The organism is Flavobacterium bizetiae (genome assembly GCF_024271895.1).
Lineage (GTDB): Bacteria > Bacteroidota > Bacteroidia > Flavobacteriales > Flavobacteriaceae > Flavobacterium > Flavobacterium bizetiae.
Map to the genome: position 1 here is coordinate 2,961,716 of NZ_CP091861.1, position 230,686 is coordinate 3,192,401.

A 230,686-nucleotide genomic window follows, 5' to 3' on the forward strand; every position below is an offset into this window, starting at 1 on the left:
GTAATCTGGGCTATGGGAGCGGGAAGAACTGTAGAAGTTGGCCGCTACAAAGGCGAGAAATACACAGTCCCGCAGGCAGAAATAGACAAACTAGACAATCACAAAAGATTATTATTTGATGCCACAGATCGTAAAAATATCATGCTCAATACCAAAGTTATTCCGCTTGAGGTGCGTGAAGCCCATGCTGGTAAATCTATCCCTTTTGGTTTATGGGATACTTATAGAACCAGATATAGCTGGCGCCCTACCTATGTAGTGCGTGAAGAAGGTGGACAAGTAGATGAAGTAAGGATAGGATGTTTTAATGGAGAGGCAGAAAATTTATTTGACGAAGAATTGGTTGAAAATAAATATAAAAAAAGAGCTATTCCTAAAGGGTTAGGTTTTGGCTGGAAAGATAAAAATGGACAAAATTATGGAGGTCATGTTAAGTTTGACGAGCAGGAAATTTTCAATGCTTTTAATGAATTCTACAAAGATGATATTAAGGGAGAATCCGAGCTACAATTTAGTATAAATTATGCCAACGATTATGTTACGGTATTACTAAAACAAGGAGACAAAGAAATAAGACTGTCTAAAACCAAAGTAACTACTTATAAATCTAGTTTAAAATAATCATGGGAAAATCATTTGTTTACAACACAGGATCAGCAGACGATGATAAAAAAGACGATGAATTGCGTCTAACTTTTGGGATATTTATTGATGGTACGCTTAACAATAAAGACAATACACAATTACGCCGTTTCTCTCGCAACGAGACTGCAAACAGTACGATAAATGAAAAGAAAAAAGACGCAGATAAAGAGAGAGAAGCTAATGATTTAAAAAAAATAAAATCAGGGAAACCAGTTGATATTCCTGATGGTTTTAAAAAAAATATGAAGCTCTACAAAGAATATCTCGAAGGTGTCGAACGTAGCTCGCTGGACGAGATGGGTACAGACAACAGCTACAGCAACGACGATACCAATGTAGCGCGTATGTGGTATTACTGTGATAAAAAAAATGCCGTTTATATCGAAGGAATGGGTACCAGTGTAAGCGATGGTACCAGTCATAACAGACAGGACAGTCAGGATGGTTTTGCTTTTGGTTCCGGTACTACCGGTATACGTGCCCGGGTAAGACTAGCTTGCGAGAGAGTAGCGAAAAAAATTAAGAAAATAAAGGATACTGAAGAAGATTCTAAGAAAAAAGTAACTCAAATTACGTTTGATGTATTTGGTTTTAGCCGTGGTGCGGCATCGGCACGCAATTTTGTACACGAGGTCAATACAAAAAGAGAATATGCCGTACAGTCTATAGAAATACCTGATGGTTATGATAGTTATACTGTTAAGGGCGAACCACGATTAAAAAAAAGACCCGCTCGGAAAGCCCTGGGAGATGCAGATGGCCTTGAGATAGACCCAAAAGGGTTAGTAGATGGTAAGCTGCCAAGATTTGGGCACTTGGGGTACAGCTTACTTATGAATACAGATATGACTCCAGATGATTTAATAGACATACGCATTATTGTTCGCTTTATAGGTATCTATGATACCGTTTCCTCTTATTACGAAAGAGGAGCACTGGGAGCTTATGATAGTTTTGGAAACCTACAGGATGATGATTTCAAGCTAGTAACTTTCTCTGCAGGAGATTTTGAAAATGACGAGAAAGAACTTGGTTTACAAGAGTTAGAACTTAAAGGAGATGCCTCTAAGTTTCAAAAAATGGTGCATTTTACCGCTCAGGACGAACATCGAAAAAACTTTGCCCTTACCAGAATCAATCAAATCCCCGGTAGAGCAATTGAAAAAAATTTGCCGGGAGTTCATTGTGATATAGGCGGTGCTTACGAGAATGAGGATTTTGAAATTATTAAAGAAATAGGTACTTCACTAAAAGATAGTAGTTATACCCGTAAGGCCTTTAAATGGAAAAAGCCCGTCAGCTTTCCTTATTCTTTATTGCCAGATGCTTCAGAACCTATAGGCTTGGAGGCATTAAGACAGGATTTAATAGATGAATATTGGTATCATGAAGAGGAGTTAAAAATAAAACTTGACTGGATGCTTTATGATAAACTAACAGGCAAACGGACAGTTAGAAAAGAATACAGCTATATTCCACTTCATTTTATGGAGGAATATTGCAGACAAACCACCATGCAAGAATATATTACAGTACCAATAGCTCCAAAATACCCTCTTGACAATTCTTTTCTCGAAGAAGTAAAAGAGCACCTGCATGAGTATGTCTTTGAAACGGCACCTGAATGGAAGTTTAAAAATGATGCACAGCTTGAAAAAGAAAAATACGATGCAGAAGAAAAAGCTAAGCTAGAGGCTAAACTAAAAGAGGCAGAAAAAGAACTGAGTAATCACGACCCAATTAAGGATTTAATGAAAATGCCAACAGATAATCTCAACCCAGAAAAGTATAGACCCAAAATCCAGGATAAAATACTTGTAGAACTCGAACAAAGTAAAGAGGTGCAACCTACAGAACTGGAAGAGGTTGTAGTTTATGGATATAGCAAACAAAAAGCACTTAGAAAATTGCGCCATGAGTACCTGCATTGGTCTTCTAACAGGAAGTGGTTTGGTATGGAACCACCTAGTGATAACAGAAAAAGAGAATTTTTTCCTAAAACATAATTCACTATGGTATCGTCAACATATTTTTTACCTGAATATTATTTAAAACCTGTTTTAAATAAAACGCAACCTTACAGGTTTACAACAAGAACAATCGATTCCTCTAATAAAAACCGAATTATTGAGTATAAGCTTATTCGTGAAGTTGAGCTTACTTATATGGGCAAACGGAAAGAGATATTTGTTTACCACGTACTAACAACCAGAGTTGCGATAAAGTCTGATCAAACTGTAAAAAATGAGAAATTTTTAAAAGAAAACGTTTTTGCATTTGGTATAATTGTTTTAGGAGTAAACGAAAAAGGCGAAATAGTGAAAGTTTATAATCTCAATGAAATGGAAGACCGATGGATTAAAAGAGTGTACGCCTTAAGGGAGCATAGTTCAGGATACGAATTTGATGTTTTTGTTGATGATATTTCCAATGTTTTACGAGACGAAGAAAAAACACTTTTTTTCCTGAACTCCAAAAATATGTTAGGATTGTATTTTCATGGATTATTTGGAAAAAATGATATAAAGGAAACACCAAAGAAACGACCAGCTGCAATTATGGAATTTGATGATGTTATCGTTACTGAGGAAATCTTGACAGACAAAAAAGGTCCCAAATTTATCATTACTGCGCAAAAAAGTAATAACGGGGAAAGAGTTATTTCGAGCAATGATATAGTAAAAAAGTATGAAGGTAAATTGCTCTATGATAAAAACAATCAATTGCTAGATGGATTTCTGGAAATAGAAAATGAAAACAAGAACATAAAACACAGTTTAGTATGGGTTGGATAAAAGATATGTTTGGACCAGGAAGCAGTGATCCTGATCATTGGAATAAAAAGTTCAAAGAACGTATGGCAAAAGAGCAAAAGGAAAAAAACGAAATTTTTGACATGAGCCAGAACGTTGACCAGATAAATGAGCGAAGCGAAAATAACGCAATAGAGTACCGAATAGCACAAAAAAAAGAGCGAGAACAAGAAGTTGAAGCCGAAAGAGAAAAAGAAGAAAAAGCTGCTGACGACTTAAAACTTGTTATTGATACGGCAAAACTACAATGCGATTTATGTACTAATCCTATAGGGGATCTTAAAGTAAATTTTCGTACTCCAACTATACAGGGCAAGAAAACCGCTACTGTAAAAGAGAAAGACATGAAAAGTCTCATCTTTAAAGGTAATTGCAAAAAAAGCCCCCAGAGTTCCAGTCCTTGCGCCTCTGTAATGCAATTAGGAGACTGGAAAGATATAGGAAATATGAAAGTTCAGGGACAATTCCCGCTCCTGCTTAAAAGTACAATTAAGTGTAATTATGGAGGTACTGATATAAAAATAATAGATTGCGCACAGCGAAATGAACCATCGGATATTTATGCAATGCCAATGAAAGCAGAAAAAGAAAAACAAATTCTGAATGTTACTTGGATGTGTGCGAAGATGGAAGAAAATATAAATGCTGCTCGAGTCAAGCAAGAAGTTAATCTTTTAGTAAAAACAAGAAATTTTGAAGAAGGAGAAGTTATAACAATAAAAGTAAAAGAAGCAACCGGACGAGAAATTAGTGAAGGATTGAAAGAAGTATCACTTTCCGGAAATGTACAAGCTGATGGTTATGCTGAATTGAAAGAACAATTAACCCTTGAAGAGGTTACTGATAAACCAAGAGACAAAACCTTAAAGCAAATAGAAAGAGAAGAAGAACTAAAAACAGAAATTTATATTACAAGAAATGCTATAGATTACACTCGTGCTGAATGGAAAGCTTATCAGGACAAGTGGCATGATGAAATGGAAAAAGCGGAAGCTTTGAAAAATAGAAGTTTTTGGGGATAGTTAAAAGTAATAATTATGAGCAACAATAGAATACTTTATATAGCCGAAGTTAATGGAGACACAAGGTTTCAGAATGTTACTTTAGAAATATTTCCTGAATTAAAGTATGTAGACGGATATTTTTATACAAAAGAGGGGAAATATCTTGGTAAAATTGGAAAAGATAATAACGTATATATCACTGATCAAGTTTCATTTTTAGAATTAGAAAAAGGAAAAAAAGTAGCTGATGATAAAATTATTTATTTTACTGAAAAGTATAAATTAAATAACGAGCAATTATTAGACAGAGCGCATTGGATATTTGGAGAAGGAAGAGGAGAATTTGCAACCGAGTATGCACATACAATTGAAAATATGAAGAAATGGGGATATCATGGAGAAGGATTCTCAGAAGAAGGTACATATTGTTCACTGTCCGACAATAAATATAAAGGCAAAAGTGTGTTTTTTTCAGGAAAAACAGGTTACGGAAATTATGATGATTTTGCAAAAACTCGAATTGATTTAGATGATCTTAATAAGTTAAAAAATACAGATATTATTATTAAGGCTATAATTGATCAACAAAGAGGCATCACTATAGACCCAACTCCAAATGCAACACAATGGTTAGGGTATCGTAACTATCTTTTTAAACATGAAATCGCAAAAGGGGGCAAACTTACCCCAGCTGATGAATCATACGAAAGACAGGTTAAAAAATACGGTAAGAATAAGGTATTAAGAAAAGACGGAACATCGAAATATAGTCATCTTTTTATTGACACACGTTTAAAAGCAGATATTGATAAACTGAACAAAAAAAAATCCTGAAATCATGATTAAATACTTATTTGCATCACTATTATTAATTTTCCCGTTTAACGTTCAAGAGAATTGGAGATGCCTAGATGATGGACTTGATGATATAATTTCAAATCCCATTGATTATAAAATTTGTAAATACACTGAAATAGATACTAAAGATAATGTTAAAATAAAAATCAATAACAAAGCGACATTAGTACTAACGCAAAGGGATATTAAAAATGGTACTTATATTTTATTTGAAAAAAAGAAATATATAATCAACGATAAATTAAGCAGAAATCATATAAACTATAACTATTATTTATTGCACATGTATTCGTTTAAGAACAAAGAGGGGACTTTTTATTGGTTAGCGTTAGGTACAGACAATGGGCTAAATTTAAATTCTAAAACCCTTAACTTAATTGTTCTGTTTTCTAATAACAAACTATACATTCCTTTTACTGAATGGGATGCTGGTGTTGCTACAAGTCTTGGTATAAATAAAGGAAAAATGTTTATATTAAGTAATGATATAGATTCAATAAAATATTTTGAATACAAAAATAAAAAATTCATTTACAATGCAAAGAATTCTATAAAATGCAGGATTGATTCAACCAGAAAAATATGTGTTCCTGATAATTATAGATTTTAATTGTCAATTTAGAATGTTTAATGAGTTATTTTATTTTTATAAACTATGGAAAAAGTAAGATCACTAATTAAATCTCAAGCAAAATTAAAAAAGAAGAAAGATTTAGAAAAGATCAAACAATATATGGTTATGTAAATACCCGAAAAGATCATTATTGGGAAACTGTTGGGAAAAAATATAGAAGACATTCATTTTTGAAAATTTGGTATGAAAAAAAATAATCTGCTTATAACCGTTTTAATGCTTCTAAATTTTGTCTCTTTTGCCCAGATAAACAAAATAAAAATTAAATATTCCATTAAAAATGAAAAGACCTTTCAATATAAAGAAAAAATTATTGATGGAGATACTTTGACAGGATATGGACCATCTGGAAAGATTTTCTTTAAGAATAAACAAAATCTTAGATTGTATTTTGTTAATGATCAGGTATTTTTAAATAATCAACTACTTTACTGTTTTAAAAATGTTCAGTATTATGAATCATTATTAGTTATAAGTACCAATAATAAAGAATACTTATATATCTACCCTCATTATTATGGTCGCGTTGGACCATATGTTTGGTACGAATTAGGTGTTTTAATCGAGATAAAATCAATACCTGTTATAAAAGAAAATATAGATTATTTTGAGGATTATGAATTAGACCGTTTACTAAAATTTAAGAAATATAAAATTAGAAATTTAAAAAACAAAACCTGTGATGACGGATCTGATTAAGGTAATGCAATTGTTTATTCAATTGATGGGCCTGTAAATTTTATATAAGAAAGTGGAGTATAATATATTCCGTTTTCTGATTCATTTTCTCTAACAGAAGTAAGCCAGAAAAGGTAATTGGTTTAATAAAATAATTAAAAAAAATAAATCCACAGTCATTTTGTTTTTGGAAATAGACTAAATCAGTAGAAGATAATATGAGGCAAGAGCGAATAAAAGACAGAGTACTAAAAAGAGCTGCAAGATCATGGGGATTTTCAGATGTGGAGATGGAGACCTCATTTGATCCTGTGGTAGCCATGATGCTAAATGCATTATCGTACGAGTTAGAAAAAATTGCACATGAGCTTGAAGATTCTAAAACCCGTGTGGTCGAAAGAGTTTTGGAAATTATGTTTCCGGAAGTTACAGCCGGGGCAAAACCTGCAAGAGCAATCCTGCATGCTATTCCTGTAGATAATAATGTAAAAGTCTCTTTGCAAAACCAAATGACGGTAAACAAGAGGATTCATAATATTTACAATCCGCTGGAACCAATAGTTAAAGAAATAGCACTTTCGCCAACGCTGGAAGTAAAACTATCATCCTGTGAAGTGAAATATATTGCTTACGAACGAAATTTACATGAAGTTTCTAATCTCTTTTACAAAGATACAGTTCGCGATTATAAGAATATACTACCTCCCGGTGTAGTTTTTTTGGGCATAGAATTAAGCGGTAACAGTGTATTTGAACTGGAAGACCTAATGCTGTATATCGACATTAAAAATACACATCAAAAAGAAATGTTTCATTACTACTTAAAGCAAATGAAATGTTTCTATGACGATGCTGAGATTAAAGTAGAGGAAGGCTACAATGTACCACTAAAAAGTATTGATATAGACAATATAATCAATCGCAATTATACACATCTTAGCGAAATAATGCAGGAAGTAAATGAGTTTTACTTTGATAATTTTTATACATTAAAAGGTGGATTAAAATACAAATCCTTAGATAAATACAACTCAGAACATTTACCATTTAAAGAAGTAACGAATAATGGTAAATCTATTATTTGGATAAAAATGGTTTTTCCGGAATCTTTGATACCTCAAATCCTGGATAATGTATCATTTAGCGTTAATTGTTTTCCGGTGATCAATAAAAAAAGGCATATTATAAATAATCCGCTTAAAGGGTTTTTATCTTATGTAGCATTAGATACAGGCAATAATATTTATCTCGATGTAGATACTGTTATAGATTCATCAAATAATCATTATGAGGTAAAAGAGTTTAATGATGGTGTTATAGAAGAAGGAAATGCTGTATTGCGAACAGGAGGGGTCTCAAGATTTGATTCCAGAAGTGCTTCTGAATTACTGCAAAATGTGTTAGGGTTATTAAAAGATGAAAGCTCTTCATTTTCAGGCATAGGTAACGATTTTATAAACGATTCACTAATAAAAATGAACCAGCTTTTAGCATCGGTTGAGCAGCGATCTAAAGAAAGTAGTTTTTCTAAAAACAACGATCCATATTTAATGATCAAACCTCAGGGAGAAGATTTGAAAGGAAAATTATTTACTATAAATTACTGGTCAACTTGCGCAGAAGAAGGAAACGATATAAAAGCAGGTACAGTTATGGAATCTAAAGGTGATTTGTCCTTTGTAAGTAAGGAAGTCGTATTAGTTACAAATACTGTTGGAGGCATGAATAAGCAAAACAATAAAGACAGAATTCTGGCTTATCGTAATGCTTTGCTTACAAGGGGCAGAATTGTAACGATAGCAGATATAAAAGCTTTCGGATTTAGTCACTTTAAAAGTTCTATTACTCACATTAAAGTAGAAAAAGGGACAAGAAAAGAAACCTCTACAAAAGCAGGGTTTAGTCGAACCGTAGATATTTACTTAAAAACCAATGCACTCGAAAAAGATCATTTATCAATAGTTGAGTGGGATTACTTATGTGAGAGTTTTATGAAGCTTTTAAAAAATAAGTCATCAAACGTATTCCCGTATCGACTTTTTATAGAAGATTAATTGCAAACAAGCCTGACTCTCATAAGTCAGGCTTTCTACTTAAACAAACTATTCAAATTAATATGTTTTTTCTCTTTTAGTTTTTTCACAATTTTCAAAAAAGCAATTGCCGTAATATACGCATCACCTAACGCAGTGTGGCGGTCTTTTTTAGAAATATCAAATTTATCTGCCAGATCGTCTAAAGTATAATGATCCTTTCGTTCGAATAAATGAGACTTGATCAGCGTTTTTTTGTATAAAATAGCAGTGTCTAAGCGTTTATTAGTTAAATGAGGTAATCCGTTTCGCTCTAAGGCTTTATTGATCATCGTAACATCAAAAACAGCATGATGCGCAATAATAATCGAATCGCCTAAAAAAGCCAGAAATTGTTGCAGAGCTTCTAATTCGGTAGGGCGCTGGATCACGAAAGCTTTTAAAATGCCGTGAATCTGAGCTGTCGATTTATCATAATGATCCTGCTCGATGTAAACCTCAAAACTATCCTGAATAGCAATTGTTCCGTTTTGTAAAACCAATGCACCAATACATAATATTCGGTCATTGTCATAATCAAAGCCCGTAGTTTCGGTATCTAAAACGACAAATCGGGTTTCTTCAATCGAAATATTCTCATCAAAGAGATCTTCTTCCTTTTTCCAAAAATTAAATAAACTCATAGTTATACCAAATTTGAAACATTAAAACGCACCGAAATCAATTCCTGAAGTTCTTTAATGGTTTTAAAAGTTCTTTTCAGCTTTATTTTTTCCATTTTAGATAACGATTCCAATGCAATAAATTGTCCGGAATCATGATGTAAAAGTCCTTGTTTGGTTCTGAATTTTAATAAAGCCTTAAAGGAATACGAACACGATAAATACAATTCTCTGTTATTAGGTTCTAACTCCGCAAGTTTTTCAAAACGTTCCGCTGTATTACTAATTGACTTCACCGAATGGGATAAAATCAAAACTCGTGCAGCATCAGTTAGAGGCATTAAAGCCCTTCTTTTTATATCAAAATGATCTTTATTCGCGCCATCTTGTTCGACCAGGAATTGTCTGAAAAAACCTGTTGGCGATGGACTTTGCAAAGCACCGCTAACCAAATGAACATAAAAAATAGGGTTTGCTTTTACATTTTCAAAAATAGATTCTGATAATTCATCCACAATTGCGGCATCTCCATAAGTCAAACTATAATCGAAAAAGATAAACGACAATAAAACTTCATTTTTCCCCGGATTCGTGATCCAGTGATGTACCTGATTTTTCCATTCCTTCAGACTCATACACCATTTTGGATTCGAAGCCATCATTTCGGCAGGGCAGTAGTCGTAGCCAATTTCAAAAAGCCCTTTGTTTACAAGAGCGGCAAATTTTAGGAAATATACTTTTGTTTCTTCTCTAAAAACCTCAGAAACATTTTCATAAACAATCGCATTATCCTGATCCGTATGCAGCATTTGTTCGCTTCGTCCCTGACTTCCTAAAGCCAGCCACGCAAATTTTACAGGAGGCGGACTACTCATTTTTTCTAACGAAATTTCTATAACGCGAGTCGTACAAGCCTCATTAAGCTCGGTAATAATCTTAGAAATCAAAGTCATCGGAATGTTCTGATCCAGATAGCCCTGAAGCAATTGCATGATTCTGGCACGAATTGGCTTAATTTCTTTTGCCTTTTTAGTCCTTTTAAGAGCTTTTATTAATACAGCAGGATTATTTCCTAAAGCCACCATGACATCATGTTTCGATAAAATACCAACAGCTTTAGTGTTAATCGTTCCATCTTTGGTTAAACATAAATAACTAATATTACTTTTCATCATCGCCATTTGAGCCTCTGTAACCGTCATTTTTTTAGGATAAGTAATAACAGGTTTGGTCATGATGGTTTCTGCAGTAGTCAGGATAGAATAATCTCCGGTTACGATTTTATTGCGCAAATCTTTATCTGTAATGATTCCTATTGGCAACATTTCGTCAACGATTAATATAGCTCCCACTTTTTTCTTGGTCATTATTTTGGCAATATCCCTCGCAGTAGTTGATGGACCACAGGTAACAATTTTCTTCGAATATTTGATCGGTTGTAAATCAAAAGAATCCCTTTCGGAGTTATTTTCGTGCAATAAATCATCACCATATAATTTATCTTTATGAATATCAGAATACGGGTTTCTGGTATTCGATGCATAACTTTCGATCAGGAAATTACCAACAGTTCTGTTTTCCAGCGCATAAGGTTTAAAAACAGCAATAGGAATGGCGTACAATATAGTCTCTTCATGCGCCACAGCTTCCATAATATAGTTTTCCTGCGCCAAAAGCGGACGTAATCCAAAAATATCACCTTCGTCACACATGTCTAAAACCGCATTTTTCTGGCTTTTTTTAAGCGCCACAGCACCTTTATGCACCACATAAAACGAATCGTGTGTTTCTTCGTTTTCGGCAAAGATTACAGCATCTTTATCTTTATAAACAATAGAAATTTGTTCAGATAGTTTTTCTAAATCCTTTTGATGTAAAAAGCTAAAAGGAGGAAAGCCCTTTAAAAAGTCGGCAACTCTATGCGAAATAGTATTTTTCATGCGTAAGATTTAGGTTCTAATGTAATACTTAAAATAGAAATGTAAAAGAAACACGCTTAAACTTTTTCGGTTTTGCCGCAAAGTCACAAAGACAAGAAGTTTTGTTTATTCTTAGTGTTTTTATGATATCTCGCATGTGAGTTAATGTGTTATAAAAATGCTGATATAAAAAAAAGCTCCACTAATGGAACTTTTTAATTAATAACTTATGATTGTTTTTTCCGAACTTTCATATTGATAAATTCAACAGCCAGTGAAAACGAAATCGCAAAATACAAATACCCTTTAGGAACCGCACCAATGTGTTCGCCGGCAAGCGCAGCATTCGATAAATGCATACTTTCAGTAATTAGCATGAAGCCAATTAATATCAAAAACGAAAGCCCTAATATTTGAATCGATGGATTTTTATTCACGAAATTTCCAACCGGAACAGCAAACAACATCATCACTAAAACCGAAATAATAACGGCAGTAATCATAATGGTCAGAGCACCATGTACGCCATTTGTCATACCAACAGCAGTTAAAATAGAATCTACCGAAAAAATTAAATCGATCAATAAAATCTGTACAATAACATTCGAAAACGACTTTTTTGCCGCCGTACCAATTGTTTTTTCTTCATCGCCTTTATGATCTACTTTTTCGCTAATTTCTTTGGTACTTTTATAGATCAGAAATAAACCTCCCACAAATAAAATTAAAGCCTGACCCGTAAAATCGCCTTCAAACCAACCCCAATGAATACTAAAAATCGTCGCTTTCATAGCAATCAAATACGAGATTCCCATCAACAAAGCAATTCGCATAAACATGGCTAAAAACAAACCAATTCGTGTTGCTTTTTTTCGATCTTCTTCAGGCAATTTACCCGTTACAATCGAGATAAAAATAATGTTATCGATTCCTAAAACAATTTCAAGAAAAGTCAGTGTCAATAAGGCAATCCAGGCATCGGGATTTAAAAATACTTCCATTCTAAAAAAGGTTTATTATATTATCTAGTCTAATTTTACCACAGTTCCGCGTTGTTTCTGATCAGAACCTACCATACCAAATTCAAAAGTATAAGAATCTTTAGAAGTCGTTAAGATCTTCATATTAATGGCTTTCTCTTCGGCCATATTTTTAGGATGTTTCTTCTGTAAAATATATTCGCAATCACTTACCCAGCGCACCGTTGAGGTATCTGTTTTACCTTCAAAAGTTTCGATTTCAATACCATCTTTACGCTCAAAAATTGTTGTTTTTTTTACGCCATTTACATCAAACTCAAATTTGAATTTTCCGTTTTTAAAATCTTTACAATTGTGTTCGGCATCGTAACAAGAAACTAAGGCAAGTAACGGAAGTAAGAATATAATTTTTTTCATTTTAAATAATTTGTTTTTTTAAAATCCCGATAGCTATCGGGACTGCTTTTCATTTCAATCTTTTTATTTTTTAAAGAAAAAAAATAAAAAGGATTTCCATTGCAATCAGGGCTAGGAATATATTGGATAAATTAAAAATAGTGTTACAATTAATGCAAAAATGATATTTATGAAAAACAGAAAAAATAAATTTCGTCTTCTGTTTTTATCAGCTTGTTCATCAGATAATTTTGTTTTACCAAATTTAATTAAAAGCCAATACCAAAATCCTCCTATGTAGGCATGAAACTCGATCATTTCAATCTCTTTAATTCATCATCGGTAAAGTTCTTGATTTCTTTTTCCTTGGCAAACTTTTCGGCATTATAATTTCCGGATTTATTTCTCGGAATCGATAAACTATCCCATTCGCCATTTTTAAGTTGTTTGGCATAAAAAACGATCTGCCCAACGTGATAAGGATAATGTGCCAATTGACGATTAATGGCTTCAATAACCGTGTGACCTTCATTTCTAATATAAATGATATCAGACAATTGTTCCGGTTTCAAACTGTTTAGAGCATCTAGAAAGCAATCCCAGCCTTTATTCCAGACAACAAGAACTTCGTCTTTAGATTGCAAATCATTTTCGAATTCGGCATCACGATTACGCCATTCCTTTTCACCATCAGAAGTCAGGAAATCGGTCCATCGTGAGAGCATATTACCGGAAATATGTTTAATTATGGTCGCAATACTATTCGTGTCTTCGTTTATCGAAACAAAAAGCTGATGAGGTTCTAGCTGATCTATTGCTTTTTCGCCAAGCATTTTATAATACAAAAATTGCTTTTTAACGCTTTCTAAATAAGATGCTGTTGCTTCCATAATTATAATCGTATAATTAAAATCTAGTTCTTTTTTGCCACGAATTCATGAATTATAATTATCACCTTTAGAATAAAAAAAATCGTGAATTGGTGCTTTTTTAAACGGATTGTTAGACAATCTTAATGTCGTATTTATCTAAAAGTCCCACAATGCCATCATTAGAGAATTGCGCTTTTTTCATCGGATTAAATTCCGGATCGATTTTATAGTTGTAAGCTGTTTTAAAATTAACAGCCGCCAATTGCGTATCATTAAAAATAGCACCTTCTAAATTACAATTATCAAAAACCGAACTTGTTAAATTTGTTCCTATAAAAGTAACCTCCCTTACAGAACAATTTATAAACTTGGTTTTTGGCATTTTTTTATTCGAAAAAATGGCATAATCTAAAACGCTTTCTTCAAAATAAACCTGAAATAAAAAATCGTCGCATTCATTAAAAGCGATTCCTAAAAGCTTACAGTTTTTGAAACTCACGTTTTTTAAATTCGTACCAAATAAACTCGTCATCGATAAGTTGCAATCGATAAATTCGCAGTCTAAAAAAGTATTGTGAGCAAAATTGCTGTTAGAAAAATCACAGTTTTTAAAAACACAATCTTCAAACTCCCGATTGTTTATTTTTTTGTCAATATAAATGACTTTCTCGAACGTTTTTTGAATGTGAATTATACCTTCCATGAATATTTTTTTTGTTGCTGAGCGTTGTGACGAACACGAAGAATGTAAATGTTCTCTTCGGTTATTTGGTATGAAAGAGCATAATCATACACGGCATAAACTCTAAAAGAACCGTCGTTATTGGTCTTTTGTTTGTCTAGTTTATATATTTCGGGTTGTGTTTTTAGTATTTCGGTACTGTCAAAAATAGTGTTAACTACTTTGTCAGCTATTGTAATCGATTTACTTTCAAAGAAAATATAAAAATGAATGTCTTCTAATTGATTTAAAGCATCGCTTGACCAAATTATTTTCTTCCCCATTTTTTTGCAATTTCCTTAGCTTGATCTTCAGTATAAGAATTGCCTTTTTTAATATTTTCTAAGGCACTTTCTATATCTAAATTATATGAGGCATCCGATTCTGCTGTCGAATTATTTATTGATTGTAAAAGATGTTTGAGTTTTTCTACAAAAGAAGGATCTTTTACTTTGTCAATTTCTTGATGTATCCAATTTATTTCTGCTTGTATATCCATGATAGCGAATTTTAGTAAAGATACAAATTAGTCATTAAAGATACCTTTCATAATAACTTTCAATCCGTAAAAAATCAGAAACATGGCACTTAAACAAGCCACAATACCAATTCCTAAAACTAGATAATGCCAATTAGTATGCTGATTCATAAAAGCGTTATAAATCAACGAAGGGCCAATAAATAAAAGAGGTAACGAACCTGATAAATATTTAATTCCTTTTCCTAATAATTCTTTATTTGTTGCCATTTTTTTGTTTTTGTTTTGAAAAGTTTCAGGTTTACCGCAATCTTGTCATTTCGATTACTAACGATAAAAGCAAATCTTTTTTTTCAGGAGCTAATCCCGCTATACGTTCCAATCTTTTATTTTTTTAAAGGAAAAAAATAAAAGGATTTCCACTTCTATCGGGGCTAGGACATTCGTTTTCATAACAATGTTTTCGTATAGTTTGTCATCCTGAGGAACGAAGGATCACACCAGAAACTTTGCAAAGAAAATCGTTAATCATTGTCGATTTGCGAGTGTGATTTCTCATTCTTCGAATTGACAAACTTTATGAACTTTGACAAAGATTACTCTTTAAAACCTTGCGCTCTTTGCGGTTCAATCAAACCTCTTTTTGTAAATTATAATTGTCGACAGCATTTCTCACGCTGCCATATTTTTTTAATAATTGAGAACCTTCTTCGTATGAAACTGGAATTTCATCCATGATCATTTTCACGCCGCGGTCTACCAATTTAATATTACTCAATTGCATATCAACCATTTTGTTGCCTTTCACTTTTCCAAGTTGAATCATAGCAGCGGTCGAAATCATGTTTAAAACTAATTTTTGTGCTGTTCCGGCTTTCATTCTGGAGCTTCCGGTAATAAATTCAGGACCTACAACAACTTCTATAGGAAATTGAGCCGTTAATGCCAAAGGACTTCCAGCATTGTTGGTAATACATCCTGTAAGAATATTGTTTTCATTGCAGGTTTCTAAACCACCAATTACATAAGGAGTTGTTCCTGAAGCAGCAATACCAATTACGACGTCGTTTGCACCAATATTATTTGCCTTAAGATCGATCCAGGCTTGTGTGGCATTATCTTCGGCGTTTTCTACAGCTCTGCGAATGGCGGTATCGCCACCGGCAATTATTCCGTTTACTAAATCAAAAGGAACACCAAAAGTAGGAGGACATTCTGAGGCATCAACAACACCCAAACGGCCGGATGTTCCGGCTCCAATATAAAAAAGGCGTCCGCCAAGCTTTAGTTTAGCCACAATTTGTGCAACTAAAGCTTCAATTTGAGGAATGGCTTTTTCGACTGCATTAGGAACAGTCTTGTCTTCCTCATTGATATTGGTAAGCAATTCATGAACTGACATTTTTTCTAAATGCTCGTATTTTGATGCTTGTTCTGTAATTTTTGTAAACGTCATTTGTTAGTATAATTGGTCGTGTCAAAATTAATCTTTTTTATTTCAATCTCGAAATTTAGAACATAAAGTAATAAAACTTTATAAATCTTTTTCCTTATAATTTTATTATTTAACGACTGTTTTTTTTAAACTTTGTTACATGAACTAAAATATTATATTTGTTTACTAATCTGAAAAGAAATAATGGATATAGAAAGCTTCTTAAGTTTTATGAGCGGGATATCAGTTTTTGTTTCATTATTACTGATACTCTTTTTATTAACGGTAAAAACAGAAAATAAATTAGCAAACCGATTATTTGCTGTGTATTTGCTGTTTTTTGCAATTGATAATCTTGGAATTTTCATGAGCGAAGATTTTATTAGAGATCATTTTAACTTAGAATTTTTCAGGTGGACTGTTTGCGCTTTGATAATTCCTGTTTTCTATCTCTATGTTTTATCAGTTTGTTTTGCTGATTTTCGATTACAAACCAAACATTTACTTCATACGATTCCTTTTTTAGCTGCAAATGTGGTTTTCATTTTCAGGTTGCACTTTTTAAGCGATCAGGAAAAAATACATTTTTATGATCATCGTAATCAACTTCCTGAATTGTTTGGCTTTCAGATTATGTTAAGCTTTCAGATTTTGTGCTACAGCATTGCAGTATTTTTGGTTTTAAAAAAATACAAAGAAATCTATCAGGAAAATTATACGAATCCTAAAACTTCGATTTTTAAATGGCTATTTCAAATATCGACTGCACTTTTTATTTTGTATTATTTATCGATAGCAAAGAATGTTTTAAGATATATAGATATTGAAGTATTATGGATTTGGGCCAATGTAGTAATGCAAATTCTTGTTTTAATAGTTACGTGTTGGTTTGTGCTAAAAGCGCTGAATCATCCTGAACTTTTTCGCGGAATCGATTCGAAATTGCAATTGGCAAGAGATATTCTTCCTAAGGAAAATGAAAATGTTGTTGAGATAAAAGACAATCAAAACGAAGCGGTTGTTAGTCAAATTTCAACATTGAAACATTATATGGCAGAGAAAGAACCCTTTCTTAATCCGTCGCTTACCATTCAGGAACTTTCTAACCAGATTGAAATTCCGGTTCGGGATTTATCTGTTTTGATAAATCATCATATGGACCAGCATTTTTTTGATTTTGTAAATGAATATCGCATTCAAAAAGCGATGAGTATTTTAAAAAATCCTTTAAAAAGTGATCTTACGGTTTTAGAAATTTTATATGAAGTAGGTTTTAATTCGAAATCGTCTTTTAATACTTCTTTTAAAAAATATACAAATTTAACGCCTACAGCCTATAGAAACGCTTCATAATAAGCGTTTTGTAAAAAGTCGTACGTCGTGCCTAATAAAGTCGAACCAATTTCCTGAGCAGAAATTGGTTCGACTTTTTTTTGTCGGTCGAATTCTGAAAATTTCTAAGGCAACTTTGCTTCAAATTAACCGAACAAGTTTAAAAATTAGAAATCATGAAAAAAGCAAACCTCCTTATCTTTTTATTAATGCCTTTATTTTGTTTAGCGCAATCAACGGTAAAATTGAAAGGAAAAATATCCGGCAAAACGACTTTATTAGAATGGGCAGGTGTTTCGATATTAAATGCAGAAGGAAAAATAGTAGGCGGAACAACAAGCACAAAAGATGGTACTTTTGATATCGAGATTAAAAAAGGTACTTATAAAATAGAAGTAAGTCTTTTAGGATTTACAGATTACAAAAAAGAAATTACTGTTGAAAAAGACACCGATTTAGGTACAATTATTTTAATAGAAAGTGCTACAAATTTAGGCGAAGTGGTAATTCAGTCGAGAAAGAATACGATTGAACAGAAAATAGATCGTGTGGTGTATAATCCTGAAAATAATATAAACACGGCAGGCGGTGATGCTTTGAGTGCTATAAATACAGCCCCAGGCGTTGTGGTAAAAAATAATGCGATAACTATATTAGGAAAAGGAACTTCTCGAGTTATGATTGATGGAAGGATGATAGAATTAACCGGTGAAGAACTGAATGTTTTTTTGAAATCTATTTCGGCGAGTGATATTAAAAACATCGAAATTATTAGTAACCCTTCGTCGAAATTTGAAGCCGAAGGAGATGGTGGAATGATTAACATTATTATGAAAAAGGGAGCTCGTAATTCCTGGAAAAATACAACGATAGCGTCATACGACCAGAATAAATATGGCATTTATGCTTTAAGGAATAATTTCTTTTATAATAAAAATAAATTTAGATTTTCGGCAAGTGTTAATGGAAAAACAGGTTATAAAAAAATTGAAGAAAATCTTGATATGTATTTTGTTGAAGGCCCTTCGAAAATGAATGTAATTACGAAGCTGAATGAGGAAAACGTATCTGGAAAACTAGGTTTAAATTATGATTTTTCTGAAAAAACTACGATTGGTTTTCAATTTTTAAAAGATAAAAGCAATCCTGATTTTGATTCGGATATCAGGATAGATAAATATAATGCTCAAAATGAATTAGAAAGCTATATCCTTAATGAGAGTTTTTTAGACAGAAAATCGGGTAATCAGACTTATAATTTGCATTTGATTACAAAACTGGATTCTCTAAATAGAAAATTATCATTTGATGTGGATTACTTTAATTATGATTCAAAATTCGACAGAGATTTTATTGCAAACAATTATTCATCAGACGGAACTTTTGTAGATGTGAATCAATCGGGTCGAAATATTTCTAATCAGGAAATTGATAATTTGAGTTTTAAAGCTGATATGGAACATCCGCTTAAAGCAATAAACTTGTCTTATGGTGCGAAAGTAAGTTTTACAACGAGTAATAGCGATGTTGTTTTTTTTAATACAATTACGGGAACTCCGGTTTTAGACGTGAACCAGACTAACCAATTTAAATATACAGAGAATAATCAGGCGATTTATATTAGTGGTAACAAGAAAATCAATGAAAAATGGAATTTTCAATTGGGATTGCGATTAGAGAATACACAGACAAATGGTTTTTCTAAAACTTTAAATCAGGAAACGGTAAACAATTACTTGAAGTTGTTCCCAACGTTTTATAGTTCTTATCAAAAAAATGAAAACAATAGTTTTAGTTTGAATTATGGAAGAAGAATTCGAAGACCAAGTTTTAGTTTGTTGAATCCGTTTAGGGTTTACATTAGCAGTAATAGTTATTCAGAGGGGAATCCTTTTTTAAAGCCTTCTTTTAGCGACAATTTTGAGTTTGCACATACGTATAAAAAGATATTGAAAACGAGTATTTTTTTAAATTCAATCAGTGATGGTTATGGCGTGATTTTTACTGCAAATCCTGAAACATTGACGCAAATTGTATCGAGAGAGAATTATTTTAAAGGTATTAATTACGGAATTGGAGAAACGTACTCGGCCCATTTTGCAGATTGGTGGCAGAGCGAAAATTCATTGTATTTTTTGAGTTCAGATATTAAATTTATAAAAGATATCAATGCAACACCGGTAAATGGGCTTCAGGTTGATTTTTCGACAAATAATACTTTTTCGTTGGGTAAGGCAACTAAACTTCAACTCGATTTTAATTATACGTCGCCTTATAAAAGTGGTTTGTATGATACGGGATATGCATCGAGTTTGAATATTGGTTTTAAACAGGATTTGCTAAACAAAGCAGTGCAGATTTCGGTTTTGATAAATGATATTTTTAATACTTCTTATTTGAAGAATGATGCTTCTATTGTAAATGGGGTGAGACAAGTTTATAGCCAGAATGAAAGCAATAGATTTGTTCGTTTATCTCTGGTTTATAATTTTGGAAACAAAAAAATTGATGTAAATCAGCGTGGTTTTGGAAACGAAGAGGAGAAAAACAGGGCCAGGTAATTAGATAATTTTGTCAATTAGATAATTAGATAATTGAAAATACACACAATTATCCTAACAGGTTTTTGAAACCTGTTAGGTGTTTTTTTTACTATAAGTTCTTGTTTTTTGCGTGAGGGATAGGAGCTAACTACCGAAGTAGTGTGGATAGCCCGACCGGATTTGCGAAAGGCGCGTATAAGCGGTAGGTTAGATGGCGCCTTTTGTAAATGTGGTCACGCCCAGATTATAGAAAGAATGCTAATAAAATTCCGAGAACGATCATAGAAACTTTGGCAACATTGAATTTGTGTCCTTCGCTGCTTTCGAAAATAATGGTCGAGGAAATATGAAATAAAATCCCGATTACAACGGCGGTAATTTCGGTATAATAATCGTTTAAAAAAGGGACAAAATCTGATGCAATTGTACCAAGCGGAGTCATGATGGCAAAGGTAAGCATGAAGGCGAAAATGGCTTTTTTATTGAGGTTTGCATTGATGAAAAAGGTGGTCAGGATTACGGCAATTGGCAGGTGATGAATGGCTATGCCAAGTGCTAAATCATGATGATGGCTTACGGGAAAACCTTCTAAAAAGGCGTGAATACACAAACTTATAAAAAGCAACCACGGAATCTGGCTCATTTGTGCATGTCCGTGAACGTGCCCGTGTTCTGCTCCTTTTGAGAAAAACTCTAATATGATCTGAAACAAAATTCCGACCATAATAAAGATGCCTATATTGTGATTGTGTGTTTCGTAAACGTCCGGCAACAAGTGCATTACGGTTAGGGATAACAAAAATGAACCGCTAAAAGCAAGCAATAGTTTTAGATTGGTTTTGCTTTTTGGTTTTAAAAACAAAGCCACTATATAACCTAAAAGTACAGAAAATAAGGGTAATAGATAATTCATTTCGTTTTGGTGTAATCGTTGATTTGTTTAATCGGTTAATCGGATAATTGTTTTTTTGACGATTAAACAAATTAACAGTTAAACAATTAAACCTATTTAAAAATCATGATTAATCGTTCGCTTTCGGTTTTATGGAATTTTTTGAGTTTATAATCTCCAAAAATATCTAAGAGATAAATGCCGGCTTCGTCCATTAAATCCTGAAAGTCTTTCAAAGTTAATGCTTTTACTTTTTCGGTAAAATGATATTGACGTCCCTGATCTTCAAAATCTATTTCTTTGAAAATATGTCCGTCTTCAACGTATCTTTTTATTTTAAAATCGATGTCATCGACTGTTTTTACTTCTTCGGGAACCAGGGTTTCGATTACATTGGCTACGTTCATGAAGTCGATAACGGCAAAACCATACTCAGACAAGCTTTCTTTGATGGCTTTAAGGGTGGTTAGGTTGTCATCGTCGCTTTCGAAATAGCCAAAACTTGTAAAAAGATTAAAAATAGCATCGAACTTTTCTTCAAAAGGTTCGCGCATATCGTGCACTTTAAAATGCAGGGTTTCGTTGCTGTTTTTGCTGGCTTCGGCAATGCTGTTTTCAGACAGATCGGCGCCTAAAACATTAAAACCTAATTGATTTAAATAGATTGAATGGCGTCCTTTTCCGCAGGCTAAATCAAGAACTTTTGCTTTTTCTGGCAAATTGAGATAATGCGTAAGATTATCCATAAAAATTTGTGCCTCGCGGTAGTTTCTATCTTTATAAAGAATGTGATAATATGGAGTATCAAACCATGACGTAAACCAATTTTCGGTGTTACGTTCCTGATTTGGTGTTGATGAGTTTGGTGCGTCAGACATTTATTCTATTTCAATTAATTCAAAGTCCCGCAAATTTAGTGTATTTTTGCCGAAAAATAACTATTTCGTGACGATACCTGAATAATCAGATGTGTGTTTGCGATCGGAGTTTTTTTTAATTCAAAAATAAAGATGGAAGAAAATTTTAGAATGATAGCCAAATGTTTTTTTGGTTTTGAAGAAATATTAGAGAATGAATTGCGTGCGCTTGGTGCTCAGGATGTCGAAAAAGGCGTGCGAATGGTAAGTTTTAAAGGTGATAAAGGTTTTATGTACAAAGCCAATTTATCTTTGCGTACTGCGCTTAAGGTGTTGAAACCTATTTATTCGTTTAGAGCAAATAATGAGCAGGCATTGTATAAAGGAATTTCGGGTGTGAACTGGTCTAAGTTATTAAATGCCAATCAGACTTTTGTAATTGATGCAACCGTACATTCGACTTATTTTAATCATTCTGAGTTTGTTTCTCAAAAATGTAAAGATGCGATTGTAGATCAGTTTAGAGAAAGAACGGGTCAGCGCCCAAGTATTGATAAAGCTTTTCCTGATTTAAGAATCAATGTTCATATCGATAAAGATCAGGTTTCTGTTGCTTTAGATACTTCAGGAAACTCATTGCATCAGCGTGGTTACAGAACGGCTACGAATATTGCGCCTATCAACGAGGTTTTGGCAGCAGGAATATTGTTGTTGTCTGGTTGGGAAGGACAAAGTCATTTTCTTGACCCGATGTGTGGTTCAGGAACTTTCCTTGCAGAAGCGGCTATGATTGCTTGTAATATTCCGGCAAATATTAACCGTAAAGAATTTGCTTTTGAAAAATGGAAAGACTGGGATAATGATTTGTTTGAGCAGATTATAAACAGTTTGATGAAAAAAACAAAGGAATTTCATTATACCATAAAAGGTTTTGATAAAGCGCCAAGTGCTGTAAACAAAGCCAAAGACAATATCAGAAACGCCAATCTTGAAGATTATGTTACTATAAAGGAAGAAAACTTCTTTGATACTGAAAAAGAGGTTGAAGGAAAACTGCATATGGTTTTTAATCCGCCTTATGATGAGCGTTTGGATATACATATGGAAGAATTCTACAAAAACATTGGAGATACTTTAAAGAAAAGCTATCCGGGAACAAATGCCTGGTTTATTACAGCAAATCTTGAAGCCTTGAAGTTTGTAGGACTAAAACCTTCCCGTAAAATTAAACTCTTTAACGGAAGCCTTGAAGCACGTTTGGTAAAATACGAAATGTACGAAGGTAGTAAGAGAACGAAGTTTCAGGTTTCTGAATAGGTACAAAGGTTCAGAGGCGCAAAGGTACAAAGGGAAAACTATGTTGCTTTGTACCTCAAAAAAGGAAAAATAATTAAGTTTAAAAAATAGTTACAAAGAAATAAGAGTCTAAAGGTACAGAGAGAGAAAACCTTTGTCCCTCTGAGCCTTTGTAACTTTGAACCTTAAAAAGAAAGAAATGTCAAAATTACAAGTAAGAGCTTTTTTATACCAGTTAGGATGTTTTGCGATTTTATTTATTGCAGGACGATTCGTGGTTGCGATGTATACAGGATTAACGGGACTTTGGATTCCGATGACTGCTTTTATCGTAGCTACTTTGATTTCGCCTAAATTTCAGGCGGTAAAAACTAAGGATGGTGAAAAACTTTTCATGAAATGGATTTTTATAAAAGGAATCAGAGAAATAGGATAATCGATTTTATATGAAGATAATTGGACTTATAGGAGGTATTAGCTGGGTTTCGACCGGTGATTATTACAAACTTATAAATCAGGGAATCAATGACAAATTGGGAGGGCTTAACTTCTCTGAATGTCTTATTTATTCTTTTAATTATGCTGATATAAAAAAGAACAATGAAAATAACGATTGGGATTCGACTTTTAATTTGCTTTTAAAGGGATGCCAGTTTCTTAAACAGGGCGGGGCAGAAGCCATAGTTTTGTGTGCTAATACAATGCATTTTATTGCTGACAGACTTGAAGCGGCAATAGATTTGCCTATTATTCATATCGCAAATGCAACAGCCATTGAAATCGAGAAACAGGAACTGAAAAAAGTAGGTTTGTTGGGAACTAAATTCACGATGGAACTTGATTTTTTTAAGGACAAGCTTTTGCAAAAAGGAATCGAAGCGATAATTCCAAAAAGTGAAGAGGATAAAGATTTTATTCATACCACTATTTTTGAAGAACTTGGAAAAGGTATTGTAACCAGCGAAACTAAAAAACGTTATTTAGAAATTGCCAATCAATTAATAAAAGAAGGAGCCGAAGGAATTATTTTAGGTTGTACCGAAATTCCGTTGGTGATAAAACCGGAAGATCTTACGGTACCCATTTTTGATACTGCATTAATACATTCAAATGCAGCTGTTGATTTTCAGTTGTCATAACAATAAACAAAAAAGCCATGAACGATTAATTCATGGCTTTTTTTTATTTCTGATATTGTTTGACTTTTACTGATTTGTTGTTTTTTATTTCGTACTCAGTATAAGTAGTTTTGTCGCTGTCTTCGAAACTTTCCACTTTTTTGATCAGGTAGAAATTGTTGTTAGACCATTTGTAATAGCTATCGGTTTCGTTTCCGCTGCCGTCGGCTTCATATTTGATGAATTCTTTGTTCTTTTGGTCAAAATGCAAATATTCTAATTCTTCGAGTTTTGTGTTTCTAATGAACTGCTTCTTCGTTTTATCGTATATAAAATAAAGAAAGCCACCATCATATTTAATTCGGTCAGGGAAATAAATAGGAATTTTGATATCCAGGAGCCCGTCAAAATTTAAATCTTCTAATTCTACTGCTGCGTCTTTTTCGTAAATGGCTTTGTTGAAACCAGAAAGCGTTTGCACTTTTTCTTTTTTAGCATTAAAAATATCCAGTTTGCTAATCAGGAAATTGTCAGCCAATTCGCCGTTCATATTTTCAGCTTTACCTTTATGCGGGTTTAGTTTGTAAGTATAGTTTTTTGGATTAAAAACAGATAAATCTTCCAGACAAGTAAGCGTCGCATCAAATTTTTTATCCTTTTTTACATTTTGCCATATACCGCTTAATTTGTGCTCATTGTCTAATTGTAGTACAAAAGAGCCTGTTTTGGCAGGAACATTTCCTTTTTTTGTTGCTGTATAGGTTGTTTCGTCCAGTTTTATCTGGCCTGCTTTATAAGTGCCTTTTGTAAAAATAGGCATGTCTTTACTATTTTTTAAGTAGTAATAACTTCCGGAAACAGAATCTTGTCCCTGAATGAATTCGATTGTCATTTCTATAGGATACTTGTCTATTTTTCCTGAGAAATGCAACGAAGTTTTGACAATTGTTTTTTGAGCAAAAGCAATTTGGCTAAAGATAAAAAGAATAAGAATTTTGTTCATCTTAGCTTAAAACTAATTTTTAGGAGTTTCGATAATTGTCGGAATAATAGTTTTTTTCTTGTAAAGCGGAATAAAATAAGAAACGGTGTAGTTAAAACCTACTCCAAAACTTCCGTCGTAAGTTCTGTTAAAACCCGGTATGTATAAATTATCAAAGCCTGATGGTTTTGAATTGGCCACCAGCATTTTTAACTGAACACCAAATCCAACAAATACATTATTAAAAACTTTTGCTTTTAATCCCATCGCAACTTCTAGCCATCCCGCTGTTAAACCAGTATATTTTTGACCAGCAGCAACTGCCGGCTGTTCTCCCCAATACGGATTTGCATTGTAGATTTTATAACTATTTAATTGCTGGCTAAAAGTACTAAAACCTCCACGTAAACCTATTGTAATTAAGTTTTCCATGTCTAGCCAGTTTTGGTATAAATTATAGTCAAAACCTCCTTTTATGTACGTTCCGGTTGCAGTTGAGTTTAATCTGTCATCATCTGTAGTTTTATCTTCGAAACCCAATTCAGCGGCGATGTAGTATTTTTTCGTTAAACGAAAATCTCCCACAATTTCAATTCCTTTATAATCTTTGTCATAAAGGCCGCGAGTCAGTTTGTACAAATCAACACCCACACGAAGGCCGTAGCGATCTGTTTTGATGCTGTCTTTTTTTACTTCTTCAAGAGCAGGTTTTGCAGTCTCGGTTTTAGGCTTTTCTTTTGTTACTGTTTTAGTTGCTGTTTCCTGAGTATGGCCCAAAAACATTGAAAACAATAAGACAGAACTAAAAATATACTTGAATGTGTGTTTCATTTTCAGATTCAATGTTACGGGTTTTTACAAAAATTTCCTGCATCCAGTTACCATCACCGGCCGGATCTGTTCGTACGAAAGGATTTACCGGAGCGAGTGTAAAAGTAGTCTTAAAACCGCAGGCTCTCGATACATATACATTTTGATGCGTATAATCAATTTTTATTACATCAGTATTTATGGCAGCCGCATTAGGACTTAGTGAGTTGTATACAAATTTGTATATGGTAGAAATTGTATCTGTTCGCAGTGGTATAGAAACAGTATTTGCATTTGTTACATATTTAGTTGTATCTGTTACACTTTTGTTGAAAATAATTCCTTCTGTTTTTCCTTGTCCAATTACCATCAAATTGTTTACATTTCTGGGCTTTGTCGAGTTATTGATATCATAAAATGCAATTACCAATCGAGGAGTAGTGGGCGTATTTGCATCACAAATATCATCTTTCTCACAGCTGGATAAACCAAAAGTGAAGACCAATAAAAGAGAGATTATTTTTTTCATTTATATTTTGTTAGCGAAGTTCTAAAAGTACAACATTTTCGACATGATGCGTTTGCGGAAACATATCAACTGGTCTAACGCGCGTAACTTTATATTTCTCATCCATTAAAGCTAAATCACGTGCTTGTGTTGCTGAGTTACAACTTACATAAACTACTTTTTTAGGAGCAATTTTCAGGATTTGATCGATAACTGCTGCGTGCATACCGTCTCTTGGCGGATCTGTAATAATAACATCCGGCTTGCCATGTTCTGCGATGAAACTTTCGTTAAAAACAACTTTCATATCACCTACAAAAAACTCACAATTCGTTATATTATTGCGTTCTGCATTGGCTTTAGCATCTAAAATTGCTTCGGGAACACTTTCTACACCAATTACTTTTTTTGCTTTTTTAGAAACAAATTGTGCAATAGTTCCGGTTCCTGTATATAAATCATAAACGGTTTCGCTGCCTGAAAGTCCGGCGAAATCACGTGTTATTTTGTATAATTCGTAAGCCTGGTCAGAATTGGTCTGATAAAAAGATTTAGCGTTGATGCTAAATTTTAAACCTTCCATTTCTTCAAGGATATAATCTCTACCTTTATATAGTTTGATATCCTGATCGTAAATAGTATCGTTTTGCTTTGAATTTACCACATATTGTAATGAAGTAATTTGAGGGAACTTCTCGTAAAGATGATCTAAAAGCAATTCACGATTTTTTTTGTCGTTTTCGTAAAACTGAATCAACACCATGATTTCTCCTGTCGAAGCCGTACGAATCATAAACGTTCTTAATAAACCAGATTGCTCTCTTGGATTAAAAAACGCTAAATTATTTGCATTGGCAAAATCTCTAATTTCGTTTCTAATCGCGTTTGAAGGATCTTCCTGTAAATAACATTTTTGAATGTCAAGAATTTTATCCCACATTTTCGGGATGTGAAATCCTAGTGCATTTCTGTTTCCAAGATCTTCAGTGCTTTCAATTTCTTTTTCGGTTAACCAACGAGCGTTAGAAAACGAAAATTCCATTTTATTTCTGTAAAAAAACTGTTTTTCAGAACCCAGGATAGTTTCGAACTCAGGAAGTTCAACTTTTCCTATACGCTGTAAATGGTTTTTTACTTCGTTTTGTTTGTAATACAACTGTTGGCTGTATTTCATATTTTGCCATTTGCATCCTCCACAAACTCCAAAATGATCGCAGATAGGTTCGATACGATGCTCTGATAATTCATGAAATTTTACGGCTTTGCCCTCATAATAGGCTTTTCTTTTTTTGAAAGTTTGAACGTCAACAACATCACCCGGAACTACGTTCGGAATAAAGATTACTTTTCCGTCAGGAGCCTTTGCTACTGATACTCCCTTTGCTCCGGCATCAAGAACCTGAATCTGATGAAAGACAACTTTGTCTGTATTTTTTCTTCCCATAGCGCAAAAATAAGGGTTTGTAAACTTTTTCAAATTTAATTTTCGAAATATTTTATCAAATTGTGTAATTTATTCTTTTAATTGAGTTTAAAAGTTAACTTTGTTTTTAGCAATAAACCCAATTCTGCTATTTTTAAACTATAGATTGTTATTATTTTTATGAAGTTATATCATAATCTTTCACAAATTGGCTTTTTGAAAAAAAGTTATGCCTTCAAATTTTTATTTGTTGCTTTTATAGGAATTCATATTCCTTTGATCGGGATTTTATTTTTTGTACTTTATTATAATCATAGTGTTTCGCCTACTTCGATTTTGGTTTTCTCTTTAATCATGACTTTACTGGCTACTTTGATCACACTTTTGGTTTTAAATCAATTAATTAAGCCCATTTCGATTGCTTCTAAGTCGTTAGATGATTACAGAAATAACAGAAAATTATCGATTCTGCCAACGGAATATACAGATGAAGCCGGTTTGTTACTGGCTAATATTCAGGAATCTATTTATGAAGCCGAAAGTTTTATAAACGAAAAACAGGATTTGATTTATATGCTTTCGCATGATTTGAAAAATTTTGCCGGGAATCCGCAAGGTTTGGCTAATTTAATTATCAGCGAAAATCCATCCGATTCTATTCGCCAATTGGCAGAATTAATTCGTGAATCGACGAATTTGCAATTTCGATACATCGAAAATTTTATAAAATTATTAAAAGAACAAGATCGCGTTATAAAAGGAAGTCAGGAAATTAAAACCATTTTATTGCCTGGTATTTTACCTTTTATTAATGAACAGTTAGAACAGCGCCTGATTGATAAAAATATAAAGTTGACTCTTGATTTAGAAATTACCGAGGTTAAATTAAGACTTGATGAAGGTTTGCTTGTGCAGGTTTTGGTGAATTTAATAAGTAATGCGATTAAATTCTCGTATTTCGACAGCGAGGTAAAAGTTAGAATCTACAATGACAACTCAAAAGTTATTATAACAGTTACAGATAAAGGAATTGGTTTTGATAAAAATCAGATCGATGAATTATTTAAGAAGTTTACCAAAATGAGCAGATTAGGAACGGCAAATGAATCTTCGACCGGAATTGGATTGTATCTCTGCAAAAAAATCATCGAAAAAAACAAAGGGACATTAGACGCAACCAGCGAAGGTAAAAATAAAGGAGCTGAATTTAGAATTGAGTTTGAAGCTTAAAAGAGTTATGAATTATAAGTTATGAGTTATAAGTTGAAATTGCGTTTTTTTTATAACTAAAAAAAGCGCTGAGATTCAAGAAAAAAAACTTAGAACCTCAGCACCTTAGATCCTTAGTATCTTATAAAGCTACCATAGCTGGTGTACAGAAGGTTTTATGTATTCTTCGTAAATATTGTTCATGGCTGCGATTTTCTCCGGAGTTAATTCTGGTAAATCATAAACCGATAAATTAGACATCACATGATTGGCTGTCGATGCTCCTGGAATAATACAGCTAATATCTTTAAAACTCAAAATCCATTGCAGGGCAATAGGAGCGAGGTTAGTTGTTTCAGGAAATAATGCTTTTAGTTTTTCAACCGCTTTTAAACCCAACTCGTAATCAATGCCCGAAAAAGTTTCTCCTTTGTCGAAAGCATCTCCGTTACGATTAAAATTACGGTGATCCTGAGCATCAAAAGTAGTTTTAGCATCAAATTTACCCGTTAAAAGTCCGCTTGCCAAAGGAACTCTTGCAATGATCCCGATATCTTTTTTTCTGGCTTCTGAGAAAAATAATTGAGAAGGACGCTGACGAAACAAATTAAAAATAATCTGAACCGTAGTTACATTCGAATATTCGATTGCTTTTAATGCTTCTTCGACTTTTTCTACGCTTACACCCAGATTCAGAATTTTCCCCTGGTCTTTTAAACGATCGAATAATTCGAAAATTTCAGGTCGGTAAAAAACTTCCGTAGGAGGGCAATGCAGCTGAATTAAATCAATGGTTTCTAATCCCATTCTTTTTAAACTGTCCTCAACAAATTTCTGAAGAACTTTTGGCTGATAACCTTCACTTACATGAGGATTAATATGACGGCCGCATTTTGTTGCCACATAAATTCGTTCAGATCGGGAACGAACCACTCTTCCAACAGCAGTTTCGCTTAAACCATTTTCGTAAACATCGGCAGTATCAATAAAGTTTACGCCATTGTCGATTGCAGTATTTATAAGTTCGTCGGCAGTTGTATCATTAAATCCAGATCCCCATTTCCCTCCAACTTGCCAGGTGCCAAGTGAGATTTCGGATATATTAAAGTTTGTTTTTCCTAGTTTTCTGTAGTTCATTTTTTTTAAGGTTCAAAGGTTCAGAGTGGCAAAGGTTCAAAGGTTTTTTGTAGAGGCGCACAGCAGTGCGTCTTTTTTTAGGTGCTAAGTTTTTCTTTTAAGGTTCTGGGGTAATAAGTCTTTTAAGATATTTTCTAAATAAATCTTAGCAACTTAGTAGCTCAGCATCTTAGTGCCTTTTCTTAGTCAAATAAATCCGAAGACAAATAACGGTCACCGCGATCGCAGATAACGGCAACAATTACACCTGATTCCAGCTCTTCGGCAATTTTTAAGGCAACAGCAACAGAACCTCCGCTGCTCATTCCGGCAAAAACACCTTCTTCGAGTGCTAAACGTTTAGTCATTTTTCTTGCTTCTTCTTCGCTTACATCAACAACCGTATCTACTTTTGTTGCATCAAATATTTTAGGTAAATATTCCTGTGGCCATTTGCGAATTCCCGGAATTTGAGATCCGTCACTTGGTTGCGCTCCAATAATCTGAACCGCTTGATTTTTTTCTTTTAAATAAGTCGAAGTTCCAATGATGGTTCCTGTTGTTCCCATTGCCGAAACAAAATGAGTAACTGTACCATCAGTATCGTTCCAGATTTCAGGACCTGTAGTTTTATAATGTGCTTTCCAGTTGTCATCGTTCGTAAACTGATTTAGCATGATATAACCGCCTTCTGCTACTTTTTTGTCGGCATAGTCCCGTGAACCAATAATTCCTTCGCTAGCGGGCGTTAAAATCACTGTAGCGCCATAAGCACGCATTGTTTGTGTTCTTTCTTTTGTAGAATCTTCCGGTAATACCAATTCGATCTCAATTTGAAACAATTGCGCAATCATTGCCAGCGCAATTCCGGTGTTACCGCTAGTGGCCTCAATAAGCTTATCGCCTTTTTTAATTTCACCTCTTTCAAGAGCAGCGGCAATCATGTTATAAGCAGCTCTGTCTTTTACACTTCCGCCAGGATTATTTCCTTCAAGCTTTAGTAAAAGTTTTACATTTTTATTTTTAACCAAATTGACAGTTTCCATCAATGGAGTATTTCCAATTAGGTTTAGCAATTTTTGTGCGTTCATTTTATTTTTTTTCTTTTATTTTAACTTCAGTTGTAGTGGTATTGATTACGATAGAACCTTCAGGAATCGATTTGGTAACCCAGGCATTTCCTCCCACGATGCTATTTTCTCCAATAGTGGTTTCGCCGCCCAAAATAGTAGCATTGGCATAAATGCAAACATTAGCTTCTACAGTTGGATGTCTTTTGGCGTTTTTCATTTCTTTGCTCACGCTCAAAGCTCCAAGAGTAACACCCTGATAAATTTTTACGTGTTTCCTGATCACAGTGGTTTCGCCAATAACGATTCCGGTCGCGTGATCAATAAAAAACGGAGAAGCAATGTCAGCACCGGCATGAATATCGGTTCCTGTAATTCGGTGCGCGTATTCGCTCATTAATCTCGAAAAGAGTAATAAGTCCAAATGATATAATTCGTGGCTTAAACGATAAATTGCAATAGCGTAGAAACCTGGATAACCCAAATAAACTTCGTCGATACTATTTGATGCCGGATCATTTTCAAGAATATATTCAGCATCCTGATTTAGTTTTTCGAGAACACCGGGTAGTTTTTCCAGAAAACGGTCCCAAATGGATTCACATAAATTTTGAGGCTTTTTGCAGGCTAAAACGGCAATTTCTTTAAAGCAAACTTCAAGTTCGTCGATGCTTTTGTCTAAATCTGCATTCGAATCAAAAAGGGTATAGAAAAGCTTCTCGGTAAAATCTTCAGTTTTGGTTTTGATCCCGTAATTTATATTAGAATGGCTTTTTAAAGCTTTGATATTTTGTATGATATTGTCTTTGGTCACAATTGTAAAATTGAGTGGATAATTTAAAACGTTAAAAGTAATGTGTTTTTTGTAAATAAGGGCACGAATAGTATAAAGAAATTTTGTTTTGAGAATTGTATTTGTGATAAATAAAATAAAATGAAACACGATTTTTTTATGCAATTGTTAAGAAGTTAAATGCGTAAATTAGCCTGTAAAATTTATAAAAAATGAAAAACAATTCGACTTTTAAAAGCGCTATTTCTAATCTTTCGTTTCCGGAAAATCAGAGAATATGGGGGAAATCTATTCATGATCCAATTTTGGGGCTGATTATAGAAGATCATCCATCTTTTAGTGAACAGGATTGTATAGCGGTGAAAGAATTAAACGAATACCGCCAAAAATATATTTCGAGATACTTATCTACAGAAATAGGAACGCTTTCTGATCTTGAAAAAAGTGTCATTAATTCTCTAAAAGAAGACAAATCGATTGTGAGTATTGTTGAGGATGAAGAAGAGGAGAGAAGCTTTGGTCAGAAAATAGCAGATAAAGTGGCTGACTTTGGCGGAAGCTGGACTTTTATTATTTCATTTTTACTTTTTATCATCGTCTGGATTGGTGCCAATGTTTATATTTTGGTCAATAAAGGATTTGATCCGTATCCGTTTATTTTGCTGAATCTGATTTTATCCTGTATTGCAGCATTGCAAGCTCCGGTAATTATGATGAGTCAAAACCGACAAGAGGAAAAAGATCGAAATCGTGCCAAAAAAGATTACATGATTAATCTTAAATCGGAATTGGAAATTAGAATGATTCATGATAAAATCGATCACATGATTATGCATCAGCAACAAGAATTAATCGAAATTCAGAAAGTGCAAATTGAGATGATGAACGATATTTTGAATCAGATAAAAAAATAATTTGAGAAGAATTTTGGTCTGAGAAAAATCAAATGAAACTTAGAATTGAAACTTTTTAGAAGTTACAAAAACTATTTTTATTGAATGATTTTTGAGTTTTTTAGAAAGATTAAATAGTATTAAAATTGAAAAATAATGGACAATTGAGATGATGAATTGTCGGAATTTTTCTGGAGTAAAAAGTAAGAATAAATCGGGTTATAAGTTGAGATTTTATTGCGCTAAAATGAAGTCCGTTTTTTGGTTTTTTAATTGATGATATTTACTGGTTTTTAGAGAGGGATTTTAGTTGTTTTTTTAAAGAAAATTTTCGATTCGTTTTAGAGAGTAGTAAAGTGCTATTTTAAAGTTTCATACTTTTGAATTCTTAAATACCTAAAAAATGAAAACGTTTAAAATTTTAATAATGATTCTTGCCATTTCGGTTGCCTTATATGAGCAGGTTTCAGAAGAGAAAAATATTTATATAACGGTAATTGCAATTGTCGTTTTCATGTTTGGAATGATGCAGTTGAGTGCAAAAACACCTAGTAAAAATCAAGATAAAGAGGAGCAAGATGTTGACTAAAGGAGATAAGGTTTCTGTCTTAGATGAAGCCATTAACGGAACAGTAGTTTCGGTAAAAAACAATGAAGTTGTAATCGAAACAGAGGACGGATTTATGATGACATTTTTTGTCAATGAGTTACTTAAAATGCAAGAATCCAGTAATTTAATGAATTCTATTAAAAGAATTGATTTAGATGAGATTTCAAAAGAGAAAACGGAGCCAAAACCGAGAAGTTTTGTTAAAGAAAAGAAGGATAAACGCGAAATTGCAGCTCCGGAATTTGATTTGCACATCGAAAAACTGGTTCCTAATAAACGCGGAATGTCTAATTACGACATCCTGACTCTGCAAACAGAAACGGCCAAAAGACATATCGAATTTGCGATCCGAAATCGTATTCCGAAAATTGTTTTTATTCACGGTGTTGGTGAAGGAATTCTAAAAGCCGAACTTGATTTTTTATTAGGTCGTTACGACGGAATAGATTTTCAGGATGCCAATTATCAAAAATATGGCTTAGGTGCCACCGAAGTTTATTTCAGGCAAAACAATAAATAGGGCACTTTTTTACGCTCCGATTTATTCGTTGTAAAGCATAAAAAAACATCCGTTTTTCAAGGCTAATTTCACTAAAGAATTAGATTGAAAAACGGATGTTTTTTTGTAGGAATAAAAAAAGGTTTTTGTACTGTTTAAAAACTCATTTTAAACTAGGGTACTATAACTTCTAAATTTCCTAAAACATAATTTGTAGCCAGTTTAAAAGAGCTGTGATCTTTTTGCAATGTTACGTTTTTAAGAACAATAGTATGTGTAAAAACTTTGTTGACATTTGTGGTCGTAACTTCTATAATTCCGCTTTCTCCCGCAAGTCCATCACGGGCAATCCATGTTTCGCTTACCGCAGGAGATGATGGTATTGTGGTGTTACAAAAGTAACTTTGTGTCAGGGTACCATTTATATAAGTACGTAATAAAACTTTGTTGGTTGTACCGTTAGCATTGATAAGACCTGTTCTTGGCGTTGTTGTTATTTCATTTACAAGCAGCGCAGGATCTATATTGTCAATCGTTAATGCAGATGATGCGTTGTAGTTGTAAACCTGTTTTGAAGCATTTGTACATTGCTGTACAGGATTGGTGAAAACTGTATTTGGTGCAGTATATGAAGTTGAAAAATTTCCAAATACGTATTCTGCTTCAACCTGATCTCCGGCAGGTTTAGCAAAGGTGATGTTTCTAAAAACAATAGTATGGTTGTAACCTGTAATTGTAGTACTTCCGTCAGTAGATGCTGTGCCTGGTATTGAAGTGGTAGTGATCTCTATTTTTCCGGCTGTTCCAATCCATTCTTCTGTAATATTTGGTGTTTTTGGTGGTATTGTACCGCATATATTGGCAGTGGCAACAGTACCATCATAAGCTCTGTAAACAACACGATAGGTACTATTATTGATGTCATAAGAATAAACAGACGGATCGTTTATAATACTATTATCTGGTAATTGTATCAATAAAGATTCTTGGGGTTTAAGCTTATATATTAGATTATTGGTTAATGGGTCACAGGTTTGAGCTTTAATACTTTCGTTGCTAAAATCAATAGTATCTACTGTTAAATCACCATCATCGCAACCGTTTAGTATTAGGGCGAACAATAGAAGGCTTGCATATTTTTTCATCGTAATTTTATTTGACGTCAAAAATAGTGAAAAATTTGGCAAATGATATTTAAGATTAGACAATTGATATTTCATAACTTTGCAGCAATGAAAAAAGTATACCTCGATAACGCCTCTACAACCGCTATGCGTCCTGAAGTAATTCAGGAAATGACTAAAGTAATGACGGAAGATTTTGGTAATCCGTCTTCTACACACAGTTTTGGAAGAAACGGAAAGACTATTCTGGAACTTTCCAGAAAAAGTATTGCCAAACATTTAAATTGTTCTGCACAGGAAATTCTTTTTACTTCGGGAGGAACTGAGGCAGATAACTGGATATTGCGTTCAGCTGTAGAAGATCTTAAAATCGAGCGTATCATTACCACAAAAATTGAGCATCATGCCGTTTTGCATACTGTTTTAGTATTGGAATCTGAGTATAATGTTCAGGTTGATTATGTTAAGATTAGTCCTGACGGAAGTATAGATCTTACTCATTTGTCTAATTTATTGGCAGAAGAAAAAAAGACTATTGTGAGTTTAATGCATGTTAATAACGAAACAGGAACAATTCTGGACTTAGAGAGAGTTGGGGTAATTTGTAAGCAATACAATGCTTTATTTCATTCAGATACAGTGCAATCTGTGGGTAAAACAGAGATCGATTTGCAAAAAACTCCAGTCGATTTTATAATTGCAAGTGCACATAAATTTCATGGACCTAAAGGAGTTGGGTTTGCTTTTATTCGCAAAAACTCAGGTTTACAGCCTCTTATTTTTGGCGGAGAACAAGAAAAAGGACTTCGCGCAGGAACAGAAGCTGTGCATCAAATTGCAGGTATGGCAAAAGCCTTGTCTCTTTCTTATGAAAATTTAGATCAGGAAAGAACTTATATATCTGAATTGAAGATGTATCTGATTGATCAGTTGGAGATTCATTTTCCAGGCTTTAGAATCAATGGTAAAAAGGATGATTTTTATAATATCATCAATATAATTTTACCTTTTTCTGCAGATAAAACTTCGATGCTTTTGTTTAGTTTAGATATGAAAGGAATTGCGGTTTCAAGAGGAAGCGCCTGCCAGTCCGGAAGTATAAAACCTTCACATGTTTTAAAAGAAATGCTTTCTGAAGAAGATTTAAAATTACCTAATCTCCGAATTTCATTCAGCCATTATAATACTAAAGAAGATATCGATTGGTTGATTGAGAGTTTGGGAGCTATTTGAGGTTCTAAGTTTCTGAGGGGCTAAGTTATTAAGGCAAAGGTCTGGTAAAATATTCTTCGACTTTGCTCAGGATGACATTGAAAGGTTGTCAGGCTGAGCGAAGTCGAAGCCATTTAATAAGGTGCTAAGATTCTAAGGTTCTGAGATATTAAGATTTTTGAACGTCAAAAAAAGCATTCACAATTCACAATTAATAACTCACCATTATTTACGAATAACTTTCACTTGCGAATCTCTCGTAAGTTTTATAATTGTCGAAGGTTTTCCGGCAATTTTATCCTGATTTAGTTTTACGACATAATCAACACCTTTAATGATTTCAGGGCTAATATCCTTGAAAGCAATAGGGGTTGGTTGTCCTGAAATATTAGCAGATGTAGAAACCAAAGGCTTTTTCATTCTTTCCATTAATTTAAAACAAAACGGTTCTTTAACCAGTCTTATTCCAAGCGATTTATCAGCTGCAATAATGTTTGGTGCTACATTTCTGGCATCGTCTAAAATTAATGTAGTTGGTTTTTCAGATACATCCAGAATCTGCCATGCAACTTCTGGAATATCTTTAAAAACATTGTACATCATTTTTTCTCCATTCATCAAAACAATCATACTTTGTGTTTCGGCACGCTGTTTTAATTTGTAAATTTTTGCAACTGCTTCCGGATTAGTTGCGTCACAGCCAATTCCCCACACAGTATCTGTTGGGTAAAGAATAATGCCGCCTTCTTTTATCACTTCGTAAGCATTGTGAACTTCAGTGTTAATATCCTGACTCATAACTTAAAATATTTTTTATGATAACAAATAGCTTTGTTATAAGGTTTGTTTATTTATAATTTGAACTATTTTTTCTAAATCAGTCTCAGCGATTCCTACATATAAAGGCAGGCATAAAATTCGTGAGGCTACTGATTCAGAAATAGGCATTGCATCTCCTTTTGTATATTCTATTGTATTTAATGACGGATAGAAATAACGTCGGGGAAATATATTTTCAGCTGCCAGAGCATCCTGAACTTTTAATAAAACAGCTTCTGAACTAAAAATTACAGGATAATAACTGTAATTCCATTCTGTATTTTCTCTTATTTTTAAAGATTGTACAGTTTCAAAATTTAAATTTTCATTATAAAAATCGACTACGTTTTTTCTTTCGGCAATAATATGGTCCATGTACGGAAATACCGCTAAGCCCATTGCTGATTGCAGTTCAGAGATTTTAGCATTGATTCCTAAACCATGAAATGCCAAAGGTCCGTCATGTCCGAAATTATGGCTGTAATACAACTGATGAAAAGTTTCTTTATCATCGCAGAATATTGCGCCGCCTTCTCCGGTATGAAATAATTTTGTTGCGTGAAAACTGCAGGTGCTTACATCTCCAAAAGTAAACACAGATTGGTTATTATACTTAACTCCAAAAGAATGAGCAGCATCGTAAATTACCTTTAAATTGTGTTTTTTTGCGATTTTTTCAATTTCGATTACGTGACAAGGATTTCCAAAAACATGAGTTGCTAATATTGCAGTGGTTTTTGGCGTAATGGCAGCTTCGATTTTAGTTTCGTCTATGGTTAAATAATCTGGATGTATGTCGACAAAAACAGGCGTACAATTTTCCCATACAATTGCTGCAGAAGTTGCTACATAAGAAAAAGGAGTGGTGATAATTTCGCCTCCTTTGCCAAATAACTTTAATGCAATTTGAATTGGTATTGTACCGTTATTAGTAATAATTAAATTAGAAACTTCAAGATGTTTTTTAAGTTTATCTTCTAATTCTATAGTAAGTTCACCGCGGTTTGTAAGCCAAGCTTTATCCCATGCACGTTTTACAAAAAGGTTGTATTCTTCTTGCGGAGGTAGAAAAGTTTTGGTTACAGGAATCATTAAATTTTTGATTAGTGGTTTTTAATTTATCTTTAAGGGTAAACTATTGTTATATTTGTGGGGTAAAAATAGGAAAAGAAACCTAAATTTTGGGCATAAGTCAGCATTATAACATTATAAGAAAAACGATATGCCGCTGAGTTGTTTGAACAACAATAATTTAAGGGATCATTTTTATAAAATTAATATCAATAACAAATTCAAAATAAATTTAAGAATACTATGGAAATCAACACTTTTTTGCGAAATTTTGCAGATATTTTAGATGACACAGATGCAGCATTAATTAAACAAGAAACTGTTTTTAGAGATTTGGAAGAATGGGATTCTTTAACAGCCTTGTCATTAATTGCTATGGCCGACGAAGAATACTCGGTAAAATTAACGGGAGATGATATTAAATCTTCGACTTCATTAAATGATATCTTCGAAATAATTAAAAATAAAGCATAATCAAATGGCTACTTTTTCAGTAAATGACATTGCGATAAAAGGTATATCTTGTTGCGTTCCAAAAAATACGGAGCGCAACATTGATTTTAATCTATTAACGCAGGAAGAAATTCAAAAATTCGTTGATGCCACCGGAATAGAAGAACGACGTATCGCAACAAAGGAAATTTGTACTTCAGACTTATGTTGCGAAGCTGCTGAAAAATTAATCAAAGATTTAAACTGGCAAAAAGACGAAATAGAAATTCTGGTTTTTGTTTCTCAAACTGCTGATTATATTTTACCTGTTTCTGCCGCAATATTGCAGGACAGATTAGGATTTTCTACCAATTGTATTGCTTTTGATGTGCCTTTGGGATGTTCCGGCTATGTGTACGGAATATCTATAATAGCCAGTATGATGAAAGCAACCGGTATAAAAAAAGGATTGCTTTTGGCAGGAGATACAAGTAGTAAGCTGCTTTCTAAATCAGATAAAAGCACAGTTCCGCTTTTTGGTGACGGAGGAAGTGCAACAGCATTTGAGTTAGATGAAAATGCAGATCGTTTGCTCTTTGATTTAGGAACAGATGGTTCAGGCTATAAAGCCATTATTGTACCAGACGGAGGATCAAGAAACAGAATAAATGAAGAGTCTCTTATCGTAAAAGATGTTGAAGAAGGGATTAGTCGTAATTCTTGTAATTTGGTTCTTGACGGAATGGACGTTTTTGGTTTCGGAATTTCACAGGCTCCTAAAACAGTAAATAAACTTATCGAAAAATTTGAGATCGATAAGGATACGATAGATCATTTTGTGTTTCATCAGGCAAATTTGATGATGAATAAGATGATTGTTAAAAAATTAAAATTACCGGTAGAAAAAGTTCCTTATTCTTTAAAAGGATTCGGAAATACCTCTTCTACAACAATTCCTTTAACCATTGTAACCGAGTTAAAACAAAGTTTAGCAAACGAGAGCAAAGAACTTATAATTTGCGGTTTTGGAGTTGGATTATCCTGGGGAACAGCTAAAATAAAGCTGGATAATGTTGTGATTTCAGATTTGATAGAAATATGACAAAAAATTTAAACTACATAGACGAAACCATTTATCAAAAAGAAAAATCTTTGTTTCTCGATGAATCCTGGATATTAGTTGCTCATAAAAACGAATTAATAAACAACAACGATTTTGTAACCTTTGAATATTTTGGAAATAAAATATTTGTTCAGAATTATAACGGTACGATAAAGTCTTTTCAGAATGTTTGTTTACACAGATTCAATACCATACACGAAGAACCTTACGGAAACAGAGTTTCATCTTGTTTGTATCATAACTGGACTTACGGAAAAAAAGGTAACGTTATTGGCTTAATGTGCCGTAACTCATTCGAGAAAGACAATATCAATGAATTGAGGCTTAAGGAGTATGAAGTTGATTATTGTGGAGATTTTGTTTTTATAAAACTAAACAATGAGTTTGATAAAAGTCTGGAAGAATATCTGGGAACTATATTTGTTCCGTTGCAAGAAATAAGTACACACTTCGGATCAAAAACAATCGATTATACCATCGAACATAAAGTAAACTGGAAACTTTTGATCGAAAATGTTCTGGAATGTTACCATTGCACTTCGGTACACGAAAACTCATTTGCAAAAATGGGATTTGGTTCTGTAGCGCCCGAGAAATTTGATTTTTTTGATGCACACAGTTGGTGTGAATTTCCAAAAGGAGAAGGTGTCAAACAAAATAAAATTATAGAAAAATCATTGGCCAGCAGAACTTTTAAAACACAAGGATATTTACATTTTTATATTTATCCCAATGCTTTTATAAGTTCAGTAGAAGGAAAAGGATTTTACTTTGGTTTTATGTTGCCGGAATCTCCTTCAATAACAAATTTAAGAGTGCGTTATTTCTCTCCTAAATTTGATAAAGAATTAAGCGAATCCGAACAAAATATTATTGATTTTATTAATAATAGTTCAAACGAATCCTTGGATTTGGTTTTAAATGAAGATAAAAAGATAGTAGAAAATATTCAGACGAATCTGGTAAATTTTAAAGATCATTCGCCAATATTTGGAGATGAAGAATTTAGAATTTTAAAGTTTTACGAATATTTTAGTGCTAAAAAAGAATTAAAAGAGATATAATGAACCCATTTGATTTATCAGGAAAAAAAATATTAGTAACCGGAGCATCTTCAGGAATTGGTTATGAAACTTGTTTAGCAATAGCAAGACAAGGAGGAACTTTTATTGCTATTGCAAGACGTCAGGATTTTCTCGAAAAATTAATCGAAGAATGTGGAAATGAAAATAGCTTTATAGCTGCTGATTTATCTAAAATAGAAGATATTAAAACCATTGTTGATTCAATCGAAAATATCGATGGTGTCGTTCATTCGGCAGGAATAGTGTCGTTGGCGCCGGTAAAATTTTATTCAGAAGAATTAATGAATGAAATGAGAAGCATTAATTTTGATTCAATCGCTTATTTGATTAATCTGATCTTTAAAAAGAAAAAAATAAATAAAGGAAGTTCGATTGTTCTTGTTTCTTCAATTGCCGGCTTGTTCGGGATGAAAGGAAACGGAATTTATGCAGCAAGCAAAGGTGCATTAATTGCCATTTCTAAAGTTTGGGCTGCTGAATTTGCCGCTAGTAAAACACGCGTAAACTGTGTTTCGCCAGGAATGGTTAAAACCGAAATAACATCAAAATCGATTGAAGATTTATCTTTAGAAGTGATTCAGCAAGATGAAAAAAAATATCCTTTAGGTTATGGAGATCCGGTTCAGGTAGCCAATCCTATCGTCTTTTTATTGTCTGAAGCAAGCAGCTGGATAACAGGGCAAAATATAGTTTTAGACGGAGGAAGAACATCAACGATATAATGCCGACAATGAAAGCGAATATAAAAGCCATATCCTATTATTTACCCGAAGCCGTTTTATCTAATGATTTAATTCATCAGGAATTTCCTGAATGGGATATCGAAAAAATTAGCTCTAAAACGGGAATCAATTCGCGACATATAAGTGCCAGTGATGAGTTTTCATCAGACATGGCGGTAAAAGCAGCAGAGAAATTATTTGCCGAGCATAATATAGACAAATCAACTATTGATTATTTATTGTTTTGCACGCAGAGCCCTGACTATTTTTTGCCTACTACAGCATGTATTATTCAGGATAAGTTAGGATTAAATACATCAATAGGAGCCTTAGATTTTAATTTAGGATGTTCTGGTTTTGTATATGGTTTAAGTTTAGCAAAAGGCTTGATTGCGGGTGAAATGGCTAAAAATGTTTTGCTGATTACCTCAGAAACATATTCGAAATTTATTCATCCAAATGATAAAAGCAATAAAACCATTTTTGGTGATGCTGCTGCGGCTACATTAATTACTACTGAAAAAGGTTTTTGTTCTATAGGTAATTTTATTTTTGGTACAGACGGAAAAGGAGCAGAGAACCTTATTGTAAAGCAAGGAGGTATGCGTTTTCCTGTTTCGGATGAAAATGAAGATATCAAAGATGAATTTGGGAATGTGAGAAATGATAAGAATCTATTCATGAACGGAACCGAAATTTTCAATTTTACAGGCGAATTTGTTCCAAAGCTTACAGCATCAATTTTAGAGAAGTCAAACCTGACAAAAGAAGATATTGACTTGTTTATTTTTCATCAGGCCAATAGATACATGTTGAATCATTTAAGGAAAAAAATAAAAATCCCCGAAGATAAATTTTGTATTGCCATGGAACATTGTGGCAATACAGTTTCATCAACCATTCCGATTGCTTTATACGAAGCTCAAAAGCAGGCGAAATTAGCCACTAGTAAAAATGTGATTTTAGCAGGTTTTGGAGTAGGATATTCGTGGGGTGCATGTAATTTAATAATAGAATAATGAAGAATTTAATAATAGTAGGAGCAAGAGGTTTTGGTCGTGAGGTTTACGATCTCGCCACACAATGCTCAGGTTTTAATATCGAATATGTTATTAAAGGTTTTCTGGATGATAAAGCAGATGCACTTGATGGTTTCGAAAGTTACCCTTCAATTATTTCTTCTGTAGAAAATTATGTTGTCGAGGAAAATGATGTTTTTGTCTGTGCGTTAGGAACTGTAAAATGGAAGAAACATTATGCAGAGCTAATTTTAGCAAAAGGAGGTTCGTTTATTAATCTTATTCATCCTTCGACAAAACTAAATACAAATGTTATAGTGGGGACTGGTTTACTCGTTTTTATGTATGCCAATATTAGTAATGACTGCATAATTCAGGACTTTGTTACGATACAAGGGTATGTTGGTTTAGGGCATGATACTAAAATTCATAAATGGGCACATTTAAGTTCTTATTCTTTTACAGGCGGTTTTGTTGTACTTGAAGAAGAATCTACACTTAACACCCGCGCTACAGTATTGCCTCATGTAATAGTTCGAAAAGGAGCTACTGTTGGCGCAGCAAGTCTGGTTATTAGAAACGTAAAAGAAAACACTACGGTTTTTGGGGTTCCGGCGAAAAAGCTTGAATTTTAAAACTATTTTTATATAGTAAAATTCTTATATAAAGTTTAAATTCGCATTTAAATTAAATAAGAATAAATTGAATACTAAGAAAAATGTTTTAATGATTTGCTCTTGGCTTGATTATGAGTTAGGATTGGGAAGTTTCTTTATGGAGCAGGCTTTGATATTAAGTGATGATTTTAATTTTGTCCTGATAAATTTTCGCCCCGTTAAGTTTAAAATTGAAAATTATAAGAAAATTTTCAAGATTGAAAAAAACACCTATAAAGAGAAGATTACGATTCTATATTTATATTATCCCTCGTTTAAAATTTTTAAAAACAACTACTTTTTAAAAATAATTGAAAAGAAAGCTTTTAGAATTTTACATCAATATTTAAAAAAGGATAAAATTAATATTGATTTACTTCATGCACAAAGTGTTTTTGATGCAGCATTTTGGGCTTTAAGTTATCATGAAGAGTATAAGACTCCTTATTTGCTAACAGAACATAATCAATTTACATTAAGGAATGTTAGTAAGCAAAAGATTAAAAAGCTTGATGCTGTTTTGAAAAAATCTAAATTTAATTTAGTTGTAAGTAATGATGTGGTCAGACAATTTGCAACAAATTATTTTTTTGGTGATTTTGTTAACGTAGGTAATACTGTAGATGAAAAGCTTTTTAATAATTGTAATAGAACGAAAAGCGAGTATTTTGAAATTATAACAGTAGGAGCATATGCACCAATAAAAAATCAGATTAAAACATTAAAAGCGTTGAAAATTATTGACAGTTTGAATTACGAAAAGATAAAGTTTACCTGGATTGGCATTAATGCCTGGGGAACTGATTGTATGGAAGAAGTAAACAATTTAATTTTAAGCTTTCAATTTAAAAATATACAAATCGAAGTTGTAGAAACGGCTTCAAAAGAAGAAATTGTTTTAGCATTACAAAAGTCAGATGTTTTTGTTTTTACAAGTCTTTGTGAAACTTTTGGAGTTTCTCCTTTAGAGGCATTATTTACAGGAGTTCCTGTAATTACTACTCAATCGGGAGGTGTTAATGAATTTATTACTAAAGAAAATGGTATTATTGTACCTGTAAAAGATTTTAAGGCTATTGCCGAAAATATTCTAAAAATATTAAATAAGGAACTTCAATTCAATCACGATTTGATATCTAAAAATGCCATTTCAAGATTTGGAGTGAAAGCATTTAAGGAGAAAATGATTCCGTTATATAACAAAACTATCACTTTGTGATACTTTAAAAAATAAATAAAATCTAGTATGAGAGATCAGAATACTATTATTTCAAGTTGGATAAATAATGATACAAAACCATTTGTCAGTATTTTATGTGATACTTTTAATCATGAAGGATTTATTCGTGAAACTTTAGAAGGCTTTTTAAAACAGGAAACAACATTTCCTTTTGAAATTATTGTTCATGACGATGCTTCTACAGATAATACTCCTGCTATTGTAAAGGAATTTGCAGAGAACTATCCACTTATCATTAAACCTATTTTACAAAAGGAAAACCAATATTCTAAAAAAGTTAATTTTTGGAGTGATCTTACATTTCCTATGGCGAAAGGAAAGTATATTGCGTTATGCGAAGGAGATGATTATTGGATCGATAAATTGAAATTGCAGAAACAAGTCGACTTTTTAGAAAATAATAAAGAATATGTTATCACCTGGACTGATTATCTTAATCGAAAAGGAACTGAATTAGTGCCAAATAATTTCAAGGAAACTTTACCATCAGTATATACCATCGACTTTGATACCATTTTTCAGCCTTATTGTACTTTAACGCTGACCAGCGTATTCAAAAAAGATGCTGTTGATCCTTTAGATTATAAAAAATTCAAATACGGTAAAGATAATACGCTTTATGCATTGGCGCTTTGCCATGGAAAAGGAGCTTTTTTAAATTTTCAGGCAGCTGTTTACAGATTGCATCCCGGAGGTGTATTTTCGTTAAAATCAACGTTTTTTCAGCGTTATTCTTCTTATCTCAATGTAAAAGAGATTTATGATAATATTCCGCAAGCCAGAACAAAAAATATCGAAAAAGTAATGGCTTCGTTATTAAAAGCGTCTGCGTTTGAAGCTTTGAAACTGCGTAAAACAGAAGAATTTAAAAACATTGAAGAACCTCAAAAAGCAATTAATGAATTTTTAGAGAAAGCCAGTTTATCTTTAAAATTCAAATATTTTTTGAAATATATAAAATCATGATTTTAGAATTCTTAGCGACCAAATAAAGATTTAAAATATAAAATCGTTCGATCAAAAAGGCTTATTTTCTGAAATAAAGCCTTTTCTTTTTTACTTAAATGTTTGTAAAAAGGAAGATTAAATGAATTAGCATTTCGAATAGTACGTACTAAAACCTTATCAATATGTTTTTTGAATAAGTTCTGATTGAAATATTGAATCTTTTCATTCTGCGAAAGCAGGAATTTTGATGCATTTATGGTTTCAATAATTTCGTCAGGCGAAAGTTTTTTTTGCAATGAAACTGTATTTAAATAAAAATCAATTTTGGGATCTGCCGGATCTATTTCAAGTGCAGCTAACTGTTTTATTTTTACTCTTTTTACAGATCGGTTAACATTATCAATTTTTGTTTTACTAATGTTGTTATCGTGTTGCCTGTAATTTAGCAGAGATTCCGGTATATTATAGAAATGCGTTTTAGCCAATAATCGGCTCCATAAATCATAATCTTCAGCAGGAACATAATCATTGTCGAATTTTAGATCGCCTAAAACTTCTTTTTTAAACATAACAGTTGGGTTACCAATGTTACAACTGTGTAAAAAAGATACTTTTATAGCATCGTGATTGTTACTGTGATTTATGGTTTTATTTTTTTTAGATCCAAAAAAAGTAAACCCTGTGCCGCAAACTCCAATTTCCGGATTATTTTTTAATACTGTTATTTGTTTTTCAAAACGAGTTGGTAAAGCAATGTCATCAGCATCCATTAAGGCAATAAAGGTACCTCTTGCAGCGTTAATTCCTTCATTCCTGAGGTTTGCCGGACCAACATTCTGTTCTTTATCAATAATAATTACCCGATTATCTTTAGATTGAATTTTTTTAATTATTTCTAAACTTTCATCAGTAGATTTATCATTTAATATTATAAGTTCAAAGTCTGAGAATGTTTGATTTAGGATACTTTCTATGCTTTCTTGCAAAAATGGAGCAGCGTTAAATACAGGAATTATAACAGAAATTTCAGGAATTTGCATGATTTTGCATGGTTTTTGTTTCAACAAAGCAAAGATAATATATAAGTTAAAATTATCTTAAAGAATAAGTGGTAATTTTATAGATAATTTCGGAATGTTTTTATCTTTGCCCTAACAAATTTAAATAAATGAAAAAAATCCACGTTGGCTTTTTATTTTCTTATGATTACGAAAAACTAAAAATATCAATTCCTCTTGTGTACAATGATGCCGATGCTATCTTTTTAGCAGTTGATGAAAAATTTAGAACCTGGTCAGGTCAAATTTTTGAGGTTGATGATCAGTTTTTCGAATGGATAAAACAATTTGATACCCAAAATAAGATTACCATTTATCGTGACAATTTTTATGTGCCTGAACTTTCGGCCATCGAAAATGACAACAGAGAGCGTCATATGCTGTCTTTAAAAATGGGAATCGGGAACTGGCTTATACAGGTGGATAGTGATGAATATTTCTTAGATTTTAAAAAGTTTGTAAAAGATTTAAGAAAGCATGACAACTTTTTAGATGATCCGGAAAACAACAGAATACAGGTTGCTGCTTTTTTAATTAATATGTTTAAGTACACTGATGGAGGTTTATTGTATGTAGATAAAGCCACCAGAGGACTTATGGCAACTAATTATCCGGATTATAAAGTAGCTAGAAATACACGTCAGAGAATTATATATACGCGTAATTTGTTATGGCATGAAACTTTATCAAGAACAGCAGAAGAAATAGAATATAAGTTTAAGAACTGGGGACATAACGATGAAGTAAACCCGGATTCGTTTATGCAGAAATGGAAATCAGTGAATAAGGATAATTATAAATCGATGCGTGACTTCTTTTATATGGAGCCTGAAAAATGGAAAAAACTGGCTTTTGTAAAAGGTACGACCTATAGTGAGATTAAAAATAATATCGACATTTGTAAAGTAGCGCCTTCAAATCTTTACATCTGGAGCAAAAACATCGGACAATGGTTCAAGCATTTATAAAGAAATACTATTATTTTAGTATTTCTTTATAAACATTCAAATATTCTGAAGCTGCAATTTTCCAATCGAAACTTGCAGCTCTTTTTTTCAGTTGGTTTTCGATTTCGGTTTTATTATTTTCGAAATGATTTAATCCGTCAAAAAGAACTTCTTTCATATATTCAGGATCAAAATTGGTCCAGTAATTTGAAACATCACCTCCAATTTCAGGCAAAGAAGTTTTATCAGATAAAAATATTGGTTTGCCAAAACTCATTGCTTCAATTGGGGGAAGTCCAAAACCTTCGCGAATTGAAGGGAAAAGAAATGCCGTACAATTTTTCATGTAAAACTGTTTTCCTTCATCAGATACTTTTCCGGTTAGGAAAACCTGATTGCTAAGGCCATTGTCATCAATTAACTTCTTGATTTCTTCGCCATACTTTTTATTATTGTTTCCGGAAATGATTAGATTAAAATCCTTTATTCCTTTCATCATAGTAATGATTGAAGCATAATTTTTTCTTTCGATAAAATCTCCAATTGTATAAAAGAAAGGTTTGTCTACCGGAACTGTTGAAACAAAAGAAGAAGTATCTAAAAGCGCCGAAATTGGGTTTCCGTTATAAATAACATATTCAGGAACATTGGGTACATTAAAATGTTCGTGCGTATTTTTTTTTGCAAATTCTGAGATATAAGTAATTGCAGTGGCTCTTTCGAGTTTTTTTCTAAAAAGTTTGTGCAGTTTAGAACTTTTGTCTGAAGAAATTTCTTCGACAAAATGAATATCATGAACCGTAAGTAAATAGTTTGTTTTAAAAAAAGGTTCGACTTTAATATTTTGATTTACAGAATGCCATAAATCGTATCTTTTTCGAATTCTGAACAAAGGATGACGCGAAAGACTATTGTATTTATGATACTTGAATTTATCTTTAAATTCCTCTTTAAGAAGTTCTGGTTTTGCACTGTTTAAAGTTAATTCAAAGTCATTCAGGTTTAATGTAGATAACCCTTTAATTAATTCGTAATTAAAAGTTCCTAAACCTGATGCTCTGTTACTGATATTATGTGTCTCCAGGAAAATACTTTTTTGTGGCATTTAGTTCTTTTTTTTACGAAAATACAATAATAATTTGAAGTGTTAAATCGTATATGTACTTTTGTTCCTTATAAAAAACTACTGATGAATTTTAAAGTAAATCCTTCTTTCGAAAATAGTACTTCGTCAATTCTTGACAAAATCAAAACGTTTAATTCTTCGGGTGAACTTTTTGGAAATGGAGACCGCAATAAAATAAAATTGTTTGATTTAGAGGGAAAAACCATCAATATTAAATCATTTAAAATTCCGAATATAGTGAATAAGATTGCTTATCGATATTTTAGAAAATCGAAAGCAAGACGTTCGTTTGAGTATGCTACAATTTTATTAGAAAAAGGAATTGGAACTCCACAGCCAATTGCATTTCTTGAAAATTTTAATATTGTAGGTTTAAAAGACAGTTATTATGCAAGTGAGCATTTAGTAACCGAATTGACATACAGAGAATTGGTTGAAATTCCGGATTATCCGGATAACGATGCTATTTTAAGACAGTTTACAAAATTTACTTTTGATCTTCATGAAAAAGGAGTAGAGTTTTTAGATCATTCACCCGGAAACACATTAATCAAAAAGAACGATAACAATCAATACGGTTTCTTCCTGGTCGATTTAAACCGAATGAATTTTCATGAAAACATGAGTTTTGAGCAGCGAATGAATAACTTTAGTCGCCTAACTCCTAAAAAGGAAATGATTGCTGTAATGAGCAATGAATATTCTAAATTCTATAAAGAAAAGTCAGAAGCTGAAATTTTTGAAAAAATGTGGCATGCGACTACGCATTTTCAGGATGAGTTTGCCAGAAAAAAAAGATTGAAAAAGAAACTTAAGTTCTGGAAATCGTAGTTTTTGATCTTAATTTCTTAAGTTCCTGAAAACGTACGGCAACACTTAAAGCATTTAGGTAACAAACAATAATTCCCTTTTTTCCGTCTAAAATTCCTAACCGAAGAATATACTGATTTAGAAATTGGTAAACAGGACGTATATAAAAATGAAAAAAATGAGGTTTTGTTTTTTTTACTAATTCTTCCTGCGCTTTCAATTGCCCGTAGTGGATCATCTTTTGCTTGTAATCATCATAAGTAGAGTAGGAATAATGAATTAATCTATTTTTTAATTTTCCGGTTTCTCCCGCTGTAATTAATTTTTCATGTACAATTTTTTCATGATTGTAATAAGCATTTTCTTTTTTGAAAAGGCGAATGATTTTGTCTGTTTGCCAGCCGCTAAAATGCAGCTTTTTATTCTGGAACATAAAAGTTCTGTGCATGAAATAAGCCGAAGCGCTACTTTGCTTATTAATAATACTGCTGATTTCTTTTTCAAGTTCAGTTGTTAACCTTTCATCGGCATCAATAAAAAGAATCCATGAATTTGTAGCTAAACTTAATGCATAATTACGTTGAGAAGCAAAATTATCAAAAACACGCTGAACAATTTTTACATTTTTGAAGGATGAAGCTATTGCAAAAGTAGCGTCTGAACTAAAAGAATCTACCACAATTATTTCATCGGCGAAAGCCAGATTATTAAGAACAGCTTTTATATTCTGTTCTTCGTTATAAGTAATTACTAATGCCGTTAAGGTTTGTTTTTTAGGCAAAGTCATTAGATAGAATTGCTTAGGTTTTGATTTAAAAACGATTCAATTTGCGCTTTAAAATATTCAGGATTAAATTCTTTATACAATGATAAAGACTCTTTTTTGAGCATTTTTTCTGTTTTTTTATCGAATAAATCTTCGCGATAATCTTTTAAATGCACAGATAGATGATGAATTCCGTCTTCAAAAGTGGCCCATATTTTCTTTTCGATCCACGGAGAGAAAATAATAAATGATGGCTTTTTAAGTGCTTTTGCCATATTGATAGCGCCGCCATCGTTTCCTATAATTAAGTCACATTGGTTCATAATAGCTATAAACGAACGGAGATCATCGCCCAGTAAATCAAAATATATTTTTTTCTGGGTAGAAGGTTTGCAAGCATTAAAAACGGTTTTAGCGTCTTCTAATTGCTTTGGAAAATAATTAAAAAGAATATTGACATCTGCAGTATCAGCAACGTAGTCTACTACTTTAGACATAAACTCTAAAGGGTATGTTTTTAATTTTTCGCTTCCTAAAAGACTAATCATAACTGTTTTTCGATCTTTTGAGACATTATGTTTTTCAAAAAGCGCGATAGCTTCCTGATTTTCTTTTTCAGAAACAAATAATTTTGGAATAGGATCGATTGGTGTCTCTAAATCAAGAGGTTCTAATAACGAAAGTCGTCTTTCTATGGCTAAACCTAAATTGGTTTTAGGAAGAGCTTCAAACGGAACATTGTCAGTATATAAAAAGTTTCTTCCGGGTTTTTTATATGAAATTTTTCGCTTAGCATTACTCAATAACATCAAAATCCAGCTTTCTAATTTTGAATAAGCATCAATGATCAAATCATACTTTTGATTCCGAATCTGGATTCCAAGGTTTAATAGTTCTTTTTTGCTTTTGCGGTGTTTTTCTTCAAACAAAATAATATTGTCAATACTTGTATTGCCTTCTAAAACCGGAGTTGTCGAGGCATAAACCAAGTAATCTATCTGAGCATCCGGATAAGCAGTACGCAGGTTATTGCATATTATACTGCTGATCAAAACATCTCCAATCATTTTTTGCTGAATTACAAGTATCTTCATATAGAAAGCTTAATCTTATTAAGAGTCTACAAATTGAAGCAAAAAAAATCCAAATTCCAATTGATAATCATTGGAATTTGGATTTTTTAATTTGCTTTATTTTAAACCTTATACAGCAACGTCGTATTCGCGAAGTGCATTATTTAATGAGGTCTTTAAATCTGTAGATGGTTTACGTGTACCAATAATCAAAGCACATGGAACCTGAAATTCACCAGCAGCGAATTTTTTAGTATAACTTCCAGGAATTACTACTGAACGTGCAGGAACAAAACCTTTCATTTCAACAGGTTCATCACCAGTAACATCGATAATTTTTGTCGAAGCAGTTAAACAAACGTTAGCACCAAGAACAGCTTCTTTACCTACGTGAACTCCTTCTACAACAATACAACGAGAACCAATAAAAGCACCGTCTTCGATGATTACAGGAGCAGCTTGTAATGGCTCTAAAACTCCACCAATACCAACACCACCACTTAAGTGAACGTTTTTACCAATTTGTGCACAACTACCAACAGTTGCCCAGGTATCAACCATAGTTCCTTCATCAACATAAGCACCAATATTTACATAACTTGGCATTAAAATAACACCACTAGAAATATAAGCTCCGTAACGTGCAACAGCATTTGGTACTACACGAATTCCTTTTTCAGCATAACCTCTTTTAAGTAACATTTTGTCGTGATATTCGAAAATACCAGATTCCCATGTTTCCATTTTTTGAATTGGGAAATACATCACAACAGCTTTCTTCACCCATTCGTTTACTTGCCATTTATCACCAACTGGTTCAGCACAACGTAATTTTCCTGCATCAACCAATTCTATAACTTCTCTGATAGCATCAGTTGTAGTAGTTTCTTGTAATAAAGCTCTGTTTTCCCAAGCTTGTTCAATTATAGTCTGTAAAGAATTCATAAGTTTTAATTTTTGGCAAAGATAGGGTATTTGTGCAAATGCAAAAAAGTAAATGCTTTTGAAAATGTTACAGATATAACTTTTTGTTTTTAATTTGATAAATAAAATACAGCTGTTATAGTTGAATTTTTGAAGAGATAATACCACTAAAAGTTTTTTTAATGTCAGAATATGACAAAAATCAGGTTTTGACTTTTTTGTTCTAATTAATTTCGCACCACGAATTTCCCCAGAGAAATAAGGGAAATTGAAAATACCATTCCAAAACAAATTATATAAGCAATAAGACATGAATCAGGAAAATCAACTTCACGGACAAAGACCTATTATAGATAAAGAGGTCTCATGGGACAAAACTCAGGTTATTATGAGTAAAACAAATGCTTTTGGTATTATTGAATATGCCAATGAGACTTTTGTTGATGTGTCAGGGTACGAAGATTATGAATTAATGGGGCAACCGCACAATATTATTCGCCACCCGGATATGCCCCGAGTAATTTTTAAAGTACTTTGGGAAAATCTTAAAAACGGAAAAAACTTTCACGCGATTGTAAAAAACCTGGCAAAATCAGGAAGATTCTATTGGGTAATTACTGATTTTGAAATTTCAAGAGACGAAAATGGTGTGATTGTAAATTATTTTGGAAGACGCCAGGCTGTACCGCAAGAAGTTATCGCATTGCATATTGAACCTCTTTATAAAAAACTTTTGCAGATAGAGGCAGCAAGCGGAATGGAATTTAGTGAAAAGTACCTTATTGGATTTTTAGAAGAAAAGAAGAAAACTTATGTTGAATATATTAAAGACCTCATTTTTGAACACGAAAGAGGTCAGGCAAAATTTGCTCAATATGAAGAAAGAGTAGTTGTAGAAGAGGAGGAAGAAGAAGAGGAAAGAGGTTTCTTCAGGAGATTATTTAATAGATAGTATTTGATTTTTTTAGGTTTGCATATTTGGAAAAAAAGTCCGTTTTGAGTTTTCAAAACGGACTTTTTGTTTAAAGGGCTAACTTGTTATAAATTATTCTTTCGTTGAAAGATTGTATGTAAGCTTTTATGAATTTTTCGTATTCTTTAACTTTAGCTTTGTCCTTGTTAATTAGATTATCTTCTAATAAAACGTCTTTTTTCCAGTTATAAAGACCAATAGTCTGGTTATTTGCAAAAGCCAAATAATAATCGTCCTTAATATAATGATACGTTCCCTGAAGGTAATAAACCACAAAGTTGTCTTTAGATTTATAACTTTTACCAAAACTTACCATATCAGTTTTAATATTTAAGTAATCTAATATACTAGGCATAATATCGATTTGCTGAAAGTTTTTTTCATCAATACCTACTAATTCAGGATTTGAAGGATCAAAAAATAAGATTGGAATTCTAAATTTCCCAATATTGGTTTGATCAGCTTCCTGATCGCCTCCTGCAGAAGTATGATCAGAAGAAATTACAAAAAGAGTGTTGTTGTACCACTTTTGTTTTTTTGCCGTTTCGAAAAACTTTTTCAAAGCATAATCACTGTAAGCAATACTTTCCTGAATGACAGTTGTTCCTTTTGGAAATTTTCCTTTGTACTTTTCTGGTATAATATAAGGATTGTGAGAAGAAATAGTAAATAGAGAGCTGAAAAATGGCTGCTTGAATGAGGTTAATTTTTCGGCATAAAACTGTAAAAATTCTTCATCAAAAATCCCCCATCGTCCGTCAAATGCTTCTTTACCTGTATATTCGTCTTTTCCAAAATATTGATCAAATCCTGCTACTTTTGCATATTGGTCAAAGTTCTGGCTTCCATTAAAAGCACCGTGAAAGAAAGAAGTTTTATAACCTTCATTCTTGAAAATTTTCGGCAGTCCATTTATTTTATTTAAAGAATAACTAGAAGTTATAAACGAATTATTCATTAAACTCGGAATACTTGAAAGTATAGAAGGAACCGCATCAATAGAAACTTTTCCGTTGGCAAACCCGTTTTTAAAATAGTAAGATTTTGTGATAAGCGAATCCAGAAAAGGAGTTTGTCCGCGTCGGATATTTTCATTTCCAAAACTTTCTAAAATCAAAATCACTACATTTTTTTTGATAGCAGGTTTGTTAGGGTGTAATGAAATTACCGGATTGTATATTGATTTTAACTCTTTTGTATTGTAATAAGTAGTGTTTTCAATATCTTCTTTTTTGGCAATAGTTTTTAAGATTGTAAAAGGAGTATTTAATACTAAAGCAGTATTGCTTAATGCTCCGTATTTAATTCCGTCAACGATTTTTATTGGCTTTTTTTGGAATCCGCCACGTCCTAAAATCAATAATACTACAATTGAAAGCGCTAAATAGCTAAATTTTAGAACGTAATCTTTTTTGGTAATATCTTGTCTTGTTATGTTTTTATTTAAATCCGGAAGTAATTTCCAAAATAAAATGCTAATCGCGATAAAAATAAGTGCAATATACCAGAACTCAGCAAGAAATGAAGGGATTAGTCCAATGGCTTCCTGCTCCATACCTTTAGCGGTAATCATGCCAAAAGTACTTCTTCTGGAAGTAAAGCGATAATAGATAATATCGATAAAATTAGTTGCTATAAAGATAAGGTTGACAACGTAAAAAGTAATCTTAAGTATGCGTTGGTATGAACTACTGTATTTAAAATTACCCGGAAGTAAATGAGCCACCAGGAAAATAATATTAAGATAGCTAATGGCAGCAAAATCAAAGAAAAGTCCACCAATAAATGTTTGAAATGTAAAAGTATCAAACAAATCCAAATTCATGAAGTAAAACAATGCTCTGCTTAATTGGTAGATTAGAACAATTAAAAGAAATCTTTTTAAAAATAAAGCAATACATTTTTTGTAGTTATTCATTTGGGGCTTAATGTTTTATTATTCTCGGTTTGCTTTTTAAAAATTTGGCATTCAATGTTTTAAAGAGCGTATTAAATTTGACGCAAAAGAACTTATTTTTTTTGAAATTATGAAATATTAAACCACATTTTTCTGATTAAAAAGGAATTTTGTTAAAATTGTATATAAAAATGCAATATAACATCACATCGTGGGTTTTATTTTAAGAATTTTAAAACATAAAGATTGTTTTTAAGTTCATTATTCCTTTATATCTTTGTTAAAAATTCAAAAATGCCAAGAATTCTCTCTATAGATTACGGACAAAAACGTACAGGAATAGCTGTAACTGATGAAATGCAAATTATTGCTTCAGGATTAACTACGATTCCAACCAATGATCTGATCGATTTTTTGAAAGATTATTTTTCAAAGGAAAAAGTAGAAACGGTTTTAATTGGTGAGCCGAAACAAATGAACGGGCAACCATCAGAAAGTGCTTCTGTAATTAAAGGATTTGTTACTCATTTCTCGAATATTTTTCCGGATATAAAAGTGGTTCGTGTCGATGAGCGTTTTACTTCGAAAATGGCATTTCAAACTATGATCGATAGCGGATTAAGTAAAAAACAGCGCCAAAACAAAGGATTAATTGATGAAATCTCAGCTACGATAATGCTTCAGGATTATCTTTCTTCAAACCGTTTTTAATTTTTGCCGCTTTGCAATTTCTTAACCTTATGTTTTTAGTAAAAACATAACTTTTATCATGTGATTTTAGTTTTTTTTTGCAATTATAAAAAGTACCTTTGCACTTTAAAAACAAATTACTGTTATGCCTGACAATACAATACGTTCCAATAGTGAAGTAGTGCTTATTGGAGCTGGAATTATGAGCGCAACTCTTGGATTAATTTTAAAAGAGCTGCAACCGGATATAAAAATTGAAATTTATGAACGTTTAGATGTCGCTGCTGCAGAAAGTTCTGATGCTTGGAATAATGCAGGAACAGGACATTCGGCCTTTTGTGAATTAAATTACACCCCAGAGAAGGCTGATGGAAGTATTGATCCTAAAAAAGCAATCAGTATAGCAGAGTCTTTTGAGATTTCGCGTCAGTTTTGGTCTTACTTGGTACAACAAAATAAAGTACCGTCTCCAGATAATTTTATTAAAAGTGTTCCTCATATGAGTTTTGTGTGGGGAGATAAAAATGTTGAATATCTTAAAAAGAGATTCGAAGCTTTACAAAGCAATCCTATTTTTTCTCAAATGGAATTTAGTACTGATTTTGAGAAACTGAAAGAATGGATGCCACTTGTTATGGAAGGTAGAGAAGCTAACGATAAATTAGCCGCAACCCACATGGAAATTGGTACCGATGTAAACTTCGGAGCTTTGACCAGAAGTATGTTTAATTATTTAGAAAAACTAGATGGTGTTTCTTTATACTTTAACCATGAAGTAAAGAAGTTAAGACAACGTGAGGATAAATCATGGAGAATTAAAATTACTGATTTAACAACCGGTCAAACAAGAAAAGCATATACTAAATTTGTATTTATTGGTGCAGGTGGAGGTTCATTGCCTTTGTTAGAAAAAGCAAAAGTTCCTGAAGGAAACGGTTACGGAGGTTTTCCGGTAAGCGGACAATGGCTAAAATGCACAAATCCTGAAGTAATTGCTAAGCATCAGGCAAAAGTATATGGTAAAGCAAGTGTAGGAGCACCACCAATGTCGGTTCCACATATCGATACACGTGTGATTGATGGAGAGAAAGCATTGCTTTTTGGTCCTTTCGCAGGATTCTCGACTCGTTTCCTTAAAAACGGATCTTATTTAGATTTACCGTTATCTATAAAAGCAAATAATTTAATCCCAATGTTATCAGCGGGATTCCATAATATTCCATTAACTAAATATTTAATAGAGCAGGTTCGTCAGTCTCCAAAAGACAGGATGGCGGCTTTACGCGAATATTTACCATCAGCACGTTCTAAAGACTGGAAATTAGAAAAAGCAGGGCAACGTGTTCAGGTAATTAAAAAAGATGAAAAAGAAGGTGGAGTTTTAGAATTTGGTACAGAAGTGATCAATACTCATGACGGAACATTAGCGGTGTTATTAGGAGCTTCTCCTGGAGCATCGACTGCAGTTGCTATTATGGTTGATTTGATTGGAAGATGTTTTACCAGTCAAATAAAAACACCGGAATGGGAAGCAAAACTGAAAAGTATGATTCCTTCTTACGGACAAACTTTAAATGACAAACCAGAGCTTTTAGCAGAACTTAGAAAACATACTTCGGAAGTTTTAAAACTAAGTAATTAAGCTTAACTTTTATATTATAAACAACAAATCCAGATGAATTAATCTGGATTTGTTGCTTTAAATTCTTTTGTAATTTTTAAAATCTTTTCTGCCAGATTACTCATCCAGATCAATTGTTCAATGACCATCTGAGCTTCCTGCATTTTGGCTTGACGCGTTTCTTTGTCGAGTTCATCATCTTTAATCAAACGGGTAAAATTAACGCGTTTGAGTTCTTCAAATTGCAAAGTCACATCCTCTTTATCAAAGAAAGTATCCGTTATTATAGTTTCATTTCGTAAAATAGAAATCGAATGATCTAAGTTGGAAAGAATTGTTTTTATAATATAATTAAACGATTCTGAAGCTGATGTCGTCTGGTGCGACTGAATATAAGTCGATAATGACGCTAAAGCAGATAATATCGAATGATTCAAAACCACGAGTTTATTTACTAATGGCAACGTTTTTTGTTTCGATTTTGGTTCCTGCATCATACGCTGAAAAGAGGTCATTAAATTTCCAATTTCAACAAAAGCATTTTTTCTTGCTAATCGATACGAGGTAGGTATTTCGCCTTTTTTATTATAAAAATCAGCAATTTCCTTAAGATAATTTCTATTGGCCCTTATTGAATTTTCGATATGAATAGGCGTATTAATAAACTCCCAGGCCGGCCATAAAAACTGATTGGCTAAAAAGGCAAGAGTTGCTCCGGCTAATGTATCTAAAACACGAAACTGAATAACCTCGACGACATTTGGAGTTAAAATTCCGTAAATAAAAACCACATACATCGTAACAAAAGTGGCGCTTATTTTATAATTGATTTGAGTAAAAGAAATTCCTAAAAGCATACATACAATAGACAGTATACTAAGTGCAACGTGATTTTGAATCACAGATACAATTCCAAAAGCTAATAAACCTCCCAGAATAGTCCCGAAGATTCTGTTGTAAGAACGTTCTTTTGTTAAACCATAACCAGGACGCATGATCACCACAATCGTCAATAATATCCAATAGACGTTTTGGAAAGCTAAAAATTGCCCAATAGTAAAACCAATTAAAATGGTAATCGTTAATCGTACGGAATGCCTGAAAATAGAAGAAGAAAAACTTAAATTTTCGATTAAAGTACGCAACGGATAATATTGCGGCGTTAAGAATTTTTCTAATTCTTTATCTTTATCCTTCAATTTAAAAGACTGCATGGCAAGCGAGAAAGCACGTTGTATAATTTTGATTTTTCCAACCTGATTTTTCGCGTATTTCAGCATATTCGTGAGCATCAAAACTCCTTCTGCCGCTTCTTCCTTACCTAAAGTTTTTTCGTAATCAAAAATGGCAAATTCCAGAGCCTCAAGTTCATTCTTTAAATCGTTTTTATCAACATATACACTAATACTATGTACGTTTTTAGAAAGTTTTTTTAATGTCGAAGCCAGTTTATAAGCTACATTTTGGTACGTTCTTAAAACATCAGGATGTTTGGCGAATTTTTCGTGAAGTTTGCTATGATCAAAAGAGGTGTATAATGCAAGTTCTTGAATTTCAACCAAAGTGATAAAAACCAATAACATTTTTCGGTTTTGGCTCGTAGTTGCAGATGCATTTTGATTGCCAATAAGCATTCTTCGTAAATCCTCATGAATTAAATTCAGATCTACCTGAATCGCCAGTTGTTTCTCGATGATTTTTTCGCGATTGGCTTCGGGGCTCCATAAATCGCCTCTTAGTTTTAAGTATTTTGCCGTTAGTTTTATGCCTTCAGCAATTTGCAATTCGACATATTTATAAGGTTGTACAAAATGAAATACAAGCGAAACAACTAAATATAAAATACCTCCAACAAATATAAAACCTGAATATTCAAAAGCTTCCCATCCTTCATGCAAATGTCCAAATGATAATGAAATAGACAGCAAAGCAGAGAACGATACTAAAGTAGCGCGTTGTCCGTAAACGGAAATCATCGAACATAAAAAAAGTAAAAATCCTAAAAACGGGTAAAATAAATACGGATACGGATAGGCAAGATTTACTAATAAATTAACGCCTGAAACGATAAAAGATGCCACAATAAGACCTTTTATTTTATGTACTAAAGAACTCGGTACATCACTGGGATAGGTATAGAAGGCTCCCAGGGCAATTGTAAAGCCTATTTCGAAATGGCCCAGAAAATTCAAAATTAAAACAGGAACAACAGAAGCAATAGTTACTTTAGAGGCGTTTAGAAAAGAAGTACTGTTAGTAAATTTCGAGATTCGATCAAACATTATGATTAGGTTTACCAACAAAAGTACGAATTGTACGAATTAATTTGGCATAATTATGGATGAGATTTTAAGAAGCAGGCAAAAAATGCGATATAATATATCTTTAGAATTATTCATTGACTATTTTTTACTATTTTTGCCAGCTGAATTATGAGAACGAAATTCAGGAGTTTTCATTAGATAAAATATTAAAAAAACACAAATGATTTTACCAATTGTAGGATATGGCGATCCTGTTTTAAGAAAAGTGGGTGAGGCAATTACGCCAGAATATCCAAACTTAAAAGAAACAATAGCAAACATGTATGAAACCATGTACAACGCTTACGGAGTAGGACTTGCTGCACCGCAGGTAGGTATGCCAATTCGTTTGTTTGTTATTGATACGACTCCTTTTAGTGATGATGATGATTTACCTTCAGAAGAGCAAAAAGATTTAAAAGGTTTCAAAAAAACGTTTATCAATGCTAAGATTGTTAAAGAAGAAGGTGAAGAATGGAGTTTTAATGAAGGTTGCTTGAGTATTCCTGACGTTCGCGAAGATGTTTACAGAAAACCAACCGTGACTATAAAATATTGTGAAGAAGATTTTGTTGTAAAAACAGAAGTTTTTGATGGTTTGATTGCAAGAGTTATTCAGCATGAGTACGACCATATCGAAGGAGTTTTATTTACGGATAAAATATCATCTTTGAAAAAACGTTTGATTCAAAAGAAATTAAAAAATATTACCGAAGGCAAAACGTTTCAGGAATATAGAATGAAATTTGCGGCAGCTAAAAAAGGGAGATAATTGATCTAAGAGAATTAGAATCAATAAAATATAATAAATCAAATTCTTAATACTAATTTTAATAAACATGAATTTAGAGAAAATTTTAGCCATTTCTGGGAAACCAGGTTTATATGTATTGAAAGTGCAAACTCGTACAGGTTTTGTGGCAGAATCATTGACAGACGGAAAAAAAATTACTGTTAACTTAAAAAGTAACGTAAGTTTATTATCAGAGATTTCAATTTATACTTACGACGGAGAAAAACCATTGACTGAAGTAATGCAGCGTATTGCTACTAAAGAAAACAAAGGTCAGGCAATTTCTCATAAAGAAGATAATGCTACATTAGCGGCGTATTTTAAAGAAATTCTTCCTGATTATGATGAAGAAAGAGTTTATCCTTCTGATATTAAAAAAGTATTAAACTGGTACAACACACTTCAGGCAAAAGGTTTAGTTACAGATTTAGCTCCGGCTGCTGTTGAAGCTCCTGAAGAAACTCCGGTTGTTGAAGAAAAACCTAAAAAAGCTCCAGCCGCTAAAAAAGCAAAAGCTAAAAAAGAAGAATAGTAGTTTACTACATTCAAATATATTAATCCTGTTAAGATGTTTTCTTAGCAGGATTTTTTACTTTTACAGCTATTCTTTACAATCCGGAAAAAACTTCATAAAATGAGCAAAGAACTTCAACTTAAAGCCTTCGAAAGACTATTAATTATCATGGATGAACTTCGTGAGCAATGTCCGTGGGATAAAAAGCAAACTTTGCAAACCCTGAGACATCTTACTATCGAGGAAACTTATGAGCTTGGAGATGCTATTTTAGATAATGATCTCAATGAAGTAAAAAAAGAATTAGGAGATTTGTTATTGCATATTGTTTTTTATGCAAAAATTGGCTCTGAAACCAATGATTTTGATATTGCAGATGTTTGTAATGAAATCTGTGATAAACTAATTCATCGCCATCCTCATATTTATAGCGATACTGTTGTAAAAGATGAAGAAGAAGTAAAACAAAATTGGGAAAAGTTAAAACTGAAAGAAGGTAAAAAATCTGTTTTGGAAGGCGTCCCAAGAAGTTTGCCGGCATTGGTCAAAGCAAGCCGAATTCAGGACAAGGTAAAAGGAGTAGGTTTTGATTGGGAAGAACCGCACCAGGTTTGGGATAAAGTACAAGAAGAACTTGAAGAATTACAAGTCGAAGTAAAAGCTGGCGATCAGGATAAAATTGAAGCTGAATTTGGTGATGTACTATTTTCTATGATCAATTATGCCCGATTTTTAAATGTAAATCCTGAAGATGCTTTAGAACGCACGAATAAAAAATTCATAAAACGTTTTCAATATCTCGAAAGTAAAGCCGGAGAGTTAGGAAAGCCTTTAATGGATATGACTTTGGCAGAAATGGATATATTCTGGAACGAAGCTAAAAAGCTATAATTATTCGGCCATTTTTTTTAATGCTTTGATATTTTTAAGCATTATTTTTTTACCCACTAATTCAATCAAATCCAGTTTATTAAAATCAGATAATAATCTAATACAACTCTCTGTAGCTGTACCAATAATACCGCCCAATTCTTCTCTTGTCAGTTGAACTTTCAGCGTTTTATCATCGTTTTCACCAAAAGCATCATGCAGTTGCAATAATGTTTCGGCCAAACGTTGTTTTACTGTTTTTTGAACCAAAGCAATTTTGTCATTCTCAGATTCTTTCAAATCTTCACAAACAGATTGCATCAGGTTCATAGAGAACTGATTGTTGTTATTAAAAAAGTGTAAAATTTCGGTTTTCGGAATAAAACAAACCTCCATATCCGCAACAGCTTTTGCAGACAAGTTTGCTGGTTCATTGCTAATCATAGAGCGTTGACCCAAAAGTTCTCCTGATTGTACCAATTTTACAATCTGATCTTTTCCGTTTGCACTTAATTTAGAAAGTTTTCCAACACCATCTTTGATACAAAAAACGCCGTTAGTTACTTCACCTTCTTCAAAAATAGAATCTCCTTTTTTTATCTTATAGGTAGTCTTACTATTAGCCAATTTTACAACCTCATCTTTATTAAGTGCTTTAAGAGAAGAAAGTTGTCGTACGATGCATTGATCACATTTATTCATGGCAAAAAATATTTACTGCAAAATTAACCAATATTCGCATTCGAAGCCATTATTATTCCTAAAAATAATGCAGAAAAAAGCGAATATTGTTATTTACCTGTTTTATTTGGTTAATTTTAGAATTCATTATCATTATAACATGATAAATATCATTTTTATCATCTCTAGTTTTTTTAACATTTGTTGTATCAAAAAAAACAAGTTTTATGAGTGAGCAGAGTTGTTTTCATTGTGGGTTAACCATAGCTAAAAATGAAGAAATCAATTTTGATGAAAAGAAGTTTTGTTGCAACGGATGCAAGACCGTTTACGAAATTTTTAGTCTTCATGATATGACCTGTTATTACGATTTTGAAAAATCGCCAGGTGCCACTCCGCAAGATATTAAAGGCAAGTATGACTTCTTAGATAATGAAGCTATTTTGTCAAAAGTCTTGGAATTTCAGGAAGGAAATACTTCAATTGTTTCGCTAAATATTCCTCATATTCATTGTAGTTCTTGTATTTGGATTCTTGAAAACCTCAACAGAATTCAACCTGGAATAAGTATATCTCAAGTTAACTTTCCGGAAAAAAGAGTCAGAATTACATTCAATTCAGATCTTGTTTCCTTAAAAGCCATTGTTTATCTTCTAAGTTCTATTGGTTACGAACCTTATATTAGTTTAGAAAACTATGAAACAGGTAAAACAAATGTAGACAGAACGTTAACCTATAAATTAGGTGTTGCCTTTTTCTGTTTTGGAAACATAATGTTATTGTCGTTTCCTGAATACTTTGAGATTAAAGAATTTTGGTTAGATAATTACAAACCATTTTTTAGAATATTAATTTTTCTTTTGGCTTTGCCAAGCTTTTTATATTCGGCGAGCGGTTATTATGTTTCGGCTTACAAAAGTATAAAATCAGGAATGCTCAATATCGATATTCCTATTGCTTTAGGAATTATTGTCATGTTTATTCGAAGCACCTTTGATATTGTAATGAATTATGGATCAGGATTTTTCGACAGCTTAACTGGTTTGGTTTTCTTCATGCTGCTCGGAAAAATGTTTCAGATTAAAACCTATAGCTTCTTAAGTTTTGAGAGGGATTTTAAATCCTATTTTCCAATTGCAGTTACGCGAATAAATACGGATACATCAGAAGAAAGTGTTCCTATCTATGATGTTCAAAAAGGAAACAGACTATTGATTAGAAATCAGGAATTAATTCCGGTAGATGGTATTTTAATTAGTGATAAAGCCGAAATCGATTATAGTTTTGTAACCGGCGAAGCTGTTCCTATTACTAAAAAATCTGGAGATAAGGTTTTTGCAGGCGGTAAACAAATTGGTAAGGTTATCGAGATGGAAGTGTTGCACTCAGTCTCACAAAGTTACCTTACCCAGTTGTGGAGTAATGAAATTTTTCAGAAAAATGTATTCCAGAAACACAAAACGATTACAGATGCGATAAGTCGTTATTTTACTCCAATATTATTATTAATTGCATTTGCAGGTTTTGGATATTGGATATTTATTGATGCCAATACAGCTTTTAATGTTTTTACAGCGGTTTTAATTGTTGCTTGTCCTTGTGCATTGGCACTTACGGCACCGTTTACTTACGGAAATATTCTGAGAATTATGGGGAAACAAAAAATGTATCTAAAAAATGCTCTGGTTATTGAACAATTGGCAAAAGTGGATACAATTGTTTTTGATAAAACCGGAACAATTACCACCAATAAAAAATCGAATATTTCGTATGAAGGAAATATCCTTTCTGAAGAAGATTATATTTTGATAAAAAATGTACTTAGAGCTTCAAATCATCCATTAAGCCGCATGTTGTATGATTTTTTATCAGAAACACAACGAGTTAAAATTGATGATTTTCAGGAAATAACTGGAAAAGGAATTTTAGCTTCCGCTAATAATAAAATAATAAAAATTGGTTCTGCTGAATTTGTTGAAAGTTCAGGATTAGATTCATCTGAAATTGAAAAAACAGCGCTTCATATTAAAATCGATGACATTTATTACGGCAAGTTTACTTTTCAAAATCAGTATCGTGAAGGTTTAGAAAACTTATTTCATAATTTAAGTAAAACGTATCAGATCAAAGTGCTGTCCGGAGATAATGACGGAGAACGAGCAAGTCTTCAGTCGATTTTACCGCTTGAAACTGAATTAATTTTTAATCAGAAGCCAGAACAAAAACTTGAATTTATCAGGAAATTACAAGAAAAAGGTCAAAATGTAATGATGGTAGGTGATGGGCTCAATGATGCAGGTGCGTTAGCACAAAGTAACGTTGGAATTTCTATCTCCGAAAATGTCAATGTTTTTTCTCCTGCTTGCGATGCTATTTTAGATGCTTCAGAATTTTCGAGATTAGATTACTTTTTAAAATTATCACAAAAGTCGATCACGATAATTAAGATGAGTTTTGTTTTATCGCTGCTTTATAATATCGTTGGACTCTCTTTTGCAGTTACCGGTAATTTGCTTCCATTAGTGGCTGCGATTATCATGCCTTTAAGCACAATTACCATCGTTAGTTTTGTGACTTTAATGTCTAACTATTTCAGTAACAGTAATTTAAAATGATTATAAATAATCTAAAGTTATTTTTTTATAAATTTAACATTAGTCTTCAACTATGATAATTATCATATTTTAACAACAAGTAACCTAGTAATTTTGTTAACATAAATTTAAGGATATGAGTGTCATTTATCTATTGATTTCAGTAAGTATTTTCGTCGCAATCTGTTTTTTTATTGCCTTTATTGTTGCTGTAAAATCGGGTCAATATGATGATGATTATACCCCTTCGGTCAGAATGCTTTTTGACGATGAAACGAAAATCACCCCCCACAATAAAAAATCAACAACAGAAGAAAAACAAGTATAATTATGGAAATGGAACAGTTTTATTACGACAACAAAATTGTAAAAAAATTCATTTACGCCACTATCCTCTTTGGGGTAGTAGGTATGTTAGTAGGGCTGACCTTAGCGGTTATGTACCTTTTTCCCAACATGACAGATGGTATTTCGTGGCTTAGCTACGGTCGATTAAGACCTTTGCATACCAATGCTGTTATTTTTGCCTTTGTTGGGAATGCTTTTTTTGCAGGTATGTATTATTCGCTTCAGCGATTGCTAAAAGCCAGGATGTTTAGCGATTTCTTAAGTAATGTCCATTTCTGGGGATGGCAGCTTATTATTGTGGCTGCAGCAATCACATTGCCTTTAGGATATACTTCATCAAAAGAATATGCTGAACTAGAGTGGCCTATTGATATTGCAATTGCTCTTATTTGGGTAGTGATGGGAATCAATATGATAGGTACAATGCTGCGTCGTAGAGAACGTCACTTGTATGTTGCGATTTGGTTTTACCTTGCCACATTTGTTACAGTAGCTGTTTTGCACATTTTTAATAATATCGAAATTCCGGTATCAGCTTTAAAAAGTTATTCAGTTTACGCAGGTGTTCAGGATGCCTTGGTACAATGGTGGTACGGACATAATGCGGTTGCATTTTTCCTTACAACTCCGTTTTTAGGTTTAATGTATTACTTCATTCCAAAAGTTGCAAACCGTCCGGTTTACTCATATAGATTATCAATTATTCACTTTTGGTCTTTAATTTTTATTTATATCTGGGCAGGTCCGCACCACTTATTATATTCAGCTTTACCAAATTGGGCTCAAAATTTAGGTGTTGCATTTTCAGTAATGCTTATTGCTCCGTCTTGGGGAGGTATGATCAACGGACTTTTAACATTAAGAGGTGCGTGGGATAAAGTTCGTGAAGAACCGGTTCTGAAGTTTTTTGTAGTAGCGATTACAGGTTATGGTATGGCTACTTTTGAAGGTCCGATGCTTTCTTTAAAAAATGTCAATGCTATCGCGCACTATACAGACTGGATCGTTGCTCACGTGCACGTAGGAGCATTAGCATGGAACGGATTTATGTCTTTTGGTATTATTTACTGGTTGATTCCGCGAATGACAAAAAGTACATTGTTTTCAAAAAAATTAGCAAATTTCCATTTCTGGATCGGTACGTTAGGAATCATTTTATATACTTTACCAATGTATGTGGCAGGTTTTCAACAAGCCTCAATGTGGAAACAGTTTAACCCTGACGGAACATTAACTTATGGAAATTTCCTTGAAACGGTTACTGCAATTATGCCATTGTACTGGATGAGGGCAATTGGAGGTACTTTGTATCTTGTTGGAATGCTGACATTAGTTTATAATATCATAATGACGGTTAAAGCAGGTGATACTATCGAAGATGAGTTAGCACAAGCTCCGGCTTTACAAAGAATAAGCACAGGAAGATTAAAAGGAGAAAAATTCCACACTTGGTTAGAGAGAAGACCAATTCAGTTAACCATTTTGGCTACAATTGCGATCTTAATTGGAGGAATTATTCAGATTGTACCAACTATTATGGTAAAATCTAATATCCCAACAATAACAAGTGTTAAGCCTTATACACCTTTAGAACTAGAAGGTCGTGATTTATATATAAGAGAAGGTTGTGTAGGATGTCACTCACAATCTGTAAGACCATTTAGAAGTGAGGTGGAGCGTTATGGCCCACAATCAAAAGCGGGTGAGTTTGTTTACGATCATCCATTCTTATGGGGATCAAAACGTACAGGGCCGGATTTATTGAGAGTAGGAGGGAAATATAATGACAATTGGCATTTTAATCACTTCTGGAATCCACAGAGTATTTCTGCCGGATCGATTATGCCAGGTTATAAATGGTTGTTTGATAATGAGCCAATGGATATTTCATTAACTCAAAAGAAAATGCAGGCTATGGTTAAACTTGGTGTTCCTTATACAGAAGCTGATGTTGCTAATGCCCAAAAAACATTAAGAACTCAGGCTATTGCAATCGAGAAAAACTTAGAAAATGATCCTGACTTTGTAAAAAGTTATGAAGAAAGCAAGAAAAAAGCAGCTGCAAAAGGTGAAAAATTCACTCCTATGAATGAAAGAGAAATTGTTGCTTTGATTGCTTACATACAGAGACTTGGAGTTGACATTAAAGTAAAAGAGACATCTAAATAACAGCATTATGTTTGAACAAATAAAACACAATATGGAGACTATTTCGGGTATAGAAATTTACCCGATACTTTCTCTCCTGATATTCTTTTTCTTTTTTGTAGGATTAGGTTTTTGGGTATTCTCATATAAAAAAGAAAAAATACAGGAAATGAGTGAAATACCTTTAGATGAAGGGTGCAGTATAATTTCAAAAGATATTTAAAATGAAAAAGTTTTTCCCAGTATATGTAAGAGTACCGATTATTTTCTTTATCGTATTTGCTTTAATGGAATACTTTATAGATTCAGGCGATAGACCAGCTTTTATTAAGTACCCGATGGTTGCTGTCTTTTTGTTTGTTTTTCTATTTATTCTGATTGCTATCGAAATTACATTAAGTGCGGTCAATCGCATTATGTACCAATTGATGTCACCGGAAGAAAAAGCAAAACTGGAATATGAAAATAGTTTGAGCTTAACAGAAAGCACGTGGTATAAAGATTTAATGCACAAGCTTACTAAAACCCAACCTATAGAAAAAGAAGGTGACTTATTGATGGATCATGATTATGATGGCATTAAAGAGTTAGATAATAATTTACCGCCTTGGTGGGTGTATTTATTTTATATCTGTATAGTTTTTGGAGTAATTTATTTTGCCCGTTATGAAGTTTTTGGTGGAGATGATCAGGAAATGGAGCTTAAAAAAGAAATGGCTCAGGCAAAAATTGATGTAGATGAATACCTGAAAACTGCACCAGATTTAATGGATGAGAAAACAGTTGTTTTACTTACAGATCCGGAAAGTTTAGCAGCAGGTAAAGAAATTTTTACAACCAATTGTGCTGCTTGTCACCGTGCTGATGCAGGAGGACAAATTGGACCAAACCTTACAGATAACCACTGGATTTTAGGTGGAGGAATTAAAAACCTTTTCCATACTATAACCAACGGAGGTCGTGACGGTAAAGGAATGATTGCCTGGAAAGGAACATTAAAACCTAAAGAAATTCAAAAAGTAGCGAGTTACATTTTATCCCTTCAGGGAAGTAATCCAAAAGATCCAAAAGAAGCAGAAGGTGAAATTTGGGTTGATGAAAGTGCTCCAGCAAAAGATACCACAGCAAGTACAACAAAAGATAGTACTGAAGTTAAAAAATAATTACAAAAATCATGTCAAATTTACCAGACGAAGCTTTTAGAGATACCATCGGAACTATTGATGAAGGGGGTAATCGAAAATTTATTTTCCCTAAAAAACCGTCTGGTAAATTCTATGAATATCGAAAAATAGTTAGTTACATATTATTAGCCATTTTAGTTGCAAATCCATTTATAAAAGTAAACGGAAATCAATTCATGATGTTTAATGTTATGGAGCGACGCTTTAATATTTTCGGATTCCCTTTTTGGCCGCAGGATTTTTATCTCTTCGTAATTTCAATGCTGGTAGGTATTGTTTTTATCATCTTATTTACGGTTGTCTTTGGAAGGATTTTTTGTGGATGGATTTGTCCGCAAACCATTTTCTTAGAAATGGTTTTTCGCCGAATTGAATATTGGATAGATGGAGATCGTGGCGCTCAGTCCCGATTAGCAAGACAGGAATGGAATGCTGAAAAAATTAGAAAACGATTAATTAAGTGGACGATCTTTTTTCTTATTTCTTTTGCTATTGCAAATATTTTTCTGGCCTATTTAGTAGGTAGCGACCAATTGTTTTTAATGGTCGAACAAGGGCCAATTGAGCAAGCAAGTAATTTTATCGCATTGCTTATTTTTACCGGTGTTTTTTATTTTGTTTTTGTCTGGTTTCGCGAACAGGTTTGTATTATTGCCTGCCCGTACGGAAGATTGCAAGGTGTACTTTTAGATGACAAATCTATTAATGTTGCCTATGATTTCGTTAGGGGAGAAAAAGAAGCCGGACGTGCTAAATTTAATAAAAAGGAAGATAGAGCTACAACAGGAAAAGGAGATTGTATTGATTGTCATCAATGCGTACATGTTTGCCCAATGGGAATTGACATTAGAAATGGTACGCAGTTAGAATGTACTAATTGTACTGCCTGCATTGATGAATGCGATACAATAATGGAAAGTGTAGGTTTACCAAAAGGTCTTATTCGTTATGCATCTGAAGATGAAATTGTAAAAAAAGCACCTTTTAAGTTTACAGCAAGAATGAAAGGCTACACAGCTGTTTTGTTCATTCTGTTAAGTGTTTTTGTTGGAATGCTATTTTTGAGAACCGATGTTCAGGCTGTTGTTTTGCGTTTGCCAGGTCAGTTGTTTCAGCATAAAGGTGAAATGATCAGCAATGTTTATACCTATAAGATCGTTAATAAAACAATGAAAGATTATCATGACATTCACTTTGAATTGATTGATCAAAAAGGAAATATTAAAAATGTAGGGAAACAGCATTTTAAAGTTTTAAAAGAAGGAATTTCTCAGGGAACATTATTTATAGAGATTGATAAAGTTCTTCTTGAGAGTGATAAAACCAAAGTTAAAATTGGAGTTTATAACGGTACAGAATTACTCGAAACTACCACAACTAATTTTTTAGGACCACGAAGTTTTAATTAAAAATACAACATTATGAAAATAAATTGGGGAACCGGAATCGTCATAGCATTTGCATTGTTTATGAGTTTTATTTTATATTTTGTTTTTGAAGTACAATCGAATAGTAAGTATGACAATGATTTAGTTGTTGAAGAATATTACAAACACGATTCGCATTTTCAGGATGAAATGGCCCGAATTCAAAATGCTCATGATTTGCAGCAAAGACCTTCTATTACGTATACCGAAAAAGGTGTAAAAATAGCTTTTCCTGCCACTTTTGAAAATGATAAAATCAAAGGAAATGTTTTGTTATACCGACCTTCTAATAAGAAATTTGATTTTGATACTCAAATTGCTTTAACCAATTCATCTTTGCTTATTCCGCAAAAAAAGTTGATTAAAGGACGATGGGATGTTAATATGGAATGGGAATATAAAGGAACAAAATACCTTTCAAAAGAAGTAATTTACGTAAATTGATTACGATTTGTTTTTAAATAAATATTCTTTCTGCCACACAGATTATTTGATTGAATAGATTTCTAAATTATTCTGGTCAAAATAATCCGTAGCAAATAGGAAAAGCAATATTAAATGCTATACTCAGCTTTCATATTAGGTTTAATAAGTAGTTTGCACTGCATAGGAATGTGTGGTCCTATTGCTATGATGTTACCGGTAGACCATCAAAATGAAGCCAAAAAAGTTACTCAAATTATAACTTATCATTTAGGAAGATTAACTGCATATGCATCGGTCGGACTTATATTCGGATTATTAGGAAGAGGTTTTTTCCTGGCCGGTCTACAGCAAAAAATGTCTATTTTTATTGGTCTGGCAATGATTCTTGTGGTTTTGATTCCTGAGAAAGTTTTTTCAAAGTATAATTTTTCAAAACCGGTTTATAAAATTATTTCAAGAGTAAAATCAAGTATCGGAAATCAATTTAAAAAGAAAACCTATAAATCACTTTTTACAATAGGATTATTAAACGGCTTTTTACCGTGCGGAATGGTATATGTAGCCTTGTTTGGCGCAATTGCGATGCAAAGTGCCGGACTTGGGGTTTTGTATATGATTTTGTTTGGTTTAGGAACAATTCCTTTAATGACAATTGTGGTTTATGTACATTCATTAATAAAATTACCTTTTAGAAATAAGATCCAAAAGGCAATTCCGTATGTAGCTGTAGTAATTGGTGTTTTATTTATCCTTAGAGGACTAGGTTTAGGAATTCCTTATATTTCCCCATCAAATATGAGTTTGTTTGTACAAGGAACTCCTAATTGTCATTAAACAGTCATCGAAAACAAGTTTGTTTCCGGTGATTTTCTTTTTAGATGTAAATCGAATGCCATACAAATGTTTCGAACAAATGGTCTTCCGGCTTCTGTAATTTTTATTTTACCTTCTTCGATTACAATCAACTGATCTTTTTCTATTTCTTTTAAATCTTCTAAGACGTTAGGTATTTCTTTAAAGTATAAAGATTCATTACTCCAGGAGGTTTCAAACTCGCAGGTTAAGTTTAAGATATGTTTTCTAATAATTAAGTCTTCATCGCTTAAAATATGACCTTTTACAACAGGTAATTTATCTTCTGCTAACAATTGATAATATTCTTCGATGCTTTTTGTGTTTTGGGCAAAACTGTACCAGCTGTCACTAATAGACGAAACGCCTAAACCAATCATAAGCTGCGTTTTTGAGGCACTATAACCCATGAAATTTCGATGAAGTTCTTTGTTCGCTGTTGCTTTATACAAGCTATCAGATACTAGCGCAAAATGATCCATACCAATTTCATGGTAACCATTTTGAGAAAGCATTTGTTTTCCGGTTTCATATAATTTTCTTTTTTCGGCATCCTTAGGAAGGTTTTCTTCATTAAACCCGCGTTGCCCGTTTCCTTTTATCCAGGGTACATGAGCATAACTGTAAAATGCCAGACGATCCGGTTTTAAAGAATTTGTCTTTTCGACAGTGTCAATTACGTTCTCAATCGTTTGAAATGGTAATCCAAAAATAATATCGTGACCTATCGATGTATAACCAATTTCTTTTGCCCAGAAAGTAACTTTTGCGACATTATGAAAAGGCTGAATTCTATGAATCGCTTTTTGTACTTTTTCGGCATAATCCTGCACTCCAAAACTAACTCGGCGAAAGCCTAAATCATAAAGTTTTTTAAGTTGTTCGTAAGTAGTATTATTAGGATGACCTTCAAAACTAAACTCATAGTTATTGGCTTTTTCTGCTTTAGAAAGTATACCATTTATCAGGTATTCTAAATTGCTTGTTGAGAAAAAGGTTGGAGTACCACCGCCTAAGTGAATTTCTTTTATAATAGGCTTTTGAGGCAGTAAATTACAGTATAGATCCCATTCTTTTAGAAGAGCTGCTATGTAAATTTCTTCTACCGAATGATTTTTTGTGATTCGTTTGTTGCAACCACAAAAGGTACACATACTTTCGCAAAATGGTAAGTGAAGGTATAAACTGATTCCGTTTTGAGAATTACTCTCTAAAAATGCTTTCTGAAAAGACTGTATCCATTTTTGATTGGTGAAATCACCTTCATTCCAGTAAGGAACTGTTGGATAACTTGTATATCTTGGACCTGGAACATTGTACTTTTGAGTCAGTGAGATTTTCATAAAGTCGGTATTTTGTATATACCAAAATTAAAATTTATGAAGTAGACATAAAATGACAAATATCATGTATTGAGCAAAAAAAAGAGACTCACTAGGAGCCTCTTTACTGAATTAAATAATTAACGTGAAATAGAATCTTGGATGATTTTAAGCCATTTTTTTGCAAACTGATGATCCTGATAAGCGCTTATTTGTTTGATGCGGTCATCATCAAAATCATAGAATGGTATGGTGATTTTTTTAGGAGTTTCTTTATCCTGAAATTCAAAGTCAATTTTTACAATTGTATCTGAAGGTCCTTCAGTGGTTAAAACTAATTTACATGATGAAACAGTTTTTAGGTCTACATAAGTAGATTCTTGTTGATTTGGATTGAAATTCATCAAAATAAATCGTCTGTTTTTTTGATCTATTGTAAGTGTCTTATTGCTTTGAGATTCAGTTAAATCAAAATCCTCCGGATGAGTTGGACTGAATTTCTTTTTGATGCCTAAAATTTTTGATTTGCTTGCAGCGCTCGTTCGTGCTGAAAAATATACGGGTATGGCTACTATGATCGCGATCACAATACCAATTATGGTTACACTTGTTTCCATTGATTTTAAATTGGGTAAATTATTATGAAATATGACACCGCTTTCTGAATAGAAAACAGCTCAATTGGTTAGGAAAAGATTTCCCTTAATTAAATTTCATAAAAGTCTACCAAAAAAAATGGAAGGGGTAGAGCATTAAAAGAACTTTTTTGCTCTGAGTTGCAAATTGATTCGCAAAGTTTGATGTCGATTGAACGGCTTTGTGCTGAGGAATCACCATCAATAAAGAATCAAACCATTTTGTTAAGATAGAAGGGTTTGATTTTATGTTTGCTGCAAATTGATAACTTGCCTGAGGTTGTATAAATGCTAATGAATCGGCGTGATCTATAGAGAAATTAGTATCCGTTTTTTGACTTTCGATTATTTCAATAGCAGATTCGTTTGCCTGGGTGGCAAAAAAAGCAATTATCAAAAGTGATATAAAAATAACGGTCTTACGAATCCAATTCATGGGGGCGAATTTAACTCATAAAATACAATTAAAGAAATTTTAAAGAATTAATTAACTTTAAATGTAGGGTTATTATTTATCCTCAATACTAAATAGGGCTATTGAGGATAAATGAAGTTATTGTTGCATTTTGAAATAATAATCAGCAGAGTGTTTTCCGCTTCCGTAAAACAGGAAGAAAACACAAACTAGCAGCACCACTATAGCCAGAATTAAACTTTCTGAGTGCATGTGCCCCATAAAATTAATAAGTATTGCACCAAATAATATGGGCAACTGGGCCGCAATTGCCCAACGGGTTAGTAATCCAAAGAAGATCATAATACCACCAATCATATGAGCGGGTGCAATGTAATGTAAAAGAAACATTCCGCCGCCAAATTGATCAATTGGAGAAATTAAATCATGTAAATACTGGACGTTCGTTACAAATGAAATCCCTTTCATAAATAAAAATACCCCCAAAACAATACGTACTAAATCAACCGGTAAATAAGTATGCGCGTTTGCCCACTTATTTAAACTTTTTACATTTTCCATGATACTACGTGATTAAAAATTACATCTAAAGTTACTACTTTTTGATGAGATATTTAATTATAAGTACTTGAAAGTAAGATTTTTGTATTTTTTTAACGTATTTTGAAAGTTTATGGAATCTTAAACCTGAATAACACCTAAATTAAATTGTTTTTGAATAGGAGCGTGGTTGGCAGCTTCAATTCCCATAGAGATCCAGGTACGGGTGTCTAAAGGATCAATGATAGCATCTGTCCATAATCTTGAAGCTGCGTAATAAGGCGAAGTCTGCTCGTCATATCTTGCTTTGATCTTATTAAACAATTCAGCTTCTTTAGCTTCGTCTACGATTTCTCCTTTTGCTTTAAGCGAAGAAGCTTCAATTTGCGCTAAAACTTTTGCAGCCTGAGTTCCACCCATTACGGCAAGTTCTGCACTTGGCCACGCAAAAATTAATCTCGGGTCATACGCTTTTCCACACATAGCATAATTTCCTGCTCCATAAGAATTACCTACTATTACAGTAAATTTTGGAACAACCGAATTACTTACAGCATTGACCATTTTGGCACCGTCTTTTATAATACCGCCATGTTCAGATTTTGATCCTACCATAAAACCGGTAACATCCTGTACGAATACCAATGGAATTTTTTTCTGATTACAATTCGCAATAAATCGGGTTGCTTTATCAGCACTATCAGAATAAATTACACCGCCAAATTGCATTTCACCTTTTTTGGTTTTAACCACTTTTCTTTGGTTAGCTACAATTCCTACGGCCCAGCCATCGATTCTGGCGTAACCCGTAATAATCGTTTGGCCGTAACCATCTTTATAGGTTTCAAACTCTGAATTATCGACCAAACGATTGATGATTTCCATCATATCATATTGTTCGTTTCTCGCTTTTGGTAAGATTCCGTAAATGGCTGCGGGATCTAAGGCAGGTTTTTCAGATTTGATTCGGCTATAGCCCGCTTTATCATAATCGCCTATTTTATCTACTATATTTTTTATTTTATCAAGAGCATCTTTATCGTCTTTAGCTTTATAATCGGTCACGCCTGAAATTTCGCAATGAGTTGTCGCGCCACCCAAAGTTTCATTATCGATAGTTTCGCCAATTGCAGCTTTTACGAGATAACTTCCGGCAAGAAAAATACTTCCGGTTTTATCTACAATTAAAGCTTCGTCACTCATAATAGGCAAGTAAGCTCCTCCGGCAACACAACTGCCCATAACGGCTGCAATTTGGGTAATACCCATACTGCTCATTTGTGCATTGTTTCTAAAGATTCGGCCAAAGTGTTCTTTATCCGGGAAAATCTCGTCCTGAAGTGGCAGGTAAACACCTGCGCTATCAACCAGATAAATAATAGGTAATCTGTTTTCGATGGCGATTTCCTGCGCACGAAGATTTTTCTTGCCGGTAATAGGAAACCAGGCGCCAGCTTTTACAGTAGCATCATTGGCAACAACAATACATTGTTTGCCTCTTATATATCCTATTTTAATAACAACACCGCCAGAAGGGCATCCACCATGTTCAGCATACATTCCGTCTCCAACAAATCCGCCAATTTCAATACTTTTTGAACCTTCATCCAGCAAATAAGCAATACGCTCGCGTGCTGTCATTTTTCCTTCGGCATGTAATTTTTCTATACGTTTTTCGCCTCCGCCTAATTTTACTTTTGCAAATCTTTGTTTTAAGTCAGAAAGTAATAGTTTATTGTGATCTTCGTTTTTATTGAAGTTTAAATCCATGGTATATTGTGGTTTTTACAAAATAGTGTTGGCTAATTTACAAAATCAATTGAAACCTACATAATAAAATGTTTTCTTAGATATAATAAAAAGTAATTAGTGATATTTTAAAAATAATAAAGGTTTAGTGAGAAAAAATCAATTTATAGATTTCTTAAATACCAGTCATACTGATGTATGGGTCAAAGACAAAATTGGTGTTAAATGATAATTTTTGCGTTAATTTGCCAGTTCATACCAATTAGTATTTTTTATGTCTAAAGCTGCCAATACACGATTTACAATTCTTCAGAAAGCCTTTGAATTAATTTATTCTAAAGGATATCAAACAACAAGCATTGATGATATTATAGCGACTACAAAAGTTACAAAAGGCGCATTTTATTACCATTTTAAGACCAAAGACGAAATGGGAGTTGCTATTATTGAAGAAATTTTAAAGCCGACAATGCTGGAAAGTTTTATAAAACCTATCGAAAACTCGCTCAATCCTGTTGATGATTTGTACAATATGATTTCGTATTTACTTCTTGAAGATCCTTTTTTGCAGGTAAAATATGGCTGTCCGGTTGGAAATTTAACTCAGGAAATGACACCGTGGAATAATCAGTTTAGCGAGGCTTTGTTAGAATTGATTAATCAGTGGAAGCAAACTATCGAAAAAGCGATTCTGAATGCACAGCAATCCGGTTTGATTAAAAAAGAGGTTAATGGAGAACAAGTTGCCTTTTTTATGATGTCAGGATATTGGGGAATACGAAATTTTGGAAAAGTTCAGGATAATAATTCCTGCTATCTTGTTTATTTAAAGGAGCTTAGAAGCTATCTGAATAATTTGAAGTAAATTTTAAAAATAAAAACATACTAATTAGTATGTTTTTTAAATATATTTGCATTGTCTTAATTTTTTAAACAATGTATACTACGCTATTATTTTGCCATTCGATACTACGATGGTTTGTTTTGGGAAGTTTATTGTATTCTATTTTTATAACTTATCGCGGATATTCTTTGCAACTCTCCTTTACCAAAAAAGATAATTTAATACGGCACTGGACAGCAACTATTGCTCATATTCAATTGATTTTTGGAATATTGATTTATGTGCAAAGTCCAGTTGTGAAATACTTCTGGGCAAATTTTGCAACAGCTATTCAAAATATTGATGCCGCTTTTTTTGGATTGATCCACATTTTATTAATGCTGGTTTCGATTGTTCTAATAACAATTGGTTCCGCTTTGGCAAAAAGAAAAGAAAGTGATCGCGATAAATTCAAAACCATGTTAGTTTGGTTTTCTATCGCCTTGCTAATCATTTTTATAGCAATTCCCTGGCCATTTTCATTTCTTGCAAACCGACCTTATTTTAGATAATTATGAAAAACTTACTACAAACAAATACCGGACGATTACGAATTATTGGATTTCTTGAAGGAACTTCTCTTTTGATTTTACTTTTTATTGCCATGCCTATGAAATATGTCTTCGAAATGCCTTTTTTGACAAGACCCATCGGAACGGTTCACGGTGCTTTATTTCTGCTTTTTATTTTTAATACGCTAAGTGTTGGAGTAGAGCAAAACTGGAAATTTAAAGACACAACCTGGAAAGTACTTTTGGCGTGTATAATTCCGTTTGGAACTTTTTACATTGATTCTAAAATTTTAAGTAAAATTAAAAACCAGTAAGCACTATGATTTTTGTATTTAAAACAAATGTTGATAGTATATCAAAAGTAAAAAAGATTACGCCTAAACTGAATCAGTTATTTCCTAATTCTAAATGGAATTTTGATCTGGAAGATTGTGATAATATTCTGCGATTTGAATGTAACGACAATATTATCGAAAAAGTGATTTTTTTAATGAAAGTCGTGGGCTTTGAGTGCGAAGTCTTGTAAAACAAAAAAACAGAAGCTAGCTTCTGTTTTTTTATATATTATATATGTATTTTATTTTTTAGAATCGCAAACCATTCTTTTTAGAATTGCCCATTGTTTTAAGGCATCACGAGCTTCGACAGCAGGATATCCTAACATTGTTTTTCCGGCAGGAACATCACCAACTACACCAGAACCAGCACCAACGATAGCACCATCTCCAATTGTAGTATGATCTTTTATAGAAGCGCTTCCGCCAATAATAACACCGTTTCCTAATGTTACAGAACCAGCTAAACCACTATTTCCGGCCATAATACAAAATTTACCTAATTTACTATTATGTCCAATTTGTACTAAGTTGTCAATTTTACAACCGTCTCCAAGTATTGTAGAACTAAATTTTCCGCGGTCAACACAAGAATTAGCTCCAATTTCGACACCGTTTCCAATAATTACATTTCCAATTTGTGGAATTTTAACCAATCCTTTTTCACTACAAGGACGAAATCCGAAACCATCAGCACCAATTGTTGCATTTGGGTGAATGATACAATCACTACCTATATGACAACGTTCGCGAACTACTGTTCCCGACCATATAATAGTATTTTTACCAATAGTAGATTCGTCTAAAATAGTAACGTTTGGATAAATAGTTGCATTTGCACCAATTTCAACTTTTGGACCAATATAACAACCAGCACCAATTCTGGCACCTTCACCAATAATAGCCGTTTCATCAACAGTTGCCGATTTATGGATATTATTATGAAATATTGGAGTAGGAGGAGCAAAAAGGGCTAAAATTTGAGACATTGCCAAATCAGCATTTTTTACTTTAATAAAAGCACGATTATCTCCAGGTTCAATTGAAATATCTTCGTTAACAACTGCAACTGAAGCTTTTGATGCTTCCCAAAATTTTTCATATTTTTTATTTCCTATAAAAGAAATTTCAGAAGTGGAAGCTTTTTCTAATTGTTCTGTTGCTGTGATGCTTTGCGAAGTTGTGCCGTAAATTACGCCATTAATAACTTCATTAATTTCTTGGATTGAATAGGATTTCATCGAATGATTTTAATTGTTTTAGGGGTTATTTCGCACCAAATAAAATCAATTAGATTTAAATTACCTAATCTTATTTTGAAGTTTTTTAAATAGTATTTTAAATAATAGTTTAAATATTACAATTTTAACATAAAATCTATTAATTTTTTGATTGTTTTTGAATTATAAGTTGCTGCTTTGGTTTTTGCCTTTGATTATTTGTAGGTTTTAAAGTATCAATTTGTTTGCAATTCCACCTTCTGATTTTTATCAATTGTTACAAAGCTATCTTGTTTTAAATCAATTAATTTTGATTTTTTTACTGCTTAAATTGGCATTGCAAGTGGCTGTAAAAGCATCGCGATATTTTGTAGGTTTTTAATAGGCTTATAAGGAGTTGCCTTTTTTTGAATGATTTGATAGTTACGTAATGAATAATAACGAAAATCAGATTTTAAATTTTATTCTTTTGGATGATTTTTTAATGCTAAGTTTTATAGAACAAGATAATTAGTAAGTTAAATCTTTCTTTTGTAAAAGTTGGTTTTGTTTTAAAGTTCATTTAGAAACTATTTTTTCATCTTTTGAATGAAATTAAAATTAAAAAGCGATTCGCTACTTTAAAGAAGGAATCGCTTTTAGATTTTTTTTATTCTTTTACTTTAGAAAGAGAAATAGCATTGATGCAATAACGTAAACCACTTGGTTCCGGACCATCAGGAAAAACGTGTCCTAAATGTGCGTCGCAAGTATTGCAAACGACCTCAACACGAATCATTCCGTATGATTTGTCTGCATGATAAGCAATAGCATTTTCTTTTAATGGTTGTGTAAAAGATGGCCAGCCTGTTCCTGATTCAAATTTTTCGCTTGCATCAAAAAGCAAAGTACCACAACATTTACATTCGTAAATTCCCGGATCGAATAAACTGCAAAGCTCAGAACTAAAAGATCTTTCAGTACCTTTTAATCGTGCTACCTGAAATTCTTCGGGTGTTAAAAGCTGTTTCCATTCTTCCGGTGTTTTTTCCACTCTGTTATCAGGAGTTGGATTTCCCTTATTCGTAAAACGAATTATATCTGCCCATTTGATCATAACTTTTATATTTAGTTTTTAGTCCCGGTTTTCAGTCTCAGTATTCGCAGATTTTAATGCAGCCGACTACGACTGAAAACTGCGACTAAAAAAATTATTCTTCCTCTTTTTGCCCCATCATCATTAAAAATGCTTTTAGGAAAGGATCAATATTTCCGTTCATAACGCCATCGACATCGCTGGTCTCATAACCGGTACGAACATCTTTTACTAATTTGTAAGGTTGCATTACATAATTACGTATTTGCGAACCCCATTCGATTTTCATTTTTCCGGCTTCAATATCGGCACGTTGTGCTTGTTGTTTCTTTAGCTCAATTTCATACAATTGCGAACGTAACATTTGCATGGCGCGTTGTCTATTGTCTTGCTGAGATCTTGTTTCAGAACATTGAATCTGAATTCCGGTTGGTTTGTGCACCAATTGTACTTTGGTTTCAACCTTATTTACATTTTGTCCTCCGGCTCCACTAGAACGAGAAGTTGTGATTTCGATATCGGCAGGATTAATGTCAATTTCGATACTATCATCCACAAGCGGATAAACATAAACAGATGCAAACGAAGTATGACGTTTGGCATTACTATCAAAAGGAGAGATTCGAACCAAACGATGTACGCCGTTTTCTCCCTTTAAATATCCAAAAGAATAATCGCCCTCAAACTCAAGCGTAACCGTTTTGATTCCGGCAACCTCGCCAGCCTGAAAGTTCAACTCTTTTATTTTGTAGCCATAACTTTCGCCCCACATCATATACATACGCATCAACATTCCTGCCCAGTCGCAACTTTCGGTTCCGCCGGCACCTGCAGTAATTTGTACTACGGCACTTAGGCTGTCTCCTTCGTCAGAAAGCATGTTTTTAAACTCGATGTTCTCGATATGCGTTTGAGTAATGTTATAATGCTCGTCTAATTCTTCTGCAGAAAGTTCCCCTTCTTTATAAAAATCATAAGCAAGCTGCAATTCATCTGTAAGTTCTATGGCTTTGTTATAATCTTCGATCCATTTTTTCTTGTTTCGAAGGTTTTTTACAATAACCTCAGCTTCTTTTGCATTGTTCCAGAAGTCTGGTGCGAAGGTTTTTTCTTCTTCGTTGGCAATTTCAATTAGTTTGGCATCAACGTCAAAGATACCTCCTCAACGCACCAAGGCGCTCCACAATACCTTTTATTTGTTCGGTAGTTGTCATAAATTAATAATAGTTTTATTTGTTTTTTTGAATGTTACGCTGATTGTCAAACTTCATCAATAATGACTTATTGGCAAGAACGTAATTTTGTTGTACAAAAATAAGATATAGTTTTTAGATTATCACATTAATTTTAACATATAAAAAAGGACATAAAAAGTCTTTTGGATCTAATAACTCAAAGAAGATAATTTGCTTTGAGGAATTTTTGACTTAAAAGATAAACATCAGAAAATATTTTAGTTTTTTTCGCTATAAAGTCAATCTGAATGCATTTTTTTTAGCCTATTTTACTCATAAAATTTTTTGTTGATTATCAAGTGTTTAGTTGTTTTTGGCAAATTGTGTTTAAGTTATAATTTTCCTTGCTAACAAATTGGTTTCTAAAATTATAAGCCAATTTTAGAATATTAATGTTAGTTTTATATGTTTTTTGTAAATATTACGTTAATTTGGTTTAATTGTAATTGCTAGTTAAATTTTAGCAAAACTTGTTAAGAATAACTAGCAGTAATACGTAATTTTGCTGTTGAAAAAAGATATACTTTTTAGAATATGGAGATAAATTTAATTAGCGATACCATTACCAAGCCTACGCAGGAAATGTTGCAGTATATGTTTAACGCTCATGTTGGCGATGATGTTTACAGGCAGGATCCTACGGTTATAGAATTGGAAACCAGAGTTGCTGAGTTTTTTGGTATGGAGGCGGGTCTTTTTTTTCCGTCTGGAACAATGGCCAACCAGACCGCTATAAAATTGCATACACAGCCCGGAGAGCAATTAATTGCAGATAAATATGCCCACGTTTATAATTATGAAGGTGGAGGGGTTTCGTTTAATAGTGGCGTTTCTTGTTGCTTATTAGACGGAAATCGAGGTATGATTACGGCAAGTCAGGTAGCAGCAGCTATCAACGATCCGGAATTTTATCATAGTCCGTTAACAAGTTTGGTTTGTGTCGAAAATACAACCAACAAAGGTGGTGGAGCGTGTTATGAACTAGATGATTTAAGAGAAATAAAAAAGGTTTGTGATGCCAATAATTTGAAATTCCATTTGGATGGAGCCAGAATTTGGAATGCATTAGTAGCTAAAAGACAAAATCCGAAAGATTTTGGAGCTATTTTCGATACTATTTCGGTTTGTTTATCGAAAGGATTGGGCGCTCCAATAGGTTCAATTTTGTTAGGAAGCAAAGCTGATATTCACAGAGCGTTGAGAATCAGAAAGATATTAGGAGGAGGAATGCGTCAGGTAGGTTATTTGGCTGCAGCCGGATTATATGCTTTAGCCAATAATATAGAAAGATTGGCAGAAGATCATCGACGTGCAAAAGAAATTGCCGCAATTTTAAGTACAAAACCATGGGTATCACATATTGAACCTGTAGAAACGAATATTTTGATTTTTTCATTGGCAGAAGGTTACAGTGATCAGCTTTTGATCGAAAAATTAAAACAAAAAAATATTTTAATAAGCTCAATGGGACACAATAAACTAAGAGTAGTAACCCATTTAGATTATAAAGAAGTGATGCATACTTATGTAGTTGAGACGCTTCAGAAGTTTTAAAAAAGGTGCAAAGGTGCAGAGAAACAAAGGTTAAAAAAAAGAGGCTATTTCATTAATTATGAAATGGCCTCTTTAAGTATTCATCGAAATCTATTTCTAGATTTTTTCTCCGTAATAAGCTTTACGCATAATTTCTTCCATATCCTTGATTAGAGGTAAACGCGGATTTGCCGGAGTACATTGATCTTCAAAAGCGTTCATGGCAAGTGTATTTAGTTTTGCAAGCCATTCTTTTTCATCAAGACCTTGTTCTTTAAAGCTCATTTTTATTCCTACTTTTTTACCCAATTCATAACAAGCCTGGGCATAAACCTGAGGTCCGTCTTTAGGTCCTTTTGCAGGAAGTCCTAACATTTGGCAAATTTCAAAATATTTTTGATCTGCTTTATAAGTAGAATATTTAGGCCATACTGAAAGTTTTCCTGGAACTTCTCCGTTGTATTTAATTACATAAGGCAATAAAATAGCATTTGTACGACCGTGAGGGGTATGGAACATTCCGCCAATTTTATGCGCCATAGAATGAGAAATTCCTAACATCGCATTCGCGAACGCCATACCGGCAATGGTTGAGGCATTGTGCATTTTATCACGAGCTTCGTCATCATTTTTACCATCAAGATAAGTTCTTTCTAAATATTGAAATACCATTTTAATAGCCTGCAACGCAAGTCCGTCAGTATAGTCATTAGCTACAATAGAAACATAAGCTTCTGTTGCGTGCGTAAGAACATCCATTCCGGTATCTGCAATAACTGATGGAGGAACGGTTTTCGTTAACTCAGAATCGATAATGGCAACGGTTGGTGTAAAGGCATAATCTGCTAACGGATATTTTTTATTAACAGAATGATCTGAAATTACCGCAAAAGGAGTTACTTCAGAACCCGTTCCTGAGGTTGTTGGTATACAAATCATTTTGGCTTTTTGACCCAAAGTTGGAATTTTTACCGCACGTTTACGAATGTCCAGGAATTTTTGTTTCACATCATCAAAAGAAACCTGAGGTTGTTCGTATAGCAGCCACATGACTTTTGCAGCATCCATAACAGATCCTCCACCCAATGCAATAATGCTATCCGGCTGGAACTCGCACATGGTTTCTGCACCTGCTCTTGCAGTTTCAATACTTGGATCTGGCTCTACATTAGAGAAAATTCTAACATCGACTTTATTGGCACGACGGTTTAAAACATCTATAATTTTTTGAACGAAACCAAGTTTTAACATGCTTAAATCAGTAACGATCATCACTTTGTCAAGTGATTGCATTGATTTTAAATATTGAATCGAGTTAGGCTCGAAATAGATTTTTGAAGGTACTTTGAACCACTGCATATTATTGTTTCTTCTACCAATTCGCTTGATATTTATTAAATTTATTGCGCCCACATTTCCTGAAACAGAGTTTTTTCCATAAGATCCGCATCCAAGGGTAAGAGACGGAATGAATGAATTGTAAACGTCTCCAATACCTCCAAAAGTAGAAGGAGAGTTCCAAATAACACGAATGGCTTTTACTGCAACTCCAAATTCTTTGGCTATTTTTTCATCTTTTGTATGGATGGCTGCTGAGTGACCTAATCCGTCAAATTCTACCATTTGTTCAGATAACTTGATACCTTCCTGAGTTGAGTTTGATTTTAAAATTGCCAGTACAGGAGATAATTTTTCTCTGGTTAAAGGCTCGTTTATGCCTACTTCGCTTACTTCGGCGGCAATGATCACGATATTTTCAGGCACAGAGAAACCGGCTTGTTCTGCAATCCATTGAGGAGATTTTCCAACAATATTTGGGTTTAGTTTTGCACCGCCACAGTTTACACCTTTCGCGGTAATGCCAAACATTAATTCTTCAAGTTTTGCTTTTTCTTTTTCATTGGCAAAATAAACATGATGGTGTTTAAAAGCGGCTTTTGTTTCTTCATAAATTTCTTTATCGATAATAGCAGCTTGTTCAGAGGCGCAGATCATTCCCCAGTCAAATGATTTTGAAAGAACAATATCATAAACAGCTTGTTTTATATTGGCGGTTTTCTCAATATAAGCAGGAACGTTTCCGGCACCAACTCCCAAGGCAGGTTTACCGCAAGAATATGCAGCACGTACCATTGCATTTCCTCCGGTTGCCAGAATAGTAGCAATAGTAGGATGATTCATTAATGAGTTAGTGGCTTCTACAGATGGATATTCGATCCATTGAATACAGTTTTCCGGAGCTCCGGCAGCAATTGCAGCATCACGAACAATGGTCGCAGCAGCTTTAGAGCATTGTTGGGCCGATGGGTGGAAACCAAATATAATAGGATTACGGGTTTTAAGGGCAATTAATGCTTTGAAAACGGTAGTAGAAGTAGGGTTGGTTGTAGGTGTAACACCGCAAATTACGCCTACTGGCTCTGCAATTTCTACAATTCCTGATAATTGGTCTTCGCCTATTATACCTACGGTTTTTAGGTTTTTTAAGCTATTGGTTACATTTTCGGCAGCAAACATATTTTTGGTTGCTTTGTCTTCAAAAATACCACGGCCTGTTTCTTCAACAGCATGCAAAGCAAGTTCACCGTGTTTGTCTATAGCGGCAACCGAGGCTTTAGCTACAATATAATCAACTTGTTCCTGATTAAGCTCCAGGAATTTTTCAAGAGCAATGGCTCCTTTTTTGGCAAGTTCTTCGACATGAGCAATAGCATCAACTTTTGGAGTTTCCTTTACGGCATCTTTTACTAATCCAGCACTTTGCTTTTCTGCTGTTTTGTTTTCAGTTCCATTTGGACTTAAAGTTTTCTCATTCATAATAATTCGTGTTATAGTTAATATTCACTTTTAATACAGTTTTATAGATTGCGATAACTAATTATTTTGCGACGAAAGTTTTTTGAGTCTGATGTAGGATTAACTCTAAAAATCTATTGATAACTAATTTCTCATTCTATCTTTATTGTTCATTTTTAATTTGCCTTACGCTTACAAAATTTTACTTCTAAAAAAGAAATATTTATAAGGTTTTATTTTTTAATCAAAAGAAAAATCTATTGTTTTTGCCTTTAATCTGTATCAAATATCAAGACATATCAAGAGAATAAAGCTGATATTTGTCAGTCGAAAAAAAAATCTACGCAAACGTTTTCTGTTGAAAATCATTATTTTATGCGTAAAAATTGGTGTTGAAAAGAGGTGTGAAAGAGATAAGTTGCATTTTTAAAACAGCAAAAAAAGAGACTGAATTTATAGCGACTAAAAAAGCGCAAGAGCGGAACTATTTCGATTGCAACAAAGAAATTTTAAAAGAAAAAAGAGGATAGAAAAGGCATAAAAAAATCCGATTCATTTAGTTGTAAATGAATCGGATTTTATTTTTAAAGAAGTAATTTATGTCTTATTTGAATAAATTATCCATTCCTGGAATCATTGGCATATCCATTTTTGCAACAGCATCAAGTTCTTGCTCGTTAACGCTTGTAGCTCTTTCTATTGCTTTGTTTAGCGTTACTACAAGGTAATCTTCTAATTGTTCTTTATCTTCAAGCAAAGAGTCATCAATAGAGATTGATTTTACTTTTCTATTTGCAGTTAATGTTACTTTTAGTAAGCCGTCAGCACTTTGTTCATCAATCAAAACAGTATCCAAACGCTTTTTTGTATCTTCAATTTTTTGTTGGGTTTCTTTAAGTTTACCCATCATTCCCATTAAATCCATTTTTGTTGATTTTTTAAATTGTTTCGTACAAAATTAGTATATTGCTTTATGATATCAATAGAATATTTTATGAAAAAATTAATTTGGTTCTGTTGGGTTTGTAGTATTTTTGCTCCTTCGTATTTAAAAACTAATGCTTAATCAATGCAAAACGATATAATGGCTCCACAAGCCAAAGAAATTACCAAATCATTAAAAAAACATAAAGAAACAAGAATTGATAATTATTTTTGGTTAAATGACCGCGAAAATCCTGAAGTTATAGACTATTTAAATCAGGAAAACTCTTATTACCAAAGTATGACATCGCATACAAAAGACCTTCAGGAGAATTTGTATGAAGAAATGAAAGGCAGAATTAAAGAAGATGATTCATCAGTTCCTTATTTCTATAATGGTTATTATTACATCACCCGTTTCGAAACAGGTCAGGATTATCCAATATTTTCAAGAAAAAAAGGAAGCCTTTCGGCAGATGAAGAAATCTTATTCAACTGTAATGAATTGGCAAAAGGACATGCTTATTTTAAACTTGGAGGTTTAAGTGTGAGTCCGGATAATAAATTTGCAAGTTTTGGAGTAGATATCGTAGGAAGAAGAATCTATACCATTCAGATCAAAAACTTAGAAACAGGAGAGATCTTATCAGATAAAATCGAGAATGCAACCGGAGGATCAGTTTGGGCAAATGACAACAATACTATTTTTTATACCAGACAAGATCAGGTTACGTTAAGAGCAGATAAAGTTTTTAGACATAAATTAAATACAGATTCAAAAGAAGATGTTTTGGTTTTTAATGAAACGGATGATACTTTTAATGTTTCTGTAAGCAAAGAAAAATCAAGAAAATATATCGTTATTGGTTCAGGAAGTACCTTAACAACCGAGTACAGAATTTTGAATTCTGACAATCCGGATGGAGAATTTGTTGTGTTTCAGCCTCGTGTACGTGGTTTAGAGTACAGTATTTCTCATTTTGAAGACTCTTTTTATATTCTAACCAATAAAGACAAGGCGACGAACTTTAAGTTGATGAAAACGCCTGAAAATAAAACAGGAAAGAAAAACTGGGTAGATCTTATTCCGCATCGTGAAGATGTTTTGTTAGAAGATATCGAAATCTTCAAAAATTATTTGGTTGTCGAAGAGCGCTCAAACGGATTAAATCATATTCGTATTATGCCGTGGAATGGGGAAGCGGATTATTACCTTCCTTTTGGAAGCGAAACATACAATGCTTATACCACAACCAATATCGATTTTGATACTGATGTTTTGCGTTACAGCTACCAATCGCTGGCAACGCCTTCGTCTGTGATTGATTTTAATATGACAACTAAAACCAAAGAAATCCTTAAGGAACAACAGGTTTTAGGCGGAAAGTTTGATAAAGAAAATTATATCGAAGAACGTGTTTGGGCGACAGCCAGAGATGGTGTAAAAGTGCCTATTTCGATGATTTATCGTAAAGGATTGCAGAAAAACGGTAAAAATCCGTTATTGCTTTATGCTTACGGATCGTACGGAATTACAATGGATACTTATTTCTCGTCGACAAGACTTTCGCTGTTAGATCGTGGTTTTGTTTACGCCATTGCCCATATTAGAGGTGGAGAAGATTTAGGAAGACAATGGTATGAAGACGGAAAACTGTTAAAAAAGAAAAATACCTTTACAGATTTCATCGATTGCTCTAAATTTGTAGTTAACGAAAAATTTACATCTCCTGAACATTTATATGCAGAAGGAGGATCTGCAGGAGGACTTTTGATGGGTGTGATTGTAAATGAAGCTCCGGAATTATATAACGGAGTGATTGCTCAGGTGCCTTTTGTAGACGTTATTACAACAATGTTAGACGATAGTATTCCGTTAACAACTGGAGAATACGACGAATGGGGAAACCCAAACAATAAAAAATATTACGATTATATGTTATCGTACTCACCGTATGATAATGTAAAAGCGCAAAATTATCCCAACATGTATGTTTCTACCGGATTGCATGACTCTCAAGTACAATATTGGGAGCCAGCTAAATGGGTGGCAAAGTTGAGGAATCTAAAAACAAATAATAATCTTTTATTTTTAGATACCAATATGGATGCCGGACATGGCGGAGCTTCGGGACGTTTTGAGGCTTTAAGAGACTTAGCAAAGGAATTTAGTTTTTTATTAGATTTAGAAAAAATTAAAAGCTAATTAGAAATTTTTTGTTAAATTTGCAACCTATCAAGGGTATTTAAAAATACCTTCGATTAACTATTTTTTTATGAAAGAAGAAATAAACGCTTATAATAATGTTTTAGAGTTAATAGGTAATACCCCACTTATTAAGCTAAATAAAATTACCGAAGAGTTAGAAGGTAATTTCTACGCAAAGGTAGAAGCTTTTAACCCAGGACATTCCTCAAAAGATAGAATAGCGTTATATATTATCGAAGAAGCTGAGAAAAAAGGAATCCTGACACCAGGTGATACTATCATTGAAACGACATCAGGAAATACCGGTTTTAGTTTAGCAATGGTAAGCATTATAAAAGGGTATAATTGTATTTTAGCAGTAAGCTCAAAATCATCGAAAGATAAAATTGACATGTTGAGAAGTTTAGGAGCAAAGGTTTATGTTTGTCCCGCACACGTTTCAGCAGATGATGAGAGATCTTACTACAACGTAGCCAAACGTTTACACGAAGAAACAAAAGGCTCGGTTTATATTAATCAGTATTTTAATCAATTAAATATTGATGCCCATTATAACACTACAGGTCCTGAAATTTGGGAACAAACAAAAGGACAAATCACACACCTTGTAGCTTGTAGCGGAACCGGAGGAACAATTTCAGGAACTGCAAAATTCTTAAAAGAGCAAAATCCAAATATTAGAATTCTAGGTGTAGATGCTTTCGGTTCAGTTTTAAAGAAGTATCACGAAACAAGAGAATTCGATAACAAAGAAATTTATCCGTATCGTATTGAAGGTTTAGGTAAAAACCTGATCCCGTCTGCGACAGATTTTGATATCATCGACAAGTTCATTAAAGTAACTGATGAGGAAAGTGCTCACTCTGCAAGAGAGATTACCAGAAAAGAAGGATTATTTGTTGGATATACTTCAGGAGCAGTAATGCAGGCAATCAAACAATATGCAGAAGAAGGTGAATTTACTAAAGACAGTAATATTATCGCAATTTTTCCAGATCACGGTTCTCGCTATATGAGTAAAGTATTTAGTGATGACTGGATGAACGAACAAGGATTCTTCGACAGTGTTAATGAAGAAGAAGTTCAAAAAATTGAATTTGTAAAGTAACAAGATTACTTTTTTATATATAAAGCTCCATTCGTAAAAAGCGAATGGAGCTTTTTTTGTGCTTTTTCATGGAATTTTTCATCAATGAATAAATTGTATAAAATCTCTATGTGGCTGAGTGTTAATATTTTGGTTTTATTTGTGAATACCGTATTTATACGTAAGAAATTATGGTTTTGTATGATTTTAATTTATTGTTTTAATAAATTAACTATAACTATAAATAAATACAATTAAACCTTGTGAATCATCAATTTTGGTTATTTAAACGATTATTTAGGTTCGTTGTCGAATAAATTTTAGGTCGCATACATAATAATATAGTTTAGCAGTGTTAAAAAAATATAAGGTTTTTTAATCCCTAAATCTACTATTATGAAAAAATTACTACTCACTCTAATGTTTGTAAGTTATTTGAATGTTAATGCTCAAACCCCAATTCAGGAGTTTAATTTCAATGGGACTTTAAATAATACAAGTAATACAACTTCTTTTATTGGTGCAAACAATTTTGTTGCAGATAGAACCGGATTGGTAAAAGGAGCACAACGACTAACGAATAAAGCTATGGAAGCCGTGGTTGATGATCTTCCGCAAGGTAATAACCCGAGATCTGTTAGTATATGGGTAAAACTAAATGATATTGCTTCAGCAAATTATATTTGGGGTTACGGTACGGCATATAATGCGCAATACTGTGGCTTATTACAGCAAGGAACAACTTCTGCAAGCTCGGATTTAAGTTTAGCAGGTTGGGGAGCTTCAAATGATGTTATTGTTTCTGTGCCGCTTGCAAAAGATATCTGGTATAATTATACGATAACGTACGACGGAAAAGTGTCTAAAATATACCGTAACGGAGAATTACTAAAATCTGAAGAAGGAATTACACGCTCTACTAAAGGTAATATTTTTAGACTGGGCGAAATTAATACCACAGTGGGTATTAATGCTGATATAGACGATTTAAAGATTTATAACATTGCCCTGACAGGCGAACAAGTAACAACATTGTACAATAGTTCTAAAAGTGTTGTTAGCGTGGCAGCAGTTGCTGAGCCAACTGCTGAGAAAACAGTGAAAAAAACAACAGTAAAAGCAAAAACAGTTGCCAAGGTTGCTCCATCTGCTATTATTAAAACAAGTGATATTAATGATGTAGCAAAAAATGTTGAGGTATTTTCACAAGGTCAAAAAATTTATGGAAGCAATAATAATACTACAAGTATAAGTGATCTTCCTGAAGGAACATATTTGTTGAAAATAACAAATACTCCTTCAAAAAAGATAACTTCAAATTAGAAACACATTTTTAGTTTAAATAGTTAGTTAATTTTTTAGTCTCAGTTAATTTTTTTGGATAGTGAAGAGCCTTGTAAAGTTCAACTTTAGGAGGCTTTTTAATTATTGCTACAATTGCAAATGATTTTTTGTAAAGATGTTTTTACAAATAATAATGCCGGTGTTAGTTATTTTTGATTTTTGTAAATTTAAATAAGAATATCGTACTTATACTCAATAACAGTTTGGTAACTTTGAATAAAATTTATAGTTTTAACAAAATTTTTGAAACTATAATTAAATTTTAAAAGAGTTTAGATTATTAATTAAACTCAGAATTTGTTGAATTTATAGATTAAAATATAGTTTGGTGTTTTCGAAAAAGCACTATTTTAAAATCCCCTAAAATCTGTCAAATATGAAAAAATTATTACTGACATTACTGTTTGTAAGTTTTTTAAATACGAATGCCCAAAATCCTGTTCAGGAATTTAATTTTAATGGAAACCTGAATAGTGCCGATAATACAATATCGTTTCTTGGTGCTGCCAATTTTGTAAATGACAGAATGGGCGTTGCAAAAGGAGCACAGCGTCTTACCAACAAAACGTTGCAAGGTATGATAGGTGATCTTCCGCAGGGAAATAAGCCCAGATCAATATCAATTTGGGTAAAGTTTAATGCTATTAATGCCGTAAACTATATTTTTGGCTACGGAACTGCCGTAAATACGCAATACTTTGGTTTAGTACAACAAGCCGTTGCTGCCGGTAGTGCTGATGTAAGTTTGGTAGGTTGGGGAGATACTAATAATGTTATAGCTTCCGTTCCGCTTTTAAAAGATGTCTGGTATCAATATAGTGTTACTTACGACGGAAATACTTCAAAAGTGTACCGTAATGGTCAATTGTTAAAATCGGTTAATGAAATCCCTCGTTTAACCAAAGGCTATATTTTAAGACTTGGGGTAATAAATACAACAACCGGAATCAATGCTGATATCGATGATCTTAAAATTTATAATGTTGCCATGACAGATGAGCAAGTGATGGAATCTTATAATAGTTCAAAACGAGCGGATGTAATTACGGAAACGGCGCCAGTTTCAAATACAGCAAAAAAAGTGGCAATTCTGCCTGCAAAAGCATCAGCCGGTTCGTCTGCATCTGCAAGTGAAACAAATAAAGGAGGCAAAAATGTTGAAGTTTTTTCTCAGGGACAAAAAATAGCAGGAGTAAATGCTTCTAATATTGGTAATTTACCAGAAGGAACTTATTTGATAAAAGTTACCAATACAACAGGGAAATAACTTGACATTATTCGTAAGGTTTAATTTTAAAAGTTTAATTATTATTTATATTTCTTCTTTGTTTGAAAAATTAAATTGCCAGCAGAAATATTGACAATAAAAAAAGTGTAGGATCAATAAAGTAGGTTAATCCAATTGAATTTTTTAGAAACAGGCTAACATAAAATAAATAGTTTTCTGCTATTATTATATCTTGGTCATTGTTTGTTTTCTTTCTTTTCTTCTTATATTAATCAATCCAAATAAGCTTGGTACTATTGATAAAATAAATATTGGAGTCATCCAATAGTCGCGCATTTCATAAGAAAAAGGGCTATTTACGATGTTGTCTTTTCGTCTGTAAATTATTTTATGTTTCACAGAACTTATTCTCCAAATTGGAATTTCACTTGTATTTTGATTTTCAACTGTGCTTTTAGAAATCGTAATTCCACTTCTTAATTTATCAGATTTGCAATACCCATAAAATATCCAGGAAGTCTTATTACTGCTGCTGCTCATTGGCGGTATTTTTTCGTTTACCACCAATATATCTTTATGATAATATTTTTGAGGATTAAATGAAGCAAAAAATATCTTAGTCTTTGTAAAGTCATTTAGTGCTTCAATTCCTGTAACTGCTAACCCTAAAAATAATAGTATTAGGCAAAATGTTTTCATAATTTGAGTGCGAATTTGTCTCAGTTCCGTAGCCAGGTATTATTAAATAATACAAATATTTTAATTCCTTATAGAGAAATCTCTTTTTAAAAGTGCTTTACATAATCATCGATTCTTTGTTTTAATCGATTGGCGAGATAAGTATTTCCTTCTTTTAACGTATCATAAATTAATATCGACTCTTTATGATATTCTTTTTTCTTTTCAGTTGTCCAGTAATAGGGAGGGGAATATAGATTGCAAATTCTGTCGGCCATTTTTACAGACCATACTTCTTTAGGCTGCTGTTGTATTCTAGACAAGCTATCTGTCATTTGATCGTTTTTATTTTCTAAAGAAGTATTTTTGGTTAAAGCGCTAACTCCGTTTGCGATTTGTTCTCCAAATAACTCTTTAATCTTCTCAAATGTAGCTTCGGTATCTTCGATTGTATCATGCAATAATGCACAGGAAATGGCAAAATCAGCATCTATATTTTCTTCAAAATTAAATGAGTTTATAATCTCGAAAGTAACACTGCCAATATGGTTAATGTATTCAATTTGTAGATTCTCTTCATCTCCTCCGTACTTTTGTCCTTGGTGAAGTTTCGAAATCAAGTACCAGGTTTTTTGCAGATTATCTATTGACCATTTTTTCATAAACTATTTTTCTATAAATTTTTAATATTTGTAAGTTACTCAATTTCTAATACAACATAAATATAATATCCCCAATATTCGCGATATTCATCAATATCAAAAATTATCATATAACATTTATTGCATTCCTTAGGTTGAAAGAATTGATACCGATATAAAAAATTCCTTTCGGTATTGTTCAGGTTTTCAAGTTTACTAATTTGATGTTTTGCTAAAATATCGGTAGTTATTTGTTCGTTTTTGATTAAATCATTCAGCGAAAATGAAGTCTCAAATGACAAAATTACTTCATGTTTTATTCCTCCATTGACACAATAAAAACTAAAATTTAATTTTGAATAAAGATTTTCGGCAGAGAAACTATTTTTGCCTAATTGTACTTTTTTTATAATCGAGATTTTATTCATTTGATAATGTGTAATGATATAAGAATAGAATTATAGGAATCAATAATAAAATGGGAGAGAAAAAAACTTTCTTGAATTGGTTTACTCGTCCTTGATGATTTGAATCCATAAGTAATTTGAAAAATTACCCTATTTTTTCAAAATTTTAGGGATGAAGATATAGCCAAGAATTATTAGAATTATAATTACTACACTAGCATAATCCACGAAACCATAATAGTTTCTTACTTGTTCTCCATTACGTTTTATCATCCTTACGAATTGAGGATCGCCGTAATGAAGTTTTCTGAACACAATAGTATCTCCAATTAAGAAACCGTATTCTATGGTATCACTATTTCCACCGTCTTCATACTTTTTTCCATTTTTATCGACAATATAATAATTATATACTCTGGCTGAGTTAGCACTTCTTTTGTATGAATCACTATCATAAATAACACCTTTACCCATGTTATTTTCCTTGCTGTAAGTAATATTGTTAATGATCCTCGTAAGTAATACAAGAGATACTGCGAATATAAAACCATGAAAAAGTATTTTTCCTCCCATTTACTTAATGATCAAATTTTGATGAAACTGTATTTTTTTTATAAGTCGTATTTTTTGCTAGAAATGCTTAATGAGCAGAGTTTCTCTTGTTTTTTATTAGAAGTATCATCAAAAATAGTGATGGTATTAATGAACAAATGAAATATATTTTTAAAAGCGCATCTGTTTTTCTGTATTTTAAGAATTTATAATCTTTTAAAAAAATGTTATCATTTAATATATTTCTATAAACTTTTAAGCCTTGTTGATTTCTGTTCTTGTACTTTAAATCAAAAATTAAGTTATTATAACTATTGTCCTGATATAAAAAGTTGATCTCTTTTGAAATGTCTCGATTTAGTAATTGACCTCTTATAGTCGTGCTGTAACTTGTTGAGCCATCTTTTACCTTTGAAGTTGTAATTATCGTATCTAAAACTAAAACGTCATTTATTAAGTATTTGTTTTGATGATTTATAGCTTTGATATTTTGAAAAGGTTCTTTTAAATTGAATAAATTACTAAAAATTATCAGTAAAGATATTAGTATATTAATAATAAGTAAGATGTAGAAAAATTGTTTTATTTTATTCATGTTTAATTGTAATAACTTCAAAAAAAAGCCTCCCGAGTTTTACTTAAGAAGGCTTTTTTAAATTTTATAATTGATACGTTTTAGTTGATAACACTAAGAACGACAAATAAAATTACCAGAATGATTACAGCGTATCTTGTGTATTTTGATGCTTGCATATTGTGTTTATTTTGAGTTAATTTAAATTTGAGAATCGTAAATATAATAGTTTATTTTAATTGACGTAAATCTCTCTCAATTTTTTTATTTTTTAGCAATAAAGTGCTTCATTAAATGTTTGATTAATTATGATGAGAAAACAATATAACTTACGTAAAAGCGAACAAGGACTAAAAGCCTGGGATGTTCATCGATTGATTGAATTATCTAAAGATCTACCCGTAAAAAGCGTTTTATTGTCTGATGTAAAAGAACTAAATGAACCTTATTGGTTCGAACATAATACCAATTTACCAACTTGTGCAGATGTTCTTAACCATATGAAACTTGTTCAGGAAGCAGATCTAAAATATCCCATTATTTTATGTTCAGACGGACGCTTAATGGACGGAATGCATCGGGTCATTAAGGCGTTGCTGGAAGGTTATCGTGAGATTCAGGCAATTCGGTTTGAGAGTACGCCAGAGCCTGATTTTATTAATATTCCGGTTGATGATTTGCCTTATTAAATTACAATAAAAAAAGCCCTGAAAATTTCAGGGCTTTTGATATTTATAAAAAGAGAAAATTATGCTTCCTGCATAGTATGATAAACGTTCATAACGTCATCATCTTCTTCGATTTTTTCGATTAGTTTTTCAACATCAGCGATTTGAGCTTCTGTAAGTTCTTTGGTAATTTGCGGAATACGCTCAAAACCTGAAGATAAAATCTCTAAACCTCTGTTTTCTAATTCTTTTTGCAAAGCACCAAAACTTCCAAAAGGAGCGTAGATTAAAATTCCGTCTTCGTCCTCAAAAACTTCCTCAGCACCAAAATCAATTAGTTCTAATTCTAATTCTTCCGGATCAAGATCACCTTTTGAAATTCTAAAGTTGCAAGTATGATCAAACATAAACTCAACAGAACCCTGAGTTCCCATTGTACCGTTGCATTTATTAAAGTAGCTACGAATGTTGGCTACAGTTCTATTATTGTTGTCAGATGCAGTTTCAATCAAAATAGCGATTCCGTGAGGAGCATATCCTTCAAACAAAATCTCTTTATAGTTGGCAGTATCTTTATTACTTGCATTTTTTATCGCGCGCTCTACATTGTCCTTAGGCATGTTAGCAGCCTTAGCATTTTGTATTACAGCTCTTAATCTAGAATTGGCATCTGGGTTAGGACCGCCTTCTTTAACAGCCATAACGATGTCTTTACCAATTCTGGTAAAAGTTTTGGCCATTGCTGACCAACGTTTCATTTTTCTTCCTTTTCTAAATTCGAACGCTCTTCCCATTTCTAATTTTTAGTTTTGAGATGCAAAAATACGGTTATTCCTTATTTTTGCAAAATCAATGATTAAGTTTTTTTGATTATGTTGTAGTGAATAATTTAACCGAAGAGAACACCAAGATTTACGCAGAGTTCGCAAAGCTTTTTTTAAGAAATATCATTTTCAAAGCCGAAGGCTTTGAAAATGTGATAAAATCTAAAATCTAAAATCTAAAATCTAAAATCTAAAATCTAAAATCTAAAATCTAAAATCTAAAATCTAAAATCTAAAATCTAAAATCTAAAATCTAAAATCTAAAATCTAAAATCTAAAATAACTATTTCATCGCATTAAACTCATTAATAACATTTACTGCTTCGTTCAGGTACGGATTTGTTTTTAGATTATTAATCTGATATTGATTTATTGTTTTTTCATTAGGATAAACACCCAGTAAAAACTGATTTACAGTAGAATTGTAAACGTCTAAAGGATTGTTTTCATCATTAAAAGTATTGATTTCTTTCCAAAGAGAATTTACGACTTTCTTTTGTTTAAAAATCGCATCCAAAGTCATCGGAATCTCTGCTTTTGGCGTATTTACAAGCTGATCAATCTTTTGGTTTATCTTTTTAATATTGTTAAAGAAATAGTTGTCAGCCAATCGTGTACTACTATTTTTAGCCAGTTTATCGATTAAAGCCCTTTTTACGTAAGGTCTGAATTTTATAGAAGTCTGAATGCTGTCATTTTTAATAGCAGTTGGGAAATCACTTTCTTTTTGATAAACGCCTTCATAAAATTCCGGAAGAACCACATCAGGTTTAACCCCAACATATTGATGACTTTTTCCTGTAACGCGGTAGAATTTATTAATCGTAATTTTCAGGAAGTCCGTGTTTTTTGTTTCGTCAAGCGAAAGAATGGTTTGCATAGTCGCTTTTCCGAGTGTATTGCTTCCTAATAACAATGCGCGATTATAATCCTGCAATATCGAAGAGAAAAATTCACTTGCCGAAGCCGTATTACTATTCACCAAAATTACAATCGGACCTTTATAAATCAAACCTTTATAAGGATCATTAATAACCGATTGTAGTTCTTTATTATCTACCACAATAGAAAGCGGACCGTAATCAATAAACATTCCGGCAAGTTTTATGGCTTCTTCCATAGACCCGCCGCCATTATCAATTAAATCAATTACAAGACCTTTTATGTTATCTCTTTCCAGTTTCATAACCTCGCGCGCCACATCATCTGCACAACCTTTTCGGCTATTGCCATCTAAGTCAGCATAGAAACTCGGAATTTTGATGTATCCAATTTTACTGTCTTTACCAATTATAAAACTAAAAACCGAATTATCTTCATCCTTCATTACCTGCTTTTCGATATCCACATCAAAGCTTTTACCCGAATTTCGCTTTAGCGTAAGCGTAATATTTTTGTTCGATTCAGATAAAATCATTGTCGATATAGATTCTAACGAAGCGCACGAAACCTGCAACGATTCTTTTTGATTGGATATCGAAACAATCTGATCGCCCTTTTTTATCTGTCCCGTTTGATACGCAGGACCATTGGGGTCAAGTTCGGCTATAATAATTTCATTTTTTTCGTTTAGACTTACAGTCATCCCCAAAGACAAATGCTCTTTTGATAATGAAGCGACAAAACTCGTTTTAGAATCATCGCTAAAATAGGCCGTATGCGGATCAAAATACGTGCAAAAGAAATTATATAGTTTTTCCTCCTGTTTCGTATTCGTTTCCAGCAACGTATTAATACGGCAGATTTCGTTCGCCACAATTAAGTTTTTCGACTTCAATTCAATCGACTTAAAATTGGTTTTAAGAGAATCCAAGTTATCACTCGATTCAGCAATTTCATCCAGAATCTGGTAACGGATTTTTTTCGTCCAAACCTTTTCTAAATCTTCTTTTTTGAGGTAAAAAGCAAATGATTTTTTATAAAACCTGATCGTATCTTGTTTAGTATAATCGATCGGTTCTTTCTGAATTTTTTCAAGAACAGTCTTTGTTCTCAAAAGACCATTTTTATAAACAGACGTAATATCGTCCAGAAAATCGCAATGATCACTTAAGATAAGATCATCAAGATTGGTTCTGTATTTATTTGCTAAATCATCATATTCTGATTTAAAAAATATATTTCGGGAAGGATCTAACTCATTGATTAAGTTATCAAAAACAAAAACCGACAAACTATCGTCTACCAGTTTAGGTCTAATATGTTCTTCCTGAATAAGTGCATTTATTTTGTTTAGTATCTCACAAGTGTTATTGCTATTTTGGCTAAATAGAACATTTGTAAACAACATCAATACTAATAATATTTTTTTCATAAATCGAAAATCTTCGTTTAGATTAAAATTACGCTTTATTTTTTGATAAAAAGTTACAATTTTTCTAAAATTTCTTACATCTTCAAAAAAATATTTTGATAAAACTTTCGCCACGAATTCACGAATTATGAGATGCAGTTTAAATAAAAACCCTTGAAGTCACGGCAAAAAAAATGCATTGCTTAAATAGCAATGCATTTTCAAAATATTTATGTTTTAAAAAACTATTTCTTATAAAACGGTAATTTTACCACTTTAGCCGGAACATCATTTTTTCTAATTCTAATAAAAATATCGCTATCAACCGCGCTATTACTTACTGTAACATATCCTAAACCAATCCCTTTGTTCATAGAAGGCGACATGGTTCCAGAAGTTACAATACCAATTACTTCGCCAGTTGCATCAACAATTTCGTAATCGTGTCTTGGCACCGCGCGTTCCTGCATTTCAAAAGCCACTAATTTTTTAGTAACACCAGCCTCTTTTTGTTTTTTCAAACCTTCAGAATTGGTAAAATCTTTTGTGAATTTAGTAATCCAGCCTAATCCTGCTTCAAGCGGAGAAGTGGTATCGTTGATATCGTTTCCGTACAAACAAAATCCCATTTCAAGACGCAAAGTATCACGAGCAGCAAGACCAATTGGTTTGATTCCAAAAGCTGCTCCAGCCTCAAAAACTTTATTCCAGATTGCTTCAGCATCTTCGTTTTTGCAGTAAATTTCAAATCCGCCAGAACCAGTATAACCAGTTGCAGAAATAATTACATCGCTAAAACCAGCAAAATCACCTACTTCAAAATGGTAATAAGGAATCGCAGCCAAATCTAAAGACGATAAAGATTGCATCGCCTCAACCGCTTTTGGTCCCTGAATTGCCAATAAAGAGTAATCATCAGAAAGGTTCTTCATTTCAACACCCAAATCATTGTGCGAAGAAATCCAGTTCCAGTCCTTATCAATATTCGAAGCATTTACAACCAGTAAATACTCCTCATCTTTCATTTTATACACAATCAAATCATCTACGATTCCGCCTTCATTGTTAGGCAAGCAAGAATATTGCGCTCTTCCAATAGTCAAAGTCGAAGCATCATTTGAAGTCACTTTCTGAATCAAAGCCAAAGCATTTGGACCCGTCAACAAAAATTCACCCATATGCGAAACGTCAAAAACGCCCACACCAGTACGAACCGTTTCGTGTTCAGCGTTAATTCCCTCATAAGTAATAGGCATATTATAACCCGCAAAAGGCAGCATTTTCGCTCCCAAACTCTCATGTATGTGCGTAAGCGCAGTATTTTTCATTGTGTTGTTTTATAAAATTGTGTCGCAAATTTATTCAAAAAATATATAAAAATGATAGTCTAAATTATAAATTTCGCAATAATTAGGAGCAATTCCAGCTTTTCGTTGCATGTCCTCATAAAAAAAGCAAAGTTTCTAATGTTCTAAAAAGAGCTTCCGTTGGTCGCTTTTTTAGAACAAGAAACTTTTGCTTTTTTTACTCCGGGCTTTCCACTGTAATCTGGGCTAGGACATTCAGTAAACAAGAACCACTTTCCTTTTCAATTTTTTATGTAACTTTAATCAACTAATTTTTAGAATCAAAAACAATGAAAAGCGTAGATAAATCCACCAAATAAAAATCAGTTTTTATCCGCGTTTTTACGAAGTAAATCCGTTCAATCAGCGTTCTAATAACCTCAACCTAAAACCAAAAGTGATTAAAAATTAAAATAATACAATAAATAGCCCAAATGAAAAATCCGCTTTTAATCACCAAAGAAGAAATTCTTAAATTCTACAAACCCGTAAATCCTCATACACACAAAGGACTACAGGGACATGCCGTGATTATTGCCGGAAGCTATGGCAAAATAGGAGCAGCCGTTTTAGCCTCAAAATCCTGCCTTAAATCCGGTTGCGGACTCGTAACCACTTTTACACCAAAATGCGGCTACCAAATCCTCCAAATTTCCATTCCCGAAGCTATGGTCGTAACCGACGAAAATACCAATTTTATCACCAATATTCATTTTCCTATACAACCGCAAGCCATTGCAATTGGTCCCGGAATAGGGAAGGAGCTAGGAACACAAAAAGCCTTATTCGAGTTTTTACGGATCAACAAAGCTCCTTTAGTTCTCGATGCCGATGCATTAAACATCCTCGCCGAAAACCAATCCTGGTTATCATTAGTTCCTGAAAACACCATTTTAACACCTCATCCTAAAGAACTCGAACGCTTAATAGGCAAATGGAATTCAGAATCTGAAAAATTTCAAAAAACAATCGCCTTTTCCGAAAAATACAAGCTCATCATCGTCATGAAAGGCGCACCAACTTACATCATTAATAAAAGTGAAATCTACGAAAACACCACCGGAAACGCCGCCCTGGCCACAGCCGGAAGCGGCGACACCCTAACCGGAATCATTACCAGTTGTATTGCCCAAGGTTACGAACCCAGATATGCCGTAAAATTAGGTGTTTTCCTCCACGGATTAACCGCTGATATTGCTTTACCACAAACCGGTTATCAATCGTTTATAGCATCAGATATTATCGAGAATTTGGGAAAAGCCTTTTTGGAATTAGAAAATGAGATAATTAGATAATTAGAAAATGACATATTAGACGAAAATGTTGTTATGAAAATGAGTGCCCTAGCCCCGATAGCAGAGGAAATCCTTTTGTGGCGGGGTTCGCCACAAAAGATTGGAACGTATAGCGGGATTAGCTCCTGAAAAAATCGCAAACAAAAGAATTAAAAATCTGTGCAAATCCGCGTTTTCGCGAAGCGAATCCGTTTCATCCGCGTACTTTCTTACAATCCTTTATACTAACATAAAAAATCTTAGCGCTCTTTGCGTAAATCTTTGCGAACTTTGCGGTTAAATAAAAAAATCAAAAATCGTAAGTTTGTAATGTCAAAGATTAGAAACTTAGCAACTCAGTTCCTTAGCATCTTTGAATCTTTAAAAAAATGAAAAACAATTTTGATCTCAGAACGGTAAACGTTACACGTTATATAACACCTTTACGCGAAGGCGGATCTTTACCCGCTTTGGCAGAAGCCGACGACGATTTTAAATACGTATTAAAATTTAGAGGAGCCGGTCACGGCGTAAAAGCCCTAATAGCCGAATTAGTTGGCGGACAAATTGCTAAAGCCTTAAAATTGCAGCTTCCGGAATTGGTTTTCGCCAATCTCGATGAAGCTTTTGGAAGAAACGAAGGCGACGAAGAAATTCAGGATTTATTGCAAGGAAGCCAAGGATTAAATTTGGCTTTACATTTCCTTTCAGGCGCTATAACATTCGATCCCGTTGTAACTACTGTCGATGCAAAACTAGCGTCGCAAATTGTTTGGCTGGACGCTTATATTACCAATGTAGATCGTACGTTTAGAAACACCAATATGCTAATTTGGCACAAAGAATTATGGTTGATTGACCATGGTGCATGTTTGTATTTTCATCATTCCTGGAACAATTGGGAACAACATGCCAAAAGTCCGTTTGCATTGATAAAAGACCATGTTTTATTGCCACAAGCCTCACTTTTAAAAGAAGTCGATGCCGAATATAAAGCACTTTTAACACCACAAATTCTCGAAGATATTGTAAACACAATTCCGTTAGAATGGCTGGAGTGGGAAGACAGCGACGAAACGCCGGAAGCCTTGCGTAACGTATACCTACAATTTTTGCAAACCCGATTAAACAATTCAGAAATCTTTGTAAATCAAGCGCAAAATGCAAGATAGTCACTTATATGAGTATGCCGTAATTCGTGTGGTACCCAGAGTAGAGCGCGAAGAATTCCTGAATATCGGAATCATTTTGTTTTGTAAAAGAGCCAAATTTATAAAAGTATTGCACCACATAAACGATGCGAAAATCGCAGCCTTATCAAACGATTTTGATATCGAACAACTGCATTGTAACGTTATCGCATTAGAAAAAATAGTAAACGGAACCAAAGACAGCGGCCCAATAGGAGCAATGGAAATTCCGGAACGTTTTCGTTGGTTAACCGCGATTCGAAGTTCGGCCATTCAGACTTCAAGACCACATTCAGGATTGTCTCAGGATTTAGAAAAAACAATTCAGCGTTTGTTTGAAGAATTGGTGCTTTAAAAAGAGGTTCAAAGCTACAAAGCTACAAAGCTACAAAGGTTCAAAGGTTCAAAGGTTTTCCGTAGAGACGCACAGCAGTGCGTCTAACATTTTTTTTAAGATGCTAAGATTCTAAGTTACTGATTTTCTAAGTTGCTGATTTTCTAGGTTTTTGTTTTTTAACATTAAAACAATCTGCAGAATCTGCGAGAAACAAAAACTTAGCGACCCTTGCGTAAATCCTCGCGTACTTTGCGGTTAAATCTTAAATCTTAAATCCTAAAATAAAATAAAAAACCACGAACTACATTACTGTAATTCGTGGTTTAAAACTAAACTAACTCTTAATATTTAAAACGATCCGCAAATGTTTCCGCCTAAAGTTGCTCCTGCATTAGCCGAAACATCAGCTTTCACAGCTGTTTTATCCAGTTTTACAATTGAATAAGGAGGAGTGAAAGAAGTTTTACTTCCTGCCTGATTTCCTGTAGTATTGGTAAAAACATTATCAACTGCTGTAACAGCTGTATAACCCGTCATTAAATCGATTGGGGTTTTTACACCTTCAAAAACGTTTGCTTCAACACGAATATCAGCTTCAAAACCTGCTGCAATACATTTGTTGCTTACTGTACTGTTGAAGAAGTTGTTTACTAAATGCACTTTTCCAAAACGTACTCTTGGCATTCTTTCTTTACATCCAGGAGCCCACCAGCAACGAGCGAAAGTAATTCTTAATTTTCCACGGTCTCCTGTAGCACCGTCGCTTGAACCAATTAGGTTTGAATACCTGTGATCATCAGAACCTCCTGATCCACCTGGTTTTGGAGCTTTTAGGTAGCCAAATTTCGTGTACGAAACTGTTATGTAATCAGATTTGTTTTTAATGTCGAAGTTGCCGTCAACACCATCTCTGAATTCGCAGTGATCTACCCATACGTTTGTACATTCGTCAAGAATTGCATTATCCCATCCGTCAGTATCATAAGCTCCGGGCCCTTCAAAAATAAGATTTCTGATGATTAAGTTTTTGCATCTTTTGATGTTGATAATCCCGGACGCATCTTTAGTTTGGTTCGTCGAAACTAATTTGGCGCCATTTGCACCGTAAATAGTTTTTCCGGTTTGATCTTGTAATGACAATCTTGTTGTAACCGTAATAGTACCGGTAACTTTGATCACTTTTACAGAACTGTTTTCAATGGCAGATTTCAACTGGGCATAAGTAGTAACATTTGTTTCAGCGGCAGATCCTCCGCCAGTTACACTTCCGTTTTGCGAAGCCCATCCCGGAACCTGAGCACAATTTCCAATTTTTGAGGTTACATTACCAGATACAGTTGTAGTAGCTTCAATACTAGCACTTTCTTCATTGGCAGACGAAGCAACTTCTTCGGTGTTGCACGATGCAAAACCTAAAATCAGAGTTAGTAGAAACACTGAGATTGTTGATTTGATTTTCATAATAATAAATTTGGGGGTTTATATAATTTAATAGTGCAAAACTGACTATAAATATTTGCTAAAAAGTTGAACAAGTTCAATATTTTGAAAATAAATCGACTAAAAGTGTTTTTTTAACAGTTGTTAATTTACAAAAATGCATAAAAAGAATACTTTTACGTAATCGATTACATTATTTTTCATTCATCATCTACTTACGCCCCTAAGTAAGAATAAAAGTAAAAACCACATGTATAAAAACCTACGATTAAGTATTGAACGTAAAATTCCGCTAACAGATCAGGAATGGAATTTTATTGTTGAAAAAGCCGAGTTTATTAAACTGAAGAAAAATGAATACCTACAAATTCAGAATTCTAACAGTTCCTACGAAGGCTTTATTTTAAAAGGTGCTTTCAAAACCTACATTTTGAATGATAATGGCACCGAAAGTGTAATTTTCTTTTCGTTCGAAAACGAATGGATGTGTGATCTCGAAAGTTTCTACCATCAAAAGCCGACAACCTACAACATCAAGGCAATTGAAGACAGCGAAATTCTCGTGATTAATAAAACCAACAAAACGATCTTATTTGGACAAGTGCCCAAATTAATCCAGTTTCACATCATTATGGTCGAAAAGGCAAATATTGCCATACAGCAACGATTGATAGATGTCTTAAATAAAACCTCGAAACAGAGATATTTGGAGTTTATCGAAAAGTATGCTCACAAAGTAGATAAAATCAACAATAGAAATTTATCGTCTTACTTGGGTGTTTCGCACGAATTTTTATCCAAGATTAAGAAGAGGTGCTAAGGTTCTGAGATGCTAAGTTTCTAAGACTTTAAAAAAATCGCGCAAAGTCGCCAAGTTTTTAAACCATATAAGTGATATAAGAAAATTTAAGTTTTCTATAGAGAAATAGCCTACAGATTTTACTGATTAGACAGATTATCATGGATTGTTTTTCTAAAATGAACTTATATCACTTATATGGTAAAAAAATAAATAAACTTTGCGACTTTGCGTCTTTGCGCGATTAAAAAAACTTAGCGACCCTTGCGTAAATCCTTGCGCACTTTGCGGTTAAACCTGAAACCTGAAATCTGAAAAATTTGAGGATTAAAAATCCAATATCCCAAAAAGACATTCATTAGAAAAGTCAATCATTATATTTTCCTTTTCTGGATTTTCAACGATTAATACATCATAAGGATTCAAATCGTACGGCTTCTCATTAATTTTAATAAAGGTTGTATCTAAAGAATATAAAACTATTATTTCGGCCTTACAATTCTGATTATTATTGGTTATTTTCAATTTATGATGGCTTACTTTTTCAGAAACCATCCAATTAAAATCAATGCCTTTTGTGTAAGAAGTCACTTCATCATCAGATTTAAATTCCATGATTTCATACTTCCCGTATGATTTTTTTTCGTTGTTGATCTCAATATCTAAGCCATTATCCAGCATAACCAAATAGCGATAATAACCTTTAAATTTGGTAAACTCCGAAGGCGCTTGCTCGATTGTAGCACTGCTTATTCTGAATAAAAAATCTCTATCAATGTAATTTGCCGTTTCTGGATATATCATATATTCATACGTCAACCCGCCACTCCAAATAGAGGATTTACTATCTTTTTTAGACAAAAGGCGTATGTTCATTTATTGAATATTTTAATAAGATTTCAAGTTTCCAAATACATCTTTAATCCTGTTTGCAAAGGAACTTATTATCACTATAGGATAAAAAAACTTTGCGCCTTTGCGCCTTTGCGAGATTATAAAGTCAACCAATAAAAAGCTTAGCGAACTTAGCGGTTAAATTCTCAAAGCCTTTTTTCTAAAAAGATAAATTCTAAAGGCTTATCAGAAATATTAATATGAATATCACTTGAAGGAAAAGGCTCTCTTTCGCCAGTTTCTACATAACCATGACGCTTGTACCACGCAATAAGTTCTGAACGAACCGAAACAACGGTCATACTAAGCGTAGACAATCCTACCGTTTTAGCATGAATTTCAGCTTCTGCCAACATTTTTTTTCCGATGCCGCTATTTTGTAATTCAGGAGAAACCGTTAACATTCCCACATACAATTGATCTCCTTTTTCGACCAATAAAACCGATCCGATAATTTTGTCGTTCTCTGTATATTTCAGGAATGTATTTTTAGGATCTAAAATGATTTGTTCTAATTCTTCTTCGGTGGTTCTTTTTCCTGCTAATAAATGCGCTTCTGTTGTCCAGCCTTTTTTAGAAGTTTCACCTCTGTAAGCTGAGTTTATTAAGGTTGTTAATGATGGAATATCTTGTAATGTTGATTTTGAGATCATGAATTATAGTAATTGTAATTTAGCTTTTTTAAAATTAGATTAATATTTTGCAGGTTCGCCAGCTTTAGGCAATGATTGCTTTATGAATGTTCTGATGTCTTCATTTGCAGCTTCTAAGTCAGCTTTTCTTAAATACATCATATGACCGCTTCTGTAGCCTTTCCATGACATTCGATCGCTTAGTTTTCCGCTCGTATCCATTTGCCATAAATTGTATTTAGAATTAAAATAGTCACACGCACCATCATAATATCCTGATTGCACCATTACATGTAAATACGGATTTTGAGCCATGGCTTGTCTCAGGTTTTCTCCTGTTTTATCATTAGATCTGTCCCAGGGATGTACAGAACCAAACATATTGTATTTAAAATCTGTTTTGTAATTAAGATTATTACGAACATACATATTGATGGCAGGCGTAAAAGAATGTAGCCATGATGTAAGTTCAGCATTAAAATCAGGACTTTCACCAGAATCCTTACGGTCAATTCCTTTATATCTGGAATCAAGTCTTCCTACTGTATAACCTTTATCTCTTAAGAGTTCTTTCCAAAAATAATCATACGGAACGTCTAAATTATTTTGCAGGATCACTTTCTCAGAAATACCAGAATAATGTGCAATTTTAGTAGCAATTTCTTTTCTTTTTTGCTCTTCCAGAGATCCTCCTTTACTCAATGCAGGAAGAAGTTCGTTGATGGTAAAATCTTCAACCTCGGGTAACATAGCAGTTAAATCTTTGTTTTGAAGATCAGGACTAAGCATTTTATGATACCAGGCGGTAGCTGCAAAATAAGGGAGTTTAAGGGCAGCATTAGAAACAACACCACGGGTTATTCCTAAATCAGTAGGAGATACCAAAATTACTCCGTTGAGGTACATCCATTGATTGTTTTGTAATTGAAGCGCTAATCCCGAAACGCGAGTTGTACCATAGCTTTCTCCTATCAGATATTTAGGTGAAGCCCAACGATTAGAGCGGGTTACAAAACCATTGATCCAATCGGCTAGGTATTTGATGTCGGCATTTACACCGAAGAATTTTGTAGTAGGGATTTCTTTGCTTGTAGGTCTTGAATACGCTGTATTGACGGGATTTACAAAAACGATATCAGCAACATCTAAAATAGAATATGGATTTTCCTTTATTCCGTAAGGCTGTACAGGGTATCCTTCATCATCAATATTTAACAAACTTGGTCCCGTGTAAGCAATCTCCATCCAAACCGAAGCAGAACCCGGACCACCATTAAATGAAATAACTAAAGGACGTGAATCCCGATCTTTTACATCAGAGCGCTCATAATACGTATAGAATAATCCGGCAATTGCTTTTCCGTCTTCGTCCCAGACAGGCATCGTTCCGGTTGTGGCTTTATAAGGAACTTTTTGTCCTTTTATTGTAGTCGTATGATTTGTGATAACCTGAGAATCCGGATTGAAAGTAAGGTTGGCAGGTGAATTTTCTTCTTTTACAACCGGCGGTTTATCGGCTGATTTTGGTTTTGACTCCTGAGCGTATGAAGTAAAAAATCCAACTAAAAGGAATGAAATTAAAGTTTTTTTCATAGAAGTATTGGTGTGTTATTATTTGGGATTTTGATGTTCTAAATAGTTGACCAGGATTAGAGTTTTTAAAGATATAAAAAAATAGTAAGTGATGATTTTAGTCTTTAAGAAGACCAGGGCATTTTATGAAAGTGTTTAGTAAGGAAGTTTCTGATTTTTTATTGAATAACCTTCCGTTTTGGCTAAAGCCTTTTTGATCGTCACTTATTACCCTCCAGTTAAAGCGGGAGGCTATCCAAAAAATAATTACATAAAAAATGTAATTCAAAATTTTTAGCTAAGTGTTTTTTGATTTTCTATTGATTAAATAACAATAAGTAAAATGAGCTGCTAAAACTAAAGCCATTCCAATGTTCCAATAGATGTGAAAGTAATCAAAGTAGTAGTAAAAGTCACAGTAATTTTGAATAGTTTCTTCCGGTAAACGAAAATAAAGAGGAAAGGCAATTAAAAAAAGTGAAACAAAAATAAAGATTATTTGATCTTTTTTTTAAACTACTTAAATTAATATTTTTCTTTTCTGTTTTATAGATTTAACTAGTGTGGATAATTTTTATTGTAAGATTAATGTCTTAATATTGCCACGAAAATTTAAACCTAATATTATTAATTTACCAATTTTATGAAATTTCCAAAACTACTATTTTTTTTACCTTTACTAAGTGTCGCAATAACATCATGTTCTTCTGATGATTCTAATGCTGACCCAATTGTTGTAGAACCACCGGTTATCGATCTGAAAAATCAAAAACTAGTTTCTTTTTCTTATCCTAATCATCCATACATCGGGATTGTACGTGATAAAGAATCTTATGAATACGATAACGAAAATAAAATTGTAAAAGTAAAAGAAGGCGGATTTGTTTATGGAATTACTTATGTTAACTCTGATTTAATCGAGGTTAATCAATTAGAAGACAATATTACTGGCGTTAAAATAAATTCGAAAAGATCAATTCATTTAAAAGCTGGAAGTGTTGAATCAATTGTAAATCATCAAACTAATGTGAATGAAAGTAACCCTGAGGTTGTAAATACTTATTCTGATTCAACACTTTATACCTATAAAAATCAATATATTTCTAAAGTTAAAATATACAGTAAAAATACGTTTTCTCCTAGTTATGCATTAGTTAGTGAAGTGAATTTTGAAGAACAGAATGGAAATATTACCAAAGCCGAGGTTAATTTAGTTCGTGCAAAATTTAGCTATACGATTAATTACACTTATGATGCTGATGCTTATGTAAAAGGTAGTGATTATACGTATGAAACTCCATTGCTTTATAGTTACAATACGCTTTATTCTATACTACAAGATAAATTTGGAAAAAAGAGCACTAATAATATTGTAAAAATAGATCATGAATATACTAATTTAGCGCCATATCCGAGATCTTTTAAAACAATGACTCTAAAAAGAACTTTGGATACTGAAAAGAGATTAAAAGAAATTATAGTATCAGGAACTACTTTCGATGATCTTAAAAATTATGTAGGTTTAGATTTTAAAGATGCTAAAGCTACTTTTACTTATAATTAATAGGAGAAAATAAAACATTTTTCTAACAGAAAACCACAAATTGTACTAGCTTGTTTTAAGTATGATTTGTGGTTTTTTAGGTTTTTATAATGAGGGACATTATCCCAAAAAATCTTTTAATTCTTCGTAAGTTTTTATCTTCACGCTTACTTTTTCTTCATTAATACCTTGTTAGCGCGAGCGCCCTGTTTGGGAACGTTTCAATTTGGCTTTGATTTTTTTTGTGTTCAAGAGCGGGACGCCCGCGCTAGCCGAAGAAAAAGATTTGAATAGACTCCAGCTTTAGCTGGAGAAACAAAATTAGAAGAGAAAATGGCTTTAGCCGAATCATATTAAAATGCTAACTACAGCTAAAGCTCGAGGTTAGTGAACTAATGATTTAATTATTTTTTTGAGCTTCAATCAAACCTAAGCGATTTTTAATTCTTTCCATAATATGTAAATCAGCGTCGTTATAAATATCTCTTAAATTATAATTAGGATTTCTTGGATCAGTGGTTTCCTGAAATTGATTAACACCTAAATTAAAAAGAGCCTGCCCAAATCTTTGACTTGGATTTTTTTCTAAATGCTCTTCTAATAAATCAAGTATGATTCTATGCTCTTTTTTCATTTGAAATTAATTTTCTTTATTTTCTAAATTCTCAAAAAATAGTATTGGTTCGGTAATAAATTTTATTGCATTTGAACTTTTCAAACTCTCAATAATAGATTCTATTTCGGGTTTAAAGATTTGTCCTTTTAAATCAATTAAAACAAATTGATTTTTTTTGCAGAGATTTAAAATTGATTGAAGAACATTTATAATATTGGATGCTTTCCTTAAATCAATTCGGAACTGAAATTCTTTAATTTTGGTTTTGTCATCATTTAAGCAAATACAGGCATCGTTATCTTCTTCATTATTTCCATTTCCTTTCCAATTCAAACAAGTTTCATCGCCCCAGTTTGCTTTTGGAATAATTTGATCAAGTTCAGAAATAATAGAAGAAATATCACCATCAAAATTTTCCCAGAAAGAATCTGTATCTGGTAAAAATTCAGTTTCATTATTTTCAAAAATATTGTAATTTTTATCAATAGAATTTTCAGGAACTACGATTAAAAGATATTGCCAGATTGCCATTTTATGATAAGATTAATAATTGATAATTACTCTCGAGCTAGCTAATATAGAAATTATGAAAATAGTATCTTACAAAAACTGCTTTGTTTTTTACCTAAATTTATTTTCGTTTAAGAATTTTAAATATCTTTGAATTATGAGTACAGCAATAAAACCAAAACATATCGGCAGAAATATAAGCCGTATCAGAGAGCTTAAAGATATGAAACAGGAAGCTCTGGCACAGGCTATAGGAACAAATCAGCAGACTATTTCGGCTATTGAAAACAGCGAAACTGTAGACGAACAAAAACTAATTGAGATTGCAAAAGCTCTTGAAGTTTCTGTTGAAGCAATTAAAAACTTTTCGGAAGAAGCGGTTTTTAATATTATTGGAAATACTTTTCAAGATCAAAGCGCAATTTACAATTGCAATTGTACTTTTAATCCTTTGGATAAAGTAGTTGAACTTTATGAACGTTTGGTGCAAGCTGAAAAAGATAAAGTTGAGTATTTGGAGAAATTATTGAACGGGAAATAACAGTTTTTGAAGATATATAAAAATGAAAAGAGACCTTCGATGAGGTCTTTTTTTGTGTTAGTATGCGTCAATTGCTAGCGCGAGCGTCCCGCTCGTGAACGTTCTAATTGGTTTTTGATTTTTTTTTGTGTTCACGAGCGGGGCGCCCGTGCTAGCGGGAGGTAGTAATTGTTAGCTGTAGTATCATTCATACCAATCACTAACATCCACATCAAATTTTTCAAATTCAATATCTGCATTTTCGATATCATCTTCTATTTTGATTTTGATTAAAGCACAAAATGGAAATGAAGTGTGCATTTCAGCGCCTATATCATTTTTTAAGTCGCTATTTGAGCCCCATTGTAATGTAACTTCAACATATCCTTCGACATCTATATAAATTGAATTACTGTCTATTTTCTTAAGATTAAATTGTTCTGGAACAATTGCATGGACTGACTGGTGTGTAGAAAGAAGAGAAATTTCATCAATGTTTTCGTAAACGACACGTTGTATGAATTCCTCATTAATTTCATTATCTAATGCATCTAGGATTTGCTTTTTTGTTTGAAGAATGGTAGATGCAAAATTATACAACGCTTTTATTACATTGTTTGATAGATATTCAATTTCTGTTTCTTCAATATCAAATGAATTGGGGTTAATATGTGTGTATTTATTTAAAACATCAATAGATTCCGCTATTTCAATTCTTATTTCTTTTATTTCTTCTAAATCAATCAAATTGTCATTGACAAATTTATCATCAAGACCGGATTGAATTGCATACTTAATCCTTTGGGCACGAGTGACTCCATTTTTTTTATCCGTTTCATTTTTATACCAACTACATTTTAAAATATTTTCATCTGGAGATAGTGAATACAAAAAATGTCTTGATAATTCTCGAATGCTATATGCAAAATTATTAAAACGAAGCTTGTTTTTTCTGTCTTGTAAATTCCATAAACTAGCTTCAAATAAGTTTTTTTCAAAATCTGAATTTAATAGTTTTTTAATCAATTCAATTTTATCTACCATTTGTGGAGTTCTTTATTTTCGATTAACTTATATATTGTGGCGAACGTTCTAAGACTACACGAGTTTTGGGATTAAAGAGGCGAGTTTTTTCCCTTATGCACAAATTTTCCAAGTACAAAACCATTTTTAAATTTAGCCAAATGCTCAAATCTCGTGTAACGACTGTTAGGTGCAGCTATGCTAAAAAGTCCTTTAGAAAGTCATCGATACCTGAGGTTTGTCTAGTCACTGAATCAAATAAATCACTAACCGAATAGTCATAATCAAACTCGTAAAGTTTTTCATTATCATCATCAATCATTTCAATTCTTTTTCTTTGATTCCAAAGCCATTCATCTTCATCAATGTAGTGTTTATATTGATATTCATACACTCTAAATTTTTTATCATTTATAGTAGTAACATAAATTTTACTCGTTATTTTTTCATCATGAGGTAAATCAATTGTGTGTTTGACTATTTCCCATTTGACTTCGTTCTGATTTGTTTTTTGAATTAATGTCAATATAAAATCTGAATTTGTATTTCTCATTTTAATAAATCTTTTTTAAAATCTTTATTCATGTTTTCTATGTCTGTTATAAAAGTAGTAAGATATCGATAGATATTTCTAGCATAATTTTCATCAAGAATATTGTACTGATTAAAGAATTTTCTAAACCAATTTACATTATTAATGTCGACGAATGTAATTTTGTGTTTATTAACTTCCGTTTCCAATAGTTTATAATGTTCTAAATCATTATCCTTCAAAGATTTTTTTGTTGATTTTAAAATTGGAGATAAATTCGAGATCTCTACCAAAATTTCATTTTTGTTTCCATCAATATTTGAAATTAGAATTGAAATTTTTGAACTAGATTTTTTTAAGTCTTTTAGATTATCCGGTAATCGATTAATAAAGAAGTTTTTTTTATTCAATTCTCTAAGCTGTTTAGTATTGTCCCAGATTTTGATGAATGTCCAAATTGTGATGATAAAACCAATAATCGATATTATGTCTGCTATTTCACTCATTAATTTCAATAATAGTGTATTTAATTCTTATCGCGTTTGTATTTATTTTCAACTGTTGTTGACTCTAATCAATTTATTCTTCAAACTCAATTTTCTATATCTATAAATTTGAATTTGTCAACCGGTACTTTTCGAACATGACCATCTTCGGATTCAATGATTGCAATAGTTTTATTCTTCCATCCACCATTTCCTCCAGTTAAAAACGGATCATCTGCGAAAGTGTGAAAGTAGCCTTTGAACCCATCATGTTGATTCAACTCAATTTGATATGGAAAAACGGTCACTGGCCTTAAATGATTTCTTGAATTCATACCCTTTGCAATTAATAATGATTCTATTATCTGACTATCTGGCCAATTCCAAGTTGGAAATTTAATCTTTAATTCATTAAAAACTTTGTTTGGAATCGCTGTTCCTGAATAACCATCATGACCCTTGCCACTTTGATTAATGGAAAATATTTCATTGTTCTTTTTGTAAACATGAAGATGATATTCTCCTGTTGGATTATGACGTTGATGTTTAGAATACGAATAAGGTCCTACTAAAAAGTTTTCTCCTTTTATCTTGGCTTCAAGTATTAGATTGTCACCTGATTCAGATAGTTCATGTATAAAAATTAGAACATCTTCAATTTCAATTAATTCTGTTGTCATTTGTTTTGTTATAATTGCACCTAACTTGTTTATAGGCGAGATAAAATTTCGTTTATACACCTGAATAAGGGAGATGTGCGAAACTTTATTTCGTCTTCTTACTTTTCAAATATAAGTGTTTTTTATCTTGAATTTTTACGGATTTCCGTATTCGGTATATTTATTAAGAGGTTATGCAAATAAAAAAGCGAGTAAAATTTCTTTACTCGCTTTAATCATTTATCATATGTTTTTTAGCCCAAAAATGCCTTCAATTCCTCATAACTCTTAATCTTCACACTAATTTTATCCTCATTAATAACACTCTCAATTTGTTCCGGAATAGGAAGTGTAATTCCTAAAGCAGGTTCAACTACATCCAAAAATTTAATAGGATGTGCCGTTTCTAAGAAAATACCAATTGCATTTTCGTGCTTTTGTAATTCTTTTTTCAAACCTAAATATCCAACAGCGCCGTGAGGTTCTGCGATGTAACCGTTGGTATTGTAAATTTGTTTTAAGGCTGCTAAAGTTTCTTCGTCAGTATAACTATAAGAAGAAAAGTCTTTTTCGAAAGCCTTTAAATCGTTATTATATAATTCCTGAATTCTAATAAAGTTACTTGGGTTTCCAACGTCCATCGCATTAGAAATTGTGGCTTTAGAAGGTTTTGGGTCGTATTTTCCGCTTTCTAAGAATCTTGGTACGGTATCGTTTACGTTTGTAGAGGCTACAAAATGTTCGATTGGTAAACCTAATTTCTTGGCCATAATTCCGGCACAGATATTACCAAAGTTTCCACTTGGGCAAGAAAAAACTAAAGGTTTGTTTTGGCTTTTCAATGCTTTGTAAGCAAAGAAGAAATAGAACATTTGCGGCAACCAACGCGCAATATTGATAGAATTTGCCGATGTCAGGTTTTTGTGCGCTAAAGTCTCATCTAAAAACGCTTTTTTTACCATATCCTGGCAATCGTCAAAAACACCATCAACCTCAAGTGCTTTAATGTTTTGACCTAAAGTAGTCAATTGTTTTTCCTGAATATCGCTTACTTTTCCTGACGGATATAAAATCACAACATCAACACCGTCAACCCCTAGAAATCCGCTGGCGACAGCACCGCCGGTATCTCCCGAAGTCGCTACTAAAACGGTATTTTTACTGTCTTTCTTGTCTTTATTAAAGTATGCCAGGCAACGTGACATAAATCGCGCTCCAACATCTTTAAAAGCCATGGTTGGCCCGTGGAATAATTCAAGAGAATAAATCCCTTTTTCGACTTCTACCACCGGAAAATCAAAGCTTAAAGTTTCGGCGATAATTTCTCTTAAATTTTCTTCAGGAATTTCATCACCTACAAATTGCTGAATCACATCAAATGCGATATCGTTATGGCTTAGATTTTCGATTACGTTAAAAAATGCAGGATTTAAAGGCGTAATAGTTTGAGGAAAATACAATCCTTTATCACTCGCTAATCCTTGTATCACAGCTTCTTTAAACGAAACTTCTGGTGCATTATGGTTTAAACTGTAGTATTTCATGGTTTATTTTAGATTTTCGGAAACAAATTCCAATTTTTTGAAATTCCAAATTCCAATAGTTATTTTTTTTAACCGCAAAGGACGCAAGGAAATTGTTTCTTTTGAAAACGCAGAGTTCGCAAAGCTTTGTGGTGATATTTTTTAATTTTAATAATTGTTTTTCGTTTTTTTTGTCATTCCGAGGAACGAGTAATCTCCGCGAGTAACTCCGTAACGTGAGTCCAATCTTTGTCGAGCTTCTCGCGAAGATTTCTCCTCCGTCGAAATGACAAACTGTGTGTGTTATACTTTGTGTGGGCTTCGACTTCGCTCAGCCTGACAAACGACATGTTGTTTCATTTGAACACCAATTTCACTGATTGTCACTAATTCTCTGTGTTTAAATTATTCCACAAACCAATTTGTGATAATTCGTGAAATTAGTGTTATATAATTCTTACGCCGTCTGGATTAATTTTCGAAACGTGAATTTCATAAGGCAAATTCATATTTTCGTAAACATCGCTCATGGCTTTTGCGATTTGGTCTGCGGTGTTTTTTCCTCTGCTTAAAGCAAAAATCGACGGACCAGAACCTGAAATTCCGGAACCTAAAGCACCGTTTTCAAGAGCCGTTTGTTTGATCAAATCGAAACCAGGAATCAAAACACTTCTTAATGGTTCTACGATTTCATCATGAAGCGATCTTCCTATCAAATCATAATCTTTGGTGTATAAACCGGCAATTAATCCGCCTACATTTCCCCATTGCATGATCGCACTTTTTAGGGAAACCGTTTGTTTTAATACTGAACGCGCATCAGATGTTTTTAACTCAATTTGAGGATGAACCACCGTTGCGAATAATTCCTCAGGACTATCAATTCTGATAATATCCAGCGGCGCATAACTTCTTACCAAAGTAAAACCACCCAAAAGGGCAGGAGCAACGTTGTCAGCATGAGCGTTTCCGCTGGCTAATTTCTCGCCCTGCATCGCAAACTGCACCAAATCTTTACGAGAATAAGGTTGTCCTAATAATTCATTAATCCCGAAAACGGCTCCGGCAGAACTTGCAGCGCTGCTTCCGATTCCGCTTCCGGCTTTGATATTTTTATAGATTTCGATCTCAAACCCAAAAGTTATCGGGTTAAAATCTCTTTCATAAGCTTCTAACATCGCTAAAGCCGCAACACCCGAAACATTTTTCTCGGTTTCTAAAGGTAAATCGGCACCCACAATTTTAGTAATACGAACTCCTTTTTGTTCTGTTTTTCGAACAATCATTTCATCACCCGCATTGTCTAAGCAAAGTCCAAGTACGTCAAATCCGCACGAAAGATTTGCAATTGTAGCGGGACAGAATAATTTTATTTCCATTTTTTTTTAAAGGTTCTGAGTTGCTAAGATGCTAAGGCTCTAAGTTTTTCTTTGCAACTATTTATTTTTTATTTTCTAAGGTTCTGAGATTCTAAGAGGCTAAGATTAGGTTTCAAAAAAAAACTCAGAACCTTAGCAACTTAGAACCTTAGTCCCTTTATATATTCCCAATTCTAATTACATCCGCAAAAATTCCTGAAGCGGTTACGGCTGCACCGGCTCCGGCTCCTTTGATCAATAATGGCTGATCTACGTAACGATCAGTGTAGAAAAGTACGATATTGTCTTTTCCTTCTAAATTATAGAAAGGATGATCTTTCGGGATGAATTGAAGACCAACACTTGCTTTTCCGTTTTCGAATTGAGCAACGTATTTCAATCTTGAATCTTTGGCTAAAGCTTCCTCATAAATTTTATTAAAATGATCAGCATGTTTAATTAAAGAAGCAAAAAAGTCTTCATTATTAGTTGTTGCCAAACAATCTGCCGGCAGGAATGATTCGTTTGCGATGGCATCAATATCCATTTCGTAACCGCTTTCGCGAATAAGAATCAGGATTTTACGCGCAACGTCGATTCCGCTTAAGTCAATTTTTGGGTCCGGTTCAGTAAATCCCTGAACTCCGGCTTCTTTTACAACATCGTGAAAAGAATTATTCTTATCAAAATTATTGAAAATGAAGTTCAGACTTCCTGATAAAACCGCCTGAATTTTATGCACTTTATCGCCCGAAGCAATTAAGTTTTTTACAGTATCAATAATTGGTAATCCCGCGCCAACATTTGTTTCAAATAAAAACGGAGCGTTGTATTGACGAGATAAACTTTTTAGTTTTTTATAATTATCGTAAGCAGATGAACAGGCAATTTTATTACAAGTTACAACGGCAATACTTTGTTTTAAGAATTTTTCGTAAGTTTCAGAAACGCTTGCATTTGCTGTAATATCCACAAAAATACTGTTACGTAAATTAAGCTCTTTGGCGCGTGCAATAAATTCTGTTGGAATCGCGTGTTCGCCTTTGTCTAAAGCCGATTGCCAGTCTTTTAATGAAATTCCGTCTTCATCAAAAAGCATTTTTCTGGAGTTTGATAAAGCAATTACACGAACATTAATCTTTAAATTTTCTTTTAAAAACTTTCTTTGATTATGAATTTGCTCGATGAATTTTTCACCCACATTTCCAACTCCCATTACAAATAGATTCAGTTGTTTGGTGTTTTCTTCAAAGAAGTTTTCGTGCAATGTATTCAATGCTTTTTTAACGTCTCTTTCGTTAATTACAGTCGAAATATTACGTTCAGAAGCACCTTGCGCAATAGCACGGATGTTTACGTTGTTTTTACCCAAAGTACTAAACATTCTTCCGCTTAAACCCTGGTGATTTTTCATGTTTTCACCAACCAAAGCAATGATACAAAGGTCTTTTTCTACAATAGCAGGATCAATTTTGTTTTGTAAAATCTCAACTTCAAAAGCTTTGTTGATCGCAGCTTCGGCATTCTCAGCATCCGAATTTAAAATTCCGATACAAATAGAATGCTCTGAAGAAGCCTGAGTAATAAAAATTACATTTATTTTTTCCTGAGACAATACTTCGAACAAACGTTTTGATGAACCCGAAACGCCAATCATTCCCGGACCTTCAAGTGTTACCAAAGAAATATTATCGATATGGCTGATTCCTTTTACAACAGTGTCTTTTGATGAAACCTGATTAGAAATTAAAGTTCCTACAGCTTCCGGCTCAAAAGTATTTTTGATTAAAATTGGAATATTTTTTCTTAAAACAGGCTGAATCGTTGGCGGATACAATACTTTGGCACCAAAATGCGATAACTCCATCGCTTCCTGATACGAAATATTGGCAATAGGCTGCGCTTGTTTTACAATTTTAGGATTAGCAGTAAACATTCCGTTTACGTCAGTCCAGATTTCTAATTGTGATGCGTTTAGTGCTCCGGCAATAATGGCGGCAGTATAATCAGAACCTCCACGACCTAAAGTTGTAGTGATTCCGTCAGTAGTCTGAGCGATAAATCCCGGTAAAATATTGATTTGATATTGGTTTCCACCAAAATATTCCTGAATCAATTTATTCGAAACTTCAAAGTTTACAACTGCTTTACCGAAGTTATTGTTGGTTTTGATTAATTCGCGACTGTCTTTATATACTACGTTTTTATCTACTTGCTGATATGCTTGTGCGATGATATAAGACGAAAGCAATTCGCCAAAACTTAAAATAGTATCGGCAGTTCTTGGAGATAATTCTCCCAATAAAAAACAACCGTCTAATAAAGTTTCTAAGTGATTGATGATTCTTTTTACGTGGCTTAACAAGCTGCTTTGCTCGCTTACCGGAATTAAATCTTTTAAGGTATCAAGATGTTTTTTCTCGATTTCAGCAACAATATCTCTAAAGCCTTCGTCGTTTGCCGCTGCTTTTGCTGCAGCCAATTGCAATAAATCGGTTACTTTGCTTAAAGCTGAAACAACAACTACTAGTTGATCTTGTTTAGAATTCTGGTTGATAATTTCGAGAACGAGTTTTATATTTTGAGCATTGGCAACCGAAGTTCCGCCAAATTTTAATACTTTCATTTTGATGTTTTTTAATAAGGTGCAAAGATTTTGAGTAACAAAGGTTCAAAGGTTATTTACTGTGAACTGAAACTAAAAACTGCGACTATTTTTTTTGTTTTGTAAATGTTTTTTATGTACCCATTGCCTTTCTTCTTTCATGAGAAAAGTATAGATAACCTGGATTATATATAAAATGTATACCCCTAAGGGGTAGTAGTAGTTGTAGTAGAAATTGTTGTAGCAGCAATTGCAACTCTAGTTGGAGTTGTCATTGTAGATTGATATTTTGCGCTGTTACTTTTCATTTTGATTTTTCAAAAGTACAGTTTTTTCTAAAAGTTAAAAAACCTAATTCCCTTTTTACGAATATTTTAAAAATTCAAATCTCATCAATTCAATATTGAGTATTCGTTAAAATTAAAACTCTAAAGATGACTTATTCCTATATTTAAGGCTTTTTTTGTTAATGCTTTAAAATGTTTGAAGGATCATTATTTTTGAAATTGATTCAAAAATCATCGAATTTAATCTATATACTAAGTAGGAAATGCTTTTTTTTGAGTTTATGGAATAAAATTCTAATCTGAGTTTTTAACAAACAAAGACCTGATTTTTTGTCTGATAAGGATTATGAAATAAATAAAATAGCGAAATCGAATTAGTGCAAATTTTAATTATTATGAACAAATGTTGCTTTTTAATATTGATTTGCTGAATTTTGATGTCTTAAAATACAAACAACATGAGAGAAATCCATTATATAAGTACTGAAATCCTAACTTTAGAAGCTTTACAAGAAATCATAGCCAATGGTAAAACACTTGAACTATCAGAAGAAGCAAAAGTAAATGTTCAAAAATGTCGTGATTATTTAGATAAAAAAATGGCCTCACATTCTGAACCTATTTATGGTATCAACACAGGATTTGGATCTTTATGTAATGTGAAAATTTCGAATGAAAATTTATCAAAGCTTCAGGAGAATCTGGTAAAGTCGCATGCGTGCGGAACCGGAGAAGAAGTTCCTGCTGAAATTGTTAAGTTGATGTTGTTGCTTAAAATTCAATCTTTAAGTTACGGACATTCCGGAATTCAATTGCAAACGGTATCTCGTTTGGTTGATTTTTACAATAATGACATTTTACCTATTATTTATACTCAGGGATCTTTGGGAGCTTCTGGAGATTTAGCGCCTTTGGCACATTTATCTTTGCCTTTATTAGGAGAAGGAGAAGTTTTGTTTGAAGGAAAAAAAGTAGCTTCAAGCGAAGTTTTAAAACGTTTTGACTGGAAACCAATTGTTTTACAATCAAAAGAAGGTTTGGCATTATTAAACGGAACTCAGTTTATGAGCGCTTACGGAGCTCATATTTTAATAAAAGCCTATAAATATTCTTATTTAGCTGATTTAATAGGTACCATTTCATTAGAAGGATTTGACGGAAGAAGCGAACCATTTAATGAATTAATCCATTTTATACGTCCTCACAAAGGGCAAATCGTTACGGCGCAACGTATTAATGAATTTCTTGAAGGAAGCGAGATTATTGCTCAGGAGAAAAAGCATGTACAGGATCCGTATTCTTTCCGTTGTATGCCACAAGTTCACGGCGCTTCAAAAGATGCGATCGATTATGTTCGAAAAGTATTTAAAACCGAGATCAATTCAGTTACAGATAATCCAAATATATTTATCGAAGCCGATCAGATTATCTCTGGCGGAAACTTCCACGGACAACCTTTGGCTTTAGCCTTAGATTTTATGGCAATTGCTTTGGCTGAATTAGGAAGTATTTCTGAAAGAAGAACCTATCAGTTAATTTCTGGATTGCGCAATCTTCCGGCATTTTTGGTAGATAATCCAGGATTAAATTCAGGATTTATGATTCCGCAATATACAGCTGCAAGTATTGCAAGTCAAAACAAACAATTGGCGACACCTTCAAGTGTAGACAGTATTGTGTCGAGCAACGGGCAGGAAGATCATGTGAGTATGGGAGCAAACGGAGCGACAAAAGCACTACGCGTTTTAGATAATTTAGAACGTATTCTGGCGATCGAATTGATGAATGCTTCTCAGGCAATTGCGTATAGAGAACCGCTAAAATCGAGTGATTTTATCGAGATGTTTTTGAGCAGCTACAGAGAAGTGGTTCCGTTAGTTAAGGAGGATAGAATCCTGCATTACGATATTGAAAAAACCGTTGAATTCCTTGACAGTTTCCAAATTGAAAACGATTTGTTAACAATGGCTTAACATTGTAAAGTATTAATGAAGTAATTTTGCACTATCAAAAATATAAAAATGTCAATAAACAGTATTTTCCAATTTTTAGTGCCGAAAGACAAGAAATTCTTTCCACTTTTTGAAGAGGCTTCAAGCAATTTAATTGAATTAGCTTCTAATTTACACGAAGCTGTAAATCTTCCATTAAAAGAAAGAGAAGTTCTTTTTCAGAGAATTGATGAATTAGAGCAAAGAGGAGAAGACATTACACGTCAGACCAATCTTGAATTGAGCAGAAACTTTATTACGCCATTTGATAGAGAAGATATTCATACCTTAATTACTTCTATTGATAACGTTGCAGATTACCTTCACGGAGCTGCAAGCAGAATGAGATTGTATCAGGTTGATAAGATTACAAAATCGATCAGAAAAATGACCGAAATCAATCTTGAAGCTTGTCAAAACATTGATAGTGCGGTAAAAGAATTGAGAAATTTACAGAATTTCAAAGTCATAAAAGATGCTTGTGCCAGAATTAATAAACTGGAAAACAAGTCAGATAACGTTTATAACAAAGCAGTTTTTGAAATTTTTGAAAACGAAACAGACGCTAAAAATATTATTAAATATAAAGAAGTGTTATCTGTTTTAGAATCAGCAACAGATAAATGTAAGAGTGTTGCGAACATACTAGAATCTATTTCAGTAAAACATTCTTAAATTCAATTTATTTCATTCTGAAGTTATAATTTATGACGCTACTTATAATTATTATAGTATTAGCCTTAATTTTTGATTACATCAATGGTTTTCATGATGCGGCAAATGCTATTGCAACAGTTGTTGCCACAAAGGTTCTAACGCCTTTTCAGGCGGTTCTTTGGGCAGCATTTTTTAACTTTTTAGCTTATTGGGTCTTCGGATTTGGTGTTGCGGATACTGTTGCTAAAACAGCAGATACAATGCAAATTGACCTGGTGGTTATTTTAGCGGGAGTTATTGCCGCTATTTGTTGGAATTTATTGACCTGGTGGTTAGGAATTCCTTCAAGTTCATCACATACTCTTATTGGTGGTTTTGCCGGAGCAGCAGTTGCTCACGCTATCGCTATACATGGTTTCTCAGGTTATGTTGATGCAGAAGGAGTTACACATCATTGGTATGATATAGTAAGCTGGTATAAGGCCGGTAAAGATGGCGGAATGCCTTCCGGGGTTCTTATTATTATTGCTTTTATTGTTTTAGCACCTTTATTAGGAGCTTTGGCATCCTACTTAATTTCGATTTGGTTGTTGAATGCTTCTCGTAAAAGTATCGGGCCAAAAATCTTTACAGTAGCTTTAATGATTGCAACTATCTGGTTCGTTTACACACAAATGATTCCTTATGAAGAAATTATAAAAGACGGACACAAACCTCGTTTTGCTTCTTCTGTTTTCTGGAGTGTTGCTTTTGAACCGCACAATATTAAATGGTTTTTAGTTGCATTTATTGTATTGACAGTAAGTGGTTTTTGTTTGATATTTAGTAGTTTGAATTTACATCAGGCAGATGCAGCTTTAAAGAAAATGCAATTATTATCTTCTGCGGCTTTTAGTTTAGGTCACGGAGGAAATGATTCACAAAAAGTAATGGGTATTATTGCAGCAGCTGTTGTGGTTTATATTAATACAAATCCTGGTGTTCATATGGATGCCTGGTTAGATGTAGCGCTTCCTTCTGAAGATGGTGCTTTCAGAATGCCAAGCTGGATTCCATTAGCATGTTATTCTGCAATTGCTGCAGGAACTTTAAGTGGTGGATGGAAAATTGTGAAAACAATGGGTTCTAAAATCACAAAGGTAACTTCGTTTGAAGGTGTTGCTGCTGAAACTGCTGGAGCTTTAACGCTTTATTTTACAGAGCACTTAAAAATTCCGGTAAGTACAACGCATACTATTACAGGTTCTATCATCGGGGTTGGATTAACAAAACGTGTTTCTGCCGTTCGTTGGGGAGTAACAGTAAGTTTAATTTGGGCATGGATATTAACCATTCCAATTTCAGCTTTATTAGCAGGTATTATATATTATGTTTTAAGCGTATTTATATAATAATAAAATGATTTTTGTAAAATGTGAGATGTAAAATCGCATTTTAAAATAGATAAAAAAAGCTGGTTTCTTTACTGAAACCAGCTTTTTTGTTTGGTAGTATGAGTTGTTTTAAAGTTATAATGTATTTACTTTATAATAAAAGAAGAGATAAAGGGTAGGAAATGGACAAATTGAACCAAATAGAAAGAATAAAAAGAAAGCTGATCCTTGCAAAAAATGCCGATAAGGATCTAAAAGTATTCGGAGCGAGTAGTCATCAATATACTTTAGGGGAAACGGTTAGTATCGATGAGATTCTAAGTTTTGAAAACGAGTATAATGTAGTGCTTCCGGAGGATTATAAAGCCTTTTTACTTCATATTGGTAATGGGGGAATCTCGTACGCAAATTCAGCTGCAGGGCCAGGCTATGGAATTTATCCGCTTGGAAAAAATACCAATGAACTAATCTATGAAAATACTAAGCAATATCTAAAAGAAGATTGCAAATTATATCCTGAAATGACGGATGAATTTTGGGCTGATTTGAATAAAAATATTGAAGAAGATGATGATATTTCTACCGAAGATTTTGAGGTTGAATTAGGTAAAATATTTTCAGGATTATTGCCTGTTGGTACGCAAGGCTGTACGTATTATTATGCGCTTGTTTTAAATGGTGAATTTAAGGAAAGAATAGTGAATGTTGATAGTGACAGGCAGAAACCATATTTTGCGTTTGAATCTAACTTTTTAGATTGGTACGAAAGATGGTTAGATCAGATTATACCAGAGAGTATAATGACGACTCAACCTGATTTGTTTAAATATACTTTAAGCGGATTGGCTGATTATATTTTAGAAGTGTTTTTTGCTACAGAAAATCACGATACTAAAACAGAATGCCTGAACGGCATCCTGAAAAAGGAAAAATTAGATGCAGCAACTTTAGATGTTCTAGAAGAACAATATGAATTAAGTTCGGGTGAAATTAAAAAAGCGATTCTTCAAATATTGACCAAGTTTGATTATGAACGTGCAAAACCTCATCTAATTTCTTATTCAGATGAAAGTTTACTGGATGTTTTTCAGTTTGTATTTTGGTATGCAAAAGATAAAAGTTCAGATTGGCTGGAAGTTATAAAGGCGAATATTGAAAACATTAATGATGAAGAAACGTTTAGTTTTTGTACTTATTTATTAGAAGCAATGAATCTTGATTATGCAGCTATTATTATTCCTTTTACTTATGATAAAAATGAAGATATAAGGGTTGATGCTTATTATGCGCTGGGAAAATTGAAGAATAAAAGTAATTATATTGATGCTTTTATATCCGGCCTTAATGATGAATCAAACAGGGTAATTCATATTGTTTTACAGGCTTTGAATGGAGTAGAAGACAAGAGGCTTTTAAAACACTATAAAGTAATAGCTGAAAAATTTCCGGTCGAAAAAGATTATATTTTAGTGAATCTCAATCATAGATTAAAACCATTTGGTTTGACCAATAAAACAATTAAAAAGATCAATACAGATTCAGAAATTGATGTTAATAATATCAAGTAGCATTAAGTTTTAGAGATAAAAAAAAGCTAGTTTCAGTAAAGAAACTAGCTTTTTTTTGTTTGTTATTTTAGGTCTATTTATTATTTGGTAAATAAGAATTCTTGTCCGCCTTGTTTTAAAATCATTTCTTTTTTATCAGAATTGAATTCAAGAACAATACCTGCAACATCAAATTTAAATACTTTGGTAGTTGTAGCTTCTAACGGAAAAGAAGGTTGTCCGGTAGCTTGTGCGATTAATGTATTGTCTTTTTTTGAAATCGTTATTTTTATTGGAATTTGAGTACTGCCATAAGTTCCGGAATACAAATCCAGAATTTCAGGACTAACAGCAACGTTTCCGAAAACCGGCATTGTAAAGGGTTTATTAAAATAAGAGTTTAAAGCGCATAATAAGATGTTATTATTGTCGTAATCCAAACCATTTGAAGTTAAGGCTAAAGCTAATTTTTCATTTGGAAAATAACCAGCAACAGATTTAAAACCATCGATTCCTCCGGTATGACCGTAATTTTTCTTTTCGTAATAAGGGAATTCAAATAATCCCATTCCAAATTTATCTTGTGCAGTTTTCATTTGATTTAAATGATCCATTGAAATGATTTTTCCGGCAAAAAGACCTTCAAAAAAGAGGTTTAAGTCGGTTGGATTGGAAACAATTGCTCCGGCACCAAGCGGAATAGACATATCTGTTTCGCTTTCTTTTTTCCATTTTCCATTTTCAGCTGTATACGAATAACATTCGTTGTTCGCAATATTGGTTTTTTTACCTAAATAAGTGTTTTTTAATTTTAATGGAGTAACAATTTTCAGGTTTAAAATTTCGCCAAAAGATTTCTTGTAAATATCTTCTAATACAAAAGACAATAAAACATAGTTAGAATTGCTGTATTGCCCTTTTGTGTTTGGTTCAAAAGCAATTTCGCCAGCTGCAATTCGTTCGATCATCTTAGCTTTCGATTGATATTGAGTGTTCCAGGTTAGGTAATCATCATCGTTTGTAAAGTCGTGTATACCGCTTCTGTGGTTTAGTAAATTACTAATTGTAATTGTTTTTGCATTTTTTACCGTTGGAAAATATTTATCAATAGTTTGATTTAAAGTGATTTTATTTTCTTCGATAGCTTTAAAAATAAGCGCTGCAGTAAAAGTTTTAGAGATAGAACCAATTCTGTATTTCGTATTTATACTTGATTTTTTTGAAGTCGCAACATCGTCAAAACCAATCGATTTTGTATAAATTGTTTTTCCGTTTTCAGAAAGGGCAATGCTTCCCATGTATTTGTTGTTTTTCTCTAAAAGAAGAAACAAACTATCCAGTTTTTTTGCATTGAAGGTTTGAGAAAATGCACTCGTAAAGACGAGAGCAAACAAGCAGCTGATGATTTTTTTCATGATGATGATTTTTGATTAATTGATTTTTTTAATTTTAATAAAAGGGTGATAAGAAAATAGAAAATTAAGATTGCTAATAACATTGCGGGAATAAACCAGTTGCCTAATATTTCGTGAGTTCCGTATTGAGTTTTACTTTCAGGATTCATTATTCCTAAGACAAATACAGAAGGCGATTCGCTTTTTATGTGAAGACCAACAAGATCTGGATTGAAGATTTTTGCAAAAATCAGAAAAACGAAACCAAACAGAAACAGGTATAAAACAAAGAAAAAGATGTACGAAATACCGTTTGTAAAGTTTAATATTAAAGCTTTAAAAACATGAACAGGATTGAATGTTCTGGTTGCCTGTTCTAGTTTTTTATCGGCAACAAGTGGTTTTAGAACTTCTTCCGGAAAACCTAATTTTTCGATAATATCTAAAAGTGAATCTAGTTCGTTGGTATTATTTCTATGCTGAATCGCTTCAAAAATATGGCTGTTAAATTCCATATAAATATCATCCTGATTCATTTTTGATAGTGATGCCGTCGCTTTTCTAACGCGCTTCATGTAGTCGTTGTAAATTCGCTGCGAAGCTTTCTGTTCGAATTTGATATCTTCTATTCTCATTGGATGATTTTTTTAATTGATTTCTCAAGATTCTCCCAGTAAATATTCATCTGACTTAGAGTTTCTATTCCGGCTTTGGTTAATGAATAATACTTTCTTGGAATACCGGTTTCTTGTTCTACCCATTTAGAATCTACTAATTCTTCAGTTTTTAATCGATTCATTAAAGGATAGAGAGTTCCTTCGGCAATTTCTATTTCAGTATGTTTTCTTATTTGTTCGATAAGTTCATAACCATAGTACTCATTATTTTTGAGCACATTAAGGATAATGAAAGTCAATGTGCCTTTCTTTACCTGCGATTTCCAGTTTGTTACAAATGTTTCGTTCATTCTGCTAATGTATAACAAAATACATAGTATAACAAAGTATATAGCTAAGTTTTTTTTTAATGCAAATATTTAAATATTTGATTTTTAAATACTTAAATGTTTTTAAAAGTTATTTCTGTAAGTTCTTGTGATTGTGTTTTCGTTTAAAATGTGTTTCCTTGATATTTTTTTTATCATCAGAAATTACACTTATGGTACCATCAACTTCGAGCATGGCAAGTTTAATGTCTGTTAAATGCTCTAAACCATGTTCGCGTGCAGCTTCTTTTAATTCTTCGTGTGAGATATCCAATTTACTCAAAGTCTTAAAATCAATTATGCCGTTATGAATCAGGATTTCGGGTTTATCTAATAGTAAATTGTTAAGACCTTTGTATTTATGGGTTAGTTTTTTAATGATGTAATTAATGATAAACAAAGCCAAAGCTGCAATTAATCCTCCAGAAAGACTTGTGTCAGGTCCGACCATGGCATTTTGAACGGAATTACTAATCAATAAAATCAGAATGATATCGGCAGTGTTCAATTGCGAAAGCTCTTTTTTGCCAAAAACTCTAAGGGCAATTGTCATGAAAAAATAAACAGCAACACTTCTTAGAATAATATCAAAATAGGGGGATAACATCATTTTTTGAGGATTTAAGTAATAAAAAAAGCTTTGTCTAAGTTTTTACACTCTGACAAAGCTACTAAATTAATTATGTGCGATTAAGTTCAAATGAACTTAAGTTATATTAGTTTAAAGTTCTTTTCGATTGCTTTGATCATTTCTCCGGCAACATCTTTGTTTGTGGCACCTTCGATTCCTTCAAGACCAGGCGAAGAGTTTACTTCAAGTAATAAAGGCCCTTTTGAAGAACGAATAATGTCAACTCCTGCCACTTTTAAGTCCATTGCTTTTGCGGCTTTTATAGCGATCTTTTTTTCTTCGGCAGTAACTTTAATTACAGAGGCTGTTCCGCCAAGGTGAATGTTTGCTCTGAATTCTCCAGGCATTGCTTCACGCTGAATCGCTGCAACCACTTTTCCGTCAATTACAAAACAACGAATATCTTTTCCGTTGGCTTCTTTGATAAATTCCTGAACCAAAATATTGGCATTTAAACTTTTAAAAGCATTGATAACACTTTCTGCAGCTTTTTTGGTTTCGGCTAAAACAACTCCTTTTCCCTGAGTTCCTTCAAGTAATTTTACGATTAAAGGCGAACCTCCAACCATTTTAATCAAATTGTCAGTATCAAGAGGAGAATTGGCAAAACCAGTGGTAGGAATATCGATTCCGCTATTCAAAAGCAATTGCAGTGAATATAATTTATCTCGTGATTGAGTTATGGCTGTAGCCGAATTTAAAACGAAAACCTTCAAAGCTTCAAACTGACGTGTCAGAGCGCAACCGTAAAAAGTAATGCTTGGTCGGATTCTTGGAATAATAGCATCAAATTGATTTAATATTTTTCCGCCACGATAATGAATTTCCGGAGTTTTAGCATCCAGTTTCATGTAGCATTCTTTGATGTTCAGAAAGTGCATTTCATGACCGCGCATTTCGCCGGCTTCCATAATTCTTTTATTGCTGTACAATTCAGGATTACTGGCCAAAAGCCCGATTCGTAAACCAGAAGTTGCTTTTTCTGAGTTTTGGTATAATTCTTTTAAAGCTTCGGTTGTAGGCTGGCCTAACATGTATTTTTCCTCCGGATCAACCAGTACACGTCCGCTCATGGCTTCACGGCCTAATAGCATACGGAAACCCATTGAATCCCTGTTGGTCAAAGTCATTTCTATTGGCCATTTGATATCGCCAAGTTTAATTTGAGTCTGAATCACATAGCGGTGTTCTCTAAAACCACTTGAGCTTTTTACAATTCTTTTGTCAACCAACGGAGCTTCACAATGAATGATGGTTTTAATATTATTCTGAATTGGATTAATATCAAATTTCACCCAATTGGCATCATTTTTTATAAAAGGAGCTATGTTTATGGCGTGCATTGCCGAAGTTTTGGCACCGGAATCCACACGAGCTTTGATTGTTGGGATTCCTAGTTCTGGAAATGAGCACCATTCTTCGCTACCTAAAATGACTTTGTTTTGAAGCATACGTTATTATTTGTTTTTATAGAGATTAATAGCCAAAAATAGCTATTTGCTTTTACTAAAGATACTAATTTATCTAAAAAAAATACCCGTTATGTTATGAAAACGTAACGGGTTTGTTATTTCTGTTATAAAACTTAACTAATTTATTGATTAGTTGGCTCTTCAGCTTTATGTATTTCTACTGATAACTCTTGAGAATCATCTTTCAAATCCATTAGGATTTCATCACCTGAATGAATTTTTGAAGTGATAATCTCTTCAGCTAATAAATCTTCAACATATTTCTGAATTGCTCTTTTTAGAGGTCTGGCTCCAAATTGTCTGTCAAAACCTTTTTCTGCAATAAATGCTTTTGCTTTGTCAGTAAGATTTAATTTGTATCCTAATTCAGCAATACGAGAATATAGTTTTGTAAGTTCGATTTCGATAATCAAATCAATATCGCCTTTTTCTAATGCATTAAATACTATTACATCATCAATTCTGTTTAAGAATTCCGGTGCAAAAGTTTTCTTCAATGCATTTTCGATAATGCTCTTAGAGTTTTCATCGGCCTGAGCTACTTTCGCAGCAGTTCCAAATCCTACGCCTTGTCCGAAATCTTTCAACTGACGTGCTCCAACATTCGATGTCATGATAATGATAGTGTTTTTAAAGTCGATTTTGCGACCTAAACTATCTGTCAAATATCCATCATCTAAAACCTGAAGCATCATATTAAACACATCCGGATGCGCTTTTTCGATCTCGTCTAAAAGTACCACACAATATGGTTTTCTGCGAACTTTTTCAGTAAGCTGACCACCTTCTTCGTAACCAACGTATCCCGGAGGCGCTCCAACTAAACGAGAGATAGCAAATTTCTCCATGTATTCGCTCATGTCGATACGAACTAATGCATCTTCAGAATCAAATAATTCTTTTGCTAAAACTTTTGCCAATTGGGTTTTACCAACTCCAGTCTGACCTAAGAAAATGAACGAACCAATTGGTTTGTTAGGATCTTTAAGTCCGGCTCTGTTACGCTGAATAGAACGTGCAATTTTTAAAACTGCTTCGTTTTGACCAATTACTTTATTCTGAATCAATTCAGGTAATTTAGCCAGTTTGTTGCTTTCTGTTTGTGCAATTCTGTTTACAGGAATTCCGGTCATCATAGAAACAACATCGGCTACATTATCTTCTGTAACTTCAATTCTGTTGTTTTTAGAATCTTCTTCCCATTGTTCTTGTGCAACAGCAAGATCTTTTTCAATGCGTTTTTCATCATCGCGAAGTTTGGCAGCCTCTTCGTATTTTTGTTTTTTGACTACCATGTTTTTCATTTCACGAACTTCTTCTAACTGACGCTCCAAATCCAAAATTTGTTTCGGAACATCAATATTAGTAATGTGCACGCGAGAACCCGCTTCGTCAAGAGCATCAATAGCTTTGTCTGGTAAGAAACGCTCAGACATATATCTGTTCGTTAATTTAACACAAGCCTCAATTGCTTCCTGAGTATAGGTTACATTGTGGTGATCTTCGTATTTGTCTTTAATGTTGTTCAAAATCGCAATAGTTTCCTCAACAGATGTTGGTTCTACAATTACTTTTTGGAAACGTCTTTCAAGAGCGCCATCTTTCTCGATATATTGTCTGTACTCATCAAGAGTAGTAGCACCAATACATTGAATTTCGCCTCTTGCCAATGCAGGTTTAAACATGTTCGAAGCATCAAGTGAACCAGTTGCTCCGCCAGCACCTACAATAGTATGAATTTCATCAATGAAAAGGATAATATCGTCATTTTTCTCCAGCTCGTTCATTACGGCTTTCATTCTCTCTTCAAACTGACCACGGTATTTTGTTCCTGCTACTAAACTGGCAAGATCAAGTGTAACCACACGTTTGTTGAAAAGAATACGAGATACTTTCTTTTGGATGATGCGCAGTGCAAGTCCTTCTGCAATAGCAGATTTACCAACTCCAGGCTCTCCAATTAAAAGAGGGTTGTTCTTTTTTCTACGGCTTAGAATTTGAGAAACACGTTCGATTTCTTTCTCGCGTCCTACAACCGGATCTAGTTTTCCTTCCTCTGCCATTTCTGTTAAATCTCTCCCAAAATTATCTAAAACCGGAGTCTTAGATTTTTTGTTTGACTTATTGGCTGGATTATTGAAACTACTTTCTTTAAGACTGTCATCTTGTCCTGAATCGTCATTATACGATTCGTTTCTTGGCAAGTTTTCTAAGAATTCTTCTTCGTTTGGAGTCATATTTAAATATTGTTCTTTAGCTATGTCATAATCTATTTTTAGTTTATTCAATAGCTTGGTTGTTGGATCGTTTTCGTTTCGTAAGATACACAATAGCAAGTGCGCCGTGCTAATAGACGAGCTCTGAAATACTTTAGCTTCAAGAAAAGTGGTCTTCAGTGCTCTTTCCGCCTGACGCGTAAGATGAAGATTTTTCTTCTCTGCATTTACTTCAACGCTTTGATTGGCTGGGCTCAGTATTTCTACCTTCCTGCGTAAATGATCTAGATCGACTGCAAGGTTATTAAGAATATGAATAGCTTTTCCGTTTCCATCCCTTAAAATGCCTAGCATTAGATGTTCAGTACCAATAAAGTCGTGGCCCAAACGTAAGGCTTCCTCTTTACTGTAGGTAATAACATCTTTTACTCTTGGTGAAAAATTATCATCCATAATATATAATTGGTATTGTAAATTTAGTGAATTAGTGTTTGAAAAACAAAAACCATACCCTTAAGGAACTCCTGACAGCTAAGAGACAAAAAAAATAGCAATAAAAGCGTTAAAATGTGCTTAATTTATTAACTAAAAGCGAAAATAAAGTTGTTAATAAATCATTGAAATAAGTGTAAGGAAATAGCTGAAAAAATTCCAAAAAAACGTATCTTGGCACGCTTTGAAACTAATATAATTATTTAAACATAACAACTTATGTCTGAAGGAGAAAAGTTAATTCCTATTAACATTGAAGATGAAATGAAATCTGCTTACATCGATTATTCGATGTCAGTAATTGTATCGAGAGCGCTTCCTGATGTTAGAGATGGCTTGAAACCAGTGCATCGAAGAGTTCTTTACGGAATGTATGATTTAGGTGTAACTTCAAGATCTGCCCACAAAAAGTCTGCAAGAATCGTAGGAGAGGTTCTGGGTAAGTATCACCCACACGGGGATACTTCTGTTTATGATGCAATGGTTCGTATGGCTCAGGAATGGAGTATGCGTTATTTATTAGTGGATGGTCAGGGTAACTTTGGATCTGTTGATGGTGACAGTCCTGCAGCAATGCGTTATACTGAGGCCAGAATGCGCAAAATATCTGAAGATATTATGGCGGATATCGAAAAAGAAACAGTTGATTTTCAATTGAACTTTGATGATACTTTATATGAGCCAAAAGTAATGCCTACAAGAGTTCCTACTTTATTAGTAAACGGAGCAACAGGTATTGCAGTTGGTATGGCGACAAATATGCCTCCACACAATTTAACTGAAGTTATCAACGGTACATTAGCGTATCTTGATAATAACGATATTGAAGTTGACGAATTAATGACACATATCAAAGCTCCGGATTTTCCAACCGGTGGTGTAATATATGGTTATGAAGGAGTTCGTGAAGCTTTTAAAACCGGTAGAGGACGTATTGTAATGCGTGCTAAAGTTGGTTTTGAAGAAGTTGACGGAAGAGAATGTATCATCGTAACGGAGATTCCGTATCAGGTGAACAAAGCCGAAATGATCAAACGTACGGCTGATTTAGTTAACGACAAAAAAATTGAAGGTATTGCGAATATTCGTGACGAATCAGACAGAAACGGTATGCGTATCGTTTATATCCTGAAACGTGATGCTACGCCAAACGTAGTATTAAATACCTTATATAAATTTACATCATTACAATCTTCTTTTAGTGTAAACAATATTGCATTAGTAAAAGGTCGCCCGCAAATGTTGAATCTAAAAGATATGATTCACTATTTTATCGAGCACCGTCATGATGTAGTAGTTCGTAGAACTCGTTTTGAATTACGTAAAGCAGAAGAAAGAGCGCATATTTTAGAAGGATTAATTATTGCTTCTGATAATATTGATGAAGTAATTGCAATCATTAGAGGTTCTAAGAATACTGAAGAAGCTCGTGAGAAATTAATTGAAAGATTTAATTTGTCAGATATTCAGGCTCGTGCAATTGTTGAGATGCGTTTACGTCAGTTAACAGGTCTGGAGCAAGATAAATTAAGAGCTGAGTTTGACGAATTGATGAAGTTAATCGAACATTTGAAAGCGTTATTGGCAGATGTAGATTTAAGAACAAACTTAATTAAAGAAGAACTTGAAGAAATCCGTGAGAAATACGGAGACGAGCGTCGTTCTACTATTGAATATTCTGGTGGAGATGTAAGTATCGAAGATTTGATTGCTGATGAAAATGTGGTTATTACAATTTCTCACGCAGGTTATATCAAACGTACTAACTTAACAGAATATAAAACTCAAAATAGAGGTGGAGTTGGACAAAAAAGTGCAGGAACAAGAGATCAGGATTTCCTTGAGCATATGTTCGTTGCAACCAATCACCAATATATGATGTTCTTTACGCAAAAAGGAAAATGTTTCTGGATGCGTGTTTACGAAATTCCTGAAGGAAGCAAAACTGCAAAAGGTAGAGCAATTCAGAACCTGGTAAATATTGAAAGCGATGATAAAGTAAAAGCTTTCATTTGTACACAAGACTTAAAAGACAAAGATTATATCAACAGTCATAATCTTGTAATGGTAACTAAGCAAGGTCAGGTTAAGAAAACTTCTTTAGAGAAATATTCTAAACCAAGAGTAAATGGTGTTGCTGCAATTACAATTAAAGAAGGTGATGAGTTACTTGAAGCAAAATTAACTAACGGAGAAAGCCAAATTATTTTAGCTGTTAAGTCTGGTAAATTGGTTCGTTTTGAGGAAACTAAAACACGTCCGATGGGAAGAACAGCTTCTGGAGTTCGTGGAATTACTTTAAAAGACGATACTGATGAAGTAATTGGTATGGTTACAGTTGATAAAGAAAATGTAAACGATACACAGATTTTAGTTGTAACTGAAAACGGATACGGTAAACGTACTAAATTAGTTGATGACGATGGAGAAGATGTTTATAGAATCACAAACCGTGGAGGTAAAGGTGTTAAAACACTTAATATCACCGAGAAAACCGGAAAATTAATTTCTATTAGCAACGTAACTGATGCTGATGATTTAATGATCATCAATAAATCTGGATTAACAATCAGAATGGCAATTGAAGATTTACGTGTAATGGGTCGTGCAACGCAAGGTGTTCGATTGATTAACTTAAAAGGTAAAGATTCTATTGCTGCTGTAACAAAAGTAATGAAAGATGATGTTGCAGAAGTTGTTGTTGACGAAGATGGAAATGTTATCGAATCTGCTATCGAAAGAGTAAAACCGGATTTAGAAGTTCTTGAAGACGAAGGTCCTGTAGAAGATGATGACGACGACGATACTGATGAAGAAATCGAAGACGAAGATGACTCTGACGAAGAAGAATCTGAAGAATAAATAAAACCCACTTATAATTAAATATACAATTGAATATTATGAAAAGTAAATATGTAATACTTGCGTCAGCATTATTGATTTCAGTAGCTACTTTTGCTCAAAAAGATCAGATAAAAAGTGCTGAAAAGGCTTTAAAAGGAGGAGATGCTCAGGGAGCAATTACAATCCTTAATGATGCAGAAAATATGATAGTAAATGCTAAAGATGTTGAACAAGCTCAGTTCTACTCTGTAAAAGCGAATGCTTATTTAGATTTAGCAAATAAAAAAACAGACGAAAGTAAAAACCTTTCTCTTGCTGCTGAAAACTATAAAAAGTTAATTGATGTTGAAAAAGCTTCAGGAAAATTAAAATATTCTACTCAGGCTGCAGCTTCTATCACTGAAATCAAAGGAAAGTTGATTAACTCAGCTATCGCAGATTCTCAGGCTGGTAAAAATGTTGAAGGAGCAAAAAAATTATATGATGCTTACTTGTTAGAGAAAAAAGATACAATCAATTTGTATTATGCAGCTTCAACAGCAGTAAATGCTCAGGATTTTGATCTTGCATTGCCAATGTACGAAGAGTTAAAACAATTAAACTACTCAGGAAAAGGAACTAGCTATTTAGCAGTTAATAAAATTTCTGGTAATGAGGATGCTTTTAACAGTGCAAAAGACAGAGATTTAGCTGTAAAATTAGGAACTCACGAAAAACCTAAAACAGAAGCTATTCCTTCTAAAAGAGGAGAGATCTACAAAAACTTAGCTTTAATTTTAGTTCAAAAAGGACGTAGCGAAGATGCTAAAAAAGCAATCGCTGATGCAAGAAAAGCAAATCCGGAGGATACTTCTTTGATTCTTACTGAAGCTAACTTATACTTAGAGTCTAAAGATTTTGAAACTTACAAAAAATTAGTTGGTGAAGCTTTAGAAAAAGAACCAAACAATGCTGATTTAGTATTTAATCTTGGAGTTCTTAGTGCTAATGCAAAAAATAATGCTGATGCTGAGAAATACTATTTAAAAGCGTTAGAAATTAATCCAAATTACACAAATGCTTATCTTAACCTTGCAGCTTTAAAATTAGAAGCTGAAAAGCCAATTATTGATGAGATGAACAAATTGGGTACTTCTGCAAAAGATATGAAACGTTACGATGTGTTGAAAGCACAAAGAGAAAACGTTTTTAGAGGAGTTATTCCTTACCTTAAAAAAGCAAATGAGTTAGATCCTAAAAACGAAGATGTTTCTAAAACATTATTAGGAGTTTACAAAGCTTTAGAAATGACTGCTGAGGCAAAAGCATTAAAAGCTACAATGTAATTCTAAAAAACTTATTCCATAAAAAAAGATCCCGTTGCAAAACGGGATCTTTTTTTTTATGCCTGAAAATAATTAGCTAACTAGTTCAACAGACAATGTAATTGTTGTGTTTAATAGTTTTGAAATCGGGCAGATTTCTTTTGCTTTGTTTGCTGTCTTTTCAAATTCTTCAGCTGAAATATTAGGAACTTTACCTTTTAAATCTAAATGAATTAAAGTTATAGATCCATCTTCAAAAGTAACTGTGGCTTCTGTATTTAAATCATCTGCAGTAAAACCTCCTTCGTTAAGTAAAAAGCTTAATTGCATCGTAAAACAGCCAGAATGAGCTGCTGCAACTAATTCTTCAGGATTTGTTCCAACTCCGTCTGCGAATCTTGTTTTAAATGATAATTGAGCATTATCTAGTGTAGTACTTTGAGTACTGATTTTTCCAGTTCCTTCCATGCCAGTTCCTTTCCAGTTGGCATTTGCTTTTCTTGTAAATTTCATTTTCGTTGTTATTAGGATTAATAATTGAATTTGTTCATTTATTGATTATCAATAGATAATGTGGTTTATCAAATATAATCAATATTTTACAGAATTGTTTTATGAAGTTGAATTGGGAATGTTAAGCTTAGGGTTTCAGGTTGAAATGAGATAAAGGTTGGAGTGGATTTTACCGCAAAGCACACAAGGTTTTTTTATATACTGGGATTTAATAAAACGCAAAGTTCGCAAAGCTTTGTGTTATTTAGCTTTGGGAACTTTGCGGTGAAATCCGAACAGTACAAAAAAAAACTGCAATGAATATTTCACTGCAGTTTTGATATTTAAATTACTCCTGACCCAGGCTACGTAATTGTTTTAATTTATCTTTCCAAAGCTCAAGGCTTTCTTTATGGATAGCGATGTTTTTACGAACTTCAAGAACAATTGAATTCTCTTTTTTAGCGTTTTTGGTATTCGCAAAGAACTGAATGTTATTTTCTAATTGGAAAATCTCATTTTGAACTTCTTCAATTTTACGCATTAAGAAGATCTTTTCGTTATCTAATTTACGAGTATCGTTGCTGTCAGATAATGAATCAATACGATTAGAGAAACGCATCATTTCAGTTTCTTTTTTACTCAAACTTAGCTTTTCAAAAAGTGCATCCAGGATTTTATTGAATTTTCCTTCGATATGACGTCTTGAAAAAGGAACTTTTCCGTAGCCTTTCCAGATTTCGATATGCGCTTTAATAGCGTCAAGATCAGTTTTGTGATCACCTGTTAATTGGTAAGCTCTTAAAATGTCTAAGTATGCTTTTTTATTGTCGAAAGCAGCAACTTCGTCAACGTTTTCTTCAGATTTGTGCTCTTTTAATTTATCGAAATAATGATTGCAGGCATCTTTAAATTCTTTCCAGATTTTATCTGAATATTTTTTAGGAACGTGACCAATTTGTTTCCACTCTTCCTGAATTTGTTTCATGATTGGAGTAGTGGCAGCAAAATCTGTACTTTCCTGCAATTCTTTGGCTTTTGCAACAAGAGCCATTTTTTTATTCAAATTGTCGTTCTGATCCTTTTTAATGTCTTTGTAAAACGAATTTTTAAAAGAATTAAAGTTTCTAACTGCAGTTTTAAAAGCAGCCCAGGTTTCTTCATTCACTTCAGATGGTACTTTTCCGGCAGCAAAAAACTCATTTCTAAGTGCTTCTACTTTTTGAATTTGTACTAACCATTGAGAGTGAGAGTTTACTTTTTCAGTTCCTAAAACCTCAATTTTACCAATGATTTCTTTTTTAACTTCAAGGTTTTTTTGTTCGTTTGCTCTTTGACTTTCAAACAAAACTTCTCTTTTATCGTGAATTTTTTTAGTCAGTTCGCTAAATTTATTCCAGATTACATCACGGTGTTCTTTAGAAACAGGTCCGATATCTTCTTTCCATATTCTGTGTAAATCCTGTAATTCACGGAATGCTTTGCTAATGTCAGTTTCGTTTGCTAACTCTTCTACACGAGCAATTATTTTTTGCTTTTGCTCCAGATTGTATTTAAAATCTAAATCTCTGGCCTCACGATCTAAATGCAGATAATCATAAAAATTTTCTACATGAAAATGGTAATTATTCCAAACGTGATTGTATTTGTCTTTTGGGATTGCTCCGGCATTTTTCCATCTTTCTCTTAAATCATTAAAATGTTTCAGAGTGTCTTTGATGTTTTCCTGCGGATTGATAAGTTCTTTAAGTTCTTCTACAATCGCAAGTCTGTTGTCTAAATTCGATTTTAGATTGGTTTGTAAATGCTTGAAATGAGCATTTCTTTTTTCTCTAAAAACATTATAATATTCGTCAAATTTAGATTTTAACGGAGAATGATATTCAAATTCCTCATTCGGGTCTTGTTTAGAAGCGTTAAATTCGTCTTTTTTCTCCTCTATAAGGTGGTTGTATTGTAGTAAAAATGATTTTTTAATTTCTTCGATATGATCTTTTACAGACATTACTTTATCTGTATTGATCAATTTTTTAAGCTCATCAACAAGTGCATCCAAAGAAAAAGTATCATAATCCTGCATAGGAATGTCATGACGCTCTTTTAGCGTTTCATCTTCACTTTCTTCGGCGTTCGAATTGGTTATAGCATCTAATGCAGTCTGATGATTGGCTTCTGTCTCTTCGGCTGTAGCGTCTGCTTCAGTTTCAGTTTCTGAAGTAGAAATTTCAGCAGCTGTTTCAGGCTCCGATGTTTCAATTGCATTATCTTGTGTAGAATCGCTAATCTCGATTTCTAATTTTCCGTCTGCTTCTTGCAGGTTATCATTCTTTTCTTCTAACATTTTAAATGTATAAGGTTTTTATTTTAAACAGAGCGAAAGATACTAAAGGTGTTTCTAAATACAAAATAAATCGTTTGTTTATACGCTTTTTTAAGATGAAATTCCTATTTATTGCGGTATTTTAGGAATATGATCTTGGTTTTTTGGCTGATTTTTTTGAAGTAAATTTAAATTTCGGATTAATAGAAATTTTAGAAAAATCAAATTAAATTGATATTCTAAAGTTGAAATTTTAGTTTTCTTTCAAATTAAAATAAAATAAGCATGCCAACTTCGATGCCGTAATTATAAGATTTATGTCCTCCAAAAGCAATGCTGGGATGAATATAAGCCATATCATTTTGGGTTATTTTTCGTCCGAATTCTATAAAAGCATTATTGGGATAACCTTTGGTCGTAGCATTATATCGAAATGCAACATCGGCAGCAATCCAGTTTTTTCCGATGATATACATGAAATAATTTTCGAATGCCGTTGTATTTACATCCTGTCTATTGTCAGATCCGGCAAAGCTTATCTGGTTTTCTAAAGAAGCGATCCAAAGCATCTTTTTTTCTATAAGATAACTTCCGTAAAATAGAGCAGGGGCGAAAACCCATTTTCCGGTACCTATGGCGGGATCTGCAGCTGAGTTTGAAATAATCCGGGCTCTAAATGCGATTCCTTTGTTATGTTGTAAGTAAGGGATATAACTTATGCCGACACCAATATCTCCAATTCCGGTTTTATTGACAGAAGAAGTATTGGTAGAAATTAAAGGAAGGTCTACTCGTAAATTCCAGGCTCTGTTAGCAATAGGATGTAAAAAACGAAGTTGTGTAGTATTATACGATCCGGAATCAGTATCGAGATATTCATTAAAAAGTAAAATAGTTTTTAAATAATAATGATACCGCGCCTCAGTGTAAGGATTCGCTTTAGGTTCTAAAGTATCCTGAGCTTTTACCGAAAGAGTAATTAAAAAGCTTAATAAAAAAAAAAACTGTAATTTATTCATAACTACTTATTAATGAGTAGTCTAAAATTAAGTAAATTACAGTTGTTTTTCTTTATGTCTTTGATTTTTTTATTTGTTCCAGATTTTCCAGGCTTTTTCTGCCTGAAAAATAAGCATGTCGTAACCGTTTTTTATTACGGCACCTTTTGCTTTGGCATTTTTTAAAAACTGAGTTTCTGCAGGATTGTAAATTAAATCGTAAGCGATGTGTTTATCTGTAAAAAACTCATAAGGAAGATCAGGACAAGCTTCTATATTAGGGCTTGTGCCAACAGGCGTACAATTGATTATGATTTTGAAATTATCAAAAGTAGTAGCATTGATTAGGTTGTAATCGATGATGTTTTCTTTTGCTTCTCTCGATACAAATGTATACGGAATGCCAAGTTCATCCAGTGCAAAGGCAACACCTTTTGAGGCGCCGCCTGTACCCAGAATAAGTGCTTTTTTATGATGCGGTTCTAATAATGGTTCTAATGATTTTTTGAAACCATAATAATCCGTGTTGTATCCTTTTAGTTTACCGTTTTTGGTAAATTTAATCGTATTTACGGCGCCAATTAGAGCTGCTTTCTTTGAAAGTTTATCTAAGAAGGGAATAACTTGTTCTTTGTACGGAATCGTAACGTTTAGACCTTTTAAATCGGGATTGTTTTTTACTAATTCAGTGAAATAATTAATTTCGGAGATGTCAAAGTTTTCGTAGCTGTTGCCGGCGAAAACTTCATCGCTGAATTTTTCTGTAAAATATCCTTTTGAAAATGAGTAACTAATATTGCGGCCTAACAAGCCAAAACGTCTTCTTAAAATATCAATCATTATTGTTTTCTGTGTTTTTCGATGTAATTTTTAACCATTTTTTTTGTCCATACTACCGGAAATAAATCTTCGATTAAGATATAATTATCAAAGTTTAAACGCAAACCATTACTTAAATGAAATTTTGCTTTGGTATTGTCCTGAATCATAAAATACAATCCTGCCAAACGATATTCGATTTCGTTTTCTTCAGGAAAATATTCAGATGCTTGTAATAAAGTCTGAATAGCACTTTCGAACTCGCCTAAAAATTGAAGGATATCAACCCAAAATAACCAGGTGTCTAAAGCGTAATCTCCAAATTCTACCGCTTTTCTATAACCAAATTCAGCTTCTTCAAAAAAGTTCATTTGCTTATTGATCGTCGCATAACGTTTCCAGTACAAACGATTTTGATTGTCGATAGCTAATGCTTTATTAACAAAAAATAACGCTTTTTGAAAGTTTTTCTGGCGAACATAAAAATCAGTAATGGCAATCCATCCTTTGTCTAAAAGCGGATCCTCATGTACAGTTTGATTGTAATATTGAAGCGCTTTTACGGCATTACCTAATTTTTCGTAGCATTTACCAATACGCAATAGCGCATAAGATGTTGCATCGTCTAACTCGATGGTGCGGTTGTAGCTTTCGATTGCTTCGCTGTATTTTTTAAGACGCTCATACGCTTTTGCTTTTTCCATGAAAGCACCTAAAAACTCATCGTCGATTAGGGTTGCATAGTCAAAAGCACGAATTGCGTTTTCGTATTCTTTTACGCCATAATGCAAACGTCCGAGCTGGTGCCAGGCAATTTCGCTATATGGGTTTTTGTTGATGTATTCGTTTAAATATACAATAGCTTCCTGGTTTTGATCTAAAAATTCAAAACAATACACCACGTTATACAAGGCAGACTGATCTTCTAAATCTTCTTCAAGACATTTGATAAAACTGTCTTTTGCCATCTCAAGGTTATCCATAAAAAGATATTCCATTCCGATCAAGTTGTATACGTCAGCGTAGTCATCTGTATATTGCAAGGCAATTTTAAGTAATTCTACTGCTTTTTCGTGTTGATCTCTTTTAGAACAAATATTGGCTTTCTGGATGTAAATTTCCTCGTTATTAGGTTCTATTGCATATAACTCGTTCAGGAGTTTTTCGGCGATTTCTAGTTTGTCGTCGTAAACCAACATTTCTACTTGTACTAATTTTAAGCCCGTAGATTTTGGGTGTTGGTCTAATGCAAGTTTCAAGGCCTTCTTTGCTAAATTAGCCTTGCCTATGTCTAAATAATGAAGAATAATTTCTTCGAATTCTTCAGAATCAAAAAAGAGTACTTTGTTAGTTTTTAACATCGACTCAAATTTGGATAGGGATAGGTTATAATCTTCTTCTTCGTTGCTTAATTGCATACTGTCTTTATTTGAAATTAGCCTGTTATAAATTTAGGCAACCATATTATTGTTGTGAGGAATGAGAATTAATTGTTGTGAACAATTTAATTAACAATATGGACAGAATTTCTATTCTGTTTTAGGTTATAATCTTTTGGTGTTTAAAAGATTAAATTTGATTATTATTCTATATCTTGTTTTTAACCGGGAGTTCTAGCTCTGATGGCAGCGATATCCTTTTATTTCCGCCGCGGCGGACAAAAGATTTAGCGAACAGCAGGAAATAGCTCCTAATTAAACTACTTGTTCTTTTTTTAATATTTCATCCATAACATTTAAGATTATGGCACAACCTTCTTTTATTTCTTCGTCAGAAATGGTTAATGGTGGTGTTATTCGTATTGCGCATCCTTCAAACAGCAACCAGAATAAAATGAGGCCTTTATCCTGACAATTTAAAATAACCTGATTGGTTATTTCGGCACTTTCTGTCATGGCGGCAAGCATTAATCCTTTTCCTCTAACTTCCTTTATCAAAGGATGTACCAAAAGCGATCTGAAGAGTTTTTCTTTGTTTAGTGTCTCCTGCATTAAATTTGTTTCAGTTAATTCCTGCAAAGTAGCTAAGCAGGCTGACGCAATGACAGGATGACCTCCAAAAGTAGTTATATGCCCTAATTTTGGGTTTTCGGTCAAAAGATCCATTTTTTCTGCCGATGCGGTAAAAGCTCCTACGGGCATTCCGCCACCCATTCCTTTTCCCATAACGACGATATCCGGAACTACGTCATAGTTCTGAAAACCAAATAGTTTTCCGGTTCTTCCAAATCCAGGCTGAATTTCGTCTACAATCATCATCGCTCCAACCTCATCGCAACGCTCGCGTACTTTTTGCAGATAATTATTTTCCGGCTGAATAAATCCGGCGCCTCCCTGAATGGTTTCTAAAAGTATAGCGGCTGTTCTGGTGGTTATTTTTTGTAAATCTTCTATGTTATTGAAGGTAACAAAATCAACATCGGGAAGCAATGGTCGAAAGGCTTGTTTGCGTTCTTCGAATCCCATAACACTCATAGATCCCATTGTGTTACCGTGATACGCGTTGTGGCATGAAATAAGCTGACTGCGACCTGTGGTTCGTTTGGCTAATTTTAGCGCGCCTTCGATAGCTTCTGTACCTGAATTTACCAAATAGGTTTTGTTTAAGGATTCTGGCAGGAGTGAAGCCATAAGTTTGCAATATTCTACAGCCGGGCTTTGCGAATATTCGCCATACACCATAACGTGCGAATACTTATCCAGCTGGTCTTTAATGGCCTGATTGACTCTCGGGTGCTGATGCCCAAGTGTACATGCCGAAACTCCGGCAACAAAATCTAAATATTTTTTATCGTTTGTATCGTAAATATAGGAACCAATGGCGTGAGAAACTTCCATTCCGAGTGGGTAAGGAGAAGTTTGTGCCTGGTATTTTATAAAATCTGGATTCATTTTTTTTTAAGGTTCAAAGTGGCAAAGGTACTAAGGTTCTAAGTTTAGTCTCGGTCTTGGTTTTCGGTCTCAGTATGAAACTGAAAACTGTGACTAAATACTGTAACTGAATTTAACCGCAAAGATCGCAAAGTTTTACGCAATGGTCGCAAAGCTGGAGTCAAGTTTATATTATTAAAATGCAAAGTTCGCAAAGCTTTGCGATTGAAAACTGCGACTATCTATATTGCAAAGATAAGAAACTGAAAACTGCGACTGCGACTGAAAACTATTTCTTAGTCTTAGTGCTTGCTTTCGTAGTGCTTGTTTTAGCAGCGGGTTTCTTTTTGTCGTAATCAAGGGTTTCTTTCCTGACTTTCATCGGGGTGGTTTTGTCCTTGGCTTCCTGGTCTTTTCCTTCCTGTACTAATTTGTCATTGAGTTCATTGTCTTCGGCGCTAAAGATATCGTCTTTCGACTTTATTCGTTCATCACCTCGCCATCGTAAACCTTTTAGTTTACGTGCGTTTTCTGGCAGATCGGCTTCGGGATAAATATCTCCGTCGACTTTATTAAAAAATGTAATGGTTTCGATATCATTATTTTCTAAAATAAGATTGATTTTACTACTTACATTTTTATTGATCCCGATAAGCTCATGATCATCATTTCGCATATAATAGACGACTTCGGTATTTTTGATCACGTCAACATCATGTAATTTTCCGTCTTTGAATTTTCCAAATAAATTGAGTCCCTTGACCTGATTATAACCGGTTCCGAGGGTATCCCGCGAGACTATAAACGTATTGTTGAGGACCTTTAAGGAATCTATTTTTTTGGTCGTATTGTCACCAATTAAATGCATGATATCTCCTGTGATCTGACTTTCTCCGTTCCATAGAATCGGATTTCCGATTAATTTTGTTAAGGCACTTTTAGAATTTGAATGGATCGAATCACATTTTCCGCTCATATCGATTTTATAGAAACGAACGTTTTTATATGCTCTTAAAATTCGTTCGCCTTCTTTGCCTGTAACCATTAATTTTTGTCCGTGAATGTAAAGGGAATCTTTTTCAACAAGATTTATGGCTACGGCTCGTTTGGTTACAAACATCGAATCTTTTAGTTTGTAAATTTCGGCATAGTGACCTTTTACGATTCCTTTATTGATAGAGTCGGTAATTTTTACATTTCGGGTCGCAGAAGCAAATTCAATATTTCGATTGTAGTATAAACTATCGCCTTCTATCAGTCGATCATCATATTTTATGTACGATCTCCTTAAAAAATGAGCGAGATTTTTTTTCGTATCATAAAAACCTTTTTCGGTATAAATATAATTCGCCTGACTTGTAATTGTTGATGGTCCGAACAAATAGGTATGTCCTGAATTACTGTAATAATCTAGATGATTCGATTTTATAACATATTTAGGATTGGTAATCGTAACTTCTGTCAGGAATTGAAACTTCTTCTCAGCAACAAAATATCTTCCTGATTTACTTACCAAAGTATTGTCTTTATTAACGATTGTACCTTTTGTATTGTAAAAAACCTGCTGAATATTTCGATCAAAATTAATAGTATCTGTGCGCAAAGTAGCATCTGGAGAACTCATTACGGCATCTCCGGTTGCAAAAGCTTTTTTTGAATTTCCGCTATATTCGGCATATTTACTGTTCAGGAACAAAGTATCACCTTGAACTAATTGTACGTTACCAAAAGCTTTAAGGTAGTTTTCTTTTTTAAAAACGTAGGCTTTATTACAAGTTAATACAATTCCGTCGTGATTTACTTTTACGTTTCCGGTCAATAAAACTCCATCTGGTACAAGGACTTCATTGACTTCTACCAAATCTGCATTTTCAATATTAATTGTTTTTGGCTTTGGTGCTTGGGCAAAAATGGATTGTACGCTTAATAATAGCAGACAATATGATATGAAAAAGAATGATTTCCTCAATTGATTAAATTTTTGTCAAATTTATGAAAAAGGTTACAACCTTTAGTGATATTGTGATTAATTTAATTGTTTCTTTTTAGGTGCAAAGGTTCAAAGTAACAAAGGTTCAGAGGTTTTATAAATTCTTCGAATTTTTAATAATTCTTTCTTTTAAGTTCAAATTGGCAAAGGTTTGCAAACATTTAATCTTTGTTCCTTTGCATCTTTGCGACTTTGAACCTTATATTAATTATCAACAAAATGGAGTACTCTTTCGTTGTAGTTTGATTTTTAAATTAAAATAAAAGCAAAAATGATTTTTGTTTCCTTTTCCATTTAAAAATAAAGCTAAATTTAGAAATTCAGAAACGAATTAGTTTATAGAACGAATTATGATAAATAAAAAAGTTTTTGTTGCAGGATTGGCTGCAACCATGCTATTTTCTGCATGTAAAACCAAAGATTTAAAAATGAATAAAAAAGAAGAAATTCCTGCTGATAGGAAAATTGTGGTATATCAGGTTTTTACCCGTTTGTTTGGAAATAAAAATACAACCAATAAACCTTGGGGGACAATTGAAGAAAATGGAGTTGGAAAATTTAATGATTTTACAGACAATGCACTTCATGAAATTAAAGATTTAGGGGTTGCTTATATTTGGTATACCGGTGTTCCACATCATGCTTTGGTGAGGGATTATAAAGCTTACGGAATTTCTGATGATGATCCGGAAGTGGTAAAAGGCCGTGCAGGATCGCCTTATGCGGTAAAAGATTATTATAATGTAAATCCAGATCTGGCGTTGAATCCGGCAAACAGATTACAGGAATTTGAAGATTTGATTGCGCGAACGCATAAAGCAGGTCTGAAAGTTATCATTGACATTGTACCGAATCATATTGCCAGAAAATATGAAGGAAAAAATAATCCTGAAGGCGTTAAGGATTTTGGTGCCGATGATGATGTAAATGTAGAATATAGCAGAAATAACAATTTTTACTATATCCCAAATAGTCATTTTGAAATTCCTGACAATGATATTCCATTAAATGGAGAAAAAAATCCTTTGGTGGATGGAGTGTTTGATGAAAAACCTGCAAAATGGACAGGAAACGGATCTCGTAAAGTAAAACCGGATCAAAACGATTGGTACGAAACGGTAAAAGTAAATTACGGAGTTCGTCCTGACGGATCTAAAGATTTTCCGGAACTTCCGGCTGGATTTGATCAAAAATCGTATCAGGAACATTTTGCTTTTTGGCAGGATAAAGATGTTCCGGATTCGTGGAAGAAATTCAAATCAATCGCTTTGTATTGGACAGCGAAAGGTGTTGATGGTTTTCGATATGATATGGCGGAAATGGTTCCGTATGAATTTTGGAGTTATATGAATTCGGCGATTAAAATGAAAAATCCGAATGCTTTTTTATTGGCAGAAGTATATAATCCAAATGAATACCGAAATTATATTCGTTTAGGAAAAATGGATTATTTGTATGATAAAGTCGAAACTTATGACAAACTAAAAGATGTTATTCGCGGAAAATCGTCTCCTGATGGATTATCGGATATTCAGAAAAGTATGTCGGATATTGAACATAATATGCTTCACTTTTTAGATAATCATGACGAACAACGTTTGGCTTCGCCTGAATTTGCAGGAACACCAGAAAGAGGAAAGCCTTTAATGGTGGTTTCGACTACGATTAGTACATCGCCAACAATGGTTTATTTTGGGCAGGAAGTAGGAGAGGCAGGAAACGAAAATGCAGGTTTCGGGACTCGTTCCAGAACTTCTATTTTTGATTATATCGGAGTTCCTAATCACCAACGCTGGATGAATGAAGGTAAATTTGATGGTGGAAAATTATCAGATTCAGAGAAAAATCTACGTGATTTTTACAAACGATTATTAAATTTCTCTATTAATAGTCCCGCTTTGATGGGAAGTTATCAGGAAATTCAATCTGTAAACCGTCAGAATAATGCAGGATATGACGAATTGCTTTATTCGTATGTTCGTTGGTCTGAAAATCAAAAACTGATTGTAGTTGCAAACTTTTCTTCTGAAAAAACAAGTGAGTTTGAATTGAAAATTCCTGCAGATATTATTTCAAAATGGAATTTGAAAGACGGTGAATATACGCTTACAGATCAGTTGTATTTGCAAAATAAAACAAAACTGAATGTAAGTAACGGCGAGGGAAGGGCTAAAGTAAAAATAGCACCATCTGAATCGTTTATTTTTGAAGTTAAATAGTAAGCTGATTTTGAAGTCATGTTGATTTCATTCATTATGGTTGTATAAAACAAAAAAAAGCTGATACTTAAATTGTATCAGCTTTTATCTTTTATATCTTTTTGACTTTCTTTAAAGCCTCAATGTAGTTTTCGTTTACTTTTTCCCAATTAATATGTTCGTAAAAAGCATCAATATAACTTCCTTTTCTGTTTTGATAATCGAGATAATAAGCATGTTCCCATAAATCGATTCCTAAAATTGGTGTTCCCGGAATGAGGGCATTTTTCATTAAAGGATTATCCTGATTATCGGTTGTAGTCACTTGTAGTTTTCCGTATCTGTCAACAACCAGCCAAACCCATCCGGATCCAAATTGCTTTGTAGCCTGACCTTTAAATTGATTGGTAAGATTAGTAAAAGAACCAAATTCTTTATTAATCGAGCCTGCAAGAGTATCTTTAGGTGTTTGCGTTTTAGGAGTCAGAACATTAAAATAAAGGGTATGATTGTAATAACCACCTGCATTTTGACGAAGTTTTGCATTGCTGAGATCCATTTTTTTAAGGATATCTTCAATAGGCATATTTTCGAATTCAGTGTTTACAATTTCTTTATTAAAATTGTTCGTGTACGTTAAATAATGTTTAGAATAATGGGTTTCTAAAGTAAGTGTTCTTATTGCAGGAGCCAGACCATCGTATGAATAAGATAACTTAGTCATCTCAAAAGAACCAGGATCTGCTTTTACATCATTTGGTGATCCTATTGTTATTTTCTCTTCTTTAGTTGGTAACGGAACCTCTACAACTTCAGTTAATTTGTTGTTATCATTACATGAAAATAAGAGAAAAAATGAAGCTAAAATGCTGAAATGAACAATGTATTTCTTCATAATGTTAGTTATTTTGATGTTAGTGAATTAATGATTTCAATATAGCATTCTTTTGCCTCATCAATAGATATATGGCTAATTTGCATCCAGGCATTTGTTTTGAAAGCGTCTCTTAAATCAAAATTTTCAGATTGATTGTAGACAGCAGTTCCAAAAGTGGCCTGTTTGTAATAGGCATAAAGGCGTAGCTGCACATCTTGCGGCAGTGAGGCCTGAGTCATTTTTAAAGCTGTTTCTACAGCCTCAGAAAAACGAGTATCTAAATCTTTTTCGCTCATTAAGCTTTTGTAGCAATAATCGTTTTACCGCCAATTGCTTTTTGGTTTAATACTACATTAATTGGAGTACCTAAAGGTAAAAATAAATCTACTCTTGAACCAAATTTTATGAAACCTGCATCAGTACCTTGTACAACTTGCATACCTTCCTGAGCATAATTTACAATTCTTCTTGCTAATGCACCAGCAATTTGTCTGTATAATATTTGTCCAAAAGTTTCATTTTCGATTACAACCGTAGTTCTTTCGTTTTCTTCACTTGCTTTTGGATGCCATGCAACTAAAAATTTTCCAGGGTGGTATTTACTGAATTTGATGATTCCATCCATTGCATAACGCGTAACGTGTACGTTTATTGGCGACATAAAGATAGAAACCTGTAAACGCTTATCTTTAAAATATTCGCCTTCATAAACTTCTTCAATAACGACAACTTTTCCATCAACCGGAGCAAGGATCTGATCGCTGTTTCTAATTGCAATTCTTTTAGGATTTCTAAAGAATTGTAAAATAATAATCAAAACTACCACACCAGCAATCTGAACAAGCATTCTTAGCCAGGTAATATCAATGAATTTGTCAGCAATTAAAAGTACAGCTACTGCAAATGCAGTACCTAATAAAATGGATGGGCCTCCTTCTTTATGAAACATAGTATAAAATTTGATAAAATAAAAATATAATTGGTGCTACAAATATAACACTATCTAATCGATCTAATACGCCTCCGTGGCCAGGCATTATAGCACCACTGTCTTTTACGCCTGCAACTCTCTTAAACTTTGATTCAATCAAATCGCCAATTGTTCCAAAAACACTTACGATTAAAGCGATGATCGTCCAGATTAGGATCGATTTACTGCTAAATTCCGGATTGGGCTGAATGTATAGTTTTGAGATTAAAAAACCGGCAAAAGCAGCAAAAACTACTCCGCCAAGAAATCCTTCGATGGTTTTTTTAGGAGAAATGCGTTCAAATAATTTATGTTTTCCTATTGATTTTCCAACCAGATAAGCAAAAGTGTCATTGGTCCAGATTAAAACAAACAATCCAATAATGATTTTCGGATTATAATCTTTTATACCAAAAGAAATCTTGGTAATAAAAAGAAAGGGTAACATAATGTAACCTACTAAATAAATGTATTTAGATGCTCTGCTTATTTCCTGCGTGTCATCAAATAAAAATACAATACATTTTATAGATACAATTAATGTAATGATAAGTAATACCGTAAACAAACGATCTATATCTACAGTAATTATAATATTCTCTTTTAAGAGTTTGCTAATGTAATTCTCGGTTTCTGTTTTGTAAAAACTAATTAAAGATACGGTCGAATAAAAAAGAGTAACAAATAAAATAGAAAATATCTTATTTAGCTTTACTAAGTTGCAAAACTCATAGGTTGCAATGATTAGAAAAATGCCAAAAAGAATAATAAAGCTTTCGGTAGAAAACAGAATAGAAGTTAGTAATAAAGCGATATAAACAGCACCAGAAATGGTTCTCTTGAGTGTTTCATTCATCTTAAAGGTCTTCTAGGAGCAATAAATAAAGATTTTTTGCAACACTTCCGTATTGTGTAAAATCCTCTTCTTTCGCTTTTTCGAAATATTTTATTGTGGTAATGTTAGTAGGATAGTCTCTTTCATATTTTCTTTTAATGGCGCTCAGACCGTCACTTTTAATCAATTGCAACTGACTTGTAGTGGCAATAATTACAATGTTTGCAGGTAATTCGTTTGGTTTGTCCTGTCTGATTTGTTTTGATGAAAATAAAATAGAACCTTCATCAGCAATTAAATTCTCGCAAGTTGCCAGTAAAAATTTTGGATTTCTTGGAGAAATGTATTGTAGTTTATTTTCTTCCAGTAAACTGAATAAGGCTGGTTCGTAGCATAAAACTTCATTTTCGAACCAATCGTTTTCTTCTAAGATGTTTTCAAATTGTTCAGCGACTTCTTGTTTGTTCTCACAATACAAAAATTTACCACCATTTTTTTTGAAGTTAAAAATAAATCTTTCATCTATAGATAAATGATTGTCAGGAGTATGATTCCCTCCATACTCGCTTTCATTTTCTTCGTCAGAAGAGGTATCGCTAGAGCCAAATATTTTTTTGAAAAAATTCATTTTATATGAAATACTTTACATGTTAATTGAAAACGTTCAAAGATAAAAAAATCTTAATTCAAAAGGCTATTTTGAATTAAGATTTTAAAAAATATTACATATTTATTGAATTGTTTACGAAACCAATTCTTCTAAATTTTTATCAAAAGTACGTTTTCCGAAAATTGTTTCTAAGTCATCTTTAAAAATAACTTCTTTTTCAATTAATATATCAGCTAGTTGATTTAGCTTGTCTTTGTTTTCTTCAAGAATTTGAATAGCTCTTTGGTATTGACCTTCAATTAATTCTGAAATTTCTTTGTCAATAATTTTAGCCGTTTCGTCAGAATATGGTTTAGAGAAGTTGTATTCGCTTTGACCAGTTGAATCGTAATAAGTAACATTTCCGATTTTTTCATTCAAACCGTAAATCGTTACCATGGCACGAGCCTGACGTGTAACTTTTTCTAAATCGCTTAATGCACCAGTCGAAATTCTGTCAAAAGTTACCTTTTCAGCAGCTCTTCCTCCCATAGTAGCGCACATTTCGTCTAACATTTGGTCAGTTCTCACGATTTGTCTTTCTTCCGGAAGATACCATGCAGCTCCTAAACTTTGTCCACGAGGCACAATAGTTACTTTAATAAGTGGTGCAGCATGCTCTAACATCCAGCTTACAGTCGCGTGACCAGCTTCGTGAATAGCGATTGCTCTTTTCTCTTCTGGAGTAATGATTTTATTTTTCTTTTCAAGACCACCAATGATTCTGTCAACAGCATCTAAGAAATCTTGTCTGTCTACAGCCGTTTTGTTATTACGTGCAGCAATTAATGCCGCTTCGTTACAAACGTTTGCTATATCAGCACCAGAGAATCCCGGAGTTTGTTTTGCTAAGAAATCAAGGTCAAGACCTTCTACTTTTTTAATAGGCGCTAAGTGTACTGCAAATATTTCAGCTCTTTCGCGAATGTCCGGTAAGTCAACAAAAATTTGTCTGTCGAAACGTCCGGCACGCATTAAAGCTTTATCAAGTACATCAGCTCTGTTTGTTGCAGCCAGAACAATTACGTTAGAGTTTGTACCAAAACCATCCATTTCTGTCAGTAATTGGTTCAGAGTATTTTCTCTTTCGTCATTTCCGCCTGACATATTGCTTTTTCCTCTTGCTCTACCAACAGCATCAATCTCGTCGATGAAGATAATAGCAGGAGATTTTTCTTTAGCTTGTTTAAATAAGTCACGAACACGTGAAGCACCAACTCCTACGAACATCTCTACGAAATCAGAACCTGATAAAGAGAAGAAAGGTACCTGAGCTTCTCCGGCAACTGCTTTTGCTAATAATGTTTTACCAGTTCCTGGAGGTCCTACAAGTAAAGCTCCTTTAGGAATTTTACCTCCAAGATTCGTGTATTTTTCAGGGTTTTTAAGGAATTCTACAATTTCTTGTATTTCTTCTTTAGCACCTTCTAAACCTGCAACATCTTTAAATGTAGTTTTAATGTCTGTTTTCTCATCAAACAATTTTGCTTTCGATTTTCCAATGTTAAAGATTTGTCCGCCACCGCCACCTGCGCCACCTGACATTTTACGCATAATGAAAATCCAAACACCAATAATAATGATGATAGGAAGTAAGCTTATTAGAATATCGCTCCAGTTATTTTTTTGAAGAAAATTAAAATCTTTCAGTTTGCCTTCAGCAACTGCTTTTTCTAATTTAGTTTGAAAAATCTGGTCGTTACCAATTTCTAAAGTATAATGAGGACCTTTATTTGGTCTTTCAAAAATATCTTTAGCTACTTTTTTATTCGCAGCGTCTTTAAGTGCAGCAGCATTTAAATATACTTCAGCTTCAGCTTTATTGTATACGTTTACTTTTTCAATCTCACCTTTTTCTAATAATACATTGAATTTAGAAGAGGTTAATTGTGCAGGCTCGCTTAAATTTGATCCTCCGGTTGCAAAACTTATAAATAAAAAAACTAGAAGTATTGCGGTATATATTAACCAAGGACTTATTTTAAATTTACTCGGATTTGGATTATTATCTTTAGCCATTAGAGAAAGTTTCTTTTAGTATTTGTTTTCGATTGTAGTTATTTTGGCGTCACCCCAAAGGCTCTCGATATTATAGTATTCGCGAATATGTTTCTGGAAAACGTGTACAACAATGTGCACATAATCCATAAGAACCCATTCTGCGTTATCGGTTCCTTCTACGTGCCACGGTTTATCTTTTAAGTCTTTAGATACTGTTTTTTGAATTGAGCTTACAATGGCGTTAACTTGGGTATTTGAGTTTCCGTTGCAAATAACAAAATAGTCACAAACTGCCGTGTCTATATCTCTTAAGTCAAGAATATCGATGTCATTACCTTTTACTTCTTCAATCCCTTTGATTATGTTCGCCAATAGAACATCATTGTTAATAGTCTTTTTCGCCATGAATTATTTTATATGATTTTGTAAAGTTACCAAAATTTGTGATTATTTTTGAACCTTAACAAAATATTAAATTAAGTTAATTAAATTCGTTTAATGAAACTAATCAAACTCGATGCCATAGATTCAACAAATGACTTCCTTAAATCATTGGCAAGTCAGGATGAACTCGATAATTTTACCGTAGTAACTGCTGAAAATCAGACAAAAGGAAAAGGGCAGATGGGCTCTAAGTGGCAATCAGAATCAGGTAAAAACTTAATTATGAGTGTCTTGGTGAAGGAATTTCTGTATGATAATGAACAGGTTTTTAACCTCAGTGTTATTGTTTCTTTGGCAGTAATCGATGCTTTAAAATCGTTAAATATTCCTGATTTATGTATAAAATGGCCTAACGACATTATGTCATACAATAAAAAGGTTGGTGGCATACTTATCGAAAATACCATAAAAAGCGATGGCAGGATTGTGTCAGTCGTTGGAATCGGTTTAAACGTAAATCAAACCAATTTTGATCATTTGCCCAATGCATCTTCGTTGGCAGTAATTTGTAAAACCGAATTTGATAAAAATGCTTTGGTATTACTTATAGCAGAAAAACTGCAGCATAAAATTAAAATCTGGGAAACTACCTCAGCAGATTTATGGAAACAATACTTTAATTCACTATTTCGTCAGGGAGTGCCAATGCCATTTAAAAAACTAAATACTAAAAACCCTGAACAAAACTTTATGGGAATCATTCAGGGAGTTTCTTCTGTAGGTAAAATTCAAATTTTATTAGAAGACGATTCGGTTTCAGAATTCGAGATAAAGGAAATTCAAATGTTGTATTAATTAAGGGGCTAAGATTCTAAGTTGCTAAGGTTCTAAGCTTTTTTTGATTTTCATCTCATCAAAATATCTGTGTAAATCTGTTTTATCCGCCAAATCCGTGTGCCATCATATTAGTTTGCACTTTGTAATAATGGCTTTTTTGGCGCTATTTTTCTATTCCAGTACATAATGTAGATGCTTCCCAGAATCGATGGTGTCATCCATGCTATTATATTTCCAATGCCTATTCCGGCCACGATAAAAGCAGTTACAGATGCGATCAAAGCTCCGATCATTTTACCAATGTGTTTAGATAGCCATTGCTTTTTTATTTCCGACGTGTTTTTATAGAATACAAAATCTTTAATCGTCATATACAGACCAAAACCGCCAAAGAAAGTAAATAAGATTCCGTTTTCGATATTTGACAACTGACAGTAAACTCCCAAAGCGATCATTATTACGGAAAAGAACAACATACTTCCCGAGATTATAAAATCGATGGTGTCAGCTTTTGTTTTAGTTTTAAAAGACAACACCCTGTTTCCGGCAATCACGAGGTAGATCGTAAACAAACCAATTAAAAATAAAAAGATATTTTGATGTTTGGGCATCCAGCAAATTGGGATAGAAATAAGAGAACTGACAACCATTCCTACAGAGAATAGTTTTCCCATTCTTTTATGAAGTAAACCTCCTTTTTTTACCAATACACTTGCAATTCCGGTAATTAAACCAATTCCTCCAAAAAAGGCATGAATGTAAATTAAAATCTTAATAGTTTGTTCCATTTTGATGTTTGTTAGTTTTGATGGATCAAACTTCGAAGAATAATTTTGGGTTTAATAATTTATAGTTCTGAACTGTTATTTTTTTAGGATGAAATGTTTTTTCTTTAAGGCACAGAGGTTAGAGGGGCAAAGGTTCAAAGGTTTTTTATTTGGCAAAAAAAAGCCTGATTTTACAATCAGGCTTTAAATTTATAACTTATAATGATAATTATAGTTTCGTCATATTAGTTGCTAAAGTTTCGATGAACTTGCTAATAGGGCCTTTGATCATCATTGCCATCATTGGGTTAAATTCACCCTCGAATTGCAATTGAACAGCACTTTCAGCAGCCGAAATACTATCGATATTCGAAACCAACGTAAACGGAAGTTTATCACTTGCAGCTCCCAAAACAATTTTGCTTGGTGCTGTTTTTTCTTTCATTTTAAGTTTTATTTCCGGCATACCTTTCAATCCAAAAATAAAAGCATCTTCGCCAATCACTTCAAATTTAGCAATATTATCCGGCATTAATTTTTCAAAATTCTTAACATCAGTCAATAAATCAAATAAATCTTGAGCTGATTTCTGAACAGTAACTTTTGGACTTTCTAAGTTCATATTTTAATTTTTTACTAATTGTTTTTTTAAGAGAGAAAGGATAAATTCCGATTTTTTAAATTCCAAATTCCAAACTCAATCTAAGAATTTGAAATGAAATTTCAAATTCTTAAAATCTAAAATCTAAAATCTAAAATCTAAAATCTAAAATCTAAAATCTAAAATCTAAAATTATTCTTCCTCTTTCCCCCACGTCGATGGACTTTCGTTCCATTCCAGCAAAGTCGATTGTTGCTCTTCGGTAATATATTGTTTCTGAACAGCTAAGTCTAATAAGTTTTCGTAATTACTTAACGTATACAAATCGATATTAGCATTTTTAAAGTTCTCTTCGGCAACATTAAAACCGTACGTAAAAATCGCTGCCATACCTTTTATATTGGCACCTTCGTTACGTAAAGCTTCAACAGCCATCAAACTGCTGTTTCCAGTACTAATTAAATCTTCAACCACAACCACATTTTGGCCTTTTTGTAAAAAACCTTCAACCTGGTTTTGTCTTCCGTGTTTTTTTGCTTCCGGACGCACATATACAAATGGTAATCCAAGGCTTTCAGCAACAAGAATCCCCACTCCAATAGCTCCAGTGGCAACACCGGCAATAACATCTGGTTTCCCAAATTGTTTCTCAATATTTTTCGCAAACTCATCACGAACGTAGTTTCGGATGCTCGGAAATGAAAGAATTAACCTATTATCACAGTAAATAGGAGATTTCCAACCAGAAGCCCATGTAAAAGGATTTTCGGGATTCAATTTAATTGCATTTATTTGCAAAAGCAATTCGGCTGTTTTTTCGGCAGTATCTTTATTAAAAATCATAGTACAAATGTATAAAGTTTTTGTGAACGACAAACCACTTTTTTTGACAAATGAGATCTCGAAAGAGACTGATTTTCAATTATTCTTGTTAGAGAGTATTGATATCGAGCATCTTATCGTCAAAATGTTTCAAAATAAAATTCAAAAAGCTTATTTGTATCATCCTGACGAAAAGGAGATTATGAAGACGCTAAAAGCCAAAATTCCCGTAAATAAAGCGGGTGGAGGCCTTGTGTACAATAAAAAAGGCGAAGTCTTATTTATTTTCAGAAACGGAAAATGGGACTTACCAAAAGGCGGAATCGAAAAAGGTGAGGAAATCGAAGACACCGCCATGCGCGAAGTCGAAGAAGAAACCGGAGTAGGTAAACTTCGCATTACCAATAAACTAGATAAAACCTATCACGTTTTCAAACGCAACGGAAAATACAAACTTAAAGTAACACATTGGTTCGAAATGCAATCTGATTTCGAAGGAATTCCACAAGGTCAGGCCGAAGAAGGAATCGAAAAAGTGGCGTGGCTAAATCCCGAGCAAATCAAAGAAGCATTAAAAAACTCGTACGAGAACATTAAATTGTTGTTCGAAAAAGAAAATACTTTTCAATAACAATAACAATATCAATATCAATAACAATATCAAAAATCAATCTAAAATTGACGTTGCCATTGATTTTTGCCATTACCATAATTTGGGCGTGCCACCAATTAAAAAAAGACCTAATCAACTTTGCGTTCATTAGGTCTTTTTTTAATTGCTGTCGGGCTATCCACGCTACTTCGGTAGCTAGCTTCTATCCCTCACGCGAAGCTACACTTTGTGATTGAAAATATTACTTACCTGTATGTAATACCAAAATCAACATTTTCGTTTGTTGTTTTTTGTTCTTTAATTTCAATATTTGCAAAATGAAGAGATTTGTCATAGCCACTATATAGATCTATTTTAGATTTAAAATCCGAAGGAAATTTAGATATTAAATTTGAAGATTTATTTTCAAATTCTTTTTTAATTTTTTCGTATTTATCAATTTTTCTAGTGAGACTTTCATAAGTACCTTTATCTTCGCTTACTAATACATCTTGGTATTCTTGTTCAAGATTATCAATTTCTTTAATCTCTTTTTTCAATGTTTGAATGTCAAACCCAAAGACAGTTTTAATATCAATAGCATGATTTGATAAATTATTTAAATGATCTTTTGGCGAGTCTGTAGTGTTTCCGGATCTAATTACTAAAAGGTATTTTCCTGGCGGAATTTCTTCGATTTTGTAATTTCCAGCTACATCTGTTGATGTTTCAAAAGTTATATTTTTATCTGTAATTGAATAAAGATTGACTTTTGAGCTAGCATCTGGTTTATTTCCTACGTAATCATTATACTTCCAATATACGTTTCCAGTCAAAGTTCCAGGTTTTTTTGTACAAGATGTTAAGATAGAAACAAGTAAAAGCGTAAGTAATAATTTTCTGTTCATATTTTCTTTATTTTAGTTTTTATTAATTTTTCAAAAATAAAACCTTCAAAAAAGTAAATATTACGGAAAACCATAATACAGCTTAATTGTAATTAATTCTTATTAAATCTGTGCTATCAAGTTTGCACTTGCAAAAACTTAAGAATTACCATTTAATTTTGTCAAAAGATTATTCTCATTAAAGACAGCGTTAATTACATTTTCGTTCTTTTCTGCTTTAATTTCGTTGCCGTTCAGTGTGAGTTGATAACCTTTCTGTGTTAGATAATTGGTAAAAGCATTTTTGTGATTTTGAATCTCAAATGTTGATATTAATTCTGGAAAAACAGTTAAAATTCGAGCTAGTTCTTCGCTTTCAACTTTATCAATTATATCAGATTTAATCGTAACCACCATCGTTCCCTGTCCGTAATTTCCAAGATAATAACCACTTCCGTTAAACATTTCAACAGCGATCATGCCTATTAAATGTAAATCATTCTCTACAGCGTCAAATTTTCCAACAGTCAACAAATCAATATTATTTTCTTCTCCATATTGTTTCAATAAAAGCGCTTGTTTCATAACCGATTCAGCATATCCGCCCGCTTTATTTTCCCAAATCCATAACCAGGTTTCCGAAGAATGAGAAAAAGAACCCAAAACCTGCATCGGAAAAGTAAGATGATCTCCAAATGTTATTTCTTCCTTATTCATATCAACATTCCAGGAAAGTCCGCCTGTTACATCATAAAGATTTCTTTGTTTCTCCAGCGCAGATGCTCCAAATTTCTCTAAAAAATCATTTTCAGATGTAAAATGTTTGCTGATGTTTTCCTGTTTAATAATTGCTTCTGTTTTTTCTTCGCTCTTTTTAAAGAGATTATTGAATATTCCCATTCTTTATGGTTTTTGGTTAAATAAAATTGATATTTTATGTTTTGTTTCGTCCTGAAATAAGTTTACAAATCGATTTGATAAATTCTTGATTCTTCCTCCCACGGATGATATCCCTGCCCAATGTAGTTAAAGCCAATTTTTTCGTAGAATCCGATGTGATCCGTGCACAGATATAAATTTTTAAATCCGGCTTCTTTAGCGTCTTTTTTGGCTTTTTCGATAAGTAGTTTACTGTAATTGTTTCCTCTGTGTTTTTCCTCTATAAAGATGGCACAAACCCAAGGATAAAGATCCATTCGGCTGATAAAATCATTTGTAATAAGTCCCGCACAACCAATAATCTCGGCGTTATTTTCTAATAAATACCATTGTGGCAACGAGTCTTTGGCATTGATGCTGTGGCTAATACAATCTTCATAAATAATGGGCGCTACTTCAGACCAGCTATTTTGAAGGTATTCAATCGTTTTGTCTTTATATTCAGGGTTTTCCCTAACTGAAATTATTCTCATTTTTTGTTTTAAAATTATCCTGCAAAAGTTTAATAGGTTATCCTTTTACTCGCTATCCTCATTTTTTATTCCTTTAAGCAAGGCATAAATTGCCATTGCATGTCCTTGGCCTAATTTAAAATCATTTTTAAGCCAGTTTACAATATCTCCCGCTTTTACTTCAGGATTTAATTCTCCGTTTGCAGTAAAACCTTTTTGTTCTGCTAAAGTTCTAAACTCTGCGGGACCATTGCCTGTTTTTTCTTTAATTGTTTTTAAATATCCTTGAAATGACATAAAAATAATGGTTAATGGGTTAGTTTATCAAGTACTAAAATACAAATTAAAATATAACTGGTTTTCAGGTTTTGAATTTCCTTGGCCTACTTTGTCAAAGTTTAAAACTTTGACATAAGTTTATCGAAAGAGTTTTTAAGAATCTTTAAGCAGTATAAGTATTCTACAATTAAAAAAAAACATCCATAGGAATGTCTGCTCGGTAGAATTAAAATTAAATTACGATTATACGTTCCGTAGGAACGTTTGATTAATGGGGTGGATGTTTTGTTTACATAAATCAGGTGTCCCTACAGGACACATTCCACAAAACGATATTATTTTTTTCTACCGATGAGATATTCCTACGGAATATTATACATCGTTATTGAATATGATAGCGCAATTTTGTAACAACTGAGTTAGTATCAAATAGAATGCTAATACTTAATTCTATTTATGGGCACGGATTGTAAAACCACATTCTGGCTTTTGCTGTCATAAAAGGTTGGAAACTTTAAAAAATGGGCTGAAAGCCCTAATAGCAATAGCGTAGTGCAGCGCACTACGAATTAAATTAAAATTGGAAATTGCCCTGAAAGGGCAAAAGAAAATTAAGAATAAAGATTCAAAGAAAAGTTGTTTTATGCGCTAACAAATATGGTAAACGTACTTTTTGAAATTAGGCTTTCGCCCTTACAGGGCTTAAAATTACAATCGTTTTTTATTCATAGTGCTTCGCACCATGCTATTGCTAAGGCTCTTTCAGAGCAATAGGTTTCGAATACTTGTATTATTGTTATTTCAAAACCAGCGAATCAAATGTATAAGTTTTAAATAAAGTATTTTTATGGTAATGTATAATGATTTAAATACCGATAACGATTCAACTTTGTCAAAGTTTTAAAACTTGGACAAAGTTCTATACAAAGCTTTGCGACCTCCGCGTTTTTCAACTCAATCAAAAATCAAAAAAAAACTTAGCGCTCTTTGCGGTTAAAAAAAACTTTTCGGTCAAAAAAATCTACAAAACACGATAAACAGGATATTGCAAATGCGCTTTTTCGTAATATACAGAATTTTTATAAATCCAGTTCAATTGTGCTTCGGCATTTTTAGCAAATTCGCGATCGTTTTGTTTTTTCGTTTCTAGTTCAGCTTTTAGTTGTGGATTCTCTTTTAAAAGTTTCGAAGCCGTATCTTCAAAAATATACTCGGAGTAATGTTCTTTTTGTTGTAAAATAGGGTCGAAGAAATTCCAGTTAAAGAAAGAATCGACACCTTCCGGTTCAAAAGCCTCTACGAGATATTTTACGCCTTTTTGGTTTGTCGAAACTAAGTAGTCACCTTTGGCGAAAGCCATTTTTACAACTTTAGAATTTATCTTTGTGTTGTAATGCAAATAATGTCCTTCGTAAGGATTTTGAACCGTTTTGAAATCAGCAATTTTATAACTTTCGACTTCTATAATTGTATCATTTTTAAGTTGCGAATAGGTAATATTGTTATTTTTCAGGAGATCAATAATATTCCAATAACCACGCGGAATAACATAAGCGCCCGGAATCACAACTTCTTTCACCGATTTGAATTCTTTAATATACGGAACGTCTTTTTTGTACGGTTTGCTTCGGTCATAATACAAACGATTTCCGGTTGTAGCATCACTTTTTTTATAACTTGCTTCATACCCTAAAAACGAAAATGTTGTGGCTTTTGTGCTGTCTAATTCCCATTTTAAAGTATATGTTTTTTTAGGTTGATATTGCTCTAAGTTTTTTACCCTAAGCGCTTTTATTTTTTGATAATTGGCATCAGTAAAATCCAAAGTCGATTTGGTGTATTCGTAAGTCATTTTTACGCGTTCGGCATATTTTTTCAGCATATGAGTTTCTACCACAAAACCAATCGTATTAAACAACGAAGTATAACCCGTTGTATATCTTGGACTATCTACAAACTGACCAAATCCTTTGTCAGGTGTATCTTTAAAAGAATCGACATAAGGTGTAGTTTCGATTTTCTTTTGCTGTAAATCTTTTACCAAAGCCGGCATCATTTCGTCATTCAAAAAATCACCTAAAACAGTTCCTAATTTGTTGTGTTGTGTCATGATGTAGGTAAGTTTGTATTGATAATCAGATCCGTTGCTTACGTGATTATCAATAAAAACATCGGCGTTTATTTTCTGGAAAATTTCGACAAAACTCTTAGTATTTCGGGTATCAGATTTCATCAAATCCCGATTCAAATCATAGTTTCTCGCATTTCCTCTAAAACCATAAATTTCGGGCCCATCCTGATTCGCTCTTGTGGTCGAATTTCGGTTTAAAGCCCCTCCAATATTATAAACCGGAATAGTAACTAAAACGGTGTTTTTAGGCGCTTTTAGTTTGCCAATGGCTAAATCTCTGTAGAATTGCATTGTAGCGTCAATTCCGTCAGGTTCTCCCGCGTGAATTCCGTTATTGATAAAAAGCACCGCTTTGTTTTTCTGAATTTTTTCAAAATCAAACTCTTTGTCAGGATTATAAACCACCATATGCAACGGTTCTCCCGAATCTGTAAGTCCCATTTCTTTGATCTGAATGGTTGGGAAATCTTTTGCCAGAAGCTTAAAATAAGCAATAGTTTCCTGATATGAAGCGGACTGATTTCCGTTTCCTTTCTCAAAAAAAGTATCGTATTTTTTATTGTTTTGTCCGAAGATCGTGAACGAAAAGAGTAGAAGTGGCAGAATGAAAAATCTCATGGTTCGGGTTTTAAATAGAGAATCAAATATAGAAATTTTGTTTCAGGTTTTAGGTGTAAAATAGGAGTAGAGCTACTTTGACATTTTACCGCAAAGCGCGCAAAGTTTTTTTAATCTGGAGGTTTTTAAAAACGCAAAGTTCGCAAAGCTTTGTCAATATAACTTTGCAACTTCGCGACTTTGCGAGAAATAAATTAGCGTTCATTGCTTAAACCTTCGCGCACTTTGTGGTTAAATGTTTTATTGGTATTTCAAACCTGAAACAAAGAAAACCTGAAACAATCAGTATTTTGACTACTTTTGCAAAATGAATAAAAATCACCATTCCAACAACATACTTTCGAACTTAGGTATTGAGAGCCTAAACGAAATGCAAGAAGTTGCTCAAGACGCAATTTTAAACGATAACAACGTATTATTACTTTCTCCTACAGGATCAGGAAAAACATTAGCTTTTTTATTGCCTGTTTTAGAATTGTTGCAACCTGAAATCCTTTCGGTTCAATGTTTAATATTAGTGCCTTCGCGCGAATTGGGTTTGCAGATCGAGCAGGTTTGGAAAAAAATGGGAACGCCATACAAAGTTAATATTTGTTACGGTGGTCACTCGATAGATACTGAAATCAAAAATCTTAGCAATCCGCCGGCAGTTTTAATAGGAACTCCGGGAAGAATTGCAGATCATATTGACAGAGATACTTTTAGAACAGATAAAATTCAGACTCTAATTTTGGATGAATTTGATAAGTCGTTGCAATTGGGCTTTCATGAGCAAATGTCGTATATCATTGGAAAGTTAACTAAACTGAACAAACGCGTTTTAGTTTCGGCAACTTCTGATATTGAAATCCCAAGATATACACGAGTTGTAAATCCTACGGTTTTAGATTTTATTCCGGAGCAGGAAGAGAAAACGAATCTTTCGATGAAAATGGTTGTTTCTCCTTCTAAAGACAAATTGGGAAGTTTATTTAATTTGATTTGTTCTTTAAAATCGCAATCGGCTATTATTTTTTGTAATCATCGTGATGCTGCAGAACGTATTAGTGATACATTAAACGAAAAAGGCATTTACGCTACTTATTATCATGGCGGAATGGATCAGGACGAGCGCGAACGTGCTTTGATTCAGTTTAGAAACGGAAGTATGAGCTACCTCATCACAACGGATTTAGCCGCTCGTGGACTGGATATCCCGGAAATGAAACACGTTATTCATTATCATTTATCTCTTAAAGAAGACGAATTTACACACCGTAACGGTCGTACTGCACGTATGCAGGCTTCTGGAACGGCATATATTATCATTCACGAAAGTGAAAAAAAACTGGATTATATCGACTACGGAATGGAAGTTTTAAAAGTTGATAATGCTACGACTTTGCCAAAACCACCAGAATTTCAAACTATTTATATTAGTGGCGGAAAGAAAACAAAACTGAATAAAATTGATATTGTGGGTTTCTTTTCTCAAAAAGGAAAACTGGAGAAAGGCGATTTGGGTTTAATTGAAGTAAAAGATTTCATTTCGTTTGCGGCAGTAAAATTCAATAAAGTAAAAGACTTGCTGCATAATATTAAGGATGAAAAAATGAAAGGCAAGAAATTTAAAATTGAAGTTGCCCGCAAAGTGGTAAAGAAAGAAGAGGAAAAGTAGTTTTTTGGTTTCCGGTTTTAAGTTTCGGGTTTGTTTTAGATAGGAACTTCTTTTGTTAAAGAACTACATTAAAATCAAGAAGCAATTATTGTAGTATAAGTTTTATAATTAAGGCCTTTTTCGATCGTTTTTGATCACTGTATTGGGTCGGTTTTTAATATATTTTGACGTATTGAGCGTGTGTTAAATTATTGAATTTCAATATTTTAATTTGATTTACTGAAGGTTTTTGATGATTTTAAATAACAATCTTAATATATTGTTAATAAATTAACGGTTAAGGCTTTAATTTATCATATTTTCTGCGTTTCTTGTGCCCGTAAATAATAAACCCCAAATTAATTATGAAAAGAATTATTACGATTGCCATTTTGATGTTTAGTTTTGTCTCTTTTGCACAAATTAAGGTTATTGAAACTGTACCAGTTGAGAGATTAGGAAAAGTAAATAACAATTATATTCAAAAAATTGGAGATGAATATACTGTTTATTATACAAGTATCCAGAATGATGACGAATCATCAAGCTTGAGAAAATTTACATTCAAAAATGTAAATAATGATTATAATAGCCTTTATAATATTATTGTAAATGGTTTTACTGCAAGCCCTTTATATGATATCAAATTAGAATTGCCTAATAACTATATTTGGTTACACTACACAGGAAGTGTTATTCCGGAGAAAGCGACAGTTCAGTTTATGGTTTCTTCTAAAGATGCCTCTTCTGCAACAAGCAGTGTTTCTGAGCCATTATTAAAAGATCAGATTAATAAATTATTCCAAAAATAATTTACTTTAAATAAAGCATTAAAAAAGGCTATTCAAGATTTTGAATAGCCTTTTTTAGTATACAGTTTTCGGTCGCAGTTTTCAGTTATTTTACGAACTGAAAACTGCGACTGCGACTGAAAAATTATATTTTCTTCACGTATTGCGTGATAATTACGATTTGCTGACCGTCTACTTTTCCTTCAATGTATTCGGCGTTTTCGTGATCTAAACGAATGTTGCGAACTGCAGTTCCTTGTTTGGCAACCATACTTGATCCTTTTACTTTAAGATCTTTAATTAAAACTACAGAATCTCCGTGTTCTAAAATTACGCCATTGCTATCACGGTGAATGATTTTGTTTTCGTCATCTTCGCCTTCGCCAGTTGCTTGCGCCCATGCCAGAGTATCTTCGTCTAAATACATCATGTCTAATAATTCCTGAGGCCATCCTGCAGCACGCATACGGCTCAACATTCTCCAGGCTACCACTTGCACGGCAACGTTTTCATTCCACATGCTGTCGTTAAGACATCTCCAGTGATTTAAATCGACATTATCCGGGTTTTCAATTTGGTCTATACACGTACTACATGCTAAAATACTTTCGTCAAGACCACCTTTTTGAGTTGGTAATACCTGATATACTTTTAGGTTTTCTTCGGCGCCACAAAGTTCACATTTAGATCCGCTACGTTTGTTTAATTCTCTTTCGATGCTCATTATTTGGTGTTTATTTTAAAAATGCGAAATTACTTATAATTTGTTTCGCTTGCAAGTTTATGTTTTTTATGTTTGTGAGTGCTTTGGGATTTTTTTAAAGCAATTATTTTCATAGTCTTTAATGAATTCTACAAGTATCTTTTCATCTCTTACTTTTAACTAAAAAAATAAAGTATTCTATTATTTCTTCACTCTAACAGCATCCGGAACCAGCATTTCATACTCACCGCCATGACGCAATACATCGCGTACAATGCTTGAACTAATAAATGAAGTACTTGCTGCTGTTAATAGAAAAACAGTTTCGATCTTAGATAGTTTTCTGTTGGTGTGGGCGATGGCTTTTTCGAATTCGAAATCGGCAGGATTGCGCAAACCTCTTAAAATGAAGTGGGCTTTTTGTTTTTTAGCCAGATCTATTGTTAATCCTTCGTAGTTAATAACAGAAATTTTTGGTTCGTCTTTGAAAGTTTCTTCTATAAAGCGTTTTCTTTCTTCGAGTGAAAACATATATTTTTTTTCGGCGTTTACACCAATAGCAATTACAATTTCATCAAATAAAGGAATTCCTCTTTTGATAATGTCTTCGTGTCCTAGTGTAATGGGGTCAAATGATCCGGGGAATATCGCTTTTCGCATTTTTTTTCTTTTAAGGTTCAGAGGTTAAAAGTTACAAAGATTCAAAGTTTGAATATTTCGAAGCTTTTGGAATTTGGAATTTAAATTTTGGAACTTATTATTAGGTTATTCTAAGCGTTTTTAAAGCGGGAACCCATTCATCTTTTTTGCAGACTTCACAATTTGCAGTTCCTGATGTATGTTCTTCGGTGTGGCCGCAAAAGGTGCAGGCATGAATTCCGTCTTTTTCTATGATTTTACTTTTTTTATTGAATGCAGCGGGCAAAATAGGTAATCCGTATTTTACTTCCTGATCTTCATAGAAAAATACGCTTATTTCTCCGCTGGTTTCTATAAAAGCGTGTTTTATTTGTCCGAGATGTTCTATCGACTTTATACGAAGCTCAGAGAAAAACTCGTCTTGTGCGAGGCTTTCTTTTTTGAAAGTTGCAATAGAAAATTTACCGTTATTGATCAAGCATTCGGTTTTACCTTCTATGAATTCTTCAAATTTTTTGCTTTTTCCGGTAAGCCAGGTTACAGAACGATATAAAATAATAATTACCGTAAAAACGATCGCAGCGGGAACAATACCTACATCTTCATAAAACATGGGATCTCCAGCAGCAGAACCTAGTGCAATGATAATTACAGTTTCGAAAATCGATAATTGTTTTACACCTCTTTTTCCTGCTAGTTTTAGGGTTAGCAGTAAAATGATGAACATTACTGTAGAACGAAATATCACTTCCAGAGCAAAGTTTGCGGGAAGATTGTTGTAAAAAAGCCTGTTCCATTCGAATATTTCTTTCATTTTTTTTAAGGTGCTAAGGTGCTGAGAGGCTAAGTTGCTAAGTTTGGTCGGTTAAGGATCGTTTGTGGTTTGCTCACTTTGCGGGACTTCGACTTCGCTCAGTCTGACAATATTTTGTGGTTAAAAAAAAGGTTCTGAGATTTTAGTAACTTAGTATCTCAGAACCTTAGTATCTTTTAAGAGAGCGCTAACTCAATTGCGTTGGTAAATAAATCTTCGAGAGATATTCCGGCTGCATGTGCTTGTTGCGGGATTAAGCTTTCGGTGGTTAAACCTGGTATGGTGTTCATCTCCAGCATGTATGGTTCGTTGTCTACGATAATGAATTCGCTTCTTGAGAATCCTTTCATTTTTAAGACTTCGTAAGCACGTTTGGCTACTTCGCTAACTTTTTGTGTTAACTCGTCTGAAATTCGGGCTGGCGTGATTTCTTGTGATTTTCCTTCGTATTTGGCTTCGTAATCAAAGAAATCATTGTCTGAAACTATTTCGGTGATGGGTAAAACCTTGATTTCGCCTTGGTAATTAATTACTCCCACAGAAACTTCGGTTCCGTCAAGGAAACTTTCTATGATGATTTCGTTATCTTCTTTGTAAGCTACTTCGATCGCGATTGGCAATTCGGCTTCTGATTTTACTTTTGAGATTCCGAAACTAGAACCTGCTTTGTTTGGTTTTACGAAACATGGCAAACCTACTTTTTTAACGATTTCGGCAGTATTAATAATGTCACCTTTATTTAAGTAATAAGAGATTGCCGTTTTGATTCCGTATGGTTTTAAAACCGATAATAAATCACGTTTATTGAATGTTAATGCGGCTTGGTAATAATCGCAAGACGATTGTTTAATTCCTAGTAATTCGAAATACGCCTGCATTAATCCATCTTCGCCCGGAGTTCCGTGAATAGCGTTGAATACACAGTCGAATGTGATTTTTTGATCGTTTACGGTTACAGAAAAATCGTTTTTATCGATCGAAAATTCGGCGTTGTTTTCGTCTACATATACCCATTTTTCTTTAAAAATATGAATACGGAATCCGTTGTATTTTGTTTTGTCAAGATATTGGTAAACAACGTTTCCGCTGATCAGCGATATTTTGTATTCGCTTGAATATCCGCCCATGATGATGGCAATGTTTTTCATTCTATATTGTTTATATGTTTAATCTTTTATTTAATTATTTCGGGTTTCAGGTTTTTTGCCACGAATTGCACTAATTTTCACGAATTGAATTTTAAATCTGCGTACTAATTTTTTGCTTGCTTTGTCATCCCGAGGAACGAGGGATCTCCGTTAGTAGCTCGACATGCCAGATAAACTTTGCGTGAGCTTCTTGCGGAGATCCCTCGTTCCTCGGGATGACAACAATGTCGTTTAAAAAAGAACGTTCTTATGAAAACTAAAGCCCTAGCCCTGATGGGAGCGGCATCCTTTTGGGCCGGTGTTCGGCACAAAAGATACAGCGGACAGCAGGAAATAGCTCCTGAAAATTATCCTTCGACTTTGCTCAGGATGACAATCATGCGACTTTCTTGTTTAAAACAAAATTATCATTTTTTTTGAAACGAAATAGCTTTATCTTTGCCACAACTAAAAATTAATTTATGACTTTACGTAAGTATTTAACAAGCCGTGTGTTTTTTGTACAAATCCTGATTGCTGCTGCTATTATTGCTGTTTTGGGTTATCTGTTTATGCATTGGCTGACTTTTACAACTGATCATGGACATGAAATTGCGGTTCCGAATTTGTCTAAATTGACAGAGGAACAAGTGGAGGCAAAACTGGATGAACTGGACCTGGATTATGTGCTTTTGGATAGTGTTGATTACAGAAGTGAATTCCCTAAATACAGTGTTGTTGAGCAAGATCCGTTGCCGGGAACGAAGGTAAAAGTGGGAAGAAAAATATATATTAAAATTAATGCGTCAGGTTTTTCGTCTGTTAGAATTCCTGATTTAATCGAGAAAACGTATCGTGAAGCGGTTCCTACTTTGAAGGCTTTAGGTCTTGAGCAGGGAACTATTACATATATTCCGAATCTTGGAAAAGATATGGTTTTGGAGATGCGTTATAAAGGTAGAAACTTAAAAGTAGGTGACCGAGTGCTGAAAGCGTCTAAAATTGATTTGGTTTTAGGTGACGGAAAAGCAACTTATGTAGATGAAAGTCAGGCGACAGACAGTTTAGCTGCGCCAACTACTGAAACCCCAAAAGATGAACAATAATAATGAAAATTTAGATCTGGAAGACGAATTATTCGAACATTTTAGATTTGAAGTCCCTAAAGGTCAGGCGCTTTTGCGTATTGACAAATATTTAATGAATTTGATTCAGAATGCTACGCGTAACAAAATTCAGAACGCGGCAACTGAAGGAAATATTTTTGTAAATGATATTCCGGTAAAATCAAATTATAAGGTAAAACCTTTTGATGTTGTGACGGTTATGTTAACGCATCCGCCATACGAAAATCATATTCTTCCTGAGGATATTCCGTTGAATATTGTTTATGAAGATGATGCTTTGTTGTTAATTAACAAAGAACCCGGAATGGTAGTACATCCTGGTCACGGTAATTATACGGGGACTTTGGTGAATGCTTTGGCGCATCATTTTGATAATTTGCCAATGAACAGCAGCGAACGTCCTGGTTTGGTTCATAGAATTGATAAGGATACGTCAGGACTTTTGGTTGTGGCGAAAACAGAGGCGGCTATGACGCATTTGGCAAAGCAATTTGAGGCTAAAACTTCTGAACGTGAGTATATTGCTCTTGTTTGGGGAAATGTTGCTGAAGAGGCGGGAACAATTGAAGGAAATCTTGCAAGACATTTGAAAGACCGCATGCAAATGGCCGTTTTTGCTGATCCTGAAATTGGAAAACCTGCTATTACGCATTATAAGGTTTTGGAACGTTTTGGTTATGTTACATTGATTTCTTGTAAATTAGAAACGGGTAGAACGCACCAGATTCGTGCACACATGAAACATATTGGTCATCCGCTTTTTAATGACGAACGTTATGGTGGTCATTTGATTTTGAAGGGAACGACTTTTACAAAATACAAACAGTTTATTGATAATTGTTTTAAAGCATTGCCACGTCAGGCTTTGCATGCTAAAACGCTTGGTTTTGTGCATCCTACGACTGGCGAAATGATGCGTTTTGATACCGAATTACCTCAGGATTTTCAGGATTGTATCGAGAAATGGCGCAATTATGGAAAGACGCATAATATGGAAGATGACGAGAACTAATTAGATAATTTGTCAATTAGAAAATTAGATAATTTCTTATAATTTAAAAAAGCTCCTTTTAGGAGCTTTTTTGTTTTTGTCTTTAGGGCTTATTTTTTTACCATTAAGATATTAAGATAATTAAGCTAGAGAATGTCATTGCTTTATTTTCTTAATATCTTAATGGTTTTAAAAATCTTTTTATTCAATATTTTTAATGGTAAGGTCTATGATTTTGGCTTCGCCGTTGGTTAAGAAACCTAGTTTGCCTTGTTGGCTTAGGTTGCTTTTTTCTAATGAACATTCTAAGAAGGTTTCATTGTCTACTGAAAAGAATAACTGATTGTTTGATACTCTTATTTTTACCGAATACCATTTGTTATTTTCTAATTTCATTGTTTTCTTGAATAAAGTTGGGCCGCCACGTTTGCCATATTCGTCGCTGTTTTTATTGTAAACGCCTCTGCCAATCACGATATTCTGATCGATTTGATAAAGGTAGGTTCTGATATAATTTTCTTTGTCGATATTGAGCATTACTTCGAAAAGAGATTCGCGCGTCATGTTTACTTTAAAATCGATTTCATAGTTCTCCGGAAGTTTCTTTTTAGATTGTATTACGGCCCAATGCATAGGACCGCCAGTTCCTCTTAAAGTGTCTTTTTCCAGAAACCATTCTTTGGGATTTGATTTCCATTCTGATTTTAATGTTGTGGCTTTGCTTATATTGTATTCTTTTTTTGCGTTAGAAATTGTTCCGCAGCACGAAGTGATTATTAACGGAAAAATTAATAATGCGATATATTTGATTTTCATTTTTGTATTTTTAGTTAAGCTCCGAATGGTATTTTATTTTACCAATTGATCCTGTTGAGGATGGTAAAAGTTCAAAAACCGAAGTAGGAGCAAGGCCAGTTTCGATACGATGTGAAACGTATAAAATACTAACGTTTGTTTCTTGTTTTATTGTATTGATAAGCTGAATTACCAAATCCACATTTTCGTCATCTAAACCTTCTACAGGTTCGTCTAAAATTAATAATGGCGGGTGTTTTAAAACGGCACGAACAATTAGCGCGACTCTTTGCTGACCTATAGAAAGATCAATAAAACGTTTTTTTCGTAAACCACTCATTTCAATAACTTCAAGCCATTGTGTTACGGTTTGTTTTTGCAAAGTCGTAGGTTCGATATATAAACCTATAGAATCGAAAAAGCCGGAAAGGATCATTTCTTCTAAAGTATGGCCTTTTTGAAATAAATCGGTCATCGAAGTCGTAAAAATTCCGATTTGTTTTTTGATGTCCCAAACGCTTTCTCCGGTGCCTTTTTTTCTTCCGAATAAATGTAAATTCTGTCCGAATCCTTTTGGATTATCTCCCGTTATCAAAGATAAAATGGTACTTTTTCCGGAACCATTTGGTCCAATTAATTGCCAGAATTCACCTTGTTTAATTGTCCATGAAATATTGTCTACAATTTTTCGCTCGTCGTAACTTACAGAAACATTTTCCATTTTTATTAATACACTTTCGTGAAAGGAATGCGGCTCAATCGCTTTTGGAATTGCAGCTGTATTTAGGGTTTTAAAATGATTTACGGTTTGCGAAAGTGGATGTAATTCGAATGTATTGTCTTTGATTTGGGCTTTGTTGGGAACAAACGATAATACATCGACTACACGATTTACGATTTGAATGATCGCAATATCCTGCGTTAAATCTTTCAACGATTCAGCCAAAACTACACGAGAAGCCTGATCTAAATGATCAAACGGATTATCGAAAATAATAAAATCCGGTTTTTGGTTGATGCAGTATTTTAGAAATTCTTTTTTACGTTCGCCTGACGAAAAGGTTCTCAATTGCCTGTGCGATTCCGGAGAGGCTTCTACAGTATCGTATTGGTATTCTTTTTCGATGAATTTCTCTATGGCAATATCTGAAAACAGAATACCTTTTTGGTTGTTAAAAATGGCTAATTCTCCTTTGGCTTCGCCAGAAAGCAGCGTTTCTATAAAAGCTTTTTTATTTACCTGATTTGATAAAAGTATGTCCCAATGTTGCATTTTGTATTTGTATTTTAAAACTGTTGTTGGTATTCTTAACACATAGAAACATAGTTTTTGTACATTTAAAATAGGCGTTTCACTTATCTAAACAAACATAGCTATGTGTAAGAAACGTGTTTCTTTTTGTATTCTTTATTTAGACACCTAAAAATCTATGTTTTTATGTGTTAATATTAAAGGCAATGTTTTATTTTGTTGCCAATTCGCGATCGTTTCTTGACCATTCGCTCCATGATCCTACGTATAGTTTCGGAATTGCAAGTCCTGCATAATCCATCGCCAGCAAAGTATGGCAAGCTGTAACGCCTGAACCACAATGCACGATTATATTTTCAGGATTTTTATTTCCTGTAATTTTTGAATATTTTTCTGCTAAAACTTCAGCAGATTTGTAAACCCCGTCTTCGTTTAAGTTTTCGCTAAACGGAACGTTGATGGCGCCGGGAATATGTCCTGCGATTAAATCAAGCGGTTCTGTTAAACCATCAAAACGATTTTTGTCTCTTACATCAATTACGATACTTTCGTCGTTATTTCGTGCTTTTTCGACTTCATCAATATAGGCTTGCGCTAATTTCCATTCTGTAACTGGATATTTTTCTGTGAGCTCAAAAGTTTCTAATTCTGAGCTTACAGGGAAACCAATTTGTATAGCTGCTTGTAAACCTCCGTTTAAAACCTGGACTTTTTCATGTCCAATGGCGCGTAACATCCACCAAAATCTTGCTGCGGCATTTGATCCGTTTTTATCGTCATAAATTACAATGCGACTTAAAGGCGAAATACCAAGTTTAGAAAGTACCTGAGAAAATTTTTCTAACGAAGGCAAAGGATGTCTTCCTCCGTTTGCCGGATTTTCGACAGTTGCTAAATCCTCATTTAAATCTACAAAACGAGCGCCTTTAAGATGTTCTTTTTGATAATTTTCCTGAGCATTGATTCCGGCTCTGGCATCGATTAAAATAAGTTCAGATGAATCTTTTATATTTAAAAGTTCGTCCGGATTTATAATGGGAGAAAGTTTAGCTGACATCTTGGTTTATTTTTTTTTGTTCTTGTAATAATTATTTTTAATCTGATATTAATCGGCGAAAGCCTGACTATAAAAAATAAAAAAAGTATTGTTTGTTTTGTTGTATTGCAAACATTCCCAATTACTATATACCGGGCTTGTAGAAATGCAAAGCGTGTTGGCTAAATTTTTTCGTGAAGCATTTTTTGCAAAACATCCTTCCTTTACTACAAAATTGTCATCTTTTGATATGTCAGTAATTTTTACCGGAACATCTTCTAAATAATATTGAGGGTTTATTTTAAGTGCGCCTTCGTTCATAATCAAATGTTCTATTGCAAATTGATAATCAAGGGTTCCAAAAGAATAACTTCCGCAATCTGCATTTTCTAATCTGTTTTCTACTTTTATATCTTTAAAAAGTTCAGCGTATTGGCTGGTTTTATCATTATAAAGTAAAATTTTAGTTTTGATGTTTTCTTTGTCATAAACAATAAAAACATAATCGTTGTTGCCTTCCTGAAACAGATTGCCTTTTGCAAAACAAAGTAATTCATAATTAGAATTTGAGTTGAAAAAAAGCTGTTGTTTTTCGTTTAACTTTGCTATTGATTTACTACTCATTTCAGAAAAAAGCTGTTCTTCTGAAAGTTTTTTTAATTTTTCTTTATCTCCTTTTATTCTATCTGCAAATTTTGGATCATCAAAAACTGATGTTTGATAATGAACTGCATCTGCTGTTTTAGTTGTTGAAGTAGTATCGTTTACAATTTCTTTTTTAGAGTTATTTACAGTATTTGTTTTATTCTCTTCTTGTTTTGAGTTGCAAGAGAATGCCAAAAGTGTAAAAAAAACGAAGACAATTTTATTTTTCATTAAATGATAATTTCCTGGTATTAGTTTTATTTGATTGCTCTATTTTGCTTGCTTTTTAGAATTACCTAACCAAAGTAATCCGTTTAGAATTAACTGACTTTGTGGTTCATTTTCGAATGTATATGAAAGTGTTTTATTGGTTCCGTGTTCGTAATCGATATCATTGTGTCCCGTATTTACATAGAGCATTTTATAGTTTTTATTGGTCCATACTACAGGATAATAACCGCTATGCCAAATTTCGTTTTGTTTAGGACCTGTTCCTAACGGAAAGCTGCTTTCGTCGATCGCGACAAGAATTTTGATATCGGAATTTTTTCTCAAATCATTGCTCCATCTGTACCATTCGTTTGGCGCAGATTTGAATGTTTTAGGAATGTTTTTAGTAGCGGGATTCTGATTTTCTATTCGTAAAACTGCCGATGTTGGTCGCCAAGTATTACTGCCATATTCGCCAGAACCTAAAAAGGTATTATGATACCAGTTCCAGTTTTGCGGATAAGCAGAATCGTTTAACGCAAATGCCGAAAAATGAAATCCTATAAAACCGCCGCCATTTTCCATGTATTTCTGAAAGGCTTCTCGCTGAGATGGAGTTTCAGGTCTTGTGTCTAAAAACAAAACCACTTGATATTTTGATAAAAATTTTGCGTTTAAATTGTCCCAATTGCTGGTTGAATCGTATTCGAAATGATTTTGTTCGGCAACCTTTGGAAACCATTTATTGGCTTCGTGTACAAAGCTTATGTGTGCCTGATCATTTTTTGCCGTATAAAAAGCAATTACTTTAAATTTAGAACTTGTTTTTTTATGCTGGGCAAAACCGAAAAAGCAAATGGATAATAATGCAATTAGAATTATTTTTCCAGAAATGGTTTTCTTTTTTTTATCTAAAAATAACATGTGGTTTGGTTTAGTTAATTAGGTTTTTTGAGATTAGTCAGGGATTTTTTCGATCAATATTTCATTATCGGATTTGTCGAAATACGTACAAGTCATTTCGATAATGTCAACGCGCCATTTGGCAATTCCGGATTGTGCGGCATGATTACAGAAAGTTAAATAATCAGTCTGGCCGTCCTGGTGCATTACCAGAAATTCTATAAAACGCTCTTTATTGGCAACAGGAGCAACCTGAATTTCAGGATATTTTTCATCTGCTGATACGGTGTAATTGTTTACGCCGTAATATTCTACATTTCCGTTATTTACAAAGGTGTCATATCCTTTTACGCCCAAAATAATCAGGTCTTGTATATAATTTGGAAAATCTGCACCGCTTTGTACTTTGGCATGTGCTTCTTTTATTTGTTCGATTGTAAACATGTGTTTTAGTTTTAAATTAAAGAAAAAATGTTGCCACGAATTTCACGAATTAGCACGAATTGCTATTTAATGAAATTCGTGGCGAATAAAATAAATTATGATTTCAAAAATACGATTAATGGTTTTATAAATTGATCGAAAGATTCAATATGCGGTAAATGTCCGGTGTTTGCAACTTCAATTAATTTTGCATTTGGGATGGCTTTTTGCGTTTTTTTACCCAATTCGAGATAGTTACCCATTGTTTTTCTGACTTCTTCAGAAACCAAAGGTTTTCCTATTGCGGTTTTATCTCTTGTTCCGATGATTAAAAGCGTTGGACTTTTGATGTTTTTAAATTCGTATAAAACGGGTTGTGTAAAAATCATATCATACATCAAAGCTGAGTTCCAGGCGACTCTTGCATAATCCGGAGCTGTTGTCCAGCCTGCACCAAGTTCAGCCCATTTCTGAAAATCGGCATTCCATTTTCCATCATAATAATTGGCCATTTGGTAGCTTTTAATATTCTGATAATTTTGTTTCAATTCTGATTCGTACCACCAATCTACAGGTTTATACGGAACAACAAGTTTCCAGTCTTCTAAACCAATCGGGTTTTCAAGAACTAATTTTTCAGTTGTTTCTGGATACATCAGAGCAAATCTTGTGGCTAACATTCCACCCATAGAATGTCCTAATATGGTTGTTTTTTCGATTCCTAAATGATCTAAGAGTTTTTTTGTATTCTCTGCCAACTGTTGAAAAGTGTATTGAAAATTATCCGGTTTAGATGATTTTCCAAAGCCTATCTGGTCGGGAACAATTACTCTAAAGCCTTCTTTGGTCAGGGCTTTTATAGTCGTTTCCCAATAAGCACCGTTAAAGTTTTTTCCGTGAAGTAATACAATGTTTTTATTGTTGTAATTATCAGGTTTAATATCCATATAAGCCATTTTCAAATATTGGCGCTGATTGCTCAATTCTAAAAACTGTACAGGAAAGGGATATTCGTAATTGGTTAAATTAATGTCTAATTGCTTTATTTTTTCCTGCTGCGAAAAGCAAAAAAGAGGGAGCAATAATATAAGGAGTTTTATAGTTTTCATTTAGCTGCTGATTTTTATTAAGGATTATAAATTTACCGCTATGCATTTTGAAAAGCAAAGTTTAAAGTCTTAAAATTATCAGAAAATAAATGAAAACTGTTACAATTATGCCATTACTGCCACAATATTTAACGCAATTTCGGCAAGTTGTGTATCTCCGGTAATTTCAACTTTTTCTTTTGCATCTTGCGGTTTCATCCCTTTAGAAAATAATAACCATGCATCATGGGGCTGAATTTTTAAAACTGCATTTGATTTAAGATCAGCGGCATTAATAAATTTCCAGTTTTCATCTTCTTTGATAATGCTCCATTGACCTCCAATTTCTGTATCGACAATTAGGGTTACAACTGTACCTTTTTCTGCTTTTGTATTTTTATATGCGTTAGGCAAAGCCTGCATAAAAATGTGCATAAAAGGATAGAAGAACTCTTTTGTTAAAAGTGCTTCTTTGCCTACAGCATCTCTAATTTGCTGTTGGTGCAGAAACTTTTCGGTATATTCCCTTGCAATATGAAACCAGTTAAAAGAGGTTTCTTCGCCTGCCCACGCAACTGAAAACAATGCATTTTCAAATGGCTCTAAAGTTTGTAAATGGGCATAATATTCTTTTCCGCTGCTTTCCAGCAAATGGGTTATTACATTCGGACTGAGTCTTTTTGTAGCATTTGTCCAGGTCATATTAAGCTGATTAAGATAATCAACTAAATCACTGTAAGAATTGATATTTTCCGGTTTTTCTCCAAAATATCGGTCTCTGGACATGGATAATGCTCTTAAATTGCCATCAAGCAAATGAGAAGCAACATCTTTTACCAGCCATTTTTTGGCTACGGTTTGGGCGTGCCATTCTTCTTCGGTTAATGATTTTAAAAGATCAATTAATAGTGTATCGAGAATAGGGAAGAGGTGTAAAGTCTCAATAGGTACAATTGCTGCGGCTTTCATTTTAAATTATTTCTTTATGGTAACTACCCTTTGCGGATACGGAATATCAATATTAGCTTCATCAAAGCGTTTTTTAATGCTTTGCAGTAAATCACAATACATAACAAAACCATCTGTCGAATTTTTTGACCATGCCCAGGCTTTTAATGTTACACTTGAATCTGCCAATGCCACAACACGGGCTGTAACCAATTGCTTTTTTTGTTTTTTATCTTCGGCTGTTCTGGTATCTATAAATAGGGGATGTTTGGCAACTTCTTCTTTCATAATTTCTAATGCTTCTTCGACATTAGATTCGTAACCTATCCCTATTTCGATTATTTTACAGCATTTGGTATCATGCATATTGGTGTTTACAATAATCTGGGCGCTTATTACGGAGTTTGGAATTATGATTCGATTGTTTTCCGCATCTTTTAAAACGACTTGTCTTAAATTGATATCTTCAACTGTACCCACAAAATTATTGATCGTGATTTTATCATTGATTCGGAAGGGTTTAAAAATTACGAGAAAAATTCCGCTCACAATATTGCTTAATGCCTGTTGTGAAGCCAAACCCGCTACGATTGATATAACACCTGCACCAGCCAAAAAGGAATGACCAATAATTCTAAATTCAGGAATTTGAATTAAGGCAAAAGCAAATCCAAGAATATAAATTACAGTTATTATTAAATGTTTTAAAAACTTGAAACCTGTTGCATCATATTCTTTATTGCTTAGTTTTCTGTACAAAAAATAGCGTAATACTTTATCTGTAACTGCTCCTAAAATAATTGTGGTAAGTGCAATTATAGAAATAATTATGCCTATTCTAAAGTCTTTTGCAAAGTCGAACATAAGCTTTTAATATTTTTAAATTTCTAGTTTAACAAAGTTATTGTTATTAAATATAATAAGAGATATCTAAATGACAATTTTAAAAAGAGTGGTTTAATACTGAAAAGAAAAAATCCAAAAAACATATATTTAAATTATTGCTTTTTGGATTTTATAAAGTTAAGAAAAACAAAGTTTATTTTATAAGTCTACGAAATCATCACTTTTCGGGAAAATACTTAAAGCCTGAATTGCGATTTCAGGTGTAGGTGACGCTAGTTTACGAAGTTTAGTATCCATCCAGGCGCCGTCAACAGTAATAACGGCACAAAGTGTATCATCTTCTCTTCTAAATTCGTGAATGATCGACCAACGCGATGCATCGGCTTTCATTTTTGATGTTTTGGTGTGAAGGAATATCTTATCAGAAAGTTTTAATTCTTTTCTAAAAATACATTCTTCTCTAAATAAAACGGGTCCAAAACCTTGTGTTTGCATTACTCTTAATGTAAGCCCAAGTTCTTCGAGAATTTCGATACGGTGTTGCGCACCAAAATCGTAATAGGCACTGTGACGAACGTGAAAATTAGGGTCAAGATCTGACCAGCGAAAAGATATTTCTTTAATAAATGAAGCCATTTTTTGTTTGTATTTTAATGAAAATCGAAATTACAAATAAAATAATAAACTGTTTCTTAGAAAATCTTAAAGTATGCAATAAACATATTTTATAGGCTTTCCAGATTATCCCATTCGTACTCAATTTTATTCAGTTTTCTGTAATAGGGAATAAGTAAAAGTATTTCTAATCTTATAGAAAAATGGATGTTATTATCTACAAGAGGCAGCGCAAACATAGAAACAATGCAAATTACGATTCCGCAAATGGCATCTATTTTGCCTATTGAAATTGCATTGGGCTTTTCGAACCAAAGTGAATATGCAGCAAAACCCTTAAAGATCATAACTGCAATAATAAAAACTCCTATTCCTGAAAAAGCAGTATTGCTTGAAAAGCCATAAAGAGAAAGATTTACATTTGGAATAAAAAAGTTCGTAATAACAGATGCAACGGCGCAAACGCTTAAAATCATAAAAATCCAGCAAAAGGTTTTAATCCACCACGGTAATAGTTTTCGTCTAATTACAGGTGCTTTGTCAAATTCGTCAAAATGACTTTCTAATTCGTGATTCATGGTATTTACTCTATATGTTTTTGGATTAGATAACTTGAGTAAGAATCAAAATCAGGAGAATAATTTGTACTCCAAGAATGATCCAGAAAAAGTTTCTGCTGGGTTGCGAAATATTTTGTAAGCCTGTTATGATTTTATTTTTGATAATATCTGAAAAGCTTACATTTTCATCTTTAAAATCAACTTCGTCAAGGCTTATTTTTTTAAGTCCGTAAATCAATATTTTTTTAACCCATTTGTTCTCATCAGAATCTTTAAACGCTTGTATTAATTTTAATTGAAGCATAGCTTTGTCTGCTCCTGCTCTTAATAATTCAGGTTGTTTTGATTTGAGTTTGTCGATCACTTTATCAATTATAGGAAAAAGTAAAACTTCGCCTTTGTCTGATATTAATTTATTGATGATTTTTGACATTATATATTTATTACCCAAAGTAAATAATAAAAACGGGCCGGCAAATATAGAGATTACTGTTAAGCCAAAACCAATAGGTCTAAGTGCAAATAACAGCATTATAGCGGCTCCTCCGGTAACGTGTCCCATGCCGGTTCCTGATTGATAGACTATGGTACAAAGTGTAAAAACACCTATAATAGCATATAAAAATTGTCCGATAATGTTTATTTTGAAAAAGCTAAATGTTGCACTGCTAAATAATTTGGCAGTATACTTTAAATTGTCATTCATTAAATTGGTTTTTGGTTTAGTTAATGTTTTATCTGAGTAAAAATATAGAAAAAACATTACAAACCATTAAATGTTTTGAAGTCTGTAATTCAATATGGATTTTTAGAAAATTATGATTGCGGTTCTTCTTGTTTAAGATTTAATTTTTTTACGATCCATGGCAAAGTGAGCCCCTGCCCAATAAGCGTTAGCAATACAACGGCAACAGAAATAAAAATGATCGCATCGCGTTCCGGAAAAGGAGTTCCGTCTTCAAGTTGTTTTGGAATACCAATTGCAATGGCCAGAGAAACAATACCCCGCATTCCTGACCAACTTAATATAATACTGTTGTTGGTGTCAAGAAGAGCGTGTTCGCTGACTCTTCTTTTTCGTTTGGTATTTTGAAAGGCTTTTTGAAGATTTATTTTTTGAAGAAATATCCTTGCCATTCTTATTAATAAAGCTACAATTGTGATAATAACAGCATAGCCAATATAAGGCAATACCATCCCGTCATCAATATGTTTTAATACATAACGAAAGTTAAGTCCAATTAAGATGAAGATTAATCCGTTAAGCAAGAAAATAATAATGTCCCAAAGGCTTCTGGATTGATTCTTTAAACTTTCCGGAAATATTTTTTTGCTAAAACGGGCTATGGTAAGTCCTAAAACAACAACGGCAATAACTCCTGATACATGTAAGTTTTCTGCAACCAAATAGGCTACAAATGGCATTAAAAGCATAAAACTTATTGTTACGTTTATGTTTTTTTGCACGCGGTTTAAAATGAAAGCCAGAATTTTTGCCAGAGTGAAACCCACTAAAAAACCTCCGCCTAATAACAAGATGAATTCTAAAGTAGCTTTCCAGATGATAAAGGATGATCCCATTACCGCGGCAACGGCAAAACGATAGGCAACAAGTGCAGAGGCGTCATTTATAAGACTTTCGCCTTCTAAAATGGTTAAGGTTTTATGTGATAATTTTAATCCTTTTGTTACGCTGATTGCTGCAACGGCATCAGTAGCCGAAAGTATTGCCCCTAGTACAAATGCTAGTGGCCACGTCATTCCGGGAATTATATAGTAGGCTACAACCGCAATTCCTGCCGCGGTAAGAAAAACTAATGAAACGGCTAAAGTTCCAATGGTATTGATGTTGGTTTTAAAATCTTTTGGAGAAATATTAAAAGAGGCATCGTATAATAATGGCGGAAGAAATATCAGGAATATGATTTCAGGATTGATTTCGATTTCGCTCATCGTGGGAATAAAACCAATGGCGATTCCTACGATAACCAATAGAATATGATAAGGAAGTTTAGCTTTATCAGCAAAGGCAGATAGTCCTATAACAATGGCGAGTATAAATATAATAATGCTGTAGTTTTCCATTATGGATTAATTTTCATTGAGTTGTTTTGCTAAGTTTTCGATGTCAGATGGACCACTTAGATTTTTTTTAATAATGTTTCCGTTTTCGTCCGTTAAAAAATGCCACGGGATTGCAAGAGACGGATTGCCGTATAAATTTCGCAGATCAGCGTCTAGTTTTTCGTTTGCGCGAATATGATTTCCTTCAAGATTATAAAAATGACTCATTTCGCGCCATTGCGCTTCACGGTTTTCCTTGTCTATAGAAATGTAAACCATGGTAATGTTTTTTGATTTTAGTAATTGGTATAATTTGGCATTGTCTTTAAACTCTGCCTTGCACGGCCCGCACCACGTTGCCCAGATATCAACATAAAATAGTTTTCCGTTTAATCCTTTTATGGTTTCTTTTACGGAGTTGATGTTTGCAGCATTATCTATGAATTTAATTTTCTCGTTTAAAGGTTCTTCCTGTTTTTTGTGAAATGCCAAAATGGGTATAATCACAGGCTCCAGAAAATGAGTGTAAGCGCTTGCAGGATATTCTTTTTTAAATTGCTCAAAAAGCGCAATCAGTTCTTTTTCGTAGTTTTTATTGATTGATTCATAATAGAGATAAGCTGCAAAATAATATTCGAGTTGAGGTCCGGATAAATATTTTTTTGCGTTAGCAATATTATGAGTGTGAATTAGTCCTTGCTTATTAAATTCTTGCAGTGATGCAATATCTATTCCCTCGATAATTAATTCTTTATAGCGTAAATAATTTTCGACGTAAAAATAAAACCATGGAGAGCTTAAAAGTTCAGGATTGGTAACGGGATTCGACTGAAAAATGTCTGCCCAGAGTTCTTTGTATTGTGCAGGACTTAGTTTGTTTTCTTTATAAGCTGAATTTAAGTAATTTATAAATGCAAGACTTCCTTGTGCACCTTTATAAAAGTAATCACGATCTGTCTGTACAAGATTGTAAAAGCTTTTAGAAATGATTTTATCTTTTAATAATTGCTTAAAACCTTCTAATTCTGTTTGTTTGCTTTTCTCTAATTTCTGTTTTATTTCAGACGGAATACTGTCTTTTATATAACTTTTTGTTTCAAGTTCAAAATGTCCTCCAACAATCATGCTTCGGTTAGGAATCTGATTGTATGATGATTGTCCTTTTTGGTTTTGAGATTCTATGCGAAATTTGTTTTCGGGGGCTTCAGTATCGATGTAAACTTTATAAGTCATTCCGGGTTCTGCGATTAAAGTTCCGAATGATTTGTATTTGTTTGATAAGTCAATGAAAGCAGTTTTATTTAAAGGAAGATTTATTTGAAAATTACCCGCAGCATCCGGCTGAACAGAATCTGTAAATCCAAAGAAATCTATCCCGTTTATAGGTAACGTATATTCGATAATATCAGGAATTTTTCCATTAATTTTCCCGATAATTTTTATATTATCTTTTTTCGTCTGGCCCATTAAGCAGAAGGGAAGCAGTAGAATTACAAGAGATCGAAAGAGGTTCATTGGTTTAGTTTTGAAAGAGGTTTGAATATTTCAAATATAATATTTATTTGTTTTGAAGACTTTCAGTTGATCAATTAGGTTGTTTTGGGTTGATGTTTTTGCTCAAATTATGTATGTCTATCGTATAAGTTTTAGGGTGTTTTTAATTCAGTTTACTGTCAAAAGATCTAAAAGTGTCGATTTTTGGTAATGGTGTTACCACGATTTTTTTTGATGTTTTTTTGACGATTTTTTCAGAACCTAGTGCTTTTGTTATTTCGGTTCTTTGTCCTGATAATAGGTTAAAATCCGTTTCGGTGGTTAAGTTTTGGCCATCCCAAACCACATTTGATATTTTTTGTAATTCAAAATAGCCATTTTTAAATTTAAAGAGATGCGAAAAGTGGTTTTTGCCAATTTCGGAATATAAAATCAAATTGCCATCTTCAATCATTACATCAGGAATTTGATTTCCGCCATATTTTCCGTTTGGATATTGGGCTTCCATTAATTTTTTTGTGGCTACGTTTAATTTATATTTTCCGTTTTTTTGTGAAAAATAGATCTCTAATTTTAAAGGCTGTGTATTATCTATTGTGTCCATTTTGATAAATACTTTATCTACTAAGCCATCATTGTTTAAATCGCCTTCTTCGGTTCTAATAATGACATTAAAATTATCTTTTAATTCTTGTGCTTGCACGTAAATGGTAAATTGAATGAGAATAAAAAGTAGTGAGAATATCTTTTTCATTTTTGATTATCAATTAGGTTTATTTTGTTTATGATTATTTTATTCTGTTTTACACTGATTGATAATTGTATCTGTTTTCATTTCCTGTCCGTTTTGAAAATATTTTAAAACGCCAAAATATTTGATGGTGTCATTCGTGCAAAATTCAATATCAAATCTCGCAATTCTATATTCATAATAATGCTCAAGAAGTTCACTGCTAAATCCTCCGGGATCTTCTTCATTATTTATAAAATGTTCAGTTCCGGCCTCTCCAAAAGGATTCGTTCCCCAGCCTTTATAATATCTATAAAAACTTAAGGAATAATATAGATCAGTCCTTGAAGCTGATTCAGAATTATATTGATATTTATGCTTGTACTTATTTTCTTTGCCAATAAATTCATCGTTCATTTTTTGAACAACCATGTTTTTTATTACTGTATTTAATGAGTCTTGGTTATTAATTTGGTTTTTGACAAGATATAAGTGCGGATAAACTTTTGATTGAATGAATTCCATTTTTGTAAAAAATAATGAATCAATAATATTTATTAAAATTAATATTCCTATAATTCCAAAAGTCCATTGAATTCTTTTCTTCTTTTTACTTATCCATTTGATTAGTACATATAAAAGATAAAAGAATATTAAAAGAATAATTATCATAATTTGTGTTTGTATTTTTATATTGTCGTTGGGTGATTTTGTAAAATTATCAACCAACTCAAAAATACACGAAAGATGTATGTTTTACTGAAATTGGATGTTTTTTGTTCTTATTTAAAATAGAAATGCAGTGAATTTAATTTGGTCTCGTTATGCTTTCAATTGTTGGTACAGACAATGCTTTGTCTACGTAATGATCGTATTTTAAAGCGTAGTATTTCTTTCCGTCAAGTTGTATTAAGTCGTTAAGATAAATATTCTCGCCCGAATATGAACTTGTTGGCAGTTGATAACGTGCATTTCTTTTGTTATACTTGAATTTAAAAATTGGCAATGTTGAGATAAAATTTTTATAAGTAAATTCAGTTGGCAAAAAATAGATGATACTTGAGAATTTTCCTCCTTCTTTGTCTGTGATCAATCTTAACTCAATTATTTCTTTTGTTTCTGGATTGTTAAATTTAAATTTCTTGTGATAGGTCGATATCGAATCACTTAGTAATCTAAAACCTTTTGATGATAATTCTTTATGCTCAACGGGGTTAGCATAATTAACTATTTTTCTAAAGTCAGTTATTTTTAATGTCTGTGCAAAAGATAGGTTTACAAACAGTAGTACTATTAAAACATAGAGGTTGTGTAAATTCATGTCATTTGTTGTGCTTGTTATTGTATGATGCTTTATGATTTTCGTTGCAATTGCTGAAATTTCAATTTAGCAGAAAATAAGTTAGTAATCAGAATCTCCAGTTAGAAACAGTAATTTTAAAAGTGAGCATAATCTTTTGTTTTTGTGAGTTCTGACCATCTCGCAGATAAAAACTTAGCATAATTTGTAGGGCTTATTCCGTAAGTTCCTAACGAATGGCCGTCATTTATTTCTACTAATTTCATAGTATCATTGTCGTCTATTCCAAAATCTAAAGCGTATGAAGCCGGAGCACTTTTAAAATCTTTAATGGCATTTTTAATTACGGACAAGTCGAGTTTAGAATCCCAGGCACCTTTGTACTGTCTTATGTCTAGAATTTCTCCATATCTTATAAAACATCTCCATTCGGTTTTAAAATTGACTATTTCAGAGCACCAAATTTGCGTTGGGTTATCGTTGTCAACAATTCCAATAAAGTCTTTATAGTTTTTAACGACTTTTCCGGTGAATTTTTTGGTCTCTTTTTTTGGTTTTATAAAAATATTCCAATTTCTTTCGTCTGCAAATATTTCTTCAATTGTAGCAACCCAAACTTTTCTGCCTAAGTATTTTTCTAATTCTTTAGGATAGTCTATTTCTTTTGAAGGTCGCTCGATTCCAAATTTTTCCAGTCGTTTTCTCACATTGCCAATTCCGCCAACAATTAAACTTTCCGGATCGTTGTTTTCGATATCCTCTACTGAAAAATATTTTTCGGTTTCCCAACCTAAAGTTTGAAAGCCCTCGTTGGCAACATAAGCGTTTACATTATAATAGTTTCCGGATTTGTCTGTTTGAATGTATGCTTTCATTGGGTAAGTGTTCTTATTTTATGGCTGAAATTTATGATGAGCAAGATATCATTTTAATATTTTTCAAATATAAACTTTTTCTTATAAATATTTTTAAGGAGCCTAAAATTCCTAACTTTACAATTCTGATGTAGAACAATAGTAGAAGCGAGGTGTGGGCGTTTTTTATTTATTAGTTATCATATTAATGTTATTTTGAAACGGATGTCCTAGCCCCGATAGCAGCGGCATCCTTTTATGGCGGGGTTCGCCATAAAAGATATAGCGGAGAGCGGGATTAGCTCCTGATAATGACACGTAAAGTACTGATATGCCACGAATGTCAGGTTTTAAAAATGTCATGTTGTCAGATTGTTTTTATTGTGCCGACAGTAAAACTGACAATTTACTTTGGTTTTTTATATTGGCACAAAGATTGACTTATGCCACCTGAGTTATAAATTAGTATATCAAAATTAAATATATAAAAAATGGGTAAAATAATCGGAATTGACTTAGGTACGACGAACTCTTGTGTTTCTGTAATGGAAGGTAACGAAGCAGTTGTTATTCCTAACGCAGAAGGAAAAAGAACAACGCCATCTATCATCGCTTTTGTTGAAGGTGGAGAAATTAAAGTGGGTGATCCTGCAAAAAGACAAGCGGTAACGAATCCTACAAAAACGATTGCTTCTATTAAACGTTTTATGGGACACACTTTTGCTGAAACTCAAGAAGAGGCAAAAAGAGTTCCTTACAGTGTTGTAAAAGGTGACAACAATACTCCACGTGTGGATATTGACGGTCGTTTATACACTGCTCAAGAATTGTCAGCAATGACACTTCAAAAAATGAAAAAAACTGCTGAAGACTATTTAGGTCAAACTGTAACTGAGGCAGTTATTACTGTTCCTGCTTACTTTAACGATGCACAACGTCAGGCTACTAAAGAAGCTGGTGAAATTGCTGGTCTTAAAGTTATGCGTATCATCAATGAGCCAACTGCAGCTGCACTTGCTTACGGATTAGATAAAAAAGGAACTGATCAAAAAATTGCTGTTTACGATTTAGGAGGAGGTACTTTTGATATCTCTGTTCTTGAATTAGGAGACGGTGTATTCGAAGTATTGTCTACAAATGGTGATACTCACTTAGGTGGTGATGATTTTGACCAAGTTATTATTGACTGGTTAGCTGACGATTTCAAATCTGAAGAAGGTATTGATTTACGTTTAGATCCAATGTCATTGCAACGTTTGAAAGAGGCTGCAGAGAAAGCTAAGATTGAATTATCATCTTCTGCTGAAACTGAAATCAACTTGCCATACGTAACTGCTACTGCTTCTGGACCAAAACACTTAGTGAAAAAATTATCTAGAGCACAGTTCGAAAAATTATCTGATACTTTAGTAAAACGTTCTATGGAGCCAGTTGCTAAAGCATTAAAAGATGCAGGTTTATCTACATCTGATATCGACGAAGTTATTCTTGTTGGAGGTTCTACTCGTATGCCAAGAATTGCTGACGAAGTTGAAAAATTCTTTGGTAAAAAAGCGTCTAAAGGTGTTAACCCTGATGAGGTTGTTGCTATTGGAGCTGCTATTCAAGGTGGAGTTTTATCTGGAGATGTAAAAGATGTATTGTTACTTGACGTAACACCTCTTTCTTTAGGTATCGAAACTATGGGTGGTGTATTGACTAAATTAATTGAGTCTAACACAACTATCCCAACTAAAAAATCTCAAGTATTCTCTACTGCTGCTGATTCTCAACCATCTGTTGAAATTCACGTATTACAAGGAGAAAGAGCAATGGCTGCTGATAACAAAACTATCGGTCGTTTCCACTTAGATGGTATTCCACCAGCACCAAGAGGAGTTCCTCAAATCGAGGTTACTTTTGATATCGATGCGAATGGTATCATCAAAGTTTCTGCAACTGATAAAGGAACTGGAAAATCTCACGATATCCGTATCGAAGCTTCTTCTGGTTTAACAGCTGAAGAAATCGAAAAAATGAAAAAAGATGCTGAAGCTAACGCTGATGCTGACAAAATAGCTAAAGAAAGAGCTGAGAAATTAAACGAAGCTGACAGCATGATTTTCCAAACAGAAAGTCAATTGAAAGAGTTAGGAAGCAAATTAGCTGACGATCACAAAGTTGCTGTTGAGTACGCTTTAACTGAATTGAGAATGGCTCACCAATCTCAAGACATTCCAGCTATTCAAACTGCTCTTGACAACATCAATGCAGCTTGGAAAACAGCTACAGAAGCTATGTATGCTCAAGGTGAACAAGGTCAACAAGCTGCTCCACAACAAGAGCAATCTGGAGACAATGTTGAAGACGTTGAATTCGAAGAAGTAAAATAATTCTTCTTTAATGATAATGAAAAGCCGAATCAGAAATGATTCGGCTTTTTTTGTTTGTTAATTTTTTACCTTACTATATTTATTATCAATATATACTCTTTTATTTTATACATTTGTAGGAAAATAAATCTAAAAAAAATGTATTGAAAATGAACATGAATAGAATTGCGAGTTTAGGATTGATTTTCCTTACTCTTTTATTTGCTAATTGCAGTAGCGATGATGAAGATGCCGGGAATAAAAATGTTAACTCAGTTTCGGCTACAATAAATGGCGTTAACTGGAAACCTACCAAAATAAATAGTGTGGCATTTATGAAAGTGAAGGGAATGGATCAGCTTCTTGAAATTGTTGTTCAAGATGATACACAAATATTAACATTATTTTGTACTAGTAAATCAACAGCTGTTAATGCAATGCCTCTTAAAGAATATAATTTTATTCTAAAAGATCCTATGAAAGAAGCTTTGTTAATTCCACTTGAATCATTTTTTACAAATAAGTATTTAATAGAGGGTAATACTTATGCTGAATATGAAACTACTATTGGAAAAATAACGATTACCGCAATGGATCCGGTAAAAAGAAAAGTGTCAGGTACTTTTAGTTTTAAAGCATCGAAGGTTGATGTATTACAAAATAAGATTGTTACTCCAGAGAATTATGAGATAAAAAATGGAAGATTTACAAATTTGTCTTATACCGTTACTGTAGAAGATTATAAGAATTAATATATTAATGAATAAACGATGAAATAAGCTTTGGAATATTTGATTTATTTTATGAGATTATGTTACTATTAGTATAAGTTTTGTTTTTTAGTTGATTTTGCCAAAATGATAAATGTCATTTACTGTTCGAATTCTTTTTCGTAATATTACTATGTAAATATTTTTGCATGAGAAAGATCAAATACAAGAAAGGACGTAAGCTGCAACACATTACTTTAGAGTATACTGGCACACAAAAAGAGCATAAAACCGAGATGCAACTTTTTGTATATGATGATGCAGATGTTATTGAATATGAAAAATTCAGCGTCTTGGCATTAAATACTTGTATTGATTATACTAAAAATAACTGGCTCAACATTCACGGATTAAATGATATTAATTTACTTAAAACGGTTGGTGCTCATTTTAAGTTAGATGATTTTTTATTAGCCGATATTTTAAATACTAGCAAAAGAACAAAACTTGAAGAGCAAAAAGATATTTTGTTTTTTAATATAAAATCTCTTTTGCCTTCTGAATATTCAGATAATATTAGCGTTGAGCAAATTAGCTTTATTTTGAAAGACGGAATTTTGATTTCGTTTCAGGAAAAAAGAAGCGATTTTTTTACTCATATTAGGGAGCGTCTTCGTACTCATGCCGGAATTGTAAGAACTAAAAAAGTCGATTATTTACTGTATTTATTGTTAGATGCGGTAATGGAGAATTTTTACATTACAATTGAAGACGAAGAGGATAAGATCGAAGAATTAATCAATCTGACTAAAAAAGGAGCTGATCCTATTATTCTGGAAAAAATTGAAAATCACCGTGATAATTTTAATTTTTTAAAACGTTCAATAGTTCCGTTAAGGGATTCGTTGTATTATTTAAAAACAATTAAAGATGATGATACTTATAACGGAATTGAAAAAGAAACGTTTAGTTTTTTCATTCGTTTGCATCAAAAAAGTTTAGAACTTCTAGAGCAAATTGAGTCTGATATGAGTTCACTAGAAAGCGCATCGAACTTTTATTTTTCTGAACAAAGCCGAAAAATGAATGAAATAATGAAAACACTTACCATTATTTCGGCCATATTTATTCCGCTTACTTTTATTGTTGGGGTCTACGGAATGAACTTCGAGAATATGCCGGAGCTTCGATATAAATATGGGTATCACAGCGTGATGATTGCGATGTTTTTTCTTGTAATTGCCCTGATTATTTATTTTAAAAAAAGACGCTGGTTTTAGCGTTTATTATATAATTCAAAAATTTGTTAAGTTTCAAAATATAAAATTATGAGTAAAGCAGTATATATAGCCACAAGCGACCATAATAGTGGGAAATCAATTATTACACTCGGTTTGATGAGTATTTTGATTGGTAAGACAGCTAAAGTAGGTTATTTTAGACCCATTGTAGAGGATTTTATTGATGGAGAATTAGACAATCATATTGAAACGGTTTTGTCGTATTTTAATCTGGATATTAAGTTTGAAGATGCGTATGCAATAACGAAAAGCAAACTGATCAAGAAGAAAAATAAAGGAAAAATAGGAGAGGTCCTGGATCTTATTATCGAAAAATACAAAAAGCTTGAAGAACGCTTTGATTTTGTTTTGGTAGAAGGAACAAGCTTTACAGGTGAAGGAACTTCGATCGAATTAGATTTGAATGTTTTAATTGCAAAAAACCTCGGAATTCCTACTATAATACTGGCATCCGGAGTTGGAAAAACTTTAGAAGAATTAGTAGATAATTTGTATTTGGTTTATGATTCTTTTAAAGTAAAAGATGTTGAGGTTTTATCTGTTTTTGCCAATAAAGTACAGCCCGAGAATATTGAACTGGTTACTAAAAGTCTGCAAAAAAGTTTACCTGCAAATGTTTTAGTAAATACAATTCCGCTGATATCAAGTTTAAACAATCCAACAATGCAGGAAATTGTTAATGAACTTGATGCAAAAGTATTATTTGGAGGTAATTATCTGAATAACGAAATTGGGCATTTTAGCGTAGGAGCGATGCAATTGCATAACTATTTAGTGCATTTGCATGATAATGCCTTGGTGATTACTCCAGGAGACAGATCTGATATTATTTTAGGTGCTTTGCAGGCAAATGAATCAGCTAATTATCCAACCATTTCAGGAATTATTCTAACAGGAAATATTGTTCCGGAAGAAAGCATTTTAAAACTTATAGAAGGACTATCCGCCATCGTACCAATTATTGCTGTTGATGGCGGAACGTATCATATTACAAATAAAATTGGGAAGATAAAATCAGAGATTTATGCTAACAATACGCATAAAATAGAAACCTCGATTAGTACTTTTGAAAAATACGTTGATAACGATGCTTTATCTGAAAGATTAATCACTTTTGAAGCCGAAGGTATGACACCAAAAATGTTTCAATACAACATGGTTAAAAGAGCCAAACAGCATCGTAAACATATTGTTCTGCCGGAAGGAAATGATGAGAGAATCATTATTGCCGCAGCAAGATTGATGGACATGAATGTTGTTGATATTTCGATTATTGGTGATAAAAAACAAATAGAGAATAAAGTAACAGAACTAGGTATTACACTTGATTTTTCAAAAGTAAATATTATAAATCCGATAGAATCTGAATTCTATGAGGACTATGCCAATACATATTATGAGCTTAGAAAAGCAAAGAATGTAAGTATTACAATGGCAAGAGATTTAATGGAAGATGTATCTTATTTTGGAACTATGATGGTGTATAAAGGCCATGCTGACGGAATGGTTTCTGGTGCTGCACATACTACGCAACATACCATTTTACCGGCGCTTCAATTTATTAAAACAAAACCAAATTCATCTGTAGTTTCATCTGTATTTTTCATGTGCTTAGAAGACAGAGTTTCTGTGTTTGGGGATTGTGCTATTAATCCAAATCCAACAGCAGAGCAATTAGCAGAAATTGCAATTTCATCTGCTGAGTCAAGTGCCGCTTTCGGAATCGAGCCAAAAATTGCAATGCTTTCTTATTCTTCCGGAGCTTCAGGAAAAGGAGATGAAGTAGATAAAGTAAGAACTGCAACAGAAATTGTAAAACAAAGACGCCCGGATCTAAAAATTGAAGGACCAATTCAATACGATGCCGCGGTAGATCGTGCAGTTGGTAAAAGCAAAATGCCGGACTCTGAAGTAGCAGGGCAGGCGAGTGTACTTATTTTTCCTGATTTAAATACAGGAAACAATACTTATAAAGCCGTACAACGAGAAACCGGAGCATTAGCTATTGGTCCAATGTTGCAAGGTTTAAATAAGCCTGTAAACGATTTAAGCCGTGGTTGTACAGTAGATGATATTATCAATACAGTAGTTATTACAGCGATTCAGGCGCAAGGGCTTTAATTAAAAATCTGAAATTAAAAATTAAAAATCCTGAGTAAAAAACTTAGCATCTTAGTCACTTAGGACCTTAGAAACTTTATAAAAAAATGAAAATATTAATTATCAATTCAGGAAGTTCATCAATAAAATACCAATTAACGGTTATGCCAACAAACGAAGTAATTTGTACGGGTATGATTGATAGAATTGGACTGGAAACTTCAAATATAACGTTTAAAACTTCTTTGCATTCCTTAGAAGAATTACTTCCAATCCCTAATCATAAAGTTGGGTTACAAAAAGTGGCTAATATGCTTTTAGATCCGGAAAAAGGAGTTATAAAATCCACTTCAGAAATTAGTGCAGTGGGACATAGAGTAGTGCACGGAGGAAGTGATTTTAGTGATACTGTTAAAATTGATGATAATGTAAAAGCTAAAATTAAACAGCTTTTTGAATTGGCACCATTGCATAATCCTGCAAATTTAGAAGGAATTAATGTAGCCGAAGAAATATTTAGTTCAGCACAGCAAATTGCTGTTTTTGATACCGCTTTCCATCAAACAATGCCTGAAGTAGCATACAAGTACGCTATTCCAAATTATCTTTTAACAGAGAATAAGGTTAGAGTTTATGGTTTTCATGGAACGAGTCATAAATATGTGTCTGAAAAAGCCATTGATTTTTTAAAAGAAAACTCAAAAATTATCACAATTCATATTGGTAATGGTTGTAGTATGGCAGCAATTAAAGACGGAAAATGTATTGATACGACAATGGGATTTTCGCCATCTAATGGCTTAATTATGGGAACAAGAAGCGGTGATATAGACCAGTCGATAGTTTTTTATATGATTAAAAATCTGGGATATTCTGCAGATGACGTCAATTCAATTTTATTAAAACAAAGCGGAATGCTTGGTCTTACGGGGTATAGTGATTTACGTGATATTGAGTCAGAAGCAGCTAAAGGAAATAAAGATTGTCAGCTTGCTTTATTCATGAATGCATATCGTATTAGAAAATATATTGGTTCCTACACAGCGGCTTTAAATGGTTTGGATGCTATTATTTTTACAGCCGGAATAGGTGAGAATTCTTCTTATATGCGTCAATTAGTGTGTACAGATATGGATTATTTTGGAATTGAATTAGATCATGAAAAAAATCAAATTCGTTCAAAAGAAATTCGAGAAATTAATACACCAAATTCAAAAGCAAAAGTTTTGGTTATACCAACAGATGAAGAATATGAAATTGCAAATCAGGTATACCAATTGCTAAATAATTAATCGTTTACGAAACTTAAAAGTTATGCTGAGAAATTGTTTCGCTAACTTTGGTTTTAAAATTAAATGATATAAAAGAGCTCCTTGACGGGAGCTTTTTTTATGCTTTAAGATTAAAAATTTTGTCAGTATCTTTGGCTATAAAACCGAATATTTTGAAATCGATACTTTTTAAACTTCTTTTCTTCTTTTTCATTGCTTCACAAATACAAGCACAAGAATTACTTCCTTTCGTAGAAAACTATAATAAATCAGATTATCAGGGAGACAATCAAATCTGGAATGTCGCTCAGGGAAAAGATGATGCCATGTACTTTGCTAATAATCACTATCTATTACGTTACGACGGTGTGATTTGGGAAAAGTACACTTTGCCTAATAAAACAATTATTCGTTCGATTATGATCGAAGGAGATAAAATATATTCTGGTTCTTATAAAGAATTTGGTTATTGGTATAGAAAAGAAGGTAAGATGCATTATGTTTCGATTACCAAAAACTTGCGTTTGTTTGATGAAAAGGATAATGAGGAAATCTGGAAAATTTTCAAATTTAACGGATCAATTTATTTTCAATCGTTCAATGATGTCTTTATTTATGATGGAAAACACATTGAGAAAATTAAATTTCCATTTTTAATATCCTATTGTTTCGTTGTCGATAATGATGTTTATGTAGCCTCAGTAGAAAAAGGGCTTTTTAAAATGAATGGCTCAGAAATTTCAAACCCTAAAGGCTGGAATATCTTAAAAAAGACTGTTGTACACGCCATCGAAAAATACCAAAACAAGACGTATATATTTACACAGAAAAAAGGAATTTTTATAGTAGAAAAAGACGGTCTAAAACCGTGGAATAATCCTTTAAACGAAACTTTAAAAGCAGCGACCATAAATGTAGCTAAATTTATTAAAGGGAATAAATTGGTTATAGGGACAGGAAACAGAGGGCTTTTTATTTATGACTTCCTAACAAATACCTATAAAAATATCGATCGAAATAATGTTTTAATGAATAACTCTATTTTGAGCATTGGTTTTGATAAAGAAAATGATTTATGGCTTGGTTTAGATAACGGAATTGCACATGTAGAAGTAAATTCGCCTATTTCTTTTTTTTATGATAATTCAGGACTACTTGGTTCTGTTTATTCTGTCGCAACTACTAATAAAGGATATTTAATTGCATCTAATCACGGAGTTTTTGAATTTGATTCCGGTAAGTTTCATATGATGCCTAACACACAAGGGCAAGCCTGGAATATTACTAAAATCAATGATAAATATATTATTGGCCACAATGATGGTACATTTTGTTACGATAATGGGGCATTAGTAAAAACCAATAATGTGAGTGGTGGCTGGAATTTGTCAAAAAGCATTATTAGCAACACCTATTTTCAATCTACTTATAGTGGCGTTTTAGTTTACGATGATATTGCGAAACTTACTCAGACTAAAAAAATTGAAGATCTTTCGAAACCAATAAAATATGTTGCCCAAAATAAGAAAAATGAAATTTGGGCTGCAGATAATTACAGAGGATTATATCGTGTTTTATACGATGATAATTATAAAACCAAAAAAGTTGAAAATATTACGCAGCAAAGTAAAATCAATAATGATTTTGGAGTAAAGATTTTTGAATTTAGAAATGAGATTCTTTTTCTAATTAATAATTCATGGTACACTTATAATTCTATAACTAATAAATTAGAAGAGAATGAGTTGTTTAATCTAAACTTTAAGGATATAACCGATGTTGTGGCTATTGACGACGATCATTTTATGGTGCTTCAAAACGGAATTTTATACCATATTCAGGCTTTAGGAAATAAATTTGTATGGAATATTATTCAGGAGAAATATTATAAAGGAAAATTAATCAATGATAATTTAAGAATTTTTAAAACCAATAATCATTATTTGCTGAATCTTGATGACGGATTTATCTCCCTTCAGCTGAAATATGAAAACAAGCAAAATTCAAATGTAAAAGTTGAAGCCTTTAATGATGATAACCTGGTTTCTGATGAATCTACGATTAAATATAATACAGAACTGAAGATAAATGTAATTTCAGGTATTTACGGCGCAAGTAAACCAAATTTATTTTACAAGCTCAACAATAATAAAGATTTTATTCAAATCTCTGACGGATTGATTGTACTGAATAATTTAAGTAGTGGCAGTCATTCTATGATAATCTACAAACATAATGGTGCCAGTTATGAAAAAGTTTCGGAATTTGAATTTAATGTAGCGAAACCATGGTATTTTTCTATATGGATGGTGATTTTATATATACTTGTAATAGGTGCAATACTCTTTTTCTATTATAAATGGAATAAGTTGCGATATATCCAGAAATTAAAGTTACAGGCAGAGGAATTAAAGCATCAGAGAGAAATTCTTGAAATGGAATTGAAAGCTGAAAATGAATTGAACGTTCAGGAATATGAAAAACATATTTTAGAATTGGAATTACAAACAAAATCATCAGAAGTTGCCGGAAAATCTTTGTCAATTGCAAAACAAAGTGAAATGATCGAAAATATTCAGGGTATTCTTGATTCAGAAAAAGATTTTAATAAACTTAAAAGTGAAATTAGAAAAGCAATCAAAATAAACGAAGTAAATAAACACGAATGGGTTATTTTTGAAACTAACCTGAATCAAATTCATAATGAGTTTATCATAAACCTTTCTAAAAAATTCCCAAACCTTACTCCAAAGGATATAAAATTGTGTGTTTATTTAAAAATGAATCTCTCATCTAAAGAGATTGCACCTATGATGAATATCTCTTTTAGGGGGGTTGAACTACACCGATATCGCTTAAGAAAAAAATTAAACCTCTCTCAGGAAGAAAACCTGTCAAAATTTTTATTAAGTCTGTAAGATTCCCATTTAAATTTTAAGGATTTTATATTTTTCTACATCAATTTTTACATAATCCCAATGCATCATTACTACATCATAATGTAGTGTTAAAGAAAAAATATTAACATTTATCATGCTGATAATCATGTTGATATGAATAAAATTTAACACAATGATGTAGCTATGCTGTAGTGGTTTATGATGTACTACAACGTTGTAATTGCGTAATTTGGCTTCACTAACTTAAATGATTACAAACTGTATGAAAAATTTTATTTTTAGCTTTTTAGCACTTTTGCTATTACCGGCATATATGTCTGGTCAGGCAATTAAAGGAAAAGTAGTAGACAGTAGCGGAATGGGAATTCCTGGGGCAATTATTGCTTCTTCGGATGCCAGAGCAACTACTGATGCAGATTTTGACGGAAACTTTACAATCAATGCAAAACCTGGAGACATATTAAAAGTCTCAATGCTAGGTTTTGATGCGGTTTCTGTACCGGCAACTGCCGCGCCGATGACAATTACTTTAAAAGACGCTGAAGATACAGCCTTAAAAGAAGTTGTTGTAATTGGTTATGGAACCAGAAAGAAAATTGACAATACTTCAGCGGTAAGCTCAATTAAATCTGAAGAAATTACCAAAATGAAAGTGATGAATGCTTCGCAAGCTATCCAGGGAAAAGCAGCGGGGGTTCAGGTAGCTACTTCAGATGCACCAGGTAGTACACCTTCAATTGTTATTAGAGGAGTTGGTACGGCATTAGGAGGAAGAAATCCTCTCTATGTTGTTGACGGCATGCCTACTGACAATATTAATAACATCAATACTAATGACATAACATCTTATGAAATTTTGAAAGATGCTTCTTCATTAGCTATTTATGGAACGAGAGGAGCAAATGGTGTAATCATGATTACTACAAAAACCGGAAAAGGGAAAATGAATGTTGAAATTGAAAGCTTTACTGGTTTCAGAACACCTTTGAAAAAGGTAAAAATGGCCGACGCTGATCAATACATTAAATATAATAATGCTGCTTTTAGTGCTCAATATCCTGCAGGAAGATTTTCTTTAAATCAGCCTTATAATACAAATTGGATGGATGAGATAACCAGAACAGGAACTTATTCCCAAAATAATATCTCTCTCTCAGGATCTTCAGAAAACATTAAATACTTTATGAGTATTGGTAACTATGAAGAAAAAGGTATTTTAAATGGTACTGATTATGGTCGTACAACTTTTAGAAGTAATAATGAATATAAAGTTTCTGATAGACTTAAAGTAAGTCAAAATTTTAGTGTTACCTCTATTAAAAATACACCAAAACCTTTAAGTGCTTTTACTACTGCTTACAGACAATCACCTTTAGTTCCTGTACGTTATGCTGATGGGAAATATGGTGTACCATTTATTTCAAATGGAGTTGCAGCCGAAACCGGTGACGCATTCAATTCAGTAGGAAATGCTGTTGCTACTTTAGATTTAAATGATGAACAACAAAAAACTGTTGTTCTGCAAGGTGGTTTAAAATTAGATTTTGATATTACTAAATCATTAAAATTTACTTCGCAGTTTAACGGAGAATATTTCAATTACAAACAATATAATTTTGTTGATAATGTTGCTACATGGTTAGCTGCAGATCCAACCAGAAACGCAGTAAATTACGACAAAAGTTCTAATAAAAATACTTTAACAAGAAATACAGATGACTATTTCAATTGGAATTTATCAAACTATTTAACTTATAATAAAGTTTTTGGTCAAATTCATGATGTTGAAATCACAGCTGGTGTTGAAGCTAACGTAAGAGGAACTAGAAGTAAAACAACTGCAGATATTAAAAATGTGAATCCAAACAGTAATTTTTGGGCTTTAGATGGTTATCCATATGCACAGAATGGAGGAGTAACTAATTATGCAGCTGTTAATGATAATGAGGAAAGATTAGCTTCTTATTTTGGACGTTTTCAATATAAGTTGATGGATAGATATTTACTAACAGGAACAGTTAGACGAGATGGTTCTTCTAATTATTCAGGTGATTATCGTTGGGGAACATTCCCATCTGTTGGTTTAGGTTGGATTGTTACTAAAGAAAGTTTTTTATCTGATGTAAAAGCATTAAATCTATTAAAATTAAGAGGTTCATGGGGTAAATTAGGAAATCAAAAAGTGCCACTTAACAGAGCATATTTTACTTCTGGTCTAAATTACAATGATGGTTCTGGTCAAAGTATTATTGCGCAAATCGATCCTAATTTAACTTGGGAAATCGTAGAAGAAGCTTCTGCAGGTTTAGATGTTGAATTATTAGACAATAGATTAAAAGGATCTTTTGATGTTTATAATAAAAACACTACAAATGCAATCCTGAATTCTAGACCATATTCAACTTCTGGTATCACGGCAGTATCTCCAACACATGTTGGTGAAGTTTCAAATAAAGGTTATGAAATTTCATTGCGTTGGGATGATAAAATTAATGATAATTTGAGTTACTGGATAGGAGGTAATTTCTCTCATAATAAAAATGAGCTTACAAGTCTTAAAGATGTACGTTTAGCTACAATTAATGGAGGTTCATTAGGAAATGGTGAAACTACTAAAATACTTGATAATACATCAGTAGGACAACCTCTTGGTAGTTTTTATATGTATGAATATGCTGGCACAGTAAACGGAGAGATGGTGTATTTCAATGCTGATGGTGATGCAGTTCCTCAGGGTGATTTAGATAAAACCCGTGATAGAAAATATGTAGGTTCAGTCTTGCCAACAGCTAATTATGGAGTTACTCTTGGTGTAACTTATAAAAATATTGATTTCTCTGTTGACGGTTATGGTACTGGTGGTGCAAAAGTTTATAATGGTAAAAAGGCACAACGTTTTTATGGGGAAAATGTAGAAGCTTCAATGACAAATGATTTCTACTCACAAACAAATAAAGAGTCATCAAATCCGGCTCCATTTAATGTGATTCCTGTTGCATCAACTTACTATTTAGAATCTGCAGATTTCTTTAGAATTAATAATATTACTTTAGGTTATAAATTACCAATTAAAGAAAATAGTTTTTTAAGTTACTGTAGGATTTATGTAAATGCTATGAACCCATTTATTACTCAGAAATTTTCAGGTTTTTCACCTGAGGTATTGGGAGATGGAGAATTGGTTTCTGGAACTCAGGGAGTTGAGTTAGATGCTTACCCAGCATTAAAGACATTTATTATTGGGGCTAATTTAAAATTTTAATATTATGAAAAAATTATATATATCATTTTTTATACTTTCAGCATTATTTATGGCTGGATGTTCAGATGATTTTTTAGATGTAGATCAAACTAAAAACGTACCAGGTGAGCCTGATCAAGTTAATAGTGATGAAGGAGCAACGACAATGGTTGATGCAATCTACAATACATTTTTAGCTTGGGATATGTCTTCTTTTGCCTGGAATGCTGTAACAAGTATTATTACAGATGATGCCGATAAAGGTTCAGATCCGGGAGATACAGGTGTTGATAAAGCTGTAATTGATGCTTTAGATTATAATGCTTCGACACCTTCTTTTCAAAGTATTTGGGACTATAATTATGCTGGTATCAACAGAGCTAATCAAGCATTATATATGTTGCCAAAATTAGATCAGGTAACACCTGCTTTAAAGACTAGATTAGAAGGAGAAGCGAAGTTTTTAAGAGCTTTTATGTATTTTACTTTGGTAAAAGGATATGGTGGAGTTCCTATTGTAGACCATATATCTCCTGTTCCAATCTCTCAGGCAGATAAAGAAATGCAATTAACACGTAGATCAGCTGCTGATGTATATGCTTTTATTGAAAAAGATTTAAATGATGCAATTGAGGCATTACCTTTAAAATCTGCTTATTCAGGTTCTGATGTAGCGAGAGTTTCTAAAGGATCAGCATATGCTTTATTAGCTAAAGTTAGTTTATACCAGAAAAAATGGCAAAACGTAGTTGATAATTGTAATAAAGTAACAGGTTATTCTCTAGTTTCAGATTATTCTTTACAGTATAAAAAAGAAGGAGAATTTGGTTCTGAATCTATTTTTGAAATCAACGGAATTGGTTCACCAACTGCTCCAGGATTTGGAATTGGAAATTATACAGTTTCTCAAGCGCCTCGTGGTGCTGGAGGATGGGGTTGGGGTTTCAATACACCAACTCAAGGTTTGGCAGATGCATACGAAGCTGGTGATGTTAGAAAAAATGCTACTATTATTTTTAGAGGCTCAACTTTATATGATGGTAGAGTAGTGGCATCAACGGTAAGTAATCCTATGTACAATTATAAAGCATATTCTTCAGCTTTTTATAATTTAGAATTTACAGATACAAACCTAAGATATTTACGTTATGCAGAAGTTTTATTAATGAAAGCGGAAGCATTAAATGAATTAGGACAAACTGATGATGCTATTCCATTATTAAATGCAGTTAGACTCAGAGCTCATCTTGGCAGTACTCCTGCAGTATCTCAATCAGATGTAAGAACTGCAATTTGGAAAGAAAGAAGAGTAGAAATGGCTTTTGAACATGACAGATGGTTTGATCTTATCAGAACTGGACAAGCTCAAGCTGCTATGGCAGCAGATGGTAAAACTTTTATTGTTGGAAAACATGAGTTATGGCCTATACCAACTTCATTCATAAGAGAAGCAGGTGGACTTTCTCAACAAAATCCAGGTGGTTATTAATTAAAATTTTCAAAATCGCTCCCTTCTCAGGAAGGGAGTGATTTTTATTAATTGTTTTTAAATTTTTTTATAATGGTTAGAATTTCAGTTTTATTATTAGTTTTTAGTCTTTTTGGTTGCGGATCTAATTCTGATAAATCAAAAGAAAATGAGGGAGAAAATGTTACAACTGTAAAATTAACAGATGAAGAACTTTTAGCAACTGTTCAAAAACAAACTTTTAAATATTTTTGGGATTACGCTGAACCGAATTCCGGGTTAGCAAGAGAAAGATACCATCCTGATGGAGTTTATCCTGAAAATGATGCTAATATAGTAACAACAGGTGGATCAGGTTTTGGATTAATGGCATTGGTTTCTGGTATGTCTCAAGGTTACATTACAAAAGAGCAAGGAGTAGAGAGACTTAACAAAATTGCTGATTTTTTAGGCAAAGCAGACCGTTTTCATGGAGCATGGTCACACTGGATTGACGGAAATACAGGAAAAGTAAAGCCTTTTGGAACCAAGGATAATGGTGGAGATTTAGTCGAAACTTCATTTTTGGTTGCGGGAATGATTACAGTTCGTGAGTATCTTAAAGATGGTTCCGAGAACGAAAAAGCTGTTGCTCAAAAATATGATGCACTTTGGAAAGGTGTTGACTGGCAATGGTACACTAATAATAAAAATGTATTGTACTGGCACTGGTCGCCTTCTTATGCCTGGCAAATGAATTTCCCACTTGAGGGATATAACGAGTGTTTAATCACTTATGTATTGGCAGCATCTTCGCCAACACATTCAATTGATGCAAAAGCGTATCACGAAGGTTGGGCGAGAAGTGGCGGAATTGTTTCTTCAAAAACAAAATTTAATATTCCGTTAGTTCTAAAACATAATGGAGCAGAAGAATACGGCGGACCTTTATTCTGGGCTCATTATTCTTATGTAGGACTTGATCCAAATCAATTAACAGACAAGTATGCAAATTATTGGGATTTGAATGTTAATCAAACAAAAATAAATTACGAATACTGTGTAGAAAATCCTGGAAAAGTTAAAGGTTACGGACCTGATTATTGGGGACTAACAGCATCTTATTCCAGAAATCCTGATGGTTCTATTGGTTACAATGCACACATGCCAAGTAATGATCAGCAAGTAATTTCTCCAACAGCAGCAATAAGTTCAATTGTATATACGCCAAAAGAATCTATGGCTGTAATCAGAAATCTTTATGATAATCATAAAGATCTAACTTGGGGAGAAGCAGGTTTTTATGATGCCTTGAGTCTGGGTAATAATAACTGGGTTGCAAAACGTTATTTAGCAATTGATCAGGGACCAGAAGTGGTTATGATCGAAAATTACCGCACTGGTTTATTATGGAAATTATTTATGAATGCACCAGAAGTAAAACAAGGTTTAGTTAAACTTGGTTTTAAATCAGGAAAATACGGAATTCAATAATATTTCGAATGAAGTATAAAATAGCATTAATCGTTCTGTTATTTTCTGTAGTGAGTTTTGCACAAAGCGAAACAACCGGAAAAATAAAAACAGTAATAGTAACCAATTATGAATTGGCTTATGCATTACATAAACCGGCCAATACAAAAGATAAGAAGCCATTAATAGTTTTTATTTCAGGCGATGGAGAAAAAGGAACGGACATTGAAAAAGTAAAAATCAATGGCCCTTTAAAATATCTCAAAACAAATCAGTTAGATGCGTATGTTTTAGCTCCTCAATGCAAAGAAGACGAAAATTGGAATATTGAATCGATTCATGAATTGATATTAAAAATTCAAAAGGAAAACAAAATAGATCCTGACAGAATATATGTTACCGGTTTAAGTTCCGGAGGTTGGGCAGCATGGAATTTAGCATTATCATATCCCGATAAATTTGCAGCAATTGTACCTATTTCAGGTTTTGTTGATTTGATCGAATTAGAAAGTGCTTGTAAAATTGCCAATATTCCAACCAGAATTTTTCATGGATTATTGGATGATGTAGTAAAGGTTGATTATGCGATCAACATTTACAAAGAACTAAAAAAGTGCAATGCCAAAGATGTACAATTAACCATTTTTGATGATGCAGGCCACGATAGCTGGTCGAGAGTTTATGACAATCCTGAAATTTATGACTGGATGTTTAAACAAATGAAAACGAATACGAACAAATAAATATAATAGAATGAAAAACAAATTAGTCTTACTATTTTTAGGATGTGCTGTTTTGGGTTATGCCCAGAAAAAGAATACTAAGAATACAGTAAAAATTAAACCAAGGTCAGAGTTTGTAGCTGAGTTAATGTCGAAAATGACATTAGATGAAAAATTAGGTCAACTTAATTTACCAACTTCTGGAGATATTACTACAGGACAGGCAAATAGTTCTGACGTGGCTACAAAAATTGCTGAAGGTAAAGTTGGAGGTTTATTCAATATAAAATCTGTTCAAAAAATTAAAGAAGTACAAAAAATCGCTGTTGAAAAAAGCCGTTTAAAAATTCCATTGATTTTTGGTATGGATGTTATTCACGGTTACGAAACAACATTTCCAATTCCGTTAGGATTATCTTGTACTTGGGATATGGGATTAATTGAAAGAAGTGCTCAAATTGCTGCTCAGGAAGCAAGTGCAGATGGTATCAACTGGACATTCTCTCCAATGGTAGATGTTTCTCGCGATCCTCGTTGGGGAAGAGTTTCTGAAGGTTCTGGTGAAGATCCGTACCTAGGAAGCCGAATTGCAACTGCAATGGTAAACGGATACCAACAACACGATCTTTCAAAAAACAATTCGATTTTGGCCTGTGTAAAACACTTCGCTTTATATGGTGCTCCTGAAGGAGGTCGTGATTACAACACTGTTGATATGAGTCATATCAGAATGTTTAATGACTATTTTCCTCCTTACAAAGCAGCTGTTGACGCTGGTGTAGGATCTGTTATGGCTTCTTTTAACGAAATTGACGGAATCCCTGCAACTGGAAACAAATGGTTAATGACAGATGTTTTAAGAAAACAATGGGGCTTTAAAGGTTTCGTAGTAACTGATTTTACAGGAATTCCTGAAATGATCGAGCACGGAATGGGTGATTTACAAGCAGTTTCTGCTTTGTCTCTAAATGCAGGTGTTGAGATGGACATGGTTGGAGAAGGTTTCTTAACTACTTTGAAAAAATCATTGGATGAGAAAAAAGTAACTATCGAAACAATCGATAATGCTGTAAAACTTATTCTTGAAGCTAAATACGATTTAGGATTGTTTAGCGATCCTTATAAATATTGTGATGAAAAAAGAGCTAAAACAGAAATTTTCACATCAGGCAGCAGAAAAGAAGCAAGATCAATTGCTGCACAATCATTGGTTTTATTAAAAAATCAAGGTCAGATATTGCCACTTAAAAAATCAGGAACTATTGCTTTGATCGGGCCATTGGCAGATGCAAAAGAAAATATGCCGGGAACATGGAGTGTTGCTACAAAAATGGAAAATGCTATTTCATTATTAGCAGGAATCAAAGAAGTAGCAGGACCTTCTACAAAAGTATTATATGCAAAAGGAAGTAATTTAGATTACGATGAAACTTTTGAAACTAATGCTACAATGTTTGGAAAAACATTACACCGTGATGGTCGTTCAAAAGAAGAATTATTAGCTGAAGCTTTAAAAGTTGCGAATCAATCAGATGTTATTGTAGCAGCTTTAGGAGAATCTGCTGAATTAAGTGGAGAATCAAGCAGCCGTACGAATTTAGAAATTCCTCAAGCTCAAAAAGATTTATTAAATGCATTATTAAAAACAGGAAAACCAGTTGTATTAGTTTTATTCGACGGACGTCCGTTAGTAATTAAAGAAGAAAACGAAACTGTTCCTGCAATTTTAAATGTTTGGTTTGCTGGTAGTGAAGCAGGTTATGCTATTGCTGATGTTTTATTTGGAGATGTAAACCCTTCTGGAAAATTAACTTCAACTTTCCCTAGAAGCGTTGGTCAATTGCCAATTTACTATGCTCACAAAAATACAGGAAGACCACTTTCTAACACAGAAGGTAAATTCGAAAAATTCAGATCGAACTATATCGACGAAAGAAATGAGCCATTATTCCCATTTGGTTTCGGATTAAGTTATACTTCTTTTGAGTATTCAAACTTGAAAATTTCATCTGATAAAATGAATGCTGCCGGAAAATTAAAAGTAACAGTTGATGTTGCCAATACAGGAAATTATGACGGAAAAGAAACAGTTCAGTTATACATTAGAGATTTAGTTGGTTCAGTAACAAGACCAGTTAGAGAACTGAAAAACTTCCAAAAAATTACACTTAAAAAAGGTGAAAAACAAACCGTGACTTTTGATATCACAGTTGAAGATTTAAAATTTTATAATTCTGATTTACAATTTGTAGCAGAACCTGGGCAGTTTGATGTTTTCGTTGGAGGAAATTCAAATGCCGATAAGAAAGTTAGTTTTGAGTTAACTAAATAGTTGGTTTATTTATTATTGATTGGCCCTTCGTTGTTAGTTCGGAGGGCTTTTTTTTAGCTTTGACATCTCTATTTTGTAAGTAAATTCGATCTCACTAATTAAAAAATACAAATCTTAATTTCTATACAATGAATACAACTAAAATATTTTACGCATTTCTTTTCATAATTACTGTTGCCGTTTTTTCTTCTTGCAGCACAAAAAAGAATGCTATTGTAGCACATCGTGGAGCATGGAAAAAAAATAATTTGCCAGAGAACTCAATTGCTGCTTTAAGACATGCTATTGATTTAAAATTGGCAGGTTCAGAATTTGACGTTTGGCGAACAGCCGATGACTCGCTGATAATTAATCACGATGCACATTTTAACAAACTGCTTATAGAAGAAACAAATTATGCTGATTTGATAAAGTTTAAACTTTCAAACGGAGAGAAGCTGCCTACTTTACACGAGTATATTACTGAAGGCAAAAAGAACAATAAGCAAACACTTTTGGTTTGTGAAATCAAGCCTTCTGAAATAAGTAAAGAAAGAGGAAAAAAGACAGCATTGATGACGGTTGAAACCATCAAAAAACTAAAGGCAGACAAAAACACCTGCTATATTAGTTTTGATTATGAAATTCTAAAGCAAATCAGACAAGTTGACCAAAAAGCAATTTTGCAATATTTAGAAGGAAATAAATCTCCGGTAGAAGTAAAAGCAGACCATATTAATGGCGTTGATTATCATTATTCATTCTTTAAAAAACATCCTGAATGGATTAAAGAAGCAAAAGAAAATAATATCATTCTAAATGCCTGGACAGTGAATGAAGCTGCTGATATGGATTGGATTATCAAGAATAAATTTGATTATATCACGACCAATGAACCTGAATTATTGGAAGAAAGAATAAAGAATAATAAATAGCTTTTGCACACTGATAAGCTTATTTAAAAATAAAAATAAAAGAAATGTATAAACTATCGTCTATATCGCTTTTGTTGCTTGTGATAGGATTTAATATCAATATCTCAGCACAAAAAAACAGTACTCCTGGCAAAACGGAATGGTTTGATCCTAATAAAACTGCATCTACCTATTGTAATCCTATTAATATTGGGTACAATTATACCACTCACAATCATAATGGAATTCCTGAATCTCGCCGTTCAAGCGCAGATCCAGTAATTATTACCTATAAAGGAGAGTATTATTTATTTGCTACCAATCAGGCTGGGTTCTTTTGGAGCAAAGATATGTCGGATTGGAATTTTGTCTACGGAAGTTTTCAAAGACAGCCAGGGGATGATGATCAATGTGCGCCTGCTGCATGGGTTGTAAATGATACTTTATTTTATGTAGGTTCAACCTGGAAAAAAGATCATCCGGTTTGGAAAACTGCCGATCCTAAATCAGGAAGATGGTTACGTCATGTAGATAAAGCTATGTTGCCAACCTGGGATCCTGCTATATTTCAGGATGATGACAAAAAAGTCTATATGTACTATGGCTCAAGCGGAAAATTACCTCTTGTAGGAACCGAAGTAGATTATAAAACCTGGCTACCAGTAGGAAATCAGGCAGATTATGCACAACTATATGCAGCAACTGAAGTAGAAGATATTCAACGTCCGTACGGACAAATTAAAGAAGTTGTGGGGTTAGATCCTAAAAACCATGGTTGGGAACGTTTTGGACCTAATAATGATATGGAACCTGCACCTTGGGGAGATTTTATAGAAGGTGCCTGGATGACAAAACACAACGGAAAATATTATATGCAATACGGAGCTCCGGCTACTGAATTTAAAGGTTACGCAAATGGTGTTCATGTTGGGGATAATCCGTTAGGACCTTTTGTTTATCAAAAACACAATCCAATGTCTTATAAACCGGGAGGATTTGTAATTGGAGCAGGACACGGAAATACTTTTGCAGATAATTATGGTAATTACTGGAATACGGGAACTTGTAAAATTTCGATTAAAGATCGTTTTGAGCGCCGCATTGATATGTTCCCTGCTGGTTTTGACAAAGATGATGTAATGTATTCTATCACTTCTTACGGTGATTTTCCAATAACGCTTCCAACAGCTGAACGCGATCAAACAAAAGGCGCTTCATCAGGATGGATGTTACTTTCATATAAAAAAACGGTAACCGTATCTTCTTCAGAAGAATGTATGGAAGTGCAAACGCACAGAGTTGATACTGGCGGTAAAAAAGTATATGAGAAATTTTGTTACGGGCCGAATAATTTGACAGACGAAGATATTCAAACGTATTGGTCTGCTAAAACTGGTGATCCGGGAGAATGGCTTCAAATGGATTTAGGCCGCCAAATGGAAATTAAAGCATTGCAGATTAATTATGCCGATCATAAAGCAACACAATACAACAAGGCAATGGATATTTATTATCAATATAAAATCTTCATGTCAGATGATGCTCAAAATTGGACTTTAGTAGTAGATAAATCTAAAAATGATAAAGATGTTCCTCATGATTATGTAGAGTTGACAAAATCGATTAAAGCACGTTACATCAAAATGGAAAACATTCACAATGCATCAGGTTTGTTTGCCATTTCAGATTTCAGAGTATTCGGAAACGGATTATTAGAAAAACCAAAAGCAGTTAATTCTTTTAAAGTTGACCGAAATAAAACCGACTCAAGAAATGCTATGATTTCCTGGAAAAAGCAAGCTGATGCTATTGGTTACAATATCTATTACGGAATTTCACCTGATAAATTATACAATAGTATAATGGTGTATGGCGATAGTTCTTATGATTTTAGAGGCTTAGATAAAGGAGCAAAGTATTACTTTACTATTGAAGCTTTTAATGAAAATGGAATTGGAACAAAGAATAAGATTATTGAAGTAAAATAGTTTTATTTTATTAAAAACATAAAAACTCTAATTATAAACTACAAGGTTTGTAATTAGAGTTTTTTTTATGTGAATAGTTCATAAGAAACTCCGGCAGTTCTAAAGAATTTTGTTCCTTTGTGAGACAACCCAAAAATGCCACAGATTTATGAAAAAAACGATTCTTTTAACTGCTTTAGTTTTAAACGGATTGACCTTGTTTGCACAGTCAAATGATGAAAAGAATATTAAATTATTCTATAAAAAAGCTTTAACAGAAGCCAAATGTTATACCTGGTTAGAATATTTGTCTAACGATATTGGAAGCCGTTTATCAGGATCTAAAGGTGCTGAACAAGCTGTAGAATATACCAAAAGACAACTTGAAACCTTAGGGCTTGATAAAGTATATTTGCAGGAAGTTATGGTGCCGCATTGGGTACGTGGCGAAAAAGAAACCGCTTATATTTTAGACGGAAAAACAAAAACAGTGGTGCCAATTTGTGCATTGGGAGCTTCAGTTGCAACTCCAAAAGGAGGGATTACAGCAGAAGTTGTTGAGGTAAAAAGCATCGACGAATTAAGATCTTTAGGCGATAAAGTAAAGGGTAAAATTGTATTTTTCAACAGACCAATGAACCCTGAAAATGTCGGAACTTTTGATTCTTATTCAGAAGCAGGAGACCAAAGAAGAATAGGAGCGAAAGAAGCAGGACAATTAGGAGCTGTTGGAGCAATTGTTCGCTCACTAAATTTACGTTTAGACGATTTTCCCCACGCAGGAAATCAAAGTTATGGTGATTTACCAAAAGATAAATATGTTCCGGGCGCTGCAATTAGTACAAACGGAGCCGAATTGTTAAGCAAATCCTTAAAAGCGAATCCATCTTTAAAATTTTATTTCAAACAATCTTGTGAGACATTGCCGGATGTATTGTCGCATAACGTAATTGGGGAACTAACAGGAACTGTAACTCCCGAAAATATTATGGTAGTGGGCGGACATTTAGATTCTTGGGATCTTGCCGACGGATCTCATGACGATGGAGCAGGAGTAGTGCAAAGTATGGAAGTAGTTCGAATATTAAAAAACTTAAACTATAAACCTAAAAATACAATTCGTGTTGTTTTGTTTATGAATGAAGAAAACGGCGGAAAAGGTGGAGCCAAATACGAAGAAGTAGCAAAGCAAAAGAACGAGAATCATATTTTTGCTCTCGAAAGTGATTCAGGCGGATTTACACCAAGAGGTTTTTCTCTTGAAGCCGATGATGCTAACCTTAAAAAGATTCAGGGATTCGCACCTCTTTTTGAACCTTATTTTGTTAATACTTTTGTAAAAGGGCATAGTGGTTCAGATATCGATCATATTACGTCTAAAACGATCGTTAAAGCAGGTTTAATGCCAGATTCACAACGTTACTTTGATTATCACCACGCAGCAAATGATAAATTTGATGCCATTAACAAAAGAGAACTTGAACTGGGAGCCGCAACAATGACTTCATTAGTGTATTTAATTGACCAAACCGGAATCGTTCTTCCAACTGCAAATTAAATTATAAAATAAAGTATACAGAAAGCTATGGGTTTTGCTCATAGCTTTTTTTGTTTAAATTAAAACTCAATCCTTAAAAGTAATGGTGAATTTTGCGCCCTCGTTAAGTTTACTTTCCAGACAAATATGCCCGCCAAGATTAGTGACATGATTGTAAACCAAATACAAACCAATACCGTTGCTGTCTTTGCGCGAATTAAATTTTTGATGTAATCCAAAAATCTTATCCTTTACTTTTTCCATATCAAAACCAATTCCGTTGTCTGTAATGGTAAGTTGTGTACTTCCGTTAAAACGATGCGAATTAAAATTAATAATAGGCAAAGAACCGGGTTTAGAATATTTAATCGAGTTTGTGATCAAATTCAGAAAAATACTTTTTAGAGAAGTTTTATTAAACAAAACCGTTTCGACCTCAGAAAAATCAATTGTAACTTTTGCTTTTGAATTATGAATCAAAGAATTGATCGAAAACAAAACTTCTTTTAAAACCGCATCAAAATTCAATAATTCCAGTTGATTATCTTCCTCATTCTTTTTGTCCAGAATAGCAACATGATCAATTAACGTTTTCTTTAAGCTGTGCGTTGCGATTTCAATAATCGAAATCAGTTCAAGCGTTTCAGGATCTGTTATCGTAGAAGTATCCAGAAGATCAAAAACAGCCAGTAAATTATTTACCGGAGATCTCAAATCATGAGCAGTCGTATAAGTTAGCTGTTTAAGTTCGTTATTTATTTTAGTAAGCTCTGTTAAGTGAGCATTGCGTTCTTGTTCCAGCTCTTTTTTAAACGTAATATTTTTAGCAATAGCAAAAACAAGTTTGTCTTTTTGTATAGGGAACGATGTCCATAATAACCAAATGATATTGCCGCTTTTGGTTACATAACGATTTTCAAAATTATACAGCCCAATTTTCTTTGTTAGATTTTTTCGGGCATTTGATGTACTTATTCTGTCATCTTCAAAAACAAAATCGTTTATGGGTTTCGAGAACAATTCTTCTTCGGTAAACTCAAGTAATTTCGATACAGACGGATTTACTTTTTTAAAGTATCCATCAAATCCTGCTACGCATAATAAATCTGGAGAAGAATCGAAAAATTCCTCAAACTGATTGAAAAAATCAACAGTTTTTTTAGTAAGGTTAGGTGCGCTATTGTTCATAGATTAAACCTAATTTTGAAATTACATTACTAAAATAATATTAAAATTTTACATTAATGTTATATTTTTAACATTCTAGAAGGTTTTTCGTTTAAAGCCGCTTTAATTCGTTGAATAACAATTTTGACTAAAATAATGCAGAAGTAAAATCTTATAAATGTTTTTCTGAACCAATTGATAAAGAAAGATTAGTACGTATCAATTACCGTTTTCAATAAATCAGAATCGACTAAATCTGATGGCGCAACTACTTTTTCATCAAGTGGAACGTTATTTCCATATCGCTCTTTTACTATTTTTTGAACTCTGGGATCACTTAAATTAAAGTCTTTTAATTGCTTTAATTTTGATAATTCGATACCAGCACCATTTTTATAAATTTTCCAGATTAACTCAGAACAATAAATTCGGTTATCCGACCAATTAAAATAAGCATCATATTCTTTGCCCATAAATACCTGACTGTAATCCTTCATTTTTTGTAATGTTGCAGGAGTTAATACCTGGTCAGCATTTTTTAGTCTTTTTACGAGATATTTATGATCTTTTCCATGCGCAATCCAATCTTCAAGGCGAGTTAGTTTTACAGGCTGAACGGCTTCAAAAACAAATAAATTTCCGTTTACGCTATAAATAATTCCGCAATGCGAAAACTTCGAATTAGTAGCAATTCGAACCGCTTCGCATTGACTTGATTCTGAAGTTTGAAAAATAAGATCTCCATCCTGGATTTTATCTTGCAAAGAAACCTCTGTATTGTTTTTTGTCTTAGAAAACGGATTGTTCGGAAAAACCTTCATCGCCACAAACAAAGCGCATCCAAAACTCAACAAAAATGTAATGCCAATAAATAAATATTTTGATTTTTTCATGTTTAAATTTTCATGTTGTACAGCCCACAGATTTGGCAGATTAAACAGGTTTACACAGATGTTTTTTAGAAAATTAGAATTTTAAAAAATAAAAAAAAAAACGTGTAAACCTATTTAATCAGTTCAACCCGTGTGCCGTATTATTAAGCTCAACAAATAAAAGGCAAAAAAAAATAGTTACCAAAATGATAACTATTTTTAAATATAATTTTAAGAAATATTAGATTCTAAAGATTCCGCCTACAGCAATAATTCTCTGAAAGAAGAAAAAGTCCTGCGAAGCACTATCATCATTACTTCTTGTAGTTTTAATATCCTGCATGTTGATGTAACCACCTTTTAGCTCACCTTGCAAGTAGAAATACTTGAAGAAAGTAAAATTAATTCCCGCTTTTGCAGATAAACCATAACCAGAAACATGAAAATCATCATGACGTTCTTTTCCTAAAAGAGTCGTATTAGTTTTAGGATATAAAAGTCCTGCACCTAAACCCTCAGTTAAATTAATCTGAACCTTATCAGTATTAGTAATACCAAACAATTTAGAAATATCATCATGTCTCGAAACCTCAGTATTAATGTAGTTCAAACCATCAGTATGCTCGTACATTAAAAAAGCAGGAGGATTTCCCTGAGTACCACCCGCAATACCGCCTTCCTGAGCCCCATGAAGAGACATATCTACAGGCGTATTATTATAAACTCCGTTGTAGTAAGATCCAGCCTCATCAGCAGATAAATTAATATTACCGGTAACATTAGCGATTTGATTTTGAGTCATCACATATTTCATGTGATCCCAACCAATCGAAACACTGTAATGATCGCTAAAGAAGTATCCCATTCTAAAGTTCGTTTGCGGAATTGTCATGTTCGCCGGATTTACATAATCAATATGATATCCTTTTGGTTTATCATGCGCTTTCATGTTAGCTACGGTAAAATTATAATCTTTACCTCTAAAATTCACGTCAGATTTAGTATAACTTTCTCTGTTTCCTCCCCACGATACAAAGAATTTTCCTTTATTATGAGCTGTGTATCTTTCTACTGCGATTTCTTCCTGAGCAAACGTGTTTAGTGAAAAACACACCAGAAAGAAAAATAAAATATTTGTTTTCAATGCAATTGTATTATAAAATTAAAATGAGTTAACTGTTTTTCTAATGGCAACCAACTTCGTCATTAAACCTTCAAAATAGTCCAAATGCAACATATTAGCACCATCGCTTTTTGCATTAGCAGGGTCAAAGTGAGTTTCGATAAAAATACCATCAACACCTACAGCAATACCTGCTTTGGCAACAGTTTCGATCATATCAGGTCTTCCGCCCGTAACACCGGCAGTTTGGTTAGGCTGTTGCAACGAGTGAGTAACATCAAGAACCGTAGATGCGTATTGTTGCATAGTAGGAATCCCTCTAAAATCAACAATCATGTCCTGATAACCAAACATAGTACCACGATCTGTAACCATTACATTTTCGTTTTGGCAATCCAATACCTTTTGTACAGCATGTTTCATGCTTTCAGGGCTCATAAATTGTCCTTTTTTCAGGTTTACCACTTTTCCTGTATTTGCCGCAGCTACAACAAGATCAGTCTGGCGAACAAGAAACGCAGGAATTTGCAAAACATCAACGTATTGCGCAGCCATATCAGCATCTTCATTAGTATGAATATCTGTTACAGTAGGAACATGAAAAGTTTCAGAAACTTTTCTTAAAATTTTTAATGCTTTTTCGTCACCAATTCCGGAAAAACTATCAATTCTCGAACGGTTGGCTTTTTTAAATGATCCTTTAAATACATAAGGAATCTGAAGTTTGTCGGTAATACCAACTAATTTTTCAGCAATTCTTAGCGCCATTTCTTCTCCTTCAATAGCGCAAGGGCCCGCCAATAAAAAGAAATTTCCGCTTTCAGTATGCTTAATTTGTGGAATATGTTGTATGTTCATAATATGATTTTTTGACAGTGCAAAGGTAGTTATGATTTATGAATACGAGATGAAGATTTAAGTTTTTTTTAAGAAGCTAATCGCGCTATCCGCTGCAATATTTTTCTCTAAACCCTTTTTTTCTTGGTCTTTGCAGGAGCTTCCTCCGGTCGCTCTGCCAAAACCAGAAAAAACAGGCTTTCTCAAAAAATGATTTCCGCTGCTATCACGGCTAAAAAATGTAGTGAGATTATGGGTTCTGAAGGATAATTTATACGTAATCATATTGGCTTATAAAAAAGCAATATTAAAACATTGCAACACACCTTTAAATGATAATTATCATGTTATTGCTTTGTCTCGTTTTTCTATAAAACGTACTTTTATGTTACAATATAAATACGGACTTCATTATTTTATTTCAGGAAAAACCAAACTCTTTTAAATTCTGCATATGAAAATTCAAATAAAACCTTGCCATGTAAAAAGAAACAAAATTGTAAAAGCCGTTTTGTAGTTTTAATGGGACTTAATTACTTTTCGTAAGATCTCTTGATGGAGTATTGAATTGTTATAACAATAATCAAAATAATCGTTAACAAAAGAGAAAACATAATTAGACCTAGAGTACCCATGCCACATCTAAAAGAATCTGGATGCTGTTCAAAATATAGATTATAATTATAAGAGGCAACATAAAAAGCTATTATAGATAATACTATTTGAGCTGAGAAGCTAATGAAGCACACAGTACCAAATTTTAGCGATATGCTTTCGCCAATCGCTTTTCTGCCAATTATAATTTGAAATAATAAAGGAAGAATAATTAAAATTAATGGGGTTGTTCCTAACATTTCTGTATTGTTATTTATTAATTTCTTAGATATAAAAACTATTCCTTAGCCAAGCTCAATCCCATCGGAACCATCAAAAGTCCTTTTTCATAAATGTTCAAGTATAGTTTGATAGGTTTCTTTTGTCCTTCCCATTTCAATTCGTAAACATTCAAAAATCCTGCACCCATGTCACTTCTTTTAGTAGGGAAGGGACAACAGGTTTCTAAACGGATATAAGTTATTTTTTCTCCGTTTGGTCCCGCTAAAGCGTTTAAAAAACGAGTTTCATTTAAAGCTTCGTCTTTTGTATTTCTAAAGAAAATATTAACCGGATAATCAGGATCAAAACCGTATTTTTTATCGGTACTAAAAAGTTTAATTTCAAACGTATTGTTTCTCTTTAAAACCAGATCGGGAGCATTGTCATCAACATTCTTCAACGTAGATCTTGTGCTCACGCAAGAAGTTGCACTAATTATTAAAAGGATATAAAAAGCTATTTTTTTCATGGTTTTAAAAATTTTGGTACTACAAATGTAAAAGTGTTTTTGATTCTTCTGATCACCAATATCACGAATTTTTACTAATTTTTATTTTTTGTCACAGATTACAGGATTAAAAATATTCAAAAAATCTGCCAAATCTGCAAGAAAAAAAATCATTCAACCTGTCAGGCATTTTTGCAACAGATTATGATAATTAAAAATTAAAAAAATCAGCGCAAATCAGTTTTACCAGCTAAATCCGTGGGCTACTATTAATCTGCTTTTTTGGTATTCAGTTTTACAATACCCACTACAATCAGATATTGTGCCACAAGATACGTGAGCATAATAAAAAACGAACTTTTCTGAATTGGTGCATAAAATTTATCAAATGCCAGAATACTATCTGAAGCTACAAAAGCTACAGCTCCCAAAAAGATGTACAAAGCGCCCGGTTTTTTCCAGATTAAGTAACCATTAAAGGCAAATAATAACATCGTCGAAATTACTGCAGCATAGATAATAACAGGTATTTTTAATTCGCCCAGCCTTGGTATCAAAACTAAAATCATTGCTGTTAAGTAAAAGGCAATGACAAGACTTCCCACAGCGAAAAGAATTTTATTAATCTGAATTTCTCCAATGATCTGCTTATTAAAAAGAACACAATAAGAAAGATGTGCAATTAAAAAAGAGAGCAATCCTAGTATAAAATAGATTTCGGCGATATCGGCAAAAAGTAAAATAACATCTCCAATCCAGGAAAAAAGCAAAGCACTTAAAAGAATATTTTTGGATGGAAATTTTCGATGAAAATAAACTCCAAAACCTAACAAAGGTACCAAAGCAGGTTTTAGATAAAGGTCAAGGTTTTCATGTCCTGTAAACAAAACAATGAGATATAGAATACTAAAAGCTATATAGATCTTAAAAAAGGTAGCATTTCTCATAAGCGGTTTATGAATTTATTATTTGGTTGGTGGGGGTCTTGAAATCGATTGTTACAAAGTAAACCGTAATTAAAAACGATAAACTTAAATAACTTATGATAATGTAATTACTCATAGAAAAAGCATGATTTAAGCCAAACCAATCTCCATAATACGCAATAATTGCAATTGCAATCACCAAACGTAAACCTTCCCAAAAAATGGCATATTTGCTTTTGTCCATTAACTCTGTGTAGCTATATATCGTTATCAAAATAAAAAAACCGTAGATAAAAATATTAGGCAAACCAATTTTAGCGATGTTATCAAATAAATATGTTACAAACAAAAGCGTAATTAAAACCTGTGCAACAGACCAGTAAATTAATTTTTGCGAGTTTTGTGTGCCGTATTTATCAAAGTCAAATACGTTATCAATTTTATTTACAGGATATTTAGTGTCAAAATTTTCTGGACGCCAGCCCGTTGGTTTAAACCATATAGTCAGTTTGTCTTTCCAGTTTTCGGCTCGCCAGGCATCTTTAATCAGCAAACTCAAATGCTGAAAATTAATACGTATCGGGTTCCAGGTATTGGCCGGTCTTGTAATACCAAATACAGGCGGAACATCTTCTAATTCAGCCTGAAAAGTACCAAAAAGCTTATCCCAAAAAATAAAAATCTGTGAATGGTTTTTATCTAAATATTCGGGGTTTATAGCATGATGTACACGATGATGCGAAGGAGTAACCAGAATGTATTCCAGAACCCCCATTTTTTTAATATGTTTAGTATGATACCAGAATTGCAAAAACAAATGCAACGGCAAAGTAATCGCAATTACCGAAGCCGGAACGCCTAATAACGCAGCAGGAATCAATAAAAAAGTAAATAAATTAACTAAACTCGCAATAGGCTGACGCAGAGCGCAGGCGAGATTAAATTCTTCGCTGCTATGATGAATGGCATGTTTATTCCAGAAAAGATTAATTTGATGTGCCCATCGATGACTCCAGTAACCGTAAAAATCGATCACGAAAAAGGCAATACAATAAGAGAGAACATTGGCTTCAAGATGGTAAATGGTAATTTTAGAAACCATCCATTCATAAGAGATAAAAGTCAGACTTAATCCCAGAACATCTTTTACAGAATTGGTAATTCCGGAACTAATACTTGATACGCTATCGATCAAAGGAGCGGTGTCGTCCTTCTTATAAATGCCGTATATTTTTTCGATTATAATTAATACTAAAAAAATAGGCGTAGCGATAATCAATATCTTTCCATATTCTTCCATATAAAAACATTCTATTTTGTTCAAATATAGAATAAAATAGGATGTTTTTTAAATTATTTGTAAATTAAACATTTAGAAAAAAAAAGTATCGAATTACGATTTTTAAAACAAGTCAGAATGTTCTTATTTAATAATCTGAAGAATAGTTTATCATATACGCTTTTTTAGTTTTCGGATTTTTAATGTCAAACCTGATATATTCTTTTATAATTTGATAAGAATCGTATTTGATCTCAAGCTTAATCTCGTTTTTGGCTTTTACGACACCGTATTTGTTGTCTTTTTTTACAATAAATTCTGAGGTCGAATAAATATTTTTAATTGCATCGTATTCACAGGCAATCACGATTTCATTTTTATTGCTAATTACGCCATACTTATTTCCGTTTTTAAAAATCTGAAAATTGCTTTTAGCAAATCCGTTAGAGAAAGAACCATTTTTTGCAAATTCATCTACAGGAATTTCAATCTCAGAATAAGTTTTCCCGGTAATAGTCAACAGATATTTTTTATTGTTTTTTGTAGCAAAAATTTTGTCTGGAGATACGTTGTAAAACTCATAATCTTCACTGATAATACGATCGCCATTTTCAGAAAATAACCCGTTTTTATTTTCTACAGTAGTTACGATATAGTAATCTGAAAAATCATCAACATCTTTGTATCGAATAGGAATAATCTCGTTTTCTAAAAAAGGATTTATAATGCCTTCAAGATTGTCTTTCTTTGCCAATAATTGATTTTGAAAGTGATTGTCTTCTTTATAATTTACAGGATAAATTCCGTCATAAATAATTGGTTTTAGTATAGAGTCATTTTTTGTTACTAACCCACACTTATTTTTGTCCTTAACAATAAAAAATGATTTATGATTTCTAATATCATCATATTTACATTCTATTGTATAATCGCCTTTAGAATTAATCAGTCCTTTTTTATTAGAAATTGTATTTAGAATAATATAAGAATCTGAGTCGATAACTTTTTCAAATCGATGATTTTTAACAGGATCTAAAATTATTTTTCCGTGATTGTCTATTATAAAACTATTGTTGTTCTGAAGCGTTACAATAGTTCTGTTATCTGTAAAATAATCAATATCCTTTGCTTTAAAATTGGTTATCTGCTTTCCTGAAAAATCAAAAAGATCAAGTAAGTTATTGCTCTCAGTATAAATCACGTCTGCATAATCTCTTATATAATCAAACTTTACAGGAAGAATTAATTTGTTTAAAGTATCAACTACACCGGTTTTGTTGTTTTTAGAAACTCTAATGAGATTTTTACTTAGAAAATAAACGTCGTCATATTCAAGCGGAATTCTGATATTTCCTTTCAGATCGATATAGCCTCGTTTGAATTTTTTATTGACTGTATTACCAACTTCGTATAAGTTTTTAAGCTCTTCTTTATTATGAATGTATTCGTAGCTTGGTTTGATAATAACATTTCCTGTAGTATCAATTAGCCCCATTTTTCCTTTGAAGGTTCTAAATACGGCATAATTATTTTCGAAATCATAAACGTACTCATAAGTCTTATTTTCGACTAGTTTTTTTCGAAGAGCTTCAAATTTTAATTGACCTTTTGAAATAAAGGGCAATAAAAGCAGTATTAAAAGTCCGATAATTCTCATGTATCTCAGCTTGTTTGAAATGAAAACGCATTCTATTCAGTTTTAGTGTAAAACAAAATAGAATGCGTTTTTAAATTATTGGTAAATTAAACAATTTCGGCGCTTAGTCCAGCTTCCAGAAGTTGAGTACATTGAGGTTTTAATTTATCCAGTGGCCCTGTTTTTACAGTGCATTTTCCGTTGTAATGTACAATTAAGGAACATTGTTCTGCTTGTTCAGGCGTGTGACTGCAAACACGTATTAAAGTATCAATTACGTGATCAAAAGTGTTTACATCGTCGTTATAAACAATGATTTCGTTATTGAAAACCGTCGCTTCCTTTTCGCGAACTCTTTCTCTTACTTTTTCTTTAGTACTCATGTTTTTAGGTTTTTGTACTTTTTGTAATTACTAATTTTATTTGCCAAAGATTTACAATTCAACAGCTTTTTAGAAAAGCTAAATCGGTGCAAATCGTTTTGATCTATTTAATGTGGGCGACTTAAATTTCAGATAATCAACTATCTAATTTACGTATTTTAATGAAACCCAGTTATTTCTTTGAAACTTTTTAACATATGTTAATCCTTTTTCGGTGCATGAAGCATCAATAAAAGGAATATCCTCTTCATAGAAACCACTAAATAATATAATACCGCCCTTGTTTAAGCAATCCACATAACTTTGCATATCGTTCAACAAAATATTTCTGTTGATGTTTGCAATAATCAGGTCGTAACTTTTTCCTGCTAATAAAGCTGCATCGCCTTCGTAAACGGTAATATGTTTACAATTATTGCGTTCAGCGTTTTCGATAGAATTCAAATAACACCAATTATCAATATCGATCGCATCAATTGGTTCTGCGCCTTTCATTTCAGCTAAAATCGCTAAAATCGCAGTTCCGCAACCCATATCAAGAGTTTTAAGACCTTTAACATCCATTTCTAACAAATGCTGAATCATCATGTGAGTCGTTTCGTGATGACCTGTACCAAAACTCATTTTTGGCTCGATTACGATATCAAATTCGGCATTGGTTTTTTCATGAAAAGGAGCACGAACATGGCATTTTCCGTCAACATCAATCGCTTCAAAATTCTTTTCCCATTCTTCGTTCCAGTTTACCTGATCGATTTCTTCAACCGTATATTCGATTTTAAATTCTTCAGATTCTAAAATATAAATGTCGTCCAGAATATTCTCATCCCATAAATCTTTCTTTACATAAGCCGAAATTCCAGTTTCAGTTTCAGTAAAAGTCTCAAACGCTTTTTCGCCTAATTCAGCAATTAAAATTTCTGAACCCGGTTCTTTTGGTTCAATTGTAAAATGGTATCCTAAATATATGTTCGACATAAATAAATTTTTTGCAAAGGTAAGAATACAAAGCAAAAGTTGTTCATAAATAAATCATATTCTAATAATTATTAATGTTAATTTTGATTAGAATTTGTAAGGATTTTTTGAATATGAAGAATATCATTTTTATTTTGCTCTTTGTGGTACTTAACGGAGCAACTTGTGAAAAAGAACATGACGTAGTAAGATCGTTTTGCTATTGGAAAACCAGCTTGTATTTTCAGAAAGAAGAGGATTCTTTGATCCGGGATTTAAAAGTGCAGCATATGTATATTCGTTTTTTTGACATCGACTGGAATCCGTATGCCAAAGAACCTTTGCCGGTTGCGACGATTAACGATTTTAGTTTAAATGAAAGCAATCCTGAAATCACACCAAGTATTTTTATTACCAATGAAGTGGTTCTGCAATCAGATAAGAAACAATTGGATAGTCTGGCGTCGAGAATTGCGAAACGCGTACAGCAAATTGGTGTTAGGCTAAATGAAGCCAAGGCAGATAAAATCGCTAACGGAATTGTATATCCAAAAGATTATTACAAACAGGAAAACTTTAAACGCCTGAATTATGATTCGATAAAATCGATTGAACTGGCGAAATTAAAAGTCGATTTTAAAGAAATTCTGATCGATTGCGATTGGACAGAAAAATCAAAAGAGAACTATTTTTATTTGCTAAAGCAAATCAAGAAAGGATTTTCAACATCAAAAATAGCTTCAACTATCCGACTCTGGCAATATAAGTACGCCGAAAAAGCCGGAACTCCGCCCGTTGATAAAGGTTTATTGATGTGCTATAATTTGGCAAAACCAGACGATTTTAATACCAAAAACTCAATAGGAACCAGCGAAGAATTAGCGCAATATATTACACACGACAAGTATAAATTAAAATTAGATATTGCTTTGCCGCTTTACAGTTGGGCAGTGGTTTTTAGAGGGAATCAGTTTAAAGGGATTTTATCAGATTACGATCAGTTAAGAAATGATAGTGTTAAACTTAAGAAAACATCAGATAGCAAATATATACTACAAGATGATGTTTTAATAGGGCAAACGTATTTACGAAACGGAGATGAAATCAGGATTGAGAAAATTTCTGAAGCTGAGCTCGAAAAAATGATTTCGATTGTTACCAGTAAGATCAAAATTGATAATCAGACCAAAGTGACGTTTTTCTCTTTCGATAAAAAATATATTAATGATTATGGAACCCAAAATATATCCGGTTATTATGCGCGTTTTTAGTAGTTTACTTTTAGTATTAACCTTTCAGGTTTCTTTTGCCTGCGGTTGGAGTGTTTCGCCGGAAACGAGTAGATTGGCTTTGTTTAAAGCACAAAGAGAAGGATTCTTTAAACTTACGCCGTTCTATTATTCGGCAGATTATTACTATTCTACCAATACGGTTTCTGGTGTCGATCAGGAATTGAATTGTTTAGAATGGAAGAAAAAGTTGGGAAATGCAGTTGATCCGAAAGATGTTCATACCATTTTGTACGAGACCGACGGAGAAGTATTTGAAACAGCTTATGAAAACAAAAGCTTAAAAAAAGCATTCGAAAAAAATACTTTTATCGAAGCCTTATTGTTATCAAAAAACAAAGCATTCTTAAGCTATATTTTGTTTGCTAAAAAGTTAGAATACAATAGTAATACTGATGTAAAATGGGAATCCTGGAATCAGATAGGTTATAACAGCAAAGATCATAAATTAGCAGAAACAGGAGATTTTGAAAAGAAAATAAAATCAGCCAAAGATGCTTTTTTAAAACAGCGTTATGCTTTTTTAATTTTAAGATATAGTTTTTACGCTCAGGATAAAAATGAAGTGATTCGCTTGTACGACACTTATTTTGCTGAGAATAAAAACACCATTTTAGAACCTTGGGCTTTGTATTATAAAGCTTTGTGCATCGACAATTTTCCTTTACAAAATTATTTGTTGAGTAAAGTTTTTGCCACTTGCGAAGAAAAATCATTCGCGGTTTTACAACATTATAACTGGAAATTAACTCAGGAAACCCTTGCTCTGGCTCAAAATGACGAAGAGCGAAGTGTAATACTTTCTATTGAAAGTTTTCGTAATCCTGCGCCGGATTTAAAAACGATTGAAGAGGTTTATAAACTTAGCCCGAACAGTATTAATTTTAGTTTTTTGATTGGAAGAGAAATCAACAAACTCGAAGACTGGATTTTTACGCCACAATATACCAATGACGGAAGTCCTTCGGTAGTATTTGAAGGAACAGACTGGTACGGAAATTACGCTAAAGCAAAAGAAGAAAACTATACTAAAGACATCTTGCATTTGCGAGCTTTAGAATATTTCTTAATTTCTATTCGCGAGCAAACTACAGGCGAGCAAAAAGATTATATTACAGCTGCCATTGCACAGCTTTGTTTTATTGATGATGATATTGATTTGGGTAAAAAATATACCAATATGATCTCAGACAAAGCCAATGCATCCATACAAATGCAGAAGAACATTCAATTGGCTTTAGTTTCTTTAAAACAAGATGATTTAAAAAGTGAGAAAGTTCAAAACCAGCTTTTCAACTATTTTGATTCCGTAGAAAATTTAGTAGAAACAGATTATGGCTTATTTAAAAATCTGTATAGTTTATACCGTATTGCCAGTGCAGATTTTGCTAAAAAAGACGATCGTGTTACAGCAGGATTATTAATGATGAAATCAGACAGCAAAAGCGAAGGCGTATATTCATCTTATGATAATGCCTATTTGTACAGTTATATAGGTTATTTTGACAGAACTGCGACTACACAAGATATCGATAAATTGATTGCCTTACAGCAAAAAGAAAACAAAACGCCTTTTGAAAAATACATTTGTTCAGGAACAATTGCTCCCGATATTAATTATTACAAAGACCTGAAGGGGACGATTGCTTTTAGAAACAATAATTTAGAATTGGCTTATGAAACCTTTTCGTCTATGCCAAAAGATTTCTGGGACAAAAATTATGAGTATAAAAATTATTTAAACGAAAATCCTTTTACACCTAAAATCATTCAAAAAGATAAAGAACGAAAATTTGATTATCGCTTTAACAAAGCCGATTTTATTGCCAAACTTATTCAGTTAAAGAAACAAAATACAGCGGCAAGTAATCTGCAATTGGCACATGCTTATTTTAATGTTTCGTATCTGGGTAATTCCTGGATGATGGTGGCATACGACTGGACGTCCGGAGAATCGTATATAGACTATGTTTACGGAGATAATTCTGAACTCGAGAAAACATATCAAAAAGGGAATTATTACGGCTTAACCATGGCTAAAATGTATTACGAAAAAGCCCTGAAAATGTCTAAAAACAATAATGAGAAAGCAATGGCCAGTTTGATGATTTTTGAATGTAATTATTACGGCCATTACGCGAATATGATTTCTGCCGAAGAAGAAGCAAAAAATCCGTTTAAAGCAGGGAAGGAGTTGGTGAATTTCTATTCAATTTATAAAACGACCCCAACGTTTAAAAAATACAATTGCCCTTTATTGGCATCATTTATAAACTAGTTTTTTCTTTGTTCACCATATAAGTTATATAAGAAAATTTAAGTTTGACTTTGCGCAAAATTAAAGCATAAAAAAACGTTCGCGATAGCGAACGTTTTTTTATAGTAAATCTAAAATCTAAAATCTAAAATCTAAAATCTAAAATCTAAAATCTAAAATCTAAAATCTAAAATCTAAAATCTAAAATCTAAAATCTAAAATCTAAAATCTAAAATCTAAAATCTAAAATCTAAAATCTAAAATCTAAAATCTAAAATCTAAAATCTAAAATCTAAAATTAGATAGCAGTTACAATAGCTAAAAAGTCATCAGCTTTTAAAGCTGCACCTCCAATTAAACCACCGTCTACGTCTGGTTTAGAGAAGATTTCTTTAGCATTGTCTGGTTTTACAGAACCACCGTATAAAATAGAAACTTCGTCAGCGATTTCAGCTCCGTAAGCTTTACGAACAACTTCTCTGATGAATTCGTGCATTTCCTGAGCTTGTTCTGGTGAAGCAGTTTCTCCAGTTCCGATAGCCCAAACAGGTTCGTAAGCTAAAACAACTTTAGACCATGATTCTTTTGCAATTTGAAATAATCCGTCACGCAATTGGTTCTCCACAATATTAAAGTGATTTCCTGATTGACGGTCTTTTAATTCTTCTCCAAAACAGAAAATTACTGTAAGGTCATGTTTTAAAGCAGTATCTACTTTATTAGCGATTAAAGCGTCAGTTTCGTGAAAAATTGCTCTACGCTCAGAGTGACCAAGAATTACGGTGTTTACACCAATGCTAGTTAACATATCAGCAGAAATTTCTCCTGTAAAAGCTCCACCTTCAGCTTGGTGAACGTTTTGAGCAGCAACACCAATAGTTGTGTTTTTAACTTTAGCAACAGCCGCTTGTAAGTTTACAAATGTTGGAGCTACAATTACCTGAGCAGTAGTTTGAGCTGGTATTTTAGTAATTAATTCGCTTAATAATTCTTCAGTTTGCGCTGCGTTTTTATGCATTTTCCAGTTTCCTGCAACAATCTTTTTTCTCATTTTGGTAGTGTTTTATTTTATTCTTTTTTTTGTTTTTTGTTCTTGTTTAATTTGACATTGATATTGAATTTGTCATTGTCATTTGCCATTTGCTGAATTTTATTTCAGGCTTTTTAAAGTTTCATTGATTTTATCAAAATCCTTTTCAATGGCACGATACAATACAATTTTTCCTGTTTTATCAACGATGATATATCTCGGAATCCAGTCTAAATCAATTGCTTTTCCAAAAAGGCCTTTCATACCATCATTCATCATAAAATGATCACCTTTAAGTTCGTGTTTTTCAATTCCTGCTTTCCATTTATCAGCTGTTTTATCAGCAGAGATAAATAAATACGAAACATCAGGATTATTTGCCTGAAGTTCTTTTAATTGTGGCATAGCTTTTACACAATCACCACACCATGAAGCCCAAACCTCGATTACCAAAGTTTTACCTTTGTATTTTTTTAAAATGTTTTTGAAAGTAACTTGACTTTCATCAGTTGCTAATAATTTTTCAGACAAAGCTTCTTTAGAAAAACTTGTTTTCTGAGCTTGCGAGCATGAAAATGTTATAAATGCAATTACAACCAGGGCTAATTGTTTCATACGTAGATACTATTTGTTTTTTTAATTCTAATTGAGATCATCTTATTACTTTTTATTTTTCTGATTTAGAATCCTAAAGATTTCAGGTAATAAATGATCATCAACAAAGTTAAACAAACAAATTGAATGAGAAATGGAGATTAACAAAAATTGAACAGTCGCTTATTTTATAACAAAAGACAAAAATTAGGTTAAAAAACAGAGAGTGAAATCGTAATAGTAGAGTGGTGAAATACGAATTTTGATGTATTTTTTGATTTATTCAAAAAATGTAGCGTAAAAAATATTGGATTTATTTTAAAATCGTGTTGTTTTGGATCAAAAAAACGGCTGGAAAAAGTGTTTTTTAGAAAAGAAATTACGCGTCTTTTTTAGTCAAGAAAGATGAAAATAATATTCGTAATTTTTGTTTTTTTAGTTAGTCAAGCGATGCGAGAATATTATAAACTCCGGATGTCTGATCTCGTTTAAATACTACATTGTTAATTTCGACATTTTGATATTCAAAATCCAAATCCTTTTTGACTAAAATGGCATCGACATGAAGTTCAAAAAGACTTTTGTCATCTATATTAATAGAATAATTGATGTTTTCGCTGTCTCTCCCTACGTTTTCGAGCACGATAATATCCAAATCATTATCTGATATAAATTGATGTTTTACAACGTCGTGAGAATCCAGATTTTTTACAATAATTTTTTGAGGATCATATTTTTTGCTGGTGAATACATTTTCTCCTGTAGTTTTATCTAAAATCTGAAAAGCAAAAGTTTCCGGCGCTGTGAGATTGTCGGTAATATCAGCTTCACTATTACATCCAATCAATAAAAAAAGAAATACGAGACTTGACAATTGTTTCATAGCTATAGAATTTAAATTAAACAATTTCTAAGATTAACAAAAGGTACGGCTTATAATTTAGATTTTTAAAACAGAAGATGTTATTTTAACGTATTTTTTAGTTTAAATTATACTTGCAATTAGTCCTGTTTTGTTCGTTTAATCGCATTCTGGTAATGTACATATCAAAAAAAACACCAATTCAACTTATAGAAGAATTGGTGTTTTGTAAATTATAATGATCTGATTTTTATAATTTCAAATCCTTAATATCGTTGTAATGTACTTTCTGAACTACGGTTCCGTTGTGTAAAGCCACAATGCTTGGGTTGGCTCTTTCTACGGTTTTTAAAGCCGTTGCATCACAAAAATAGAAATCAACATTTAAACCATATTGTTTCTTCGCTTTTGCAATTTCTTCTGCTCCAGAAGCTGTCATGGCAATTACTTTATATCCTTTTGCTTTTGCTTCTTTATTTACAGCCTCTAACTTTTTCATTCCGTCAGGATTAGATAAAGCCAGATCATAAGTTACGAAAATTAGTAATTTAGGTTCTTTTAATAATTCTTCTTTATAGTCAGAATCATCTTTTACCATTGTAAAATCGTGAATTGGCGGAATATAACCTTCTGTAATTACTTTATCTTTTCTGTCAACAAAAGTGGCTCCTTCAGGAATATTTGCTAAATCTTTTTCGGTAAATTCTTTATCAACACCATTTACTTTGTAGATAAAAATCATCTCAACCACAGATTTTGGCGCGCCTTCAGGAATTTCCATTCCTTTTTCGATATTCGTTCCTACTTTATAAGGACGAAAATCTTTGATTGGATTATGATTTAAAACCCAAACTGCCATAAAAATGCATAAAACCACACTTGCGTAAGTGATAATATTGGTAACAGCACTTGAAAACAAAGGTTTTACTAAGTTTTTATTGATGAATAAAATCAGAATAAAGAATAATAAAACAATATCTTTTGTGAAGGATTGCCAAGGTGTTAAATGCAATGCGTCTCCAAAACATCCGCAATCTTTTACAACATCAAAATAAGCAGAGTAGAAGGTAAGGAACGTGAAGAAAACAATTAAAAGTAATAATGCCCAAATGGTAAGTTTTGATTTGTAACCAACCAATAACATAACGCCCAAAACAACTTCAAGAATTACTAAAAAGATCGCTAATCCTAAAGCCAATGGCTCTAAAAATGGCATATTAAAAACCGGTTCGCTAAAGTATTCTGCTAATTTATAAGAGAATCCAACAGGATCATTCAGTTTTATTAATCCGGAGATAATAAATAATACTCCGACAAATAATCTTGAGAATTGAGTAATGATGTTTTTCATGTCAAATATTTAATATTTAAAATCCCAATTTTTTAAATTCCAAATTCCAATTTTACGGTTGGAATTTGGAATTTTATTTTTTGGAATTTATTTGTTTATAGGTTCAAGGATTAAAGCAAAAACAGAATAATTAATCATATCCTGATAATTAGCATCAATACCTTCAGAAACTAAAGTTTTACCTTTGTTATCTTCAATTTGCTTAACGCGAAGTAATTTTTGCAGAATCAAATCTGTCAATGAACTTACGCGCATATCACGCCACGCCTCGCCATAATCATGATTTTTGGCTTCCATCAACTCTTTGGTCAGCTTAACTTTGGCATCGTACAATTCGGTTGCTTGTTCTACGCTTAAATCAGGCTGATCTACAACACCTAATTCTAACTGAATCAAAGCCATAATCGAATAATTGATGATCCCGATGAATTCTCCTTTTTCATCTTCATCAACTTTGCGCACGTCGTTTTCTTGTAAGCTTCTGATTCTTTGTGCTTTTATGAATATCTGATCCGTTAGCGATGGCAATCGTAAAATTCGCCATGCACTACCATAATCTTTCATTTTATTGATAAATAAAGTTCGGCAAACCGTAATTACATTATCAAATTCAAGGGAAGTATTCTTCATTTATTGCTGTATATTTGCTAAAATTTCTTCAAAAATAAGGATAATTTTTTAAGAGTTTCAAGTTAAGGTTTTCTTTGTTTCAAGTTTTTTCTAAACAAAGTGTTAATGGCAATAACCTGAAACCGTAAAATGAGATAAAATTTTCAAGTTTCAAGTTTTAGAACTTGCGCAATCTGCATTAACCTGAAGCCTGAAACAAAAAATAAAAACAAATGCTAATTAACTGTAAAGGCCAACTTATAGATTTATCGATTCCTAAAGTAATGGGAATTTTGAATGTTACACCAAACTCCTTTTTTGATGGAGGAAAATATAAAAACGAAGAGGAAATAATTTCTCAGGTAGGTAAAATGTTAGCTGAAGGCGCAACATTTATAGATATTGGAGCTTACTCAAGCAAACCAAGTGCTGAGTTTGTTACTGAACAAGAAGAGATTGAGCGAATTGTTCCTGCGATAGAATTAATTTTAAAGCATTTTCCGGAAGCTTTATTGTCTGTTGATACTTTTAGAGCTGAGGTTGCAAAAGCGAGTATAGAAAGTGGCGCAGCGATTATAAATGATATTGCAGCAGGAGAATTAGACGATAAAATGTTTGATGTAATTGCTGATTATAATGTTCCGTATATCATGATGCACATGCGAGGAAATCCGCAAACGATGCAAAGCCTTACAGAATATGACGATATTGTAAAAGAAATGTTGTTTTATTTTTCTGAAA

214 protein-coding genes and 1 pseudogene (2 of these 215 cut by a window edge) are annotated in these 230,686 nt (G+C 33.1%); 89 read left to right on the forward strand and 126 right to left on the reverse strand.

The window, feature by feature from the left end; all coding sequences use genetic code 11:
• The 8 genes from L0669_RS12800 to L0669_RS12835 all read left to right on the forward strand — a co-directional run.
• Positions 1 to 621 carry the 3' portion of a DUF2931 family protein gene (locus L0669_RS12800; protein WP_263758090.1) on the forward strand. 459 nt of this gene lie to the left of the window's left edge, so 621 of the gene's 1,080 nt are visible here — the last part of the coding sequence; the start codon falls outside the window, past its left edge; the stop codon is at positions 619 to 621.
• Between the two features lie 2 nt (positions 622 to 623).
• The gene (locus tag L0669_RS12805) at positions 624 to 2,651 is read left to right on the forward strand and encodes a phospholipase effector Tle1 domain-containing protein (protein WP_263758091.1); all 2,028 of its coding nucleotides are present in this window, start codon (positions 624 to 626) and stop codon (positions 2,649 to 2,651) included.
• A gap of 6 nt (positions 2,652 to 2,657) precedes the next feature.
• Entirely contained in the window at positions 2,658 to 3,440 is a 783-nt protein-coding gene (locus L0669_RS12810; RefSeq protein WP_263758093.1) for a hypothetical protein, read from the forward strand.
• Positions 3,428 to 4,480: a DUF4280 domain-containing protein gene (locus L0669_RS12815; protein WP_263758095.1), complete on the forward strand. Its 1,053-nt coding sequence runs from the start codon at positions 3,428 to 3,430 to the stop codon at positions 4,478 to 4,480. Before L0669_RS12810 ends, L0669_RS12815 begins: the two co-directional genes overlap by 13 nt.
• A gap of 15 nt (positions 4,481 to 4,495) precedes the next feature.
• On the forward strand, positions 4,496 to 5,296 hold the full coding sequence (locus L0669_RS12820) for a hypothetical protein (RefSeq protein WP_263758097.1): 801 nt from the start codon (positions 4,496 to 4,498) through the stop codon (positions 5,294 to 5,296).
• A gap of 4 nt (positions 5,297 to 5,300) precedes the next feature.
• Positions 5,301 to 5,930: a hypothetical protein gene (locus tag L0669_RS12825; protein WP_263758098.1), complete on the forward strand. Its 630-nt coding sequence runs from the start codon at positions 5,301 to 5,303 to the stop codon at positions 5,928 to 5,930.
• Between the two features lie 207 nt (positions 5,931 to 6,137).
• Entirely contained in the window at positions 6,138 to 6,653 is a 516-nt protein-coding gene (locus tag L0669_RS12830; RefSeq protein ID WP_263758100.1) for a hypothetical protein, read from the forward strand.
• 197 nt (positions 6,654 to 6,850) lie between these two features.
• A complete protein-coding gene (locus tag L0669_RS12835) occupies positions 6,851 to 8,686 on the forward strand; it encodes a type VI secretion system baseplate subunit TssF (protein ID WP_263758102.1) in 1,836 nt (611 codons plus the stop codon).
• Between the two features lie 35 nt (positions 8,687 to 8,721).
• Here the strand turns inward: L0669_RS12835 and L0669_RS12840 are convergent, their stop codons facing one another.
• From L0669_RS12840 to murQ, 10 genes are all read right to left on the reverse strand, one after another.
• On the reverse strand, positions 8,722 to 9,348 hold the full coding sequence (locus L0669_RS12840) for a 3'-5' exonuclease (protein ID WP_263758103.1): 627 nt from the start codon (positions 9,346 to 9,348) through the stop codon (positions 8,722 to 8,724).
• Between the two features lie 2 nt (positions 9,349 to 9,350).
• Positions 9,351 to 11,267 carry a DUF294 nucleotidyltransferase-like domain-containing protein gene (locus L0669_RS12845; RefSeq protein ID WP_263758104.1) on the reverse strand — a complete coding sequence of 639 codons (1,917 nt, stop codon included), beginning with the start codon at positions 11,265 to 11,267 and terminating at the stop codon, positions 9,351 to 9,353.
• 206 nt (positions 11,268 to 11,473) lie between these two features.
• On the reverse strand, positions 11,474 to 12,247 hold the full coding sequence (locus L0669_RS12850; RefSeq protein ID WP_173972788.1) for a TerC family protein: 774 nt from the start codon (positions 12,245 to 12,247) through the stop codon (positions 11,474 to 11,476).
• Positions 12,248 to 12,271: 24 nt separating this feature from the next.
• Positions 12,272 to 12,643 (reverse strand): DNA topoisomerase IV, encoded by a 372-nt coding sequence (locus L0669_RS12855; RefSeq protein ID WP_173972787.1) that lies wholly within the window; start codon positions 12,641 to 12,643, stop codon positions 12,272 to 12,274.
• A gap of 293 nt (positions 12,644 to 12,936) precedes the next feature.
• Positions 12,937 to 13,512 carry a DUF1572 family protein gene (locus tag L0669_RS12860; RefSeq protein ID WP_263758105.1) on the reverse strand — a complete coding sequence of 192 codons (576 nt, stop codon included), beginning with the start codon at positions 13,510 to 13,512 and terminating at the stop codon, positions 12,937 to 12,939.
• A 112-nt stretch (positions 13,513 to 13,624) separates the two neighbouring features.
• On the reverse strand, positions 13,625 to 14,197 hold the full coding sequence (locus L0669_RS12865; protein ID WP_263758106.1) for a pentapeptide repeat-containing protein: 573 nt from the start codon (positions 14,195 to 14,197) through the stop codon (positions 13,625 to 13,627).
• Positions 14,185 to 14,499, reverse strand: a complete 315-nt coding sequence (locus L0669_RS12870) for a type II toxin-antitoxin system RelE/ParE family toxin (RefSeq protein ID WP_263758107.1) — start codon at positions 14,497 to 14,499, stop codon at positions 14,185 to 14,187. The genes L0669_RS12865 and L0669_RS12870 overlap by 13 nt, the downstream gene beginning before the upstream one ends.
• Positions 14,484 to 14,714 carry a hypothetical protein gene (locus L0669_RS12875; protein WP_263758108.1) on the reverse strand — a complete coding sequence of 77 codons (231 nt, stop codon included), beginning with the start codon at positions 14,712 to 14,714 and terminating at the stop codon, positions 14,484 to 14,486. Before L0669_RS12875 ends, L0669_RS12870 begins: the two co-directional genes overlap by 16 nt.
• 27 nt (positions 14,715 to 14,741) lie before the next feature.
• The gene (locus L0669_RS12880; RefSeq protein ID WP_173972784.1) at positions 14,742 to 14,963 is read right to left on the reverse strand and encodes a DUF6095 family protein; all 222 of its coding nucleotides are present in this window, start codon (positions 14,961 to 14,963) and stop codon (positions 14,742 to 14,744) included.
• A 361-nt stretch (positions 14,964 to 15,324) separates the two neighbouring features.
• Positions 15,325 to 16,149, reverse strand: a complete 825-nt coding sequence (murQ, locus tag L0669_RS12885) for an N-acetylmuramic acid 6-phosphate etherase (protein WP_263758110.1) — start codon at positions 16,147 to 16,149, stop codon at positions 15,325 to 15,327.
• Positions 16,150 to 16,359: 210 nt separating this feature from the next.
• On the opposite strand from murQ, the gene L0669_RS12890 reads away from it, so the two are divergent.
• Both L0669_RS12890 and L0669_RS12895 read left to right on the forward strand, forming a co-directional pair.
• Positions 16,360 to 17,481 carry a helix-turn-helix domain-containing protein gene (locus L0669_RS12890; RefSeq protein WP_263758112.1) on the forward strand — a complete coding sequence of 374 codons (1,122 nt, stop codon included), beginning with the start codon at positions 16,360 to 16,362 and terminating at the stop codon, positions 17,479 to 17,481.
• Positions 17,482 to 17,636: 155 nt separating this feature from the next.
• Complete coding sequence (locus L0669_RS12895) at positions 17,637 to 20,021, forward strand: TonB-dependent receptor (protein WP_263758113.1); 2,385 nt, start codon at positions 17,637 to 17,639, stop codon at positions 20,019 to 20,021.
• Positions 20,022 to 20,247: 226 nt separating this feature from the next.
• Here L0669_RS12895 and L0669_RS12900 read toward each other — a convergent pair whose 3' ends face one another.
• On the reverse strand, positions 20,248 to 20,916 hold the full coding sequence (locus L0669_RS12900) for a ZIP family metal transporter (protein ID WP_173972780.1): 669 nt from the start codon (positions 20,914 to 20,916) through the stop codon (positions 20,248 to 20,250).
• Positions 20,917 to 21,008: 92 nt separating this feature from the next.
• Positions 21,009 to 21,773 (reverse strand): class I SAM-dependent methyltransferase, encoded by a 765-nt coding sequence (locus L0669_RS12905; RefSeq protein WP_173972779.1) that lies wholly within the window; start codon positions 21,771 to 21,773, stop codon positions 21,009 to 21,011.
• A gap of 132 nt (positions 21,774 to 21,905) precedes the next feature.
• Here L0669_RS12905 and L0669_RS12910 point away from each other — a divergent pair, with 132 nt between their 5' ends.
• From L0669_RS12910 to L0669_RS12920, 3 genes are all read left to right on the forward strand, one after another.
• Entirely contained in the window at positions 21,906 to 23,069 is a 1,164-nt protein-coding gene (locus L0669_RS12910; protein ID WP_173972778.1) for a THUMP domain-containing class I SAM-dependent RNA methyltransferase, read from the forward strand.
• A 178-nt stretch (positions 23,070 to 23,247) separates the two neighbouring features.
• Entirely contained in the window at positions 23,248 to 23,484 is a 237-nt protein-coding gene (locus L0669_RS12915; RefSeq protein ID WP_173972777.1) for a hypothetical protein, read from the forward strand.
• A gap of 10 nt (positions 23,485 to 23,494) precedes the next feature.
• Complete coding sequence (locus L0669_RS12920; RefSeq protein ID WP_263758114.1) at positions 23,495 to 24,187, forward strand: aspartate/glutamate racemase family protein; 693 nt, start codon at positions 23,495 to 23,497, stop codon at positions 24,185 to 24,187.
• Positions 24,188 to 24,230: 43 nt separating this feature from the next.
• Here the strand turns inward: L0669_RS12920 and L0669_RS12925 are convergent, their stop codons facing one another.
• Genes L0669_RS12925 through rlmD form a run of 4 tightly spaced genes read right to left on the reverse strand, consistent with a single transcriptional unit; the run spans position 24,231 to position 27,910 of the window.
• Entirely contained in the window at positions 24,231 to 25,169 is a 939-nt protein-coding gene (locus L0669_RS12925) for an XAC2610-related protein (RefSeq protein ID WP_263758115.1), read from the reverse strand.
• 12 nt (positions 25,170 to 25,181) lie between these two features.
• On the reverse strand, positions 25,182 to 25,979 hold the full coding sequence (locus L0669_RS12930; protein ID WP_263758116.1) for a DUF6048 family protein: 798 nt from the start codon (positions 25,977 to 25,979) through the stop codon (positions 25,182 to 25,184).
• Positions 25,951 to 26,487: a DUF6452 family protein gene (locus L0669_RS12935; protein ID WP_173972773.1), complete on the reverse strand. Its 537-nt coding sequence runs from the start codon at positions 26,485 to 26,487 to the stop codon at positions 25,951 to 25,953. Before L0669_RS12935 ends, L0669_RS12930 begins: the two co-directional genes overlap by 29 nt.
• A 10-nt stretch (positions 26,488 to 26,497) precedes the next feature.
• Positions 26,498 to 27,910 (reverse strand): 23S rRNA (uracil(1939)-C(5))-methyltransferase RlmD, encoded by a 1,413-nt coding sequence (rlmD, locus tag L0669_RS12940; protein WP_263758117.1) that lies wholly within the window; start codon positions 27,908 to 27,910, stop codon positions 26,498 to 26,500.
• Positions 27,911 to 28,105: 195 nt separating this feature from the next.
• Here rlmD and L0669_RS12945 point away from each other — a divergent pair, with 195 nt between their 5' ends.
• On the forward strand, positions 28,106 to 29,119 hold the full coding sequence (locus tag L0669_RS12945) for a sensor histidine kinase (protein WP_232067426.1): 1,014 nt from the start codon (positions 28,106 to 28,108) through the stop codon (positions 29,117 to 29,119).
• A gap of 129 nt (positions 29,120 to 29,248) precedes the next feature.
• Here L0669_RS12945 and L0669_RS12950 read toward each other — a convergent pair whose 3' ends face one another.
• The 3 genes from L0669_RS12950 to epsC form a co-directional block, all read right to left on the reverse strand.
• Positions 29,249 to 30,235, reverse strand: a complete 987-nt coding sequence (locus L0669_RS12950) for an aldo/keto reductase (RefSeq protein WP_173972770.1) — start codon at positions 30,233 to 30,235, stop codon at positions 29,249 to 29,251.
• Positions 30,236 to 30,417: 182 nt separating this feature from the next.
• Positions 30,418 to 31,305, reverse strand: coding sequence for a cysteine synthase CysM (gene cysM, locus L0669_RS12955; protein ID WP_263758118.1), 888 nt, complete (start codon positions 31,303 to 31,305; stop codon positions 30,418 to 30,420).
• Between the two features lies 1 nt (position 31,306).
• Positions 31,307 to 32,098, reverse strand: a complete 792-nt coding sequence (epsC, locus tag L0669_RS12960) for a serine O-acetyltransferase EpsC (protein WP_263758119.1) — start codon at positions 32,096 to 32,098, stop codon at positions 31,307 to 31,309.
• Between the two features lie 191 nt (positions 32,099 to 32,289).
• Between epsC and L0669_RS12965 the strand changes: the two genes are divergently transcribed.
• The 3 genes from L0669_RS12965 (at position 32,290) to L0669_RS12975 (ending at position 34,100) form a co-directional block, all read left to right on the forward strand.
• On the forward strand, positions 32,290 to 32,991 hold the full coding sequence (locus L0669_RS12965) for a DUF1003 domain-containing protein (protein ID WP_263758120.1): 702 nt from the start codon (positions 32,290 to 32,292) through the stop codon (positions 32,989 to 32,991).
• 382 nt (positions 32,992 to 33,373) lie between these two features.
• Positions 33,374 to 33,559 carry a hypothetical protein gene (locus tag L0669_RS12970; protein ID WP_173972766.1) on the forward strand — a complete coding sequence of 62 codons (186 nt, stop codon included), beginning with the start codon at positions 33,374 to 33,376 and terminating at the stop codon, positions 33,557 to 33,559.
• Entirely contained in the window at positions 33,549 to 34,100 is a 552-nt protein-coding gene (locus L0669_RS12975; protein ID WP_173972765.1) for a Smr/MutS family protein, read from the forward strand. The genes L0669_RS12970 and L0669_RS12975 overlap by 11 nt, the downstream gene beginning before the upstream one ends.
• A 152-nt stretch (positions 34,101 to 34,252) precedes the next feature.
• Here the strand turns inward: L0669_RS12975 and L0669_RS12980 are convergent, their stop codons facing one another.
• Positions 34,253 to 35,224 carry a hypothetical protein gene (locus tag L0669_RS12980; protein ID WP_263758122.1) on the reverse strand — a complete coding sequence of 324 codons (972 nt, stop codon included), beginning with the start codon at positions 35,222 to 35,224 and terminating at the stop codon, positions 34,253 to 34,255.
• An 87-nt stretch (positions 35,225 to 35,311) separates the two neighbouring features.
• Between L0669_RS12980 and L0669_RS12985 the strand changes: the two genes are divergently transcribed.
• A complete protein-coding gene (locus tag L0669_RS12985; protein WP_263758123.1) occupies positions 35,312 to 36,436 on the forward strand; it encodes a cysteine desulfurase family protein in 1,125 nt (374 codons plus the stop codon).
• A gap of 204 nt (positions 36,437 to 36,640) precedes the next feature.
• Here L0669_RS12985 and L0669_RS12990 read toward each other — a convergent pair whose 3' ends face one another.
• On the reverse strand, positions 36,641 to 37,213 hold the full coding sequence (locus L0669_RS12990) for an L-threonylcarbamoyladenylate synthase (RefSeq protein WP_173972762.1): 573 nt from the start codon (positions 37,211 to 37,213) through the stop codon (positions 36,641 to 36,643).
• Between the two features lie 36 nt (positions 37,214 to 37,249).
• Positions 37,250 to 38,326, reverse strand: a complete 1,077-nt coding sequence (locus L0669_RS12995) for a DegT/DnrJ/EryC1/StrS family aminotransferase (RefSeq protein WP_263758124.1) — start codon at positions 38,324 to 38,326, stop codon at positions 37,250 to 37,252.
• 222 nt (positions 38,327 to 38,548) lie between these two features.
• Here L0669_RS12995 and L0669_RS13000 point away from each other — a divergent pair, with 222 nt between their 5' ends.
• The 8 genes from L0669_RS13000 (at position 38,549) to L0669_RS13035 (ending at position 45,548) form a co-directional block, all read left to right on the forward strand.
• Positions 38,549 to 38,779, forward strand: coding sequence for a phosphopantetheine-binding protein (locus L0669_RS13000; protein ID WP_263758125.1), 231 nt, complete (start codon positions 38,549 to 38,551; stop codon positions 38,777 to 38,779).
• A 4-nt stretch (positions 38,780 to 38,783) separates the two neighbouring features.
• Positions 38,784 to 39,839 (forward strand): 3-oxoacyl-ACP synthase III family protein, encoded by a 1,056-nt coding sequence (locus L0669_RS13005; protein WP_263758126.1) that lies wholly within the window; start codon positions 38,784 to 38,786, stop codon positions 39,837 to 39,839.
• A complete protein-coding gene (locus L0669_RS13010; RefSeq protein WP_263758127.1) occupies positions 39,836 to 40,924 on the forward strand; it encodes an aromatic ring-hydroxylating oxygenase subunit alpha in 1,089 nt (362 codons plus the stop codon). Before L0669_RS13005 ends, L0669_RS13010 begins: the two co-directional genes overlap by 4 nt.
• Positions 40,924 to 41,667 (forward strand): SDR family NAD(P)-dependent oxidoreductase, encoded by a 744-nt coding sequence (locus L0669_RS13015; RefSeq protein WP_263758129.1) that lies wholly within the window; start codon positions 40,924 to 40,926, stop codon positions 41,665 to 41,667. Before L0669_RS13010 ends, L0669_RS13015 begins: the two co-directional genes overlap by 1 nt.
• A gap of 8 nt (positions 41,668 to 41,675) precedes the next feature.
• Positions 41,676 to 42,686: a ketoacyl-ACP synthase III gene (locus tag L0669_RS13020; protein ID WP_263758130.1), complete on the forward strand. Its 1,011-nt coding sequence runs from the start codon at positions 41,676 to 41,678 to the stop codon at positions 42,684 to 42,686.
• Positions 42,686 to 43,321: an acetyltransferase gene (locus L0669_RS13025; protein ID WP_263758131.1), complete on the forward strand. Its 636-nt coding sequence runs from the start codon at positions 42,686 to 42,688 to the stop codon at positions 43,319 to 43,321. Before L0669_RS13020 ends, L0669_RS13025 begins: the two co-directional genes overlap by 1 nt.
• Positions 43,322 to 43,388: 67 nt before the next feature.
• Complete coding sequence (locus tag L0669_RS13030; protein WP_263758132.1) at positions 43,389 to 44,561, forward strand: glycosyltransferase family 4 protein; 1,173 nt, start codon at positions 43,389 to 43,391, stop codon at positions 44,559 to 44,561.
• 27 nt (positions 44,562 to 44,588) lie between these two features.
• Positions 44,589 to 45,548, forward strand: a complete 960-nt coding sequence (locus L0669_RS13035; RefSeq protein WP_263758133.1) for a glycosyltransferase — start codon at positions 44,589 to 44,591, stop codon at positions 45,546 to 45,548.
• Positions 45,549 to 45,559: 11 nt separating this feature from the next.
• Here the strand turns inward: L0669_RS13035 and L0669_RS13040 are convergent, their stop codons facing one another.
• Positions 45,560 to 46,570, reverse strand: a complete 1,011-nt coding sequence (locus L0669_RS13040; protein ID WP_263758134.1) for a glycosyltransferase family 2 protein — start codon at positions 46,568 to 46,570, stop codon at positions 45,560 to 45,562.
• Between the two features lie 128 nt (positions 46,571 to 46,698).
• Between L0669_RS13040 and L0669_RS13045 the strand changes: the two genes are divergently transcribed.
• Complete coding sequence (locus tag L0669_RS13045; RefSeq protein WP_263758135.1) at positions 46,699 to 47,556, forward strand: hypothetical protein; 858 nt, start codon at positions 46,699 to 46,701, stop codon at positions 47,554 to 47,556.
• A 10-nt stretch (positions 47,557 to 47,566) separates the two neighbouring features.
• On the opposite strand, the gene L0669_RS13050 is transcribed toward L0669_RS13045, so the two are convergent.
• Complete coding sequence (locus L0669_RS13050) at positions 47,567 to 48,640, reverse strand: glycosyltransferase family 4 protein (protein ID WP_263758136.1); 1,074 nt, start codon at positions 48,638 to 48,640, stop codon at positions 47,567 to 47,569.
• Positions 48,641 to 48,724: 84 nt separating this feature from the next.
• Between L0669_RS13050 and L0669_RS13055 the strand changes: the two genes are divergently transcribed.
• Complete coding sequence (locus tag L0669_RS13055) at positions 48,725 to 49,492, forward strand: Kdo domain containing protein (protein WP_263758137.1); 768 nt, start codon at positions 48,725 to 48,727, stop codon at positions 49,490 to 49,492.
• Here the strand turns inward: L0669_RS13055 and L0669_RS13060 are convergent.
• From L0669_RS13060 to L0669_RS13070, 3 genes are all read right to left on the reverse strand, one after another.
• Positions 49,473 to 50,258: a glycosyltransferase family 2 protein gene (locus tag L0669_RS13060; protein ID WP_263758138.1), complete on the reverse strand. Its 786-nt coding sequence runs from the start codon at positions 50,256 to 50,258 to the stop codon at positions 49,473 to 49,475. The two genes, L0669_RS13055 and L0669_RS13060, sit on opposite strands and share 20 nt — an antisense overlap.
• A complete protein-coding gene (locus L0669_RS13065) occupies positions 50,258 to 51,331 on the reverse strand; it encodes a glycosyltransferase family 9 protein (RefSeq protein WP_263758139.1) in 1,074 nt (357 codons plus the stop codon). The genes L0669_RS13060 and L0669_RS13065 overlap by 1 nt, the downstream gene beginning before the upstream one ends.
• A 108-nt stretch (positions 51,332 to 51,439) precedes the next feature.
• Positions 51,440 to 52,255: a 2,3,4,5-tetrahydropyridine-2,6-dicarboxylate N-succinyltransferase gene (locus tag L0669_RS13070; protein ID WP_026982140.1), complete on the reverse strand. Its 816-nt coding sequence runs from the start codon at positions 52,253 to 52,255 to the stop codon at positions 51,440 to 51,442.
• A gap of 289 nt (positions 52,256 to 52,544) precedes the next feature.
• Here L0669_RS13070 and L0669_RS13075 point away from each other — a divergent pair, with 289 nt between their 5' ends.
• A complete protein-coding gene (locus L0669_RS13075; RefSeq protein ID WP_173972748.1) occupies positions 52,545 to 53,186 on the forward strand; it encodes a PAS domain-containing protein in 642 nt (213 codons plus the stop codon).
• Between the two features lie 70 nt (positions 53,187 to 53,256).
• Here L0669_RS13075 and L0669_RS13080 read toward each other — a convergent pair whose 3' ends face one another.
• Entirely contained in the window at positions 53,257 to 55,125 is a 1,869-nt protein-coding gene (locus L0669_RS13080; protein ID WP_263758140.1) for an LTA synthase family protein, read from the reverse strand.
• A gap of 273 nt (positions 55,126 to 55,398) precedes the next feature.
• Here L0669_RS13080 and ruvX point away from each other — a divergent pair, with 273 nt between their 5' ends.
• Entirely contained in the window at positions 55,399 to 55,815 is a 417-nt protein-coding gene (gene ruvX / locus L0669_RS13085; protein ID WP_263758141.1) for a Holliday junction resolvase RuvX, read from the forward strand.
• Between the two features lie 124 nt (positions 55,816 to 55,939).
• On the forward strand, positions 55,940 to 57,436 hold the full coding sequence (locus tag L0669_RS13090; protein ID WP_263758142.1) for a malate:quinone oxidoreductase: 1,497 nt from the start codon (positions 55,940 to 55,942) through the stop codon (positions 57,434 to 57,436).
• A gap of 38 nt (positions 57,437 to 57,474) precedes the next feature.
• On the opposite strand, the gene L0669_RS13095 is transcribed toward L0669_RS13090, so the two are convergent.
• Positions 57,475 to 59,697 carry an FUSC family protein gene (locus L0669_RS13095; protein WP_263758143.1) on the reverse strand — a complete coding sequence of 741 codons (2,223 nt, stop codon included), beginning with the start codon at positions 59,695 to 59,697 and terminating at the stop codon, positions 57,475 to 57,477.
• A gap of 202 nt (positions 59,698 to 59,899) precedes the next feature.
• Here L0669_RS13095 and def point away from each other — a divergent pair, with 202 nt between their 5' ends.
• The 3 genes from def (at position 59,900) to mazG (ending at position 61,916) form a co-directional block, all read left to right on the forward strand.
• Positions 59,900 to 60,490 carry a peptide deformylase gene (gene def / locus L0669_RS13100; RefSeq protein ID WP_263758144.1) on the forward strand — a complete coding sequence of 197 codons (591 nt, stop codon included), beginning with the start codon at positions 59,900 to 59,902 and terminating at the stop codon, positions 60,488 to 60,490.
• A 67-nt stretch (positions 60,491 to 60,557) separates the two neighbouring features.
• Positions 60,558 to 61,043 (forward strand): DUF5606 family protein, encoded by a 486-nt coding sequence (locus tag L0669_RS13105; RefSeq protein WP_263758146.1) that lies wholly within the window; start codon positions 60,558 to 60,560, stop codon positions 61,041 to 61,043.
• A 102-nt stretch (positions 61,044 to 61,145) separates the two neighbouring features.
• On the forward strand, positions 61,146 to 61,916 hold the full coding sequence (mazG, locus tag L0669_RS13110) for a nucleoside triphosphate pyrophosphohydrolase (RefSeq protein ID WP_263758147.1): 771 nt from the start codon (positions 61,146 to 61,148) through the stop codon (positions 61,914 to 61,916).
• Here mazG and L0669_RS13115 read toward each other — a convergent pair whose 3' ends face one another.
• Positions 61,917 to 62,597 (reverse strand): Crp/Fnr family transcriptional regulator, encoded by a 681-nt coding sequence (locus L0669_RS13115; RefSeq protein ID WP_173972740.1) that lies wholly within the window; start codon positions 62,595 to 62,597, stop codon positions 61,917 to 61,919.
• Positions 62,598 to 62,803: 206 nt separating this feature from the next.
• Between L0669_RS13115 and L0669_RS13120 the strand changes: the two genes are divergently transcribed.
• From L0669_RS13120 to L0669_RS13155, 8 genes are all read left to right on the forward strand, one after another.
• Positions 62,804 to 65,191, forward strand: a complete 2,388-nt coding sequence (locus tag L0669_RS13120; protein ID WP_263758148.1) for a heavy metal translocating P-type ATPase — start codon at positions 62,804 to 62,806, stop codon at positions 65,189 to 65,191.
• A 115-nt stretch (positions 65,192 to 65,306) separates the two neighbouring features.
• Positions 65,307 to 65,498: a cbb3-type cytochrome oxidase assembly protein CcoS gene (ccoS, locus tag L0669_RS13125; RefSeq protein ID WP_173972738.1), complete on the forward strand. Its 192-nt coding sequence runs from the start codon at positions 65,307 to 65,309 to the stop codon at positions 65,496 to 65,498.
• Positions 65,499 to 65,500: 2 nt separating this feature from the next.
• The gene (gene ccoN, locus L0669_RS13130; protein ID WP_263758149.1) at positions 65,501 to 67,687 is read left to right on the forward strand and encodes a cytochrome-c oxidase, cbb3-type subunit I; all 2,187 of its coding nucleotides are present in this window, start codon (positions 65,501 to 65,503) and stop codon (positions 67,685 to 67,687) included.
• A 7-nt stretch (positions 67,688 to 67,694) separates the two neighbouring features.
• Positions 67,695 to 67,889, forward strand: coding sequence for a CcoQ/FixQ family Cbb3-type cytochrome c oxidase assembly chaperone (locus L0669_RS13135; RefSeq protein WP_173972736.1), 195 nt, complete (start codon positions 67,695 to 67,697; stop codon positions 67,887 to 67,889).
• A gap of 1 nt (position 67,890) precedes the next feature.
• Positions 67,891 to 68,829 (forward strand): cbb3-type cytochrome c oxidase N-terminal domain-containing protein, encoded by a 939-nt coding sequence (locus L0669_RS13140; protein ID WP_263758150.1) that lies wholly within the window; start codon positions 67,891 to 67,893, stop codon positions 68,827 to 68,829.
• An 11-nt stretch (positions 68,830 to 68,840) separates the two neighbouring features.
• Positions 68,841 to 70,259 (forward strand): cytochrome c oxidase accessory protein CcoG, encoded by a 1,419-nt coding sequence (gene ccoG, locus L0669_RS13145; RefSeq protein WP_263758151.1) that lies wholly within the window; start codon positions 68,841 to 68,843, stop codon positions 70,257 to 70,259.
• A 12-nt stretch (positions 70,260 to 70,271) separates the two neighbouring features.
• The gene (locus tag L0669_RS13150) at positions 70,272 to 70,721 is read left to right on the forward strand and encodes a FixH family protein (RefSeq protein ID WP_263758152.1); all 450 of its coding nucleotides are present in this window, start codon (positions 70,272 to 70,274) and stop codon (positions 70,719 to 70,721) included.
• Between the two features lie 114 nt (positions 70,722 to 70,835).
• The gene (locus L0669_RS13155; RefSeq protein ID WP_263758154.1) at positions 70,836 to 71,537 is read left to right on the forward strand and encodes a sulfite exporter TauE/SafE family protein; all 702 of its coding nucleotides are present in this window, start codon (positions 70,836 to 70,838) and stop codon (positions 71,535 to 71,537) included.
• Here the strand turns inward: L0669_RS13155 and hemN are convergent.
• The 5 genes from hemN to L0669_RS13180 form a co-directional block, all read right to left on the reverse strand.
• On the reverse strand, positions 71,534 to 72,898 hold the full coding sequence (gene hemN, locus L0669_RS13160) for an oxygen-independent coproporphyrinogen III oxidase (RefSeq protein WP_263758156.1): 1,365 nt from the start codon (positions 72,896 to 72,898) through the stop codon (positions 71,534 to 71,536). The genes L0669_RS13155 and hemN overlap by 4 nt on opposite strands.
• A gap of 119 nt (positions 72,899 to 73,017) precedes the next feature.
• Positions 73,018 to 73,494, reverse strand: a complete 477-nt coding sequence (locus L0669_RS13165; RefSeq protein WP_173972730.1) for a hypothetical protein — start codon at positions 73,492 to 73,494, stop codon at positions 73,018 to 73,020.
• 106 nt (positions 73,495 to 73,600) lie between these two features.
• Positions 73,601 to 73,948 carry a hypothetical protein gene (locus L0669_RS13170; protein ID WP_173972729.1) on the reverse strand — a complete coding sequence of 116 codons (348 nt, stop codon included), beginning with the start codon at positions 73,946 to 73,948 and terminating at the stop codon, positions 73,601 to 73,603.
• Positions 73,949 to 74,065: 117 nt separating this feature from the next.
• Complete coding sequence (locus tag L0669_RS13175; RefSeq protein WP_173972728.1) at positions 74,066 to 74,488, reverse strand: DoxX family protein; 423 nt, start codon at positions 74,486 to 74,488, stop codon at positions 74,066 to 74,068.
• A 120-nt stretch (positions 74,489 to 74,608) separates the two neighbouring features.
• Positions 74,609 to 76,237 carry an acyl-CoA carboxylase subunit beta gene (locus tag L0669_RS13180; protein ID WP_263758157.1) on the reverse strand — a complete coding sequence of 543 codons (1,629 nt, stop codon included), beginning with the start codon at positions 76,235 to 76,237 and terminating at the stop codon, positions 74,609 to 74,611.
• A 253-nt stretch (positions 76,238 to 76,490) separates the two neighbouring features.
• Between L0669_RS13180 and L0669_RS13185 the strand changes: the two genes are divergently transcribed.
• From L0669_RS13185 to L0669_RS13200, 4 genes are all read left to right on the forward strand, one after another.
• Positions 76,491 to 77,081 (forward strand): TetR/AcrR family transcriptional regulator, encoded by a 591-nt coding sequence (locus L0669_RS13185; RefSeq protein WP_263758158.1) that lies wholly within the window; start codon positions 76,491 to 76,493, stop codon positions 77,079 to 77,081.
• Positions 77,082 to 77,152: 71 nt separating this feature from the next.
• Entirely contained in the window at positions 77,153 to 77,611 is a 459-nt protein-coding gene (locus tag L0669_RS13190; RefSeq protein ID WP_263758159.1) for a hypothetical protein, read from the forward strand.
• 2 nt (positions 77,612 to 77,613) lie between these two features.
• A complete protein-coding gene (locus tag L0669_RS13195) occupies positions 77,614 to 77,925 on the forward strand; it encodes a DUF3817 domain-containing protein (protein ID WP_173972724.1) in 312 nt (103 codons plus the stop codon).
• A 5-nt stretch (positions 77,926 to 77,930) separates the two neighbouring features.
• Positions 77,931 to 78,137 (forward strand): hypothetical protein, encoded by a 207-nt coding sequence (locus L0669_RS13200; protein ID WP_263758160.1) that lies wholly within the window; start codon positions 77,931 to 77,933, stop codon positions 78,135 to 78,137.
• 51 nt (positions 78,138 to 78,188) lie between these two features.
• Here L0669_RS13200 and lpxD read toward each other — a convergent pair whose 3' ends face one another.
• The 3 genes from lpxD to prfB all read right to left on the reverse strand — a co-directional run bounded on the left by lpxD (position 78,189) and on the right by prfB (position 81,455).
• Positions 78,189 to 79,187 (reverse strand): UDP-3-O-(3-hydroxymyristoyl)glucosamine N-acyltransferase, encoded by a 999-nt coding sequence (gene lpxD / locus L0669_RS13205; RefSeq protein WP_263758162.1) that lies wholly within the window; start codon positions 79,185 to 79,187, stop codon positions 78,189 to 78,191.
• Between the two features lie 628 nt (positions 79,188 to 79,815).
• Entirely contained in the window at positions 79,816 to 80,262 is a 447-nt protein-coding gene (gene msrB / locus L0669_RS13210; RefSeq protein ID WP_173972721.1) for a peptide-methionine (R)-S-oxide reductase MsrB, read from the reverse strand.
• A gap of 94 nt (positions 80,263 to 80,356) precedes the next feature.
• Positions 80,357 to 81,455 (reverse strand): peptide chain release factor 2 gene (gene prfB, locus L0669_RS13215; RefSeq protein WP_121325784.1). Its coding sequence is split into 2 segments (ribosomal slippage): positions 80,357 to 81,391 and positions 81,393 to 81,455, totalling 1,098 coding nucleotides; the frame shifts between segments, so codons are not numbered across the junction.
• Positions 81,456 to 82,010: 555 nt separating this feature from the next.
• Between prfB and L0669_RS13220 the strand changes: the two genes are divergently transcribed.
• The gene (locus L0669_RS13220; protein ID WP_263758163.1) at positions 82,011 to 83,030 is read left to right on the forward strand and encodes a threonine aldolase family protein; all 1,020 of its coding nucleotides are present in this window, start codon (positions 82,011 to 82,013) and stop codon (positions 83,028 to 83,030) included.
• A 96-nt stretch (positions 83,031 to 83,126) separates the two neighbouring features.
• Here the strand turns inward: L0669_RS13220 and adhE are convergent, their stop codons facing one another.
• Together adhE and L0669_RS13230 are read right to left on the reverse strand one after the other, a co-directional pair.
• Complete coding sequence (gene adhE / locus L0669_RS13225) at positions 83,127 to 85,826, reverse strand: bifunctional acetaldehyde-CoA/alcohol dehydrogenase (RefSeq protein WP_263758165.1); 2,700 nt, start codon at positions 85,824 to 85,826, stop codon at positions 83,127 to 83,129.
• A 583-nt stretch (positions 85,827 to 86,409) separates the two neighbouring features.
• Positions 86,410 to 86,736 (reverse strand): annotated as a pseudogene (locus L0669_RS13230) (YbaB/EbfC family nucleoid-associated protein); the annotation flags it as partial.
• A gap of 138 nt (positions 86,737 to 86,874) precedes the next feature.
• On the opposite strand from L0669_RS13230, the gene L0669_RS13235 reads away from it, so the two are divergent.
• The 4 genes from L0669_RS13235 to L0669_RS13250 all read left to right on the forward strand — a co-directional run bounded on the left by L0669_RS13235 (position 86,875) and on the right by L0669_RS13250 (position 92,636).
• Positions 86,875 to 88,935: a S9 family peptidase gene (locus L0669_RS13235; protein WP_263758166.1), complete on the forward strand. Its 2,061-nt coding sequence runs from the start codon at positions 86,875 to 86,877 to the stop codon at positions 88,933 to 88,935.
• Between the two features lie 70 nt (positions 88,936 to 89,005).
• Entirely contained in the window at positions 89,006 to 90,046 is a 1,041-nt protein-coding gene (capA, locus tag L0669_RS13240) for a cysteate synthase (RefSeq protein WP_065447924.1), read from the forward strand.
• A gap of 375 nt (positions 90,047 to 90,421) precedes the next feature.
• Complete coding sequence (locus L0669_RS13245; protein ID WP_263758167.1) at positions 90,422 to 91,348, forward strand: LamG domain-containing protein; 927 nt, start codon at positions 90,422 to 90,424, stop codon at positions 91,346 to 91,348.
• 397 nt (positions 91,349 to 91,745) lie between these two features.
• Complete coding sequence (locus L0669_RS13250) at positions 91,746 to 92,636, forward strand: LamG domain-containing protein (RefSeq protein WP_263758168.1); 891 nt, start codon at positions 91,746 to 91,748, stop codon at positions 92,634 to 92,636.
• A 186-nt stretch (positions 92,637 to 92,822) separates the two neighbouring features.
• On the opposite strand, the gene L0669_RS13255 is transcribed toward L0669_RS13250, so the two are convergent.
• The 5 genes from L0669_RS13255 to L0669_RS13275 all read right to left on the reverse strand — a co-directional run bounded on the left by L0669_RS13255 (position 92,823) and on the right by L0669_RS13275 (position 95,470).
• Positions 92,823 to 93,296, reverse strand: a complete 474-nt coding sequence (locus L0669_RS13255) for a hypothetical protein (protein WP_263758169.1) — start codon at positions 93,294 to 93,296, stop codon at positions 92,823 to 92,825.
• A gap of 86 nt (positions 93,297 to 93,382) precedes the next feature.
• A complete protein-coding gene (locus tag L0669_RS13260) occupies positions 93,383 to 93,937 on the reverse strand; it encodes an HD domain-containing protein (RefSeq protein WP_263758170.1) in 555 nt (184 codons plus the stop codon).
• A 35-nt stretch (positions 93,938 to 93,972) separates the two neighbouring features.
• Positions 93,973 to 94,344 (reverse strand): hypothetical protein, encoded by a 372-nt coding sequence (locus L0669_RS13265; protein ID WP_263758172.1) that lies wholly within the window; start codon positions 94,342 to 94,344, stop codon positions 93,973 to 93,975.
• Between the two features lie 129 nt (positions 94,345 to 94,473).
• Positions 94,474 to 94,896 (reverse strand): hypothetical protein, encoded by a 423-nt coding sequence (locus tag L0669_RS13270; RefSeq protein ID WP_263758173.1) that lies wholly within the window; start codon positions 94,894 to 94,896, stop codon positions 94,474 to 94,476.
• A gap of 67 nt (positions 94,897 to 94,963) precedes the next feature.
• Complete coding sequence (locus L0669_RS13275; protein ID WP_263758174.1) at positions 94,964 to 95,470, reverse strand: hypothetical protein; 507 nt, start codon at positions 95,468 to 95,470, stop codon at positions 94,964 to 94,966.
• A 287-nt stretch (positions 95,471 to 95,757) separates the two neighbouring features.
• Here L0669_RS13275 and L0669_RS13280 point away from each other — a divergent pair, with 287 nt between their 5' ends.
• Positions 95,758 to 96,138 carry a hypothetical protein gene (locus tag L0669_RS13280; RefSeq protein ID WP_263758176.1) on the forward strand — a complete coding sequence of 127 codons (381 nt, stop codon included), beginning with the start codon at positions 95,758 to 95,760 and terminating at the stop codon, positions 96,136 to 96,138.
• Positions 96,139 to 96,197: 59 nt separating this feature from the next.
• Here the strand turns inward: L0669_RS13280 and L0669_RS13285 are convergent, their stop codons facing one another.
• From L0669_RS13285 to gcvT, 3 genes are all read right to left on the reverse strand, one after another.
• Positions 96,198 to 96,911 carry a YebC/PmpR family DNA-binding transcriptional regulator gene (locus L0669_RS13285; protein WP_263758177.1) on the reverse strand — a complete coding sequence of 238 codons (714 nt, stop codon included), beginning with the start codon at positions 96,909 to 96,911 and terminating at the stop codon, positions 96,198 to 96,200.
• 313 nt (positions 96,912 to 97,224) lie between these two features.
• On the reverse strand, positions 97,225 to 99,255 hold the full coding sequence (locus L0669_RS13290) for a S41 family peptidase (RefSeq protein ID WP_263758178.1): 2,031 nt from the start codon (positions 99,253 to 99,255) through the stop codon (positions 97,225 to 97,227).
• 224 nt (positions 99,256 to 99,479) lie between these two features.
• Positions 99,480 to 100,562 carry a glycine cleavage system aminomethyltransferase GcvT gene (gene gcvT, locus L0669_RS13295; RefSeq protein ID WP_263758179.1) on the reverse strand — a complete coding sequence of 361 codons (1,083 nt, stop codon included), beginning with the start codon at positions 100,560 to 100,562 and terminating at the stop codon, positions 99,480 to 99,482.
• Positions 100,563 to 101,014: 452 nt separating this feature from the next.
• Between gcvT and L0669_RS13300 the strand changes: the two genes are divergently transcribed.
• The 3 genes from L0669_RS13300 to L0669_RS13310 all read left to right on the forward strand — a co-directional run bounded on the left by L0669_RS13300 (position 101,015) and on the right by L0669_RS13310 (position 103,399).
• The gene (locus L0669_RS13300; RefSeq protein ID WP_263758180.1) at positions 101,015 to 101,875 is read left to right on the forward strand and encodes an NAD(P)H-hydrate dehydratase; all 861 of its coding nucleotides are present in this window, start codon (positions 101,015 to 101,017) and stop codon (positions 101,873 to 101,875) included.
• A gap of 368 nt (positions 101,876 to 102,243) precedes the next feature.
• Positions 102,244 to 103,026 carry a HipA family kinase gene (locus L0669_RS13305; protein WP_173969130.1) on the forward strand — a complete coding sequence of 261 codons (783 nt, stop codon included), beginning with the start codon at positions 102,244 to 102,246 and terminating at the stop codon, positions 103,024 to 103,026.
• On the forward strand, positions 103,016 to 103,399 hold the full coding sequence (locus L0669_RS13310; protein WP_173969129.1) for a DUF3037 domain-containing protein: 384 nt from the start codon (positions 103,016 to 103,018) through the stop codon (positions 103,397 to 103,399). Before L0669_RS13305 ends, L0669_RS13310 begins: the two co-directional genes overlap by 11 nt.
• 330 nt (positions 103,400 to 103,729) lie before the next feature.
• On the opposite strand, the gene L0669_RS13315 is transcribed toward L0669_RS13310, so the two are convergent.
• Positions 103,730 to 104,842 (reverse strand): pectate lyase family protein, encoded by a 1,113-nt coding sequence (locus tag L0669_RS13315; RefSeq protein WP_263758182.1) that lies wholly within the window; start codon positions 104,840 to 104,842, stop codon positions 103,730 to 103,732.
• Between the two features lie 229 nt (positions 104,843 to 105,071).
• Here L0669_RS13315 and L0669_RS13320 point away from each other — a divergent pair, with 229 nt between their 5' ends.
• Positions 105,072 to 105,641, forward strand: a complete 570-nt coding sequence (locus L0669_RS13320; protein WP_263758183.1) for a Crp/Fnr family transcriptional regulator — start codon at positions 105,072 to 105,074, stop codon at positions 105,639 to 105,641.
• Positions 105,642 to 105,947: 306 nt separating this feature from the next.
• On the opposite strand, the gene L0669_RS13325 is transcribed toward L0669_RS13320, so the two are convergent.
• The 3 genes from L0669_RS13325 to L0669_RS13335 all read right to left on the reverse strand — a co-directional run bounded on the left by L0669_RS13325 (position 105,948) and on the right by L0669_RS13335 (position 108,739).
• The gene (locus L0669_RS13325) at positions 105,948 to 106,496 is read right to left on the reverse strand and encodes a HutD family protein (RefSeq protein WP_263758184.1); all 549 of its coding nucleotides are present in this window, start codon (positions 106,494 to 106,496) and stop codon (positions 105,948 to 105,950) included.
• 164 nt (positions 106,497 to 106,660) lie between these two features.
• On the reverse strand, positions 106,661 to 107,167 hold the full coding sequence (locus tag L0669_RS13330) for a GNAT family N-acetyltransferase (protein ID WP_263758185.1): 507 nt from the start codon (positions 107,165 to 107,167) through the stop codon (positions 106,661 to 106,663).
• Positions 107,168 to 107,206: 39 nt separating this feature from the next.
• Positions 107,207 to 108,739, reverse strand: a complete 1,533-nt coding sequence (locus L0669_RS13335) for a S10 family peptidase (protein ID WP_263758186.1) — start codon at positions 108,737 to 108,739, stop codon at positions 107,207 to 107,209.
• Positions 108,740 to 109,361: 622 nt separating this feature from the next.
• Between L0669_RS13335 and L0669_RS13340 the strand changes: the two genes are divergently transcribed.
• Positions 109,362 to 110,282 carry a hypothetical protein gene (locus L0669_RS13340; RefSeq protein WP_263758187.1) on the forward strand — a complete coding sequence of 307 codons (921 nt, stop codon included), beginning with the start codon at positions 109,362 to 109,364 and terminating at the stop codon, positions 110,280 to 110,282.
• Between the two features lie 379 nt (positions 110,283 to 110,661).
• Here the strand turns inward: L0669_RS13340 and L0669_RS13345 are convergent, their stop codons facing one another.
• Together L0669_RS13345 and L0669_RS13350 are read right to left on the reverse strand one after the other, a co-directional pair.
• Positions 110,662 to 110,895: a hypothetical protein gene (locus tag L0669_RS13345; RefSeq protein ID WP_263758188.1), complete on the reverse strand. Its 234-nt coding sequence runs from the start codon at positions 110,893 to 110,895 to the stop codon at positions 110,662 to 110,664.
• A gap of 6 nt (positions 110,896 to 110,901) precedes the next feature.
• Positions 110,902 to 111,408, reverse strand: coding sequence for a hypothetical protein (locus L0669_RS13350; protein ID WP_263758189.1), 507 nt, complete (start codon positions 111,406 to 111,408; stop codon positions 110,902 to 110,904).
• Positions 111,409 to 111,544: 136 nt separating this feature from the next.
• On the opposite strand from L0669_RS13350, the gene L0669_RS13355 reads away from it, so the two are divergent.
• Complete coding sequence (locus L0669_RS13355; RefSeq protein ID WP_263758190.1) at positions 111,545 to 111,928, forward strand: helix-turn-helix domain-containing protein; 384 nt, start codon at positions 111,545 to 111,547, stop codon at positions 111,926 to 111,928.
• Between the two features lie 183 nt (positions 111,929 to 112,111).
• Here the strand turns inward: L0669_RS13355 and L0669_RS13360 are convergent, their stop codons facing one another.
• The 7 genes from L0669_RS13360 to thrA all read right to left on the reverse strand — a co-directional run bounded on the left by L0669_RS13360 (position 112,112) and on the right by thrA (position 120,113).
• Positions 112,112 to 112,951, reverse strand: a complete 840-nt coding sequence (locus tag L0669_RS13360; protein ID WP_263758191.1) for a pPIWI-associating nuclease domain-containing protein — start codon at positions 112,949 to 112,951, stop codon at positions 112,112 to 112,114.
• A gap of 175 nt (positions 112,952 to 113,126) precedes the next feature.
• The gene (locus tag L0669_RS13365; protein WP_263758192.1) at positions 113,127 to 113,483 is read right to left on the reverse strand and encodes a hypothetical protein; all 357 of its coding nucleotides are present in this window, start codon (positions 113,481 to 113,483) and stop codon (positions 113,127 to 113,129) included.
• A complete protein-coding gene (locus tag L0669_RS13370; protein ID WP_263758193.1) occupies positions 113,480 to 113,968 on the reverse strand; it encodes a hypothetical protein in 489 nt (162 codons plus the stop codon). Before L0669_RS13370 ends, L0669_RS13365 begins: the two co-directional genes overlap by 4 nt.
• A gap of 86 nt (positions 113,969 to 114,054) precedes the next feature.
• The gene (locus tag L0669_RS13375) at positions 114,055 to 114,627 is read right to left on the reverse strand and encodes a hypothetical protein (RefSeq protein WP_263758194.1); all 573 of its coding nucleotides are present in this window, start codon (positions 114,625 to 114,627) and stop codon (positions 114,055 to 114,057) included.
• Between the two features lie 233 nt (positions 114,628 to 114,860).
• Positions 114,861 to 116,150, reverse strand: a complete 1,290-nt coding sequence (thrC, locus tag L0669_RS13380; RefSeq protein WP_263758195.1) for a threonine synthase — start codon at positions 116,148 to 116,150, stop codon at positions 114,861 to 114,863.
• A 425-nt stretch (positions 116,151 to 116,575) separates the two neighbouring features.
• Positions 116,576 to 117,508: a homoserine kinase gene (locus L0669_RS13385; protein WP_263758196.1), complete on the reverse strand. Its 933-nt coding sequence runs from the start codon at positions 117,506 to 117,508 to the stop codon at positions 116,576 to 116,578.
• Positions 117,509 to 117,665: 157 nt separating this feature from the next.
• Positions 117,666 to 120,113 carry a bifunctional aspartate kinase/homoserine dehydrogenase I gene (thrA, locus tag L0669_RS13390; protein ID WP_263758198.1) on the reverse strand — a complete coding sequence of 816 codons (2,448 nt, stop codon included), beginning with the start codon at positions 120,111 to 120,113 and terminating at the stop codon, positions 117,666 to 117,668.
• A 724-nt stretch (positions 120,114 to 120,837) separates the two neighbouring features.
• Between thrA and hutH the strand changes: the two genes are divergently transcribed.
• From hutH to L0669_RS13410, 4 genes are all read left to right on the forward strand, one after another.
• Complete coding sequence (gene hutH, locus L0669_RS13395; protein WP_263758200.1) at positions 120,838 to 122,352, forward strand: histidine ammonia-lyase; 1,515 nt, start codon at positions 120,838 to 120,840, stop codon at positions 122,350 to 122,352.
• 48 nt (positions 122,353 to 122,400) lie between these two features.
• Positions 122,401 to 123,045 (forward strand): DUF47 domain-containing protein, encoded by a 645-nt coding sequence (locus tag L0669_RS13400; RefSeq protein WP_173971924.1) that lies wholly within the window; start codon positions 122,401 to 122,403, stop codon positions 123,043 to 123,045.
• Positions 123,046 to 123,077: 32 nt separating this feature from the next.
• Positions 123,078 to 124,418 carry an inorganic phosphate transporter gene (locus L0669_RS13405; RefSeq protein WP_263758204.1) on the forward strand — a complete coding sequence of 447 codons (1,341 nt, stop codon included), beginning with the start codon at positions 123,078 to 123,080 and terminating at the stop codon, positions 124,416 to 124,418.
• A gap of 164 nt (positions 124,419 to 124,582) precedes the next feature.
• Positions 124,583 to 125,968 (forward strand): SMI1/KNR4 family protein, encoded by a 1,386-nt coding sequence (locus tag L0669_RS13410; RefSeq protein WP_263758205.1) that lies wholly within the window; start codon positions 124,583 to 124,585, stop codon positions 125,966 to 125,968.
• Between the two features lie 80 nt (positions 125,969 to 126,048).
• Here L0669_RS13410 and L0669_RS13415 read toward each other — a convergent pair whose 3' ends face one another.
• The 6 genes from L0669_RS13415 to L0669_RS13440 all read right to left on the reverse strand — a co-directional run bounded on the left by L0669_RS13415 (position 126,049) and on the right by L0669_RS13440 (position 133,098).
• Positions 126,049 to 127,362 (reverse strand): serine hydrolase domain-containing protein, encoded by a 1,314-nt coding sequence (locus L0669_RS13415; protein WP_263758206.1) that lies wholly within the window; start codon positions 127,360 to 127,362, stop codon positions 126,049 to 126,051.
• Positions 127,359 to 127,976 (reverse strand): hypothetical protein, encoded by a 618-nt coding sequence (locus L0669_RS13420; protein ID WP_263758207.1) that lies wholly within the window; start codon positions 127,974 to 127,976, stop codon positions 127,359 to 127,361. Before L0669_RS13420 ends, L0669_RS13415 begins: the two co-directional genes overlap by 4 nt.
• Positions 127,973 to 128,308 (reverse strand): PadR family transcriptional regulator, encoded by a 336-nt coding sequence (locus L0669_RS13425; RefSeq protein WP_173971929.1) that lies wholly within the window; start codon positions 128,306 to 128,308, stop codon positions 127,973 to 127,975. The genes L0669_RS13420 and L0669_RS13425 overlap by 4 nt, the downstream gene beginning before the upstream one ends.
• A 109-nt stretch (positions 128,309 to 128,417) precedes the next feature.
• Positions 128,418 to 128,933, reverse strand: a complete 516-nt coding sequence (locus L0669_RS13430) for a DUF421 domain-containing protein (RefSeq protein WP_173971950.1) — start codon at positions 128,931 to 128,933, stop codon at positions 128,418 to 128,420.
• 104 nt (positions 128,934 to 129,037) lie between these two features.
• Entirely contained in the window at positions 129,038 to 130,408 is a 1,371-nt protein-coding gene (gene rimK / locus L0669_RS13435) for a 30S ribosomal protein S6--L-glutamate ligase (RefSeq protein ID WP_173971930.1), read from the reverse strand.
• Between the two features lie 143 nt (positions 130,409 to 130,551).
• On the reverse strand, positions 130,552 to 133,098 hold the full coding sequence (locus L0669_RS13440; protein WP_173971931.1) for an ATP-dependent Clp protease ATP-binding subunit: 2,547 nt from the start codon (positions 133,096 to 133,098) through the stop codon (positions 130,552 to 130,554).
• Positions 133,099 to 133,356: 258 nt separating this feature from the next.
• Between L0669_RS13440 and gyrA the strand changes: the two genes are divergently transcribed.
• Together gyrA and L0669_RS13450 are read left to right on the forward strand one after the other, a co-directional pair.
• Positions 133,357 to 135,999 (forward strand): DNA gyrase subunit A, encoded by a 2,643-nt coding sequence (gene gyrA / locus L0669_RS13445; protein ID WP_263758208.1) that lies wholly within the window; start codon positions 133,357 to 133,359, stop codon positions 135,997 to 135,999.
• A gap of 38 nt (positions 136,000 to 136,037) precedes the next feature.
• Positions 136,038 to 137,306, forward strand: coding sequence for a tetratricopeptide repeat protein (locus tag L0669_RS13450; RefSeq protein ID WP_263758209.1), 1,269 nt, complete (start codon positions 136,038 to 136,040; stop codon positions 137,304 to 137,306).
• A gap of 72 nt (positions 137,307 to 137,378) precedes the next feature.
• Here the strand turns inward: L0669_RS13450 and L0669_RS13455 are convergent, their stop codons facing one another.
• The 7 genes from L0669_RS13455 to L0669_RS13485 all read right to left on the reverse strand — a co-directional run bounded on the left by L0669_RS13455 (position 137,379) and on the right by L0669_RS13485 (position 146,720).
• Positions 137,379 to 137,798, reverse strand: coding sequence for an OsmC family protein (locus L0669_RS13455; protein ID WP_263758210.1), 420 nt, complete (start codon positions 137,796 to 137,798; stop codon positions 137,379 to 137,381).
• A gap of 328 nt (positions 137,799 to 138,126) precedes the next feature.
• The gene (locus L0669_RS13460) at positions 138,127 to 140,118 is read right to left on the reverse strand and encodes a DUF349 domain-containing protein (protein WP_263758211.1); all 1,992 of its coding nucleotides are present in this window, start codon (positions 140,116 to 140,118) and stop codon (positions 138,127 to 138,129) included.
• A gap of 248 nt (positions 140,119 to 140,366) precedes the next feature.
• On the reverse strand, positions 140,367 to 141,116 hold the full coding sequence (locus tag L0669_RS13465; protein WP_263758212.1) for a lipid A phosphoethanolamine transferase: 750 nt from the start codon (positions 141,114 to 141,116) through the stop codon (positions 140,367 to 140,369).
• A gap of 69 nt (positions 141,117 to 141,185) precedes the next feature.
• Positions 141,186 to 141,935 carry a shikimate dehydrogenase family protein gene (locus L0669_RS13470; protein WP_263758213.1) on the reverse strand — a complete coding sequence of 250 codons (750 nt, stop codon included), beginning with the start codon at positions 141,933 to 141,935 and terminating at the stop codon, positions 141,186 to 141,188.
• Positions 141,935 to 143,332, reverse strand: a complete 1,398-nt coding sequence (locus L0669_RS13475; protein WP_173971938.1) for a tetratricopeptide repeat protein — start codon at positions 143,330 to 143,332, stop codon at positions 141,935 to 141,937. Before L0669_RS13475 ends, L0669_RS13470 begins: the two co-directional genes overlap by 1 nt.
• Positions 143,333 to 143,608: 276 nt before the next feature.
• Entirely contained in the window at positions 143,609 to 144,805 is a 1,197-nt protein-coding gene (locus L0669_RS13480) for an aspartate aminotransferase family protein (protein WP_263758215.1), read from the reverse strand.
• 268 nt (positions 144,806 to 145,073) lie between these two features.
• Positions 145,074 to 146,720, reverse strand: a complete 1,647-nt coding sequence (locus L0669_RS13485) for an OstA-like protein (protein WP_263763950.1) — start codon at positions 146,718 to 146,720, stop codon at positions 145,074 to 145,076.
• A gap of 404 nt (positions 146,721 to 147,124) precedes the next feature.
• Here L0669_RS13485 and L0669_RS13490 point away from each other — a divergent pair, with 404 nt between their 5' ends.
• Positions 147,125 to 148,993 (forward strand): alpha-amylase family glycosyl hydrolase, encoded by a 1,869-nt coding sequence (locus L0669_RS13490; protein WP_263758216.1) that lies wholly within the window; start codon positions 147,125 to 147,127, stop codon positions 148,991 to 148,993.
• 91 nt (positions 148,994 to 149,084) lie between these two features.
• Here L0669_RS13490 and L0669_RS13495 read toward each other — a convergent pair whose 3' ends face one another.
• From L0669_RS13495 to rsfS, 7 genes are all read right to left on the reverse strand, one after another.
• On the reverse strand, positions 149,085 to 149,867 hold the full coding sequence (locus L0669_RS13495; protein ID WP_263758217.1) for a superoxide dismutase: 783 nt from the start codon (positions 149,865 to 149,867) through the stop codon (positions 149,085 to 149,087).
• Positions 149,868 to 149,875: 8 nt separating this feature from the next.
• Entirely contained in the window at positions 149,876 to 150,145 is a 270-nt protein-coding gene (locus L0669_RS13500) for an acyl-CoA-binding protein (RefSeq protein ID WP_173971943.1), read from the reverse strand.
• Positions 150,145 to 150,798 (reverse strand): phosphatidylserine decarboxylase family protein, encoded by a 654-nt coding sequence (locus tag L0669_RS13505; protein ID WP_065447462.1) that lies wholly within the window; start codon positions 150,796 to 150,798, stop codon positions 150,145 to 150,147. The genes L0669_RS13500 and L0669_RS13505 overlap by 1 nt, the downstream gene beginning before the upstream one ends.
• The gene (locus tag L0669_RS13510) at positions 150,788 to 151,675 is read right to left on the reverse strand and encodes a phosphatidate cytidylyltransferase (RefSeq protein ID WP_263758218.1); all 888 of its coding nucleotides are present in this window, start codon (positions 151,673 to 151,675) and stop codon (positions 150,788 to 150,790) included. The genes L0669_RS13505 and L0669_RS13510 overlap by 11 nt, the downstream gene beginning before the upstream one ends.
• Position 151,676: 1 nt before the next feature.
• The gene (locus tag L0669_RS13515) at positions 151,677 to 152,282 is read right to left on the reverse strand and encodes a lactate utilization protein B/C (protein WP_173971945.1); all 606 of its coding nucleotides are present in this window, start codon (positions 152,280 to 152,282) and stop codon (positions 151,677 to 151,679) included.
• A 114-nt stretch (positions 152,283 to 152,396) separates the two neighbouring features.
• Positions 152,397 to 154,322, reverse strand: coding sequence for an ATP-dependent zinc metalloprotease FtsH (ftsH, locus tag L0669_RS13520; protein WP_263758219.1), 1,926 nt, complete (start codon positions 154,320 to 154,322; stop codon positions 152,397 to 152,399).
• A 15-nt stretch (positions 154,323 to 154,337) separates the two neighbouring features.
• Complete coding sequence (gene rsfS / locus L0669_RS13525) at positions 154,338 to 154,709, reverse strand: ribosome silencing factor (RefSeq protein ID WP_065447466.1); 372 nt, start codon at positions 154,707 to 154,709, stop codon at positions 154,338 to 154,340.
• A gap of 93 nt (positions 154,710 to 154,802) precedes the next feature.
• Here rsfS and L0669_RS13530 point away from each other — a divergent pair, with 93 nt between their 5' ends.
• Positions 154,803 to 155,543 carry a biotin--[acetyl-CoA-carboxylase] ligase gene (locus L0669_RS13530; RefSeq protein ID WP_263758220.1) on the forward strand — a complete coding sequence of 247 codons (741 nt, stop codon included), beginning with the start codon at positions 154,803 to 154,805 and terminating at the stop codon, positions 155,541 to 155,543.
• Positions 155,544 to 155,653: 110 nt separating this feature from the next.
• Here L0669_RS13530 and L0669_RS13535 read toward each other — a convergent pair whose 3' ends face one another.
• The 3 genes from L0669_RS13535 to pyrE all read right to left on the reverse strand — a co-directional run bounded on the left by L0669_RS13535 (position 155,654) and on the right by pyrE (position 157,736).
• Positions 155,654 to 156,313, reverse strand: coding sequence for a DUF2306 domain-containing protein (locus tag L0669_RS13535; RefSeq protein WP_263758221.1), 660 nt, complete (start codon positions 156,311 to 156,313; stop codon positions 155,654 to 155,656).
• A gap of 208 nt (positions 156,314 to 156,521) precedes the next feature.
• A complete protein-coding gene (locus L0669_RS13540) occupies positions 156,522 to 156,914 on the reverse strand; it encodes an SRPBCC family protein (protein WP_173971949.1) in 393 nt (130 codons plus the stop codon).
• Between the two features lie 171 nt (positions 156,915 to 157,085).
• Complete coding sequence (pyrE, locus tag L0669_RS13545; protein ID WP_173972482.1) at positions 157,086 to 157,736, reverse strand: orotate phosphoribosyltransferase; 651 nt, start codon at positions 157,734 to 157,736, stop codon at positions 157,086 to 157,088.
• Positions 157,737 to 157,743: 7 nt separating this feature from the next.
• On the opposite strand from pyrE, the gene L0669_RS13550 reads away from it, so the two are divergent.
• Positions 157,744 to 158,346, forward strand: a complete 603-nt coding sequence (locus L0669_RS13550) for an NUDIX hydrolase (protein ID WP_173972483.1) — start codon at positions 157,744 to 157,746, stop codon at positions 158,344 to 158,346.
• Between the two features lie 227 nt (positions 158,347 to 158,573).
• Here the strand turns inward: L0669_RS13550 and L0669_RS13555 are convergent, their stop codons facing one another.
• The 5 genes from L0669_RS13555 to L0669_RS13575 all read right to left on the reverse strand — a co-directional run bounded on the left by L0669_RS13555 (position 158,574) and on the right by L0669_RS13575 (position 163,613).
• Complete coding sequence (locus tag L0669_RS13555) at positions 158,574 to 159,215, reverse strand: carboxypeptidase-like regulatory domain-containing protein (protein ID WP_263758222.1); 642 nt, start codon at positions 159,213 to 159,215, stop codon at positions 158,574 to 158,576.
• A 138-nt stretch (positions 159,216 to 159,353) separates the two neighbouring features.
• Complete coding sequence (locus tag L0669_RS13560) at positions 159,354 to 160,094, reverse strand: DUF6882 domain-containing protein (RefSeq protein WP_173972484.1); 741 nt, start codon at positions 160,092 to 160,094, stop codon at positions 159,354 to 159,356.
• 62 nt (positions 160,095 to 160,156) lie between these two features.
• Positions 160,157 to 160,606 (reverse strand): GNAT family N-acetyltransferase, encoded by a 450-nt coding sequence (locus L0669_RS13565; protein ID WP_263758223.1) that lies wholly within the window; start codon positions 160,604 to 160,606, stop codon positions 160,157 to 160,159.
• Positions 160,607 to 160,651: 45 nt separating this feature from the next.
• Complete coding sequence (locus L0669_RS13570) at positions 160,652 to 160,882, reverse strand: DUF4287 domain-containing protein (protein ID WP_263758224.1); 231 nt, start codon at positions 160,880 to 160,882, stop codon at positions 160,652 to 160,654.
• Between the two features lie 1,003 nt (positions 160,883 to 161,885).
• On the reverse strand, positions 161,886 to 163,613 hold the full coding sequence (locus L0669_RS13575; RefSeq protein ID WP_263758226.1) for a M14 family metallopeptidase: 1,728 nt from the start codon (positions 163,611 to 163,613) through the stop codon (positions 161,886 to 161,888).
• 307 nt (positions 163,614 to 163,920) lie between these two features.
• Between L0669_RS13575 and L0669_RS13580 the strand changes: the two genes are divergently transcribed.
• Both L0669_RS13580 and L0669_RS13585 read left to right on the forward strand, forming a co-directional pair.
• Complete coding sequence (locus tag L0669_RS13580) at positions 163,921 to 165,270, forward strand: DEAD/DEAH box helicase (RefSeq protein WP_263758227.1); 1,350 nt, start codon at positions 163,921 to 163,923, stop codon at positions 165,268 to 165,270.
• A gap of 344 nt (positions 165,271 to 165,614) precedes the next feature.
• Positions 165,615 to 166,061 carry a hypothetical protein gene (locus tag L0669_RS13585; RefSeq protein ID WP_173972489.1) on the forward strand — a complete coding sequence of 149 codons (447 nt, stop codon included), beginning with the start codon at positions 165,615 to 165,617 and terminating at the stop codon, positions 166,059 to 166,061.
• A gap of 124 nt (positions 166,062 to 166,185) precedes the next feature.
• Here L0669_RS13585 and L0669_RS13590 read toward each other — a convergent pair whose 3' ends face one another.
• The 4 genes from L0669_RS13590 to L0669_RS13605 all read right to left on the reverse strand — a co-directional run bounded on the left by L0669_RS13590 (position 166,186) and on the right by L0669_RS13605 (position 169,344).
• Entirely contained in the window at positions 166,186 to 166,764 is a 579-nt protein-coding gene (locus L0669_RS13590) for a PhnA domain-containing protein (RefSeq protein ID WP_173972490.1), read from the reverse strand.
• Between the two features lie 180 nt (positions 166,765 to 166,944).
• A complete protein-coding gene (gene coaD, locus L0669_RS13595) occupies positions 166,945 to 167,403 on the reverse strand; it encodes a pantetheine-phosphate adenylyltransferase (RefSeq protein ID WP_263758228.1) in 459 nt (152 codons plus the stop codon).
• Positions 167,404 to 167,503: 100 nt separating this feature from the next.
• Positions 167,504 to 168,196 carry a DUF421 domain-containing protein gene (locus L0669_RS13600; RefSeq protein ID WP_263758229.1) on the reverse strand — a complete coding sequence of 231 codons (693 nt, stop codon included), beginning with the start codon at positions 168,194 to 168,196 and terminating at the stop codon, positions 167,504 to 167,506.
• Between the two features lie 176 nt (positions 168,197 to 168,372).
• Positions 168,373 to 169,344 carry a D-alanine--D-alanine ligase gene (locus L0669_RS13605; RefSeq protein ID WP_263758230.1) on the reverse strand — a complete coding sequence of 324 codons (972 nt, stop codon included), beginning with the start codon at positions 169,342 to 169,344 and terminating at the stop codon, positions 168,373 to 168,375.
• A 461-nt stretch (positions 169,345 to 169,805) separates the two neighbouring features.
• Here L0669_RS13605 and L0669_RS13610 point away from each other — a divergent pair, with 461 nt between their 5' ends.
• Both L0669_RS13610 and L0669_RS13615 read left to right on the forward strand, forming a co-directional pair.
• The gene (locus L0669_RS13610; protein ID WP_173972497.1) at positions 169,806 to 170,429 is read left to right on the forward strand and encodes a PASTA domain-containing protein; all 624 of its coding nucleotides are present in this window, start codon (positions 169,806 to 169,808) and stop codon (positions 170,427 to 170,429) included.
• Positions 170,419 to 171,462 carry an RluA family pseudouridine synthase gene (locus tag L0669_RS13615; protein ID WP_263758231.1) on the forward strand — a complete coding sequence of 348 codons (1,044 nt, stop codon included), beginning with the start codon at positions 170,419 to 170,421 and terminating at the stop codon, positions 171,460 to 171,462. Before L0669_RS13610 ends, L0669_RS13615 begins: the two co-directional genes overlap by 11 nt.
• A 180-nt stretch (positions 171,463 to 171,642) precedes the next feature.
• Here the strand turns inward: L0669_RS13615 and L0669_RS13620 are convergent, their stop codons facing one another.
• The 18 genes from L0669_RS13620 to L0669_RS13705 form a co-directional block, all read right to left on the reverse strand.
• A complete protein-coding gene (locus L0669_RS13620) occupies positions 171,643 to 172,257 on the reverse strand; it encodes a hypothetical protein (RefSeq protein WP_263758232.1) in 615 nt (204 codons plus the stop codon).
• Positions 172,258 to 172,267: 10 nt separating this feature from the next.
• Positions 172,268 to 173,509 (reverse strand): ATP-binding cassette domain-containing protein, encoded by a 1,242-nt coding sequence (locus L0669_RS13625; protein WP_263758233.1) that lies wholly within the window; start codon positions 173,507 to 173,509, stop codon positions 172,268 to 172,270.
• 190 nt (positions 173,510 to 173,699) lie between these two features.
• Entirely contained in the window at positions 173,700 to 174,545 is an 846-nt protein-coding gene (locus tag L0669_RS13630; RefSeq protein ID WP_263758235.1) for a sulfurtransferase, read from the reverse strand.
• Positions 174,546 to 174,593: 48 nt separating this feature from the next.
• Complete coding sequence (locus L0669_RS13635) at positions 174,594 to 175,400, reverse strand: hypothetical protein (protein WP_263758236.1); 807 nt, start codon at positions 175,398 to 175,400, stop codon at positions 174,594 to 174,596.
• Between the two features lie 39 nt (positions 175,401 to 175,439).
• Positions 175,440 to 176,303: a ThuA domain-containing protein gene (locus L0669_RS13640; RefSeq protein WP_263758237.1), complete on the reverse strand. Its 864-nt coding sequence runs from the start codon at positions 176,301 to 176,303 to the stop codon at positions 175,440 to 175,442.
• A gap of 33 nt (positions 176,304 to 176,336) precedes the next feature.
• Complete coding sequence (locus L0669_RS13645) at positions 176,337 to 176,726, reverse strand: DUF1398 domain-containing protein (protein WP_263758238.1); 390 nt, start codon at positions 176,724 to 176,726, stop codon at positions 176,337 to 176,339.
• Between the two features lie 95 nt (positions 176,727 to 176,821).
• Positions 176,822 to 177,814 (reverse strand): alpha/beta fold hydrolase, encoded by a 993-nt coding sequence (locus L0669_RS13650; RefSeq protein WP_263758239.1) that lies wholly within the window; start codon positions 177,812 to 177,814, stop codon positions 176,822 to 176,824.
• 105 nt (positions 177,815 to 177,919) lie between these two features.
• Positions 177,920 to 178,762, reverse strand: coding sequence for a maleylpyruvate isomerase N-terminal domain-containing protein (locus L0669_RS13655; protein WP_263758240.1), 843 nt, complete (start codon positions 178,760 to 178,762; stop codon positions 177,920 to 177,922).
• A gap of 6 nt (positions 178,763 to 178,768) precedes the next feature.
• Entirely contained in the window at positions 178,769 to 179,605 is an 837-nt protein-coding gene (locus L0669_RS13660; RefSeq protein ID WP_263758241.1) for a mechanosensitive ion channel family protein, read from the reverse strand.
• 180 nt (positions 179,606 to 179,785) lie between these two features.
• Positions 179,786 to 180,223: an acyl-CoA thioesterase gene (locus tag L0669_RS13665; RefSeq protein ID WP_263758242.1), complete on the reverse strand. Its 438-nt coding sequence runs from the start codon at positions 180,221 to 180,223 to the stop codon at positions 179,786 to 179,788.
• An 89-nt stretch (positions 180,224 to 180,312) separates the two neighbouring features.
• On the reverse strand, positions 180,313 to 180,780 hold the full coding sequence (locus L0669_RS13670) for a hypothetical protein (RefSeq protein WP_263758243.1): 468 nt from the start codon (positions 180,778 to 180,780) through the stop codon (positions 180,313 to 180,315).
• Between the two features lie 25 nt (positions 180,781 to 180,805).
• A complete protein-coding gene (locus tag L0669_RS13675; protein ID WP_263758244.1) occupies positions 180,806 to 181,468 on the reverse strand; it encodes a hypothetical protein in 663 nt (220 codons plus the stop codon).
• A gap of 110 nt (positions 181,469 to 181,578) precedes the next feature.
• Entirely contained in the window at positions 181,579 to 182,847 is a 1,269-nt protein-coding gene (locus L0669_RS13680) for a Na+/H+ antiporter (RefSeq protein WP_263758245.1), read from the reverse strand.
• Between the two features lie 6 nt (positions 182,848 to 182,853).
• A complete protein-coding gene (locus tag L0669_RS13685) occupies positions 182,854 to 184,341 on the reverse strand; it encodes a TlpA family protein disulfide reductase (protein WP_263758247.1) in 1,488 nt (495 codons plus the stop codon).
• Positions 184,342 to 184,483: 142 nt separating this feature from the next.
• Positions 184,484 to 185,074 carry a hypothetical protein gene (locus tag L0669_RS13690; RefSeq protein WP_263758248.1) on the reverse strand — a complete coding sequence of 197 codons (591 nt, stop codon included), beginning with the start codon at positions 185,072 to 185,074 and terminating at the stop codon, positions 184,484 to 184,486.
• Between the two features lie 39 nt (positions 185,075 to 185,113).
• Positions 185,114 to 185,467 carry a hypothetical protein gene (locus L0669_RS13695; RefSeq protein ID WP_263758249.1) on the reverse strand — a complete coding sequence of 118 codons (354 nt, stop codon included), beginning with the start codon at positions 185,465 to 185,467 and terminating at the stop codon, positions 185,114 to 185,116.
• Positions 185,468 to 185,858: 391 nt separating this feature from the next.
• Positions 185,859 to 186,371, reverse strand: coding sequence for a hypothetical protein (locus tag L0669_RS13700; protein ID WP_263758250.1), 513 nt, complete (start codon positions 186,369 to 186,371; stop codon positions 185,859 to 185,861).
• Between the two features lie 116 nt (positions 186,372 to 186,487).
• Entirely contained in the window at positions 186,488 to 187,225 is a 738-nt protein-coding gene (locus L0669_RS13705; RefSeq protein WP_263758251.1) for an ATP-grasp domain-containing protein, read from the reverse strand.
• Between the two features lie 470 nt (positions 187,226 to 187,695).
• Here L0669_RS13705 and dnaK point away from each other — a divergent pair, with 470 nt between their 5' ends.
• From dnaK to L0669_RS13775, 14 genes are all read left to right on the forward strand, one after another.
• Positions 187,696 to 189,576 carry a molecular chaperone DnaK gene (gene dnaK / locus L0669_RS13710; protein WP_173972930.1) on the forward strand — a complete coding sequence of 627 codons (1,881 nt, stop codon included), beginning with the start codon at positions 187,696 to 187,698 and terminating at the stop codon, positions 189,574 to 189,576.
• Positions 189,577 to 189,725: 149 nt separating this feature from the next.
• Positions 189,726 to 190,307: a DUF6252 family protein gene (locus L0669_RS13715; RefSeq protein ID WP_263758252.1), complete on the forward strand. Its 582-nt coding sequence runs from the start codon at positions 189,726 to 189,728 to the stop codon at positions 190,305 to 190,307.
• 167 nt (positions 190,308 to 190,474) lie between these two features.
• Positions 190,475 to 191,545, forward strand: a complete 1,071-nt coding sequence (gene corA, locus L0669_RS13720; RefSeq protein WP_263758253.1) for a magnesium/cobalt transporter CorA — start codon at positions 190,475 to 190,477, stop codon at positions 191,543 to 191,545.
• Between the two features lie 48 nt (positions 191,546 to 191,593).
• Positions 191,594 to 193,687, forward strand: a complete 2,094-nt coding sequence (pta, locus tag L0669_RS13725; protein ID WP_263758254.1) for a phosphate acetyltransferase — start codon at positions 191,594 to 191,596, stop codon at positions 193,685 to 193,687.
• An 86-nt stretch (positions 193,688 to 193,773) separates the two neighbouring features.
• Positions 193,774 to 194,958, forward strand: a complete 1,185-nt coding sequence (locus L0669_RS13730) for an acetate/propionate family kinase (RefSeq protein WP_263758255.1) — start codon at positions 193,774 to 193,776, stop codon at positions 194,956 to 194,958.
• 152 nt (positions 194,959 to 195,110) lie between these two features.
• Positions 195,111 to 197,855 (forward strand): helix-turn-helix and ligand-binding sensor domain-containing protein, encoded by a 2,745-nt coding sequence (locus L0669_RS13735; RefSeq protein WP_263758256.1) that lies wholly within the window; start codon positions 195,111 to 195,113, stop codon positions 197,853 to 197,855.
• Positions 197,856 to 198,099: 244 nt separating this feature from the next.
• The gene (locus L0669_RS13740) at positions 198,100 to 201,099 is read left to right on the forward strand and encodes a SusC/RagA family TonB-linked outer membrane protein (protein ID WP_263758257.1); all 3,000 of its coding nucleotides are present in this window, start codon (positions 198,100 to 198,102) and stop codon (positions 201,097 to 201,099) included.
• Positions 201,100 to 201,103: 4 nt separating this feature from the next.
• Positions 201,104 to 202,567 carry a RagB/SusD family nutrient uptake outer membrane protein gene (locus L0669_RS13745; protein ID WP_263758258.1) on the forward strand — a complete coding sequence of 488 codons (1,464 nt, stop codon included), beginning with the start codon at positions 201,104 to 201,106 and terminating at the stop codon, positions 202,565 to 202,567.
• A 72-nt stretch (positions 202,568 to 202,639) separates the two neighbouring features.
• Positions 202,640 to 204,019, forward strand: a complete 1,380-nt coding sequence (locus L0669_RS13750) for a glucoamylase family protein (RefSeq protein WP_263758259.1) — start codon at positions 202,640 to 202,642, stop codon at positions 204,017 to 204,019.
• A gap of 8 nt (positions 204,020 to 204,027) precedes the next feature.
• Positions 204,028 to 204,741, forward strand: coding sequence for a carboxylesterase family protein (locus L0669_RS13755; RefSeq protein WP_263758260.1), 714 nt, complete (start codon positions 204,028 to 204,030; stop codon positions 204,739 to 204,741).
• A 10-nt stretch (positions 204,742 to 204,751) separates the two neighbouring features.
• Positions 204,752 to 207,052 (forward strand): beta-glucosidase BglX, encoded by a 2,301-nt coding sequence (bglX, locus tag L0669_RS13760; protein WP_263758261.1) that lies wholly within the window; start codon positions 204,752 to 204,754, stop codon positions 207,050 to 207,052.
• Positions 207,053 to 207,180: 128 nt separating this feature from the next.
• Entirely contained in the window at positions 207,181 to 207,966 is a 786-nt protein-coding gene (locus L0669_RS13765) for a glycerophosphodiester phosphodiesterase family protein (protein ID WP_263758262.1), read from the forward strand.
• A 44-nt stretch (positions 207,967 to 208,010) separates the two neighbouring features.
• The gene (locus tag L0669_RS13770; protein ID WP_263758263.1) at positions 208,011 to 209,933 is read left to right on the forward strand and encodes a discoidin domain-containing protein; all 1,923 of its coding nucleotides are present in this window, start codon (positions 208,011 to 208,013) and stop codon (positions 209,931 to 209,933) included.
• A gap of 148 nt (positions 209,934 to 210,081) precedes the next feature.
• Positions 210,082 to 211,470 (forward strand): M20/M25/M40 family metallo-hydrolase, encoded by a 1,389-nt coding sequence (locus tag L0669_RS13775; RefSeq protein ID WP_263758264.1) that lies wholly within the window; start codon positions 210,082 to 210,084, stop codon positions 211,468 to 211,470.
• A 66-nt stretch (positions 211,471 to 211,536) separates the two neighbouring features.
• On the opposite strand, the gene L0669_RS13780 is transcribed toward L0669_RS13775, so the two are convergent.
• From L0669_RS13780 to kdsA, 4 genes are all read right to left on the reverse strand, one after another.
• On the reverse strand, positions 211,537 to 212,637 hold the full coding sequence (locus tag L0669_RS13780; RefSeq protein WP_263758266.1) for a PAS domain-containing sensor histidine kinase: 1,101 nt from the start codon (positions 212,635 to 212,637) through the stop codon (positions 211,537 to 211,539).
• Positions 212,638 to 212,825: 188 nt separating this feature from the next.
• The gene (locus L0669_RS13785) at positions 212,826 to 213,509 is read right to left on the reverse strand and encodes a YiiX family permuted papain-like enzyme (RefSeq protein WP_263758267.1); all 684 of its coding nucleotides are present in this window, start codon (positions 213,507 to 213,509) and stop codon (positions 212,826 to 212,828) included.
• Between the two features lie 220 nt (positions 213,510 to 213,729).
• On the reverse strand, positions 213,730 to 214,632 hold the full coding sequence (locus L0669_RS13790; protein WP_263758268.1) for a hypothetical protein: 903 nt from the start codon (positions 214,630 to 214,632) through the stop codon (positions 213,730 to 213,732).
• 18 nt (positions 214,633 to 214,650) lie between these two features.
• The gene (gene kdsA, locus L0669_RS13795) at positions 214,651 to 215,469 is read right to left on the reverse strand and encodes a 3-deoxy-8-phosphooctulonate synthase (protein WP_055097995.1); all 819 of its coding nucleotides are present in this window, start codon (positions 215,467 to 215,469) and stop codon (positions 214,651 to 214,653) included.
• Positions 215,470 to 215,692: 223 nt separating this feature from the next.
• On the opposite strand from kdsA, the gene L0669_RS13800 reads away from it, so the two are divergent.
• Positions 215,693 to 215,893, forward strand: coding sequence for a hypothetical protein (locus L0669_RS13800; RefSeq protein WP_263758270.1), 201 nt, complete (start codon positions 215,693 to 215,695; stop codon positions 215,891 to 215,893).
• Positions 215,894 to 216,340: 447 nt separating this feature from the next.
• On the opposite strand, the gene L0669_RS13805 is transcribed toward L0669_RS13800, so the two are convergent.
• From L0669_RS13805 to prmA, 6 genes are all read right to left on the reverse strand, one after another.
• Positions 216,341 to 216,793 (reverse strand): 2-dehydro-3-deoxyphosphooctonate aldolase, encoded by a 453-nt coding sequence (locus L0669_RS13805; protein ID WP_263758272.1) that lies wholly within the window; start codon positions 216,791 to 216,793, stop codon positions 216,341 to 216,343.
• Positions 216,794 to 217,041: 248 nt separating this feature from the next.
• A complete protein-coding gene (locus L0669_RS13810) occupies positions 217,042 to 217,719 on the reverse strand; it encodes a lysoplasmalogenase (RefSeq protein WP_263758274.1) in 678 nt (225 codons plus the stop codon).
• 7 nt (positions 217,720 to 217,726) lie between these two features.
• A complete protein-coding gene (locus L0669_RS13815) occupies positions 217,727 to 218,998 on the reverse strand; it encodes a sterol desaturase family protein (RefSeq protein ID WP_263758276.1) in 1,272 nt (423 codons plus the stop codon).
• A 127-nt stretch (positions 218,999 to 219,125) separates the two neighbouring features.
• A complete protein-coding gene (locus L0669_RS13820) occupies positions 219,126 to 220,634 on the reverse strand; it encodes a WG repeat-containing protein (protein ID WP_263758278.1) in 1,509 nt (502 codons plus the stop codon).
• Positions 220,635 to 220,720: 86 nt separating this feature from the next.
• On the reverse strand, positions 220,721 to 220,996 hold the full coding sequence (locus L0669_RS13825; protein WP_263758279.1) for an ATP-dependent Clp protease adaptor ClpS: 276 nt from the start codon (positions 220,994 to 220,996) through the stop codon (positions 220,721 to 220,723).
• Positions 220,997 to 221,140: 144 nt separating this feature from the next.
• Positions 221,141 to 221,974 (reverse strand): 50S ribosomal protein L11 methyltransferase, encoded by an 834-nt coding sequence (prmA, locus tag L0669_RS13830; protein WP_263758280.1) that lies wholly within the window; start codon positions 221,972 to 221,974, stop codon positions 221,141 to 221,143.
• A 113-nt stretch (positions 221,975 to 222,087) separates the two neighbouring features.
• Between prmA and L0669_RS13835 the strand changes: the two genes are divergently transcribed.
• Positions 222,088 to 223,224: a hypothetical protein gene (locus L0669_RS13835; RefSeq protein WP_263758282.1), complete on the forward strand. Its 1,137-nt coding sequence runs from the start codon at positions 222,088 to 222,090 to the stop codon at positions 223,222 to 223,224.
• Positions 223,184 to 225,520, forward strand: coding sequence for a hypothetical protein (locus L0669_RS13840; protein WP_263758284.1), 2,337 nt, complete (start codon positions 223,184 to 223,186; stop codon positions 225,518 to 225,520). The genes L0669_RS13835 and L0669_RS13840 overlap by 41 nt, the downstream gene beginning before the upstream one ends.
• 277 nt (positions 225,521 to 225,797) lie before the next feature.
• Here the strand turns inward: L0669_RS13840 and tpiA are convergent, their stop codons facing one another.
• From tpiA to L0669_RS13865, 5 genes are all read right to left on the reverse strand, one after another.
• The gene (tpiA, locus tag L0669_RS13845) at positions 225,798 to 226,550 is read right to left on the reverse strand and encodes a triose-phosphate isomerase (protein WP_173972904.1); all 753 of its coding nucleotides are present in this window, start codon (positions 226,548 to 226,550) and stop codon (positions 225,798 to 225,800) included.
• Positions 226,551 to 226,649: 99 nt separating this feature from the next.
• A complete protein-coding gene (locus L0669_RS13850; RefSeq protein ID WP_173972903.1) occupies positions 226,650 to 227,144 on the reverse strand; it encodes a TlpA family protein disulfide reductase in 495 nt (164 codons plus the stop codon).
• A gap of 418 nt (positions 227,145 to 227,562) precedes the next feature.
• Positions 227,563 to 228,006 (reverse strand): hypothetical protein, encoded by a 444-nt coding sequence (locus L0669_RS13855; RefSeq protein WP_263758285.1) that lies wholly within the window; start codon positions 228,004 to 228,006, stop codon positions 227,563 to 227,565.
• A 229-nt stretch (positions 228,007 to 228,235) separates the two neighbouring features.
• Positions 228,236 to 229,336, reverse strand: coding sequence for a BT_3928 family protein (locus L0669_RS13860; protein ID WP_173973083.1), 1,101 nt, complete (start codon positions 229,334 to 229,336; stop codon positions 228,236 to 228,238).
• A gap of 87 nt (positions 229,337 to 229,423) precedes the next feature.
• Positions 229,424 to 229,966 carry a DUF1599 domain-containing protein gene (locus tag L0669_RS13865; protein WP_173973082.1) on the reverse strand — a complete coding sequence of 181 codons (543 nt, stop codon included), beginning with the start codon at positions 229,964 to 229,966 and terminating at the stop codon, positions 229,424 to 229,426.
• A gap of 212 nt (positions 229,967 to 230,178) precedes the next feature.
• On the opposite strand from L0669_RS13865, the gene folP reads away from it, so the two are divergent.
• Positions 230,179 to 230,686: the 5' portion of a dihydropteroate synthase gene (gene folP, locus L0669_RS13870; RefSeq protein WP_263758287.1), read on the forward strand. It continues 317 nt past the right edge of the window; only the first 508 of its 825 coding nucleotides appear in the window; the start codon lies at positions 230,179 to 230,181; its stop codon lies off the right edge, out of view.

What these genes read in the sequence shown, in the direction of transcription:
- L0669_RS12805 (WP_263758091.1), top strand. Translation starts at nt 624, where the DNA reads ATGGGAAAATCATTTGTTTACAACACAGGATCAGCAGACGATGATAAA.
- L0669_RS12810 (WP_263758093.1), top strand. Translation starts at nt 2,658, where the DNA reads ATGGTATCGTCAACATATTTTTTACCTGAATATTATTTAAAACCTGTT.
- L0669_RS12815 (WP_263758095.1), top strand. Translation starts at nt 3,428, where the DNA reads ATGGGTTGGATAAAAGATATGTTTGGACCAGGAAGCAGTGATCCTGAT.
- L0669_RS12820 (WP_263758097.1), top strand. Translation starts at nt 4,496, where the DNA reads ATGAGCAACAATAGAATACTTTATATAGCCGAAGTTAATGGAGACACA.
- L0669_RS12825 (WP_263758098.1), top strand. Translation starts at nt 5,301, where the DNA reads ATGATTAAATACTTATTTGCATCACTATTATTAATTTTCCCGTTTAAC.
- L0669_RS12830 (WP_263758100.1), top strand. Translation starts at nt 6,138, where the DNA reads ATGAAAAAAAATAATCTGCTTATAACCGTTTTAATGCTTCTAAATTTT.
- L0669_RS12835 (WP_263758102.1), top strand. Translation starts at nt 6,851, where the DNA reads ATGAGGCAAGAGCGAATAAAAGACAGAGTACTAAAAAGAGCTGCAAGA.
- L0669_RS12840 (WP_263758103.1), bottom strand. Translation starts at nt 9,348, where the DNA reads ATGAGTTTATTTAATTTTTGGAAAAAGGAAGAAGATCTCTTTGATGAG.
- L0669_RS12845 (WP_263758104.1), bottom strand. Translation starts at nt 11,267, where the DNA reads ATGAAAAATACTATTTCGCATAGAGTTGCCGACTTTTTAAAGGGCTTT.
- L0669_RS12850 (WP_173972788.1), bottom strand. Translation starts at nt 12,247, where the DNA reads ATGGAAGTATTTTTAAATCCCGATGCCTGGATTGCCTTATTGACACTG.
- L0669_RS12855 (WP_173972787.1), bottom strand. Translation starts at nt 12,643, where the DNA reads ATGAAAAAAATTATATTCTTACTTCCGTTACTTGCCTTAGTTTCTTGT.
- L0669_RS12860 (WP_263758105.1), bottom strand. Translation starts at nt 13,512, where the DNA reads ATGGAAGCAACAGCATCTTATTTAGAAAGCGTTAAAAAGCAATTTTTG.
- L0669_RS12865 (WP_263758106.1), bottom strand. Translation starts at nt 14,197, where the DNA reads ATGGAAGGTATAATTCACATTCAAAAAACGTTCGAGAAAGTCATTTAT.
- L0669_RS12870 (WP_263758107.1), bottom strand. Translation starts at nt 14,499, where the DNA reads ATGGGGAAGAAAATAATTTGGTCAAGCGATGCTTTAAATCAATTAGAA.
- L0669_RS12875 (WP_263758108.1), bottom strand. Translation starts at nt 14,714, where the DNA reads ATGGATATACAAGCAGAAATAAATTGGATACATCAAGAAATTGACAAA.
- L0669_RS12880 (WP_173972784.1), bottom strand. Translation starts at nt 14,963, where the DNA reads ATGGCAACAAATAAAGAATTATTAGGAAAAGGAATTAAATATTTATCA.
- murQ (WP_263758110.1), bottom strand. Translation starts at nt 16,149, where the DNA reads ATGACGTTTACAAAAATTACAGAACAAGCATCAAAATACGAGCATTTA.
- L0669_RS12890 (WP_263758112.1), top strand. Translation starts at nt 16,360, where the DNA reads ATGAGCGGGATATCAGTTTTTGTTTCATTATTACTGATACTCTTTTTA.
- L0669_RS12895 (WP_263758113.1), top strand. Translation starts at nt 17,637, where the DNA reads ATGAAAAAAGCAAACCTCCTTATCTTTTTATTAATGCCTTTATTTTGT.
- L0669_RS12900 (WP_173972780.1), bottom strand. Translation starts at nt 20,916, where the DNA reads ATGAATTATCTATTACCCTTATTTTCTGTACTTTTAGGTTATATAGTG.
- L0669_RS12905 (WP_173972779.1), bottom strand. Translation starts at nt 21,773, where the DNA reads ATGTCTGACGCACCAAACTCATCAACACCAAATCAGGAACGTAACACC.
- L0669_RS12910 (WP_173972778.1), top strand. Translation starts at nt 21,906, where the DNA reads ATGGAAGAAAATTTTAGAATGATAGCCAAATGTTTTTTTGGTTTTGAA.
- L0669_RS12915 (WP_173972777.1), top strand. Translation starts at nt 23,248, where the DNA reads ATGTCAAAATTACAAGTAAGAGCTTTTTTATACCAGTTAGGATGTTTT.
- L0669_RS12920 (WP_263758114.1), top strand. Translation starts at nt 23,495, where the DNA reads ATGAAGATAATTGGACTTATAGGAGGTATTAGCTGGGTTTCGACCGGT.
- L0669_RS12925 (WP_263758115.1), bottom strand. Translation starts at nt 25,169, where the DNA reads ATGAACAAAATTCTTATTCTTTTTATCTTTAGCCAAATTGCTTTTGCT.
- L0669_RS12930 (WP_263758116.1), bottom strand. Translation starts at nt 25,979, where the DNA reads ATGAAACACACATTCAAGTATATTTTTAGTTCTGTCTTATTGTTTTCA.
- L0669_RS12935 (WP_173972773.1), bottom strand. Translation starts at nt 26,487, where the DNA reads ATGAAAAAAATAATCTCTCTTTTATTGGTCTTCACTTTTGGTTTATCC.
- rlmD (WP_263758117.1), bottom strand. Translation starts at nt 27,910, where the DNA reads ATGGGAAGAAAAAATACAGACAAAGTTGTCTTTCATCAGATTCAGGTT.
- L0669_RS12950 (WP_173972770.1), bottom strand. Translation starts at nt 30,235, where the DNA reads ATGAACTACAGAAAACTAGGAAAAACAAACTTTAATATATCCGAAATC.
- cysM (WP_263758118.1), bottom strand. Translation starts at nt 31,305, where the DNA reads ATGAACGCACAAAAATTGCTAAACCTAATTGGAAATACTCCATTGATG.
- L0669_RS12965 (WP_263758120.1), top strand. Translation starts at nt 32,290, where the DNA reads ATGAAAAACAATTCGACTTTTAAAAGCGCTATTTCTAATCTTTCGTTT.
- L0669_RS12970 (WP_173972766.1), top strand. Translation starts at nt 33,374, where the DNA reads ATGAAAACGTTTAAAATTTTAATAATGATTCTTGCCATTTCGGTTGCC.
- L0669_RS12975 (WP_173972765.1), top strand. Translation starts at nt 33,549, where the DNA reads ATGTTGACTAAAGGAGATAAGGTTTCTGTCTTAGATGAAGCCATTAAC.
- L0669_RS12980 (WP_263758122.1), bottom strand. Translation starts at nt 35,224, where the DNA reads ATGAAAAAATATGCAAGCCTTCTATTGTTCGCCCTAATACTAAACGGT.
- L0669_RS12985 (WP_263758123.1), top strand. Translation starts at nt 35,312, where the DNA reads ATGAAAAAAGTATACCTCGATAACGCCTCTACAACCGCTATGCGTCCT.
- L0669_RS12990 (WP_173972762.1), bottom strand. Translation starts at nt 37,213, where the DNA reads ATGAGTCAGGATATTAACACTGAAGTTCACAATGCTTACGAAGTGATA.
- L0669_RS12995 (WP_263758124.1), bottom strand. Translation starts at nt 38,326, where the DNA reads ATGATTCCTGTAACCAAAACTTTTCTACCTCCGCAAGAAGAATACAAC.
- L0669_RS13000 (WP_263758125.1), top strand. Translation starts at nt 38,549, where the DNA reads ATGGAAATCAACACTTTTTTGCGAAATTTTGCAGATATTTTAGATGAC.
- L0669_RS13005 (WP_263758126.1), top strand. Translation starts at nt 38,784, where the DNA reads ATGGCTACTTTTTCAGTAAATGACATTGCGATAAAAGGTATATCTTGT.
- L0669_RS13010 (WP_263758127.1), top strand. Translation starts at nt 39,836, where the DNA reads ATGACAAAAAATTTAAACTACATAGACGAAACCATTTATCAAAAAGAA.
- L0669_RS13015 (WP_263758129.1), top strand. Translation starts at nt 40,924, where the DNA reads ATGAACCCATTTGATTTATCAGGAAAAAAAATATTAGTAACCGGAGCA.
- L0669_RS13020 (WP_263758130.1), top strand. Translation starts at nt 41,676, where the DNA reads ATGAAAGCGAATATAAAAGCCATATCCTATTATTTACCCGAAGCCGTT.
- L0669_RS13025 (WP_263758131.1), top strand. Translation starts at nt 42,686, where the DNA reads ATGAAGAATTTAATAATAGTAGGAGCAAGAGGTTTTGGTCGTGAGGTT.
- L0669_RS13035 (WP_263758133.1), top strand. Translation starts at nt 44,589, where the DNA reads ATGAGAGATCAGAATACTATTATTTCAAGTTGGATAAATAATGATACA.
- L0669_RS13040 (WP_263758134.1), bottom strand. Translation starts at nt 46,570, where the DNA reads ATGCAAATTCCTGAAATTTCTGTTATAATTCCTGTATTTAACGCTGCT.
- L0669_RS13045 (WP_263758135.1), top strand. Translation starts at nt 46,699, where the DNA reads ATGAAAAAAATCCACGTTGGCTTTTTATTTTCTTATGATTACGAAAAA.
- L0669_RS13050 (WP_263758136.1), bottom strand. Translation starts at nt 48,640, where the DNA reads ATGCCACAAAAAAGTATTTTCCTGGAGACACATAATATCAGTAACAGA.
- L0669_RS13055 (WP_263758137.1), top strand. Translation starts at nt 48,725, where the DNA reads ATGAATTTTAAAGTAAATCCTTCTTTCGAAAATAGTACTTCGTCAATT.
- L0669_RS13060 (WP_263758138.1), bottom strand. Translation starts at nt 50,258, where the DNA reads ATGACTTTGCCTAAAAAACAAACCTTAACGGCATTAGTAATTACTTAT.
- L0669_RS13065 (WP_263758139.1), bottom strand. Translation starts at nt 51,331, where the DNA reads ATGAAGATACTTGTAATTCAGCAAAAAATGATTGGAGATGTTTTGATC.
- L0669_RS13070 (WP_026982140.1), bottom strand. Translation starts at nt 52,255, where the DNA reads ATGAATTCTTTACAGACTATAATTGAACAAGCTTGGGAAAACAGAGCT.
- L0669_RS13075 (WP_173972748.1), top strand. Translation starts at nt 52,545, where the DNA reads ATGAATCAGGAAAATCAACTTCACGGACAAAGACCTATTATAGATAAA.
- L0669_RS13080 (WP_263758140.1), bottom strand. Translation starts at nt 55,125, where the DNA reads ATGAATAACTACAAAAAATGTATTGCTTTATTTTTAAAAAGATTTCTT.
- ruvX (WP_263758141.1), top strand. Translation starts at nt 55,399, where the DNA reads ATGCCAAGAATTCTCTCTATAGATTACGGACAAAAACGTACAGGAATA.
- L0669_RS13090 (WP_263758142.1), top strand. Translation starts at nt 55,940, where the DNA reads ATGCCTGACAATACAATACGTTCCAATAGTGAAGTAGTGCTTATTGGA.
- L0669_RS13095 (WP_263758143.1), bottom strand. Translation starts at nt 59,697, where the DNA reads ATGTTTGATCGAATCTCGAAATTTACTAACAGTACTTCTTTTCTAAAC.
- def (WP_263758144.1), top strand. Translation starts at nt 59,900, where the DNA reads ATGATTTTACCAATTGTAGGATATGGCGATCCTGTTTTAAGAAAAGTG.
- L0669_RS13105 (WP_263758146.1), top strand. Translation starts at nt 60,558, where the DNA reads ATGAATTTAGAGAAAATTTTAGCCATTTCTGGGAAACCAGGTTTATAT.
- mazG (WP_263758147.1), top strand. Translation starts at nt 61,146, where the DNA reads ATGAGCAAAGAACTTCAACTTAAAGCCTTCGAAAGACTATTAATTATC.
- L0669_RS13115 (WP_173972740.1), bottom strand. Translation starts at nt 62,597, where the DNA reads ATGAATAAATGTGATCAATGCATCGTACGACAACTTTCTTCTCTTAAA.
- L0669_RS13120 (WP_263758148.1), top strand. Translation starts at nt 62,804, where the DNA reads ATGAGTGAGCAGAGTTGTTTTCATTGTGGGTTAACCATAGCTAAAAAT.
- ccoS (WP_173972738.1), top strand. Translation starts at nt 65,307, where the DNA reads ATGAGTGTCATTTATCTATTGATTTCAGTAAGTATTTTCGTCGCAATC.
- ccoN (WP_263758149.1), top strand. Translation starts at nt 65,501, where the DNA reads ATGGAAATGGAACAGTTTTATTACGACAACAAAATTGTAAAAAAATTC.
- L0669_RS13135 (WP_173972736.1), top strand. Translation starts at nt 67,695, where the DNA reads ATGTTTGAACAAATAAAACACAATATGGAGACTATTTCGGGTATAGAA.
- L0669_RS13140 (WP_263758150.1), top strand. Translation starts at nt 67,891, where the DNA reads ATGAAAAAGTTTTTCCCAGTATATGTAAGAGTACCGATTATTTTCTTT.
- ccoG (WP_263758151.1), top strand. Translation starts at nt 68,841, where the DNA reads ATGTCAAATTTACCAGACGAAGCTTTTAGAGATACCATCGGAACTATT.
- L0669_RS13150 (WP_263758152.1), top strand. Translation starts at nt 70,272, where the DNA reads ATGAAAATAAATTGGGGAACCGGAATCGTCATAGCATTTGCATTGTTT.
- L0669_RS13155 (WP_263758154.1), top strand. Translation starts at nt 70,836, where the DNA reads ATGCTATACTCAGCTTTCATATTAGGTTTAATAAGTAGTTTGCACTGC.
- hemN (WP_263758156.1), bottom strand. Translation starts at nt 72,898, where the DNA reads ATGAAAATCTCACTGACTCAAAAGTACAATGTTCCAGGTCCAAGATAT.
- L0669_RS13165 (WP_173972730.1), bottom strand. Translation starts at nt 73,494, where the DNA reads ATGGAAACAAGTGTAACCATAATTGGTATTGTGATCGCGATCATAGTA.
- L0669_RS13170 (WP_173972729.1), bottom strand. Translation starts at nt 73,948, where the DNA reads ATGAATTGGATTCGTAAGACCGTTATTTTTATATCACTTTTGATAATT.
- L0669_RS13175 (WP_173972728.1), bottom strand. Translation starts at nt 74,488, where the DNA reads ATGGAAAATGTAAAAAGTTTAAATAAGTGGGCAAACGCGCATACTTAT.
- L0669_RS13180 (WP_263758157.1), bottom strand. Translation starts at nt 76,237, where the DNA reads ATGGATTTAAACTTCAATAAAAACGAAGATCACAATAAACTATTACTT.
- L0669_RS13185 (WP_263758158.1), top strand. Translation starts at nt 76,491, where the DNA reads ATGTCTAAAGCTGCCAATACACGATTTACAATTCTTCAGAAAGCCTTT.
- L0669_RS13190 (WP_263758159.1), top strand. Translation starts at nt 77,153, where the DNA reads ATGTATACTACGCTATTATTTTGCCATTCGATACTACGATGGTTTGTT.
- L0669_RS13195 (WP_173972724.1), top strand. Translation starts at nt 77,614, where the DNA reads ATGAAAAACTTACTACAAACAAATACCGGACGATTACGAATTATTGGA.
- L0669_RS13200 (WP_263758160.1), top strand. Translation starts at nt 77,931, where the DNA reads ATGATTTTTGTATTTAAAACAAATGTTGATAGTATATCAAAAGTAAAA.
- lpxD (WP_263758162.1), bottom strand. Translation starts at nt 79,187, where the DNA reads ATGAAATCCTATTCAATCCAAGAAATTAATGAAGTTATTAATGGCGTA.
- msrB (WP_173972721.1), bottom strand. Translation starts at nt 80,262, where the DNA reads ATGATCAAATGGGCAGATATAATTCGTTTTACGAATAAGGGAAATCCA.
- L0669_RS13220 (WP_263758163.1), top strand. Translation starts at nt 82,011, where the DNA reads ATGGAGATAAATTTAATTAGCGATACCATTACCAAGCCTACGCAGGAA.
- adhE (WP_263758165.1), bottom strand. Translation starts at nt 85,826, where the DNA reads ATGAATGAGAAAACTTTAAGTCCAAATGGAACTGAAAACAAAACAGCA.
- L0669_RS13235 (WP_263758166.1), top strand. Translation starts at nt 86,875, where the DNA reads ATGCAAAACGATATAATGGCTCCACAAGCCAAAGAAATTACCAAATCA.
- capA (WP_065447924.1), top strand. Translation starts at nt 89,006, where the DNA reads ATGAAAGAAGAAATAAACGCTTATAATAATGTTTTAGAGTTAATAGGT.
- L0669_RS13245 (WP_263758167.1), top strand. Translation starts at nt 90,422, where the DNA reads ATGAAAAAATTACTACTCACTCTAATGTTTGTAAGTTATTTGAATGTT.
- L0669_RS13250 (WP_263758168.1), top strand. Translation starts at nt 91,746, where the DNA reads ATGAAAAAATTATTACTGACATTACTGTTTGTAAGTTTTTTAAATACG.
- L0669_RS13255 (WP_263758169.1), bottom strand. Translation starts at nt 93,296, where the DNA reads ATGAAAACATTTTGCCTAATACTATTATTTTTAGGGTTAGCAGTTACA.
- L0669_RS13260 (WP_263758170.1), bottom strand. Translation starts at nt 93,937, where the DNA reads ATGAAAAAATGGTCAATAGATAATCTGCAAAAAACCTGGTACTTGATT.
- L0669_RS13265 (WP_263758172.1), bottom strand. Translation starts at nt 94,344, where the DNA reads ATGAATAAAATCTCGATTATAAAAAAAGTACAATTAGGCAAAAATAGT.
- L0669_RS13270 (WP_263758173.1), bottom strand. Translation starts at nt 94,896, where the DNA reads ATGGGAGGAAAAATACTTTTTCATGGTTTTATATTCGCAGTATCTCTT.
- L0669_RS13275 (WP_263758174.1), bottom strand. Translation starts at nt 95,470, where the DNA reads ATGAATAAAATAAAACAATTTTTCTACATCTTACTTATTATTAATATA.
- L0669_RS13280 (WP_263758176.1), top strand. Translation starts at nt 95,758, where the DNA reads ATGATGAGAAAACAATATAACTTACGTAAAAGCGAACAAGGACTAAAA.
- L0669_RS13285 (WP_263758177.1), bottom strand. Translation starts at nt 96,911, where the DNA reads ATGGGAAGAGCGTTCGAATTTAGAAAAGGAAGAAAAATGAAACGTTGG.
- L0669_RS13290 (WP_263758178.1), bottom strand. Translation starts at nt 99,255, where the DNA reads ATGAAAAAAATATTATTAGTATTGATGTTGTTTACAAATGTTCTATTT.
- gcvT (WP_263758179.1), bottom strand. Translation starts at nt 100,562, where the DNA reads ATGAAAAATACTGCGCTTACGCACATACATGAGAGTTTGGGAGCGAAA.
- L0669_RS13300 (WP_263758180.1), top strand. Translation starts at nt 101,015, where the DNA reads ATGAAAAATCCGCTTTTAATCACCAAAGAAGAAATTCTTAAATTCTAC.
- L0669_RS13305 (WP_173969130.1), top strand. Translation starts at nt 102,244, where the DNA reads ATGAAAAACAATTTTGATCTCAGAACGGTAAACGTTACACGTTATATA.
- L0669_RS13310 (WP_173969129.1), top strand. Translation starts at nt 103,016, where the DNA reads ATGCAAGATAGTCACTTATATGAGTATGCCGTAATTCGTGTGGTACCC.
- L0669_RS13315 (WP_263758182.1), bottom strand. Translation starts at nt 104,842, where the DNA reads ATGAAAATCAAATCAACAATCTCAGTGTTTCTACTAACTCTGATTTTA.
- L0669_RS13320 (WP_263758183.1), top strand. Translation starts at nt 105,072, where the DNA reads ATGTATAAAAACCTACGATTAAGTATTGAACGTAAAATTCCGCTAACA.
- L0669_RS13325 (WP_263758184.1), bottom strand. Translation starts at nt 106,496, where the DNA reads ATGAACATACGCCTTTTGTCTAAAAAAGATAGTAAATCCTCTATTTGG.
- L0669_RS13330 (WP_263758185.1), bottom strand. Translation starts at nt 107,167, where the DNA reads ATGATCTCAAAATCAACATTACAAGATATTCCATCATTAACAACCTTA.
- L0669_RS13335 (WP_263758186.1), bottom strand. Translation starts at nt 108,739, where the DNA reads ATGAAAAAAACTTTAATTTCATTCCTTTTAGTTGGATTTTTTACTTCA.
- L0669_RS13340 (WP_263758187.1), top strand. Translation starts at nt 109,362, where the DNA reads ATGAAATTTCCAAAACTACTATTTTTTTTACCTTTACTAAGTGTCGCA.
- L0669_RS13345 (WP_263758188.1), bottom strand. Translation starts at nt 110,895, where the DNA reads ATGAAAAAAGAGCATAGAATCATACTTGATTTATTAGAAGAGCATTTA.
- L0669_RS13350 (WP_263758189.1), bottom strand. Translation starts at nt 111,408, where the DNA reads ATGGCAATCTGGCAATATCTTTTAATCGTAGTTCCTGAAAATTCTATT.
- L0669_RS13355 (WP_263758190.1), top strand. Translation starts at nt 111,545, where the DNA reads ATGAGTACAGCAATAAAACCAAAACATATCGGCAGAAATATAAGCCGT.
- L0669_RS13360 (WP_263758191.1), bottom strand. Translation starts at nt 112,951, where the DNA reads ATGGTAGATAAAATTGAATTGATTAAAAAACTATTAAATTCAGATTTT.
- L0669_RS13365 (WP_263758192.1), bottom strand. Translation starts at nt 113,483, where the DNA reads ATGAGAAATACAAATTCAGATTTTATATTGACATTAATTCAAAAAACA.
- L0669_RS13370 (WP_263758193.1), bottom strand. Translation starts at nt 113,968, where the DNA reads ATGAGTGAAATAGCAGACATAATATCGATTATTGGTTTTATCATCACA.
- L0669_RS13375 (WP_263758194.1), bottom strand. Translation starts at nt 114,627, where the DNA reads ATGACAACAGAATTAATTGAAATTGAAGATGTTCTAATTTTTATACAT.
- thrC (WP_263758195.1), bottom strand. Translation starts at nt 116,150, where the DNA reads ATGAAATACTACAGTTTAAACCATAATGCACCAGAAGTTTCGTTTAAA.
- L0669_RS13385 (WP_263758196.1), bottom strand. Translation starts at nt 117,508, where the DNA reads ATGGAAATAAAATTATTCTGTCCCGCTACAATTGCAAATCTTTCGTGC.
- thrA (WP_263758198.1), bottom strand. Translation starts at nt 120,113, where the DNA reads ATGAAAGTATTAAAATTTGGCGGAACTTCGGTTGCCAATGCTCAAAAT.
- hutH (WP_263758200.1), top strand. Translation starts at nt 120,838, where the DNA reads ATGAGAGAAATCCATTATATAAGTACTGAAATCCTAACTTTAGAAGCT.
- L0669_RS13400 (WP_173971924.1), top strand. Translation starts at nt 122,401, where the DNA reads ATGTCAATAAACAGTATTTTCCAATTTTTAGTGCCGAAAGACAAGAAA.
- L0669_RS13405 (WP_263758204.1), top strand. Translation starts at nt 123,078, where the DNA reads ATGACGCTACTTATAATTATTATAGTATTAGCCTTAATTTTTGATTAC.
- L0669_RS13410 (WP_263758205.1), top strand. Translation starts at nt 124,583, where the DNA reads ATGGACAAATTGAACCAAATAGAAAGAATAAAAAGAAAGCTGATCCTT.
- L0669_RS13415 (WP_263758206.1), bottom strand. Translation starts at nt 127,362, where the DNA reads ATGAAAAAAATCATCAGCTGCTTGTTTGCTCTCGTCTTTACGAGTGCA.
- L0669_RS13420 (WP_263758207.1), bottom strand. Translation starts at nt 127,976, where the DNA reads ATGAGAATAGAAGATATCAAATTCGAACAGAAAGCTTCGCAGCGAATT.
- L0669_RS13425 (WP_173971929.1), bottom strand. Translation starts at nt 128,308, where the DNA reads ATGAACGAAACATTTGTAACAAACTGGAAATCGCAGGTAAAGAAAGGC.
- L0669_RS13430 (WP_173971950.1), bottom strand. Translation starts at nt 128,933, where the DNA reads ATGTTATCCCCCTATTTTGATATTATTCTAAGAAGTGTTGCTGTTTAT.
- rimK (WP_173971930.1), bottom strand. Translation starts at nt 130,408, where the DNA reads ATGCTTCAAAACAAAGTCATTTTAGGTAGCGAAGAATGGTGCTCATTT.
- L0669_RS13440 (WP_173971931.1), bottom strand. Translation starts at nt 133,098, where the DNA reads ATGGATGATAATTTTTCACCAAGAGTAAAAGATGTTATTACCTACAGT.
- gyrA (WP_263758208.1), top strand. Translation starts at nt 133,357, where the DNA reads ATGTCTGAAGGAGAAAAGTTAATTCCTATTAACATTGAAGATGAAATG.
- L0669_RS13450 (WP_263758209.1), top strand. Translation starts at nt 136,038, where the DNA reads ATGAAAAGTAAATATGTAATACTTGCGTCAGCATTATTGATTTCAGTA.
- L0669_RS13455 (WP_263758210.1), bottom strand. Translation starts at nt 137,798, where the DNA reads ATGAAATTTACAAGAAAAGCAAATGCCAACTGGAAAGGAACTGGCATG.
- L0669_RS13460 (WP_263758211.1), bottom strand. Translation starts at nt 140,118, where the DNA reads ATGTTAGAAGAAAAGAATGATAACCTGCAAGAAGCAGACGGAAAATTA.
- L0669_RS13465 (WP_263758212.1), bottom strand. Translation starts at nt 141,116, where the DNA reads ATGAATAAATTACAGTTTTTTTTTTTATTAAGCTTTTTAATTACTCTT.
- L0669_RS13470 (WP_263758213.1), bottom strand. Translation starts at nt 141,935, where the DNA reads ATGATTGATATTTTAAGAAGACGTTTTGGCTTGTTAGGCCGCAATATT.
- L0669_RS13475 (WP_173971938.1), bottom strand. Translation starts at nt 143,332, where the DNA reads ATGCAATTAAGCAACGAAGAAGAAGATTATAACCTATCCCTATCCAAA.
- L0669_RS13480 (WP_263758215.1), bottom strand. Translation starts at nt 144,805, where the DNA reads ATGAATCCAGATTTTATAAAATACCAGGCACAAACTTCTCCTTACCCA.
- L0669_RS13490 (WP_263758216.1), top strand. Translation starts at nt 147,125, where the DNA reads ATGATAAATAAAAAAGTTTTTGTTGCAGGATTGGCTGCAACCATGCTA.
- L0669_RS13495 (WP_263758217.1), bottom strand. Translation starts at nt 149,867, where the DNA reads ATGAAGAAATACATTGTTCATTTCAGCATTTTAGCTTCATTTTTTCTC.
- L0669_RS13500 (WP_173971943.1), bottom strand. Translation starts at nt 150,145, where the DNA reads ATGAGCGAAAAAGATTTAGATACTCGTTTTTCTGAGGCTGTAGAAACA.
- L0669_RS13505 (WP_065447462.1), bottom strand. Translation starts at nt 150,798, where the DNA reads ATGTTTCATAAAGAAGGAGGCCCATCCATTTTATTAGGTACTGCATTT.
- L0669_RS13510 (WP_263758218.1), bottom strand. Translation starts at nt 151,675, where the DNA reads ATGAATGAAACACTCAAGAGAACCATTTCTGGTGCTGTTTATATCGCT.
- L0669_RS13515 (WP_173971945.1), bottom strand. Translation starts at nt 152,282, where the DNA reads ATGAATTTTTTCAAAAAAATATTTGGCTCTAGCGATACCTCTTCTGAC.
- ftsH (WP_263758219.1), bottom strand. Translation starts at nt 154,322, where the DNA reads ATGGCTAAAGATAATAATCCAAATCCGAGTAAATTTAAAATAAGTCCT.
- rsfS (WP_065447466.1), bottom strand. Translation starts at nt 154,709, where the DNA reads ATGGCGAAAAAGACTATTAACAATGATGTTCTATTGGCGAACATAATC.
- L0669_RS13530 (WP_263758220.1), top strand. Translation starts at nt 154,803, where the DNA reads ATGAAACTAATCAAACTCGATGCCATAGATTCAACAAATGACTTCCTT.
- L0669_RS13535 (WP_263758221.1), bottom strand. Translation starts at nt 156,313, where the DNA reads ATGGAACAAACTATTAAGATTTTAATTTACATTCATGCCTTTTTTGGA.
- L0669_RS13540 (WP_173971949.1), bottom strand. Translation starts at nt 156,914, where the DNA reads ATGAACTTAGAAAGTCCAAAAGTTACTGTTCAGAAATCAGCTCAAGAT.
- pyrE (WP_173972482.1), bottom strand. Translation starts at nt 157,736, where the DNA reads ATGATTTTTAATAAAGATACTGCCGAAAAAACAGCCGAATTGCTTTTG.
- L0669_RS13550 (WP_173972483.1), top strand. Translation starts at nt 157,744, where the DNA reads ATGTATAAAGTTTTTGTGAACGACAAACCACTTTTTTTGACAAATGAG.
- L0669_RS13555 (WP_263758222.1), bottom strand. Translation starts at nt 159,215, where the DNA reads ATGAACAGAAAATTATTACTTACGCTTTTACTTGTTTCTATCTTAACA.
- L0669_RS13560 (WP_173972484.1), bottom strand. Translation starts at nt 160,094, where the DNA reads ATGGGAATATTCAATAATCTCTTTAAAAAGAGCGAAGAAAAAACAGAA.
- L0669_RS13565 (WP_263758223.1), bottom strand. Translation starts at nt 160,606, where the DNA reads ATGAGAATAATTTCAGTTAGGGAAAACCCTGAATATAAAGACAAAACG.
- L0669_RS13570 (WP_263758224.1), bottom strand. Translation starts at nt 160,882, where the DNA reads ATGTCATTTCAAGGATATTTAAAAACAATTAAAGAAAAAACAGGCAAT.
- L0669_RS13575 (WP_263758226.1), bottom strand. Translation starts at nt 163,613, where the DNA reads ATGAGATTTTTCATTCTGCCACTTCTACTCTTTTCGTTCACGATCTTC.
- L0669_RS13580 (WP_263758227.1), top strand. Translation starts at nt 163,921, where the DNA reads ATGAATAAAAATCACCATTCCAACAACATACTTTCGAACTTAGGTATT.
- L0669_RS13585 (WP_173972489.1), top strand. Translation starts at nt 165,615, where the DNA reads ATGAAAAGAATTATTACGATTGCCATTTTGATGTTTAGTTTTGTCTCT.
- L0669_RS13590 (WP_173972490.1), bottom strand. Translation starts at nt 166,764, where the DNA reads ATGAGCATCGAAAGAGAATTAAACAAACGTAGCGGATCTAAATGTGAA.
- coaD (WP_263758228.1), bottom strand. Translation starts at nt 167,403, where the DNA reads ATGCGAAAAGCGATATTCCCCGGATCATTTGACCCCATTACACTAGGA.
- L0669_RS13600 (WP_263758229.1), bottom strand. Translation starts at nt 168,196, where the DNA reads ATGAAAGAAATATTCGAATGGAACAGGCTTTTTTACAACAATCTTCCC.
- L0669_RS13605 (WP_263758230.1), bottom strand. Translation starts at nt 169,344, where the DNA reads ATGAAAAACATTGCCATCATCATGGGCGGATATTCAAGCGAATACAAA.
- L0669_RS13610 (WP_173972497.1), top strand. Translation starts at nt 169,806, where the DNA reads ATGACTTTACGTAAGTATTTAACAAGCCGTGTGTTTTTTGTACAAATC.
- L0669_RS13615 (WP_263758231.1), top strand. Translation starts at nt 170,419, where the DNA reads ATGAACAATAATAATGAAAATTTAGATCTGGAAGACGAATTATTCGAA.
- L0669_RS13620 (WP_263758232.1), bottom strand. Translation starts at nt 172,257, where the DNA reads ATGAAAATCAAATATATCGCATTATTAATTTTTCCGTTAATAATCACT.
- L0669_RS13625 (WP_263758233.1), bottom strand. Translation starts at nt 173,509, where the DNA reads ATGCAACATTGGGACATACTTTTATCAAATCAGGTAAATAAAAAAGCT.
- L0669_RS13630 (WP_263758235.1), bottom strand. Translation starts at nt 174,545, where the DNA reads ATGTCAGCTAAACTTTCTCCCATTATAAATCCGGACGAACTTTTAAAT.
- L0669_RS13635 (WP_263758236.1), bottom strand. Translation starts at nt 175,400, where the DNA reads ATGAAAAATAAAATTGTCTTCGTTTTTTTTACACTTTTGGCATTCTCT.
- L0669_RS13640 (WP_263758237.1), bottom strand. Translation starts at nt 176,303, where the DNA reads ATGTTATTTTTAGATAAAAAAAAGAAAACCATTTCTGGAAAAATAATT.
- L0669_RS13645 (WP_263758238.1), bottom strand. Translation starts at nt 176,726, where the DNA reads ATGTTTACAATCGAACAAATAAAAGAAGCACATGCCAAAGTACAAAGC.
- L0669_RS13650 (WP_263758239.1), bottom strand. Translation starts at nt 177,814, where the DNA reads ATGAAAACTATAAAACTCCTTATATTATTGCTCCCTCTTTTTTGCTTT.
- L0669_RS13655 (WP_263758240.1), bottom strand. Translation starts at nt 178,762, where the DNA reads ATGAAAGCCGCAGCAATTGTACCTATTGAGACTTTACACCTCTTCCCT.
- L0669_RS13660 (WP_263758241.1), bottom strand. Translation starts at nt 179,605, where the DNA reads ATGTTCGACTTTGCAAAAGACTTTAGAATAGGCATAATTATTTCTATA.
- L0669_RS13665 (WP_263758242.1), bottom strand. Translation starts at nt 180,223, where the DNA reads ATGGCTTCATTTATTAAAGAAATATCTTTTCGCTGGTCAGATCTTGAC.
- L0669_RS13670 (WP_263758243.1), bottom strand. Translation starts at nt 180,780, where the DNA reads ATGAATCACGAATTAGAAAGTCATTTTGACGAATTTGACAAAGCACCT.
- L0669_RS13675 (WP_263758244.1), bottom strand. Translation starts at nt 181,468, where the DNA reads ATGAATGACAATTTAAAGTATACTGCCAAATTATTTAGCAGTGCAACA.
- L0669_RS13680 (WP_263758245.1), bottom strand. Translation starts at nt 182,847, where the DNA reads ATGGAAAACTACAGCATTATTATATTTATACTCGCCATTGTTATAGGA.
- L0669_RS13685 (WP_263758247.1), bottom strand. Translation starts at nt 184,341, where the DNA reads ATGAACCTCTTTCGATCTCTTGTAATTCTACTGCTTCCCTTCTGCTTA.
- L0669_RS13690 (WP_263758248.1), bottom strand. Translation starts at nt 185,074, where the DNA reads ATGAAAAAGATATTCTCACTACTTTTTATTCTCATTCAATTTACCATT.
- L0669_RS13695 (WP_263758249.1), bottom strand. Translation starts at nt 185,467, where the DNA reads ATGAACGATGAATTTATTGGCAAAGAAAATAAGTACAAGCATAAATAT.
- L0669_RS13700 (WP_263758250.1), bottom strand. Translation starts at nt 186,371, where the DNA reads ATGAATTTACACAACCTCTATGTTTTAATAGTACTACTGTTTGTAAAC.
- L0669_RS13705 (WP_263758251.1), bottom strand. Translation starts at nt 187,225, where the DNA reads ATGAAAGCATACATTCAAACAGACAAATCCGGAAACTATTATAATGTA.
- dnaK (WP_173972930.1), top strand. Translation starts at nt 187,696, where the DNA reads ATGGGTAAAATAATCGGAATTGACTTAGGTACGACGAACTCTTGTGTT.
- L0669_RS13715 (WP_263758252.1), top strand. Translation starts at nt 189,726, where the DNA reads ATGAACATGAATAGAATTGCGAGTTTAGGATTGATTTTCCTTACTCTT.
- corA (WP_263758253.1), top strand. Translation starts at nt 190,475, where the DNA reads ATGAGAAAGATCAAATACAAGAAAGGACGTAAGCTGCAACACATTACT.
- pta (WP_263758254.1), top strand. Translation starts at nt 191,594, where the DNA reads ATGAGTAAAGCAGTATATATAGCCACAAGCGACCATAATAGTGGGAAA.
- L0669_RS13730 (WP_263758255.1), top strand. Translation starts at nt 193,774, where the DNA reads ATGAAAATATTAATTATCAATTCAGGAAGTTCATCAATAAAATACCAA.
- L0669_RS13740 (WP_263758257.1), top strand. Translation starts at nt 198,100, where the DNA reads ATGAAAAATTTTATTTTTAGCTTTTTAGCACTTTTGCTATTACCGGCA.
- L0669_RS13745 (WP_263758258.1), top strand. Translation starts at nt 201,104, where the DNA reads ATGAAAAAATTATATATATCATTTTTTATACTTTCAGCATTATTTATG.
- L0669_RS13750 (WP_263758259.1), top strand. Translation starts at nt 202,640, where the DNA reads ATGGTTAGAATTTCAGTTTTATTATTAGTTTTTAGTCTTTTTGGTTGC.
- L0669_RS13755 (WP_263758260.1), top strand. Translation starts at nt 204,028, where the DNA reads ATGAAGTATAAAATAGCATTAATCGTTCTGTTATTTTCTGTAGTGAGT.
- bglX (WP_263758261.1), top strand. Translation starts at nt 204,752, where the DNA reads ATGAAAAACAAATTAGTCTTACTATTTTTAGGATGTGCTGTTTTGGGT.
- L0669_RS13765 (WP_263758262.1), top strand. Translation starts at nt 207,181, where the DNA reads ATGAATACAACTAAAATATTTTACGCATTTCTTTTCATAATTACTGTT.
- L0669_RS13770 (WP_263758263.1), top strand. Translation starts at nt 208,011, where the DNA reads ATGTATAAACTATCGTCTATATCGCTTTTGTTGCTTGTGATAGGATTT.
- L0669_RS13775 (WP_263758264.1), top strand. Translation starts at nt 210,082, where the DNA reads ATGAAAAAAACGATTCTTTTAACTGCTTTAGTTTTAAACGGATTGACC.
- L0669_RS13780 (WP_263758266.1), bottom strand. Translation starts at nt 212,637, where the DNA reads ATGAACAATAGCGCACCTAACCTTACTAAAAAAACTGTTGATTTTTTC.
- L0669_RS13785 (WP_263758267.1), bottom strand. Translation starts at nt 213,509, where the DNA reads ATGAAAAAATCAAAATATTTATTTATTGGCATTACATTTTTGTTGAGT.
- kdsA (WP_055097995.1), bottom strand. Translation starts at nt 215,469, where the DNA reads ATGAACATACAACATATTCCACAAATTAAGCATACTGAAAGCGGAAAT.
- L0669_RS13805 (WP_263758272.1), bottom strand. Translation starts at nt 216,793, where the DNA reads ATGAAAAAAATAGCTTTTTATATCCTTTTAATAATTAGTGCAACTTCT.
- L0669_RS13810 (WP_263758274.1), bottom strand. Translation starts at nt 217,719, where the DNA reads ATGAGAAATGCTACCTTTTTTAAGATCTATATAGCTTTTAGTATTCTA.
- L0669_RS13815 (WP_263758276.1), bottom strand. Translation starts at nt 218,998, where the DNA reads ATGGAAGAATATGGAAAGATATTGATTATCGCTACGCCTATTTTTTTA.
- L0669_RS13820 (WP_263758278.1), bottom strand. Translation starts at nt 220,634, where the DNA reads ATGAGAATTATCGGACTTTTAATACTGCTTTTATTGCCCTTTATTTCA.
- L0669_RS13825 (WP_263758279.1), bottom strand. Translation starts at nt 220,996, where the DNA reads ATGAGTACTAAAGAAAAAGTAAGAGAAAGAGTTCGCGAAAAGGAAGCG.
- prmA (WP_263758280.1), bottom strand. Translation starts at nt 221,974, where the DNA reads ATGTCGAACATATATTTAGGATACCATTTTACAATTGAACCAAAAGAA.
- L0669_RS13835 (WP_263758282.1), top strand. Translation starts at nt 222,088, where the DNA reads ATGAAGAATATCATTTTTATTTTGCTCTTTGTGGTACTTAACGGAGCA.
- L0669_RS13840 (WP_263758284.1), top strand. Translation starts at nt 223,184, where the DNA reads ATGGAACCCAAAATATATCCGGTTATTATGCGCGTTTTTAGTAGTTTA.
- tpiA (WP_173972904.1), bottom strand. Translation starts at nt 226,550, where the DNA reads ATGAGAAAAAAGATTGTTGCAGGAAACTGGAAAATGCATAAAAACGCA.
- L0669_RS13850 (WP_173972903.1), bottom strand. Translation starts at nt 227,144, where the DNA reads ATGAAACAATTAGCCCTGGTTGTAATTGCATTTATAACATTTTCATGC.
- L0669_RS13855 (WP_263758285.1), bottom strand. Translation starts at nt 228,006, where the DNA reads ATGAAACAATTGTCAAGTCTCGTATTTCTTTTTTTATTGATTGGATGT.
- L0669_RS13860 (WP_173973083.1), bottom strand. Translation starts at nt 229,336, where the DNA reads ATGAAAAACATCATTACTCAATTCTCAAGATTATTTGTCGGAGTATTA.
- L0669_RS13865 (WP_173973082.1), bottom strand. Translation starts at nt 229,966, where the DNA reads ATGAAGAATACTTCCCTTGAATTTGATAATGTAATTACGGTTTGCCGA.